Here is a 230,686-nt window from a genome sequence, read left to right as displayed (position 1 = left end):
TCAAATGGCGAAACTCAACGGTTACGGTTAGAAAATATTTTTAAGGCGCAATATGAGGAGATTGACATACTTTCCGACCTAAAGGACGTAGCTTCACGTGCAAAAATAATGAGAAAGTGGACTAAAAAGCGGAACATCAATTAATGCACATCTGTTTAACATTAATCTGCAAGCTACTGAAAAGAAGATGGGTTTGTCATATTTCTGTAACAAAAATGCTCTTTCAATACATGTGTTTTATACTATGAGGGTGTTATCATTCATCGCGTAAATTCTTATCATATGAAGATTAGATGCTTGAACTTAATAAACAGACTCGCGAAAACTTACATTTCTTTTTTTTAGAAGTTCATGAGCAGCTATCGCTTGTAGAGCTATATTTCCGCCATCCTGATGCACGAGTGGTGCAGCGACTTACCGGGCGGGCAGGATATTCTGATAATCTGCGCAGTCGTATTCAGCAGGGTCTGATGCGTCAATTAATGGCACGCAAAAAGAATCGCTCCTCAGATGTAGGCCTTAAAGCCATTGAGGAGCTGGTGTTTGACGTATCCGGCTTATGCAGTCTTGGCTGTGAAGCGATTCAGGAATGTCATAAGCATGTTTTGCCTGATCAGTTGAGTGCGCGTAAGCTATGTGCCAAATTGGTGAAGTCATTACGCCGAACAATAGCGGATATCGAACCCGCATTAAGTGAATACGATTGCCATAAAGCAATTACAATTGGTAAAGCCGCCCGTAGTCTGACTAAGCGCCTGAAGCCAATTACAGAGAAAATACTGACGGACTCATCATCAGGTGACTCGAAAAGTATTTCCGGGCTGTTGTTTAGTACCTATGCTTTGGGCCTAATGCTAAAGCAGCTAGAAAAAGTATCGGAAGCTATCCTCACGGCAACCCTAGGCCAAAAAATGAATATTGGGCGTTATCGCGCTTTGGCGCGAGTGGCTGATCAATATAAAACTGAAACAGACAATCTTCAAATAAATACGGTTGCCGAGACTCGCTCGGGAAGTACGATTGCAGGGTTGCGACTTGTAACTGATAGGTATGAATCTTCTCAATATATGGCGATTTTTAAGGAAGGGGATCGTCATAAGCTTAAGGAGGAGGTCGACGGTGTAGAGAGCTGGCATGGTATTTTTCCCGGGCTAGCACCCAAAGTGCTTTCCTATAATAAAAAAGGTGATCGCGCATCGTTATTAATTGAACATCTTCCTGGTCATACATTTGAAAATTTAGTATTAAGTGATGATACTAAATTATTAAATAACGGACTAAAATCACTGCTTAAAACATTAAAGAAGGTGTGGAACGCGACCCATCTTAATGAACCTGCCAGTGCATATTATTGTCAGCAACTGGAAACACGTTTACCAGTTATTTTTGGTGTTCACCCGCAGTTTCAAACATCGTATCAGTCAGTCTGCGGTATTCGCGTTCTTTCCTTTGAAGACCTCCTGACTCAGGCCAAAGCAAGAGAGTCAGGGTTTTGTGCGCCATTTTCGGTTTACATTCATGGTGATTTCAATCTTGATAATATCTTATTTGACCCTGCAGAGAATCACATCAATTTTATTGATTTACACCGTTCCTGTTATCAGGATTATGTACAAGATATTTCAGTATTTATGGTCTCTGTATACCGTCTGCAGATCATAGATCATGACCGCCGAAAACAGGCGATGGATGTTGTTTTACGCTTTATTGGTGCCATGCGACATTACGCAAAGAGCCGCGATGATACCTTTTTTGAGTATCGTCTTGCCTTTGCACTCGCACGTTCCTTTGCTTCTTCAACGCGCTTTATTCTAGATCGCCGTTTGTCTGAGCGTATGTATTTTCGCGCGCGCTATTTACTAGAGCGCTGTTTAGCTGTTGAACGGGGAAAAGAATCTAGGTTCAAATTACCTTTTGGAGACTTATTTTTTGAATAATTTAAAAGTTGGCGTTATTGGTATTCCGGGTAAATGGTCGACAGAAGTGCTGGCTGACCGCCTTGAAGAGATGACTGGTTTTCGCTTAGTAATCGATATGGCAGAAGTGACCCTTGATCTTGCGTCTAAGCATTTAATGTTTCGTGGTATTAATCTTTGCGAGCTCGATGGATTGATTGTAAAAAAAATCAGCCAAGCCTATTCACCCTCGATGCTGGATCGCATTGAGTTGCTGCGTGTTGCGGAGCAGGCAGGGGTAAGGGTTTTTTCTCGCCCCGAAAGTATTTTACGGCTAGTTGATCGTTTGAGCTGTACCGTGACGTTACGTAATCATGATATCCCAATGCCAAAAACCTGTGTGACCGAATCGCTAGATGCGGCTGTGTCGGCCATTGAGGAATATGGTGAAGTGGTATTAAAACCCTTATTCTCAACGAAAGCGCGCGGCATGACATTACTAAATGCCAAGCAGCCTCGCGATGAATTACGCTCACAACTGAGTCTATTTCAGCAAGATAACCCCATGCTGTACTTGCAGCAAAAATGTGATCTTCATGGGCAGGATCTTGGTATTGTATTTTTGGGCGGGGAGTATATTGGAACCTATGCGCGGGTATCACAAAGTGATAGCTGGAATACCACGATATTAGCAGGTGGTGAATATAAGCCCTTTACACCCGATGATGAGGTGATAGCGCTCGCCAAAAAAGCCCAGCAGCCCTTTGCCCTCGATTTCACAACCGTTGATGTCGCTTTTACGGATGATGGGCCAATCGTATTTGAAGTGTCTGCTTTTGGTGGTTTTAAAGGCGCGCTGGACGGATGCGGTATTGATGCGGCAAAATTGTATAGCCAGTATATTATTGATTCTTTTGCTGGTTAAATGCGACTCTTCGCAAATGCACTTTTACTTTATTAACTTATTTTTGCAGTGGTTTTGATACGAATATTATTTGATTGAACAGTATTAAACGGCGGTGAATAAAACATAAATAATTAGGAAAATAATGACTAAGCAGTTAAACGATATAGTAGGTCAGTTAAATATTGACCCGAATGATTGCCAGTATCACTTTAATTTGGTATTGGAACGAGTGCAATTAAATGTGCACTGTAATACTCAAGAACTGGTTATTGCATTGCAAGAGTACTTTTCAGCTTATGCTCCTTTGCAGGGCGATTTTGATCAGTCATTTGATATATTTATGGTCGAATCGGCGCCGGTTGAGCAAGATCTAGCCTGGAATAATTGGCCAAGGGAGTTGGGTAAACGCGGGCTTAAAGACAGTTATATTGACATTGATGGTGGCCGATGGCTGCGTAAAATAAAGACGGGAATGGTCTATTTTCAGGGCAATGATTGTCGCTTAGCGATGGGTCCCTGCCAGGCGAATTTTAGTCAGGTGATTAATTATGTGATTAACCAGTATATGAACTATTTGCAGCAGGATGGCGACTTGATTTGCCATGCTGCCGCACTCAGTTTGGCCGGCCGAGGTGTTGCTGTTGCTGCATTTTCGGGTGGCGGAAAATCAACTACAATGTTAAAGCTGCTAGATCAGGAAAATGCAAAGTTTGTCTCTAATGATCGCCTGTTTATTCGTCAAAAAGACGGGCAGTGCATTGCGCGTGGTGTGCCCAAATTACCACGTGTTAATCCCGGCACTTTGTTGTATAACCCTAAATTAAAATCGATTCTTTCGGATTCAGAACAAGCCCGGCTTAGCGTTTTACCTAAATCAGAATTATGGGATTTAGAGCAAAAATACGATGTAATGGTGGCATCGGTTTATGGCGACGAAAAAATACAAGTGGATTGTGAACTTCAAGATTTACTGTTGTTGAATTGGCATCGCGATAATACCGATAATACGCAGATCAAGGCGATTGATATTGCCACACGGCCCGACCTTATCGCAGCTATTGCCAAAAGCCCTGGACCGTTTTATCACAACAACAAGGGGGATTTTTTAATGGACCCTTCACTGCCTGCAGATAAACTTTATATTGATGCTTTAAAAGGAGTCAATGTTTATGAGGTCAGTGGCTGCGCTGATTTTAATAAGTTGGTTGAACTTTATCTGACCAAGATTGAGGCCTAGTATTGTTAACGTGAGAGTGTTTAGATGAAAATCGAATCTGTCCAGAAGAGTGGCTATCAAAAACCGACGCTAACTGAGTTACAAAAAGAGAGCACTTTACCGGTGGGTGGGGAGTTTATTGCGCTTATTCGCCATGGTGCTTATGCGCAGCTCAACAATACGCCCAGTGCGCATCAGCCATTTCCATTAACCGTTGAGGGTGAGGCTGAGGTTGTTGCGCAAGCGCAAAAGTTTCGTCTGTGGCTTATTGCCAATAAACTGCAGCTTGCGCCCGAAGTGCATTCTTCCAATGCACTGCGCGCCTGGCAAACAGCGCAACTCTACATTCGTGAATTATCGGATTGTTTTACCGCTATACCAACACACTTGGGATTTGATAGTCTCGCGGAACGTGGTTTGGGTTGCGCGGCAAATTTAACCGTCTCGCAAATCGAATCGGTACTGGCCAATGACCCTCGGTTTGATACGCCTCCGGTGGATTGGAAATCCAATAGCCATTACTGCTTACCACTGCAGGGTGGTGAGTCTTTGATGATGGCGGGTCAGCGAGTCGCTGATCATATAGAGACGGTGATGCAGGCGCGTAAAACCGCGATTTTAGCCGATACAGCAGATTCTAAAAATGCTTTGCCGCAGATGCATCTGTTTTTTGGTCATGGCGCATCATTTCGACATGCGGCTTGTCATCTAAATGTAATAGAGTTTAAGTATATTAGCAGGCTTAGTATGTTTTATGGTCAACCCGTTATTCTGCATCGCGACGCCACACCTTGGCGACACGTCGCCGGAAATTGGAAGGAGCGTCATATCACGGCTGAAACCCTTGATTAGACGCTAACCATTAAGCCTTAATTTTTTTGATTTTACAGCATGAGCTGCAGGTTTTTACTATGCTAACAACGACATCGATTTCTACTTTTGTACCGACAACAACGCCATTACCAGGATTTCCACGCTTTTGTTTGAAGTGGCCGCTTAGCGAAGATTCCGTGCATGAGTCGGTACAGAATGAAAAAGTGCTGGCCAAAGCGGTAGATACTAAAGCCTTTAATAAAGGTTGGGTGTTTCCTAAGCGACCTATTTTGTTTATTGCCGATGCGCATGCTGATGCCGATGCTTTTTATGCCTCATTATTAGCAACGGGCGGCATTGAAATTACGGGTAAAAAACGCAAGCCCCTTCGCTTAACCCATTTTGGCCGTAGCGCTGTTTTTGTGATTGGCGGTGATTGTCTTGATAAGGGACCGAGTAATTTACAGTTGCTGCGGGCTGTTAAACAGCTGATTGATACGGGTGCGCGCGTTAAAATTTTGGCCGGCAATCATGATTTGCGATTGTTAATGGGGATCCTCGTTATCGGTGAAAAACGTGAAACCGGATCTGAGCATATGTTTGTGCGCATGGGCCGCAAGGTAATACCTTTACTCGCAGAGGTATTTGATGAATATTTGCGCGCAAGTAAGTGGGAAAAAGGAATACCCGACGAGAAAGAGTGCCGCCGGCGTCTTTTCCCGGCCGATGATTGGTTTGAAGCCTTCCCCAGTGTTGCTATTAGCAGCATAACCCCGGAGGGAATTGCGCGCGAACTCAAAAAAATGCGCAGTAAAGTGCAGAAATTTGAAGAATACTGCGAAGAATCAGGATTAACTATGCGCCAGGTTTATGCTGTTGCGCTTAAATGTAAGTCGCTTTTTTTAAGCGAAAAAGGCGAATTCGGTTGGTTTTTTCATAGTATGCAACTTGCCTACAAAAAGGGATCATTTTTGTTTGTACACGCAGGACTCGATGACCAAACTTGCCAGGATATTGCCGAAAATGGCATTGCCCAAATGAATAAACGTTTTCATCAACAACTAAGCCAAAACTTATTTGGTTTTTACTACAGCTCACTGGCCAATACCTTCCGGACCAAATATCGCCTCGCGGATAAGCCCCTGACATCAGCAGGTGTTAATAGTGTCAAAGCGGCAGGTATTTATGCATTGGTGCGCGGCCATGTTAGTCACTTACAGGGACAGAAACTGTCGATTAGAGAAGGTTTATTGCACATCGAAGGTGATGTCACTTTAGATCGTAATTCTCGCCATAAGGGAGGTGCTGTGGGTATTGGCTATGGTGTTACCGTCATTGAACCTGCCGGATTTGTCGTCGCAATTAGTGCCGATTATCCCTATGCTAAAGTATTTAATCCCAAGCATTATTCATTAAAAAATCATGCATCAACACATCATTAATCTGGTCAATGTGGTGAGTTTTTATCAAGGGCCAACATTAAAATAAAATAAAAGGAGTGATTTAAGCATATGCACCAAAAAGAAAAGTTCAGACACCAATCTTTGCAGGACTGCAAATCCATTAAAGAGCTGCTAAATGCGATTGGTAAAGGTTTTAGCAAAGGTCAGTTAACATTTTCTGATGATGGAAACGAGTGGTTTTTATTGCCGAAAGGTTTACTCGATTGTAAGGTCAGTGTTTCAGAAGATGAAGCGCGCCATCGTTTAGAGCTAAAAATAAGTTGGGATAAACCGGACCAAAAATACACGCAGGGTGAGCTAAAAGTTAAATAACGGATCGACTTTATGCCTTTTATGATGGCAATATGCAGTCATCAACTGAAATAACACAGATAAGCATGACTGAAAAAAAAAGTCCGCACAAAGAAGCATTAAAAATCATTCAAAAAGACATCTGACTTACTGCTTGCACTACAATATTTGTCCGCTGTTTTATTTCATTTCAGCGACAAATTACTGTCAGAACGAAAGCCAAAATTAGTAATATATCCCCTGATTTAAAATATTTTAATGGCACCTTATGCATCTGAGGCACTTCAACAGGCATTAAATGACAGCCATTGTAATTAAATGATATCGACAATTGTTACGCAGAGCTTACCTGCTGAGAGGCCTGAAATGACCTGCAAATCACCCCATTTTTAACTTGCTAAAGAAGTTAATTGATCAATAAAATGGTCGGAAATTGTCTATCGCATTAGTTTGGTGCTTTAGATGCGAAAAGTTTTGTTATCCCATCTTTTCTTGACTTTCCCATCTTTTATCTTTCACCGCAATATTAATTTTAATTGATTATAGTGTGATATTTTCTTTAATATAATGATTTAAAAGAATATAAAGCATGAATTTACCACCTTTTTACGCGCCTTTTTTTTGATGCATTTTAACACTGTACATTGACCTTAAAAGTGTTTCTACTGGTAAATCAACGGTAGTATTTTGTGCTTATTTGATCTCAAAAACCTTATTCTCGCAATGCCTGCCAATAGTGCCTATTTTGTTTTGTCCTAAAAATTTCCAGGGTGTTGTCGCTCAGGAATACAGATATCCCATAACGGGGTATCCCACATAACATGAAAGTAGATAATGAAAAATGTATTGTTAAAAACATGCTTAACCGGTTTGGCTTTGTCTGTCGCAGGTTTAGCTAATGCGCAAGATGCAGGCGATCCGGTAAAAATCTTTACGCCACAGTTGATCTCCCACGCGGCAATATCGGGTGCTGCGTTAAGCATTTCAGCAGACTCGGTCGTAGACGGCGATCTCGCTGCAAAAGCGGCCATTGCTATCGGTGCCGGTAAGTCACAGACTCAAGAAATTTATGCAGGCGCGGCGGTTGCTACAGGGGCCCTGTCCAGGGTTAAACATATCTTTTCTGGCGCGGCCACTGCGATAGGGGCGGGTGCGCATGCTCAAAATATAGCCGCTGGCGCTGCTATCACTCTCGGTGCGGGTGCTGACGTTAATAAAATAGTTGCGAGAGCAGCCATTACCTTAGGCGCAGGAGCGACTAATGAGGGGATATTAACGGAAGAAATCATTGCGCAAAGCGCAGCGGATGGAAAGATACGTAATTTTGACGACATGGTATTAGCAACAAAAGCCATAGAGCATGCACAGAGAGCCTTAACCACCCTGAACAGTTCGGTCACTTATCCAAAATCACTGTATACAACGATGGGATCAGACATATTAGCGCCCGGCATATACACTGGCAGTGCGCTGTCTATCGCTGCAAATTCAACCATCTACTTTGATGCGGGTCAGGGGGATGATAAGGATAAAAACCACGTTTGGGTGATTAATCTTAGCGAGGCGCTGACGGTCGGTGCAGACACTCAATTTAAAATAGAAAATTTAGCTGAAGGGCATACCGCGAATGTTATCTGGAATGTCGGCGCTGCAGTTACGCTTGGTGCGGGCACGCAGTTTTTAGGGACCACATTTGCAGGCGGCGCGTTTAACGCGGCAACCTCGAATGTGAGTTGCGGTAATATATATGCCGGCGGCGCCGTGAGTGTTGGCAGCATCGGTACTGTTGGGGACGGCTCTAACGGCACCACAACAGGTGAGCCGGTCGCATGTAATACCAATGCGCAAAGCTCAGCTGATTTCACTATAGCTGACAACGAATATTCTTTTGCAGCAAATTCACAGTGCTCTGTATGGACAAAGGAGATGATCCAACAGATTGGAGCCACATCTGCACAGATCTATCATTATTATGATTATAATTATGGAGTGGGCAAGAATGATTATTTTCACATAAAGTCGGACTACGGTTCCATGATGACAAAGTCTTCGAACCTTCGTGGCGATGAGCTGAACATGATGTACATTTACAGGGGTACTATAGATGGGAAAATATATTATGGATTCTTCGACTCGCAGGAAGAGCTCCTTAATTGTGAAGCAACCTTGATAGCTGAGGCCAAACGCCGCGGTCTTAAGCCTTCATTCCATAGTAATTATTATTATTATTGATCAACCTTGCTAGGGTTAATTTTTCCTACGTAATGCAAGATCACATCTTTAAGACATTGGGTATAAGTAGCTAACCAGCATAAAGGCCACTTCTTCGGAAGTGGCCTTTATTTTTTCTATTGCTTATAAAGCTGCCGCCAATATAAAGCCGCTTTATCAACCGTCTTCTTTGCCACTGTTAATGGCTTGCCATCAAAATGCTAAGCCAGAAAATAACAACATTGTCCGGAACAACTTTAAGCAACTTTAAACCGCTTTAGCTGACCCAAAGGGTGAAAGGCAGAATGCCCGTCATAAAGTCTCGACTAATTTCACTGATAAAGTCTTTATTCGGCGCTTGTGTCACTGTTAATAGACAGTGTTATTCGGGAGTCTGAAAGGCACTGAGCAGTCGAAAGTCGCAAAGAGCCATTTCCAGCCCATTAACCTGCAAAAGGTTTAGGTGTCCCGTCTTTTTGATGGTGTGAATGCCTTGTTGTGACCTAACCTGTTTTAGCTATAAGTTGTTTGAAAAAATTAATAGCCTGAGGGTTAGCTAATGTTCGCTTGGGATAAACAAGGTAATATGGGCGCTCTAAAGGCAAAGAAATATCGCATACTTGTATTAATTTCCCAGATTTAAGTTCATCCTGAATAAGTGATTCTTGTCCTAATAAAAGTCCTTTTCCTTGCACTGCCGCTTCAATAGCCAGGCTGGATAAATTAAATTGAGGGCCTTTTTTGAAACTAATATCTTTATAACCCGCCAGTTTTAACCAATTTTCCCAATCGGGTAAAAAACGATTAAAGTGGCCCCAATCTATCTGAATCAAAGGTTGCTGAAGCAGTGTATCAAGGTGATGACCATGAGGAAGTTGTTGAAGCAAAAGTGGGCTTGCTACCAAAGATACACTGTCGTTGAATAATAGAACAGCCTCTTCATTTGGGTAGTCTTGATGACCAAAGCTAATGCAGGCATCTGTGTCACTGTTATCAAAATCAACTTTTGCATGACTTGCTTCAAGTCGAATTTCAAGGTCAGGATTAAGGTCCATAAATTGAATTATTTTTGGCATTAACCATTTACTGGCCACGGAAGGGAATGCTCTGATAGTAAAGTATTGTTGGTTCTTGAGTTGATTAAGACAATGCTGCCCCTGCCTTAGGTTATCAAGTGCTTTTTCGGCAAAAACACGGTATTGGATGCCTGCTTGGGTCAGACAAACACCCCGTTTAGAACGCTCAAATAAAATACTTTTAAGTTGATTTTCTAACTGACGTATGTGCTGGCTTACTGCAGCAGGAGTGATGCATAATTTAATCGCTGTATTGGCAAAGCTACCTGTTTTAGCGGCAGTTACAAAAGTGCGTAGATGGCTTAAAACAGGTAGTTTTTGCATTTAATAACCTATTGTATTGTGATTTTAATGAGATAGTTCGTTTTTTTTAGCTTGTTATCCTAACTTATTAGCATAGATTTAACATGATTTTATTGTTAAGTATTACTTAACGATAAGCCATCAATATATTGTTATTCATCGTCAGGTTTATTGGTTACTCTTGAGCACTGAATAATTGTATGATGAACATCACCAACAGGATAAAGGATATCAAATATGTTGTTATCAGAAGTGTTAAATACATCGAAGTATCATCTTGAAAGCAATGCGTTAGTTGAATCTTGTAAAGCCAAGCTTGAGCGTGAAGGGGCCATTGTCTTACCCGATTTTTTAACTAAGCAGGCGATCCGTGCCATTGTTGATGAAGGCAAAGAAAAACAAAGTTTAGCCTGGTATACAGGGAACACCCATAATGTGTACTTAACTGATATTGATCCTGATTACGCGTTAGACCATGTTAAAAACAAACAAATTAACTCCTCTAAAGGGTGCATTACGGATGATCAAATTTCACAACATTCGCCATTAAGAGTCATTTATGATGCCGCTTTATTTAGAACATTCTTAACCCAAGTGTTGGACATAAAAGCACTGCATCAATATGCGGATCCGCTTTCTTCTATTAACCTACATTATGCCAGTGCCGGTCAAGAATTAGGATGGCACTTTGATAATTCGTCCTTTGCGATCACTTTATTAATTCAAAAACCAGAGCAAGGTGGCTCTTTTGAATATCTTAATAATATGCGAGATGCAGACCGTGGAGAAATGAATTTTGAAGGTGTTGAAGGGGTTTTAGCAGGAAAAAAAGAGGTCAAATCTCTGACTATTGAACCGGGTTCATTAGTGTTGTTTCGTGGCCGTAATGCAATTCATCGTGTGACACCGACCATTGGTGATACAACACGCATGCTGGTGGTATTAGCCTATAATTCAGAGCCCAATGTTGCTTTATCGGAATCCGCTAGAATGACTTTTTTTGGTCGACTTGCTTAATAGCAGGGCATAAAAGCTTAAGTTCTTAACCTAATAAAGCTTTGGGTGTCCAGTCTTTTCGCGCTAATTATTTATAATAATAGACCTAAATATAAACAAGGCACTTTGATAGTGGTTGCTGCATATTTAGGTGCTTTGGCTCTAAGTATCTGTTATTAAATTTTTATGTTTATAGGCTCAATAAACTATAAAGTGACACCGTTTACTATTAATTTAACATCAATATTACCGCGTACTGCATTTGAATAAGGGCATATCTGATGAGCTTTTTGTACCAGTTCAATCGCTGCCGTTTGCTCAAGTTCGAGCTCTATCGATAACGCGACCGTCAGAGCGAAACCATTATTTTCATTTGGTCCTATCCCGACTGTTGCAGTTGTAGGTGCTGATTTTATTGCTATTTTAGTTTCGTGTGCCACATGTAGAAGCGCATTAGAAAAACAAGCAGAATAACCCGCTGCAAATAATTGTTCAGGGTTTGTTGCATCACCCGTGCCACCCATCTCTTTTGGATAACTTAACGCAAGATCTAATTTTTTATCGTCAGTTGTTACTTGTCCATTTCGGCCCGCATTCGCTGTTGCTGATGTTGTATATAAAGTAGTCATTATTATTCCCTATTACCGATAATTTAAATTGCGCGCATTTGAATTGTGCGCAATTAGTATTTAGATATCCTAATTGAATTTTAACGGCAGGGCAAGTATATTGTGCACAATATACTTAATTTGTGGATAACAAACTTATGACAAAACAGCATGAATCATCGAATTTTACTTTAGAGAAACAAATTTGTTTTTCCCTATATAGTGCTTCAAATGCAATGGGAAGGGCTTATCGGCCGCTATTGAAAAAGTTGGACTTAACTTACCTGCAGTACATAGTCATGATGGTGCTGTGGCAATATTCAACAATGAATGTAAAAGCGTTAGGTGGCAAAGTACATTTAGATTCAGGTACATTAACACCGTTGTTAAAACGCTTAGAAAGTAAGGGATTAATTATTCGTTCGCGCAGCCAACAAGATGAACGGGTGCGGATAATTTCTTTATCCGATGAAGGTCAAACCATGCGTCAGCAAGCAGAGCAGGTTCCAAATGCTATGTTGTGTAAGACAAAAATGACGATTGATGAATTAACCAAACTTAAACAAGGTTGTGATCTTTTACTCGCTAATTTAAATAACTAATCAGCCTAACAAAGGTTTGGGTGTCCAGCCTTTTCCTTTTTAAAGATAATGAAATTTAAATAATAACTTATCGGTCTCTTGATGACAGAAAACTCGTATATTTAATACTAAAAATAAGGATTTTACTTTATGACAATGCGCCAAGCTTTCGTCAAATTTTCGCTTGTATCAGTTATTTTAGTTGCAGCTTTATCACTGTTGTCTCACATCTGGTTGTGGGCTTTTGTGGTATTGATTCCAGTCATTATGATTGGCTTTTATGACATGTTTCAGCATAAACACTCTATCTGCCGCTTATACCCAGTATTTGGTCGATTGAGATATTTGTTTGAATCTATCAGGCCAGAAATACAACAGTATTTTGTTGAGTCAGATACGAGTGGCGCACCTATTCCAAGAGAGTTTAGATCTTTAATTTATCAACGTTCAAAAGGGGATAGAGATACACGTCCTTTTGGTACTATTTTTGATGTGAACCGTGCCGGATATGAGTGGGTAAATCATTCAATGCAACCCAAACACCTGTTAGATTTAGATCCTCGTGTGAAGTTTGGTGGACCTGATTGTCTAAAACCTTATATGGCATCTCCACTCAATATATCAGCAATGAGTTATGGGGCTTTAAGTAAAAATGCAATTATGGCACTTAATCGTGGCGCTAAAATAGGTGGTTTCTCACATAACACTGGGGAAGGGAGTATTAGCCCTTACCATCTGGAGCATGGTGGCGATATAGTATGGCAGTTAGGAACAGGGTATTTTGGATGTCGTGATAATGATGGGCGCTTTAACCCTGAAACCTTTACAGAAAATGCGACAAAACATGTCGTTAAAATGATAGAGATTAAATTATCTCAAGGTGCTAAACCAGGCCACGGGGGAATTCTACCTGCCGCTAAATTAACAGAAGAAATTGCTGCTATCCGCCATGTTCCAATGGGGCAAGATGTTGTCTCTCCTCCATCGCACAGTGCATTTTCAACACCGGTTGAACTATTAAATTTTGTTAAAAAATTACGTGACTTGTCTGGGGGTAAACCTATCGGGTTTAAATTCTGTGTAGGCCGGCAGGATGAATTTATCGCTATTTGTAAAGCAATGATAGAGACGGGTATTTCACCTGATTTTATCACTGTTGATGGCGGTGAAGGCGGAACTGGGGCTGCTCCAACTGAAATGACCAACTCTGTAGGAACACCCATTAGGGACGGTTTAACTTTTGTAAATAATGCATTAATAGGTTTTGGGTTAAGAAAGCATATACGCATCATCGCTTCTGGAAAAATGTTTACTGCATTTCATATACTCAGAGCGATTGCTTTAGGTGCAGATACAGTTAATTCAGCGCGAGGTATGATGATGTCTTTAGGTTGTATTCAAGCTAGAACCTGTAATACAGACAACTGCCCAACAGGCATTGCGACTCAAAATCCTTCTCGAAATAAAGCCATTGTTGTTACAAATAAAGCACAACGTGTTGCTAACTTCCAACGAGAAACAGTTAAGAGCTTAGTTGAGTTGGTTGGAGCGGCTGGCCTTAAGGGGATTCATGAGCTTGAACCGAAACATATTAATCGCCGTGTACAGGGAACTGATGTGAAAAATTACGCACAACTTTACCCAACAATAGAGGAAAATACGCTGCTAGATGAAATACAGATCCCTGAGAGCTGGCGCTACGATATGCAGGAAGCTAAGGCAGCATCTTGGTAATGAGCAACGCGAGCGACGGTATTAAGTCTTTCATTTTGACTTTAGGAAAATATAAGGTATAGGTGCTGCCTTTTCTCCTGAATCTTCATTTTGAAGTAGCTCATATATAAGCAAGACCTCTTATATGCTCGTTCCCACGCTCCGCGTGGTAATGTAAATACTGTATGGGTTATTTGTAAGCGCTTGGTTTAACTTTTATTGTTAGTATTCCGCCTTGAGGGCGTGTAGACGATGATAAACCGAAACGCAGTTTCACAGTTAGAGGGAGTCATGCTCTTTCAACAGCAAAAGAAATAAGGTAAAGAGAGTTTTGTTCGTGACACTATGCTGGCGCATAACTCACCATTACGTATACAGGAACGGCAGAGCCTGTCCCCGCTCATAAACCTGAACTACCGTTCAATTCGCCTAGCCGCATTGGTTTGGTACTTTAGAATCGAAAAACTTTGGCTCTCCCATCTTTTTCGCTCAATCTTTTGCTGCAATGACTTTGATTTGCACAACTTTCATAATATTCATTTCAAAGTCGGCGATGACTTCTATTGAAGGATAATAGGAGAGGTCGACCTGTTTGCCTTTAAGATTTCGACATTTATTTTTGCGACCGTATTTAAAAGGGTAATCGTAGCCATCCATCATCAGGGTATTGATTATACATTCACCGTTAAAGCGCTGGACATGAGAGGCTACCTGCATCAATTCACAATGAACTAGCGGATTGTGTTGCTGCAATCTAGTTTCAACGAGGGTATTCATTTACTTTTTGCTCCTTAATGTGATTAATTAACGAACAAGTATAGCCGCTTTTTTAATCGTTTGTAATGTGATGTAGATTAAATTTAATACCTAGCTTAAGTTGTTGTTTTTAATATTGGCATTCTGGTCCTATTTTATGGCTCTTTTTGAACTGTTCTAAACGATAAAGAGTTTCATTTTTATTCCGGTTGTTGAGTTATGCCACAGTTTCTAAAAAGCTAAGTCAGTTTAATTAATACACCTTATTAGCATTGTTTTTCTCGTTCATAATCCTGAACTCACGTAAATGACTTCAGCCTCCTGCCATACGCCTTTCAGGTCGTTGTCGTAAATTCCAACGTTCAAATTTGTTCCTGAAAAATTTGTCGCTCCATGATTTCCTTTGCTAAAGGAATTGATTTTTCAAGAAAGATGGTCGAAAATTTACCTAGCCGCATTGGTTTGGTACTTTAGAAACGAAAAGCTTTGGCTATCTTATGTTTTGTCCCTTTAGAAAAGAAATATCCCATTTTTTCAAAGCGAATCCGAATGGCACATTTATTCTAATGTGATGATTTAAAGAGATATAAGATATGGATGTCCAGCCTTTTTCTTTTTTAGAAGCCTAATAAATATAACGTTAATCTGAGATAAAGATAAAGAGATGAACTAAAATATATTTTAGAACTAATGAAAAATTTTGGTGAATCTAACAATATAACAAACGATCAGGATAGCTTCCATGTACGTCTTTAATAATAGCGTTAGTGAGCTTTCAAATTGGGCAAGAAAAGAGGTTGAGTTCAAACGCGACGTTTTATCTGGTATGCGTGGTAAGGAGGTTAAGCGAGTCCAAGAGTGGCTTAACTTACAAGGGGTTGGAGTCGTGATCGATTCTGCTTATGGGCCAGCTACCACACGATCTGTTGTACGTTTTCAAGATGAAAGTGGTTTGTCGGAAACAGGAGAAGTCGACGACGCTACTTTTAACGCCTTGGTAAAACCAATGCGGGACGTTTTAAAACAAAGACTCAACGCCTCGATCAGCACGCAATCAGCGCTGCTAGAGTATGCACGTGCTCATTTAGCGGTGCACCCCGTTGAGGTCGGTGGTCAAAATTGTGGCCCCTGGGTTCGCTTGTATATGAAAGGCAATGAAGGCAGAACGATGCCTTGGTGTGCTGGCTTTGTGACATTTTTACTGAAGCAGGCTACTCAATCATTGCAAATAGACATGCCTATAAAAGGTTCGGGTTCCTGCGACTCTCTGGCAACGCAAGCAAATGAAGCAGGCCTGTTTTTACCCGAAAGCGAAGCTGATTCTGTTGGCGTAGTACCAGGTTCAATTTTCTTAGTTCGCAGAACGTCAACTGACTGGACGCACACGGGACGCACACGGGCCTTGTGACCGATGCAAGTAGTTCTACATTCGACACCATAGAGGGGAATACCAATGACGATGGAGATAGAGAAGGCTACGAAGTTTGCTCTCGCTCTCGTGGCTACGCAAAAAAGGATTTTATAGTTTTTAGATAAATCCAGTCTAACGTTGGCTGTGGGTGTCCAGCTTTTGCATTTATTCTAATATGATGACTTAAAAGAATATAAAGTATGGATGTCCAGATTTTTTGCTTGATAAGCTGGAAAATATGAGGAGTTATATAATTTTATTACACTTATGCACCCTGTCGGATTTTTAAAATAAATATCTTGTTATTTTGGTCTTTTTGTTCATGATATAGTTTTTATATTAATAGCCGTCCCTTTCGGATAGCAAAACCCTTTCAAGTTATCAGTATATATTTTAGCAAAAAAAATACCCTTCGCACTTGCTTTTTTCATGTAGCTTAGAGACCAACGATTTGAAAAATAGATGTTTATGCTCCTTTCAACAATGAGATAAAACCACGATGAATATCATCAATAGGAACAATGTCAGAGTATGCGGTAAAGGCGCTAAAACAATTGTGTTTGCCCATGGCTATGGTTGTGATCAATCTATGTGGCGTAGAGTCAGTCCGTCCTTTGAAGATGAATATAGGGTGGTATTATTTGACTATGTTGGCGTAGGTTTGTCTAATGCTGATGCTTATGATCCAGTGCGTTATTCAAGTTTGGCCGGTTATGCCAAAGATATTGTCGAGATTTTTACAGCACTTGATTTGCAAGATGCGATCTTGGTAGGGCATTCAGTCAGCAGTATGATTAGCTTGTTAGCTGCAATCAAAATTCCCCATAGAATCTCAAAGTTGATCATGATTTGCCCAACCCCATGCTATTTGAACGACCGACCCGATTACATAGGTGGCTTTGAACAGGCCGACATTGAGGGTTTGCTAGATATAATCGATCGCAATCAACCAGGTTGGGCAGCTCATCTCGCCGGTATTGTTGTAAATAACCCCGATCAACCAGAATTGGCACAAGAACTGGAAGTCAATTTTTGTGCCATGGATCCCGCCATAGCTAAGCGTTTTGCTAAAGCAACTTTTTTGGCGGATAACCGTTCTGATCTGGTTGGTTTTGACAAGCCCTGTTTGATTCTTCAGTGCCAGGAAGATTTAGTTGCACCGAATGTCGTAGGCGATTATTTACATCAACATTTGCTTAATAGTCACTTGCAGCAGATGAAAGCGACCGGACACTGCCCCCATATGAGTCATCCGCTGGAAACCATCGAATTGATCAAAAAATACCTTGCCAGTAATGTAAAGCAGAACTAAAGAGTGGATATTTAAAGTGGACATTTCAAAATTTAATCTTCATGAGGCACCCTGTGGCTTGTTTATCTTTGATAACAGCTTAAAGATAATGACGGCTAATCAAACCTTAGCCACTATGCTTGACCTTACTTTGCCAGACTTAGTGGGTAAAAATTTGGATGTGTTGCTGACATCATCCAACCGTTTGCTGTTTCATCTGCAAGTGATGACAGTCTTGCATGTTCAGGGTCATATTGAAGAGATTTCCATGTCTCTGGCTGGCGCAAAGGGGATCGATATTCCGGTCATTTTTAATGCCGTGCGACGAAATGTGGACGCAGAGAGCTATACCGAATGTGTAGTCATTCGTGTCAATGAACGCAAGCGTCTGGAAGATGAATTGTTTAATATAAAAAAAGCAACCGAACAAGTTCCCGGTGCCCTCTACCAATTTTTGCTCTGTGCAGACGGTAGTTCCCGTTTTCCTTACGCGAGTGAGGGAATACGTAATGTCTATGAGTTAAGCCCACTACAGTTAAAAAAAGACGCAGATTTAGCCTTTAAACGCATTCACTTGGATGATGTAGAAGCGATCCATCAGCAGATTGCCGATTCTGCCAAAAACCTCACTGTATGGCATCAACAATATCGGGTGGTTTTACCCAAAGCTGGCATCCGCTGGCTGGAGGGGAATGCCACCCCTGAAGCCCGGGCCAATGGCAGTACACTATGGCACGGTTATATTAACGATATTACCGAGCGAAAAGCATTGGAACTTACGTTGTCCAATGAATTTGAACGGACGCGGGTGACGCTAAGTTCTATCGGTGATGCGGTTATTACTACCAATGAACAGCAAGTAGTCGAGTATATCAATCCCATTGCAGAGCACCTAACTGGCTGGGCGCTGGCCGACGCCATAGGTCAACCCGTAACCAGGGTGTTTAACATCATTAATCAACATACTCGGCTGGTGGCAAAGACCGCCATTGCTCGTTGTCTGGACGAGCGTGCCATTGTTGGGCCAGTTTGCGACACAGTATTGCTCAGTAAGGATGGTAATGAGTATTGGGTAGAGAAATCTGCAGCACCGATTTTTGCCCCTGGTGATGTAATAATCGGTGTCGTTATGGTTTTTCGTGATGTGACCGGCCAAAAAAGACTGAGGGAGGAAGTGGCGTATCATCGTGCCAGTCATGATCATTTGACTGGACTTGCGAACCGCAGAGAATTTGATCGGATGTTACTTGAAATGTTTGAGTCATCAATTTCTCCTGGTGTTGCACATGTATTGTGTTGCATCGATTTGGATCAGTTTAAACTCATCAATGACAGCTGTGGACACTTTGCTGGAGACACTCTATTGAAAGAGATTTCGGTGGTACTTACTCAAACCGTGCGTGCTAAAGATCTGGTGGCGCGTATAGGGGGGGATGAATTTGCTATTTTATTTCAGAGCAGTGATCTGCAAGCAGCTAAACAAATAGCTCAAGACGTTTGTGACAAAATCGCACAAATTCGTTTTCATCACAAAGATAAATTTTATCATGTTGGTGCCAGCATAGGCGTAGTGCCTTTGGATGGGAGATGGGATAATGCCGAAGCAGCGCAACAGGCTGGAGAAATCGCCTGTTTCGCTGCGAAACATGAAGGTCGCGGGCGGGTGCACATGTATACAGATTTAGACAAAACTGTCATGGAGCAGCGAGATCAGATGCAGTGGGCATCACGCTTGCAACAAGCCATTGATGAGAATCGCTTTGAACTTTTTGCCCAACCCATTATGGCACTGGATGAACAAGCAGAACAAGGACTACATTTTGAGGTTCTGTTGCGCTTACGTGAGACCGGTGGAGCGCTGGTCTCGCCTGCGGTATTTATGGCTTCCGCTGAACAATTTGGCTTAGCCACGCAAATCGATCATTGGGTGGTAAATAACGTATTAAAGTGGATGAAAACCCATGCCGATGAGTTGGAAAAAGTTCATATTATTGCCGTAAACTTATCTGGAAATTCGGTTGGTGATCGTGATTTTCATCAATTTTTGATCGAGGCATTGGATCACGCTCAGGTACCCGTACAAAAAATTTCATTCGAAATTACTGAGACAGCAGCAATCGAGAATCTGGATATCGCCACTGAGTTTATTGCGATGGTTCATCAGCGCGGTGCGAAAATATCCCTCGATGATTTTGGCAGTGGTATGTCATCAATGGCTTATCTTAAAAAACTTCCAGTTGATTATTTGAAAATTGACGGACAGTTTGTGAAAGATATGGAAAACGACACAGTTGATTGTGCGATGGTTCGTAGTATTAAGCAAATTGCGGATTTAACCGGAAAAATTACTATTGCTGAGTTTGTTGAAAATGCGAAGATATTGATGTTATTAAAAGATATAGGTGTTGATTTTGCCCAGGGATATCACATTGGTAAACCACAGCCAATCAATGAAATTTTTGCCTGGAAAAATATAACGAATACAAGACTAAGCGGTGAAGATCAGTAGATGGATTTTTCGTCGACAAAGGGATAATAGCGGTGAACGTTGTTAACACACTACTTTAACGTTTCTGACACTGTTGATTATGGAAGATAAACCCTGTGTTGATACATATTGAAAAGATTGTTAACGCATGTAGAACGTCATTGATTTAACTTAGCCACCCATCATTGTTGGCGAATATTTATGATTTAACTTAGCCACCCATCATTGTTGGCGAATATTTAAGCACTGGTCTAGTCTTTAGTTACCTTTGTTTACTTGCAGGTAATAAATGATGGCCAGACCAAGACAAACGATAGTGAGCTTAGATGACACACCTTATTATCACTGCTGCTCACGTGTTGTACGTAAAGCATTTTTATGTGGCATTGATAACACAACTGGTGAGAACTATGAACATCGTCGAGAGTGGGTTGACTCTCGCATTATTGAGCTTGCGACTATCTTTGCGATTGATATCTGTGCCTATGCAGTGATGAGTAATCACTTGCATATTGTCCTTAAAGTGAATGCCGATAAAGCCAATAGCTGGTCTGATAAAGCAGTGCTTGTTCAATGGCATAAAGGCTTTAAAGGCACGTTACTGACGCAGAAATTTGTTAAAGGTGAAGACCTTCATGGGCTTGAGCTTGAAACTGTTCTTAACTGCATTACCGAATATCGTCATCGCTTAATCGACATCAGTTGGTTTATGCGCTCACTCAGTGAGCCGATTGCCAGACAGGCCAATAAAGAAGACAACTGTACTGGTCGCTTCTGGGAAGGACGCTTTAAATCCCAGGCATTACTTGATGAAGCAGCGATACTGGCTTGTATGGCGTATGTTGATTTAAACCCGATTCGCGCCAAGATGGCGACAACCCTTGAAACCTCAGATTACACCAGCATTCAGCGTCGAATTCACTCAGCCATAAAAGGAGAGCAACCTGCAGAATTACTGCCGTTTGTAGGCGATGAACGCCTTAATATACCTGACGGGTTGATGTTCAGTGTGATGGATTACATTGTGCTTGTTGAAGATACTGGTCGAATTATACGAGAAGATAAACGTGGTGCCATTAGTTCAAGCAGTCAAGATATCCTCAATAGACTTAATATTCCTGCAGAGAACTGGCTTAAAATCACCACCGAATTTGGTCATTTATTTAAAGGGGCGGTGGGTGCCTTACCGGCATTAACTGAATACTGTGAACATTTAGACAGAAAGCGCCGCCACGGCGCAGCAAACTGCCAACGCTGGTTGTGTGCTTAAAGCTCAATTTTTCAACTACCTGTAAGTCATTTTCTGCTTGATTGATATCAAGCTTCTTCTACTGGTTTAAAACAGTCATATTCCTCATATTTCACAATCTAGAGCCCAGTTTATTAAAATAAGTTCAATTGATGCGTATGAATGGTCATAAAATTCTATCAAAATGAATGCTGAAAGAGGCTATGTTATTTTTTATAAAAATGGGTGGCATGGTTAGCAAGTTTATTGATTCTGTGGGCGTTATATTAAAGACGCCATAGTATCTCGTGCTCAATAGAAAAATGGGTGGCATGGTTAGTATTTTTTAACTGAATACTGTGAAAATTTAGACAGAAAGCGCCGCCACGGTGCAGCAAACTGCCAACGCTGGTTGTGTGCTTAAAGCTCAATTTTTCAACTACCTGATTTAACTTAGCGACCCATCATTGTTGGCGAATATTTAATGAAAGACCTTACCACACGGCTATTGTTCGAATGGCACGGAAGTATGGATGTCCAGCCTTTTCTTGCTTCACTTAAATTAGTTGACATTTATCATAAGGTTGTGAGATAAAATAAAAATATAATAAACGTAAATTATAAGGATTACCCTATGTCATATCAAATGATGGTTCTAACTCATATTATTAAAAAGAAGAGTTATTGCACGGGAAACACTCAATTTTTAAAAGCAACGTCAAAAGATGAACTAATCTCAATTATTGTAAACCCCAATTTTCATGGTAATGCTACTACTACATTTAACACAAGCTTTAGGCCACTATTCAATATAAATGGAGATCCAAATGAATTAGGCTTTGTGTTATTTGAAGGGAACTGCAGAATAAAGGTGCAGGAGAACGCTCGCAAGTATGCTACAGGCAGAGTTTGTAATCATAGGACCAGAGCTCAAGGAAATCCTAAAAAGCAGTATTCTTTAGAGAGTAAGTTAAAACCTAAAATTATCACTGTATAAGCATGTAGATGACAATATAACGCCAGCTGAAGCAGACAAAAAATTGTTTTCTAAAATGTTAAACGAAGCGAAACGTAGCCAATTGTTTTTATTCCGTATAAACTTTTTGTTGAACTAAGCCGCTTTGCGGCAACACAGCCAAAAGTGCTGTATTAAAAAACTTTCGGACATAAACTTATTAAATTGTTAAAAATCAGATTGTTAGCCTAAAAAAGGTTTGGGTGCTGAGATGGTCGCTATGCCATGCTTAAAGCGTATCAACTAAAGCAAAAGTAGCCCTGTCTTTTTTCTAAGCGTATATAGGAAGCAAATGAATAATACAGATGATATCGTAAAAGTTCTAAGATATATCGAAGAGAATATGCGCGTAACGGACCAAACTTCAATTGAATACCTTGATGCACAAGGCAACATTGATCGTCTTAGTATTAGGCAAAATCACATAATCTTTGGACGTCGAGGTTCTGGTAAGTCACTACTGCTTAAATCTTTAGGGCAAAGGAGTGAATTTTCTTGTATTAGTGTAAATATGGAAGATTTTAAAGATATAAGTTTTCCAAACTCAATTATTCAAGTTCAGAAATCAATACTTAGGCAACTTTTGCCTATTGTGAAGAAAGTGCACGGTAAATACGCACTAGCATACTGGATGAAAGCATTACCTTTAAAGAGAAAGCTTACAAAGCAAATAAAAACACTTGATGAGAAATTAATCGATCCTGATGAATATGATAAGTCCTTCAAAGAAACAAAGGCTGGTAAGGTTTTTGGTAAGGGGAAAGGTAAAGTTGGAGGAAGTGGGTTTGAGTCAGGTTCTGAAGCATCTGAAGAGATAGAAACATCAAAACAAATTAAAATCGATAAGCTTGATATTTTAAAGAATAAATTAACCGATATTAAAGAGCTGTTTTCTGAGGTGGCGGCGTTTATTGGTAAGGATATCTACCTGATACTAGATGACTTTTATTTTATAAGGAAGGATGAGCAACCCTATTTTTTAGATTTTTTTCATAGAGTATCAAAGAATACTCCTTTATATCTTAAAGTCGCTACTATAAAGCATCGAAGTAAACTTTATGTTCAAGATAGCAGCTATATTGGTGTAGAGATCCCTCATGACGCGCAACCGCTAAATCTCGACTATAGTCTTCAAGATTTTGATGCTTTAGTAACTTTCATGAAAAAATTACTAAAGCATATTAATGAGAAAGTTGGCGTTGAAATCGACTATAGTAAATTGATAACTGATAATGCATTTAGATTTTTATGTCTAGCATCAGGCGGAGTGCCGAGAGATTTTTTTAGCCTTCTGATTTCCTTAGGTCCATCACTTGGTGGCGGAAAATCAATTTCAAAACCAAACGTTATTGAGAAAGCTATTGAAAGTGTTGCAAATAAGATGGAACACTTCAAAAAAGATGCAGCAAATGAAGATGTTTTGCTTGAGCATTATTTATGGATAATTAAAGGGGACATAATTGATAATAAAAAATGGAATGCATTCCTCCTTTCAAATTCAGAAGTTCAAAACCACCCTCAAATTAATCAAGCCATTAAAGAATTAGTAGATTTACGGTTTCTTCATTTGGTAAATCCTAATATTAGCGCATCAAATAGTGATGGAACTCGTTATTCTGCTTACATGTTAGATATAGGTTTATTCCCCAATGCCAATCCAAGAGGCTTTCATCAGGTTGAGCCGGGCCAAAAAGATGAACATCATAGAGTAGATAAAATACGATCAGCTCCCAAATTAGATCTTGGTAGTTTTAGTCAAAGAATTTGTGAGCTTAAAGCACCGTTGGAATTAGAATTGACTGACTGAGATGTCGCAACATAACGAGACGTTGCATTCGTACTAGAGACAGTTATCGCATTTTTGCTAAAAGAAAAATCGGTAAAAACAGCACCAACTTACTCGCTGGTGAACACGGCGACTAAACTTATTTCATGCATGGGAGTATTTATGGCAAGAAAAAAAGCATCGTTACCAATAACAGTAATTCCTCTTGAGCTAGCAGTGAATCAACAAGAAGCGGAGATAAAAATTACTGATAGAATTAACAAAAGTAATGAATTATTAGAAATTACAATTCAAAACTCTCAGCAATTACATGATGCAGGCAAAGAGTATGCAAAGTGGGATGATTTTAATAAACAATTACTAAAACGGCTTTTTACATCAGAAGAATTGTTTCTAGAGTATAATCGATACAAAGGTGGAATGAGTATTCTTAGGGGAGAAAAATCACTAGGTGAAAAAAGAAATGATTTTACTGTAAAGGTAGAAGATAAATGCCACCGTCTTGAGTCAATAATTGAAAGATTGGAATTAATTCCAGAATCTAGAGAACTCATTTCAGTCAATTCCATTCAAAATGACAAATCTAAAAATGTTAATTATTCACAAATATTTATAGTCCATGGTCATGATGATTCTGCAAAATTAGAAGTTGCTCGATTCATTGAGAAATTAGGATTCGAGCCAATAATTATTCATGAGCAACCTAATGCTAGTAAAACAATTATTGAAAAAATTGAAGCGTTTTCCAATGTTGGTTTTGGTGTCGTCATATATAGCCCATGCGATATTGGTGGTAAAAACAAGGATAATCCTGAACTTGCAGGTCGCGCAAGGCAAAATGTGGTTTTTGAGCATGGTTTCCTTATTGGTAAGCTCGGTCGTTCTAAAGTTTGTCCTCTTGTTACTGGAAATGTTGAAACCCCTAACGACATTTCGGGTATTGTTTATACATCAATGGATACAAGTAATTGGCAAATTGCTTTGGCAAAAGAATTAAGAACTGCAGATTATGCTGTTGATATGAATGATGTGATTTAAGAATTAAGTTACTCAACAAGGACAAAAGCGGGGTACCCAAACTTTTTGATAAATAACCAAACCAAAACGGCTAGACAATTTCCAACCATTTTTATTGCTCAATCAATTCCTTTAGCAAGTGGAAACATGGAGCGACAAATTTGTCAGGAAAAATTTGAACGTTGGAGTTTACGACAACGACCTGAAAGGCGTAGGGCAGGACGCCCGGTGTCATTTACGGCAGTTCAGGTTTATGAGCGGGTAAGCTCTGCTTGCCCTTTGATTTCATTAGGCTCGGCTCTGCACATGGATGTGCTGTCTGAGCCGGTGCGTTAAGAAGTTATTGAGCGGACAAGAATAAAAAACGTTTCGGACGGCACTCTTTTGGTTACTTTGCTCTTGATGTTGAAAGAGCATGACTCCCTCGAACTGCGAAACTGAGTTTCGGTTTCTCATCGTCTACACGCCGTCAAGGGCGGAATACTAACAATGAAAGTTATATTAAAAGCTCACAAGCGAATGCTTACGAATAAGGAATACGGTACCGATCAAAGGGCTGAACCCCATCTATGAAAGTGAAACCAATCATCACAAGCACTAGCAAGGATAAAACAAAGCGGCTACTATTTATCCGCATTCCGAATATGCCTATTCGACGCTTTATCTGGAATACTTTCCGGCACTGGCCGCTGCTCTGCAAGTAAATGTTTTATCGCTAAAATAGGATGACTTAATAACATTCTGGGTCCTGCGTAACGCATAATGATTCTGGCCTGTTCGCGTTGCGCTGTTTTATAACAATGAATAGGGCATTTATTACAGGTCGGTTTATTCTGTCCGTAGGGACAACGGTCTAATTTTTCATTGGCATATAAGATAAATTCAGCATAGCAAGCGCAGAGTGTTTTTTGTCCTGACATTAGAGCTGTACTACTGTGATGTTTTTGACAGTAAATAGCCACCATCGCCTTAATGGTCTTAAATTCCAACCCCAGTTTTCCCGGTAAAGTATGTTCGCTCATATATTAAATTACAGTTTATGGATTAGCCTATAATCATACTTTCAATTCACGTAGAATACAGGTCATCAACCTTTTTTATTGGCGAGTCCTTCACTTTGATCTCATCTTTTTTTCAGCCTTGGGTGCCTTAAGAGGAAAACCCTCAGTATGAACTTTTTCGAATTCTAGCAGAAAAATACGATAAATCGATAATACTTGATGATAAAATGGCATAAAAAAAATATTTAAACGGAATAAAAACAGTTGGTTATGTTTCGTTGATCAACACGTTTAACCAACAATTTTTGTCCGCTTATGTGGGCGTTAAATGTAATGATAACCGCAGTGTTATTTAATATGGGTACTTTATGAAAACTGTGATTTTCCACATAATGAGCACTTTTAGATGGCTTATTGTGACTTCCTCAAACATCTTATCTGCATTAATGATTTTTGTTTTAATTTTCTCTCTGTTTAATGACACATCAAATCAGACTGCTAACCTAATCATAACGTTTATGGTTGCTGTTTTGTCAGGTGCGTTTTCATGGTACTACGATCTACTTCTTAAAAATTTAGAGCCATAAAATAATAAAATCAAGAGTAGAGCTAAAAAGGTCATGGGGTTGCCCATTGTGAATGGGTTGCCTTTTGCTTCCTTTTTTTGGCTGTTCAAAGAGCATGAATAGCTAGAACTGCGAAACTGCCTTTCGGTTTCTTATTGTCTACACGCCGTCAAGGGCGGAATACCAACAATAAAAGTTAAATCAAGCGCCAACAAGCGAAAGCTTACGAATAACCAATGCGTTATTAACATAGTAGATTCAATTTTAAAGTGCATTACCATGCATAAAAAAGTAACACGCCGTCAGGGCGGAGTACCAACAGTGAAAGTGACACCAAAAGCTCTTAAGCGAAGGCTTACAAATAACCAGTACGGTATTTCCATTACAGTGCGGAGCATGGGAACGAGCATGAGAAACCAAACGTTTTGCTGCTAGTGCTTTGCTCGCTCATATATTAAATCACAGTTTATGGATTAGCCTGTGATCATACTTTCAATTCAAGTAGAATACAGATCATCCGCCTTTTTTATTGTAGAGTCCTTAACTTTGATCTCATCTTTTTTTTCAGCCTCGGGTGCCTTAAGTAAACAACTGCCTTTTTTTATCTCTCGGGATGCGCAGATTGAAATGGCTGACGCTGTCACACAGGCCATTACAAAAAAACAAAATTTAGTCGTTGAAGCTGAAACGGGGACGGGTAAAACCTTTGCCTATTTAGCGCCAGCGTTATTAACTTTTGATAAAGCCTCCAGTGAAAAAATTATTATTTCGACGGGCAGTAAAGCGCTACAGGAACAGCTGTTCTTAAAAGATTTACCCTTATTAATGGCCGCGACTAATTTCACTGGTTCCGTGACTGTCTTAAAAGGGCGCAGCAACTACCTTTGTAATGAACGTCTGGCGCGTTTTATGCTGGAAACCAAACAGCGGGAAAAAGCATTACAAATAGAGCTGATAAAAATAAAAAACTGGTCGCTTACCAGTAAAACCGGCGACTTGGCTGAGATCAAAGATCTGGCTGAAGATGCATTGATTATTCCCTCTATTACCAGTAACAATGACAACTGTTTAGGCCGTGAGTGCCCCAGTTTTGATGACTGTTTTATTGTTAAAGCGCGCAAAAAAGCCATGGATTCAGACCTTGTGGTGATTAATCATCATCTGTTTTTTGCAGACTTAGCCGTTAAAGAAACTGGCTTTGGAGAGCTGATCCCCGAGGCGGGGGTTTATATCTTTGATGAAGCCCACCAACTGCCCGATATTGCCAGCCTGTATTTTGGCGAATCCCTGTCCAGCCGGCAGTTAATAGAGCTTGCTAAAGAGATAGAGTTTGTTTATCGCACTGAGCTTCGTGAAGCAAAACAGATGTCTAAAGCGGCGGATCAGCTACGTTTAAGTGCATTAGATTTCCGGATGGCCTTTGCGATTGATAAAGGCACGGGCAGCTGGCGTGATAAGTCTAAAGAGCGGGTGATGCAGCTGCATGTTGATCGTATCCTGCAGGTGATGGATTTTTTAAAGGAAGTGATCCTTGAACGCTTAGGTAAAAGTGACGTTTTAGACCATTGTTTTGAGCGTTTAACCCAATTCACCCTGTTATTTAAAAAACTCAACAGTGTGAATGAAAGTGGGTTCAGTTACTGGTTTGAGTGTACAAAACAACATTTTTCATTAAATATCACCCCATTAAGTGTTGCACAGCGTTTCCAGGCCGAATGTGAAAAAAAACAGGCCAGTTGGATTTTTACCTCGGCAACGTTATCCGTGAAAGGCAAGTTTGATCATTTTACTGAGCTGCTCGGTTTACAAGAAAGCCAGTGTTTACAGTTAGCCAGCCCCTTTGATTATGCAAAGCAGAGTTTATTTGTGGTCCCCCGGTTATTACCTGAGCCGGGCACACCGGGATTGGCCGATAAGCTGGTAGAACAACTTGCGCCGGTTATTCGCGCCAGTAAAGGGCGTTGTTTCTTTTTATGTACCAGTCATGCCATGATGAATCAGCTGGCGGCCGGGTTTCGTCAAACATTGACCTTTCCGGTCCTGTTGCAGGGGGAAAAAAGCAAACAAGCACTGCTTGATGAGTTTATTAACCACGGTAATGCCTTATTGGTGGCAACCAGTAGTTTTTGGGAAGGGGTGGATGTGCGTGGACAGGTATTATCCTGTGTTATTATCGATAAAATTCCCTTTACCTCTCCTGAAGAGCCTTTATTAAAAGCGCGGATGGAAGATGCGCAATTAAAGGGTAAAGATCCCTTTGCCGAAGTGCAATTACCACAAGCTGTTATTACTTTTAAACAGGGCGTCGGGCGATTGATTAGGGCGGAAAAAGATAAAGGTGTATTGATCGTTTGCGATACACGTTTGGTGACCCGTAAATATGGTAATCTCTTTCTCAATAGTTTACCTTGCATGCCGCGTACTCGCTCCTTAGATAATGCAATCGATTTTTTAAAAACGATTGATTAGTTATCATTAATATTAACTAGATTCCTGCACAACAGCAGGCACTTCGAATAAATCAAATTTCCCTGTCCCGAGGGAACCCACTGGAATAGATAGGCTAAATATGTTCAAAAAGTTAAATGTGTTATGTGTCGATACTTCAACGGAAGCGTGCTCAGTTGCGGTGCTTTGCCAAACGGCGGCGGGGCAAGTCATCAATGATCAATTTATGCTGGCACCGCGTGAGCATACAACAAAAATTTTGCCCACGGTCGAGCAAGTCTTACAATCCGCGGGAGTAAACTTATCTGATATGGATTTTATTGCTTATGGCCGTGGGCCGGGCAGTTTTACCGGGGTGAGAATAGGTATCAGCATTGCACAGGGTTTAGCCTTTGGCAGTGAAAAAAATATGGTGGGTGTTTCAACATTACAGGCGATGGCACAACAAGCCTTTAAGATGAAGGGCGCTCAGGATGTCTATGCGGCGATTGATGCGCGGATGGGTGAGGTTTATTTTGGGCATTACCAATTAGATAAAAAATTAATGGTGTTAGTGAATGATGAGGTGGTGATCAAACCGGCTGACTTAATCGCACGGCAGGAAAACATTGCTGAAAATGCTGTGTTAGTGGGCTCTGGTTGGGCGGCTTATCCTGAATTATCCGAGCACTTTAACGCGCCTGAAGAAACAGAAATCGAGTTTCCCAGCGCAAGATTTATGCTCGATGAAGTGATTAACTGCATCGATAAATCATTAGATATTTTACCTGAACTGGCAACCCCTGTTTATTTGCGCGACAAGGTGACTTGGAAAAAATTACCCGGGCGCGAATAAGGTGTTATTTTTAATGAGTCTCTAGTCTGCTATTTATAAAAGGAATTTTTGATGTTGCGTGTTATTTTTTGCTTTTTTTTATTGTTGACCAGTCTAAGTTGTATTAGTCAGGCTTACCGCATTAATTTGACATGTCAACAGGCAGAGAAATTAGGTCAGCTGATATGGAAAAATGAAGGCCAGCAAAAACAGGAAAATCTGACCACCTGGAATAAAAATGAAGATTTCCCGTCATTGGGTTTGGGGCATTTTATTTGGTACCCGGGGGTAGAAAAAGGTCCCTTTAAAGAGCAGTTCCCTGAATTATTGCAATTTTTTAAAAATAGTGGCGTTGTTCTACCCGCGTGGCTTGCGCGCAGTGAGCAGGCTCCATGGAAAAGTCGCGAACAATTTTACCGGGAATTTGACCAGCCACAGTTGACCGAGTTAAGACTTTTACTAAATAAGCATTCTGATTTACAAGTGCAGTTTATTATAAAACGTTTAGAAACCGGTATTCCATTGATACTCCTTAATAGTAATAAAACGGAAATGAAAGTAATTCATTACCAGCTTGCCCGTTTAACGGCTTTGCCTGAGGGTATTTTTGCGCTATTGGATTATATTAATTTTAAAGGTGAGGGGGTTTTGTCAAAAGAAGCTTACCAGGGACAGGGATGGGGATTAAAACAAGTTTTATTAACCATGCCGCTTAAATACGATGATCCTCTGCGTGCATTTGCTTTATCGGCCGATGAAGTATTAACCCGTCGTGTTAAAAATGCCCCAAGCAATGAGTTGCACTGGTTAAAGGGCTGGCGAGTGCGAGTGCACGGTTATCAAAGTATTATGGTTAATTAATACCAAAAGAACTAAAAAGGTAATCACGCTTGCTGGTTAAAATTACCCCTAACTGCGTTGTGAGCTTTATTCAGAACGTCCTGTTCTTCACCGCTTAGTGGCCAGCTGAAGCTGTTCAAAATCGTTCCAGACGATTTTATGTATTCAGAACGTGCTGTTCTTCACCACGTTGTGGCCAGCTGAAGCTGTTCAAAATAGTTCCGTACTATTTTGTGAAGGAGAATAACGATCGAATGCAATTCTCGCCTTGTTAGTGCTGATTTTTCCTTCGCAATACTTGATCACTTCATTAATTCCTTTGGTATAGCTAACTTATATGATTTTATTGTTTTTGTTTAACAGATACAGAGTACAATAAATACAATATTATTTTATCCACTTTTTATGAAAGGTTTTACTTATGTTTTATCAAATTATGCGCAGTTTTTTATTTATGTTAAATCCTGAAAAAGCCCATGACTTTTCAATCAAACAATTAAAGTTAACCCAGGGCACTGCCTTAGATTTTATCTATCGTCAGAGGGTCCAGCAAAGACCAGTGCAGGTCATGGGTTTAACTTTTCCAAATTCAGTGGGTTTGGCTGCGGGTTTAGATAAAAATGGCGAATGTATTGATGCCTTCGGCGCAATGGGTTTTGGGCATATTGAAGTGGGTACGGTAACTCCCGTTGCACAGCCCGGTAATGAATCTCCACGTATGTTCAGAGTATTGGAATCTGACGGTATTATTAACCGTATGGGCTTTAATAATGAGGGTGTCGAAAATTTAATTAAGAATGTGAAAGAAAGTAATTTCAAAGGTGTTATTGGTATTAACATAGGTAAAAATTTCTCAACACCGGTGGAACAGGGAAAAGAAGATTATTTGTTATGCATGGATAAAGTTTATCCTTATGCCGATTACATTGCGGTTAATATTTCTTCACCTAATACGCCCGGATTACGTTCGCTACAGTATGGTGATGCACTGAATGAATTGCTTGCTGCGCTCAAAATACGTCAAGCTGAACTGCAAGTTAAATACAATAAATATGTGCCAATTGCCTTAAAAATTGCACCGGATCTCAGTGACCAGGAGATTGTCTCAATCGCCAAATCATTGCTCGAATACAAAATTGACGGTTTAATTGCGACTAATACTACCCTTGATCGTGACATGGTTAAAGGTATGTCGCATGCAGGTGAGGCGGGTGGTTTAAGCGGCCGTCCTTTGCAAAATAAAAGTACCGCTGTGATTGCAAAATTTGCCGCGCAATTAAAAGGAGAGATTCCCATTATTGGCGTGGGTGGCATTGATAATGTGATTGCTGCCAAAGAGAAAATACAAGCAGGTGCAAGTTTAGTGCAGATCTATTCCGGTTTTATCTACCATGGCCCTCAATTAGTTAAAAATATTGTCAATAATATTTAATTTATAATACCGCTCTGTTTGTGCAGAGCAGTGATAGGTGAAAGTGACTTTGTGTAAAAAAACGCATCGAATAATTGATTTTAGACCGCAAGCAAATTGGTATTGGCTGTTTGATCATAATAGGGCGATATTAACCCTCAATATGGGGGATAGAGTTATTGATATTGTGTATAAACCCGAAATGCTGATATTAAAATTTGATCAACCAGTCTTTTTTACTATTGAAGATGTTGCTAATTATATGGATCTTTTTGAAGGTCCTGCATTAGGCGATTATTGGCCAGCTTTAAGATCTCAGATTATTCTGCATGCCTTAGTTGCTAACCAGTTCCACAAACCTATTATGCCCAAAAATTGGTTATTTGAATCGAGTGTTGGTGAACAACCGCGCGTTCATAAAGGTGACCATATAATATTAAAATCATCCGCTATTAAAGAAGCCAAAAAGTATTTTGTTTTAGATAATGATGAGAATTTTATTTTATGCATGCTGATTGAAAAATCACATGGATTAACTTTTAATCGAAATTTTGTACAGTTTCAGATAGTTAAAGTGACTTATGACAAAATATTCGCAACTAAGGCTGACTGTAATACATTAAGTCAGTATGTTTAATGATATAAAGTAGTTGTTATTGACGTTAATTAGAACACTCTGTTTTTATTAGTATTGATATATTTTTTTTTAATTGTTATGCTCCAATTTTTATGCTACTGCCAGTATGAAAATTGTTATGCTATTGTCAGTATAACAATTTTTATTGCGGTTTGTGTGGCCTTCCTGTGTAACTATTATTATCCTTAAGCGGACGTTTGCTTAATTTATATTTTTATACGTTTTGGCTATAACTATTTTAATCACACCTCAAGGATTTAAATGAATACTGATACTCATGTTTCCAATCGATGGTCAAGTCGATACGCGTATATCTTAGCTGCAACGGGTGCTGCAGTTGGACTGGGTAATATATGGAAATTTCCCTATATCATGGGTGAAAATGGCGGTGGCGCGTTTGTTTTTGTCTATCTTTTATGTATATTTCTGATCGGTGTCCCGGTCATGATGGCCGAAGTTGTTATTGGTAAACGTGGGCGTTCAACGCCTGCCAATGCTATGACTCATGTTGCAACCGAGTCGGGTCACTCATCTCATTGGTCGATTATTGGCTCAATTGGGGTGTTAGCGGGTTTCTTGATTTTAAGTTTTTATGCGGTTATTGCAGGTTGGGCAGCAGCTTACGTGTTTTTTGCCGGTGCCGGCGAATTTAGCGCGGCGGCTGCGGATCCTGCTACTAATGCCGATGTAATAGGGGCTTTATTTACTGATTTGATTACCAGCGTACCCCAACTTCTTATCTGGACAACCTTAACCATTGTCGCTGTTGTTTACGTGATCTCTAAAGGTGTCAAAGAGGGACTGGAAACGGCAATTACTTATTTAATGCCGACTTTATTTATATTACTTTTTGGTATTATGATTTACTCGGCCATTGTGGGTGATTTTGCTGCTGCCTTTACCTTTATGTTCCACATTGACTTTTCGCAACTGACGATTGAAGGGGCATTAGTGGCATTAGGTCATGCCTTTTTCACCCTTAGTTTAGCGATGGGTATTATGATGATTTATGGCGCCTATTTACCTAAAGGCGTTTCAATTGTTAAAACCTCAATGATGATCGCTGTTGCTGATACTGTTGTTGCATTAATTGCGGGACTTGCTATTTACCCTATCGTGTTTGCGCATGGTTTGGAGCCAAGTGCCGGACCCGGGTTATTGTTTCAATCACTTCCTCTTGCCTTTGGTTCAATGCCTTTTGGTGATTTTGTGGGGGTTTTATTCTTTGTGATGGTGGTTTTTGCTGCATTCACTTCTGCTATTGCACTGCTTGAATCTCCTACTGCTTATTTAGTAGAGCGTCAAAATGTAAGTCGTACTAAAGCGGCTATTATTGCAGGTGCTGCAGTTTGGATATTGAGTTTATGTACTATCTACTCATTTGCCGGTGCGGAATGGACAAAACTGTCTTTTGGTATGGGTGGGGATATATTTGAGTTTTTAGATTACCTTACAGCCAATATTTTATTGCCTCTGGGTGGCATATTAATATCAATCTTTGCCGGTTGGGTCATTAAACCAGAGATTTTAAAAGAAGAGTTTAACTTATCTGATAAATATTTTGCTATTGTATTAACACTTCTACGTTATGTTGCTCCAATAGGTATTTTACTCGTATTTTTAAATGCGATAGGTCTTTTTAAGTAATCTCTATGCAGACCACTCGACGCTATCTTCAAGTGTAAGCAATAGATAAAAACCGTTTGGGTAAAACCAAACGGTTTTTTTTAACAAAAAAAAGCAGCTCATTGAGCTGCTTTTTTATTGTGCACATTTTTTTGAAAACTAATCCATTTTTACTGCACGTAAAATAACAAACTTTTTGTTCTGGCTAACGATTTCACAGTTGCCAAAGATACGCTCGAGTTTGTCCTGATAGTTAAGATGGTGGTTACCCACTATCACTAATTCACCATTATCGACTAAACAGAAATGGGCATCATTAAACATGCTCCAGGCAATCTGATCGGTGATTGTTTGTTGCTGATGAAAAGGCGGGTTACATAAAATCAGATCATAGCTGCGGGGTTTGAAACCCACTAATCCGTTATTAACCACAAATCGCGCATTTTCAGCTTGTTCTTCAGGTAAATTTTTCTGCATGTTAATACGGGCAGAATCAATCGACATGTAGGACTCATCAATAAAGGTGATTTGTGCTTTCGGATATGCGGCAGACGCCGCCATACCAATAATTCCGTTACCACAACCTAAGTCTACAACCTTAGAAAAATCGCCTTTAGGCAGATTATCCATTAAGAAACGACCGCCAATATCTAAGTGGTTACGAGAAAATACATTGGCATGGTTATGGATTTTCCAATCAAGCTTTTCAATTTCCCAGGTAATTGCTATCTCTTTTTCGGGTACTTCTTTAATTATTGGTAAGCTGAAAATTAAACGTGATTTCTTTTTCGCCAATGATGTTTTGGTTGTGCCGATATATTTTTCAAATAAATCTAGAGTAGAGTTATGAATCATATTGACTTTACCGGCCGCCACAACGATAGTTTCAGGCGTTATAACTGCATGTAATTTTTGTAACATTTCTTCAAGGTAAGAAAGTGTTTTAGGTATTTTAATCAAGACAATTTTTACGTTTTCAGGAAACTGCTGCAGACTGTCCTGTAAAAGAAGATTTTCTTCCGGGCAACGATTACGCTGCATATTTAGCTTGATTGAATTAATGGATAAGTATGAGTCTGAAACAACAGTACGCTGAAATGCTTGCAGGTAACAAGTCAGTGCGCCGAAGCTGTCGTTAACAAGCAATATTTGCTCATTTTCATTTAGCTGTTTTTGCAGTTCATTTTCAGAGAAGTAATTGATGAGGTATTCATCAGCAGAATCCCATGCTTGTAATGTTTCATTTTTTATTCTTGGGTGACGATGCAGAACCAAAGTTTGGTCTGCAATGTTCAGTGCTTCATTCATAGGATTTTGCTCAGTGTTTAAAATAGTGTCAATATAAAAAATCCATTTTAACGTGAACCAGCCCATTAGGTAAGTAATATTGTCATTTGCGGCATAATTAATGAATTTTATAAATCTATTTACTGAATAAATGAGCGACCAATCAAACTTTTTTTTACGCTTAAAGAGGGGCATAATAGCGCCATCTTATTTTGTTACCCAAAATACTTGCGGATGCATCTTCGAGTCATTTGGGTAACCCTCCTTTAAAGGACTTATTATGCCGATTAAAAAAGCGCTATTAGAGCGTAGCAATGCTGCTTGTGAACTCTGTGGCAGTACTTCTGAGTTATCTGTTTTCGATGTACCACCTGTGGCCGAGCCTAACTCGGATAAAGCTGTTTTAGTCTGTGCTACCTGTTTACCACAAATTGAAAAAAATACTGAGATGGACAGCAATCACTGGCGCTGCCTTAATGACAGTATGTGGAGCCAGGTACCGGCTGTTCAAGTGCTGGCGTTCCGCATGTTAACAAGACTTGCTAAAAACGAAGGTTGGGCACATGACTTGTTAGATATGATGTACATGGAAGATGAAACGAAAGCCTGGGCCGATTACAATGTTGCCGCAGATCAAATCGAAGCAGTGGCAGCGACACGTGATTCAAATGGTACTGTTCTGGCCGGGGGGGACAATGTCACCTTAATTAAAGATCTTGACGTGAAAGGCAGTAGCTTTACCGCTAAACGCGGTACGCCGGTGCGTAATATCTCACTAACGGATAATCCGGAACAGATTGAAGGCCGTGTGAATGGGGTACGTATTGTCCTATTAACGCAATTTATTAAGAAAATGCCGCAGGACTGAACAAAAAATAGTTTTAATTCATTTTTTTATAAGGTTAACCCAGCCGTTGTGGACTCTTGTTGAAAAATAATCTAGCAACGGTGGCGCTACTTGGCACAAAGGCGAATAAAAACAGTTATTCGCTTTTTGTGCCGACATTAAAAAAGTTATCTACAGCACTTTCCAAAGCATTTGCTCATTGGCTTTAATCGGCACCACTTGCTGGTTACCAAAACTCATTGACGCAGGCACATCCCAAGCTGATTTCTCAAGGGTAATAGTATCGCTGTTACGTGGTAGATTATAAAAATCAGGGCCGTTAAAACTGGCAAAGGCTTCTAATTTATCCAATGCACCGGCTTGTTCAAAGACTTCTGCATATAATTCAATGGCTGCATGAGCGGTATAACACCCCGCGCAACCACAAGCCGCTTCCTTACGGTTAACCGCGTGTGGAGCAGAATCGGTGCCTAAAAAGAATTTTTTAGCGCCACTGGTTGCAGCTTTTATTAATGCTTGCTGGTGAATATTACGCTTTAAAATAGGTAAACAGTATAAGTGTGGACGAATTCCGCCTACTAACATATGGTTACGGTTAAACATTAAATGGTGGGCGGTAATAGTTGCTGCAACATTGTCGCCTGCATTATTAACAAAGTCTACCGCATTCGCCGTGGTGATATGTTCCAGAACGATTTTCAGATTGGGATAGGATGCAACGATCGGGGCAAGGACTTTCTGTAAGAAAATCTCCTCACGGTCAAAAATATCAATGTCACTGGCGGTGACTTCACCGTGAATCAGTAGCAGCATGCCGACCTCCTGCATCGCCTGCAGAGCCTCTTTTATTTTTTCAACCGAGGTAACACCTGATTCTGAGTTGGTAGTGGCACCTGCCGGGTATAATTTGGCAGCATAAATTTGTCCCGATGCTTTGGCTTTTTTTATCTCATCAGCGCTGGTGTTATCGGTTAAATAGAGGGTCATTAATGGTTTAAAGCCAGCCTTCGGCTGCGCCGCAAAAATTCTGGCCTGATATGCAAGTGCTAATGCAGTATTTGTTACGGGCGGTACAAGGTTAGGCATAATAACTGCGCGGCCCATATAACGGCTGGTATCACGCACAGTGTCCTTTAGTACTTCACCGTCGCGCAAATGCAAGTGCCAATCATCGGGGCGGGTTATTGTTCTTGTTGTGGTCATTGAATTATCTCCATTAATTTTTAACTATTTTACAAGTATCCAGCGGTGAACTAAAGGCAATTTTACGCTTCATTGGCCTGCACCTTGTAGTTAACGCCAAATTGCTTCGGTATATCAGTACTGCACTGGCATTGCCGTTTCAGGATGGATTGTTTATTTCTACCGATAAAATATTTTATGGTGTTGACTGATTCACATTAATATCGCCCATAACGTGCTAAATTATTAAGGAATATGCAATATTCTCTACCATACTGGGGTGAACTATTGAAAATAAGAAATAAACAAAGAGAAACTATGAGCCGGTTTGTGCAATTTGTGACAGTTTTAATGATCTTATTAACCAGCAGTATAACGGTTGCACGACAACCGGAATGGTTAAGTGAACTTAATCTGAGCGAGTATCAGAATAAAGTGGTCTACTTGGATTTTTGGGCATCATGGTGCGGGCCATGCCGGCAATCTTTTCCGTGGTTAAATGCGATGCACAGCAAATACCGGGATAAAGGGCTGGTTATTATTGCCGTCAATCTTGATAAAGATTCAAACAAAGCCGATCAATTTATTAAAGCCTTCCCCGCTGACTTTCTGTTGTACTCTGATCCTAAAGGTATTAGCGCGCAAAAATATAAAATTACTGCTATGCCGAGCTCGTATCTGTTTTCCGGTAAGGGTGAACTGGCAGAAAAGCATCTCGGATTTGAAAAAAGTGAAGTGGCTCGCTATGAGAAAAATATTGTTAAATTATTAGATCAATTGGCAGGCGACAATGGAAACAGGCCCTAGCACCTGTTTCCCGGGATAATACCCGCTCTGAAAAGCGGCGCCGCGTCCATTTATTAAGGTTTTAAAGCCTGTTTTAACGCGGTTAAAAAAGTCTCAATGTCGATTCGACTAATACCCAAATGAGTCACTAAACGAACCGGGTTCCCTGTGCTCAATATTATACCCTGCTCTTTTAACGTATCCTGTAATTTTTGCTGATTGATCGCCGGATCAAGTTTGGCAAAAACCATATTGGTTTGTACTAATGCCGGATTGACCGTAAAACCTTCGAGTAATGATAACTGCTGGGCAAGATAATGCGCATTAGCATGATCTTCTGCTAAACGGGTTACATTCTCTGTTAAGGCATATTTACCTGCCGCCGCTAAAATACCCACCTGACGCATCCCACCGCCCAACACTTTACGCCAGCGACGGGCTTTTGCGATTAATTTCTTATCACCTAACAAGAGTGAACCGATCGGAGCCCCTAACCCTTTTGATAAACAGATGCTCATTGAATCAAAATATTGACTGATTTCTTTAATATCAACGGCTAATGCAATGGCTGCGTTATATACCCGGGCACCGTCAAGGTGCAGCTGTAATCCATGAAGGTTCACGAATGTGCGAGCCTGTTGCAGATAAGCAAGTGAGAGCACTTTTCCATTGATCGTATTTTCAAGACTTAATAATGTGGTACGGGCAAAATGCGGATCGACAGGCTTAATGGCCGAGGCGAGTTTTGCAAAGGAAAGGGAACCATCATTTTCATTTTCGATAGGCTGTGGCTGAATCGATCCTAATACTGCCGCACCACCGCCTTCAAATTTATAATTATGTGCCTGCTGACCGCAAAGGTATTCATCACCGCGTTCACAGTGTGCCATCAACGCCAATAGATTTGCCTGCGTGCCGGAGGTGCAGAAAATGGCAGCTTCAAAACCATGACGTTCTGCAGCCCATTGTTCTAAATCATTGACGGTTGGATCGTCACCATAAACGTCATCACCCACCGGGGCATAGATCATCGCCTGCAGCATAGCGGGCGATGGAAGGGTGACTGTATCAGAACGAAAATCAATCATTAGTTATTTTTCTCCTTTGGTATTATGATTTGTTTTGGTTATTATCCGTTTTTTGTATGCCTAAATAGTACACCTAATGAGATGCAAAACAATCCATTGCCAATCATGGGGAAAAGAAGCGATTAATATGCAGGTGAGCACTTTATAAACGGCATTGAATTTGCCTAATGTTAAAGATTAAAGATTAAAGATTAAAGATTAAAGCTCGAACAGAGCAACATGATATCAATCAGCTTATGAAAACCCGGGAAATTAAATCAATATTTAATGGCTGGACTTTTGACGGGTGTAAGTTGTAAAAAGGTGTCAATAAGTTATCAGCAGTATAGCGATCGGATCATAAAGCTTTCTGGCTAGCTGCTTAACAGCTTTTTTAACCAAGGCAGATTTAAAGTGTTATTATTGTACTCAGGGCAATAGAGTTAGTATTAGATATAGTTTCATGTTATTTTTTTACCTGCATATTAGTCTGTTTCTGATACAGACATCGAAATATTATCTTAATGCTTTAATTTAAGACATAATTTACCAATACAGGTTAAAAATTAGTCAGTTTTACTCTCTCAATAACTGCCATCGCGTGTATTGCGTGTATCGTGGGTGTTGAGTATTGGGATTATAATTGTGAAAATGCGATGAAGAAAAATTTAACTTATGAACAATTAGAAGCAAAGGTAACCCTGCTTGAAAAAAAACTTAAGCAGTCCGACCGTTTAATAAATACATCGGTAAAAGACTATCATTTTTTGCAAACCCTGGGCAATACTATTCCTACTCCGATCTATTTTAAAGATGCGCAGGGCATCTATAGAAGTTGTAATGATAGCTTTGCAGATATCATCTTTGGTGTGAGCAAAGACCAGATAATGAATCACTCATTATTTGATTTAGCACAATATATACCTGCTGAATTAGCGCCGGGTTATTATGCTAAAGATCAGTATTTATTCGAAAATCCAGGTAAGCAGGTTTATCAAGCATCGGTCAATTGTGCCGATGGTTTAGTTCGGATTTATGTGTTTCACAAAGCCACTGTACATGATAAAAAAAATAATGTGGTCGGTATTGTGGGTGTGATGCTTGATGTGACTGAGCTGGAAAATCAAAAGTTGGCGTTACAAGAAAAAAGTCAACAATTAGAAGTGCATTCTGAAACTGATCCATTAACCGGATTACATAACAGACGAAAATTTAACGATATATTTGCAAATAACTTAAGTATTGCAAAACGGCAAACACGATTATTAAATTTTGCCATTATTGATGTTGATAATTTTAAAAATTATAATGACACTTATGGTCATGTGGCGGGAGATAATGCGCTTATTCTATTGTCCCGTTTTCTGCAAAAGCGTTTATTGCGTGCCGATGATTATATCTTTAGATTAGGGGGGGAAGAGTTCGGTTTATTATTCTACAGTGATGATGAAGTTAGCGCCCGTGAATTTGCCAATAATATTCGACAAGGTGTAGAAAGTTTAGCAATTGACCATATTCAAAATGAAAATCATGAATTACTGACTATTTCGCTCGGCATAGTAACGATTAAACATAAGACTAAAAGTATATCAACGATTTATGAGCAGGCAGACAATTTAATGTACCGGGCTAAAAACAGTGGCAGAAATAGGATCTTAAGTCTGGTCATTTAATCCTGCCCCCAGCGCATCGATTGTTATACTGGGGGTCGCAGAGTTAACGCGCGCCGGGTGTTATTTGTCAGAACACTCGGCAAGTATTACTCATCCAAACGTTATGCTAGTTTAATCCTTTGTTTAGCCTTTGCCTAAACTGTCTTTATAATCTTGATAGTCAAAAGAGTTTAATAACTCAATTTCCCCATCGACACGCTTGTAGTAGATACTGGGCATTTTCAAACCGTTAAACCAATTTAGTTTGACCATGGTATAACCGGCAGAATCGAGAATATGTAATTTTTGCCCAATTTGCAGCGCTTCATCAAATTGTGTTTCACAGAATTGATCGCCTGCTAAACAGGAGCATGATCCTATAATATAGGGGAATGCTCCATCAGCGGAGGCCTCGCCAATCGAGGCTGGTTCATTGTAGATTAGCGTATCTAAACGATGGGCTTCTGTGGCACTGTCTACAATGGCTGTTTTTTTATTATTATCAACAATATCAATGACGCTGACCACCAGATCCGCGGTGCGGGTGATAATTGCTTCACCGGGCTCTAAGTAGAGTTGAAGCTGGTGTTTTTCACTAAAGGCTTTTAATGCCAGGGCCAGTTTTTCAATCGGGTAATCCGGCGCAGTAAAGAAAATCCCACCGCCTAAACTTAACCATTTAAGGTGGGTTAAATATTCTGCAAAGGTGTTCGAAATATAATCTAAAATTTCTATAAAGGCATCGGCATCTTTGTTTTCACAGTTCATATGAAACATAAAACCATCCACTTTATCAACAATGGATAAATCCAGTAAATCCTGTTTTACGCCTAAACGTGAGTAAGGGCGGGTTGGATTGGCAAGATCTTGACCGGCAACGCTGCGCTCAGGATTAATGCGCAAGCCTAAGGATGCAAAGGGATTGGCTGCCTCAAAATGTGTGGCCAACTGAGTTAATGAGTTAAAGATGATTTTGTCCGATAAAGGCGCAACGGTATTGATATCGTGGCTAGAATAACCCACGCTGTAGGCATGGGTTTCACCGCCAAAGGTCTCATGGCCTAGTTGAACTTCAAAAGGGCCGGAGCTGGTGGTGCCGTCTAAATAGGGTTTAATTGTGTCGAACGTTCCCCAGGTTGAAAAACACTTTAATGCTAATACTAATTTAGCCCCTGAAATTTTTTTCAGCTGTTTGGCTTTTTCAAGATTTTCAATCAGCTTTTTTTCATCGACCATAAAATAAGGGGTGGTTAATTGGTTTTCATTAAAGCGCATAATGGGAGTCTTTTTTTAGGTTAGAAAGTAGGAATAAAAACGAAGGCCGGAACCTTCGTTTAAAGTAAGCGGAGATTAAGCGTCTAGCTCTTGTACCTGCCAGGTTAAACCGACACTTGGCATTAGCGCTAAGAAATCATCTGGGTTGAGCTGTTCTACATTGAATAAACCCACATCATTCCATTTACCCTGAAAGTAAAGCAGGGCGGCGGTGATCGCAGGTACACCCGTTGTATAGGAAATTGCCTGATGTTCAACTTCAATATAAGATTCTTTATGGTCGCAAATATTGTAGATAAAGACACTTTTAGGCAGGCCATCTTTTTGACCGCGTATCCAGGTGCCAATACAGGTTTTACCCGTATAACCGGATGCAAGGGAAGTGGGATCGGGTAAAATAGCTTTTAATACCTGCAGGGGTTTAACCGTAATGCCTTCAGCTGTGGTAATGGGCTTAGGGCTTAGCAGGCCAAGATCACGCAGCATATTAAAATAATTAAGGTAGGAATCGGAGAAACCCATCCAGAATTCGATACGTTTAGCGGGAATATATTCAGCCAAAGAACGTACTTCATCATGTGCCATGGAGTACACTTTTTGCGGACCCACCACGGGGAAATCAAATTCCATCATACGACTATGGCAGGGAACACTTTTCCACTGCTGATTCTCAAAGTAAAAAGAATCACCTTGAATTTCTAATAAGTTGGTTTCAGGATCAAAGTTAGTGGCAAATTTTTGACCGTGATCGCCCGCATTAACGTCCATCACATCAATACTATCAATTTCATCAAACAGGTGCTTATGGGCATAGGTTGCAAAAACACTGACTACACCCGGATCACAACCCGTACTTAAAATACCCGTAATACCGGCTTCTTTAAAACGTTCGGCAAAGGCCCATTGCGGATCATAAGCTTCAGGAACTTGTTGTCCGGGACTGCATAAATCTGTCGCAACCGAGGTATCAAGGTAAGCGGTTTTAGTTAAAACACAGGCTTCCATAATATTGACGTTCACCCAAGGGGGGCCCGCATTGATCAGTAAATCGGGTTTGACTTCATTAATAAGTTTAACCAGGGCATTAAGATCATCGGCATTAACCGCCACTGCTGATATTTTTTTAGTGGTGTCTTTCAGATTATTACGTCCTTTAATAGAGGTAATAATTTTTTCACATTTAGAAATAGTGCGGGAAGCTAGGGTGATATCGCCAAATACATCATTATGCAGGGCACATTTATGGGCAATAACCCAACCAACGCCACCGGCGCCTATCTGTAATACTGACATTTTAAAGTCCTTGTTAAGAGATAATACCCAATCCACTTATTGAATCTTCTCTTGAGTGGAATGGGTATTATCTATATTTTTCTGTAAGTTATAAAAAAATAAAAAGGTGATCATTTAATTATTTTGGGTATTAGGTATTAGGTATTAATTGTTGTGCATGCCTTTCGATTTTTTTAAATAAATTATCAAAATTGTTTAATGTTAAACAGGGGTTTAACAGGGTAAATTTAAGATAAAGTTTGCCATCAACTTTGGTTTCGCCAATCACAGCATCGCCACAGGTTAATAATTGCAAACGTAATTTTTGCTGTAGCTGATTAAACTCATTAAGCGTTAATAGACCTTGATATTTTGTGCTTAAGCGAAATAAAACCGTTGATAATAATGGCTCACAACAAAGCTCAAAATGGCTGTTTTGCTGCACAGATTTTGCCACCGCCTGAGTGAGTTCAATTAACTTGTCGTACATTTCACCCAATGTATTAGCACCGACCCCTTTTAAGGTCATAAACATTTTCAATGCATCAAAACGTTTGGTTGTAGCAATACTTTTATCAACCAGGTTAGGCAGATCATCACCTTCCCGGTTAAGGTAATCTGCATGGTGCAACAGACTTTTAAAGTGTGTTTTATTTTTAATTAATAAAGCGCCGCAACTGATGGTTTGATAGAAGAGTTTATGAAAATCCACACTCACGGAATCAGCTGATTCCATGCCTAGTAGACGGGATTTATGTTTTTGACTAAGCATTAATGCGCCACCATAGGCCCCGTCGACATGGCACCACAGACCGAAATGGCGGCTGATTTTTATAATTTCCTGTAAATCATCAATGGCGCCATGATCCGTTGTGCCTGCGGTGGCAACCACTGCCATCGGCAATAATCCCTGTGCCAGCAAATCATCAAGGGTGCTCTGCAAATGCACAGTATCCATCTGACCTTGAATATTGGTTTTAATGCACACAACCGAACGTTCCCCAAGACCCATTAATGAGGCGGATTTTTGAATGGTAAAATGGCTTTTATCTGAACAGATAATACGTAATTTATTACCGTAATCAGGTAAACCATCCTGCTGAATATTATGGCCAGAATAGTGTTGTGCAAACCAGTCCCGTGCCAATAATAAGCCCATTAAATTACTCTGCGTGCCGCCGCTGGTGAAAACACCATCAGCACTATCGCCGAGCGCATAGGTTTTAAGCAGCCAATCGATAATAAACTGCTCTAGATAAGTCGCAGCAGATGCCTGATCCCATGAGTCCATTGATTGGTTCAATGCCGCAATATAAAATTCAGCCACCACCGACGAGATTAATGGCGGGGTATGAAGGTGCGCAATACAATGCGGGTGTTGTACCATAATTGAATTTTTAGCGATCAGATCATTGGTTTGCTCAATAACCTGCTGTAGTGGTTCAACCTTATCTAAATTGCTGTTATAAATTGCTTCTTTTAACAAATCCGGCGTCAAACCCGAATAAGGTTTAGTGCACTGCGCAAAGAGACTGTTTATATTATCCAGTGCTTGCTGGCTGGCGACTGTAAAGGCCTGGTTATTGGCCCCGGCGACTTGGATAAAGTGCTTGGACCAAGGTGAATTAGGCTGCATCAGTGATGTTATCCTGTGTCGCTATAATGGCAGCTTTAACGGTTTCAGCAACAAAGTTGATTTGTGTTTCGCTAATAATAAGGGGTGGTAAAAAGCGTAACACAGCACCTTTTCGGCCGCCTTTTTCAATGATTAAACCACGCTCTAACGCGGCACGTTGAATTAATGATGCACGTTCAGGATCGCTTTCCGGATGGCCTAATGAGTTAAATTTACCTGCTTTGACTATTTCAATGCCGCACATTAAACCGCGTCCGCGCACTTCGGCAATACAATCTGTTTCAGTTTGAATCTCGCATAATAACGCGCGTAACTGTTCACCGCGTTGTTTGGCATTCTCGGCCAGATTATCACGTTGGATAATTTCCAGTGTTTTAGCGCCACTTGCCATCGCTAACTGGTTGCCGCGGAAAGTACCGGTATGTTCACCTGCGTTCCAGCAATCAAATTTTTTGTTGTACAAAATAACTGACATGGGCATGCCACCGCCAATCGCTTTGGATAATATAAGGATATCAGGCTCAATACCTGACGCTTCAAAAGCAAAATTGTCTCCAGAGCGCCCAATACCGCACTGAATTTCATCAAAGATTAATAAAATACCTTGTTCAGTGGCAATACGTCGCAGTTCCTGTAACCAGAAAACCGGCGCAGGGTTCACCCCACCTTCGCCCTGAATAGGTTCAACAATAATAGCAGCAGGTTTAGTAATGCCACTTTCATCATCATTTAAGACCGATTCTATATAACGAATGCTCTGTTTAACGCCTTCCATGCCACCGAGGCCAAAGGTACAACGTAAATTGTATGGAAAAGGGAAAAAATGTACATCGGGCATTAATCCGCTGCGGCGTTTTTTAGCCCCCAAATTACCGGTTAATGATAACGCGCCATTGGTCATGCCGTGGTAAGCACCATGGAAAGAAATCATGGTATTACGTTTAGTATAAAGTTTTGCAAGTTTAATAGAGGCTTCTACAGCATCTGCCCCAGAGGGACCACAAAATTGAATACAGGCATTTTTAGCAAAATTAGCGGGTAAAAACTGCATCACAGATTTTATGAATTTGTCTTTGCCCGGGGTCGTAATATCCAATGTTTGATAAGGTACCCCTTTATTGAGTTGTTCTATCATCGCTTGGTTGATTTCAAAATGGTTGTGTCCAAGCGGCAAAGCACCTGCACCCGCAAGACAATCTAAATAAACTTGTCCTTTGGTATCTTCAATAATAACGCCCCGACTTTTATTAATCGCCAGCGGTAAACGACGCGAGTATGAGCGCACTTCTGATTCATAATGTTCTTGATTTAAAAGCACATTGTCAGGTGTCAAATCATATAATTCGTTTACTAAGGGGATTTCTTGATCGTTTGATAAATGGGTTTCAGGCGTCAAATTCAGGACGTTTTGCATAACGAGATCCTTAAATATTTTAAAGTGCTCCATAAAATGGAGTTAAAGTGATTCTACTTACGTTTAGAAAAATGAGGGTGGTACAGGGGGTTAAGCGATTAACTCACGGTTCTGTGAGAGAGTTTAAATAAGTATGGTATGAAGCGTGACAAGCAGCATAACCAATAAAAAACAGGGCTGTAGCGTGGTTAAGTAAGATTGATAGATACATTTAATACGCTCCTATTATTATTTTAAGCTGTTCTTAATGTTGTGTTAAAACACGCAGAAATGGATTGTTCTACGTGTTAGTGCGGTGTCAGCGCGCGCATTTTATCATCGTTTTGTTTGCTGGCAAGTGTAAAAAACAGGGTATCGGACTTTTTTTTGTTAGATATTGATTTTACTGTCAAATTAATAATAAAAATTAAGCGTAAAAATTAAATTTTTGGAGGGGAAAGTGAATCGTTGCAGGTGTTTTTTTTGAGATATTCTTCTCACATTTAAAAATGTTATGCTGAGTGCCTGATTTATTTTATCATTAATGACTGGCACGGCTATTAACTGAAAAAGGATTCCGTTAACATCCTGCCGATAATGAGTTTGTGGATTTCTGTTTTTAAAGGCAATAAATGTGACCAATAATAAACAAGTTTTAGTGATCGATGATGACCAGGCAATACGTGAATTGTTAGCGGAATATTTATCAAAGAATAACTTTGATGTGATTACCGCGGAAGACGGCCTGGAAATGGATAAACAACGATTAATCCATCAGCCCGATTTAATCATACTGGATATTATGTTGCCCGGTGACGACGGCTTTATCCTTTGCCAACGAATCCGGCAGACGTCCCATGTACCGATTATTATGTTAACCGCTAACTCCGATGAAATGGATCGTGTGTTAGGGCTGGAAATTGGTGCTGACGATTATATCGCTAAACCCTTTAGCCCCCGAGAATTACTGGCACGTATTAAAGCGTTATTAAGACGAACACAGTTTGCCAGTGAGGAAAATCAACCCTCAGCAAAAGCGCGCTATTTATTGTTTTCAAACTGGAAGCTTGACACTAAACAGCATCTTTTAATAGATGACAACAAAGATGAGATATCATTAACCGGTGCAGATTTTCAATTGCTTACCCTATTTTTAGACAATACCAATAGCGCTATTTCACGAGATCAAATTTGTCAGGCACTGCATGGCCGGGATGCTTTTGCCAACGAGCGTGGGATTGATGTCCATGTGAGCCGCTTGCGTCAGTGTTTAAAGGATGATGCTAAATCACCAAAAATCATAAAAACGATCCGCGGTGCCGGATATGTCTTTATCGCCGATGTTAATGAAAAAAATTAATATTTTTAGTCATGCAGGATTAATATGATGGTTTATTTGCGCTTATTGTTCAGATCATTAGTTTCCCGTATGTTATTGCTGACGATGGTATCGGTTATCGTCGCACAAGCCATGAGCAGTTTTTTTTGGGTAAATCAGTTTGCCGAAAGTGAAGAAAAATCACTGCTGCTTAATGCTAATAATTTAGCTGAAAATGCCTTAAGCACTGTTTCATTTTTTCAAGATTTGCCCCTGCAATACCGTTATCTGGCGTTACAGCAACTTCGAGATTTAGGTGGTAGCCGTTTTTTTGTGTCGTTAAACAGTGAACTTATCAACATCAATCCGATCGCGGCCAGTGGGTTAAAAAGTGAGATTATAAAAACTGTTAAGGATGTACTCAGGCGAAGAATTTCAACGGAAAAAAAATTGCACATAGAATTTTCACATCCAGATAATTTACACGTATTAAAAAATGATATTTTATTAAAAAATTTACCACCTTCCTGGGGGGCTTATTCTTTGATTATTCCTTCCGTTAAACCACCCGTTTTAGTGATGCAGGTTGAAATGGCTGAGAATGAGTGGCTTTATCTGGCGGCTATTTTACCTCCTCCTTATTTGCTTTCACAAAACTCAATTATATCAACTCAACAGATCATTACGCTGGTTTTTACTACCTTTATTTTACTTATCTTTATCTCTTTATTCTTTTTTTGGCAAACCAGACCCCTAAAACAGTTGGCTCTGGCGGTGTCTGAAATGAGTATTGATTTATACCAGAAACCCCTTAAGGAAGAGGGAGCTTCTGAAATAGTGATGGCGACACGCGCATTTAATCGCATGCAGCAAAAATTACAGCGCTATATTCAAGATCGTGAAGTGTTATTCCGCTCTATTTCTCATGATTTAAAAACGCCTATTACCCGGTTACGATTGCGCGTGGAATTATTGAATAATGAAAAAAAAATAGTCGCCTTTAATCACGATTTAGACGATTTAGAAATGTTGGTTAAGGGGGCATTACAAACGGTCAAAGATACTGATATTCATGAAAATATCCAGTCAGTTGATGTGCTGAAATTATTAGAGCAGATAAGTAGTTCACAACCCGATCAAATAGAGATTATCTCCGGGGAAATTGCCCCTTATCGCGGTAAGCCTCTGGCGTTAAAACGCTGTCTTTCTAACTTAATAGATAATGGGGTTAAGTATGGTCATTCAGTAAAGGTTTACCTTACGGACAGTGATGAAAGTTTGCAGCTTTTAATTCAAGATAATGGTCCGGGTATTCCAGTTAAAGAACTTCAGAATATATTTACGCCGTATCGCCGTTTACATTATGACCAGCAGGGCCATGGTCTTGGGCTCGGTATTGCGCGTAATATTATTCATGCACATAACGGTCAGCTGCATCTTATTAATCGGGATCAGGGCGGTTTGGAGGTGATCATCACCTTACCAAGAATTTACAAGTCTAATTTATGATAAAGCGGGATGCTGAGATGAAATGTTTAATTTTACTGGCAGCTCTTTTATGCGCTGTCAATGTTTATGCGGCAGAAGTCGAGGTGCTTCACTGGTGGACAGCTAAGGGAGAAGTTGAAGCACAAGGCATACTTGAAGATGCGTTGCTTGAGCAGAATATAAAATGGAATAACTTTGCCATTGTGGGGGCAGGAGGTGAAAGTGCTGTCCGTGTATTGCAAATGCGGGCACTGTCCGGGAATCCTCCCGATGTCGCCCATATTAAAGGTCCGGATATTGGTGAGTGGGCAAAAGTAGGCATGCTTGAAAATATTGGGACGATAGCAGATACCAGCGTGTGGCCAGAGATTCTCCCCAAGATCGTCCGTGAGACGGTGACCTTTGACGGGAAATATATGGCTGTACCGATTAATATTCATCGTGTTAATTGGTTGTGGCTTAACAAAGCCATTTTTGACGAGCTGAGTCTCCCTCTGCCGACAACATGGGAGGAGTTTTTTGCCAATGCAGATAAAATACAGGCTGCAGGTTATATCGCCATTGCGCATGGCGGGACTGCCTGGCAGGATGCGCTGTTATTTGAATCGATGGCACTGTCTTTATTAGGGGCCGAAAAGTATAAACAGGCCTTTGTTGAGTATAATGAAGCGGTGTTAACGTCACCAGAAATGATCTATGTATTTGAGCAGTTTAAACGTTTACATCAATACACTGATATTAATATGCGTGGTAAAGATTGGTATCAGGCAAGCCAGCTTATTAGCAATAATAAGGCGGGCATGCAGTTTATGGGAGACTGGGCAATGGGGATGTGGAATACCCAGGGAAAAAAAGCCATGGTGGACTATATCTGTATTGATGTCCCTGAAAGTAAAGGACTTTTTAGTTACAATATCGACAGTTTTGTGTTTTTTGAAAAAAACGGAACAAAAAATTCGGGGGAAACACAACGCAGCTTTGTCAATATCTTGTTAAGCGAAAAATTTCAAGCCGAATTTAATCTCGCAAAAGGTTCCATTCCAGTTCGACGTGGCATTAATATGGATAAATTTAATCAATGTGCACATAAATCTTTTACTGATTTTAATAATGGGCAATTGGTCCCCTCTTTTACCCAAAATTTAGCCAGCACCAGTCATTTGCAAAATATTATAAGCAAAATAATAAGCAATTATTTTAACAATCCCAGTGCCGATGCCGCCACTACGGTAAACTCTCTTTCATTGGCCATCAGAGCAATCAAGAACTGACCCATAAGGCTAGAACGCTAAAAGGCTAGAATGCCCCGGCAGCCATCAGCCGATAGCCAACAGCCGTCAGCCGATAACTCGATAGCTCGAAGCCCGATCGCCCGACAGCTGATAGCCGACAGCTAACAACCGCTCGATATTAATTATGTTGGGATAATCGAATTTTAAGGGTATAATACGTCCCATTTTATTTTCTATAATCCCGTGAGATCCTATATGTTAAGTTATTTTATCCCTACCGCTAAAGGGTTGGCCCCTCTGCTTGAAGTTGAGCTAAAAGAGATGGGTATTGAAAATCCGCAACAAATGAATGGTGGCGTGAAATTCGAGGGCACCTTAGAGCAAGGGTATAAAGTTTGTTTATGGTCTCGTTTTGCCAGCCGAGTATTGTTAAAGCTTTCTGAATTCAAAGTGTTAGATTCAATGGATCTGTATTTAGGCTGCAGCAATATTCCCTGGGAAACGCATTTTGATGTTGATAAAACCTTCTCTATCGATTTTTCCGGTACCAACGATGAAATTCGTAATACTCAGTTTGGTGCGTTAAAAATTAAAGATGCGATTGTGGATCGTTTCCGTAAGCACTTTGATGAGCGTCCAAATGTTCAAAAACGTGATGCTGATATTCGTTTTAACGGCCGTTTATGGAAAGACAAGGCGACTATTTATTTAGACCTGTCGGGTTCGCCGCTGCACCTTCGTGGTTACCGTACTATCGCAGGCGAAGCGCCACTGCGTGAGACCTTAGCTGCTGGTATTATTAAACGCAGTGGTTGGCAGGGTGAAGCTCTTTTAGACCCAATGTGTGGCTCAGGTACTTTGGTTATAGAAGCGGCCATGATGGCGTTAAATATAGCGCCAGGCTCGTTGCGTGAAACCTTTGGTTTTGAAAAGTGGAAAAAACACGATCAGGAATGCTGGCAAACGCTTAAAACATCGGCACAAGTTTATGGACGTCGCGCAGTCAATCAGTGTGAAACACGTTTTTACGGATCTGATTTAAGCAAAGATATGATTGAAATTGCCCGCAAAAATGCACAACGGGCAGGGGTTGGCGAAGTAATTGAATTTTCTGTGACCGATGCTAAAAAAGTACTACCACCCGAAGAACTTGAAACCGGAATGTTAATTACTAACCCTCCCTATGGTGAACGTCTAGGCAGTTTCAGCGATACCATCACACTTTATACTGAGCTTGGTTATCATTTTAAAGATGCCTTTGCCGGTTGGAATTTATCTATGTTTGCCATGGACACTGAATTATTAAGTTGTTTAGGGATGCGTGCGGGTAAAAGTTTTAAATTCTTTAATGGACCGATTGAGTGTGTGCTTAAGAATTACCGTATTTCGCCAAAACGTCCGGCCGTAGAAGTTGAACCGGTAGCCCCGAAAAAGACAAACAAAGAAACCCCTGAGCCTATCAATCCCTGGACCATGGGTCAAAATGAAAGTGTTGTTGAAGCCGCAATCGAAAATGAGTCTGAGCTTGTTTTTAAAGAGGTTCAACAAATAAAACCCGCTATTTATGCGGAAGAATTTGCTAACCGTTTACTTAAAAACCTAAAACAACTGGAAAAATGGGCAAAACGTGAAGGGGTTGAATGTTACCGTTTATATGATGCCGATTTACCTGAATATAACGTCGCTATTGACCGTTATGCTGAATATATTATTATTCAAGAATACCGTGCTCCCAAAGAGATTGAGACACAAAAAGTACGTCGCCGCTTCTTAGATGTTGTTTCTACAGTACGCTACGTATTAAATCTCCCCGATGACAAATTAGTTATTAAAGTACGTGAACGTCAGAAAGGGCGTCAGCAATATGAAAAATTGGATACCAAAAAACAGTCATTAGTCGTCCATGAAGGGCAGGCCAAAATGCTGGTTAATTTGCAGGATTATTTGGATACTGGCCTGTTTTTAGATCATAGACCAACCCGTTTACTGATTGGCAACATGGCTAAAGGCAAAGATTTTTTAAATCTATTTTGTTATACGGCAACGGCTTCTGTGCATGCTGCACTGGGTGGTGCTAAATCAACAACCAGTGTTGATATGTCTAAGACTTATCTCGCCTGGGGCGAAGATAACTTTGCAGAAAACGGCATTAAAGGTAAACATGAGTTTATTCAGCAGGACTGTATTAAATGGCTACAGCATGCCCACGAGATGTATGACCTTATTTTTATTGATCCGCCAACCTTCTCAAATTCCAAACGTATGAATGATGTGTTTGACGTGCAGGAGGATCATGTTGCACTGTTAACCTCTGCCAGTCAGCGTTTAAATAAGCAGGGCGAAATTATTTTCTCAAATAATAAACGTGGTTTTAAATTAGATGTTGATGCTATTAAAGCATTAGGTTTTTATATTAAAGATATCAGCCAGTCCTCCATACCGGAAGACTTTAGACGCAATAAAAAAATTCATCAGTGCTGGATTTTAACTAAGCATACTGATTAAGAGAAATAATAGTGCAGAAGCATTTTTTATTATATTTTACGGACGGCTGCCATTTATGTGATGATGCACAGAGATTATTGCAGCAGACGTCTGTTTCATATTCAAAAGTCGATATTATCGATGACCCGCAGTTAGTGAGTCTATATGGTTATAGTATTCCCGTTATTCAAAGTGACAATGGGGATACGCTTAACTGGCCATTTGATTTACAGCAGTTAAACGATTTTATTAACCTTCATATTTAATTAAAAAGAGTATTTAATTGGCATTATTAACGTTACACAACGCAGAGCTCGCCTTTGGTGAGCACCCATTATTAAATAAATCCAATCTGGTTATTGAACCTAATGAACGAGTTTGTTTGGTCGGGCGTAATGGCGCAGGTAAATCAACCCTGTTAAAAGTATTAGACGGTCGTATTCAACTTGAAGATGGCACTTTATTGATCAATACCGATGTCAAAGTGGCACGTTTAGAACAGGATCCACCCACAGCGAATACCCTGAGTGCTTATGATTTTGTGGCTTCCGGCATGGAAAATGCGGGTGAAATATTAAAAGCATATCATCACCAACTTCATGTTATCGCAGAAGACTGCAGTGAAAAGCAGTTAAATAAACTGCAAAGACTGCAGGAGCAAATCGATCAGCTGGATGCCTGGCAGTTAGACAGTAAAATCAATCAAATATTAGATCGTTTAGGAATCGACCCCGAGGCAACGCTGGATCAGTTATCCGGTGGATGGTTACGCAAAGTCGCTTTAGCAAAAGCATTAGTGAATGATCCAGACCTGTTGTTGCTTGATGAGCCTACCAATCACCTCGACGTCGGTACTATCGAGTGGTTAGAAGACTTTTTATTCAGTTTTCAAGGTGCGATTATCTTTATCAGCCACGATAGGGAATTTATTCGCCGTTTATCAACACGTATAATTGATATTGACCGTGGTAATTTAAGCTCCTGGCCGGGTGGTTACGATGAGTATTTGATTGCTAAAGAAGAAGCATTACGCGTCGAAGAAGAGCAGAATTCTGAATTCGATCGTAAATTGGCGATTGAAGAAAAGTGGATTCGCCAGGGTATCAAAGCCCGTCGTACACGTAATGAAGGCCGTGTTCGAGTGCTTAAATCATTACGTAATGAACGCGCAGATCGTCAAAATGTGCAGGGCAAAGCGAAAATTAATATTGACGCCGGCACGCGCTCCGGGAAAATCATTTTCGAAGCCGAGCATGTTGCTTACAGTTATGATGAGCTATGCATAGTACGTGATTTTTCCTGCGCTATTATGCGCGGAGATAAAATTGCATTAGTCGGTCGAAATGGCTGCGGCAAGAGTACCCTGTTAAAATTATTACTGAACCAATTACAGCCCGATGCAGGTGAAATCAAGTGCGGTACTAAGCTTGATGTTGCCTACTTTGACCAATACCGGGGTGAATTAAATCCTGAAAAATCGGTAATGGATAACCTTGCTGAAGGTAAGCAGGAAGTGGAAGTGAATGGCATTAAACGCCATGTTTTAGGTTATTTACAAGACTTCTTGTTCCATCCGGAACGCGCTCGTACACCCGTTAAAGCGTTATCCGGTGGTGAAAAAAACCGTCTGTTACTGGCTAAAATATTTTTAAAACCCAGTAACTTATTAATTCTTGATGAACCTACCAATGATCTCGATGTTGAAACGCTGGAGTTATTAGAAGAGCTGTTAGCCAATTATAAGGGCACTTTATTATTGGTGAGCCATGACCGTAGTTTTGTTGATAATACAGTGACTAATACCTGGTTCTTTGATGGCAATGGTAACGTAAAACAGTTCGTCGGTGGTTATAGTGACGCTATGCGCCATAAAACCCAAAGTGAAGCACCCGCTCAGCCTGTGATTAGCGACGTTAAAGCGGCTGCTAAAAAAGACAAAGCCCCTGTAAAAGCAGCTGCCAAGAAAAAATTATCCTATAAATTACAACTTGAACTGGATAATTCACCGCGTTTACTTGAAGAGCTGGAAGAAAAAGTAGAAAGTTTACAGGCAACCATTAATACGCCTGAATTTTTTAACAAAGATAAAACCGAAGCGGATGCCTTCTTAGCACAACTTGCCCAGGCCGAAGAGCAGCTTGAAACAACCTTTATGCGCTGGGAAGAGTTAGAAGAATTGCAAAATGGAGAAAACAGCTAAATGAGATATAAACTATCCCTGACCGGAGTGGCGTTATTATTATCTGCTAACGGTTGGGCACTTCCGGCTCCGGCTGGTGCTGCTTACTATAGTGTTGAAACAATCGACGTTATTGCAGAAGGGGCGAGTTATGGACCTTATCCTTCTGCCATGTCAGAGGATGGTACTTTTATCGGCACCTATTCGATGAAAGCCTCCTTATCGATAGATATGGATATTGGTTTGCCCTTTACCTTTAATCGGGATTGTCAATATGATGCCGTGTTTTGTGAACTTGCATTTTATGGTTCAGAAACCTTCGGTGACTTAAGTTATGATAATGCTTCTCAGGCATGGCGTAATGCGCAGTCTAATGCGAAAAACGTTGATTACACCAGTTATTTTATGGGTAATACTCTGTTAAATGGTTTTGATGAAGCACAAACTCCTTACCCGGCATCAGTTAATAATAGCGATGTAAAAATCACCGATGTTACAGATTCATTAGCAACTAACCGATTTATCGTTGGTTATTCTTCTGCACCTTATGATGTGTCTAATCAACGCGATTTTGTCCGCCGTGCATTTATTAAATATCAGGGCAGTGATTTTGTTACCTCATTATTACCTGAATTCTCCACTAATGGCGGTTTTAGCAGTGCTTATAAAATTAAACAGGTTACTTATAGCAATGGTGAGACAAAAACCTTAGTAGTAGGAGCTTCCAGTGTCTCTTATGCTCAAGATACTGCTGAATATTTCCAGAACTGTTATTTTAGTGCTGAAAATGATCAAATATTAACGACTAATGAACTTGTTAATTGTCCCGGTTTTGATACTCAGGCTTGGGCTTGGGAGGTGATTGATAATGCCGGAACGGTTAATGTTAGTTCAAGTGCTGATGTCGATTTGAGTGGTTTTTCTTTAGCAAGCAACTGGCTTGATGATAACGCTGATAATAATGATTCAAATGCAACCTACAGCGCCAGTGCCTTAGATATTAATGCAGTTGGTATTGCTGTTGGTGTTTCTACTTTTGAATATTCTGATGCTGAACAAGGCGGCCGTCAGCGTGCCATTATTATGACACCCGATGCTGATGGGGCTTATGGCGCGCCGACAGAATTAACCGATGCTGCTCGAGATATTGAAAGCGAAGGTGATCAAGGTGATACGCTCTATAATACCTGGGCTATTGCTATTACAGACACTAATACTGTTATTGGTAACCGCGAATATAATGTATCAAAATCGGTTAATAAACCCACTGAGTTTTTTGTTTATGATATTGACGGAGACAGCATTCGCTTTCCGCTACAGGACATTAAAGTTCAGAGCACTAAGCAGCGGCTAAATGGCAACAGCAGCGCTAAAAAAGGTGCTGATAGCCAAGTGTATGATATTAATGAATCGGGTTTTATTGTCGGTAAAGCGGATGATTATGATCAAACCCATTCTGTCAATGGTGGGAGTCCTCGTGCTCAATCTGCATTTTTATATAACAATAACACCGATCAAAGCTGGTTTCTAAATGACTTAATCTGCAGTTTAAACGCGGGTGCTGTTACTTCACCACGCTATAGAATTCGCAGTGCAACGGTTATTAATGATGCGGGTCAAGTATTAGCGGAAGGTCAAACATACTTAACAGATCAGGATTATGTGAATAGAGCCAATGGCACAGAAGTCATGTTGAAATTAACACCGACTGCTGGAATGACGCCGGATGACAGTCCAAACTGTTGGGATTCTGAGCTGTTAAAAAGCATTGATAGTTCCTACGAGCGCTCCGGGGCTGCAAGTTTGTGGTTATGGATTTTCGCACTGCCGGTATTATTGGTACGTCGTTTAATTAAATAGAAATACTATTTAATTAAATCAGTAAACCACTTCAGTATATTAAATCCTGAAGTGGTTTTTTTGTTAACAAAGTAGTCTTTATTATTTAAACCTTAACTGCTCTTGATTGATCGCCGCCAACATTTCTTGGGTTGTTTTAATAGTGCGCACCTGCTGAAGGAAAACAGCAGCCTGCGGATGTTGCGCTTTTATAAATATTAACCATTGTTTAATGCGACTGGGTAAATATTTTTCCTGATCGCCGTGAGTTTGAACAAACATATATTTTTCCAGTATATTCAAAATCTCTGGCCAGCTATTAGGAGATTCAATCCCTTTAATTGCTTGTGCTAAGTTGGGTGTTGCCAGGGCACCCCGGCCGATCATTAATCGCTCACAACCGGTTATTTCCATGCAACGCTTGGCATCATCAACAGAGAAAATATCACCATTTGCTGTCACGGGAATAGTGATCGCATCTTTAATTTTAGCTATCCAATGCCAGTGGGCGGGCGGGCGGTAACCTTCTGCCTTCGTGCGGGCATGCACCGCAAGTTCATCGGCCCCTGCGGCTTGGATCGCCTGCGCGTTTTCAATTGCGAGAGACTTATCCTCATAACCCAGTCGTATTTTGACGCTGAGCGTTTGAAATACGGGCACCGCTTTACGTACCTCGGTCACAATTTGATATAAGGCTTCCGGTGATTTTAATAACACGGCGCCCCCTTTGTTTTTATTAACCGTTTTTGCAGGGCAACCAAAATTAAGATCAATACCATCGGAGCCGATACTGATGGCTTGATGCGCATTTTCTGCTAAACATTGCGGGTTTTGACCTAATAATTGAATGCGTACCGGGGTGCCGGAGGCAGTTTTACTGTCGTTATACAGTTCCGGGCTATGACGGCGGTATACTTTTGCCGGGAGTTGCATATCAACAACGCGAATAAATTCGGTAATGCAGAGATCATAACCACCAATTGCCGTTAACAATTGGCGCATCTGGTGATCCATGACGCCCTCCATCGGGGCAAGTGTTATTTGCATCAGCTACTCTCTCTTTGAAAAAGCGGCAGTATACCTGAGTATGATGATTTATGTGACAAATAAGATCTGTCCCGACGCCTTAAAAAAGTAGCAGCAAATAGAAAATCAGGGTCTTTAGTTTTATTTCATGTGCGGATTAAAGACAATAAATTAGGAGTATTTTCTGATTATTGATGAGTATACCCAAACGACTTAATGATGTAGATTCAGAGTTTCATCCGTATGCTAGAACAAGTTGTAATATGATGGAAATGGTTATCCCCTTTTTAAGTGTTACAACGCAGTGCTCGCCTTCGGGCGAATCTCCGGAAGGGTAATGCGATAAATGATGATCGATGTTGTTAGAAGGCTTTGATTTAGAACAACTAGAACATCAGCTTTCTTCCTCGAATATTATCATTTATCGTCTTGCTGAGTGCTACATCTACAAGTAATTTGCGTATATATGTCAGCAATGCTTGCACATGGTCATGCAACTAATTATTCTTCACCTACAGGTTTTTAAAAAGAGTTAAATAATGACAGCACCGACATTAGAAGAGATCAAAAACTGTATTAAAAGTATTCCAGATTATCCTATTCCGGGCATTATGTTTCGTGATATCACCAGTTTAATTGAAAATGGCGCTGCATTTTCAGCCACCATTAACTTATTAGTCGAACGTTATAAAGATCAAAATATTTCCAAAGTGGTGGGCACCGAAGCGCGCGGTTTTATTTTTGGCGCTCCCTTAGCGGCGGCGATTGGGGCTGGATTTGTGCCTGTGCGTAAACCGGGTAAATTACCCCGAACAACCGTTCATGAAAATTATGAACTTGAATATGGCACTGATTCGTTACATATCCACAGCGATGCGATTAAAAAGAATGAAAGAGTGTTACTAGTGGATGATCTTTTAGCGACGGGCGGGACAGCCGAAGCTTCTATCAAATTAATTCACCGCTCGGGGGGAATTGTTATTGAGTCAGCTTTTGTTATTGAATTGCCGGCCTTAAAAGGGGCGCAAAAACTGCACGCACTTAATGTTCCGTATTTTTCCTTAATCAAATTTGAAGGTGAGTAATTTTTGTGAGTTATCAAGTTTTAGCACGAAAATGGCGACCAGGTAATTTCCAGGAAGTGGTTGGCCAGCAACATGTGTTGACCGCTTTATCTAATAGTTTGGCGCAAAACAGATTACACCATGCTTATCTGTTCAGTGGTACCCGCGGTGTAGGTAAAACGACCATTGCACGTATTTTGGCAAAAAGCCTGAATTGTGAAAAGGGGGTGACGGCAACACCCTGTGGCGCATGTGTACATTGTCAGGCTATTGATCAGGGGCGTTTTGTTGATTTATTAGAAATAGATGCCGCTTCCCGTACTAAGGTCGATGATACGCGTGAAATGCTTGATAATGTTCAATATAAACCTGCACAGGGGCGTTATAAAGTTTATCTTATTGACGAAGTGCATATGCTCTCCAAGCACAGCTTTAATGCTTTGCTAAAAACATTGGAAGAGCCGCCTGAATATGTGAAGTTTTTATTAGCCACGACAGACCCACAAAAATTACCCATTACGGTATTATCTCGTTGTCTACAATTTCACTTAAAAGCGATTTTGCCGCAAGAAATTGAAACCCAATTAGCTTATATTCTGAACCATGAGCAGGCGACGTTTGAGCATGCTGCGCTGACTGTTATTGCCACGGCAGCAGAGGGCAGTATGCGGGATGCGTTAAGTTTGACTGACCAGGCACTGGCTTTTGGCTCTGGCCACATTGCATACCAGTCTGTATTAAAGATGCTTGGCTCTATTGACAACAATCATTTGCATTATTTATTACACTTTATTGCTTCCGGAAATGTTTCAAAAGTCTTCCTGAAAATAGATGAATTTGTGCATCTTGGGGCAGATTTTGCCATGTTACACCAAACCTTAGCCAGTTTGTGTCATGAAATTGCACTATCACAGATGCAGCCTAAACAGAATGTAACCCAAAAATCTGCCGTACAATTATTAGCAGAACGTTTAACGCCCGAAGAGGTGCAGCTTTATTATCAAATTGCTGTTCAGGGCTATAAAGATTACGCTTTTGCACCTAACGGTAAAATTGCTTTTGAGATGACGGTGATGCGTCTGCTTGCCTTTAAACCCGCAAATTATATCAGTTTGGATGAGCGGCAACTTGGTAATCCGAATAGCGCGGAAGCAAGTGATGCGCAGCAGAGTAATATCGCAGCGGCTTCAGAATCGGTCGAATCTGTAGAAATAGCAGAAGCCCCTGTGATAGAAAACTTGCAGCAAAACCCGGCAGCGTCGCAAATAGTGCAACAGGAGCCTAAAAGCGCAGATTCAGTTCAGTCGACGTCTCCCTCTGTCGAGCCATTACAGAGATCAGCTGCGTCTTCGGTGCCGCCCCCAATTGAAAGACAACCAGAGCCGCAGCAGAATCAGTCTGCACCGCCCAGTGAAAAAATAGCACCTGTTGCTGAGGTCTCTCATTCTCGAAATATGTTACGTAGTCATAGATTAAAACGAGAAAGCGCAAAAAAGAACCAGGCGACAACTACTGAACAACCTGCCTCAGTTGTCGCATCCGGGGCGGAAAATGTAACAGCAGAGTTTAAAGCTGATAAGTATCAGATGAGTGGCATTGATGAGGATATCAGCAGCACGCCAGATCTTCAGGGAGTTAATCGAAACAATGCTATTGCTGATAATCTATCAGCAATACAAGATAATAGGGTCGATCAAGAGATAATCCCCCTTGAATCTTATCAGCAGGATCAGTTTGTACCGGATAGTGACAATCAAGAACAGCCGGCAGACTATCTTAGTCAAACAATGAGTGCTGATTATGGTGAAAGCCGTGGACCGGAAAATATCCTGGAGAATAAGCGGGAGGAAAAAGAACCTGCTGTTGCGGAGAATAAAGATAAAAGTAGCACTTTTCTATCAGATAATATCTTTGTTAATGATGATATTGAACGAGCGGAAATTGATCCCGGCAAATATGTGGCAGACAAATTAAGCGATCCCTGGGCATTAGCTATTCAGAAAATGCGCTTAGTCGGTTTAGTGAAGTTATTAGCCAAAAATAGCGTCATGAAAATAGTTGAACAGCAAATTGTATTGACCTTAAAACCTGAACAACAACACTTACTCAATAACCATCAATTATGCACACAATTAGAGACAAAATTAAAAGTTCATTTTGGGGCGCAAATGAGCATGTATGTTGAAGTGGGGCATGTCACTGGCAAGTTAACCGCATTTGAGTCGGAATTGGCTATTTATCAAACCTATTTGAATAATGCAAAAACGGCTATTAAAGAAGATCAAAACATTCTAACTTTTGTCAGTGAATACGGCGCAAAGGTCTACGAAAATAGCATCATACCGTTATAATCTGATACTATATTTTATATGTTAATCCATCAAAAAGAGAAGTGATATGTTTAGTAAAGAAGGCATGGGCGATTTAATGAAAAAAGCCCAAGAGATGCAAGAAAATATGAAAAAAGCACAAGCTGAAATTGCCAATACAGAAGTTACCGGTGAATCTGGTGCGGGTTTGGTTAAAATAACGATTTTGGGTAATCACAATGTGCGTAAAGTTGAGATTGATCCGAGCCTGATGGAAGATGATAAAGAAATGCTTGAAGATCTTATCGCAGCGGCTATGAATGACGCGGTTCATCGTATTGGAGAAGTCAATAAAAATAAAATGAGCGGTGTATCGGGTGGTATGGAATTACCACCTGGTTTTAAAATGCCATTCTAGTTATTATTAAAAAATGCATTACGATTTATCATTTTTAGAAGGCTTAGAAAGCACAAGTTTCTTTTTTAATCTGATACATCTTAGAGGGGCTGACTAAGGCCCTTTATTTTTATTGTGATCCCTCCTAAATAGCGCCGACATATGTTTATCCTATATTTGTAGGAATTCATATTATATAGAGATAAAAACTGCCTCGGAAAAGATCATGCTAGCCAATCCGTCATAATGTTCTGCTTAAAAGATAAACAATAAGACGAGTCGAATCAACTATGTTAAAAACCACTATTGAAGAAAAACCCTGGGTACTTGTTAAGTTTGCTCAAGCGCTTGTCTGCCCCCTCGGCACAGTGGGTATCTTGTTTGGTGTAACGGCCATAGCGGGCTATGTTAGTGCTATCGAAGAACTATACAGGCCAATAACCGATGGAGCAGCAACCAACCCGTTGACTGCAATCTGCATGATTCTGATAGGGTTTGCAATTCGAAACCGTAACAATCACAAATACGAACGGTGGTTGTCGAGGTTATTGGCATTTCTCGTGATGATTGTTATATCGACTCTCTTTGTCGATACTGTTAGTGATTCAAATATTTCCGCGTTGATAACCCCCTTTCAGCATCAGGTGCAGCTTGACCTGCAAATGGGGAAAGCAATGATATGGGGAGCAAATCTGCCGCCATGTTTTTTCTCATTGCTGTTAGCCTGATACTCTATGGTTTTCAACGATTCACAGCCTCACAACTTGTCGCTTTTATTGCAATAGCCATACCCATGGTCTCCTTTACGGGTTATGCCTATGGGCTTGATCACTTTTACGGTCAGATGTCGATTCTGACGGCATTCACAGGATTTTCTCTGGCAACCGCAACCCTGCTAATGACTGCCAAAACCGGGGCTGTAAAAGCGATTTTAAGCTCGCATATTGGCGGTAAAATAGCCAGGCTGCAAACAGCCGCAGGTTATATTATCCCAACCATACTCGGTTATCTGCTGATTGAATCACTCCACTCTAGCGATGTGAATTTATTCGGTATTTTTGTGGTGACCATCTGTTGGTTTATTATATCAATGGTGAGTATTTCGGCTATTCTTCAAGAAAAGATCGATATTGAGCGCTGGGAAGGAGAACGTTTACTTGCTCAGCCGCCATGTATGATCAATTGACTGGACTCTCAAACCGCAGAAAATTCATGGAATTTGGTCAAGAAGAGATTAAGCGCGCCCAACGTACTAAAAATAAACTTTGGCTTTTGATTTTGGATATTGATTATTTTAAAAAAATTAACGATACCGAAGGTCATGATATGGGTGATCAATTACTTGTCACATTAAGTCAAATGCTTGAAAATTCTGTCTGCAGCATTGACCTTGTTAGCTGTATCGGGGGAGAAGAGTTTTCTATTATACTGCTTGATACCAACAGACAGGGAGCTGCGCGCGTCGCTGAGAGTATCCGTATGAAAATAGAAACTTCCCCAGCATAGAAGGTTGGACCGATAGGTATGGGCCGGTGACTGTTTCAATTGGATGCGCTGTCAATGATGGTAGCTGTTCGCTGGAAGAAACCCCTAAAGTGGCAGATCAAGCATTATACTGGGCAAAAGAAAATGGCCGTAATCAGATCTCTTTTGTGGATAAGAGAATGGAATAAAGCGCTCGCTTATTGTTTCTCTGTAGATTTAACCAGAGAAGGGATCGTTGATAAATATAATAATGAAAATTTATCAACGATCCCTTTTATCTATGGAACCCGTTGTGCTGCATAAGCATATTTTTCGATGCCGGATCTTGCAATAGGAGAGATCCTGAAATGAACACTGATCCCCGTTTTTAGTTGAATTAAAAAGTAGAAGATGGAGCAGCGAGTTCTTTTTTGCTTTGTTGCACTCCAAAGACGCTGATAATGGGTAAACTTAACGGTTAGCAATGGTTGATAGAAAAATAGCGAGCGGATTGGCCAATAAGCAGAGTGATTTTATTGCCTTGCTAAGATAACAGTTAAATATATTTAAGAAGGTAATTAAGGTAAAATCTCCTCCTCTACTTAATAATAAGAAGCAGCCTTAGATATGAGTTCCAGTTCTTTACTTGAAGATCTAATGCAGGCATTACAGTGCTTGCCCAGTGTCGGTCCAAAATCTGCGCAGCGGATGGTTTATCATCTGCTGGATAAAAATAGAAAGGGGGCTTTAAACCTGAGTTCTCTGCTTGAAAGAGCCGTTAATGAAATAGGTCACTGCCAACAATGCCGTACTTTTACCGAGCAGAATTTATGTGCTATCTGTGACAATGATAAACGTAATAAAAACGGCATGATTTGTGTTGTTGAAATGCCCGTTGATGTGTTGGCGATTGAACAAACGGCTTTGTTTTCAGGTACCTATTTTGTGCTGATGGGGCATCTTTCCCCCCTTGATGGCGTTGGACCGGAGCAGCTTGGTTTAAACCTCCTTGATAAACAACTTTCATCAGGTCAACATTCTGAAGTTATATTAGCGACAAATCCAACAGTTGAGGGTGAAGCGACGGCTTATTATATTGCCGAGATGGCCAAGCGATATGCTATAAAAGTGAGTCGAATCGCACACGGTGTGCCAGTGGGAGGCGAGCTGGAGTATGTCGACAGCACCACACTTTCTCATTCATTTTCTGGACGATCTGTTTTTTAACCTATCCATTGTTTAATCTAGGCAGTAAAAAGGGCGGATAACCGCCCTTAAATAATTAGCTCGTCAAGCTTTTATAATCACTTTTTCTTTTGCCCTGCAAAATTAAACTGCTTATTTTTGGGCTTACTCGCAATCTTATTTTCTGCTTTTTCAAGTGGTACTGGTTTATTGCTGCCTATTTTTTTGCCAGCGGCTGATTTTTCCTGTTTTGTATTGGGTGCCGCTTTCTTAAATTGTGCGGAGCCGGTAAAGCGGGTGACAGCACTTTGTACCGGTTTATTCTTGCTTACAAATTTACCCTGCTGAGCAATACCCTGTAGCTCATTACGTGATTCCGGTGGCACCAGGTGCTGAGGACTTTTACCAATCAATTTTCTCGCTAATCCTAATTTCTTAAGGGTTTCACGAATTAATGGCCAGTTTTCCGGCACATGATAACGTAATATCGCTTTATGAAGTTTACGTTGTCGGCCACCCTTAGGGCTTATCACCTCTTCACTGTCTTTGGATACTTTATGTAACGGATTTTTCTCGGTATGGTACATAGTGGTTGCATTCGCCAGAGGCGAAGGGTAAAAGTTTTGTACCTGATCGAGTTTAAAATTATTACTTTTTAACCATAATGCAAGATTAATCATATCTTGATCCGTAGTACCCGGGTGCGCCGAAATAAAATAGGGAATAAGGTATTGTTTTTTGCCCGCCGCTTTAGAGTATTTTTCAAACATTTGTTTAAATGCTTCATAACTGCTCATGGTCGGCTTCATCATTTTGTCTAATGGGCCTTTTTCTGTATGCTCAGGTGCAATTTTCAGATAACCGCCAACATGATGTTCAACTAACTCTTTCACATAACGCGGATCTTCAACGGCGATATCATAACGTACACCGGAGGCTATCAATATTTTCTTAATACCCGTGAGTTTACGCGCGCGACGATAAAGATTAATTGTATGCTCATGGTCAGTATTGAGATGATGACAAATATCGGGGTAAACACAGCTCAAACGGCGACAGGTTTGTTCGGCTTTAGGACTTTTACATTTCAGGCGATACATGTTTGCCGTCGGGCCACCCAAATCAGAAATAACACCGGTAAATCCGGGGACGGTATCGCGAATAATTTCAATTTCTTTAATGATAGAATCTTCAGAACGACTTTGTATTACCCGTCCTTCATGCTCTGTAATTGAGCAGAAAGTACAACCGCCAAAACAACCGCGCATAATATTGATTGAGAAACGGATCATATCGTAAGCCGGTATTTTTGCATCACCGTAGGACGGATGTGGTATACGCTGATAAGGCAGTCCAAAAACACTGTCTATCTCTTCAGTTGTGAGCGGATAGGCAGGTGGGTTGAGCCACACTAAACGTTCACCGTGGAACTGTGCTAAGGCGCGAGCGCAACCGGGATTGGTTTCCTGATGCATAATACGAGAAGCATGAGCATAGTGCACTTTATCTTGACAGACTTTCTCGTAGCTTGGCAGTTGGATATAGGTTTTTTCCCAAGGTTTTTTCTTGCTTGGTTTAAATTCTGCCGGTTGGATAGTAATAACCTGGGTTGGATCGTTTAAGCTTTCGTCCGCCAGTTTTTGTGTGGCGCAGGCAACATTAATATCGGCATAGGGATTGATAATAGGATCTATTTTACCCAGTTGATCCACCTTGCGTGAATCAACACCATCCCATCCTGGTAACGCGGCTTTAGTCAAAATAGCGGTACCGCGAATCTCGGTCATCGAGCTTATCGGCTCACCCTGTGATAAACGGTGGGCAACTTCTAGAAGAGGCCGCTCCGCATTGCCGTATAATAAAATATCGGCCTTCGCATCGAGAATAACTGAGCGACGCACTTTATCGGACCAGTAATCATAATGGGCAATACGGCGTAAACTGGCTTCAATTCCGCCAATAACAACGGGCACCGATTTGTAAGCTTCTTTACAGCGTTGTGTATACACTAATACCGCACGATCTGGACGTTTACCACCTTCGTTGTTAGCCGTGTAGGCATCATCGTGACGCATTCGGCGTTCCGCTGTATAACGGTTGATCATCGAGTCCATATTACCGGCTGAAACACCAAAAAACAGGTTAGGTTTACCTAATGTCATAAAGGCTTCTTTACTCTGCCAATCTGGCTGAGCAATAATACCCACGCGGTAACCTTGAGCTTCAAGTGTTCGACCGATCACCGCCATGCCAAAACTGGGGTGGTCAACATAAGCATCACCCACAACGAGAATAATATCGCAACTATCCCAGCCGAGTTTTTTCATCTCTTGGCGTGACATTGGTAGGAATGGCGCTGCTTTTTCGTTTCTGGATTTAAATGACGGGTATGAGAAAAGGGGTCTTTCGGCTTGTAATAGATCAACGCTCATTATTTTTGCCTAACTGGAAAATGAGCGCTGATTATACAGAAGAAATTAAACTCTGCGATGCTTTCTTAACCATGATGTTTTTATGGTTTTTAAGTGATTGATATTTAATCGGAAAAATAAATTTTACCGATTAAATTACTCGCTAATTGTCAATGATTCGGCAAGCTTTCCGATTAATTGACCGCTTTCCACTTTGACATTATTAAGCATCACATCAATCACATCCCCGAGTTGTAATTCGGTTTGTTGTGCAATAATAACTTTTCCTAATGCTTGATTGCAGTCGATTTTTGTGGCATCGCTGCTGTCTTTGCACAGTAGTGAGCAAGGGATAAAGAAAGTCGCCCCATTTTCTTGTATTTTGACCCGGATACCCGCTTTAATAATATCAAAAATCTCCGCTTTATAGCGCCACTTGGACTCTACCTGATTCTTTAGATATTGACTGTAAAGAATATTATTAACATCTCTTTCGGCTAAACGTTGTAATTTACGGGCTGCATTAAGCACCTGCCCGATCTCATTATCGATCTGAATATTATCTTCTTTTAACAACACTGATTTAATCAAACGATGGTTAAGTAAATCACCGTACTTGCGGATAGGAGAAGTCCACGTCGCGTAGTGGTCGACCCCAAGGGTAAAATGTGCTTCTGGTGTGTTTTTAATATCGGCATAACTGAGCAGTTTACGCAATCTGTGGTCCAGATAACTGTTGTGCAATAAATTCGTTTGTTGGCGTATTTTTGTATAACCTGTAACGGTGGCTAATGTTTGAATATCACTTTCAATGCCAAACTCACTCAGTAAAGAGACTACTTTTCCCAGGCGCTCACTGGAAAAACCTGAATGGGTATTAAACACACCTTGCTGTTTATGTTTTGCTAAAAAGTCACCTGCACATATATTGGCGGCAATCATCGATTCCTCTACCAGGCGATTAGCACTGCGCCTTGGTTCGCAGAGTATTTCGGAAATCTCACCTTTATTGTTTAGTTTTAAGGTGTAATCAGGTTGGTTTTTAAAGACAGCATTATTATCAGTTCGCCATTGTAGACGCTTTAGGGAGAGCGAATCCAAAGTGCGCAGTTGCTCGGCAAGTTGTGTACTGGGTTTCCAACAATCATTGCTGAGCTCTTCATTTTCGAGATAATTGGAAACATCCGTATAGTTAAGGCGATAATGAGATTTTATCCATGCGCCATAAAATGCGGGTTCACCCTCAATTTCACCCTTTTTATTAATATGGATAGTACAGCAGAGTGTTGCCCGTTTTTCGCCCTCTTTTAATGAGCAAAGACTGTCACTCAAATCACGCGGCAACATGGGCACATTAAAATTAGGTAGATATAACGTAAAGGCACGACGTTTAGCTTCAGCATCCATGTCGCTATTTTCTGGTACGTAGGCGGATGGATCTGAGATCGCGACGGTCAATTTCCAACCATTCTCATCAGCTTCGATGTACAGTGCATCGTCCATATCTTGGGTGTTAACACCATCAATAGTAAAAAAGGGGGTTTTAGTTAAATCGCTACGGGATAATTGTGGATCAATAATTTTCCATGGATGATCAAATTCAGGGGCTTTGTTGGCTAGGTTATGAGTTGCGACGGTTAATAAACGATAGGCAAAAGGATCACTGGCATCGGCTATTTTTTCGATAATCTGAGTTAAAAAACCATTTCCTTCGAGCGCATGGCTTACTAATTCAACTTTAACCCAATCACCATCTTGATATCCTCTGGATTGCAAAGATTGGCTGCCTTTTATTTTAAAAAATCCTTTAAGCAGGGGATTTTTTGGAATAATAGAGATATTTTTTTGCTTGATAACTAACCGTGCAATAAAAACAGCTGAACCTGTTTTTTTGAGTTGATTTGGCTCCGCAGTTGATTTATCACCTTTACCACGAATAAATGCATTAATTTGATCGCCGTGTAATACTTTTTTCATCTCACTTGGCGGGATAAAAAAACGTTTACCTTTATCTGTTTCTAAAAAGCCATAACCACGATCAGTTGCTTTAACCTTTCCCTGACGTTTGGGAATATCTTCTTGAATTTGTTTTTTTAATTGACTTAGCAACGGATTGTTCTGAAACATAAAATAAAACCTTAGATAGATGTCGATATAAACAGCCTATTTTGAAAGGAAATAAGCTCAGCTGTTTGACAGTGTTAAATATAAAGGTGATTGCGTTTTAATAAAAGAGGCAATGCTATAAAAAGAGTAAATATAAAACATTTTTTAAAAGCACTTGACTTTGTATCTGGATATCTTTATCATACGCCTCGTTCCGGAGGGGTGGCAGAGCGGCTGAATGCACTGGTCTTGAAAACCAGCGAGGGTTAATAGCTCTCCGAGAGTTCAAATCTCTCCTCCTCCGCCACACATTGAAAACCCGCTGTCTTTGCAGCGGGTTTTTTGTTTTATACGACCGGTTTTATAGGTCATTAGAGTCTGAATCTCTCCTGCTTTTTATTCAGCCACACATTAAAAACTCGCTTTTTTTACAGCGGGTTTTTTGTTTTATACGACCGGTTTTATAGGTCATTAGAGTCTTAATCTCCCCTGTTTTTTACTCAGCCACACATTAAAAGCCCGCTTTTTTACCGCGGTTTTTTGTTTTATACGACTGGTTTTATAGGTTATGAGAGTCTGAATCTCTCCTGCTCTTTATTCAGCCACATTTAAAAAGGCTTCTCATTGAGAAGCCTTTTTTTCGTTTAAGCATATCTACGCATTAATATCAGATCAATCCTGCTGATAGCAAGACTAATACCAAATCCATTAATTTTCTGTTCATTTATGCTGGTTAAAACACATGCTAGCTTCGTTATTGATTTTATAATTAGAACAACTAGTTACTGCAATCAATGCCTTGCTTTCATGGGTTTTCCCAGCGCCTAAACAGATCACTTAATTAGTGGAATTGGTATAACGTCATTTCTTTCCACTCAATTAAACGCCTTGCTCTTATTTATTTTCCTGCGCCCATTATTAACAACTAACGATTAAAACGGCGTAACTGTGATACAACCTTAATCAATAAGGTGACATCATCTTTATCCTCGGCAAGCGGATTAGCATTCCAATCTATACTATTGACTTCACCATCATCTGAAAATTGAGTGATTCTTTCTTTTTCGTACACTACATATTTGTTTAAATCCCCTGACAATAAAAACTGACGTTCACTCTCATCAAATAAACTTTGTCCACTGCTATACAAATTGGCATTAGATTGGCCGCCTAAAGATTTTTCCATCAAGGTCGGGACAATATCTAAATGGCTTGTCATGCGAGAAATTTGACCGGCATTTTCACCTGGCCATAAGATCACCAGTGGGACATGTGCATCGCTGATCGCGCTTTGTGCAGAACTGTTTTTTGCGAAAGACACGGCATGCGTTCCGGTAATAATAACGATCGTATTTTCCAGTTGGTTTTTGCTTTTCAGGGCTTTTATTATTTGAGCTATCTGTTGATCAATGGTTAATACTTGTTTTTGATATAAGGCAAGTTTTTTGGTGTGATCCATAAAACTGACATGATCAGTGTTATGTAAAAACGATTTATCCGGTTGTTCATAGTATAAAAAACTGAACCAGCTGTTTGTGTCATTTTGCAGATTTAACCACTGAGACCATTCTTTGGTGATCTTCTGATTACCATTTTCTGCATTCGCATTTTTTAAATGCTCTGTTTTTAAGTTGCTGAAACTGCTCTGTAAAAACTCGGGTTGATTGAAGCCAATACTTGAAAATAAGCCAAACTGATAGTGCTGTTGTTGTAAACGGGTTAGTAACACGGGGGGGATATAATTAAGCGTTATATCTGACCAGTAATTATTTGGCAAAGCATAAAATAAGCTAAAAATACCTTGAGCCCGATTACTCGCACCACTGTAATGGTTTTTGAAATTTAATCCCTGTTGGCTAAGCTTATAAAGCTTGGGCATGTTTTGTTCATTTAACATGTCTGCGCGTAAGGCTTCAACGGTCACTAATAAAATATTTTGCGCAGATTTTGTTGTCTGGAAAGTTAATGGCGTTATCGGATAACGTAATTCATTTTTAAACTCATTACTCTGGCGACTGATACGCTCATGTAACTTATTCTCACTTAACCAGCCCTGATTTTTCAAAAAAGTACGTGCCGTCATTGGATAGGAGAGTGGGTAGGTTGCTTTTTGTTGGGTAATGGGACGATATTGCTTTGCATCCGCCCATATAAACGTTAAATGCGTAATAACAAAGGCGCTAAACAGTACAACTGCAATAGGTTTACCAATACGTTTAGCCTGTAATTTACGGCATTTTTTCCATACAAAATAGGAAACAAATAGTTCAATAATAAAGATAATCGGAATCGAGATGTAATGCAGGTTAATTGTATAAATTTGCTCGACTTGAGAGGGACTTTGTAAAAAATGCCAAATTAAAGGGTTAAGGTGAAAATTATAAATTTTGAATATTTGCGTATCAATAATTAAAAAAGTGATCAAGATGGTACTGATAAAAATAGCAATAATCCGGTATAAACGCGGGAAAGGGATTAAAAATGCCAAGGGGAATAAAATCAGCATAAAGACAGCTGCACAAAGAAAACTAAAATGCCCAATTAAACTAATAAATTGATAAATAATACCGGCAAAGGAATCCGCCATACCTGCATAGGCGATATATCGTAAACCTATAAGGGACACAATGATTATATTAAAAAAAGTAAACCAATGCCCCCAGTTTATTAAGCTGGAAACTTTATCATGGAATTTATTACCTGTTTCTACCATATTCTTTATTTTTCTTTAGAATTAATCGAAACCGAAAGTGCTTTGACAAATTTTTCGCTGATTTGTGCACGTTTGTCAACTGGAACCTGACTATTAATGACGTGCGTGATGGCGTTGCCTAATACCATTAAACTTAAATCGACAGAAACATCATTTTGATGAAGAACTTCCATTACTTCATCAAGTATTGTTTCGATCTTTTTGTTTGAATATTTAGAAATAATTGGCATAGTCACTGGCTCACTTTAAAGTAAAAAATGTGATAATAACTTACTCTATCAATTATACCAATCACTTAAGGTCGCTTGTTTTTATTTTTATACAGTGAATAGAAATTATAGACTATTTATTCATTCACTCTGTATAATTTACGGTTATCTCTTTATTAATATGGTGCAAAAATTTATGAACATCTCTGCCAGTAATATTATTTTACATTCTTTATCCTACAACCCTGAAGGGATTTTACAATGTAAAATGCGTGAAGGGGAGTTACCTATTTCAGCTTCTATCGATGAATTTTTAACCAAACTGCATCGTACTTACCAAAGTAAAACGAATAAAGCCTTTGCTTCTTTTGGAGATAAAACTGATAAATCACCTCTGTTTAGAGAGGCGTTGACGGATTATATGTCTCAACAGCTCGATTTTGTGAGATTTTCACAAAAAACCGCCAGTTGTTTAGTTGAAGAGTTGCAAAAGCATGATTTTGCGGAAGAGGGGATTCTATTAATCAGCAAATACAGTTGGACAGCAAGTGATTATTTATTTATTGCATTACTGCAAAATAATCACTCAGTCAGTGTTAATGAAAATCTTGAGTTGCAGGAGAGTCAGCATATTGAAACCAGCAAAATACAACTTGTCGCACGTATTGATTTAACCTTATTGGCGCGGGATCCGCAGTCAAATCGTTACATCTCATTTATTAAAGGTCGTGCCGGGCGTAAAGTTTCTGATTTTTTCCTGGATTTTATGGGCGCACAGGAAGGTTTTGATGCAAAAGAGCAAAATCAGGGGCTAATGAAGGCCGTTGATGAATTTTGCGAAAATCAGGCCTTACCCGTTGCGAAGAAAAAAGAAGTACGTGAAGTTGCCTTTGAATATTGTAATGAACAGTTAAAACAGGGGGATGATATTGAACTTTCCGTGTTATCAGAACAACTTCAGGACTCACCAAAACTTGAGGGTAGTTTTTACGACTTTGTGAGTGAAGATTATCAATTAGAAAACAGTTTTCCCGTCGACCGTAGTGTGGTTAGAAAGCTGACCAAATATGTTGGGCAAGGGGGGGGGATAAGCATTAGTTTTGATCAAAAACACCTTGGGGAACGCATATTTTATGATGCGAATAGCGATACATTAACTATCCAGGGGATCCCCCCTAATTTACGCGAACAGTTAAAACGTGATAACTTTGCCGATGATAATCAAAAGGATGATCAAAACCCGCCATTTTAACAAAGCGCTTTGTTGTATTGTTACAATAATATTAACGAAAATAGGCATAAAGTCGGCAAGAAAATACAGATTTTGATTGTCGTTTATTGAATGAGGATAGAATGAAATTATTTGTACGTGATTTAACGGTTATCGATGCGTCATATTTAGATAAAAATCGAGGTTTTGTCGGTGAAAGTTATTTAGTGGATGTTATATTAACAGGGGCGCTTAATGAGCAATCCATGGTCCTTGATTTCTCATTGGTAAAAAAACAGATTAAAACTATTATTGATGCCGAAGTAGATCATAAATTATTGTTACCACAGTCAGCAGATAATTGCACTGTCACTCCAGAGGGCCATAGAACACAAGTTAATTTCGAACTCGGTGATAGTGACGTTATACAATTAAACTGTCCAAATGAAGCCTATTGTTTACTGGAAAGCAAAACCGTTTCTATTGAAGTATTAGAGACTTATCTTGAGCAAATTATTCTGCCGCAGTTACCTGAAAACGTATTGGGGCTTGACATTAAATTACGTAGTGAAAATATTACCACTCCCTATTACCATTACACGCATGGATTAAAAAAACATAAGGGTAACTGTCAGCGTATTGCTCATGGGCACCGTTCTAAAATCGATATATTTATTGATGATAAATACAGTGAAGCGCTGGCAGAAGAATGGGCTAAACGTTGGCAGGATATCTACCTGGTCAGTGCTGAAGATATTATTACAGAATCAGACTTGTCTTTTCTTGTAGCAGGAAAAAATAATAGTGCTGAAATATACACCGCTTACGACGCGGTACAAGGTTATTTTGAGCTGCTTATACCGGCAGGGCGCGCTGAAGTTTTACCCAATGATACAACAGTAGAATCTCTCTCTGAATTTATTTGTGAACAGATAAAAGCCCGGATGGGTGATAAAAAAGTCACTGTGTATGCTTATGAAGGCGTGGGTAAAGGCGCGATTTCAGAACGGTAATAATAGCGTTGTAATAAGGCATTTTTGATTTTAACCGGTAGAAAAACAGCTAATTAACTTAAGGGAAATATGATGGCAGAAGAAACCATTTTTAGAAAAATCATTAATAAAGAGATCCCCTCGGAATTGCTTTATCAAGATGAGTTCGTGACGGCCTTTAGAGATATCAACCCTCAGGCACCAACGCATATTTTAATTATTCCGAATAAACTCATTGCCACTGCTAATGAGATAGAAATAGAAGATGAGCTGCTAATTGGTAAATTGTATACGGTGGCAAAAAAATTGGCAAAACAGGAGGGGATTGCAGAATCCGGGTACCGTTTAATTATGAACTGTAATCAAGACGGTGGTCAGGAGGTATATCATATACATCTGCACCTGTTGGGCGGAAAACCGCTTGGAAAGTTGATTTCTTGCTGAAAAATAACTGTTTAATGCCTATAATCGGGCAGAGTTTAATCTAAAAGGATGGGTCAACAATGAAAACACAAAAAAATCTATGGGCAGCCTTGGCGGTTACTTTTATACTGACCGCCTGTTCAACATCGGTTGAACGAATAGATGCTCAAGAGCAAATTGATTTAAGCGGGGCATGGAATGATACTGATTCGCAACTGGTAGCACGGGAAATGATTGACGATTCATTGTCTCGCCCCTGGATTGTCCAGTTTGTTACCCAAACAGGTAAAGATCCTGCGGTCATTGTGGGGTCAGTTAAAAACTTAAGCCATGAGCATATTAATACTAATACCTTTGTTGCTAATATGGAGCGTGAATTAATCAATTCGGGCAAAGTGCAATTTGTCGCTTCAGCGGTTGCGCGTCAAGAAGTCCGTGCGGAACGTGGCGATCAAGATTTAAATGCAACAGCCGAGTCTCGTAATGTAGCAAGACAAGAGTATGGCGCTGATTTTATGATGCAGGGACAAATTAATACTATTATCGATATGGAAGGCAAAACCCAAGTGCGTTATTATCAGGTGAATTTGGAATTAATCAGCATTAAAGATAACCGTAAAGTTTGGGTTGGCGAGAAGAAGATTAAAAAACTGGTCAGAAACAGTCGACTACGCCAGTAATAACCGACTTCATCAGGCATTATGACCATTCCACTAAGGAGAATATCCAGTGAGTGGATTTGTTATAATGCCTGGTTTTTGCTCTTCCATCTTATTTTCCGGTAACTGTATGCAGAAAATATTATTGATTGTCGTTATTGTGCTACTTTCTGGCTGCACAGCATACCAAAGAGATTCTAACCGGTTAGCAACGGCCTTAAATACCCAATCGCCAGAGCGTGTTTTGGCACAGTTACAAGATGCTGAACCCAAAGCGCGGGATAATGCGCAATTCCACCTTAATAAAGGTTTGTTGGCGTTTCTCACGGGAGATTTCGACAGTGCAATAACAACACTTTCTTTAGCCAAAAAAGAGATGTCTGTATTAGAAGCTACCTCAATCAGCGAGAATGTGGGGGCGGGCACGTTAAGTGAAACCTTAAGAAGTTATAGCGGTTACCCAACTGATCGGGTGATGGTGCATAATATTTTAGCCCTCAGTTATTTGTTTAAGAACGAGTTAGAAGGTGCGCGGGTAGAAATACTGCAAGCTGATATTGCTATGAAAAAACTCGCCGAAAAAGATTCATTAAATGGCCAACTAGCAAGTGCTCATCTTATTGCCGGTATTGTTTATGAGCTGTTAAATGAACAATCCAATGCTCTGATAAGCTATCGATTTGCACAGGATATTATTACACAACGTGTTATGCCACTCCCCCTTGGATTAAAACAAGCATTACTGCGGATGAGTTTTAAATTGGGTGCTGAGCAGCAGTTTGTCAACTATCAAAAGCGCTTCCCGGATTTGCCTAAGCCCAGTCAAAAGACAGATAATCAAGTATTTGTTTTGTATTTCGACGGCGTGGTCAGTCATAAGGTTGAAAGAACCGTGGTGCTGCCCAGCCAAAATTTCGCACAGTTAATTAGAATATCAATGCCTGATTATCCAAGAGTAGAACAGCGTATTAGAGGTGCTCAATTAAGGCTCTCTAAGCAACAGGTCCGTACCGAAATAGTGGAAAATGTAGACGACTTGGTAAGAGAAGATTTAGAGCGAGAAACGCCTTCTATTTTATTACTGACCACAACCCGCGCATTAGCTAAATATGAACTGGTGCGTCGTGTCACTCAAAAAGACAATCTTGTCGGGCTGTTATTAAATCTGGCAACCGTTGCCACGGAAAACGCAGATTTACGCAGTTGGAATATGCTGCCTGGCAATATTCAATTTGGTTATCTTGAAACAACTGAAAATGAGATTCAAATTAATGGATTCAATGACCGTCCAGAAAAAATTAATATTCTTAAAGGCTCTAAAAATATGATATTAATTAATAGCTTATCAGATCATGTTTTTCATTATCAGCAGCTTTAAATCATGTCTTAATCCCGCATCAGGTTAACGTTGGCAAAATTTCAAGATGTATTATTTGGCTATCATTGTTCGGCAAGAGCGGCTTGCTCCAATGCCTTTATTTGTTGATAAAGGCGCATAATTGTCGGGGTATGAATCTGCTTAAAGGTGGCTGATTTTAATAAATAACCCGCAATAAACTCATTTTCAGTGTGTCTTCGATAAAAAATGTCCCGGTTCATGGAGGAAAGATTTTCTGCTGTTAATGTTATTACCTGTTGAATAATTGCTAATATTTCCTCTTTTTTAAAGGTAACACCTTCAGCGTTAGCCACTGCTAAGCTTTCATTTACCAGACTGTTGATTTGCGTTTGAAAAAAAGACTCTTTTAATTGTCCATTTTTTATTTGATGAATGGCTGTTAATGGATTGATAGCCATATTGATGATTAGTTTAAGCCATAATTTTTCATTAACATCCTCACACCAGCAGGTATTGGTAAGGGCAGAATTCAGAGGCACCTGTAATGATTGAAACAGTTTTCCCTTATTGTTGTAGGCTCCCAAGTAGGTGACACCTTTGCCCGTTTGCTCAATATTTAATGGAGAATGCAGTAAACTTGCATTTGCCGTTGTTGCGCAGATAATTGGATTGTCAGGTAATAATTTTGCTACCTGCTCAGCACAGCCCATGCCGTTATGCATTAAAATAATAGCCTGCTCTGCATCTATTGAGGCTAGATGTGTTGTAATGGCGGGTATCACTTGTGTTGCTTTCACGCAGACTAAGACAGGATCAGAAGTACTGCTGAGTGATGTACTGGTCGTTATAGGAAAAGTAAACTGCTGCTTTAATAAATCCTGATATTGCAGGAGGTTAGCTGTGCAGGGGCGGCGAGTGATAAGCTGGACTTTTTCTCTGATCCGCAATAAGTTAGCGGCCCATAAACAACCTATTGCGCCCGCACCTATAATTTGCCACATATTTTCAGCCTGAAATAATTATTTTAAAGATCATAACATAGATGAAATTGAAGTTTTCTGGTAACTTAGCGTTATTAAATTTTTAATAAAAAACAGGATAATAAAATGCCATCATTTGATATTGTTTCAGAAATTGATACGTCTGAGCTTCAAAATGCCGTTGACAATGCTAACCGTGAACTTGCTACTCGCTTTGATTTTCGAGGTGTGAAAGCAAGTCTTTCAATCACTAATGACGTAGCAAAATTGTCAGCAGAGCATGATTCACAGTTAAGACAACTTATGGATCTGCTGCGTACAAATTTGATTAAGCGCGGAGTTGATTCGCGTGCAATGGATCCGGAAACACCAAACCACACAGGGAAAACATGGACACAAGTTATTAAATTTAAAGAAGGGGTAGATCAACCAACTTCTAAGAAATTAATTAAACTTATTAAAGATAATAAAATGAAAGTTCAGGTTGCCGTGCAGGGTGAACAACTGCGTGTTACAGGAAAAAAACGTGATGATTTACAGGCCGTGATGACCTTGATTAAAGGGACGGAGCTCGACCAGGCATTTCAGTTTAATAACTTTAGAGATTAATTTAAAGAGGGTCGTAAAAAGGGTGTCCTTAACATCAAAAAGACTCGCTTATATCCGAATGACTTGAAAATGCATCTTCAAGTCATTCTAGGAGCTATTTTTAGTGGATAAATTTACCAAATAAGATCATCTGGAATAGCAAAATCAGCGTAAGGATCATCTTCGAGCGCTTCTAATGGCTCTTTTGTGTCATGTAAAGCGACCAATACTGAGGAATCAATCTCTGCTAATATGCCCGCTGCCTCTTTATTAATTAAATAAAATGCTTCATTTAATACACAAATCGCTAAGTTACCACGAATCAAGCCCTGCTGTGTTTTACTATCAACTGCAATGCGTTTAACTTTGTTGTTATAGGTAAAATGATAGTCAATTTCACCTTGATAATTCTTTTCGCAATGTTGGGCAATCATCTGAATCAATTTACCGTGTGCTGCGCGCAACGCTAATTCTGCTTGTGTTTTTTTATTTTTATCCAGATCTTGTTGTTTATTTTGTTGTTTTTGATCGTTGAGCGACATTTGCATGTCAGAAACTTCAACGCTCCCTTTTTTCTTCTTTTGTTTTGCTTTACGGCGTTTATCCGTTTGTACCTGCTGTGCTTTTTGTTTGTTGATAAGACCGGATTTCATCAGTTGTTCTTGTAGAGAAGCCATAAAATACCTTAATGCTTGAATATGTATATGGGGTAGTTTAGCGAGGAAACATATGCGAAGGAAACTAAATTTCCGTGGAACCCTCATATTTATTGTAAAATCATCGACAAACAGACAAAAAAGATTAAACTTTAATTACATTAAGAGGAGATTTATATGGAAAATCTGCAAATATTACACTGCATGTCCGGTAAAAGTATTTTTTTCAAAAAAGAGATGCCAATTGAAAGTGCGGTTACTAAATTGCTCGTGAGTAAAGAGATTGGAGGGCCTGTTCTTGATGATCGCGGCCATGTTATTGGTTGGTTATCTGAGCAGGATTGTTTAGCTAAAATGCTGGCAGCAAGTTACTACTGCGAATTAGTTGCGTTAGTTGAGGATGTGATGGTTAATACTCCCCTGACGGTTAAAGCAACCATGAGTATTATTGACCTAGCGCAGCTTATGTTATCTGCAAAGCCAAAAATTTACCCCGTTGTAGATGAAAATAATAAATTTATCGGACTCATTTCAAGAAAGGACGTTTTAGCCGGAATGAGTAAACAATTCAATATTTGTTCACCGGTAATGTAATAAGCGAGGGCCTGTTTATCTTTCGTGGTTAATTTTTGTTGGTGATAAAAGCGTTTTAATCGCACCGCGAGGTGTGCAGCGTAGTCATTTAAGTAAATACCTTGCAACAAAGAGCAAAATGCTTTTAGCTGAACCCTTGGGCAGCGTTTGTAGCTCCTTTCTACGGCGTTATTGCCTATCTGTTTTTTATGAAAATAGTCTGTTTGTCCCAACATTTTTTATTTATGTTTATATTTTTATATTGGTTAAGATAATTTATAAAATTGTCTCTAGATTCATTTTGCACTCCAAAACTTTGCAGATGCTTGGTTAATATTTGACAATCTATCAACTGGCCTTTAAATTTATCAAAGTGCTGGCATAAGGCTATAAAGGCGATTTTAGAAGTATTATCCTCTTTGCTAAACATCGACTCACCACAAAATACACTGCCAATACAGACACCGTATAAACCACCCACCAACTTATTATCCCGCCACACTTCAATGGAATGGGCAATACCTTGTTGATGAAGTTTTTGATATGCCGCGATCATATCGAAAGTAATCCATGTCTCGTTTTGATTTCCCCGGGGCGCCGCACAGGCGTCAATCACATCGTGAAAGGCATGATTGATAGAAAGAGAGAAATTATTTTTGCTAATTATTTTTTTCATGCTGCTGCTGATATGCACAAGGTTTGGTTGAATGATGGCGCGCTGTGAAGGGCTCCACCACAAAATGGGCTGGCCGTCACTAAACCAGGGGAAAATACCCTGCTGGTAAGCTTTGATGATTCGTTGCGGACTTAAATCCCCGCCCATAGCCAAAAGGCCATCGGGATCGCTTAACGCTAAGCTTGTGTCTGGGAAAATAGTATTATTTATGGGCAATTCTGGAATGTATAGAGTCATCGATATTTACAAATTTAGAAAAGGAAAGAAGCGCGGTAGGATTGAATAAATTTAGTGGCAACTACGCCTATAAGATTTGAATATTCAGCAACCACTACTTTTAAGTGGTTGCTGATGTATAACAAAAATGATCAAGTATTGAACCGGATAAATGAGTCCTAGCAAAACAGCTAGTGTCGCTTTCAACAGTAATTCTGATCACTTCTTATTCATTTGCTATGTGTTAGAACGATTTTTAACGTCATCAATTTTTAGTCCAACTTCACCAGTATATAACTGACGTGGTCGTCCAATTTTCAGTCCAGGTTGATCTAACATCTCTTTCCAATGTGATATCCAACCAATAGTACGGGAAATCGCAAAAATAACCGTAAACATTGATTTAGGAATACCCATTGCCCGCAGTACCAGACCAGAATAAAAATCCACATTCGGGTAGAGTTTTTTCTCTACAAAATATGGGTCTTCAAGCGCAATTCTTTCAAGCTCCATAGCAACGTCAAGAAGAGGATCATTAATGTTCAGATCATCTAATACTTCGTGACAGGCTTTTCGCATAACAGTTGCACGGGGATCGTGATTTTTATAGACCCGATGTCCAAAGCCCATTAAGCGGAATGGGTCATTTTTATCTTTTGCTTTATCGATATATTCAGGAATGTTTTCAACACTGCCGATTTCTTCTAACATATTCAAACAAGCTTCATTGGCGCCACCATGTGCAGGACCCCATAAAGATGCGATACCTGCGGCAATACACGCAAATGGGTTAGCACCCGATGAACCAGCCAGACGGACGGTAGAAGTAGACGCATTTTGTTCATGGTCTGCATGCAGGATAAATATTTTATCCATCGCACGTTCAAGTACGGGGTTTACTTTGAACTCCTCGCAGGGAACAGCAAACATCATTTTCAGGAAATTACCTGCATATGAAAGGCTATTGTCAGGGTAAACAAAGGGCTGACCATTTGAATATTTATAGGACATGGCCGCTAAGGTTGGCATTTTAGAAATTAGACGGTAAGCGGTAATTTCACGATGAGTTTCGTTGGTAACATCAAGAGAGTCATGGTAGAAAGCTGATAATGCGCCAACAACACCACACATGATTGCCATTGGATGAGAATCGCGACGGAAACCTTGGTACAGTTTTGCTAACTGTTCGTGAATCATTGTATGGTGTAATATAACATGATGGAATTTTTCTGACTGTTCCTGGTCAGGAAATTGGCCATTTAACAGTAAATAACAAACTTCGAGGTAGTCAGATTTTTCAGCTAATTCTTCAATTCCATAGCCGCGATGTAATAGGATTCCCTTGTCGCCATCTATGAAGGTTATTGCTGATTCACAAGAAGCTGTTGCTAGAAAACCGGGGTCATAGGTAAAATAACCTGCTTTCCCTAAGCTTCGAATATCAATGACATCATTACCGGCAGTCCCTTTCATGATTGGTAGTTCTATTGCTTCTTGTCCAGGTAATTGAAGTATTGCTTTTTGTTCAGACATTTGTTCTATCTCCATTTCTTTTAAGAATTACAAGCATTACAAGAATTTAACCCGCATATTTTTACAGGCTAAATTTAGCCTTGTCAATTTTAACAGTTCAACTTTGCGAGCTGTTCTGCTCTAATTTAACGGAATACTTTAATTTTAGATGATACTATCGACTATCTAGCTGACATGAGTGCAAAACGTTAGTACAAAACTTATAATAGAGAATTTAAAATTAAATCACAAGAATCTGTTGATCTTTGCTGTGCGTTTTTACAGCAATCTGTGCGTGCTTTATACAAGCCAGAGCCTGCGTTGTGTCCTTATCCTAGATAGGCTGTCAGCATTCTGCATTATATTCACAATTTACATAGAATAACCATGCTGCTCTCCTCATGTCTTGCTTAGAACAATGCGATATTGAATAAAATTTGTACTAGAAAGGTCAATAGGATCCAGGATTAACCGGTGAGCAACGTTATTTCGTTCAGCGAGCAGGATCAGCTTTAGGCTTGTAATGAATCTGCTTTATAACTGCAAAATAGCTGCAAAAAATTTTATCCACACTAAGGGGTCATGATTAACCAAAGCATGTTTTTTGTCGAAGTATATATATTTTTTTAGGTAAGTAGCAGATACAAATGACAGCCAGTGAAACTTGTAAAGTATCATGTTTTTATCAAAAAAACCAAATAACTTTTGGTTTAAAAAGTGGAAAAAGTCGAACTGAACATTTTATAAAATGATCTGCACTAGAATTTTAAAATCCAATGACAAGAAATCATTAAATCATCAAATTATCACATCAATTCTTAGTTACCATAACAAGTGGTTATAATTTGTACTTTTCCTCAGATAACCGGATTATAATTGCGTTTGTATCACAAAAAAACGTCATATGACTGACATTATGTCAACAATATGCTAACAATGTACCTGCTAAAAAAAACTTCTTATCGGCTAATAAAAAGAGACCTCATTGTGCGCAGAGACAGACCTAAAAATTTAGACTTAACCACGGTTCAATTCCCGATAACTGCAACAGCATCAATATTGCATCGAATATCTGGGATCATCGTATTTATTGCATTAGCAATATTCTTAACACTGTTAAATCAGTCCTTAACTTCAGAAACAGATTTTAATAATGTGATGGGATATATAGATAATTTCTTCATTGGATTTATTATCTGGGCAGCGCTAACCGGGCTTACTTACCATATTGTATTTGGTGTACGCCATATGATTCAAGATTTGGGTTATTGGGAAGAATTAGAAAGTGCCGCTTTGAGTGCAAAAGTTGGATTTATAATCACGGCTATCTTATCAGTATTAACAGGGGTATTAGTATGGTAAACGTTGTGGGCAGCTTCGGTAGAAACGGAGTTCATGATTATGTTTTAACACGTGCAAGTGCGATCATTATATTGGCATATGTTCTTTATCTTGTAGGTTTTGTAACTTTTGCAGACATTGACTATTTTACGTGGGTTGATTTTTTCTCATTGACGCTAACCAAGGTATTTACTTTGTTTGCATTAATTGCAATGCTAGTGCATTCGTGGATTGGTCTTTGGCAAGTGCTAACTGATTACGTTAAAAATGCTTTGTTGCGTGCTGCATTACAGTTTTTATTAACGTCAACGGCATTTGTCTATGTTATTTTTGGTTTTGTAATTTTGTGGGGTGTTTAAGGTGAGTTTACCGATTCGTGAATTTGATGCTATTGTGATTGGTGCGGGTGGCGCAGGTATGCGCGCAGCACTTTCCATTTCAGAAGAAGGCAAAAGTTGTGCCTTAATAAGTAAAGTTTTTCCAACCCGCTCTCATACTGTTTCAGCGCAAGGCGGTATTACTGTCGCATTGGGTAATGCCCATGAAGATGATTGGCAGTATCACATGTATGATACCGTTAAGGGCTCTGATTATATCGGTGACCAGGACGCTATTGAGTATATGTGTAAAATCGGGCCTGAAGTTGTACGCGAGCTTGAACATATGGGCTTGCCTTTTTCTCGTTTTGAAGACGGCAGTATTTACCAGCGTCCCTTTGGCGGGCAGTCTAAAGAATATGGTCAAGGTCAAGCATCTCGTACTGCGGCAGCTGCCGACCGTACTGGTCATGCTTTATTACACACACTTTATCAGCAGAATATTAAAAATAAAACCACCGTTTTTTCTGAGTGGTATGCACTTGATTTAGTAAAAAATGATGACGGTGATGTTGTTGGCTGTACTGCTATTGATATTGAGTCTGGCGAAGTAGTGATGTTTAAAGCACAGGCGACCGTGCTTGCAACGGGTGGAGCAGGTCGTATTTACGCCTCTACCACTAATGCACATATTAACACCGGCGATGGTGTTGGCATGGCGCTGCGTGCGGGTGTTCCAGTGCAGGATATGGAAATGTGGCAGTTCCATCCGACTGGCATTGCTGGTGCAGGTACACTAGTAACAGAAGGCTGTCGTGGTGAAGGTGGTTATCTGCTTAATAAAGATGGCGAACGTTTTATGGAACGTTATGCGCCAAATGCCAAAGATTTAGCAGGGCGCGATGTTGTTGCCCGTGCAATGATGATTGAAATTCGTGAAGGTCGCGGTTGCGAGGGGCCGTGGGGCGTACACCTTAAATTAAAACTAGACCACTTAGGTAAAGATGTTTTAGAGTCGAGATTACCAGGTGTTATGGAATTATCACGTACTTTTGCGCATGTTGATCCTGTTAAAGAGCCTATTCCAGTTATTCCAACCTGTCATTATCAAATGGGTGGCGTACCAACAACAGTCAATGGTCAAGTGCTTAAATTGGATGAAAACGGTAAAGATGTAGAAGTTAAAGGACTCTTTGCAGTCGGTGAAATAGCATGCGTATCAGTACACGGTTCTAACCGCTTAGGTGGTAATTCACTGTTAGACTTAGTGGTATTTGGCCGTGCGACAGGTAAACATTTGGGTGTGGTGCTTGCGCAAGAAAACACAGCTAAGGAGCCTACCCAGGAAAATATTGATGCTACACTGGAACGTTTTAACCGTTGGGAAAAAGGTAACGGCACTGAATGTCCAAATCAAATCAGAAAAGATCTGCAGCAGTGTATGCAAAACAATTTCTCTGTCTTTAGAGATGGTGAGGCAATGGCCGAAGGCTTAGCTGAACTGAAAGTACTGCGTGAGCGTTTGAAAAATGCAAAATTAGACGATAAAAGTACCGAATTTAACACTAACCGCATTGAATGTTTAGAGCTTGATAACTTGATGGAAACTGCATTTTCAACTGCCATGGCCGCTAATTTTAGAACGGAAAGTCGAGGCGCACACAGCCGCTTTGATTACCCGGATCGGGATGATAAAAGTTGGCTATGCCACAGCATCTTTAATCCTGAAACCGAAGAGATGTGTAAGCGTGATGTTAATATGAAACCAGTATTGCGTGAACCTTTCCCTCCTAAAGCACGTGTTTATTAAAAAGGCTATTGTTATGCAAGTGAAATTTTCTATTTATCGTTATAACCCTGATGTTGATAACGCGCCCTATATGCAAGATATGTCTTTAGATATTGCAGAGGGCTCTGATATGATGGTGCTTGATGCTTTAATGACTCTGAAAGAGAAGGATCCTACCTTATCTTTTCGTCGTTCATGTCGGGAAGGCGTTTGTGGTTCCGATGGTATGAATATGAATGGTAAAAATGGCTTAGCCTGTATCACTCCATTGTCGGATTTATTGTCGAAAGGTAAAGTAATATTACGTCCATTACCGGGATTACCCGTAATACGTGATTTAGTCATAGACATGACCCAATTTTATACTCAATATGAAAAAATCAAACCCTACTTGATTCCTGATGATCGTCAACCACCCGTTGGAGAGTACAAACAAACACCAGAAGAGAGAGAAAAACTCGATGGTTTATATGAATGTATTTTATGTGCTTGTTGTTCAAGTTCTTGTCCTTCTTTTTGGTGGAATCCAGATAAATTTATTGGTCCTGCCGGTTTATTAGCGGCCTACCGTTTCCTTATCGACAGTCGTGATAATGCAACAGAAGAGCGACTTGCAGACTTAGATGATGCATTCAGTGTATTCCGTTGTCATAATATTATGAATTGTGTCAGTGTTTGTCCCAAAGGATTAAACCCGACAAAAGCAATAGGAAAAATCAAATCAATGTTATTACAACGTGCTATTTAATTTTTTATGTAATTATAACTAATAAGTAAAAGAAGGAAGAAACTTAAATGCCAACTAATGTTATGAAGACATGGTTAGCTTCATCCCATTTCTCCGGGGGCAATGCAACATATATTGAAGATATCTATGAGTCATATTTAGAAGATTCTTTATCTGTTGACGCCAACTGGCGGAAAGTATTTGATGATTTACCACAAGTCAGTGATAAACCTGAAGAAGCGCATTCCCGCATTCGTGCGCAGATGAAACTGGCCGCCAAAGCAACAAAATGTATTACCCCGCCTAATGACGTAGAGCATAATGATGCGAAACAGGTTCGCGTTTTGCAGTTAATAGGTGCCTATCGTAATCGAGGCCACGAAGTGGCTTCATTGGATCCGTTAGGGCTGACTATACTGGAAACAATCAAGGAATTAGATCCCTTCTATCATGAGTTAGAAGGGGCAGACCTTGATGCGAGCTTTAATGTAGGGTCCTACGCGGCCTCTAATGAAACGATGGTATTACGTGATCTTATCGCATCACTGAAACGAACATATTGCGGGTCAGTGGGTGCGGAATATATGCATATCACTAATACGGATGAGAAACGCTGGTTGCAAAACCGTATCGAATCCTGTGAAAGTAAACCTTCGTTCAGCTATGAGGCAAAGAATCGTTTTATTGAAGAACTTTCTGCAACGGAAGGTCTTGAACGTTATCTTGGCTCTAAATTCCCCGGTGCAAAGCGTTTTTCCTTAGAAGGTGGTGACTCTTTTATTCCAATGTTAAAAGAGTTGATTCGACGTGCTGGAGAGCAAGGCGCACAGGAAGTCGTATTAGGAATGGCTCACCGAGGCCGTCTTAATGTATTAGTTAATGTGTTCGGCAAAAAACCCGCGGATTTATTTGACGAATTTGCAGGCAAACATAGCACTATTGATGGTTCAAGCGATGTGAAATACCATCAGGGTTTTAGCAGTGATTTTAAAACCCCGAAAGGTAATGTGCATTTAGCGCTGAGTTTTAACCCTTCGCATTTAGAGATTGTTAATCCTGTTGTATTGGGCTCTGTTCGCGCCCGGCAAGAGCGTTTAAAAGCTTTTAGTGAAACTGTACTGCCCATTACCGTTCACGGCGATGCCGCGATCGCAGGTCAGGGAGTTGTGCAAGAAACATTTAATATGTCACAAGCACGTGCGTTTAAAGTTGGCGGCACAGTGCGTATCGTTATCAATAATCAAATTGGCTTTACAACATCTGACCGGGAAGATGCTCGCTCTACTCGTTTTTGCACCGATATTGCAAAAATGGTTCATGCACCGATTTTTCATGTTAATGCAGATGATGCTGAAGCCGTTATTTTTGTTACACAAATAGCACTGGATTTCCGTAATACCTTTAAACGGGATGTTGTTATTGATTTGGTTTGTTACCGCCGTCATGGCCATAATGAAGCCGATGAACCCAGTGCGACCCAGCCTTTGATGTACAAAAAAATTAAAGCGCATGCCACACCACGTGAAATTTATGCAAAGCAGCTTGTTACTGAAGGTGTTATTAATGAGCAATATGCGAAACAATTAGTAACAGATTACCGTGATGCCTTAGACAGCGGTGAATGTGTCGTGAAAGAATGGCAAGTTATGCAGCACCGTTCAGTTGACTGGTCTCCCTATTTAAAGCATGACTGGGATGCTCCCTATGAATCAAAATTTCCTAAAGAACGTTTAATGGAATTAGGGGAATCAATTAGCCACTACCCGGATGCCCACAAGCAACACTCACGCGTTACAAAGATTTATAACGATCGTAAATTAATGGCACGTGGTGAAAAATTATGTGATTGGGGCTTTGCTGAAAATTTAGCTTATGCAACGCTGCTTGACAGTGAGTTTAATATTCGACTGGTCGGTCAAGATTCCGGCCGTGGTACCTTCTTCCATCGTCATTCCGTATTGCATGAGCAAACGGAAGGAAAGCGCTATATTCCACTTAAAAATATCTCTGAAAAACAGGGTCATTTTGATATTTATGATTCAGTGCTGTCGGAAGTAGCGGTATTAGCGTTTGAATATGGCTACTCAACAGGTGCCCCTAAAGGCTTGTGTATATGGGAAGCGCAGTTTGGAGATTTTGCTAACGGTGCACAGGTTGTATTTGATCAGTTCTTATCTTCTGGAGAGCAGAAGTGGGGACGTATGTGTGGCTTAACGGTTTTATTACCACATGGATACGAGGGGCAAGGACCGGAACATTCGTCTGCCAGATTGGAGCGTTATCTGCAACTCTGCGCGGAACATAATATGCAAGTATGTGTACCTTCTACACCAGCGCAAGTTTACCATATGTTACGCCGTCAAGTAGTGCGCTCAATGCGTCGGCCATTAATTGTAATGTCACCTAAATCATTATTACGTCACCCTGAAGCGGTTTCCAGTCTAGATGAATTAGCAAATGGTACATTCCAAAATGCGATTGCTGAGATTGATGAGCATGATCCTAAAGAAGTAAATATTGTTATTATGTGCAGTGGTAAAGTGTATTACGATCTTTTAGGTAAACGTCGTGATGCCGGATTGACTAACGTCGCAATTATACGCATTGAACAACTATATCCTTTCCCCGCGAATGAAGTTAATGATATTTTAAGTGCTTATCAACACGTTAAAGATTTTGTCTGGTGTCAGGAAGAACCTCAAAATCAAGGTGCTTGGTATTGTACTCAGCATAATTTCAGGAGTATATTGCCAGCTGACGCGCGATTACGTTATGCCGGCCGCGACGCATCGGCTTCAACGGCTGTTGGTTATATGTCTTTACATCTCAAGCAGCAAAAAGCATTAATTAATGACGCACTGGCCGTTGTTGAATAATATTTAAAACAAACCCGAATTTTTTAGTTTAGGGTTTTTACCCTAGGAAAGGTCAATTATGATTGAAATATTGGTTCCCGAGCTTCCAGAATCAGTTGCTGATGCAAGTGTTGCCATTTGGCATAAGCAACCTGGTGATTTTGTTGAGCGTGATGAAGTACTTGTTGAAATAGAAACCGACAAAGTAGTGTTAGAAGTGCCAGCAACTGCCTCTGGTGTATTGGAAAGCATCATCGAAAATGAAGGGGCAACCGTCCTTTCAAAGCAATTGTTGGGTCAATTAAAAGAAGGTGCAGCAGCGCCGGTAAAAGAGCAAAAAACTGAAACTGATGAAGCGCCTGCTGAATCTGCTACTGACACCGCTGCTACTGCTACTGACACTGCAGATGCAAGCCCATCGGTGCGACGTTTAATTCTTGAAAAAGGGTTAAATGCCGCCGATATCAAGGGAACAGGCAAAGGCGGTTCTATTACACGTGAAGATGTAGAAAAACATCGAGTCACAAAAAATCAGGAACAAACTGAACCAAAAGTTGACATTGTTGCTGCGGTAGCTGCTCGCAGCGATAAGCGCGTACCAATGACACGTTTGCGTAAGCGTGTTGCTGAGCGTTTATTAGAAGCAAAAAATTCTACTGCAATGTTAACCACCTTTAATGAAGTTAACATGAAACCGATTATGGATCTTCGTCGCCAATATCAAGAAGTTTTTGAGAAGAAACACGGTGTACGTTTAGGATTTATGTCGTTTTATATTAAAGCTGTGACAGAAGCACTGAAACGATTCCCTGAAGTGAATGCGGCTATTGATGGTGATGAAATTGTTTATCATAATTTCTTTGATATCAGTATTGCTGTTTCAACACCTCGCGGTTTAGTGACACCTGTTTTACGTGATGTGGATGATTTAAATTTTGCTGAAATCGAAAAGGGTATAAAAGTACTTGCGATTAAAGGCCGTGATGGAAAATTAACCGTTGATGAAATGATTGGTGGTAACTTCACTATTACAAACGGCGGGGTATTTGGTTCTTTATTATCAACGCCTATTATTAACCCTCCACAAGCCGCCATCCTAGGCATGCATAAAATTCAAGATCGTCCTGTGGCAGTTGACGGTAAAGTGGAAATTTTACCGATGATGTATCTGGCACTTTCTTATGATCACCGTTTAATCGACGGGAAAGAATCAGTTAGCTTCTTAGTCGCAATCAAAGAATTGCTTGAAGATCCAACGCGCTTATTATTGGATGTTTAAGGGGTAGTCCAGCGCTGTTTATATCTTCCGTAATTTAGTCAATATAACCGGCGCTAACGTAAGTAACATTACTTCGAGTTATGACCTGATTAATAGGGTCATTAAGTTAAACCAAATAAATGGATAAGAATCATGAATTTGCATGAATATCAGGCAAAACAGTTGTTCAGAGAATATGGATTACCTGTACCACAAGGTATCGCATGCGATACCGCTGAGGAAGCAGTAAGTGCAGCCTCTCAAATTGGTGGAGACAAATGGGTTATCAAGTGTCAGGTACATGCAGGTGGCCGTGGTAAAGCCGGTGGTGTTGAGTTAGTTAGCACTAAAGATGGTTTACGTGAGTTTGCACATAAATGGTTAGGTAAGAACTTAGTTACTTTCCAAACCGATGCAAACGGTCAACCGGTTAATAAGTTATTAGTAGAAAGCTGTAGTGATATTGCTAATGAGCTTTACTTAGGTGCGGTTATTGACCGTGCTTCACAACGTGTTACTTTTATGGCATCGACAGAAGGTGGTGTAGAAATTGAGAAAGTAGCAGAAGAGACGCCTGAGCTTATTCATACCGCAATGATTGATCCATTAGTGGGCGCACAAGCGTACCAAGGTCGTGAACTTGCCTTTAAATTAGGTCTTTCTGGTAAACAGATTGGTCAATTTACAAAAATCTTTCTGGGTCTTGCGACTCTTTTTGAAGAGAAAGATTTATCGTTATTAGAAATCAATCCACTGGTTGTGACTGCACAAGACGATCTTATCTGTTTAGACGGTAAAATTTCTATCGATTCTAACGCAATGTACCGTCAAAAAGCGTTACATGCGATAAACGATACAACGCAAGATGATGAACGTGAAATGCATGCTGCACAATGGGAACTTAACTATGTTGCTCTTGATGGTAGCATCGGCTGTATGGTAAACGGTGCCGGCCTTGCAATGGGAACAATGGATATCGTGCATTTACACGGTGGTAATCCGGCTAACTTCCTGGACGTAGGCGGCGGTGCAACCAAAGAACGTGTTACCGAAGCTTTCAAAATCATTCTTTCTGACGATAATGTTAAAGCTGTTTTAGTAAACATCTTTGGCGGTATTGTACGTTGTGATTTAATTGCTGACGGTGTCATTGGCGCAGTAGCTGAAGTTGGTGTAACAGTGCCTGTTATCGTGCGTTTAGAAGGCAACAATGCTGATTTAGGTCGTAAAATTCTTGCAGAATCTGGTCTTAATATTATCGCAGCTGCATCATTAACAGATGCTGCTGAGCAAGCGGTTAAAGCGGTAGGTGGCAAATAATGAGCATTTTAATTAATAAAGACACTAAAGTAATTTGCCAGGGTTTCACTGGCGGACAAGGTACTTTCCACTCTGAGCAAGCGCTTGAATACGGCACACAAATGGTCGGTGGTGTTTCACCGGGTAAAGGTGGTCAAACGCATTTAGGTCTTCCTGTATTTAATACGGTACGCGAAGCAGTTGAAAAAACAGGTGCGACAGCATCGGTTATCTATGTACCAGCTCCATTTTGTAAAGATGCCATATTAGAAGCGATTGACGCGGGTATTAAACTGATTGTTACCATTACTGAAGGTATTCCAACACTGGATTTAGTTAGCGTTAAAGTTAAACTTGATCAAGCTGGTGTTGTTATGATTGGTCCTAACTGTCCTGGTGTTATCACTCCTGACGAATGTAAGATTGGCATTATGCCTGGTCACATTCATCTAAAAGGTAAAGTAGGTATTGTTTCTCGCTCTGGGACATTAACTTACGAAGCAGTTAAACAAACAACTGATGAAGGTTTTGGACAGTCTACTTGTGTGGGTATCGGTGGCGATCCTATCCCAGGTTCAAGCTTTATTGATATCCTGAAACTTTTCCAGGAAGATCCTGAAACTGAAGCTATTGTTATGATTGGTGAGATTGGTGGTACTGCGGAAGAAGAAGCCGCTGCATTTATCAAAGCAAATGTGACTAAACCTGTCGTATCTTATATTGCCGGTGTTACTGCACCTGCAGGTAAGCGTATGGGACATGCCGGTGCAATCATTGCCGGTGGTAAAGGGACTGCCGATGATAAGTTTAAAGCACTTGAAGATGCTGGTGTTAAAACCACTAAATCACTTGCTCAGATTGGTCAAGCATTACGTGAAGTAACAGGTTGGTAATTACCCGCTGATATTTTTAGATATTTTTGTATCAATAGTCTCAAAACCTCGTTATTTAACGGGGTTTTTTTATTTCAAAAATAAATATATTTCGTGGTTACCGTTGTAGAATTTCATTAATGGTAATGGATTAAAGCTGTTATTATTAAATACACAAAAAATAGCTCACCGCTTGTCTGCGCAGCAAAGGTGAGCGCATATTATACCAATCCATACCACTATTTGAGCACTTTTACGGGTGAAAATAAAGACTAACCTCGTTGTTTTATTTGCAATAACCAGCCATCATACAACTTGCTAGTATTCGTTTTTTCTGCACAATATCAGATCTTTTTTATGCAAATTTGCATTAGTAATACCAAAAGAATTAATCAAGTGATTAATTCTTTTAACCAGCAAGGGTGATCAGCTTTTTAGTTCTTTTGGTATAACACAGATTAGCAGCGTAATTAGGCTCTCAATAGAATTAAGGGTGGCATTGCAATCTTAATAGCCTAAAATGAAAAGACTTATTCTATCTTTTTTTTAAGCAATATTTATGCGAAATTCCATGCGAAGTTCAGTTTGTAACCTTGCATAAATTGCAGATATCTATAAAGGCGGTGAATGTGAAAATGCGCATTGAAGTTAACGGTATTGATCATCTTGTTCTCAGAACGACAAAAATGGCTGAAATGTTAACTTTTTATTGTCAAATTCTAGGTTGTTGTATTGAAAGGGAAACGTCACCAGAAACAGGGTTGATTCAGTTACGTGCAGGTAATGCTTTAATTGATTTAGTCTCTGTTGATAGTGAATTAGGTCATCTCGGTGGTGGTGCTGCTACTCATACAGAAAACAATATGGATCATTTTTGTTTGCAAATAAAAGCCATGCCGGAAGAAGAGATTAGCAGATATTTATTAAGTTTTGGCCTTATTGTTGAGCCGTTTACCAGGCGATATGGCGCACAAGGATTTGGTAACTCTATTTACATTAATGATCCCGAGGGCAATACTGTCGAGATAAAAAATAAAATTTAAAGTAGATTATACTGATTCCAGAAAAATACGGTATTAGGTATTAGGTATTAGGTATTAGGTATTAGGTATTAGGTAGTTAGGCAGTGATAAGTCACTATACTTATCAAAGATTTTCCAAATAAGTCAACATATGAGAGGTTAAAATGGACACACAAAATCATTCTTTATCAGCTTTGTTTGATCAATTAGGCTTGGATAGTTCTGAGACGGGAATTCGTTCTTTTATAAACAAAAACGCTATTTTGAAGGGGGATGCCAAATTGCATGAAGCTAATTTTTGGAATAGTGCACAGGCAGATTTTTTAAAGCAAGCTAAAGATGAAGATGCCGATTGGGCTGAAATAGTTGATCAGCTCGACTTAACGTTACGTCCTTAAAGCGCAAATTAAGTCGCGTGTTTACTTTTACATAACGGCGCTACTTTAATTTAGTCACCGCAGGTTGGCATTTATGTATCTTAAACTTAAATAATAATCCTACGACTGAACAGATAAAAATGGTCAGCTAAGCTATTGATACTTCAATTTTTTATATCAAATAAAACCTAAACGGTCCTTAATAGTTAATAGGTGATAATTAATATTACCTCTTACTATTAAGGACCGTATTTATTACACTCGTTCTTAGTAAAAAAGTTACCGGATTAAATAATTATATGAAAATTGCACCCACTTCAAATAAAGCGCAAGAAACAATGAAGATGCTGTTAACGTTACAAAGTGACTTTATGGAAATATTGCAGTTGGTAAGTAAAGAGTTTGGCTGCCCGGCACAATTTAAAACCGTTGAGTGGCTTAGAGACGAAGGGCTACATGGTGGGGGACTCAGATTTGAGGCCGTGAAAGGCAAACTCTTTAACCGTGCTTCAATCAATATTTCTCAAGTGCAATATGACGATCTGCCCAATAAGTCCTTTTCTTCCGCGACCGCGCTTTCGACTATCATTCACCCGAGTAATCCGTTAGCGCCTTCTCTGCATATGCATATTAGCTGGACTGAATTTAAAAATGGTCAAGGTTCATGGCGAATAATGGCGGACTTAAATCCCTCTATACCCGATCAGAAAGAGAAAGAAAAATTTGATAATTGCTTAAAAGAAATAACCGGAAAATATTATCAGCAGGGGGAGCGTTTGGGGAATGCGTATTTTTATATTCCTGCTTTGCAATGTTTTCGCGGTGTGAGCCATTTTTATCTTGAGGGCTTTAATCCTGATAGCATGACCACCAATCACTTTGCAAAAAACTTTGGGGAATCCGTTATACAATGTTATAGCGAGATATTAGCACAAAAAACACTTCATTCTGAGTCACCAACAGAGGCTCAAAAAATCGCTCAGTTAAATTATCATACTCTGTATTTTTACCAGGTTTTAACCTTAGACAAGGGTACCACTACCGGTTTGTTAATCCATAATCAGAATGACACCGGGACACTAGGATCCTTACCTGCGCGAATCAATCGTGTGTTATTAGCGAGTTGGGTGGATATTACGCCTGCTCCTCAGGATAAGTTAATTAAACGATTTTTAAGGTTGCTTCCCGAGCAAGATATTTGTCTTATTTCGACATCGCTCAAAGCACAAATAGCAGAACAAATTCGATTGCACTATAAAGCGTTTCCCATCAATTAAATTTCTGGTGCGGCAAGCCTACTTAGCTAAACTATTTTATAATAAATGAATGCTGGTGTATTTTACTCAGAGTGTGTTATTTCGCTGCCTTTTGGTTTGAAAGCAATATTTAAATAGATATGCTTCCTAATTGATAGCGTACAACAGCTATTAAGCGAAATTTCTGCTCTTTTTTAAGGATCTGAGTCGATAGACGATAAACAGAGGTAGGGGACTTTGACGCTGTGCTAAAGGCCGTGATTGTTATTATATATTTTTAAACATAACTTCTAAGCGCAGTGTAAAAGAGACATCTTTGCTTTGCTCCTGAAGGCTGTTTTTTGGCCAGTTTATTTCAGGAGATAGCTCATAAAAAAACCAGCTGCGGATGATGTTGTGTCGATAGGTTAACCCTAAATGCGTATTATCAATATAATAGTCGGGTTTATTTTTAGCGCTGATACTGGCTCTGTAATTGAGTGCCTGAGTGGGGGAGATGTAATGGTATAGGGTCAAACCCGTTCCCATTTCAATACCTTCAACGTCAGTATCTAATCCGGCGAAGTTTGCCCAGCGCAATAAAAATTTATCATTAAATGAATGGTCAATATCAAAATAAGTAATTTCACCGGTGACCATTTTGTTTTGATAAACTTTTTGTGTAAATCGCGATAAGGTCTGCTGCGTAAAAGGGTAGATATAACGATAGCTGACTTCTAAACCAGGGCGTAAGGTTGCTTTTATATTAAGACTGCTGCGCGTCTTGACCGATACATCATAGCTCAGTCCTAATGCATTTTTGGTTTGTTGGGACTGGTCATCTGGAAACAGTTCTTTGATTGTATCTTTTGTATCGGACTCGAAAATGATTTTAAATTTTTTACTTATTTTTGGCAGGTAGAGTCGAGCACTGATATTGGGCTCATATGAAAAACCTTTGCCGTCAAGCCAGATCAAATCATTATACCAACGTATCATAGTACCAGCGCGCACATTTTTTGTTGTTTTTTGATCAATAAAAAAATTGTCAAACCACGGGGCGGGCTGACAAAATTTAGTATTAAGATAATGGTAGCTATCATCGAGTAAGCTATGCTGTTCGCTTTTACTAAAGCAGATACCCTTGTTGTTCTCTTCTGCAGCGATGAAATGCGGGTAAAATGATAAAATAAGCGTGTAAATAATTAGTTTATACAAGTGATCTGTCACCTATTAATAAATATTATTAAACCGAGTCTACTTAACGAGCCCGCTTAACGAACAGGGTATTTATAATTTAAGAGGTAGTTAGCAGTTGTATATACCCAAACTACGTGAAGATGCTGATTACTGTATCTTCAACTAGTTTGGATATCTCAGTATAACCTGATGTGTAGAATACAACCGTTAGATTATGACGCTATTAGTCTGATAACTACATTAGCCTGATAATTAGGCTTCTTCGTTTTCTTGTTGATCTTGCGCTTCCATGGCTGCAAGGCGCTTTTCTTCATATGCTGCAGCGGCTGCTATTTTTTCAGCTTCTGCTTTAGCTGCTAATTCATTGCGCACAGTACGTTTGTCCGCCTTACGTATCGTTGCGGCCTGTAAATTTTTCACAAACTGTACGAGTTCTTCTTTTGCCCATACTTCTGCTAACGCTTCATTTTCAAAACCATTTTGGCGCTTTGAGACACTTGTTCTACGGGCAGTCACTCGGCGGGTGATTTCCGCATTCCATTTATCGCCTTCTTGGGTAATACGGTAATCAAATTTATTTTGTTGTGCCATTGGTATTTTTTTCCTAGTGCTTAATTAATTATTTTTTGTTTATCTGGAGATATCAATATGAGATATTAATCTAATAAAAATAAACAGTACCGTGAGATTTTAACATGAAATCCCAATTATCATCAGCATTAATTATCGCTCTGTTTATCTTTCAATGATGGCCAAGCAAAGGAGTCCGATTTTTCAGGAAGTTGTGCAGACGCCTCCCTTTGCCGGGTAATATTTTTTCTTATTAATAACGTGGTGGCGGGGTGGTCGCTAAAAAAAACTTTAAGGTAAAGAACCTCTGTTTTGCTGCGTGCCCAGGGTGTCTTTCGCATGAATCTTAAACTAGATTTAAGGCTAGGCTTGTCCATAAAACAGCGAATATTAAGTAATTCTCCCATTTTACGCCAGCCCAATTTAGCTTCAAGTTCAGTCAATATCTGTTCGAGTTTAACGCCATCTAGAGGATCATTTTTATTCATTTTCATATCCGAAATGCAAAACTATTATAAACAAGACTAAATACTTTCTCTAAAACGGACTAAATTGATGGTCGATAAATTTAGTCTGCACAAGAAAATATCTAGTTACTTAAGCATCTGGTTTAAGAAAAATATTGATCGTTAACCTTTATGCTCAAATCAGTTTAACATTTTTCCACTTATTCTGACTCATTTAAATATCAAAAAATAAATTTTTGCTTGCCCTTTATTATTCAGATCTGTCTTAAAGTCGACTCGTTGGAAAGTCTAGTCTATCTTAGATAATTGTTGTCTTTATGAGAGGCGTCACTGCGATTGAATTTATGGGGACCGCTATTTCGACGTGTATTTAAAATTTATCTCCCGAACGGTCTGTTAAATTATTTATTGTAGATTAGTGCTGCTGTTAAATGCTATCAACTGCACCTTGTAAATTCTGGAAATATGGTAGTTTAGATTAATTTACAAGCACTTGAACGTTTTTATTGATTAAACACGGTTAAAAACTTGTACTGGATAAAAAGTGCTATAGAATATCCCGCACTTACTTAATTTAAGTAAATGCCCGGATGGTGGAATCGGTAGACACAAGGGATTTAAAATCCCTCGCCTTATGGGTGTGCGAGTTCAAGTCTCGCTTCGGGCACCAAATTTATAAAAAAAGCAGCTTTTAGCTGCTTTTTTTATGCCTGAAATAAAGTGCCAAGCGCTTAGTAGAAAGATAGGCTTTTTCTAATATCAGCTCCTTATGGTGTAAAATTATCCCTAACTCATTATAAGAGTTCAATAACCCGATAAGTGTTTAATAATCTGAATTGTCCCTCCCTGACGCGCTTGATGTGAGCAAGCTGCTTATTTTGATTGCTTTGTAAGCAGTTGAACGGTTTTGTTCATTTTAACGAGGTTAACCACTTGTAGTTGCTAATAATTTCTATAGAATGCCTCGCAGTTACTTAGTGCAATTTAAGTAAACGCCCGAATGGTGGAATCGGTAGACACAAGGGATTTAAAATCCCTCGCCTTATGGGTGTGCGAGTTCAAGTCTCGCTTCGGGCACCAAATTAATAAAAAAAGCAGCTTTCTAGCTGCTTTTTTTATGCCTGAAATAAAAATATCTGCAGTAAAATCAACATACGTGGGCTGTTTGATCATCTTTTATACTGTCTTCTATTATAATTTTGCTGGAAAAGTTATAGGACTTACCTGATGGTTTTTACAATCATGGCAGTTATCTACTTTGTTCTAGTCCGTCACAAGTCTTCTCCAAAAACCGATTGGGAGAAACGGCCGCAGTTAAATGAATATAAAAGATCAGTCAATGCAACATGCTGTTGTTTTGCGCTAATAGCGACATAAATAAACTATTTTGAAAGTCCAATAAACGCCATATAATACAAAAAACTATTATCCCTGGGCTGTATGCTGAAGAGTGCTGCGGCTGAGTTTTGCTGTTCTAACTAAAAAAGGCAGAGCGGTCAACCGGTTGTTAACGGATAATTCATTACTTTTGAGCTGTTTCATTTGCTCACGGTTTAATGTTTAATGTTCATAGCAAGTCATCGATACCCATTTTATTTATTACCCAAACGGGCTGCGCCTTTTTAATCGCTGTGCAAGGACATTTTTTGGGTTTTAAACGATTAATACAGGATAATATTGTGGATAATAATAGTGAAATACGGCTGAATAAGTTTATCAGTGATTCAGGCTTTTGTTCACGCCGGGAAGCGGATAAGTTGATTGAGCAAAATCGTGTAAAAATAAATGGTGATATACCTGAATTAGGTACAAAAGTGCAACTTGGTGATCTCGTATTGGTCGACGGCAAGCGAATTAACGCCAGTGCTCAGGATAAATTGGATCGTATCTATATTGTTTATAATAAACCGATCGGCATCACCTGCACGACAGAGCGTCATATCCATGGCAATATTATTAATGCTATTGGTCATAAAAAACGCATTTTTCCAATAGGACGACTAGATAAACCTTCTGAAGGTTTAATCTTTTTAACCAGTGATGGTGATATAGTCAATAAAATATTACGTGCTGAAAATGCGCACGATAAAGAATATTTGGTCACCGTTGATAAACCGTTAAGTGAACGCTTTGTTGAGCGTATGCAGCGTGGTGTCCCTATCCTTGATACAATTACCAAGCCTTGTAAAGTAACAGTAGACAGTCGCTTTATCTTTCGCATTGTCCTGACTCAGGGATTAAATCGCCAGATCAGGCGTATGTGTGAACACTTAGGTTATGAAGTGCTGAAATTAAAACGAACACGCATTATGAAAGTAGGATTAGGCAATTTAAAACCAGGCCAATGGCGTAATTTAACCAATATAGAACTGGCAGAAATAAACCAAGCGGTTTCTTCTTCGTCAAAGACAGCGACTGATCCTGCAAAACCCGTTAGCAAAGCCCCACAATCGGAGGCCATAAAAAAATCAACGGGAGCCAATAATAGTCATCAGCCGGCAAAAAAAATATTTATCAATAAAAACAGCAAAAACACAACAACACCAACTGCCAATGTAAAAGCAACCTTGAAGTTAAAACGTAAATGAATCTCAGTGAATTTGATTTGATAGACAGCTATTTTAAACGCAGCACAACAGTTCAAAATAGTGGTGTGGCGTTAGGGATCGGTGATGATTGTGCTCTTTTGGATATTCCAGAGGGTTACCAATTGGCCGTTAGCACTGACAGTTTAGTGTGTGGCGTCCATTTCTTTGAGGATGTTGACCCATATCGGTTAGGTTATAAGGCGCTTGCCGTGAACCTTAGCGACTTAGCTGCGATGGGCGCATTACCTAAATGGGTTTCCCTTGCTATTACGTTACCCAATGGTGCTATGGTGAATAATAATCCCAATTGGTTATCTGAATTTACACGCGGCTTTTTTGCATTAGCAGACAAATTCGATGTGGTGTTGGTGGGGGGTGATACAACAAAAGGTCCTTTATCGATCACTGTTTCTGTGAAAGGTATTGTTCCTCGAGGGTTAGCGCTGCAACGTAATAAAGCTAACTTGGGCGATCTGATTTGTGTTTCAAATTTTATTGGAGATGGCGCTTTAGGCTTGTCTATAAAATTAAATGAGTTAGCGGTCACAAATCCTCAGTACTTTGTGGATGCGTTAGAGCTGACTGAGCCGCGTGTTGATCTCGGTATTTTATTACGCGGTTTAGCATCAAGCTGTATAGATATCTCCGATGGTTTAACCCAGGATCTTATCCATATTTTGAAAGCGTCTCATTGCGCTGCAAACATTGCGATAGAATCTTTACCCTTGTCAAAAACGATGCGGAAAGAAGTTAATTTAGGAAAGCTTAACAATGATGAGGCAGTACAATACGCATTAACCGGTGGGGATGATTATGAATTATTATTTACAATCAGTGAAAATAATTTAAGGCTATTAGAGCAGAGAATAGCTCAACAAACACAGCCTATACCAAGCCTTTCCGTGATCGGCCGTACGACTTTACAACAATCTGAATTAATCGCGTTTTTTAAAGAAAAGCAAGCGGTTACTTATTCGACGGGCGGATGGGATCATTTTAAGTAGATTTAAAATTAGAATGATCAATAGCTAAGAAGATTAAAATTAAGTGATCCAGTGTATTCAGTGGTTTAGCAAATGAATATCAGTAGGCTATCTGCTGCAGGCTAACCTGTGCTATTACGTGATTTAAATGCGTAATACAGATAGGCCTGCAGAAATATTAACCTTTTTCGTTTATTTGAGATGGCTATAGTAGCTGACAATTTGCTTCTCTATTCCAGCACTATCGAGCTCAAGTAATGTATATATTTCCTGCTGCGTTCCCTGTTCAATAAACCTGTCGGGTATGCCTATATTTAAAACGCTTGTCTTTATTTGCTGAGACATAAAATATTCATTAACTGCTGAGCCTGCGCCACCGGCAATACTATTTTCCTCAATAGTGACAAACTCTTTGTGGGTGCTGGCGAGATTATCAAGCAGCTCTTTATCAAGCGGTTTAACAAAGCGCATATCAACCAGGGTCGCATTCAATTTTTCTGCGACGGAATAGGCTTGTTGTAAAAAGGTACCAAAACATAATATGGCAAGATTTTTACCTTCTTTTACCACCTTCGCTTTACCAATAGTTAACCTGCTCATCTGTTTGTTTATCTCGATACCGGTTCCGGTGCCGCGTGGATATCTGACCGCGGCAGGCTGATTGAGCATATGACCCGTATAAAGCATATTCCGACACTCTTGTTCATCGGACGGGGTCATTACAATCATATTAGGAACGCAGCGTAAAAAACTTAAATCAAACACACCTTGATGTGTTGGACCATCCGCACCCACAATACCGGCTCTGTCTATGGCAAATAACACCCCTAGATTTTGGATAGCAATATCATGGATAAGTTGGTCATAGGCACGTTGCAAAAAAGTTGAGTAAATAGCAACAACAGGGTTTAATCCAGCAATTGCCATGCCGGCCGCCAGTGTGACAGCATGCTGTTCAGCAATAGCCACATCGTAATACTTGTCAGCATGTCGTTTTGAAAAGCTCACCATACCGGAGCCTTCGCGCATTGCTGGCGTAATTGCCGTCAGTTTATTATCCTGATCGGCCATATCATTTAACCAATCTCCAAATACCTGTGAAAAAGTAGCAGAGCTGGGTGGTGATTTTGGAAGGTCCTGATCCGGTGTGAATTTTGGTACCGCATGGTACTTAATAGGATCAAGCTCTGCCTGTTTATAACCTTTGCCTTTTTTCGTCATTACATGTAAAAACTGCGGTCCGCTATGGGAGCGCATATTGCGTAACGTATCCACTAAATCGATAACATTATGACCGTCCATCGGGCCGATATAGTTAAAACCAAACTCTTCGAATATGGTGGCAGGTGAGATCATTCCTTTAAGGTGTTCTTCCGTTCTTTTGGCCAGCTCTTTAACGGGAGGGATATTAGAAAGTACTTTTTTACTGCCTTCTCTAAGCTGAGTATAAATATCACCGGAGAGTATTTTTGCTAAATGGTTATTTAAAGCCCCGACATTTTCAGAAATTGACATTTCATTATCATTTAACACCACCAGCATATCATTGTGCAATGAACCTGCGTGATTTAAGGCTTCAAATGCCATGCCCGCGGTAATGGCACCATCACCAATAACAGCGACTACTTTGCGGCCTTGTTGTTCTTTTTCGGCAGCAATTGACATGCCTAATGCTGCCCCTATTGATGTCGAGGAGTGACCAACGCTTAACACATCATATTCACTTTCTTCACGCCACGGAAAGGGATGTAAGCCTTTAAAGTTACGAATACTGCCCATTTTATCTCGCCGACCCGTTAAAATTTTATGCGGGTATGCTTGATGGCCAACATCGAAAATAAGGTTATCAAAAGGCGTGCGGTAAATATAATGCAGAGCAACAGTTAATTCAACAACACCCAAACCGGATGCTAAATGACCGCTCGTTTGACTGACAGTATTTAGAAGAAATGAACGTAATTCATTACAAAAAGCCGGTAATTGCTCTTTTTTTAATAACCGCAAATCCTCTGGATAATTAATATTCGTCAGCAATGGGTAGTTTTTTAAATCCAATGGCATAAGCTTCAGTCGTGTATATAGAAAATAATAAAAAATTACTAAATGTTTTTATTGGTAATTTTAATGAGTGTAGATATTGCCTATCTATCGCGCGCGATGATGTATTGTGCAAATTTCGATAGCAATTCTGTATTATAAGGTAATTGTGATAAAGCAAGTTGTGCCTCGTGGCAAAGTGCTTGTGCTTTATTTTGTGCTTCTTCTAAACCTAATAGTGCCGGGTAGGTTGATTTATGCAGAGCAAGGTCGGAACCTTGGGGTTTACCCAGAGTTTGTGTATCACCGATAATGTCTAAAATATCATCCTGTACCTGAAATGCCAAACCGATTGCGTCGGCAAAAGTATTTAATAACTGAAAATGATCTTCGTGTAAATCGCTTTTGGTCATCGCTGCTAATTGAATCGCAACTTTTATCAAAGCACCCGTTTTTGCCTGGTGTATTTTTTGCAGGGTAACCAAATTGACAGATTGATTTTCAGCGACTAAGTCTAACGCTTGTCCGGCACACATACCATGATCACCTGCCGCTTTCGCTAAAAAATTGACCATTTTTAATTGTGCTTGTGCTGTTATTGCCTTGTTTGGCATTGATATTATATCAAACGCTAAGGTTTGTAATGCATCACCTGCAAGAATCGCCGTTGCTTCATCAAATTTTTTATGGCAAGTCATCTGCCCGCGCCGAAGATCATCATCATCCATCGCCGGAAGATCGTCATGAATCAATGAATAAGCATGAATACATTCAACGGCAGCCGCCAGTGGATCTAACGATTGCAATGAACAACCAAGCATATCACCGACGGCGTAAACCAAGAATGGTCGGACGCGTTTGCCGCCTAATAAAGCTCCGTATCCCATGGCTTCATTCAATAAAGGGGAGATAGGGTGGGTGATATTGATATATTTATTTAAATTTTTATCAACACGTTGCTGATATTGATTCAGAGTTTCTGCAAGTTGTGTCATAGGGTTTTATAGTTGTGTTAATTGAACGTTAATAGGATAAAAACAGAAAAAGTGAATTATTACAAAAATAATGCACTTTTAAACAATATACTTTACTCATCATTAAATTCTTGAAGCGGTGCCTGAGCGTCTTGTTGCATTAAGATGTTAACTTGCTGCTGTGCTTTTTGAAGTTTTTGGTTGTTGCTGCGCGCTAATGCAATGCCCCGTTCAAATTGTTTTAAAGCATCCTCTAAAGCTAAGTCACCCACTTCTAAATGGTTGACAATATTTTCTAGTTCGTCGATAGCTTCTTCATAATGCATATTTTCGGGTTTTTTTAAGGCCATTTAAGTCTCAACAGTTACTATTTTTTTCAAGGTTACCGTGACGTGGCGAGAAGTCAAACGCAAGCCACTAATTAATTTCAAAACAGTGAAGGTATCGGTGATTTTAACTGCAGGGTACTGCTATCAATGTTACACTTATCCGTTCATAGGCAGGACTTAAATGATAAGTTCTATGATAATTGTGACATTTTTGGTTCATTTTTTTAGTCAATATGCGCGGGTACAAGTATAATCACAGCCAGTTTATAGCGCGGCAAAAGGTTGTTTAGATCTACAAATGATAAAATCAGTAGGGATCAGCAGTAAAACTGCCCCCGCGTCAAATGAAAAGTGGTTGATTGTGGAAATCCTGTTGAATTTCAACAAATCAATGTAAGCAAACAGCGTAATATTAAAAGGCTAGGAAAAGTTATTAATAGTCTACCAATAATAATGGGTGACAATCCGCACAATAGAGAGGTCTATTCTTTGATCTGGACGTTAGCTTTTAATGCGCCCTATAACAGGTACGGACCTTCAACAAGCAAACGACATCAAGCTAAATGCTATCATACTGAAATCAATTATTAACAATAAGAGAATGTAAAAAAAAATATGAAAACACCTAAAAGAATACAACCTCTTGTTGACGATGGTTTAGTTGATAAGGTATTACGCCAATTAATGAGTGGTAAAGAAGCAACTGTTTTTGTGGTGCAATGTGGTGAGCATGTGCGTTGCGCTAAAGTGTACAAGGAGGCAAGTAAACGTAGTTTTAAACAAGCCGTTTTATACAATGAAGGCCGCAAAGTACGCAACGGACGTCGCGCCCGTGCGATGGAAAAAGGGTCAAAGTTTGGACGTGGGGAACAGGAAAAACTTTGGCAGAATGCTGAAGTAGAAGCTTTATACAAATTATCCGATGCAGGCGTACGCGTACCGCAACCCTACGGCTGTTTTGAAGGTGTTTTATTAATGGATTTAATCACTGACGAAGAGGGGTTTGCCGCGCCACGTCTTAATGATGTCAGTATGCCCGAAGAGCAAGCATTAGATGACCATTTGGAAATTATGAATTATGTTGTTCGCATGTTGAATATTGGCATTATTCACGGTGACTTATCAGAATTTAATGTGTTAGTTGATGAGTGGGGACCTGTGATTATCGATTTACCTCAAGCCATTGACGCAGCCGGAAATAACAATGCCAAACGAATGTTATTTCGCGATGTTAATAATATGACCGCTTATTATGCACAATTTGCCCCGGCGCTGAAAGACAGCAAGTATGCCGAAGAAATCTGGGCCTTATATGAAGCAGGTGAGTTGAAAAATGATGTTGTGCTAACGGGCTTATTTGCTGAAAGCAATGAAATAACCGATGTCGATAATATTCTAAGTGAAATCAGCGCGGCACGTGAAGAGGAAGAAGATCGTATCGCCCGTATGCTTGAGGTTGAAGTATAACAGTTTAGTTGAGTCCCTTTGATAGGACGTTTACGCTATCGCTTTTAGGTTATGAAGATCCTAAAATCAAGTTATTGAAAAATGGTGATTATCTATTATTATCGCCATTTTTTTAAACAGATATCGGCTTAAGTTAATATTTCCCACCCCTGAAAGCTTCTCACTTTCTCAGGTTAACTTATCTTATTCCTGACCACTATTTTTTAATCGTCTTTATAATCACTGAGTGACAGGTTTGCAGCCGCATAAGCAGCCTCTTCTCTAACATTTTCCGGTAAATCTTTATTAGCCGCAATTCTGTCTAGAGTGTTAATTGCACAAGTAATCGCTTTTGGCACATAAGCGGCATTGCCGCTGCCGATAAGATTAATTAATTTTTTGGTTTTTTCACAGTAGTGGTACATATTAATGCTGCCTATTCGATAAAATTGTCAGCATTATAACCCCAAATTATTTGAATCTGAATCTGCATCTTCAAGTCGTTCGGGTATAACAAATTTTAGGACGTTGAGATTATTGTTTACAGTAAACAAAGCAGTTTGTTTTACTTGTCTGGCAATAACCCTGTAATTCAGCCTGTAGTGTTTTATCAATTTCACTTAACCAGGTTATAACGGTTGAATAGTTATTACTTTGCAGTGTGCTTTTAAGCAGCGTAAGTGAATCTTTTACCCTATGGGCATCAAGGGTGAGCACGCGACTTTTATGAATACCTGAGCGTTGTAAAAAACTAAAATTAGGCTTACCGGGAGGGGCGATAAATAATATCCAACGTTGATCCTGATCATTGTTCATATGTGCCAATAATGCGTGATAGTTGGCTAAATTATAACTGACATTGACGTGGTTTTTGCGGCTTAAGTGTAGTGATTTATTATTTTCTGATTTTATTTTATTTTTGGCTTGCATGCAGTTAGATAACATATAAACACCTGTATTTAAAAACACTGTATAAAACAACAGTAATGGTGATTGTGTTATTTTTCAAGTTTTTTATGCTGAAGTTGTGTTTTTTTTAAGCGCTGGCTGTGTTTGGAGAGAAAAAAGACATAAAAAAAGGTAACTAAAGTTACCTTTAAATACTGACAACAAAATTTTAGCAGCGTTACTTAATAAATAATATTAACTTTATTCGAGACAGTCTTGGCATTATCAACGGCTTCTTCAACTGTTTCACCACGTGCAATGGCGACACCTAAACGTCGCTGACCATTGATATCTGGTTTGGCAAATAGTCGAATTTGCGCACCGGCGACGCTGCCGAGTGCTTGATCTAGGTTGGTAAATTTAATATCATCGGATAGACCATTGCCTAAAATAACACTCGATGCGCAGGGGCCATATTGAATAATACGACCAATAGGAAAACCTAAAATGGCACGAACATGTAACGCAAATTCTGAAGCATCCTGTGAAACTAAGGTAACTAATCCGGTATCGTGCGGGCGAGGGGAGACTTCGCTAAAATAAACCTGATCGCCTTTGACAAAAAACTCCATACCAAATAAACCATATCCACCTAGTTCAGTGACTATTTTTTTGGCGATATTCTGTGCCTTCTGCAGCGCCACCGTTGACATTGCTTGTGGTTGCCAGGATTCGCGGTAATCACCATTTTCCTGACGATGACCAATAGGGTCACAGAAATGAGTACCATCAACGGCATTCACTGTTAATAGCGTGATTTCATAATCAAAGGGCACAAAACCCTCAATAATGATACGACCTTCACCACTACGACCGCCAACTTGAGAATAGGTCCATGCATTGTCTAAATCGGCAGCGCTTTTTACAATACTTTGGCCCTTACCTGAACTGCTCATAACGGGTTTAATCACACAAGGTTTGCCTATTTTCTCGATCGCAGATAAATATTCTTCTTTGCTGTCTGCAAATATATAGGGTGATGTTTTTATTCCTAAGGTTTCAGCAGCGAGGCGGCGAATACCTTCTCTGTCCATAGTCAATTTTGCGGCACGGGCTGTGGGTACTACATTAAAACCTTCTGCTTCTAAGGCAAGTAATGTATCCGTGGCGATGGCTTCTACTTCAGGGATAATAAAATCAGGCTTTTCGGCTCGAATAATTGTCGCTAATTTTTCGCCATCCAGCATACTAACAACATGGGATGAATGCGCGACTTGCATTGCAGGCGCATTTTCATAACTATCTGCCGCAATCACTTCAATACCAAAGCGTTGCAGTTCAATTGCCACTTCTTTACCCAGTTCTCCAGATCCTAAAAGAAGGGCTTTTGTCGCACTATTAGCCTTTGCACTGCCAAAAATTGAAACACTCATATTATTCGACTCATTGAAAATTTTAAGGGATTGTAAGCGAAGATATTAACAGATTTTTTCATTTTTTGAGGAACAAAGATAAAAAACCTTCGATATTTTTGAGAAGAATATCAAAGGTATTTAGGGGCTGTTGACCTTTCGTGTACATTTTTGCAGCAATTTGTGCGTGCTTTATACAAGGCAGAGCTTGCGCGGTGTAGTTATTCTACATAAGCAGGCTATAACGCAGTAAAAAGTGCCCACAAATGTTGCCCTTCGGGTTCATCTAAAAGCGTCCTGCGTTATTTGTCGTTTACATAGAATAACTATGTGAACGATGCATTCCTTGCTCAGAACACTTTTATATTGAAAAAAATTCGTACTCGAATGGTCAACAGACCCTCTTTTCAGGTGAGGCAGAGAGGCAATTTACCTGTAACCGAATGCTGTCTATTTTTTATTAAAGGCTTTGCTCGCCACCAAAAGCCGCTAGCACAGCCGGAATGAGCTGTTTAATTTCTCCCGTCATCAGGGCAAAGTCAGCATCGAAGCGAGCCGCAAAATCATCTTTATCGATATCTTCATTTTGTTCCTGCAATACATCGGCAAACTTAATGCGTTTAAGCGCAAATTCTTCGCCAATAATAAATGAGATACTGTCAGCCCAGCACAGGGCTAATTTAGTCACAAATTTATCAGCTGATAAATGGTTTTTTATTTCATCGGATAATAAGTCCTGCTGTTTACAGCGAATAATACCGCCACCTTCTAATGCCGAACATAATTCGGCCTCATCTTCTAATGCAAAGTTAGCGGGGATATTACCCTCGGTTAACCAATCGGTCATAATCACATCTGCCTGGTTTTTAAGCTGGATAGGGACAATGGGCAAACTGCCTAATGTTTTACGCAGTAATGAAATAAGCTCCTCGGCCTTACGGGTACTGGATGCGTCAACATATAACATATCTGATTCTGAATCGATCCAGGCAAAGGTTTGTGAAGTACGACTAAATGCCCGTGGTAACAACTGCATGACAATCTCTTCTTTTAGACTGTCTTTTTCTTTTTTCTTCAGTGCGCGGCCCTGTTCAAGTTCAATCGCTTCCACGCGTTCATTCAGTTGATCTTTAATGACCCCTGCAGGTAACATCTTTTCCTCTTTTTTTAAGCAAATCAGAATTTGCTTGCCTGCAATGTGAGTATACATTGAGCCTGATTTTCCCATCGGGAAGACCCAGCCTAGTTTCGAAATATCCTGGCTGCCACAGGGTTTAAATTTAAATTCTTCAAGATTTCTTTCTAATGTATCAATGTCTTGTTCAAGGGGGCGGGTAAAACGATAAACTTGTAGGTTTTTGAAAAACATGTAATGCACCTTTAGTGATAGAGAGTTAGTCCTAAATGACTTAAAGATGCTGAATCAGCATCTTCCGGTATTTTGGGTACAAGTGTAAATGATTTTAGGGAAATCGGTAAGTGTTGCATTTTTTTTGCATCATAATGCTTTTATTGCAAATTTATGACAAATAATGAAGGTTTGTAATATAACTGTCATAATGTAAGTCAATAATGGTTTAATCGAAGTAGTTTCAAACTAACCATTACTCAGAACAGATAGGTAGTATCAAATGGCGAGCCGTATATTAGTTGTAGAAGATGAAGTCGCAATCCGCGATATGTTATGTTTTGTATTAGACCAGCATGGTTATGAGTGCATTGAAGCCGATACTTATCAAAGTGCATTAAATCAATTACACGAACCCTATCCCGATTTGATTTTACTGGATTGGATGTTTCCGGGCGGTAGTGGCATAAAATTACTTAGCCACCTCAAACAAGATAATATTTTACGCTCCATCCCGGTCGTCATGTTGACCGCTCGAGGCGAAGAGCAAGATAAAGTCAGGGGCCTGGAAAATGGTGCGGATGATTATGTCACTAAACCCTTTTCGCCTAAAGAGTTGATGGCGCGATTAAAAACAGTGATGCGACGTGTTAATCCAACTTCCCTCGATGATGAATTATCCTTCAATAAGCTGAAACTCGATCCGGTTTCTCATCGTGTTTCGTTGGCCGATGAAGCATTGAATATGGGACCAACGGAGTTTAATTTATTACATTTTTTTATGACTCATCCGGAACGCGTTTACAGTCGTGAGCAATTGCTTAATAATGTATGGGGAACCAATGTCTATGTTGAGGACCGTACCGTAGATGTACATATTAGACGACTGCGTAAAGCGTTAGCAGATCATGATCATTTAATCCAAACCGTACGCGGTGCCGGTTATCGCTTTTCAGTCCGTAGCTAATATAACCTTAACCGTCATCTCAGGTGATGACGTATCGATTTGGAATGACTAAAGCTTCCACTTTAAGGGCCTAAACTATCCACGGCTCACCGTGCTGATTTTGATCATCGAAACGTTTTTAATCACTTGATAAATCAGTAATTTATATTAATAGAGTTATTACTTTGAAAGCTTTTACCGCAAAACATCAAATTATCGCATTGTCTGTTTTTTATGCCCCAATTATTATTTTAGGTATTGTTTTTAATTGTTTAAAAGACTTATTACTGGTTTCCTTGTTTGCCCATATTGTGTGGCATTATTATTACCTGAAAAAATTAAATAACTGGTTATGGTTTGATAAAAGCACCATCCTGCCCAAGGGTAAATTAGACTGGCAACATGCATTTAATGGCCTTCATAATATGCAGCAAAGGCATCGCAAACGTCGTAATGATTTGGCCGGTATCATTCGCCGTTTTAGTGAAGGTTCAGAAGCGCTTTCAGATGGGGTGATAGTTTATGCGAAAAGCGGGGGTATTGTTTGGTCCAATCGTTTGGCACAATTTCAACTGGGTTTTAAGCGAACCGATAATTCGGGTTTTTCTCGTAAAGAAGTTTCAGGAGAACATATTACCTCCCTAGTACCTGATCCTGAATTTTTGGCATTTTTAAAACGTGATGATTCTTCTGAATTATTAGAGTTACCTTCTCCTATTCACGCAGATAAATTACTTGAATTTAGTGTTATGCCCTACGCAAAACACAAACGTTTATTGATTGTTCGAGACGTGACCAGTTATCGAGAGATGGACGAAATGCGTCGTCGTTTTGTGGCCAACGTCTCTCATGAATTGCGCACCCCGTTAACGGTATTACAAGGTTACATTGAAATATTGGATATGCAGCTGGTGGACAGTCCGCAACAATCAAAAACGCTGACTATTTTAGACCAGCAGACAAAACGAATGTGTGCGTTGGTAGAGCAGATAATGATTTTGTCTAAAATAGAAGGTGCAGGCAGTGTTGATTTAAATACCGTGGTTAATGTTCCTTTTTTGCTTAAGCAGATTGAAAATGAAGCGATTGAATTAGGAAAAAATAAATCTTTAACCATTAAATTTGAAATAGATCCGAACTTGCATTTGCTGGGTGATGAGATGCAGTTACGCAGTGTGATGGCAAATTTAATCTATAACGCCATTAACTATACACCTGAGCATGGTTCAGTTAAGGTGCGATGGCGTCTTTCCTGTAAAACCGGTGGCCATTTTTCTGTGGTTGATGATGGAGAAGGCATTGCTGAAGAGCATCTTCATCGTCTTACGGAGCGCTTCTATCGTGTTGAAGGTTCGCGTTCTAGAGATACCGGCGGTTCCGGTTTGGGTCTCTCTATTGTCAAACATACCCTGAGTCATTACGGCTGTGAATTAAAGGTACAAAGTACAATAGGGGTGGGCAGTCAATTTTCTTTTATTATCCCAACACGTTATCTGATAGAAAAATAAAACAGACTATCGTTATCAAACAAGACAGAATGAAGCATAAATAACGTTATACTTTTTAAAAATAAAAATTTAATCTACTGGAGTGCCTATGAATAATCAAAAACTTGCCAATAAATTAGATCAATTTTTAGAAATTCATCAGTTTAAAGATTACTGTCCAAATGGTTTACAAGTTGAAGGTAAGCCGGAAGTTAAAAAGATAATTACCGGCGTCACTGCCTGCCAGGCATTAATCGATATCGCCGCTCTCGATGATGCCGATGCCATTTTGGTTCATCACGGTTTTTTTTGGAAAGGGGAAGGGCCGGAGATAGTCGGCATGAAATATAAGCGTATCAAGGCCCTGATGGATAAAGGGATTAACCTTTATGCGTATCATTTACCGCTTGATGTACACCCAGAATTGGGTAATAACGCCCAATTGGCAACATTATTGGGCATTACTGACCGTCGTCCGTTAGAGCCATGGGATAAGCGCTGTGTCGCTCGAGTGGGTAAATTTGAACAGGCGATAAGTCCCGAGCAATTATCCGCACGTATTGAATCCGTATTAGCACGTAAACCCCTGCATATTGATGGCGGGAAAAAAGAGATAAAAACGATTGCCTGGTGTACCGGGGGTGGTCAAGATTATATTACTATCGCGGCTGAGCAGGGCATTGATGCTTTTATTACTGGTGAGGTTTCTGAGCGTACCGTGCATATTGCAAGAGAAATGGGCATTCATTTTTATGCAGCGGGCCATCATGCAACGGAACGTTATGGGGTAAAAGCCCTGGGTGAATGGTTAGCAGGCGAGTTTGATTTTGATGTTAAATTTATAGATATTGAAAATCCAGTTTAATCTGCCTGCTTACCTAACAAAATCAAACAAATTTAACTAAAAAAGCCCTCCTAGGTTTGAAACTAGGGGGGCTTTTACTTATGATACTTTACAAAAGAAGACATTCATTATTTAGGGAAATAAAATGACAACATATAACATTGCATTACTGGCAGGTGACGGTATTGGTCCGGAAGTAATGAAGGAAGCTGTTAAAGTATTAAAACTGATTGAACAGCGTAACGAAGACGTTAATTTTGAACTTAACGATGTTTTATTCGGTGCAGCTGCTTATTTTGCAATGGGTCATGCTTTTCCGGATGAAACTAAAGCGGCTTGTGATAAAGCGGATGCGATTCTAAAAGGGACAATTGGCTTAAATCACGAAGATTCTAAAAAAATCCCTATTGATGAACAACCTGAACGTGGTGCATTATTACCGCTGCGTCGTCGTTACAATACCTTTGCTAACTTCCGTCCGGTTTACTTACCAAAAGGTCTGGCACATTTTTCGCCATTAAAAGCCTCTGTTATTGGTGAAGGTATTGATATTATGATCATCCGTGAATTAGTGGGTGGTTTATACTTTGGCGAAAAAGAGATGGGTGTTAATGCAGACGGTAAACGTTTTGTACGTGAAGTCCTTGAATATGACGAAGATCAGATCCGTCAGATAGTCAAAGTCGGCTTTGAAGTATCAATGAAACGTAAAAAAGTGATGCATAATATTCACAAATCAAACGTTTTAAAGTCAAGCGTGCTGTGGAATGAAATTGTTGAAGAAGAGAGCAAAAACTATCCAGAAGTTGAAGTTAAAAATATTCTGGTTGATGCTGCTGCTACCTACCTTTGTCTAAACCCCGGTATGTTTGATGTAATGGTCATGGAAAATATGTTTGGTGATATTTTAAGTGATCAGGGGGGCGGTATTTTGGGCTCTTTAGGCTTAATGCCATCGGCGTGTAAAGGTCCTGACAAATCTTATTATGAACCTTCACACGGCAGTGCACCAGATATCGCAGGCAAAGGTATTGCAAACCCCTATTCAATGATAGGTTCAGTTGCACTGATGCTGGAAATGAGTTTTGGGTTGGAGAAAGAGGCGAAAAACCTTTGGGCTGCGATGCAGGCTGTCTTTGAAAACGGTTATTCAACATCGGATCTTTCTAAAGAAGGCGAAGCTAATCTTGTTAGTACCGCTGAATTTGGTGATCTGGTCTGTGCAGAACTGGCTAAGATGCCCGTTGCATAAATAAACTGCAAAATAAAAAATAAAAAGCCACGTTGAAACGTGGCTTTTTTCTTTAAATTGGAAAAATAATGGCACTGAAACCGACAATTTTTAAAATGAACATCAATCTATCGGATCTTAATAATGATCGTTATGACACCCTTAATCTAACCGTTGCCCAGCATCCTTCAGAAACACAAGAACGTATGATGGCGCGTGTGATGGCTTATTGTCTTAATGCACAAGAGTTTTTAAGCTTTACCAAAGGGCTGTCGGTTGCGGATGATCCGGATATCTGGGCAAAAAGCTTAGATGATCAACTTTTATTATGGATTGATCTCGGTGAGCCGGCTTTTGAACGAATTAAAAAAGCGTCACGTTTAGCCAAAGCTGTTAAGGTTTATAGTTTTAACAGCAAATCAGCGGTCTGGTGGAAACAATCCTTAACGGATTTTGGGAAACTTAATAATGTCGAGGTTTATCAGTTTAATTTTGAACAGATAAAGGCTTTAGCGAAGTTGGTCAAACGTACCATGGATTATTCGGTCACTATTGCGGGAGACACGCTCTATATAGCGACTGAGCTGGGCGAGTGTGAAATCAGCTGTAACGCGTTACAAGTTAAATAAAAGACTGTTTTATCTTTCTCCCATAAATCTTATTAAAAATAAGAGGCTACAGTAAGCAAATATATTTTCGATCTCATTTTTTCCTGATTAATAGAAGTGAATATTGTCAAACTATTTGCTATAGTCCGCCACCTTATTTATCAGCACAGTGGCCACAATGAAATTTATCGTAAAACTTTTTCCCGAAATCATGATGAAAAGTCGTCCTGTTCGTAATCGTTTCAGCAAAATATTACAGGGTAATATCCGTAATGTATTAACGCGTCATGATGAACAGGTTAAAGTTATTTTGGAATGGGATAAGATCATTGTTCGCACCGAAAATGAAAGCGCCGAAAATAAAGCCAATTTGATTCTATTATTAAGCAGTACGCCGGGTATTGCACACTTTTTAGAAGTAACCGAATCTGTATATACAGATTTGCATGACGTTTATGAGCAAACGCTCGCTATGGTGGGTGATTCACTCGATGGAAAAACCTTTTGTGTGCGTATTAAACGCATCGGTAAACATGATTTCTCTTCAATAGATGCTGAGCGTTATGTGGGCGGCGGCTTAAATCAGCACACTGATACGCTGGGCGTGAAATTAAAAGGGCCAGAGATTACGATTAATTTAGAAATTAATAACGAAAAACTTTTCTTTATTGATAAAAAACATCCTGGTTTAGGCGGTTTCCCATTAGGGACTCAAGAATCTGTTTTATCTTTAATTTCTGGTGGTTTTGATTCCGGTGTTTCAAGTTATAAGTTAATTAAACGCGGTTCACGTGTGCATTACTGCTTCTTTAATCTTGGCGGCGGTGCACATGAGATAGGCGTTAAACAGGTTGCTTATCAGTTGTGGAATCGTTTTGGCTCATCACATCGGGTCAAATTTATTTCAATTCCCTTTGAACCTGTCGTCGCAGAAATATTAGAAAAAGTAGAAAATGGTCAAATGGGCGTTGTGCTAAAGCGTATGATGATGCGTGCTGCAACCCTTATGGCGGAACGTTTAGGTGTCGAGGCACTAATTACCGGAGAAGCCTTGGGTCAAGTTTCCAGTCAAACACTGCGTAATTTATCGGTGATCGACAAAGTCTCTGATATGCTTATTCTGCGGCCGTTGATTGCGACCGATAAGCAGGATATTGTCGATTGCGCCCGGGTTATTGGAACAGCCGAAATTTCTGAAACTATTCCCGAGTATTGTGGGGTTATTTCGCAGCGTCCAACCGTCAAAGCGGTGATGAGAAAAATTGAGAAGCAGGAAGAAAAATTTGATCTGTCACTAATCGAACAGGTTGTTAATCAAGCGCCCACAATAGATATTCGTGATATTGCGAAAGCGGTACACAAAGAAATATTAGAAGTTGAGTCTGTCTCTCAATTTGCAGAAAATGAAATTGTTTTAGATATTCGATCGCTAGATGAAGCAGAAGAATCCCCGCTTGATATTGAGGGAGTTACTATTGAACACTTGCCCTTCTTTAAATTATCTAACCAGTTTGAAACACTGCCGCAGGATAAAATCTACCTTTTATATTGCGCTCGCGGTGTAATGAGCAAGCTGCAGGCGTTGTATTTAAAAGAATCTGGCTTTGACAATGTTAAGGTTTACCGGCCTTAAAAAATAGGCGGTGGCAAACAAGGTGGTAAATATGCCCTGTTTTTTCCTGTCTAGGTACTAACCTGAACGTTTTCTGATATTAAAAGGCGCCTATATTGAGTAAACTGCTCAAAAATGCCAAAAAATTTATATAAGAGTACTAAGCAGGGGGGGCATATTTTCAATTTATTTTATTAATGAGTAACCCTATGCCAATTGTTAGATAAATACTGTTATTAAAAAAGGAAATGAAGATGTCAGAACAAAAATACAAATTAGTCACAGGTAAAGATGATGCTGATTTTTGTAAACGTATTACTAAATTATTAGCGCAGGGTTATGAACTCTACGGCTCACCAGCCATCTCTTTTAATGGTGAGCATATGGTTGTTATACAGGCTGTTGTGCAGGTAGTTGTTAAGTAAAATGCACCATTATTATAAATTTCACTCTTAAGGCAATAAGTTTAAAAAAGATAAGCAATGCTTATCTTTTTTTTGATTTTTAAAGCTGCTCTGTGATTATATTTTGTAATTTTCCAAGATATTCATGCCAGGCAACTTTTGTTTTATCAAGGTAGTTAGATGAGGGAATATAATAATAATAAGGCGTTTCACCTTCGCGTTTTTTGGCTAAATAGTCAGCCGGCGCAGGGGTGGGAAATGCATTATATTGCTTAAAAAGTCCCATTGAGCGTGGCATATGCGTCGCAGAAGTTACCAAAACAGCTGATTGCCCTTTGATGATTTTCGACATCTGTTTGGCTTCGTCATCGGTATCTAAGGTATTATCTAGGCGGATAATGTTATCTTTAGGAATATTCATTGCCATTGCCAATTCCTGCATTAACAATGCGTGAGATTTTATATCTCCAAAATTACCACCGGAAACCACCAGAGTTGCATTTGGATTTGCGTGATACAAACGCAACGCTTCAACGAATCGACTTAATGCCACTGCTGATAATTGCCCCGTTACGGGTAAACTTGGATCTGCAATACCGCCCGAGCCTAATACTAAAATATATTTGAAGTTCTGTGCCGGCTGCATCACAGGCGGATATTGACGTTCTAATGGCTGCACCAGTTGTTCGGACACGGGCATAAAACTCAATAAAAATAAAAGGATAAAACTCACTAATAAATTAAATTTAGCGAGTTTCTGTCTTTGTGTGAAAAACAGTAAAATAAGTGCGAACAAAAAAAGCATTAATACTATCGGCAGCGGCATCAGCAAAGAGCCAATCCATTTTTTTAAAATAAATAACATTTTGTTAACTCGCTTTTTTAAAAGATAGGGGGTGAAATAATGTAAACTGTAAAATTAAAGACGCATTATTTTAGAAACAGATTATTTTATAAATAAATTATTATCACGAATTAACTCCCGCGGTAAACTGTTTTTAATGCGATTATCAAGTGATTTTCCTAATCCAATTACATGCCCCCGATAACTTAATAGGACTTCACCTTTAAACCCCTTAGCGTCAATATCGCGAATATCACGACCCTGATAGAATTCTTGTGCCTGCTCAGCGCTGAGTTCCAATTTGTGAGCGTCTATCGAATCACCAAAACAAGTTACAAATTCATGCGTGCTTTTAAAGCCTGATTTGCGACCATTACCAAATTCTTCGGCAATCTTGATACCTAAGCGCGAGAACCGCAACTCCTTAATCAGGGGTTTGATAGGATCTGGAAACAGCCATAATTCCTGATCACGCTGATATAACATACCTTTGATATTTGTAATGGCAAATTGGCTGGCGAAATACTCATAGAGCGCTTGCTCTTTCTGTCTGGTTGGCCTGATAAAAGGAAATTTACCTAAACGTTTTACGGCGGGTGCAACAGTGCAGGCTTTGGTCTTTTTAATGGCCGCTACAAAAAAGCCTTCACTGTCATAAACCTGTGGCCATATATGTAAGAAACCCTCCGCCGTGCGGGTTTTTTTTGCATCGGTAAATAAGGTTTCCAAATCTAAAAATTCAATATGCTCGGGAAATTTATCTTTTAAGAAAAAACAAATATCCTGATTTTCTTCGTGGCTTAATGTGCAGGTAGAATAGATTAAAATTCCGTCTTCTTTTAGTGCGTGAAAAGCACTGAGGATCAATTCTTGCTGCGTGGATGCAATCTCGTTAATAGAGGATTGACTCCAATTATTCATGGCATATTTATCCTTGCGGACAGTCCCTTCCCCTGAACAGGGCGCATCTAATAAAATGGCGTCAAAGGTGCCCGGTAACCATTTGCCAAATACTCGAGCATCAAAATGTGTTAAGGCCACGTTTTTAATGCCGCAACGTTGAATATTAGCATGTAACATTTTAATCCTGCTGGAAGAAAATTCATTGCCGATAATCAATCCGCTGTTGTTCATTTTTGCCGCTATTTGCGTGGTTTTAGACCCTGGGGCCGCCGCCGCATCAAGCACTATTGACTGTGTCGTGGGGGTGAAAAAATGAAACAGGGCAGCGACGGGTAACATTGAACTCGCTTCCTGGATATAGCACAAACCGCCAAGGTGTTCTGCACTGTTGCCAAGTGGGGTTGGCTCCTCTTGCAGTTCAATCCAAAAGCCTTCCGCGCACCAGGGTATTGCTGTTAATACCCAGCCCTGTTCCTGTGCTCTTATTTGAAATTTTTCAACAGATATTTTTAATGTATTGACTCTGATTGCACGGCGCAGAGGGCGTTGGCAAACCGCTATAAAATCTTCTATCTTCAATTGGTTTGGTAAAATGCCGGTCATCTTATCGATAAACGCCTGGGGGAGTCGGGTCTTACTGTGCATTATAATTCCTTTAAATGTGCGCGAGAGATACGCACGGTATAAGATATTGCCGGATTTTTTATTTTTTATTTCTAAGTCTAAGGTCTAGGGATAGCTAATCTCCAATTTAACCATTCTTCCTGGATTTCATTTTCTAGCTGAAAACGAGACAATGGATCGCTTGCAGGTTGTAACGGTTGGTTATCTGGCGTACTCATACTTATCCCTCCCTTAATTAAAGAGGTTAAAGAGGTCGCTTTTAAGGCGGCACCTGTGATACCAAACTCTAAGTTAAATCCAGAAGCAGGCCAAAAAATAGAATTTTGACGAATTAAATGGGCATATTTGGGGGTTATGTTAACGGTGATTTCTACCCCTGAAGAATTATAGGATAAGCGTTTTGAAATTACTTGTCCTATCTGGATTTGGCGGTGATAGACAGGGCTGCTTATGTCACTAGAGCCGGCATTATCTGCAACCAAAATAAGGCGTAATCCGGATTGATTGGGTCCAATAAGTGGCTCGGAGTCTTCACCGCTAAAATGTTTTTCAGAGATCCCTTCACCAGGGGAGACATTAATATAGGCCCCGGTCACTAAGGTTGATAAATTTTTAACACCCGATAAGCTCGCTGTACTCGTTACCATCCAAAACCGGCTACCTTTGCGTGCCACCTGCTTGGCAAATTCGGGTTTAAGATTGACCGTTGCCTGCACTTTCTGTTGTGATGTGAGTGTTAAATTAGTAACCTCACCAACAACTAATCCTTTAAGGCGTAACGGGCTGCCTGTTTGTAAATCCTTTGCTTGATTAAAGGTTAAACTGATTAAAGTCGTGGGGGTGGTTGCCTGTTTCTGGTTATTAAAAAGTTTGTATTTACCATTACTGTGTTTATTGTCGATCTCCCGATGGCCCGGACCCACCGCAATTCCGCCTGCGGCAATGGCTAATAAAGACTCGGCTTGTATTTTCAAACCGCTAAGACCGGCTTCCGCACTAAAACCACTGATGTTCCAAAAGACACTCTGATCATTGATAAGATGTTTATATTGTCCTTTAATGCTGAGGGTGGTCTGCATTAAACCTGAATTATCAATAGAAAAACCACTCACTTCGCCAATCGGCAATTTTCTATAATAAACTGGAGAGCCTTCGCTCACAGAGGGTAATTCTCTGCTTAAAAGGTGAACAATGCCAGGTTGGCTGAAAACATTAAGGCCCATTTTTACTAGTGCCTTTGAGGGGTATAATCTAAATAGTTGATCTTTATTTAAAAATGCAACCGTGTGTGATTGATTAACCGGTTTTTTATTATACAAGCCTATGCCACCAGAAATTAAATTTTCAAGGGGGGTAGATTGAACCTCTATCCCTTTTAATGACGCGTTGAAATTTACCCCGTTGAGCAGATAAAATTGGCTGTTTTTATTAATTAGATAGTGATACTGCTGGTCAATATCAATGTGGACCGCGATAAACCCAGCCTTTTCTGAAAAATCTAAAGCCGTTATTTTCCCTATTTTTAGCCCTTGATAAGTAATGGGGGCTTCCGGGTTTAGTCCGGTAGCATCTTCGGTTAATACCAGCAGAGAAAGGACCGAAGCTTTCGCGGGCGCTGCCTGCTGAATAAGAAAACGTGTGGATTTTTTACGGTGGCTTAATTGGTTTTTTTCAACGGGTTGAAAAGCAATATAATCCCCTTTAATGACATTGCCAATATTTTTTATTTTTGCAAAGGTGAATGATGTCTGCTCAATCCAAAATTGTGATCCGTCAGTGATCAATTCACTAAACTGAGGGTTAATAAGCGCCGAGACAACAAACTGCTGATCCTTTATAGAATATTGAATATCCGTTATTCTGCCAATACCAAAACCTTTAAATAAAATGCCGGCGCCATTTGGTAAGTTATTGATTTTATTTGTAATTAGCTCTATAGAGAGCCCTGTTTTACTGTCATCAATATTATTAAATAATTGAAATTGAGCCTCGTTTTTAAGTGTTTCACCGTCCTCAGGTGAGGAAAAGGTAATACCGCCTGCAATTAAGGAAGTGATGCTATTGAGGGATATATCGATACCTGCTGGTGAGACATTGGCGCTTAACCCGCTAATATTCCAAAATTTACTGTTATTTTTAACCAGATGTTTATATTCACCATCAACAAATGCGCTAATATTGACAGTTTTTCCTGATTGCTCTAAACGGATCGCGGCAACTTCACCCACTTTAATATTCCTGTAGAATAATGGTGTCCCGACATTAATAGAATCCGCATTGTCACTTTGTAGATTAATGAGCCGTGCGTTTTCAGGAATGTTAATGGGCTGCTCTGTTTGTGCTATAAAATTAGTTGTATACTCCCCTTCACCACGTTGCAGATTAATATAACTACCAGAAAAAAGGGTATCTAAACCGGTTATGGAAGTGAGTGACGCTTTGGGTGAAACCAACCAAAATTTGGTGTTCTTACGGAGCATAAATTTGGCGTGAGATTCAATTTCTGCAATAATATTCACACCGCTGGTGGCATCCAACTCCACTTTTTTGACAGTACCAATGATCACGCCTTTGTAATGCAGTTTCGTTTTATCAACTATGATGCTTTCCGCATGTTCAAAGTGTATTTTAATGGTCGTATTAGCATGGGTTATATTTTGAAATAAAAACCAGGCACCCAAAAGTGCAGCAACTGCAGGAAGAAACCAGATGGGCGATATTGTTTGTGACTTGAGGATTGTTGCCTCTGTCATTGAATCTTGTTCGTTCATTATTTTTTAGCATCCCAAATTAAACGCGTATCAAAACTGTTTGCAGCAAAGAGGGTGGTTAACACCACTATAGTGAATGAAGAGGCCGCTATTCCCGGATAAACAGAGAGTAACTGCCCTTTATCAAATACCGCCACCATAATTGAAATAACAAAAAGATCTAATATTGACCATTTTCCTATCCAATCCACTGTCTTAAATATCCAAAGTTGTTTTTTATGGCTAAAGCGCCATCGGTATTGTATGGCAAGCAGGATAAAAGTTAATGCCATTATTTTAAAAATAGGGACCACTATTGAAGCAATAAAAACGACAATTGCAATCGTTAGCATATCACTTTCAATTAAGCTTAATATCCCGGAGAAAATAGTATCGGGGTAAAGTATATTATTTTTTAATAAATAAGTAATAGGGTATAAATTAGCGGGAAAAATAAAGATGGCGGAGGTTATTAAAAATGCCCAGGTTTTTTGCAAACTGTTTTTGTTGCGCACAGAAATAGGGCTTAAACAGACAGGGCAGCGGGTCTGCTCTGTTTTATAGGGCGAGTGATTTCCGCAAACTTTACAAAGTTGCAGCCCCTGTTTAAAACCTGTTTGTCCTGCTATTGGATTACTTGCCATTGATATAACGCTCCCAATAAGCATGATTGCTATAATTACTGATAATCGTCATATCAAGTAGCAGCAGGGTAATAAAAAAATAGACACCAGAGCCAAAATATAAATCTGCATAATTCATCAATTTAAAAATAGCGACTATTAAGCTAATCATATAGACCTCCAGCATTGACCAATGAATCAAAGAGTGCGTGATATATAACACTTTTGGCATATAGGTTGGGAAGTAATTATAGGTTAAGCATGCACTGCTAAAGGCAATACATGAAAGTAATAATGTGGGGGCTATGACAGCACAAAATAACACGGCAGCGGATACAACGGGTGCATTATCAAGCATCATTAACGCGCCCTGCAATAAATTTGTGTCCTCAGTAATCCCCAGTAAATTGACTGAAATTAACGGGAAATAAAAAGCCGGGACTATTACCAGTAATGCGGTTAAAGAGAGAGCAAGCAACACCGACGGCCTGCACTTGGTATTTTTATATATTGGACCCCCGCAACGGCAGCATTTAGCCACGTAGTTTACAGGCACGCGGGAAACATTTGAAACCATATCACAATGCCGGCAGATTATTGTTTTCATTGAATAAATTCATATTATTATTTAGTTAATGGGAAAGATAGCAAACAAACGTGTATTTAACAAAAATTTGCAATCTTAGCGTGATTTTAGTACTGTATAAAAATACATGAATAAGTTCACATTTTAAAGAGGCCGCCGTGACAATAATCATAAAATACATTGTAGAAAGAAAAGGGGTTGAAAAAATGACCTTTACCAGTAAAAAAGAAGCCGATGCATACGATAAAATGTTAGACAGTGCGGATCAACTCGCGGAATTTATTGGCGCTAGTACAATAACGCTTGATGATCAGCAATTGGAAGAGTTAGGTTTATACCTTGCCAGTAATAAAGAGGCTGTAATGAGTTTATTTAAAGGTAATAGCTTTACTCCCGAGGAGAAAGTAAAAAAAAATAACTAACAGATTCGGTTGGCAAAGGTTGTCATTCGCCCCTAACTTATCAGTATTTTAATCTTCAATGCAGCCCCTATTAAACGCTACTTTTCGAACCTTGGAAATTGGCGCTTTTAATGAGCGTTATATTCCTTTAAAATGCGCATCTTATTTATCAATTATACAAATGCTTTTTGGTTGGAAGCATCACTGTGAGGAAATACAGCATGCCCATTATTACTCTACCCGACGGTAATCAACGTCAATTCGATAACACTACCTCAATAATGGAAATCGCTGCCGATATCGGCCCCGGTCTTGCCAAAGCATGTATTGCCGGACGTGTTGACGGTCAGTTAGTTGATGCATGTGATCCTATTGAGAAAGATGCTAATATTGCCATTATTACCGCAAAAGATGACCAAGGTTTAGAAATTTTACGTCACTCATGTGCGCATCTTTTAGGGCATGCCATTAAGCAGCTTTATCCTAATGCTAAGATGGCTATTGGTCCGACGATTGAAAATGGCTTTTATTACGATATTGATCTTGATGTCACGATCAATGATGATGAATTGGCAAAAATTGCTAAGCGTATGAACGAATTAGTGAAAACTAATTATACTGTGGTTAAAGAAAAAGTTTCGGTAGAAGAAGCAAAAGCGCTTTTCAAAGAGCGTGGTGAGAGCTATAAATTAGAGATTCTTGAAGGTATTCACCCTGATGATCGTCCCGGGTTATACCATCATGAAGAATATATTGATATGTGCCGAGGCCCACATGTGCCGGTAATGAAATTCTGTCAATATTTTAAACTGATGAAGGTCTCAGGCGCATATTGGCGCGGCAATTCAGATAATAAAATGTTACAACGAATTTATGGCACCGCTTGGGCTGACAAAAAACAACTTAATGCGTATTTAAAACGTCTTGAAGAAGCAGCCAAACGTGACCATCGTAAAATTGGTAAACAGTTAGACTTGTATCATATGCAGGAAGAAGCCCCAGGTATGGTTTTTTGGCATAGTAATGGCTGGACAATTTATCGAGAACTTGAAAAATATGTGCGTGAACAAACGGAAGCTTATGACTACCAAGAAGTAAAAGCGCCGCAAATACTGGATCGTGCTCTTTGGGAAAAATCGGGACATTGGGGTAAATACAAAGACAATATGTTCTGTACCAGCTCTGAAAATCGAGACTATGCGATTAAACCCATGAACTGCCCCGGACATTTACAAATCTTCAATCAGGGACTGAAATCGTATCGCGATTTGCCACTGCGCATGGCCGAGTTTGGCTCTTGTCACCGTAACGAGCCGTCCGGCTCATTACACGGTTTAATGCGTGTACGTGCTTTTACTCAGGATGATGCCCATATCTTCTGCACGGAAGAACAAATTCTTGACGAAGTATCTGCTTGTATTCAGATGGTATTTGAATGTTACAAAACCTTTGGTTTTGATGATATTGCTGTCAAACTATCTACCCGCCCAGATCAACGAGTGGGCGATGATGCGACTTGGGATAAGGCCGAAGCGGCTTTGGCTAATGCATTAACCACAAATAATATCAATTATGGTGTACTGCCGGGTGAAGGGGCTTTTTATGGGCCTAAAATCGAATTTACTTTATATGATTGTTTAGGTCGTGGGTGGCAATGTGGTACAATTCAACTAGATTTTTCAATGCCAGGTCGTTTAGACGCTTCTTTTGTTGGTGAAGATAATGAACGACATACACCGGTTATGATTCACCGAGCTATTTTAGGTTCTTTAGAACGTTTTATTGGTATTCTAACTGAAGAGTATGCTGGCGTTTATCCGACATGGTTATCACCAAAACAGGTGGTGGTGATGAATATTACCGATAAACAGTCTGCTTTTGTCGACGAAGTTGTAAATAAATTAAAAAAATCAGGCATTAGAGCCATTTCGGACTTGAGAAATGAGAAGATAGGCTTTAAAATCCGTGAGCATACATTAAAACGTGTTCCGTATTTACTTGTCATCGGTGATCAAGAAGTCGAAGCTGGTGAAGTTGCTGTAAGAACTCGTAAAGGTGATGATTTAGGTAAATTCAAAGTAGACGATTTTGCCGCTTATATTAAAGAAGAAATCATCACACGCCGTTAAATTTATTAGGAGGATTGGTTATAAAAGGTGCAAAAAAAGCCCCACAACAGGGCAATAAACATCGTTTGAATGATGAGATCACCGGGACTGAAGTGCGTCTCTCTGATTCAGAAGGCAAACCAGTTGGCGTCGTTTCACTGGAAGAAGCATTAAATATGGCAGTTGAATCTGATCTAGACTTAGTTGAGATCAGCCCAAATGCCGAGCCACCAGTTTGTCGCATCATGAATTATGGCAAATTTTTGTATGAAAAGACTAAATCCGTTAAAGAACAACGGAAAAATCAGAAACAGGTTCAGTTAAAGGAAATAAAATTCCGTCCTGGGACTGATATAGGCGATTATCAGGTAAAACTACGCAACCTGACTCGCTTTTTAGAAGAGGGTAACAAAGCCAAAGTAACACTGCGTTATCGTGGTCGTGAAATGGCACATCAATCATTAGGAATAGATCTGTTAAACCGTATTAAAGCGGATTTGGCGGAAATATCTGTTGTCGAGTCTTTCCCGAAAATGGAAGGCCGTCAAATGGTGATGGTGTTAGGCCCCAAACGTGCTAGCTAAGGCATAAAGTAGTGTTATATACCCTGTCCATTATTATGCAGCGGTATAAACATTCGCCTTACTGGTTTAATTTAAAATTTAACAATGCGGAGTTCGCAATGCCTAAATTAAAAACGAACAAAGGTGCTGCAAAGCGCTTTAAAAAGACTGCTTCTGGCGGTTTTAAGCGTAAGCAATCACACTTACGTCATATCCTTACTAAGAAGTCTACTAAGCGTAAACGCCATTTGCGTGCACAAAGCATGGTAAATAAAGTAGACGTACCACAAATCCGCAGAATGTTGCCATTTGCTTAAGTAAGGAATAAAAAATGCCAAGAGTTAAACGTGGTGTACAGGCTCGTGCCCGTCACAAGAAAGTATTAAAACAAGCTAAAGGTTATTACGGAGCACGTTCACGTGTTTATCGTGTAGCTGTTCAAGCAGTTACCAAAGCGGGTCAATACGCTTACCGTGACCGTCGTCAACGTAAACGTGTATTCCGTCAATTATGGATCACGCGTATTAACGCTGCATCTCGTATTAGCGGTCTATCTTACAGCCGTTTCATCAATGGTCTGAAAAAGGCTTCTGTTGAAATCGATCGTAAGATACTTGCTGATATTGCAGTATTTGATAAAGCAACATTTGCTCATTTAGTTGAAGTTGCTAAAAAAGCACTTGCTTAATTCGATTGCTTGTAAGTAATTAGATTTTTAAAGGAGACATATGTCTCCTTTTTTTTATTCTAAATATTATCAGCAAGGCAATAATAGTGCGTACAAGGACTTGCTTCTGTCCCTGGTGAAATATCGATGCGTATCTAGATACGATAAAGTAAAATATATTTATAATTAACTATTTTATGGCATCATTTTTCTTTTTTAAGTTACTCCCGCTTGACTTCACTTTTGTCATCCTTAAACTACATCGATTTATCCTTCCGGAATGTTTTGCATGAAAGTTTCAGATTTCTCTTTTGAATTACCGCCAGCACTAATTGCTCGTTACCCTATGAAAGACCGTTCAGCTAGCCGTTTATTGTCGGTGGAAGGGAATTCTGGTGAGTTAAAACATCTACAATTTACTGATCTGGTCGATCTTATTGATGAAAATGATTTACTTATTTTTAATGATACCAGGGTCATTCCTGCCCGTCTTTTTGGTGAAAAAGAGACAGGTGGAAAAATAGAAGTGCTGGTTGAAAGAGTCTTAGATGATAAAAGTTTCCTCGCGCATCTGCGCAGTTCTAAATCACCAAAACCAGGCTGTAAATTACGTTTAGAAAATAGCATTGATGCTGTGATGCTAAAACGTCAGGGACCCTTATTTGAAATACATATTGATCATGGCAGCACAGTACTTGAAGTCCTTGAGTCAATTGGTCATATGCCATTGCCTCCCTATATTGACCGCCCTGATGAAGATGCCGATAAAGAGCGTTACCAGACTGTTTATAATAAAAACCCGGGGGCGGTTGCCGCACCCACTGCAGGTCTTCATTTTGATCAGGCAGTTATGACAAAATTGCAGGATAAAGGCGTTGATTTTGCCTTTGTTACACTGCATGTTGGCGCGGGAACATTTCAACCTGTCAAAGTAGATAATATACTCGATCATCAAATGCACAGTGAATATGCCGAGGTGTCACAAGAAGTTATTGATAAAATAAACACCACTAAAGCGAAAGGCGGGCGTGTTATTGCCGTTGGTACAACTTCTGTACGTTCCGTTGAAAGCGCAGCACAAGTGAGTGTTAAAATGGGTAATGACCTTGCCCCATTCTTTTCTGAAACGAGCATTTTTATTTACCCGGGCTATCAATTTCAGATAATTGATGCACTAGTGACCAATTTTCATTTGTCAGAATCGACACTATTGATGCTGGTGTCCGCTTTTTCGGGTAAAGAAAATATTGATAATGCCTACAAAGTGGCTATTCAGGAAAAATATCGTTTTTTTAGTTATGGTGATGCGATGTTTTTAACTAAAAAAACCAAATAGATAACAGTCAGTCGTTATATAAGCAAAACAGTCGTTGTTCCTGTTTTGAATTATTAACTGCTTTAAATATATAAAATAGATAAAACAAACAAAAATATAATCAGATTGTTTATCTGATAAGGAAAATCATGGAATATAAATTAATTAATACTGATGGGCGTGCGCGTCGGGGCCGTTTGACCTTTGATCGTGGCAGCGTTGAAACTCCCGCATTTATGCCTGTGGGTACTTACGGTACAGTAAAAGGAATGACGCCCGAAGAGGTTGATGCAACCGGCGCAGAAATTTTATTGGGAAATACCTTTCACTTGTGGTTACGCCCCGGTCAGAAAGTCATCAAAGCACACGGTGATTTGCATGATTTTATGAATTGGAAGGGCCCCATTTTAACAGATTCAGGCGGCTTTCAAGTATTTAGCTTAGGTAAAATGCGCAAGATAAAAGAAGAGGGGGTTTATTTTCGTAGCCCTATTAATGGTAGTGAGGTATTTTTATCACCTGAAATATCGATGGATATACAGTACGATTTAGGATCTGACATTGTGATGATCTTTGATGAATGTACTCCTTATCCGGCGACAGAAGAAGAAACGGATGTTTCGATGCAACTTTCCCTACGCTGGGCGCAGCGCAGTCGGGATCGTTTTGATGAACAACAAAATCCGAATGCTTTATTTGGTATTATTCAGGGGGGGTGTTTCGAGCAATTTCGCGATATTTCTTTAGATGGATTAACCAATATAGGTTTTGATGGTTATGCGATTGGTGGCCTTGCAGTGGGTGAGCCGAAAGAAGATATGTACCGCATCTTAGAATATATCGCGCCTAAAATCCCTGAGGATAAACCCCGTTATTTAATGGGGGTTGGCAAACCTGAAGATTTAGTTGAAGGCGTGCGTCGCGGTATTGATATGTTTGATTGTGTTATGCCGACTCGCAATGCGCGTAATGGGCATTTATTCACAACGGATGGTGTGATAAAAATTCGTAACGCTAAACACCGTGAAGATGCAACTACTTTAGATTCCGAATGTGATTGTTACACCTGTAAAAACTATACGCGTGCATATCTATATCATCTTGATAAATGTGGAGAAATACTGGGTGCGCGATTAAACACTATCCATAACTTAAGTTACTATCAACGTTTAATGAAAGGTTTGCGTGAAGCCATTGAACAGGGTAAATTAGAAGACTTTGTTGATACGTTTTATCAACGCATCGGAAAAGAAAAACCGATGCTGGACGTTTAACAAATTTAGCTATAACAATAATATTTAATTTTAATTTATAAGGGTAACAAAATGAGTTTATTTATTTCTGAAGCACATGCAGCAGGTGAAGGTCAAGCAACAGACAGTATGTCTTTTGTTTTGATGATGGTTGTTTTCGCTGCAATATTTTATTTTATGATTTACCGTCCTCAGGCAAAGCGTACTAAAGCGCATAAAAGCCTAATGGAAAGTATCGGTAAAGGTGATGAAGTCTTAACCCAAGGTGGTTTAATTGGGCGTGTTGTTAAAGTTAATACTGAAAATGATTATCTTCAAATTGAATTAAATGAAAATAATATCATTTCAATTAAAAAAGATTATGTAACCGCTATTTTACCAAAAGGCACGCTTAAATCTATCTAAGAAACATTCAGCTTTTTTAATAGAGATAACGAAGTAAGAGACAAACATTACTTCGTTATCATTTTATTAGGCGCTTCATTTAAGGACAATACAGTGTTAAATAAATACCCTATGTGGAAGTATTTGCTGCTTTTATTTATAGTTTTCATCAGTTTACTTTATGCAGCTCCGAATCTATACGGAGAAGATCCTGCCGTTCAAATATCTGCTACCCGTGGTGCAAAAGTCGAGCTTTCGACGTTGGGCGACGTTCAAGATATTCTTAAACAGTCAAATATCATTCCTAAAAGTGCCGTTCTTGAAAATGATCAGCTTTTAATTCGTCTAAAATCCAGTGAAGATCAATTATTAGCGCGTGAAACCATTATTGAAAAATTAGAGGGCGATTTTGTTACTGCGCTTAATTTGGCGCCTTCAACACCTGCCTGGTTAGAAGCTATTGGTGCCGGGCCACTAAAATTAGGCCTTGATTTACGCGGCGGTGTTTATTTTCTGATGGAAGTGGATATGGATGAGGCCGTCAGTAAAGCACAAGAGCAAATGGTGCAGGATTTACGTGGCGATTTACGGACAGAAAAAATAAGATTTCGTGGTATCACTAAAGCGAATAGCGCAACGGGTGTACTTGTAACATTCACTGAGCAATCAATTTTGGACAGTGCCATTGACTATTTAAAACCTAATAATCCAGGTTACCAATTTTCTGAATCCGTTGATAATGGCCGTTATATTCTATCTATTGAAATGACGGAGCAGAAATTGCAGGCGAGCAAAGAGTACGCTCTGCAGCAAAATTTGACTATTCTTCGTAACCGAGTTAATGAACTTGGCGTTGCTGAACCTTTAGTTCAACGGCAAGGTACGGACAGAATTGTTGTTCAATTACCGGGTATTCAAGATACGGCACGTGCAAAAGAGATCCTGGGTGCAACGGCTACACTTGAGTTTCATGCAGTAGACTCAGAAACAAATATTAATGATGCATTAGCAGGACGTTTGCCTTCTTCATCAATTGTTTATAAGGAGAGAGATGGTCGCCCTGTCGTGGTTAAAAAACAGATTATTTTAACTGGTAACCATATCGTGGATGCACAATCGGGCAGTGATGATATGGGGCGTCCTCAGGTTAGTATCTCACTTGATTCGCAAGGTGGCAGCATGATGTCCCGTTTTACCAAAAATAATATTGGTAAACCAATGGCTACCCTGTTTATTGAGTATTTACCGACAGGTAAGAAAAAACCGAACGGTAAGGCTATTATTGAAAAGCGTGAAGAAGTTGCCAATGTAGCCACTATTCAAGCGCAGCTTGGCCGTAGTTTTCGTATTACCGGACTTGATAACGCGGCAGAAGCACATAATCTGGCGCTATTACTGCGCGCCGGTGCGCTTATTGCACCTATTCAAATCGTCCAGGAACGTACTATTGGACCGAGTTTAGGACAAGAAAATATAGATAACGGCATTAAGGCAATGGTCTATGGCATGCTTGCTGTTGTCTTGTTTATGTTTGTTTATTATCGAAAATTTGGGGTTATCGCCAATACGGCTTTGCTCTTCAATATCGTTATGATTATCGGTTTTATGTCTATGATCCCAGGGGCTACATTAACCTTACCTGGCATTGCCGGTATTGTCTTGACTGTGGGTATGGCCGTTGATGCGAATGTGCTTATATTTGAAAGAATTAGAGAAGAATTAGCTGCTGGAAAATCAATCCAACAAGCAATTCATGAAGGCTATTCTAATGCATTTTCTACTATAGCGGATGCGAATATTACTACTTTCATAACAGCATTAATTTTGTTTGCTGTGGGTACCGGACCAATTAAAGGTTTCGCTGTTACGCTCGCGATTGGTATTGCGACTTCTATGTTTACTTCTATTTTTGGAACACGCGCTATTGTAAACGCTGTCTGGGGTGGTCGTAATGATATTAAGAAACTATCAATCTAGCGCAAGGAAATATTATGTTTGAGTTAATTAAATCGAAAAAAACGCTGCCTTTTATGCAATATTCGAAACCGGCATCTTGGTTTTCAATGTTCTTAATTGTCGCTTCAGTTGCCGCGTTAAGTATTAACTGGTTAAACTGGGGCCTTGATTTTACCGGTGGGACTGTTATTGAAGTTGGTTTTGAGCAACCTGCTGTATTACCCGATGTGCGTGATGTATTAGCATCGAATGATTTCTCCGATGCAGTTGTTCAGCATTTCGGCACTAGCCGTGATGTTATGATCCGCTTAGCACCTCGAGAAGGCGTTCGAGGAGAAGTTATCGGGACTCAGGTGCTAGAGTCATTACAGAATGCCGATTTCGGACAAGTGGATATGCGCCGGATTGAATTTGTTGGGCCTAATGTGGGGGCTGAATTAGCAAATTCCGGTGGTTTAGCTATTATTATTGCGCTTATCTGTATTTTAATTTATGTCAGTATTCGCTTTGAATGGCGCTTGGCGTGCGGCTCTGTGTTAGCTTTAGCACACGATATTATTATAACACTCGGATTTTTCTCATTATTTAAAATTGAAGTGGATTTAACCGTATTAGCCGCTTTATTGGCTGTTGTTGGTTATTCTCTCAACGATACTATTGTAGTATTTGACCGAATACGTGAAAATTTCCGCTTACTGACAACGGCAACTTCAAATGATATTGTCGATAAATCGCTTACACAGACCTTAAGCCGTACCTTAATTACCTCAGGAACCACTATTTTTGTATTGATTTCACTGTTTATTTTTGGCGGTGCATTGATCCATGGTTTTGCAACGGCATTATTGATTGGTGTTATCGTGGGTACTTACTCCTCCATTTATGTGGCCAGTGCACTGGCAATTAAATTAGGTATTTCCCGTGAGCATATGATTCCAGAAGTTGTTGAAAAAGAGGGGGCAGATCAAGACCCCTTATAGTAGATAAATTGGACAGCTAAAAAGCACTGCATGCAGTGCTTTTTTTATTTCAAAATATATCTAACTTTACTTTCAGCTTGTTATAGTTCACTCTTAACTCACTTGTCTTAAAGGGTTTGTTCATGAGATTTCATTGTTCATTATTGTTCGTTTTACCTATTTTATTTACATTAACAGCTTGCCAAAGCCTTCCTAATACTGAGCAGGATTTTTCAACGCAAAATAATGTAATTAATAAATTCCCTCTCTCTACAGCTGTGCAAATAGACTATCAAGATGAAGTTAAATTGTTAAAAATTAATCAATTACTTGTTGAACAAAAAGATCTGGATGCAAGACAGTACGCAGTATTATTTTATGAACGTGGGGTTATTTATGACCGAATGGGCTTGGCAGCACATAGTCGTTATGATTTTATCCAAGCGTTGAGTGTTGATCCTACCTTTGCAGATGCTTATAACTTTTTAGGGCTTTATCTATTATTATCCGAATCCTATGATGAGGCATTTGATGCTTTTGATTCGGCATTAGAGTTATCCGATAATATGCAATACAGTTATTTGCATAGGGCAGTTGGGCTGTATCAAATCGGACGTTATCAATTAGCGATGAATGATATTGAAAAGTTCTATTCGCTTGATCAAAATGATCCCTATCGGGTTTTGTGGCGTTTCATTATTAACAGTAAAGTCGATCAGTTAAAAGCGTTACAGACACTTAAATCATCAACTCAATTAAGTAATGATCCTCGCTTTGCCTGGGCAATCGTTGATGTGATAGCGGGCAGAACAACAGAAAAAGATTTTCTTGAAAGTCTCTCTTATGGTGTTAACACCAATAAAGAACTTGCTGAGCGTCTATGTGAGGCCTATTTTTATCTTGCTCATTGGCATCAATTGTCAGGCCATTTAGAGAAAGCGGTCTATTACTTTAAATTAAGTACCGCGACAAATATTCATGAGTTTATTGAATATAAGTATGCATTGATAGAGTTAGGTGCAATTCAAAGAAGGTTGCAGACTGGTAAAGATAAAAAATAACCCCGTTGCTTACATGTTGCAGTGACTTTTTATAAAAAAGGTAGCCAATGGTTACCTTTTTAGTTAGATAATATGTTAGTTAATCACTAAAGATTATCTAAGTAGCGCTCAGCATCTAATGCTGCCATACAACCTGTGCCAGATGAAGTGATCGCCTGGCGATATATATGATCACAGACATCACCTGCAGCAAAGACGCCTTTAATACTGGTCTGTGTTGCGTTTCCATCGTTACCAGATTGCACTTTTAAATAACCATGATTCATCTCAAGTTGTCCTGCAAACATACCTGTATTAGGTTTATGGCCAATGGCAATGAAAACACCCATTACTTCTAGATTTTCAGTTTTATCGGACAGCGTATCTTTTAAGCGCAGGCCAGTTACACCCATCTCATCGCCTAATACTTCATCTAAGGTTCTGTCTGTATGTAAAATGATATTACCGTTGGCAATTTTTGCATTGAGTCTATCTAACAATATTTTCTCACTGCGAAACCCAGTGCGGCGGTGAATAAGATGTACTTCAGATGCAATATTTGATAAATATAATGCTTCCTCAACGGCAGTATTACCGCCACCAACCACGGCCACTTTTTGATTTTTGTAAAAGAAACCGTCACAAGTAGCACAAGCTGAAACACCACGTCCCTTAAATGCATCTTCTGAGTCAAGACCTAAGTAAGTTGCCGATGCACCTGTGGCAATAATTAAAGCGTCACAACTGTATGTATCACTGTCGCCTTTTAAGGTAAAAGGGGACTTGGTTAATTCTACTTCATTGATATGATCAAAAATTATTTTAGTATCAAAACGTTCCGCATGATCTTTCATGCTATCCATTAAACCGGGTCCAGTCATATCAGCGGAACCACCCGGCCAGTTTTCAACATCAGTTGTTGTGGTAAGTTGCCCACCTTGTTCCATGCCGGTGATTAATACAGGGTTTAGATTGGCACGTGCAGCATAAACTGCTGCAGTATATCCGGCAGGTCCGGAACCTAAAATTAATAATTTTTGATGTTTTGTTTCGCTCATAAAGACACCTTGAATAAAGAGAGATAGGTTATAAGGGCTAATATTAACCCTCTGAAAAAAAAACACAGTAAAAAAAACGGATATTCCATTGAAATATCCGTTTAAATTGATAGTTAAAGCCTATTAACTAAATATTTATTATAATTTTGCCTTAACTGTTTCACTGCTCGCACTACTGGTAGCAAAACGGCTACCAGCCGGGCGCCCTGATTTAGTGACTGTTAGTCGCTGTGTTGCGGCAACAATCATTATGTTAGCATTTGTATCAAGTGGTCCACTGACTGTTTTAGTCATTGGAGATGCTGAAGATTTTTTAAGATTACTGATTATTCCTTGGTTTTTATTAATTGATTTTTCATTAATAGTGGCACCTGCAAGCTCAGTTTCTTTAACTTCAGCAGTTTCTTTAACTGAAGCAGTTTCTTCAACTGGAGCAGTTTCTTCAACTGCAGCAGTTTCTTTAACTGGAGCAGTTTCTTTAACTGGAGCAGTTTCTTTAACTGGAGCAGTTTCTTTAACTGGAGCAGTTTCTTTAACTGGAGCAGTTTCTTTAACTGGAGCAGTTTCTTTAACTGCGGCGGTTTCTTTAACTGCGGCGGTTTCTTCAACTGCGGCGGTTTCTTCAACTGCGGCGGTTTCTTTAACTGCGGCGGTTTCTTCAACTGCGGCGGTTTCTTTAACTGCAGCGGTTTCTTTAACTGCAGCGGTTTCTTCAACCGGAGCGGTTTCTTTAACGTTAGGGGTTTCTTTAACTTCAGCTTTTTCAATAACCTTAGCAGTTTCGGCCGCAGACGAAATTTGCTGAGCTTCTTGAATTGCTGCATTAACGCTTTTTTGAATCTGCTCAACAGATTCTTGTGTAGTCGATGTGTTTTTAATCGTTTCAATTTCTGGTGCAATAGAAGCTTGCTGCTCAGCATTGCTTACCATTTCGGCCATTGCTTGATCTGCGACAGGCTCAAATTTAGCTTCACTATCAACAGTTTCAGATTCTGGGTAGCGACTACTTATCGGATCTTGCTGATCTGTTGGTAAGTTATATTCTTCCTGATCACTTTCAGGCGTCATATTCTTTTTATTTCGTTGGGCATTATTGCGCAGATAACGTGAACGACGACTTGGAATTGCAACTGCTTTATGTTCTTCAGTTTCAATTTTATCTGCTGTTGGGGCTGTATTACCCTCTACCGCTAGTTCCGTGTCAGCTGTTTCTGCTTTTACCGGTTTGCTTTTCGGTGCTGCCGGTTTTTTAACTTTAGGCGTATTAACAGCGGGTTTATTATCCAGCTCATTAACAGCTGGCGCTTCTACACTGGACGAGTCTGTTTCACGCGTATTTTGAATACGTACTTTTTTGCGCATATTTCTACGTTTACGGCGAACGGCAACTGCATCTTCATTTGCAGGAGGTTGAACTGACGTTTCTTGCTTTTTAGGGCGTTCAGACTCTTTGTTGGGAGTCGCTTTAGCTTCAGTAGGTGCTTGCGTAGTACGACTTTTCTCGGCGCGATTTTGATTACGGTTCCGATTGCGACTGTTGTTGCGGTTATTGCGGTTATTAGTGACTGGCTCTGCAACGGGCGGTGCTTCTTTTTCCTCAACAGGCAGTTGTTTTTCGCTATCATTGAATAGAGAAGATATCGCCGAGATTATTTTTGAAAAGAGAGAAGGTTTTGCCGCTTCTACTGTTTTAGGCTCCGGAATTATCTCTTTCTTTACTGTTTTTTCTTCTGTGGTTTTTTGTTTAGGACTTGAAAAACCAGACAATACAGGATCGGCTTCATTGTTATGCTCATCTTTGATGACATTAGGCACATAAACCGTATGTTGTTTTTCAAGGGCATCGTAATTGATATCTTCTTTGCCATCTTTACGGGTACGTTTAATTTCAAAATGCGGTGTTAACAGGTTCGCATTGGGAATGATATAAACTTCGCAAGAATGACGTTTTTCTATTTTTTGCACATCTTTACGTTTTTCATTTAATAAGTAAGCGGCAACGGCAACCGGAACAGTCGCTTGAATTTGTACCGTATTCTCTTTTAAGCCTTCCTCCTCTATTAGTCGTAAAATAGCTAATGCAAGCGATTCATTATCACGGATGGTACCTTGACCATGGCAGCGAGGGCAGACACGAGATGCAGATTCACCAAGAGAAGGCCGAAGACGTTGACGGGACATTTCCATCAGACCAAAACGAGAAATACGACCTAATTGAATGCGGGCTCTATCCTGACGAACGGATTCACGCATACGGTTTTCAACTTCACGCTGATGGCGAGGCGGTGTCATATCGATAAAGTCGATAACAACTAAACCGCCCAAGTCACGCAGGCGTAATTGTCGGGCTATCTCTTCTGCCGCTTCCAGATTTGTATTAAAAGCAGTTTCTTCAATATCACTACCACGTGTAGCACGTGCAGAGTTAATATCAATAGAGGTTAAGGCCTCAGTGGGATCAATAACAATTGAACCACCGGAAGGTAAACGGACTTCACGCTGGAAAGCCGATTCTATTTGACTTTCTACCTGATAATGAGTGAATAATGGCACTTCACCCTGGTATAATTTTAAGCGGCTAACATAGTCAGGACGCACCATCGCGATGTGATTTTTAGCCAGTTCAAAGGTTTTTGCATGATCAATAACAATCTCACCTATATCACGGCGCAGATAATCACGAATAGAGCGTACGATAACATTGCTTTCTCTATGAATTAGAAAAGGAGCAGGTTGAGCACGGGCAGCTTCGTCAATGGCTTGCCAATGATTAACTAATACATTTAAATCCCATTCCAACTCTTCCGGCGTTTTACCTACCCCGGCTGTGCGTACGATAAGTCCCATGCCGTTGGGTAGTTTAAGGTGGCTAAGCGCTTCTTTGAGTTCAGTTCGTTCATCGCCTTCGATGCGACGTGAAATACCGCCTGCACGAGGATTGTTTGGCATTAATACTAAGTAACTACCGGCTAAACTGATAAAGGTGGTTAATGCCGCACCTTTATTACCGCGTTCTTCTTTCTCAATTTGGATAATGACTTCCTGACCCTCTTTTATGACGTCTTTAATATTCGGACGTCCTTTAAAAGAATAACCTTCAGGGAAGTATGTGCGGGCAATCTCTTTTAGAGGAAGGAAACCATGTCGTTCAGCACCATATTCTACAAACGCAGCTTCTAAGCTGGGCTCTACACGAGTGATTTTACCTTTGTAAATATTTGCTTTTTTTTGTTCATGACCAGGGCTTTCAATATCTAGGTCATACAACATCTGACCATCTACGAGTGCAACACGCAATTCTTCTGCTTGAGTCGCATTGATTAACATTCTTTTCATTTAATAAACTCTTATATTTTATAGTTATTTTTAATTTGTTGGTTATGTCTTTGTTCACTTGACCTCGAGTCTGGTTATACAGTCTCGCGACTGGAAATATGTAGAGGTGCATTTGAAAGTGAGAGCAACGGTCTGATTCTTTATCAATTGATATTAGTCAAAATATAAGAATAAGTTTAAGACTCAACATTATGTTTTTTTGGGTTGTTTAGACTGCTAGCTAATTTTTTTATTAACGAGTCATTAACTTATAGATTGTCTCATTAATAGTACTTTACCCGCAATATAAATTTTTAGATATTATCTGCTTAACACGTGATAAACTTAGCTTATGGAACAAATAAATCACTCAGTACGCATACTTGAGATTACTCAAGAAAATGCACAACAACGAATTGATAATTATCTTCGTTTACACTTAAAAGGCGTCCCTAAAAGTATGATCTACCGGATTGTACGTAAGGGAGAAGTGCGTGTTAATAAAAAACGTATTAAGCCAGACTATAAACTGCAAACGGGTGATTTCGTCCGTATCCCGCCCGTGCGCGTAGCAAAAGAAAATGCTTTACCTTCTCCTAAATTGAATAAAATAGCGCGTCTGGAATCGCAAATTGTTTATGAGGATGATGGTTTAATTATTTTAAATAAACCCTCGGGTCTTGCTGTGCATGGTGGTAGTGGTCTTGATTTTGGCATAATTGAAGGATTACGTGCTTTACGGCCCGAATCGCGATTTTTGGAGTTAGTACATCGACTTGATAAAGCCACCTCGGGCTGTTTATTGATCGCTAAAAAACGCAGTATGTTACGTGCGCTGCATGAACAGTTACGTAATAAAACAATGAATAAACAATACCACGCTCTGGTTAAAGGGGTCTGGGAGAAAAAATGGCGCAGCGTGACCGCTCCATTACTTAAAAAAGCACAGGATTCTATTGTAAAAGTGAGTGAATTGGGTAAAGCATCCGAAACGCGGTTTAAAATTTTACAGCGCTATCAGGGAGCGACATTAGTCGAAGCCTCTCCGGTGACGGGAAGAACGCATCAAATACGCGTACACAGCGCCTCTAAAGGGCATAACATTGCCTGTGACGACCGTTATGGAGATGAACAATTCAGTAAAGAGATGCAGGCTTTGGGCTTAAACCGCTTATTTTTACATGCGGCGCATATCACTTTTTTCCATCCAGTATTAGAAAAACAGATGACGGTGAGTGCACCTCTTTGCTCTGAACTTACGTTATTGCTAGAAAAGCTGCAAAGAAATTAAGATCAAGCCTTAGTTTTTTTATACCCAAGGCACTTGCTCACCGGGCTACCTTTAAGTACCTTGGGAGCAAAATTAAATGTTAATAGAACCCACTAATAATAGAACCCACTAATAATAGAACCGGTTACTAACAGAACGGAGCTTGTATGCACTCGAATAAACAGTTGCTTGAAAATCCGGAAAATAATAAATATTCAGTGATTATTTTCGATTGGGATGGCACTTTAATGGACTCCATCGATAAAATCATTAATTGTGTTATACAAGCGGCAAAGCTGAGCGATATACTGGCTCCCTCTCCCCAAGCCATTCGTGATATTATTGGTCTCAGTTTAGATAAGGCAATGGAGATACTGTTCCCGATGTTATCTCCCGCTAAGCAGCAACAACTGATCGATGCATATCGTCATCAATACACCTATTTGAATAAACAGAACACCCCCTTTTATCCGGGTATTAAAGCCTGGCTAAAGGTGTTAAAACAACAAGGTTACCTGCTCGCAGTTGCCACGGGGAAGGGGCGCAAAGGACTTGATCGACAGCTCTTGCAATATGAAGTGACTGACTTATTTTCAATTACCTATTGCGCAGACGAAACGCTTTCTAAACCTGACCCTCTGATGCTAAATAATATACTAGAAGCATTGTCTATCAATGCTGAACAAGCACTGATGATAGGTGACTCTTCTTTTGATCTGGAAATGGCGAATAATGCTAATGTCGATTGTATTGGGGTGACTTATGGCGTGCACTCCGACGCTGTCTTATCTCAGTACAAGCCCATTGCTATTTTAAGCGATTTACCCACGCAACTCTGGAAATATATTTAAGATTCAATCGCTTTGGCGCTGTTGCCAAAGCGATTGACCAGGTTATTTATAAAAATTATTTCCCTTCAATTTTTCTTATTTGTACAATAATTCCCATCAATGGATGGTCTAAATAATGAATCTCTTCACTTCTTAAACGGCGTTTTTGATCAAACATAACTTCTTTAATAACCATCCTTTGGTTATTTTCAAAGGTGTCGCTCTCTCTCTTTAGAGAGATAGTTTCAACCCCATTTTCACTTTCGAGTGTACTTGAATTTTGCACATCAGCGGTCTGTTGTTTGATTTGCTCCTGCATTGTTTTTTGACGAACAATGAGCTGACTGTCTATATAGAGATAATGGTCTAAGTAGATTTCAAAATTTCCATCGACCGCCCATTTATCACCTAATTGAGTGCCTAATCCAAGATTTTCACCGCCAAAAAGGTGAATAGGTTTTGCGCTATTATTGCTCTTAACGGGCATTTGCCAAGCCATATGTAAAATCGGCTTAAAGGCTGCGTGTGCGGCTAATCTTTCACGTTGTGCGCTGAGATTCAGATGCGAACTATTTAACAGGATGAAGTTATTGGCATTGTAATCAAACTGTTGTGCACTAATAATCACGGGATTAGCCTCACCCGACCCATTTACCTTTAGCATTGAGGTGCTGCTGCTCGTGTCCACCGCTATCACATCGTCTGATAATTTTTCACCTATTTTTTCAAGGCTGATATTACGTTGAAAAAGCAGGACTTCAATTTCAAACCAGCGTTCTTCAGCACTGGCTGAAAATGAGGAACACAACAATATAACGGGTAAGAACAGTTTGTAATTCAAAGTATTATCCTTTAGCTTTTTTTATTAAATGTGATTCAAAACTATGCAGTAATTGCATAATCCAGTTGATTCGTTGCCTGCTGTCCGACAGGTCGCAAATAAATTTAAGTTTAGTGGGGCCATCTAGTTTAAATGTATTTGCCTGTGTTTGCAGCAATGACACCAGAAACATTGGATCCACTGGTGTATTTTCTGTAAATAAAATATTACCACCATTCGCATGTGCTTCTAAACGTTTAATGCCTAATGGCGTACACTGCTGTTTTATTGTCGCCACTTGGATAAGATTTTTAGTCGAAGCGGGTAATAGGCCAAAGCGATCTATTAATTCCACCTGAATTTCTCTTAATGCAAGTTTATTTTTACTGCCAGCGATACGCTTATACAGTGATAAGCGCTGATTAACGTCAGGCATGTAATCCGTTGGAATCAAGGCAGGGATACGCAGTTCAACTTCCGCTTGGCTTGCCATAAGGTGCTCTAATGTAGGCTCCTGACCATTTTTTAATGCCTCAATCGCTTGATTTAACATTTCCATATACAGATTGTAACCAATACTGGCAATTTGCCCCGATTGTTCATCGCCCAATAACTCACCCGCGCCGCGAATTTCTAAATCGTGAGTGGCCAGAGTAAAACCTGCCCCTAAGGTATCTAACGCTTCGATCGCCTGCAGCCTTTTTTGTGCATCTTTGGTCATTAGCTTGGGTTTTGGTGTTAAAAGATACGCATAGGCTTGATGATGTGAACGGCCAACCCGCCCGCGCAGTTGATGCAATTGTGCAAGACCAAGATGGTCGGCACGATTGATGATAATAGTATTGGCACTGGGGATATCAATACCTGTCTCAATAATAGTGCTGCAAACTAACACGTTTTGTCGCTGATGGTAAAAGTCAGCCATGATTTTTTCAAGCTGATGTTCATTCATTTGCCCGTGAGCAACAGCCACTTTTGCCTGTGGTATAAGCTGCTGTATATCGTGAGCTGCTTTTTCGATAGTAGCAACGTTATTATGTAAAAAGTAAACTTGTCCGCCACGCATAATTTCACGGGTTATTGCATCGCTTATAATTTGATCTTTCTTCTGTACGACGAAGGTTTTTACCGCTAAGCGTTTTGCTGGCGGCGTTGCGATAATTGAAAGATCTCTCATGCCATTCATCGACATATTTAATGTTCTTGGAATGGGAGTAGCTGTTAGCGTTAAAATGTCAATTTGTGCCCGCAAGGCTTTGATTTTTTCCTTTTGGCGTACGCCAAATCGATGCTCTTCATCAATAATTAACAACCCTAAATCAGCAAATTGCACATTGCTGCTGAGCAGTTTGTGTGTACCGATCAGTATATCAATTTTTCCCTGGTTTACTTCTTCCAGAATAAGTTTCTGCTGTTTTGCTGTTTTAAAGCGCGAAAGGACTTCGATACGCACTGGCCAGTCGGCAAATCTATCTTTAAAATTTTCATAATGCTGCTGTGCGAGCAAGGTTGTTGGTACTAAAAGAGCAACCTGGCGTAAATTATCGGTGGCGATAAAGGCCGCACGCATTGCCACCTCGGTTTTACCAAAACCTACATCACCACAAACCAGCCTGTCCATCGGCTGTGAAGAACACATATCAGATATAACAGCCTTTATGGTAAGAGCCTGATCATGGGTTTCTTCAAAAGGAAAGTCGTTGCTAAATAGCGCATAATGCGTTTTATTAAGCTTATATTGATGGCCGACCTTGGCTGCCCGTTGTGCATAAACTTCAAGCAGTTCTGCGGCGACATCCCGCACTTTTTCTGCGGCCTGTTTTTTGGCTTTTTGCCACGTTTCCGTGCCTAATTTATTAATGGGGGCATTTTCTACATCATGACCGCTATAGCGGCTGATTAATTGGAGAGAGCTTACGGGGACGTAAAGTTTATCACCGCGCAGATATTCCAATTTAACAAATTCAGTTAAGTGACCAGCAGTTTCTATTGTTTCCAGCCCTAAATATTTACCCACACCATAATCAATATGAACAACTGGCTGATCTATTTTAATCTCTGCCAAATTACGCACGATATGATCAGCGCTGTAATTCTCATCGTTATTTTCTTTACGTCGACGTCGTTGTGTGACTTTATGGCCTAATAATTCATTTTCTGTCACAAATGCAAAATCAGTATCCGTTAATATAAAACTGTTTTCAACTTGACTGATGGTAATGCCAAGTTGTTTCTTACTTTTAGTAAAAGAGGTCAGGGTAGAGAATTCGCTAAGGGGTAATTTTAAGGTGGCTAATAACTCTAATAAAGACTCCTTACGTCCCGCTGATTCAACGCTAAATAATACTTTACCGGTAAAATTTGTGATGAAATGTTGGAGCTTCTGCAATGGCGCGTTTTTGTTATGTTCAATCTGAATATCAGGAACGGCTTGTATTGCGCAGTTCTGCTTGGTGTTTTTTGGGTGTTCAAAAGGTTGCGTACGAAAGTCATAACGAGGCCACTGGTTTATAAGTTCAAAACACTGCTCATGGCGCAGATATAACTCTTCGGGCGGCAATAAAGGGCGGAATAAATCAACAGATTTTTCTTGATAACGGGTGGAGATGGTTTTCCAAAAATCGCTACAGGCTTGATTAATATCACCCGCAATTGCTAGTCTGGCATTACTTGGGAAATAATCAAATAAGCTTGCAGTGTCAGCAAAAAAAAGGGGTAAATAATATTCAATACCCGCAGGTAAATTATGCTGACTAATTTGCTCAAAGACAGAGTCGTTACCGGTTGATAACGGTGAGGTGAATTTATGGGTAAATTGTACTTTAAAACGCTTAATAGCGTCTTTATCCGTTGCAAATTCATGTGCGGGCAGTAATTTTATTTCCGAAATCGCTTTTAAAGAACGTTGGCTTTCACTATCAAAGGGACGAATAGAGTCAACTTCATCATCAAAAAAATCAATACGGTACGGCGTGTCACTGCCCATAGGGTAAATATCTAACAAGGAGCCCCGTGCGCAGAACTCGCCATGTTCCATAACTTGTTCAACCGCATAATAACCCGCTTCTTGAAGATCCGCTCGTAATGCTTGTAATTCAATCTTTTGCTTATTTTTTATTATTAAAGTGTGCTGTTTTAAATAGGAAGGGGGGGCGATACGCAGTAACAGCGTACTGATTGGGACAATTAATATGGCATTTTTAAGATTTGGTAACTTATATAATGTTTCGATACGGTTAGAGATAATATCCTGATGAGGCGAGAAATTATCGTAAGGCAGTGTTTCCCAATCGGGAAAGGTAATTAGTTCAAGGTTATCTTCAACGAAAAATTCAAGTTCCTGCCTTAATTTTAAAGCAGTGGGCGTATCATCAACGATCAAAATTAAGGGGGATGCTTGTTGTTTGGCACACTCACTAATAGCCAATGCTTGACTACTACCCAATAAATTTCCGAATATTAAACGATCTGATTTTTTCTTTAATGCGGGAACAGATAATAAAGCTAGGTCAGTCATTGAATGTGTTATCCATTATATTCATTAAAAAAGGAGTTACTCTAACTATTTTTCACTGTTTACACCAACTATGCAATGAACTTTGAACTTTCCGGTGTGTATTTATCAACAAATTAGCCATCGCTTTGATTTAAATACTTTTGGGTATCTTGATCTTTGCAGATACATTAGAATGTTTATTCATAATTTTGAATCAAAGCGTTATTTGTCATTTCCTGATTTTTACCGCATTTAACTTTCATTGCCAATGGCAAAATAACAGCTTAAATAATAAAGGCATTTATGTTCTACCCCCTTAGTGTATTTATCGGCTTGCGCTATACCAAATCAAAGCGTAATAATAAATTTATCTCATTTGTTTCTTTGTTTTCAACGGGTGGCATTACCTTAGGTGTACTGGCACTGATCACTGTGTTATCTGTTATGAACGGTTTCGAAAATGAACTGAAAGTAAGAATATTAGGCGCCATTCCGCACGCAATTATTAGTAACCAAGAACAAGTCATTGATGACTGGCAAAGCCGGCTTCCTGCATTACAGAATATGCCATTAGTCAACACCGTCGAGCCTGTGGTGCGGAGCGAAGCCATTATTCAGAGTAATAGAGGCCTGCAGGGAGTGCAACTTGAAGGTATCATACCTGATTTATATGTCAGCAACGTGATTAAAAACAATCTTACTCTGGGTCAGATGAGTGATTTAAAAGCCGGACAATACAATGTTATTATTGGTCAAAGTTTAGCCCAACAACTGGGTGTCACTAAAGGTGATAAAATTCGAATTATCTCAGCCAGAGGCAGTCGTTTTACCCCTTTGGGGCGTATCCCCAGTCAGCGAAATTTTACCGTAATGGGATTGTTTGCCGTTGGATCAGATGTTGATAAACAACTTGTTTTATTACATGCGCAAGACGCTGCACGTTTAATCAGAATAGGCCTTGATCAGGTGACCGGCTTAAGGCTTTATTTTAATGATGCTTTTGATGTTGAAGATTGGTTGCCGCCTGTTTTGAAAGAGGGGCAAACGCTGCAGGATTGGCGGCAAACACATGGTGAGTTATTTTCTGCCGTAAAAATGGAAAAAAATATGATTTGGTTATTGTTATGTCTGATCATTGCAGTTGCCGCATTTAATATACTTTCAGCGTCTGTGATGGTGGTTAATGATAAAAATGCGGAAGTGGCCATTTTGAAGACTCTGGGTATTAAAGGCACAACCCTCAACCTTATCTTTATTATTCAAGGTGCCTGGAGTGGCATTATCGGAGCGCTTGTTGGTACAGGATTGGGGCTGTTGGTGAGTGCATACATCAATGAAATATTATCCTTTTTGGGGCTGAACCTGCTCTCTAGTGCATCTGGTGGTACCCGCTTATTACCTGTTTTGTACGAACCAGTGCAGATATTTGCTATCATATTTGGTGCTATGTTATTAAGTTTAATGGCGACCTTGTACCCCGCTTATCAAGCCGGGAAAGTCAGCCCTATAGAGGCATTAAGATATGAATAAAGAACTTTTGGTGTGTCGTAATTTAAGTAAAGTTTATGGTGAAGGAAAACTCTCAACCACAGTGTTACATGATGTTGATTTGTCCGTTAACGCGGGGGAGTTATTAGCCATTGTTGGTAGCTCGGGATCAGGAAAAAGTACCTTATTACATCTGTTAGGTGCCCTTGATATACCAACTCAAGGCGAAGTGTTTTATCAGGGTAAGAATATTCATCAACTAAGCAATAATGAGCAATCTCAATGGCGTAATCAATGCTTGGGCTTCGTCTACCAGTTTCACCACCTCCTGTCTGAATTTAATGCGCTTGAAAATGTGGCTATGCCATTATTAATTGCGGGGAAAAGTATTAAAGTGGCAACACAAAAATCGCACGCTATTTTAAAGCGTGTCGGTTTGGAGCATCGGGTTTTACACCGACCCTCTGAACTTTCTGGCGGGGAAAGACAGCGAGTTGCTATTGCTCGTGCTTTAATCAATGAACCTAAACTGGTTTTGGCCGATGAACCCACCGGAAATTTAGACGCAAAAAGTGCTGAGAGTATTTATCAATTGATTGTCAGTCTTAATGAAGAGTCGGGGACTGCTTTTGTGGTAGTGACTCATGATCAACAGTTAGCCAATAAATTAACGCGTCAGGAACATATGAACAGTGGTGTGTTACAGGGAAAGGTATAATGTTTCGCCCTTTATTAATTTTTATCGGCCTGCGATATAGTAAGGCTAAACATAAAAATAAGTTTGTTTCTTTTATTTCTATGGCCTCCATATTGGGTATCGCGCTTGGGGTGACTGCATTAATTGTCGGCCTGTCGGCAATGAATGGTTTTGAAAAGGCATTACGTGATCAGATGTTAGCTGTTATTCCTCATGCAGAGTTAGAAACAGTCAATGGTAGCTTTGAAAATCTGGACAGTTCCTTAAAACAAGTCAGGCATCATCCCGGTGTTATTGCCGCAAGCCCGTACATTATGCTGAATGGTTTATTGCAAAAAGATGATCAAATAAAAGCGTTGCAAATTAGAGCGATAGCCCCGAAAAGTGAAAGGGATGTGACAGCTGTTGAGCATTATATAAAAGGCGGAGGCTGGGAGTTATTAAAAACGGGGCAGCGTTCAATCGTATTAGGTAAAAGTGTTGCACTGAAGCTTGCTATGAAGATAGGTGACTCGTTAACATTAATATTGCCGCAAGAGGGTGGACAACAATTAAAATCTCCTCGTAAAATAAAGCTCACCTTAGTGGGGTTATTTGAAATGGGAGGGCAGTTAGATAACGCCCTTGGTTTTATGCATATCGACGATGCCAAACAAATATTGGGACTCGACAGTGCGAATGGGATTGCTTTTAAAGTAGCGGATATATTAGATGCACAAACATTAGCACGGGACGTGGGTTATAGTCTTAATGATTATCTGTATATAAAAAGCTGGATCACCAGCCAGGGTTATTTATATCAAGATATTCAGATGGTTAAATCTTTAATGTATGTCATTTTATTGCTGGTTATCGCCGTTGCCTGTTTTAATATTGTATCTACTCTGGTGATGGCCGTTAATGAAAAAAGAGGCGACATTGCTATTTTAAAAACCATGGGGGCCTCAAAATGGTTGTTACGCGGTATATTCATCGTGCAGGGGGCATTTAATGGTCTGGTAGGTTGTCTTTTAGGTGCTGCTATCGGTATTTTTATTGCCTTAAATTTGACCGATATTGTTAAATTTATAGAAACTGTCATCGGCCATAAATTCTTATCGGGTGATGTTTATTTTATAGATTTTTTACCCTCACATTTAATTTATGAGCAAGTTATTGTTGTGACTGTTGCCGCTTTTTTTATGAGTGTGTTATCTACTCTATATCCCGCTTGGCGGGCAAGTAAGATCCAGCCTGCATTGGAACTAGGATTTGCTCATTAGTTGAATTGCTAAGCTTAAAAAATAGAGCGTTAGTAATATATGATCAGCAACTGCATTGGAACTGGGATTTGCTCATTAGCTGAATTGTTAAGCTTAAAAAATAGAGCGTTAGTAATATATGATCAGCAACTGCATTGGAACTGGGATTTGCTCATTAGCTGAATTGTTAAGCTTAAAAAATAGAGCGTTAGTAATATATGATCAGCAACTGCATTGGAACTGGGATTTGCTCATTAGCTGAATTGCTAAGCTTAAAAAATAGAGCGTTAGTAATATATGATCAGCAACTGCATTGGAACTGGGATTTGCTCATTAGCTGAATTGCTAAGCTTAAAAAATAGAGCGTTAGTAATATATGATCAGCAACTGCATTGGAACTGGGATTTGCTCATTAGCTGAATTGTTAAGCTGAAAAATTGGCGCTAATTAGTTAATATGATTAAAATTTAGCGCACCACATTTATCTAATAAATGGGTGATAGCTTGGGCGATTTTTTGCGTTAGGATGTGTGGTATTCAGTCTGTTTGTTTCGATCATTACCTGCATATCTTTTTCATTATGGTATAACAGTCTCAATGGTGTTTTATGCCATTCCCAAAGATCTTCTCATATTGCCAATCCTCTGTGATTTAATTCTCTATTTACATCTGCATTAATAACGCTAATATTGATTAATTCGCCTAACTTAGCAGGCTATCTGTCGGAAATAAGAAAGCTTAAAGGATAAGATAAAAATACAGAGCGTCGCTATATCATCCTGAAATTCAGATATAAAAAAACGCACTCAGAGTGCGTTTTTTCTTTTAAATAAGAAATAATTAGTCATCTAAAATGTTTAATAAAACCAGTAGATGAATAAACATATTAAATAAGTTTAAGAATAACGATACGGTTGCATTGATGTAATTAGTCTCTCCACCGTTGATAATACGACTCGTATCAAAAAGGATCATGCCGGACATAATTAAGACAACAACACTGCTAATGACAACTTGCATCAAGGGTATTTGTAAAAAGATATTTGCAACCATTGCGATAATAACAGCAATCATACCCGCCATTAAAAAGCCGCCCATAAATGAAAAATCTTTGCGCGTTGTTAATACATAAGCTGACAGGGCAAAGAAAATAATAGCAGTTGAACCTAGTGCCTGCATTATAAGTGCTGCGCCATTTTCCATTGCTAAATAATGGTTTAGCATATTACCCAGTGATGCGCCCATTACGCCGGTAAAGATGAAGACCCAAAAGATCCCTTTACTGGAATTTGCATTTTTAGATACGATAAATAATGTGCCAAAACCCACAAGCATAAGCACTAAAGATGCGGTTGGACCAATTTGCATCATCGTTGCTAACGTTGCCGTTAAAGCAGAAAACGCCAGCGTCATAGCCAACAACATATAGGTATTTCTAAGTACTTTATTAATTTCAATACCATGGCTCTTTGAGCGGGTATTAGTGATCGGTGAATTCATTTTTATCTCCAAGTTCTTCAAAAAAAATCTTATTTGATAATAGCACGGCATTGATTAAATGCGCTATTTTTTCTAATAGTTACAATAAATAGCTGCCTACTTTATTGATCAATAGAGAGGGGGAAACAGGTTATGCGGGAAAGTCAGACAAGAAACTAAAAAGGCGCTGAATAGCGCCTTTTATTGGTATTAACTATAGATATTAAATAGGGATATTAAATTAAAAGGCTATTTAGCACCTTCTATAATACCAACAAACTCTTCAACCAATAATGCTGCGCCACCCACTAAACCACCATCAATGTCAGGCTGGGCAAATAATTCTTTTGCACTTGAAGCTTTAACACTGCCGCCGTAAAGGATTTGTACTTTTGCAGCAACAACTTTGCTTTGCTCTGCTAACCAAGTACGGATGTGCGCGTGAACATCTTGAGCTTGCTCTGAAGATGCAACTTTGCCTGTGCCGATAGCCCAAACTGGCTCGTATGCAATGACGGCGTTTTCTAATGCGTCAATACCTGAAACATCGATAACGGCTTTAAGCTGTGTTTCTACAACATTAAATGTTTTATCAGTTTCACGTTCTTCTAGCGTTTCACCAATACACAATACAGGGACTAAACCATTTGCCTGGATTGCAACAAATTTTGCAGCTACAACGGCATCGGTTTCATTGTGGTACTGACGACGCTCACTGTGACCGACTAAGCTGTATTTTGCACCGAATTCTTTAACCATTACAGGAGAAGTCTCACCTGTAAAAGCACCTGAAATATTTGTGCTTACATCTTGAGCACCTAATTCGATGCTGTTATTTGCAACTAGGTTTGCTACTTGTTCGATAAAAATAGTGGGCGGGCAAACGGCAACTTCAACATTTTTTGCGGCATCTGCTGCGGCTTCAATGCCTTTGATTAAAGCGGATACAGATTCTTTTGTGCCATTTAATTTCCAGTTACCCATTACTAGTGGTGTTCTCATACTTTTCTCCATTATTGTTATAAAATTAAAATTAAAATTAAAATTAAAATTAAAATTAAAATTCGGATTCGATTATAAATGACTATTGCGTTAAGCCTACCTTTTTTTTAGAAACACATCAGATCATGCTTTCTAAGAGATAATACTATGATCTATAACAAAACGAATAGATTGAAAGTTCGTCTTTTAACGCTAAGTTAATTGTTTTATTTTAACGGCTTGATGCTGTTGATAATATTGTGTTTCGATCGGGGTAATGTCTTCAGTGTGATGCTTTATCGGTTCTTTATCAAAAGCGAGATCGCCACCATCAATTACTCCGGAACTTTTATCTATCTCTTTAAAATTAAAAAGAGCAGTGTCGGAAAGATGCGAAGGAACAACATTTTGCATGGCGGTAAACATCGTTTCTAGCCTGCCCGGGAATTTAACATCCCACTCGTTCAACATATTCTTGGTGACTTGGCGCTGTAAATTGGGTTGTGAACCACATAAATTACAGGGAATAATAGGGTACTCTTTGAGTTTTGCGTAGGCTTCAATCTCTTTTTCTTTACAGTAGGCTAATGGGCGGATAACAACGTGTTCTCCATTATCAGAAACCAGTTTTGCCGGCATAGATTTTAATTTACCGCCAAAAAACATATTTAACATTAGCGTCGCTAATAAATCATCTCGATGATGTCCAAGTGCGATTTTAGTCGCGCCTAGTTCTTTAGCCGTCCGGTATAAAATGCCGCGTCTTAAACGTGAGCATAAACTGCAGGTTGTTTTACCTTCCGGAATTTTATCTTGCACAATGCTGTAGGTGTCTTCTTCTACTATTTTGTAATCAACGCCTAATTTTTGTAAATATTCAGGGAGGATATGCTCGGGAAAATCAGGTTGTTTTTGATCTAAGTTGACGGCAATAATCTCAAAATGTATGGGTGCAGCCGCGCGTAACTCAAGTAAGATATCAAGCATGGTAAAACTGTCTTTACCCCCCGACAAGCAAACCATCACCCGGTCACCTTCTTCGATCATATTATAATCAGCAATAGCTTGACCTGTTGATTTGCGTAAAGATTTGTTCAGTTTTTTTAGTGAGAACTGTTGTTTTTTTGAAAGTACGTCTGACATGAATAAACCTTGAAAAAGAGAGCAGAGGATTTGCGGGGCATTGTACAAAAATAATTTTTCAGATGCAAAGCCCGACTTGCATAGCATCGGGCAATTTAGTGTGATTTTTACGTTAATTGACTATAGTAAGTTCACTTGGCCCGGGATCTTTAGTTCAGTAGGGCGTGCGATTAAGAAGCCTTGAATACCATCTATATGCATCGTTTCTAATATCTGCTTTTGCGCTAAATGCTCGACACCTTCGGCGATAATAGTACAATCCATTCGGTGTGCAACATCGATAATCATCCTTATAAATTGTTGATTCGCACTGTCAAGCTCAATATTATTGATCAAACTTGAATCAATTTTAACCAAATCAGGTTTAAGCGTCCTAAGTAGGCCAAATGAACCAATCCCTTTACCAAAGTTACTAATTGCAGATCGTGTCCCAGTGCGTCTGAGCATATCAAAAACCCGTTTACTTGAAACAAGGTTACTATCAAGTAACTCTTCCTGCATTTCAAAAGTGAGTAATGCAGCTACTTTCGGATCTCGTAATAATAATCTTTCTAACCACACGATAAAGCTACTGTTTTGCATGGCAGAGCTGCTTATATTGATCCCCCAACGACTCTTCTGGTCGCTTTTCCTGCGGCATTGATTTATGACTTCTCCAATAATGAATTGCTCAAGTTTAATTATCATATCAACACGTTGAGCCATTGCAAAAACAGTCTCAGCGGGTGTGACATGACCATCATCGGATACAAAGCGGGTGAAAATTTCCTCATAGCCGACCATATCAGTTGGAAGTATTAGAACAGGTTGGTGTAATAATATGACACTTTTTTTGGCGATAATATTTTCGATCACGACACGCCACTGCTGCTGTCCAAATTGATTATCATTATCATTACTTTGTTGAAATACCCAGCTATTAACGCCTTCTGTTTGTGCTTTTGCCAATGCTAAATCAGTTCGTGCCAATACTTGTTCGGGCTTCTGTCCAGACTGGAATGATGATATGCCATTGTAGGCAATACTGTCTAGTTTATGTTGAGCTTGATACTGATCAAATAGAACCTTTAAGTCCTGTGCAATTCGTTGCGCTTCACTGACGCTCATTCCCAGTGCGATTAACGCAAAATCGGAACCGCTGATGCGGTAAATCGATATGTTTTTATGGGGATAAGTGACTTTACGGATAATTTCAGTGAGATTTTCAAGGTATAAATCACCCTGCATGAAGCCCTGCTGAGAGTTTATTGCCAGTAATTCACTTGCTCTGATAATCGATAAGATGGCATGTTTTTGTCCGCTTTCAGCACTTAAAATTTCGGTTAAGGTTTTGCGGAATGAACTTCTGTTATTAACGCCAGTGAGATTGTCGGTCGTCGCCTGCTGCGTCAATCCTGCGATTTTTTCTTCCTGTTTATTTAATTTGTTTTGGAATGATTCTTTTTGAGCATTTAATAATGCAGAAACCTTAGCATAGGGACCAGGTAGTGCTTCTATCTCAGATATTTCGTTAATGAGGGCTATTTCAATACTTTTAAACATATGAGAAAAATTAAAGACTATAAATGTCGACACAATGATTAATGCGCTATACAGGGCTAAAAGAATATTAGGCAATAGTCCGAATAGAGCATCATTGTTAGACTTAAATTCAATTATCTGATTGCTATTTTCGGAGACAACAAAAGTTGAAGGGATAGAAAATAATAATCTTATAATTCCAGTTGCTTGTTTGTTTTCATAGACCAATGGCAGCATCAACTGAGGGTTAGTTATTTTAATATAGGAAAATTGATTGTGTTCAACTAATCGGCTTAATTCTGATTCATTCACGAACAGGTGGGGGCTATCTAAACTTAGCTCTTGTACAAGCTGTTCTTGTTGCTCAGTAAGAAGCGGGTTGAAAACAACTTTTATAACCAAAGTGATCGCCACTGCTGATAAAAATGTAAATAAATAATTTACCCACATCGTTTTTTTATAATTGTTCATCCAAATTGACTCCATGATTTTCTGAACGCTAATATATTATTCTGGTTAAAACTGCCGGATAGTGTCATCATACTCGATTCAATCTGATGCTGGTGACGAGTTTTCATGGTGTACTGTTATTGGGCTATTAGAAACTAAGCCACGATATAATAGGCTATTAGAAACTAAGAATAATGGGCTATTAGAAACTAAGCCACAATATAATAAAATTTTTGATTAAAAGCCATTGATTTTAAAATATAACATATAACGTACAACATATAAATCAACTCAGTATCATGCGATCATTTCCTGTAGTCTGGCTGTTGACTTTTTAGTAAATTTTTTGTGCTCATCTTTTGAGGTGAATTGAATATATTATCTGTTGTATTGTTCTCAACGATCTTGCCCTGTTGCATAACAATAACTTGATCGCTGATATGACGTACCAAGTTCATATGATGCGAAATAAATATAAAACTAACCCCTTTTTTTTCTTGTATCTCTAATAAAATATTAACTATTTTGAAACCGAGAGAGATATCTAACGTTGATAAAATTGAATCTGCGATAACGACATCAGGATTTAAGACCATCGCCCGTGCTATGGCAACTTGATGTTGTTGAACCGCTGATAACATATTTGGATAGAATTGCAGATAATCCGGTAATAAACCAACCAACTCTAATGTGGCGATGATCTGTTGCTTGCGTTGTACTGCCGTTAAATCAGTGTTTAACTCTAGTGGGGCAGATAATATTTTCCCAATAGTCACTTTAGGGTTGAGGGAAATTTTTGGATCTTGAAATATCATACGAACTGATTTACATCTATTCTGTCGTGACATAGTCGTAAGAGCATGACCCTTAATATAAATCTCACCGGAAGTACTTGGAATAACGCCTGCGATCATCTGTACCAGCGTGCTTTTTCCTGAGCCATTTTCACCAATAATAGTCAAAATTTTACCCTGCTCAAGGGTGAAATTTATTGGTCCTACCGAATTTCGAAAGCCCGAAGACAAAAAAAACTTACTGCCTTTATATTGTTTATATAAATTATCTATGCAAAGAAGAGCTGTCATGCTGTTTTTTCATCTAAGGTTGGGTAATGGCAACGGACCGTATGCCCTTTATAATTTAACGTATCAGGATTTTTTACGCAGGTTCTTTGCGCTCGCGGGCAGCGTGGTCCCAAACGACAACCGATTGGTATTTGGTTTGATGACGGAATATTTCCCTGTAATGTATATAATTGACTTTTATGGATAATAGATTCATTAAAGTTTAGTGTGGTTTTTATCATCGCTTCTGTATAGGGATGCATTGGGCTTTCAATAATTTTTTTATAGTTACCTGACTCTACAGCCTGACCACAGTAAATCAAGGTAATAAAATCAGATAAATTACAGATAGAGCCAAAGTTATTGCTTAATAACAAAATAGTTGTACTGTGCAATCGATTTAATTTATATAATAAACGCAGTATCTGAGCCTGGGTAACGGCTTCCATGGCATTGGTTGGTTCGTCTGCAATAATAAGCCTTGGATTATTAGCGATTGCCATTGCGATCATTATTTTTTGGCAAATACCTTCTGATAGCTGGTGAGGATAACTTTGTAACACAGCTTGATCATTCTGAATGCCAACTTTGTGAAATAACTCTTTTATTTGTTGAATTGATGTTTTCTTTCTATCGTGCTTTATTTTATCAAATAGTCGGTTTTTTAAAGAGATATTAGGTAAAACTTCGTTTATTTGTGGAAATATTTTTTTACTTGGATCTAAGTAAGAGCGGGGGTGTTGAAATATCATGGCGATTTCCTTGCCCATTATCTTACGCCGCTCAGATGGAGAGAGTTTAGTTAAATCCTTTGAGTCTAAAAACATCCTATCGACTGTTACTTTCCAATTTGGGTTATGTAATCCTAATATAGCGCTGGCAATTAAACTCTTACCTGAGCCCGACTCTCCAAATAAACCATGTATTGAACCATCAACAATATGTAATGATACTTTATCAACAACCCGCGTAGTGCCCTGGGCTGTTGTGATATCGATGCTTAAGTTGCGTATATCTAATAAAGCCATCAATCTTCCCCTTGTATAATTGCATGACGTAAACCTTCCGTAAATATATTAACAACCATGATGATAATAAAAATCAGCAGACCTGGCAGTATAATAAGCCAGGGGGATAAATAAGAAAGATCAATGCTGTCGGCGATTAGCTTACCCAACTCAATGTCAGGTGATTGGGTGCCAAACCCTAAGAAACCTAGCGTTGCTATTTCTAATATCGCCATAGTGAAAATCCTATTGATCAGCGTTACTATTGGCTCTAGGATATTTGGATATATACCAAACCGCAGTAGGCGTATATTGGTTGCCCCATCAAGTTGAAGGGCAACGACATATTGTTTGTTCAATTGGCTGTCGATGGTGTTGTAGATACCCCGTATAAACTGTGGTAAGAGTGAAAGGGAGACTGCTATTAAGGCGTTTTGATAACTTGGGTCGAACAACACAATTAAAATAAACGCGATAAGTAATGTCGGAATAGTTAAAAGTGCATCTAAAAGATGATGTAAAACACTTGCTTTAAGACCTTTGGTTAAGGCCGCTGTAGAGCCGATAATGGCACCAATAAAAGTGATTGCACAGGTGATAAGTAATGCGCCACCGAAGGTGAATTGAAAACCTTTAATTAAACGCGCTAGCGTATCCCTTCCTAAATCATCGGTGCCAAACAGATGCTCAGTCGTCCCACCTTCAACCCAATAAGGAGCTGATAATAAGTGCTCTGGATCTTGTGAAAAAGGGGAGTAAAGCACAATAACATCAGCAAATAAGCAAATCAGGATAAGCACAATACCGACCCACATGGCAAAAACCGCGAAATTGTTTTTGAGGAAAATAGACCAAATATAATGCAATGGGGATTGTATTTTTTGCTCGTTAAATTCGTTATTTATCAGCATATAACATTTTCCGTGTTGTGGGGGAAATAACCATCTGTAAAATATCGATGACTATGCTCGATAATAAAATAAATCCTGAAATAAGGATAACAGCTGCAGATAGCGCTAAATAATCGCCGCCTCTGATGCTGGTCAATAACCAAACACCCGACCCTTGAGCATCAAATACAATTTCTACCGTCATTGCAATAGAAATAATCGTATTTAACTGCAGTCTTAATTGAGGAATAATGGGCGGTAATGCATTTTTTAAAACATGCCGGAAAACAATCTGTATTACCGTTAGCCCTTTAGTATTTGCAGCTTTTATATAATTACTTTTCATGACTTGTGATATTGAATATCGGGTGAGTCTAATTATTTCACTGGTTAGAAAAAAAGATAAAACAACGGCGGGTAATATCAGATGCGTTAAACGATCAATAAAGGCTGCCAGGTCATATAAGTCTGATGCTAATAGACTATCTATCAGTTGAAAACCGGTGATCATGGGGATTTCATAGATGGGGCTGATATTGCCATCGATTGGCAGCCCTAAATCAAAGGTGATAGGTAACATAATCAGCATAATCGCCAGCCAAAATGCGGGCAGTGCCAGGCCAATAAGGGCAATTGACATAATGGTATAATCCAAAATTCCATCACGATAAATTCCGGCAAAAATACCCAGCGGTATACCAATAATAACAGAGGTTAGTAAAGCCACTAAACAGAGTTCGAGTGTTGAGGAAAATGCAATCAGTCCATTGATCATATGAGATTTTTGGTTGATTAATGAAATTCCCCATTGTCCTTGTAAAATATTACCCATGTAATCCAAATAAAGCATAAAGAGATTAATATGTTGGGCGGGGCGTTCCTGATTTGACCAAAGTGAGATGATAAATGCAATAATGGAAAGAATAAGTGCTGTAATTAATAATAAATTTAAGCGCCGAAATAAATAGTTAAGCATAGTTAGTGAGCTTCTGTTTTTTTGATATTTTGGAAGTTTATACCTGTAAAAGGATCAACCAAAAAACCAGATATGTTGGTCTTAAATGCATCCATACGTAATGCATGTGCAATTGGAAAATAAATACGTTCCTCCTGAATAATTTCCTGCAGTTTATAATAATTTTTTATTCGGGTTGTGAAATTTGATTCTAATAAGGTTAAATTCAATAAAGATTGCACCTCTTTACTGCACCATTGACTTGAGTTGCCTTCTAATACGGTTGAATCACAACTGAGTAAGGGTCTGAAGATACTGTCTGGATCGTTTATTTTTCCATTGACCGAAGTCAAATAGGTATCATATTTGCCACTGATTAAACGTTTTTCAAGTTCCGTTTGAGTTAAAAATAGTATGTCACTTTTTACGCCTATTTTTAATAAGTTTGCTTGAATTAATTCTGCTATTTTATGGAAACTATGGTTAAAAAGAGAATTTTTGACGGGTGTCAGAAGGGTGATTGTACTGTTAAAATCATAACCCATTTCCTGCAGCGTCCTTAATGCCTCCTGTGGCTTGTACTGAATATCAGTTGATCTGCGATTGTATGCCCAAGATTGATGGTTTAATAGGGTGTTTGTTGCGGTCGCACTTTGATAAAAGACTGCCTCTAAAAGATTTTTTTGATCCACTGCCTGAGAGAAAGCCTGGCGAATTTTTTTTTCTGTAAAAGGGATTTTATTGCTGTTGAATGCCCACAGCAGAATGTTAGCGGTAGGCTCACTGCTTAGCAATATATTAGGTTTTTCACTCATCTGTTTTAACTGACTGGGCGCCGGATTTGCAATAATATCGCATTCACCTGTTAGCAGTTTTGCATAACGTTTAGTATTATTTTCCGTCACATCAAAAATAAGATTGTTTACCGATACCTTACCTCCCCAAAATTTGGCATGGTTAATATAGTGAGTAATACCCGCATCATTAGTGCTTTTAAATTTATAAGGACCTGTTCCAATAGGATAAAAATCAATTTTCTCAGGTGTGCCGCGAGCGATTAACTGCTCGGAATACTCTTGAGACAGAATCACCGAATAATGCGCCGCTAGGCTGTCAAGCAAGGTTATATCTGGTTTTTTTAAAATAAACTTAATTGTATAGTCATCAATTTTGACAATATTTCTTATTAAATGCGTAAACGGGTGGTTAAAAAAATAGTAATCCATACCGCGGTTAACTGAATGGAAAGAGTGGTCTTGATCAAGCATTCTTTGCAGACTAAATATAACATCATCAGCTTTAAAATGACGTGTCGGGGTAAAATACTCGGTTTGATGAAAGTTAACATTCTCTCGTAAGAAAAAGGTATAACTTAATTTATCTTCACTTAACAACCACCCTGTAGCAAGATCCGGAATGTAGTTCTGAGTGGTTGGATCTCTCTTAACCAAGCGGTTATACAACTGGTGAGTTGTTGCATCTAAACTTGATATGTCGTGACTGATTTGTGGATTAAAAGAGAGAGCCTTACTTTCAGGACAGTATATTAAATTATCCTTTAGTGATGATTCGCTTTGATAACATCCACTTAAAATAAGTGCTGTAGTAAAAATAAGAATAAAACGCATGGTGAAATTTATCATCCCATTTGATATCTAAACATAGCCAACTCACTGAAGACGGTATTTTTAAGTGGTTTGGGGTTGGTTTTGATAAGAGCAATTTTACTGTTTATGGTTAACAAAATAGACCAATAAGTTAAAACTAAGTACTCTTACAACAATTTCTTGACATTTTTAAGCAGTTTATTTAATAAAAACACTCTTTAACATCAAAAAACTTTGAGTGAGTACTTAGGTTATTTTATTTCGTTTTTTCTATATTACTCATTATCTTATAAGTTAATAACAAAGATAAAATACCAAATATAATATTCCCTACAGCTTGACCATACAATATACCTGGTGCTTGAAAATAGAAAGCACCAATAGTGACAAAAGGGATAGTTCCCAGTGTCATTTTAGCGACATTTAAAAAAGTTGCATATTTTGCGTAGCCTAAATTATTAAGGTAAGTCATTGCAATTAAGGTAATGCCGCTAAATAAAAAGCTGGCTGCGATATACTGACAAAATATTCTTATAATCTCAGCGGTTTGGTTTTGTGCATGAAATAAATTAACTATCATCTCTTGTGCCATTGATAATAATAATGCGATAACGATCGTATAGCTGGTCATAAATTTTAATGATTCATTTAACACTTTTCGGACGCGACCAAATTGTTGTGCGCCATAATTTTGTCCAATAATAGGTCCAACGGCACCGGACAAGGCAAACATCATACCAAAAGATACAGGTATCAAGCGACCAATAATTGCCCATCCAGCAATATATTCAGTGCCAAACTTAGCGACTTCATAGGTCACGTATAAATTACCGATAGGGGTTGCAATTTGGGTAAATATTGCCGGTAATGCAACATGAGATATTTTTTTTATATCTGCGCGGAAAAGAGTAAAGTCAGGGAAAGTAAGCATTTTGTATTTAAAAAAAACAAAATATAAGCCAATAGCCAAGATAAAAAAACGTGAAATGACGGAAGCCACTGCGGCACCCTGCAAATCCATGTTCAGTAAAAAGATAAAGACAGGATCGAGTACCGCATTGACCAGTCCGCCGCCTAATGTAGCAAACATGGCGGCTTTAGCATTACCCATTGCACGTAATGTCGCGCCCATCTGCATCGCAATAGCCAAAATGGGAAAGGTGGGTAAAATAATCCGCAAATAGATACCAGCCTCGGTTAATTCTAGCCCCTGCGCACCAATAAGCGCTAATAATTGTGGTGTAAACCAGCATAGAATTAAGGTTAATAAAGTGGTTAGGCAAAAAGCATACAAAGTGATGTGGGAAATATACCGGCAAGCTTTCTGGCGGTTTTTCTGGCCAATGGCTTTGGCCACTTTGGCACTGTTTGCCGTTACTAAACCAATACTGATTGAAGTGGTAAAAAACAATATTGCAGCCGCATAGCCTATTGCAGCAACGAGGGCTGGATTATCTAATAAACTGATAAAATAGATATCCACTAAATCGACCATAAACAACGCACTAATGCCGATAGCATTAGTCGCAGACATGGTTATAACATGTTTTAAAATAGATCCTTGCAGAAATTTTGCTTGTTGCATGCGCTACCTGAAGAGAGACAAAACTAGCTACTATAGCGACTAACTATATAATTCTGCAAATTTATCTATCAATTGCTGCTCAGATTCAATATTTTCAGGATCAATAATAATACAGTTAATCGGACAAACCGCCATACAGGTTGGCTTTTCATAAAAACCAATGCATTCAGTGCAAAGATCCGGGGTGATTTTGTAGATCTCCGCATCAAAATGGATCGCTTCATTTGGGCATTCCGGATCGCACATATCACAATTGATACAGTTATCTTTAATTAAGAGTGCCATGGTTATTTACTGTGCGGGTTGCGCGTGTTTTGGTCGTTATTAAGATTACGCATTAACAAAGCATGACTAAGGTCGATTTCTTTGGGTATTGGCATATAGAGAATATGTCCTGAACCAGGAGCCACATCAACAAGCTCTCCTTTTTTGGTTTGCAGTTGTTCTAAGGCGAAATTAATATTTCCCTGCGGTGTCATCAATTCAAGTTGGTCACCAACTAAAAATTTATTTTTAACTAACACCTCAGCGAAACCCTGGGCGTCACGACCAGTCATTTCCCCTACAAATTGTTGAGTATCACTGATAGAGTAACCATAATCATAGTTTTGATATTGATCATGGGTGTGGCGACTTAAAAAACCTTCCGTATACCCCCGGTGCGCAAGATTTTCTAATGTTCCCATCAATTTTGGATCAAAGGGGCGACCATTGATGGCATCATCCATCGCTTTTCTATAAACCTGCGCAGTGCGCGCGCAGTAATAATAACTCTTGGTTCTGCCTTCAATTTTTAGAGATTGCACGCCAATACTTAAAAGGCGCTCAATATGTTGAATCGCGCGTAAGTCTTTGGAGTTCATGATATAAGTGCCATGCTCATCTTCAAATGCCGGCATGTATTCATTGGGACGACCTTGCTCTTGTAATAGGAACATTTGGTCAGTCGGTTTTCCTTCTCCTAAGGTTGGATTCGGGCGTTGGATCGCCACAATATCACCCGTTTCATTTTCTTCTGCTGGATGTGCATCATATTTCCAGCGGCAGGAGTTGGTGCATGTTCCCTGATTAGGATCGCGTTTATTGATGTAACCGGACAACAAACAACGGCCTGAATATGCCATACAGAGTGCACCATGCACAAAGACTTCAATCTCAATATCAGGACAATGTTGTCTAATATCTTCGATTTCATCTAATGATAATTCCCGTGATAAAATAACCCGTTCAATGCCTTGTTTTTCCCAAAATTTAACGCTTGCCCAGTTCACTGCGTTCGCCTGCACACTTAAATGTACGGGCATCTGTGGAAATGCTTCCCGTACCATCATGATTAAACCGGGATCAGACATGATTAAAGCATCTGGTTTTAAATTCACCACTGGCTGCATATCATGTATAAATGTTTTCAATTTTGAATTATGGGGTTGAATGTTACAGACAACGTAAAGTTTTTTGCCCTGTGCGTGTGCTTCATTTATGCCAATTTCTAATTTTTCAACATTAAATTCATTATTTCTTACACGCAGAGAATAACGGGGTTGACCTGCATAAACAGCGTCTGCTCCATAAGCAAAAGCATAACGCATATTTTTTAACGTCCCGGCAGGGGAAAGTAATTCTGGAGTCATAAATAATCTCTATTCTGATATCAAGTCAGTATAAACCAAGGGGTTTATGGGCGACACATTCTACTTTTTTTTGTTATAAAGTTATGGGGTTAGATCAATTTAGGTGCTTTAAAAACAGATTAAATTAAAAATAAAGCAGCAAGCGTGTCAGTTTAGGCCTTTACAATCCGTAAAATGATTAACAAACTTAAATTAAGTTTCACATTTTACTATCGCATCCCTATACTGTGGAATAAATTTATACTCGCAATGATTCAAGACATCGTTTTAATCATTGAGCTACTGGCATCACTAATTAGGTTCTACATGGAAAATACAGAAAAATTTACTAACAACAAACAAATAATTAACTTTCTTACTGAACAGTTTCCGTTATGTTTTACGGCGGCTAATAATCCTGCAAAACCTTTGAAAATTGGCATATTTCAAGATCTTGCTGTACGTTTAGAAAATGAAGAGCGGGTTAGTAAAACTCAACTACGTGGTGCTTTACGCCAATACACATTAAGTTGGCGTTACCTGCACTGCATAAAAGTATCAGAAAAACGTGTTGATTTAGATGGCAATGAAGGTGACGCTGTTTCAGCTGAGCATGCAGAGCATGCTTTAAAAACACTCAAAGAAAGCAAAGATAAAGTGTTTGCTAAACAGAAAAAAGTGCAGAAAGAAGCCGCACCAGCTAAAGCTGCCAAGCAAGTTAATGTCCCTAAACGCACTGAGAAGAAAGAGCTTAAAAAAGAATCTTCGGTTGACCTGAGTAATTATAAAGAGGCAACGCACTCTGAACTTGCGTTGAAACAAACTGTCAAAGTTTTGCTGGGTAAATCACCTGTTTCAGCTGTTGTTGTTGAAATTTCAAAGGATGATATTCAGGTAGAACTGGCTTCTGGAATGATGGTTAAAGTTAAAGCCAAACATCTAATTGTGTAAAGGAATCTTGATGAACAAATATTTTCGACACTTAGCCGTTATAGCAAGTTATTTATATATTGGTATTGTATGCGCTGTTCCAGCCGATTTTGATAGCGCAGATATCCCTCAATTAGAGCAACAAGCACAGCATGCTAAAGTGACGAAAAGAGTGAGCGACTTATTCAGTCGTTCTCACTACAAATATATACCCTTGAATGATGCTCTTTCGCAACAAGTGTTTGAGCGTTATATCGAGCAGCTTGATTATAATAAACAAATCTTTATGCAAAGCGATATCAATGATTTAAAAAGCTATCAATTTTTGCTTGATGATAATTTAAAAACGGGTCAATTACAGCCTGCCTATGAAATTTATCAGCTTAGTCTAAAACGCCGTTATGAACGTTTTAGTTATGCATTATCTTTGCTAGACAAAGAGATTATGTTTGACACAACTGATGAGTTTCAATTTGACCGTAGCAAGGCACCCTGGGCAAAAGACACTGTTGAACTGAATAAAATTTGGCAACAAAAAGTAAAATCCGATGCTTTAGTCCTTAAATTAAGCGGTAAAACATGGGATAAAATCAAAGAGCTATTAAGTAAACGTTACAACTATGCACTTAAACATTTGACCCAAACTGAAAGTGAAGATGTTTTTCAAACTTTTATGAATGCTTATGCGCGAACTATTGAACCCCATACAAGCTATTTGTCACCCCGCAATGCTGAACGTTTTAAAATGGAAATGAACTTATCTCTGGAAGGGATAGGCGCTGTTCTGCAACTCGAAGATGATTATACGGTTATCAGAAGCCTTGTTCCCGGTGGACCCGCAGAGCGTTCTAATCAGATATTCAAAAATGATAAAATAATAGGCGTCGGACAAGAAGATGGAAAAGTTGTCGATGTGGTTGGATGGCGCTTAGATGATATTGTCGATTTAATAAAAGGCCCGAAGGGAACCGATGTTAAATTACAGATTTTATCGGGTAAAGCCGGCGATAAAAGCAAGATTGTGATCATCACGCGCGAACAAATACATCTTGAAGACCGTGAAGCAAAATCATCTGTAGAAGTGATTGATGGTCAAAAAATTGGTGTTATTACTATTCCAAGCTTTTACATGAACTTAAGTGAAGATGTTGACCAAGAATTAGCTTTATTAGCAAAAGAAAATATTAAAGGTATTATTATTGATTTGCGCAATAATGGCGGTGGCGCATTAAGCGAAGCGACACTATTAACCGGTTTGTTTATTGGAACAGGGCCCGTTGTGCAGGTACGGGATGGACGTAATCAAGTTCTGGTTCATCAGGATGAAAATAAAGCGGTAAGTTATAAAGGGCCATTAACTGTTCTGATTAATCGCAATAGTGCCTCTGCTTCTGAAATATTTGCTGCCGCTTTACAAGATTATGGCCGTGCAATTATCCTTGGCGAACAAAGTTTTGGAAAGGGGACAGTACAACAACACCGCCGTATATCTCGATTTTATGATAAAGATGCCGATCTGGTGGGGTCAGTTCAATATACTATTGCAAAATTTTATCGTATCGACGGTGGCAGTACGCAAAACAAAGGGGTTATTCCTGATATTCAATTCCCAAGTGGGATCGATCCTAATGAGACAGGTGAAAGTCTGGAAAAAAATGCATTACCTTGGGATAATATAAAATCAGCCGATTATTCTCCGGTAAATAATTTACAATCTGTTGTTAAGTCATTGACTGAAAAGCACAATTTACGTATTAAAAATAAAATTGAGTTTAGTTATTTAGAAAAAGATATTGAAGAATATCTTCAAGAAAAAGATATGACGACCATTTCTCTTAAAGAAAGTGATCGGATTAAATTACGAGAAGAACAGGAAAAGGAATCATTAGTACGGGTTAACGAACGTTTAAAACGTGCCGGTTTACCCGAGGTAAAATCTGTCGATGATATTCCAGATGATTTTGAACCTATCGACTCATTTTTACTTGAAGCGGCTGCTATTACGCTGGATTATGCTCATTCTTAACTTTTAAGCTTGATTTTTAGGCCGGCTATCTAGCCGGCTTTTTTATGTTTGTAGTATTAACAAACGACAGGTTGTGAATTTACTTCGGTTAATTTTAACTGCGCAAGTTTGGCATTAGGTTAGTTATAGAAATTAATCGGGCGGATAACTAAATTGATTTTATCTTTTTGAACTTCGACATAACTTAAATTATGACGCCAATCGCCGACATCATATCGTTGTGCAGCTTGCCCTTTAACTAACATCTCATGACAAGCTACTCGATGGGTATGTCCGTGAATTAAAGTCTGGACATGATGTTTCTCCATTAAACGTACTACTTCATCTTTAGTGACATCCATCACTTCTCGATTTTTATAGACTTTTTTGGACTGGCTTGCATGACGAATTTTCCAGCCTATTTTTTTACGTAGAAAGAGTGGTAAAAGATTAAAAACTAATTGTATGAGAGGGTTATGGAGCAGCGTACGCATTTTTTGATAATTTTTATCTGCTAAACAAAGTGTATCACCGTGTAAAATCAGTATTTTTTTGCCATACAAATTTATTTCACAGTGTTCCGGTAACAATTGCATTGATGATTGTTTTGCATATTTTTTGCCAATCATAAAATCACGGTTACCATGAATGTAATACAGTAATATATTATTTTTCAGTGCATATTCTGATAATTTAAGAGCAACTTCATTCATTAAGAGAGTGCGCTCATCATCCCCGATCCAAACTTCAAATAAATCACCCAAAATATATAAGGCATCCACATTTTCAGTTTCATTTTGCAGAAACTCAAAAAATGCATGGCTTATTTGCGGATGCTTTTCACTGAGATGCAGATCGGCGATGAAGAGTGTGCGCATAGAAGACACCAGTTAACCGTTAAACAATAGTGACACTTTTGATGATCACATCTTCCAGAGGAACATCTTGATGCACATAACCAGAGTTGCCTGTTGCCACATTTCTTATCTTATCAACAACATCGACTCCTTCAACAACTTGTGCAAATACGCAATATCCCCAACCATCAGTTGTTTCCGATTTAAAATCTAAAAACTTATTGTCGTTAAGATTAATAAAGAATTGTGCAGACGCAGAATGGGGCTCCATTGTTCTTGCCATTGCGACGGAATATTTTGTATTTGACAGACCGTTATTTGCTTCATTTTTCACCGGTTTATTGGTTGGTTTTTCTTCCATCCCTGCCGCAAAGCCACCACCTTGAATCATAAAACCATCGATAACGCGATGAAAAATAGTATTGTCATAATGACCTGATTCAACATATTTAATAAAGTTAGCAACAGTTTTAGGTGCCTTTTCTGCATTTAAATCAAGTTTAATATCACCAAAGTTTGTATGTAAAGTAACCATTTTTAGTTCCTGTTATTGAAAAAATAATAAATCCCCTTAGGGTCTGCTTATATCATACCCTAAAGCATGATATTCATTAAATACAAAGGGTGAATTTCTATTAATTGCAGGTTAGAATGCCCATTCTATAGTGATCTGATTGGAAGCTTCATGTTAAAAATATACAACAGCTTAACGCGACAAAAAGAACCGTTTAAACCGCTCATTCCCGGTAAAGTTGGTATGTATGTGTGTGGTATCACTATTTACGATTATTGCCATATAGGCCATGGTCGCACATTTGTGGCTTTTGATACTGTGGCGCGTTATTTACGTTTTAGTGGATACTCACTTAATTATATTCGTAATATCACCGACGTAGATGACAAAATAATTAAACGAGCAGCTGAAAATAATGAAAGCTGTGATCAATTAACATCACGTTTTACCGAGGCTATGCATCAGGATTTTGATGCGTTGTTTATGTTACGTCCGGATCTTGAACCTCGGGTGACGGATCATATGCCAGAAGTTATCGAGATGATCAAAAAATTGATCGCAAAAGGGCACGCCTATGTTGCCGAAAACAATGATGTTTTATTTGCAGTTGACAGCTTTAAAGAATATGGTCAATTAAGCGGCCAAAATTTGGAAATGTTACGGGCAGGCTCGCGCGTTGAAGTTGAAGAGAGTAAACGTAATCCATTGGATTTTGTTCTTTGGAAAATGGCAAAACCCGCTGAGCCTTTTTGGACTTCGCCTTGGGGGAACGGTCGTCCCGGTTGGCATATTGAATGTTCAGCTATGAACCATAAACATCTTGGTGAAGTATTTGATATCCATGGTGGTGGATCCGATCTTGCTTTTCCGCACCATGAAAATGAAATTGCGCAATCCTGTTGCGCCCATCATGGTCAGTATGTGAATACCTGGATGCATTCGGGAATGGTGCAAGTAGACAAAGTTAAAATGTCGAAATCACTTAAGAATTTTTTTACCATTAAAGAGGTGTTAAAATTTTTTGATAGTGAGTCCGTCCGATATTTTTTGATTTCGGGACATTACCGCAGCCAACTTAACTATTCTGAAGATAATTTAAAACAGGCCCGTGCGAGCCTGGAGCGTTTATACAACTCAGTTCGTGATTTAACCTTCAGTAAAGACACTCCGCTTGATAAAACGAATCTGCATTATCAGCAATTTATTAAAGCAATGGATGATGATTTTAATACGCCGGGGGCTTTAGCTGTATTGTTCGATCTTGCTAAAGAGATAAACCGTCTTAAACAGTCGAATATTAAGCAAGCATCTTTATCTGCGGGACTATTAGTGACACTTGCTAATGTGCTTGGTTTATTAAACCAGTCAGCCGAGCAGTTTTTGCAGGGTGATGAAAAAAACGAAGAAGTTGCCATGATTGAAGCGCTTATCAAACAACGTAATGATGCTAGACAAAATAAAGATTGGGCTTCAGCGGATTCAGCGCGTGATAAACTGGCGGCATTAAAAATTGTTTTAGAGGATGGCCCTGGCGGCACAACTTGGCGGAAACAGTAAGCGTTATTTAATAATACTAAAATAACTCAAAAGGTAACCAACCCGGCTTGTCAATATCAATGCTAACTGGGTTGATATTTATTCAGAGCGTCTTGTTCTTACTGCTTAGCGGTCAGCTAACGCTGTTCAAAATCATTCAATAGGATTTTGTTAAGTGAGAACAAGGATAGTCTGCAAACCACGCCTCGTTACTGGCGCTTTTTTATCTAATTGAGAGAAAATGGAATATTCTGTTCTGATATTATTTGTCCCCACTTTTTTTGCAGTATCGGCGACGCCTGGATTGTGTATGACGTTGGCAATGACCTTGGGTATGACAATAGGTGTACGTAAAAGTCTATGGATGATGGTTGGTGAATTAGTTGGGGTTGCGCTGGTGACCATTTCATCATTGATTGGGGTGGCAACTATTTTATTAGCCCGGCCGAATATGTTTCTGGTGCTGAAGTATTTGGGGGGGTTGTACCTGTTTTATCTGGGTATACAGATGTGGCGTTCTCGCGGTAAAATGGCAATTCCAGAAAATTTTGTGCAACAGGACAGTGTTACCCGTAAGTCACTTATAACCCAAGGATTTGTGACCGCTATTGCCAATCCAAAAGGGTGGGCTTTTATGATTTCACTATTACCCCCTTTTATTAATTCTGAGCTACCATTATATCCACAAGCGATGATTTTAGTCGCTATCATATTGTTTTTTGAATTAGTCTGTTTATTGCTTTATGCGGCGGGTGGTCATACTTTGCGGCACCTTCTGCAGCAACGTGGTAATGTTATTTTAATGAATAGAATTGCCGGTAGCTTAATGATGTGTGTCGGCATCTGGTTGGTATTAACTTAACGGTTCAGCCTAAAAAAATGATCTACGATGTGAGGTTCTAACAATTCTACTCATTAGGTGAGCTATTTAGAGAGAGGGTGATAATGGATAATATTGGCTGTAAAGTGATTGTGTCGGGCATAGTGCAGGCGGTTGGTTTTCGCTATTTTACCTGCAGGGAAGCGCGTTTGCATTATGTTATGGGACATGCAAAAAATTTACAATGCGGTGATGTTGAAGTTGTTATGTACGGCCCGCGTGAACAAATAGCGAAAATGCTGAAATGGCTTGAAAAAGGGCCTAAAACCGCACGTGTTACCGGCATCACTGTCAGTGAAATCCCTTATCAGAAAACCAATGATTTTATAGCTTGCTAAGTACTCACTCAACGTTTTCTGATCTTAAAGAACGCCTTTATTGAGTAAACTGCTCAAAAATGCCGGGCATTTATATCAAAGTATTTTAGGCTGGTTTATTTTTAAAATCCTTTAATACTATCTCTAAAGCGTCCATAGCCACTTGCTTATCAATTTTATTTTCTTCTAACAGTTGAATTAAATCAACGGCTAGTTGCACTGATTGCAGCGCATCGACTAGTGGTGGGTTATTTTTTTTATCTTCATTATATTCACTCATCACTGCTATCCTGAAATTTAAATTCTAACATTTGAGTATAGCTATTACACTTTTGATAACGTCCTTTTAAGACCTCAATTTTTTCTTTAATGTCTATTTTTTGTTGAGCATTTGAATGGGTCATTAACTCTTCCTGCTCTGCAATCATGTTTAATAAACGTTCTTCATAGTGATATTGTTTCTGTAACTGTTGGTAGATATTTTCTTTAATGGATGAATAGGATTTATATAATATGTCAGCTTCTCCTTTTTCTAAGCTTTGTACCAGTTGTAATAACACCTGAAATTGATCAATAAAAAGTGTGCATTCAAAGGCTATCAGGGCCTCGGGAAGGTTTTTATCAAGTGCATTTTGTAAAGATTTGGCAGTATGTTCTATTTGCTTGATGTAGCCTAACAGCGTGAGACAACGCTTGGGAAATATATGCACTTCAAAAACAAAACATTTGTTTTCTGTCTGACTAACCGACTCATCCAGTACTTCGCATCTTTTGCTTAACACCTTTAATTGTCTATTTAATTGGTCTATCGGTAAATTTTTTGAACTTAACTGAACCATGCGTCGTACCCTAATTTAATGGCCATGATGACCACAATTAATATAAAAACGGGGCGTATAAATTTAGCGCCAAAATGAATGGCAGAATGAGCCCCTATGTATGCGCCAAGCATCAAACAGGCTCCCATTGTTAACCCAATCAACCAGTTTACTTGACCAAAATAGATGAATATTAATAGGGAAGTCACATTACTAGTGAAATTCATCGCCTTTGCAATGCCGCTAGACAGCAAAATGTTTAGTTTATAAAGGCGCATATTGGAAATTACCCAAAATGCCCCTGTTCCCGGACCGGAGGAGCCATCATAAAAGCCCAGCAAAAACCCTTGAATTATCTGTTTTATGCGAAAAATAGATTTATTTTCAGGCAGTTTATGATTATCAATATCATGTATCTGATTTAATAAAGTATAGAGAGCGACAATCAAAATAATAACAGGCAGTATTTTTTCTAGCCATTGAGTATCAATTAAATTAACAAACACCGTGCCAATAAAGGCACCTGTTAGCGTACTGTAGAAACTATTTTTCCAAAATTGCGGGTTAAATAATTGTTTTCTAAAATAAGTATAAGATGCGATGCCCGAAGAAAAACAAGCAGATAATTTATTGGTACCAAGGGTTAAGTGGGCAGGTAGACCTAAGCTTAATAATGTTGGGACCGTCAGCATGCCTCCTCCGCCAACGACCGCATCAATAAAACCTGCGATCAAGCCTACAAAAACAAGTAACGCCCAAGTGCCGGGGTCAAAAAAAAGTTCAGTCATTAATGTTTATGCTCAAATTGAATCGCAAAAGGGGGAAGCGCATCCAGTAAACCTTTTCCGTAACGTTTCGTTTTTACTCTCTTATCCAATATAATAATTCGCCCTGTGTCATTTTCTTTTCTAATCAATCGTCCACATGACTGGATCAGTTTTTTACTTGTCTCTGGAATAGAAAGCTGTAAAAAAGGGTTGCCACCTTGGGCTTTTATCCATTCAGAATGCGCTTCTTCAACGGGAGAGTTTGGTACGGCGAAAGGTAATTTGGTAATAATCAAGTTGGTCAAATAATGTCCGGGCAAATCCAGTCCCTCGGATAATCCGCCGGTACCGAAGATAATACTTGTTTTGCCTTGATCACAGCGCTGCTTATGTGTTTTGATAAGTTTGCTGCGCGACAAGACGCCTTGTATTAATAAAGCCTCTTGGTATTTCTTATTGAGCTTATCGGCCACTAAATTCATTTGCCAGTAGGATGCAAATAAAACTAAATTACCCTCGTTGTCGCGTAAATAATTTTCTATTTTTTCAATCAGTTCATCATCAAAACCCGCTTGAGTCGGATCGCTTTCCATATCTGCAATAATTAAAGGGATGGCGGGGTAATTAAAGGGGGACTTTAAGCGCAAGTATTGCGTGCCATCATTGCTTTTTAATCCGCTTTGGCGCTTAAAGTATTCAAAATTATTCAGTGAGGTCAATGTGGCGGAGCATAAAATAATCCCTGCAGCCTGTGACCAAAATATCTTCTCTAATATTCCCCCGACCTCTATCGGTGAAGCATTTAAATAAATTTCTGCTTTCTCTCTTTCAGCCCACGCAGCGATAGGTGCCTGCTTGGTTGTCTTTTCTCTGGTCAGCATAACCCACAGTGTCTGCATGTTTTCGATACGCTGCTGGAAAAATCCCAGTTCAATCATTAAAGGTTCAACATCCTTTGTTTTAACATTACCGTCTTTGATTTCTTCACTGATAATATTTGAAAGTTTATTTAAAGCCGATAAACATTTTTTACTTTCTTCTTTTAAATGACAGGCGGGGTGATGTAATGTTTCGGGTAACTCCCCCAATGCAAATCGGTATTTATCTGATTCATTAAAGTAGCTGGGGTTATTGTTAAAAAATAACTCCACCGTTTTCAGCTCCTTTATTATTTCTTGTGCGCTTTCGAGCATATTAATACCCGGTGTAATAGTCGTATGGCGTTTAATGGTCTTATTAATATGTTGACTTAGCTGGTTGATTTTTTTAAGCCAATCTTGACTGCCCTTAATACTGGCACGCGCACTGGAAAAATCTCTGGATATTTTGGGCAGGTGATGGGCTTCGTCTAGGACATAAAAACAGTTATCAGGTTCGGGTAAAATGATTCCCCCTCCCAACTCGAGATCGGCCAACAGTAATGCGTGGTTGACAACAATAACATCTGCTTTATTGATAGCATCGCGAGCACGATGAAAAGGGCACTGGCGATGATTCGCTAAGGCGCGTTTACAGCTGAATTTATCGGAAACGATCTGTTGCCAGACGCGATTTGGAATGGGTGTTGGCCAACTATCGCGATCCCCTAACCATTTACCCGCAAGATACGCTTCATGTAGGCGTGTTAATAATACCTGATCACCTGCTTGTGGTTTTTCGGTAAATAAAGCCTGTTGTTCCGTGCCTTGTTGGGTGCTGAACAGTTTATGTTCACAGCAATAACGCTGACGCCCTTTAGCTAAGGTAAAAGTAAATTTAAATTCACTATGGCGCAAAAAAAAAGGCAGATCCTTAACCATTAATTGCTCCTGCAAAGTGATTGTCGCAGTCGAAATAATGAGTTTTTTCTTTGCATGTTGCGCGACGGGTAGCGCTGCTAGTATATAAGCTAATGATTTGCCAATCCCGGTACCGGCCTCTGCAACCAGTATGCGTCGTGATTTATCATATTCACCCGCGAGTACTTTTGCGATTTCAGCGACCAGATAATTCTGTGCTTTACGCGTTGAAAAATGAGGTAAAGCCTGAGTAATAAGCGTATAACCTGCCCGGATCTTTATTTTTAGGGAATCTGGAAGCATATATTTCGCGGTTAAAGTAAAAAAAGCATTTTAACAAAAATATCTGCACTAAACAGAATTTCTATCATACTTTTATGGCATGATTTAATCATAGATCTTATAACCGATTGTTGATGAGTCGTTCAGGAGATGTATATATATGCTTAAAAATAAAGTATAACTAAAAAAGCAAATCACCGCAGCAGATCTTTTTATGATTAATAAATAAGATTTTACTGTCTGTCTCCAGATTCATTTACCAAGGTAAATGAATCTCATTTTTTAAAACCAGCTCCGAGCTTAATAAAACTAAGTTTCCTTTTTAAGGTAAATAAGTCTGTTAAGCCGCTTGTCTGACATTTTGGTCAGCGCAAGAAGGGTAAAGAGAGAAATGTCTTTGCCTCCCGTATTTGGAAAGGAACTTAACATGAGCCAACAACTTATTGATAACTTCGATCGGAAGTTTGAATACTTACGCCTGTCGATAACCGATGTCTGTAATTTTAAATGTAATTATTGTCTGCCCGATGGATATCAGCGAACCCATGAAAAACAGTTTTTGAGCAAGCAGGAGATAACCAACTTAGTCAATGCTTTCGCCGAACTGGGTGCTAAAAAAGTACGTATAACAGGTGGAGAACCCGCTTTACGCAAAGATTTTCCGAAAATAATTGAAGCCATTGCCACTATCCCTGGCATCCAAAAAGTAGCCACTACGACTAACGGTTACAATTTAAGCAGTCATGCTCAAGCGTGGTTTGATGCTGGTCTTGATTCGATTAACGTCAGCGTCGACAGCTTAGATGCAAAAACTTTTCACCTTATTACCGGGAAAAATATATTTCAAAAAGTCATGCAGGGCGTCAATGCTTCGGTCAAAGCGGGTTTTAAACAGGTTAAGATTAACAGTGTGTTAATGAAGGGTCTTAATGATATTGACATTGATTTGTATATTAACTGGATAAAAGATCAACCCATTCAATTACGTTTTATTGAATTAATGCAGACAGAAGATAACGGTGAATTCTTTAATAAACATCACCTTTCTGGTGAATGGATTAAACAAAATCTGTTAGAAAATGGCTGGACGCAAAAACAGTCCTTAAGTCATGACGGACCTGCACAAATTTTTTACCATCCTGATTATCTGGGGGAGATTGGTTTAATCATGCCCTACAGTAAAGATTTTTGTAAAAGCTGTAATCGTTTAAGGGTTTCATCGGTAGGTCGGCTGCATTTGTGTTTATTCGGTGAAGAAGGAGTTGATTTACGGGATCTTTTAGGAACATCTGCAGATAAAGAAAAGCTTAAACAACGAATAGTAGAATCACTGAAAAGCAAAAAAGTGAGTCATTATTTGGCAGATGGAGAATCGGGAGGAACGCCGCACCTTGCATCAATTGGCGGTTAAACTTGGATTGTTAGCATAATCATAATATGTCCCAAGGGGCTCTGTTCCGAATAATGATTGTTCGCTTTATTTATGCTTAATGCTTTGTAATTTAAAGTATTAAAATGATAACGACAGTTAAATGGAACAGGGTTTGTACAATAAAGACAGCAGCTCTTCTAAAAACAGATAACCAAACCTCTAAAAAACAGATAATCAGGCCTCTAAGAAAATACAACAGCTCCCCTAAAAAATAGATAACCAAGCCTCTCAAAAAACAGACAACAAAATCTTTTAAAAAAATAATAGCGTCAAAACGTGATCAGCTTCTCTTCTTTGAAATTCAGTTTTTGATCTAAATCAATAGTGATCAGGTCTGTAAAGATTATTTTTCTCAATCGTTTATTTTATTTAATAATAGATCATTAGGTAATAACCATATAATAAATAAGGTTTTTTAGTGAAATTTGATAATAGTAAAAGAAGATTATTTAAAAATAATGACAAAGTGACGGTTAATAATTTATTACCCTGGATTTCGAATGTAGATTTATTTTTGAAAAATTGTACACAATGTGGCGATTGCATAACCGCTTGCCCGGAAAAAATTATCGTCAAGGGTGATGGTGGTTACCCCAATATTGATTTTACTGTTGGTGAATGCTCTTTCTGCGGGCAATGTGCTGAAATTTGCGATGAACAGATTTTTATCTCTACAAAACAACCACCCTGGTTAAAAAAAGCCCAGATCGACGAATCATGTTTAGCCTATGAAAATGTCTATTGCCGCAGCTGCAGTGAAAGTTGTGAAGCGCAGGCACTCACTTTCCAAATAGGGTTAAGTGCTGTCCCTCAAATTAACCTTGATTTATGTACTGGTTGTGGCGCCTGCATGGCACCTTGTCCAACTGCATCTGTCCTTATAAAGGAATTAGAATGAAAACGGAAGAATTGCATATATCGAGTTTAATCGTACATATCAGGCCTGAAAAGCGGCAGGAAATAGAAACAAGCATCAATTTATTAGATGGTGCTGAATTAATCACCATGTCACCGATTGGTAAGGCGGTGGTGGTGCTAGAAGCGCCTCATCAACGCGTTATTATGGAAGCGATTGATACCATAAATGCGTTAGACGGGGTGCTTAGTACCGGTCTTGTCTATCATGAATTTGAAACATTAGAATCTGAGTCTTAATTGATTAATCAGTGGAAACTCAATTAAATCATTTGGTTTCATCAAATAGTGGGGAAGCAACATGAAATTTACGAGACGTGAATTTATGAAAGCGCAGGCTGCCGCATCAGCCGCTGCTGTTGCTGGTATTGCATTACCAGCAACAGCGAGTAATTTAATTGCAAGTCAAGATTTAACAAAAATAAAATGGGAAAAAGCGCCCTGCAGATTCTGCGGTACAGGCTGCAGTGTATTGGTCGGTACACAACATGGCCGGGTGGTTGCAACACAAGGGGATCCTGAATCACCGGTCAATAAAGGACTAAATTGCGTAAAGGGTTATTTCCTGTCAAAAATCATGTATGGCAAGGATCGTCTTACTACTCCCTTACTGCGTATGACCGAGGGTGTATATGATAAAAATGGCCAGTTTGAACCTGTTTCATGGGATGCTGCTTTTGATATTATGGCTGACAAGTTTAAAGATGCTTTGAAGAAAAAAGGACCCACAGCGGTGGGGATGTTCGGTTCAGGTCAATGGACTTTATGGGAAGGGTACGCTGCTTCTAAACTAATGAAAGCGGGTTTCCGTACCAATAATTTAGATCCAAACGCGCGCCATTGTATGGCTTCTGCGGTGGGTGGTTTTATGCGCACTTTCGGTATTGATGAGCCGATGGGCTGTTATGACGACCTTGAAAATGCCGATGTGTTTGTGCTGTGGGGATCTAACATGGCGGAGATGCATCCTATTCTTTGGTCGCGTTTAGCCGATCGCCGTTTAAGCAACCCCGATGTCAGTGTGCACGTGTTGTCTACTTACACACACCGTTCATTTGAATTGGCAGATAATGGCATGATCTTTACGCCACAATCTGATTTGGCGATCTTAAACTTTATTGCCAACTACATTATTCAAAATGATGCGGTGGATAAAGATTTTATTGAAAAACATACCAATTTCCGAAAAGGTGTCACGGACATTGGTTATGGTTTACGGCCTACTGATCCTTTACAAAAAGCCGCTGAAAATCCGGATTCTGGTGCGTCGTCGCCGATAACCTTTGAAGAGTTTGCCGAGTATGTTTCTGAATTTGATGTTGATTATGCCGTTAAAATGTCAGGTGTCCCTGCTGAAAAATTGATTGAATTGGCCAAAGTCTACGCTGATCCGGCTAAGAAGGTCGTTTCATATTGGACCATGGGGTTCAATCAACATACTCGTGGTGTTTGGGCAAATAACTTAATGTATAACGTGCATCTGTTAACCGGTAAAATTTCTAAACCAGGATCCGGACCCTTCTCATTAACAGGTCAACCCTCAGCTTGCGGTACCGCACGTGAAGTGGGTACATTCTCTCACCGTCTACCTGCTGATTTAGTGGTGGCAAATCCTAAACATCGTGCCATTGCCGAAAAATTATGGAAACTGCCGGAAGGTACAATAGAACCTAAACCCGGCTATCACGCTGTATTACAAAACCGTATGCTCAAAGACAGTAAGTTAAATGCTTACTGGGTGATGTGTAATAACAACGTGCAGGCGGGTGCCAATATTAATGAAGAAATTATTCCAGGTTACCGTAATCCGGAAAATTTTATTGTAGTGTCAGACCCTTACCCGACTGTTACTGCGCAAATGGGGGACCTTATTTTACCGACTGCGATGTGGGTGGAAAAAGAGGGCGCTTATGGCAATGCCGAACGTCGTACTCAATTCTGGCATCAACAAGTTAAAGCACCCGAAGGTGCAAAATCTGATTTATGGCAATTAGTTGAATTTTCTAAACGTTTTAAAATTGAAGAAGTTTGGACGGAAGATCTGATCGCAAAAATGCCGGAAGTGAGGGGGGAAACTTTATTTGATGTGCTTTATAAAAATGGTCAGGTAGATGCTTTTGGTTTAGACGAAGTAGCTGACGAGCGATTAAATGACGAAGCGCGTGATTTTGGCTTCTACATTCAAAAAGGTTTGTTTGAAGAATACGCTTCATTTGGACGTGGTCACGGTCATGATTTAGCGCCTTTTGATCAGTATCATGAAGCGCGTGGTCTGCGTTGGCCGGTTGTTAACGGCAAAGAAACCCTGTGGCGTTTCCGTGAAGGGTACGACCCCTATGTCGAAAAAGGCAGTGAAGTTCAGTTCTATGGCCATCCGGATAAGAAAGCGGTTATTTTCGCACTGCCCTATGAGCCACCCGCTGAATCACCCGATCAAGAGTACGACCTGTGGTTAAGCACCGGTCGTGTATTAGAACATTGGCATTCAGGATCCATGACCCGTCGTGTACCCGAACTTTATAAAGCATTTCCTGATGCAGTGGTGTTTATGCACCCAGATGATGCTACAGCACGGGGTGTCCGACGTGGTGATGAGATTGTACTGGCTTCACGTCGTGGTGAGTTAACTTCTCGTGTTGAAACCCGCGGCCGAAATCGGCCCCCTCGAGGTTTAGTCTTTATGCCCTGGTTTGATGCGAAGCAGTTAGTGAATAAAATTACACTTGATGCAACGGATCCGCTGTCGAAACAAACGGATTACAAAAAATGTGCAGTGAAAATTACTAAGAAAGTTTAATTCGCGCGTTACGGCATTCATTTCCAATTTCCAGAAAAAATCTGTTTTGGTGCCGTAAAATATTTAAATTCTTCGTTGTTATTTAGCATTAACAGCAGGATGGAGAAAGTTATGAAAAAATGTCTGACCGGGATTGTGGCTTTAGGTATCTTTGTTCTTAGTACATCCGTATGGAGTGCAGGGGAGGTAATGCAAACCGATAATGGGGGACTTACTTCGCTACGGGGTTACCAGCAAATTTCAGAAGTCAATAAATCAGAAGCGATGAAACGCGTACCGAGAGATCATTCAACAGTCGATCGAAACTATGTGCAACAACCCCCTGTTATTCCTCATACTACCCGCGGCTACCAGGTTAATCTGAACGCCAATAAATGTTTATCCTGCCACAGTTTTAAAAATGCGGGGGCAATGGGTGCAACAAAAATCAGTGTCACCCATTTTGAAACACGTGAGGGCACCACTTTATCCGATGTATCACCGCGTCGTTATTTCTGCTTACAATGCCATGTTACTCAAGCAGATGCTAGACCCTTGGTGGGAAATACTTTCCGACCCGTTGACTCGCTACAGTAAGTTAGGAGCAAACTACTTATGCTAAATTTATTGAAACGGTTATGGACCATTATGAAATCACCCTCTTCTGCCGCGATGGGATTTATCCTGTTGATTGGTTTTTTAGGCGGGGTGATTTTCTGGGGTGGTTTTAATACGGGCATGGAGGCGACTAATACGGAAGCATTTTGTTCAAGTTGTCATGCGCCCATTGTCAAAGAAATCAAAGAAACTATCCACTACGCTAACCGTTCAGGCGTACGTGCAATTTGTTCCGACTGTCATGTGCCGCATAACTGGACTGACAAAATTATCCGTAAAGTTCAAGCATCTAAAGAGTTAGTCGCTTTTGCCATGGGAACCATTGATACTGAAGAAAAATTTCGAGCTAGAAGGGGTTACTTGGCAAATCGTGAATGGCATCGAATGAAAGAAAACGACTCTCAAGAATGTCGGAACTGCCATGAATTTGATTTTATGGATTTCAGTGAACAAGGTACTCGCAGCAGAAAACCACACTCTACGGCCCTGGCGTCTGGCGAAAAAACCTGTGTTGACTGCCATAAAGGTATTGCCCACAGACTACCAAATATGGAGGGCATAGAAGGGTGGTAATCAAGTTATATTTCTGATTTTTATGGGAGTATACTACAGGACCCGTAAAAGAGCATTTATGCTCTTTTTTTTTGGCTGGTGGATATGATAGATTGAAAATTGCAGGCATTGTGTTAGCGGGTGGACTGTCTTCCCGAATGGGGCAGGATAAAGCAAAGTTACAATTAGCGCAGCAAACATTATTAGCACGTGCTGTTGTTTTGCTCGAAGGTCTTGATCTTGATAAAACCTTTGTCAGTGGTTTTTATCCTGATTTCTACTGTATTACAGATATTTATCCGCAGTGCGGACCTATTGGCGGGTTACATGCCTGTGTTGAAGCACTTTATGAGGATTACGATGCTTTGTTTATTTTACCCGTCGATATGCCCTTAATGGGCGAACCGCAATGTGCTGGTTTATTGTTCGAATTTAAAACACACCCGCAGGGAGTATTTTATGAACGGGCGATATTTCCAATGATATTACCGCTCACTTTATCACTCAAAAATCATCTGACAGAAACGTTAGCTTCAGCGCAGAAAAAAGATCGCTCTCTTTACTGCTTGCTTAACACACTCAAAATACAACCGGTTAATATTATAAAACAGCAGGATTGCAGATTCCATAATAGTAATACCCCGGATCAATGGTTAAGCTGTCTGGAAATCCATCAACAACTGCAAAATACTAAGGAATAAAGATGAGTCACCTTTCAACACAAGCATTTAAAGCCGCAAAGATGGCTGTATTAACCGTTTCTGATACGCGTAATGAAGAAACCGATACCTCGGGCGGTTACCTTGCTCAAGCATTACAACAAGCAGGCCATTTACTGGCGGATAAAAAGATTGTTATTGATGATCTCTATAAAATTCGTGCCATTGTCTCGAATTGGATTGCCGATCCGGAAATTGAAGCTGTATTAATCACCGGCGGCACTGGTTTTACTTCTCGCGATACCACCCCTGAAGCGGTAGCGGTTTTATTTGACAAAGAGGTTGAAGGTTTTGGTGAACTTTTTCGCCATGTGTCCTATCAGGAAATTGGTTCATCGACTATTCAAAGTCGGGCAGTGGCGGGTTTTGCCAATAAGACGGTTATTTTCTGTATGCCGGGCTCTACCGGGGCCTGTAAAACCGCCTGGTCGAAAATAATTGTTGAACAGTTAAACTCTCAGCATAAACCCTGTAATTTTATGCCCCATATTGGTCTTTAAGTCGGTGAACATAGTTAGAAACATCTTTACAATTTAATGTTTCTAACTATTAATATAATAGATAAACGTAGTGTTGATTTGCATGTTCGAACACTTATAAGCCATTACTTAGAAGGTAACTTATGACTCATTTATTTACCCACATTAATCAAGACGGCAAAGCCAATATGGTTGATGTAACGGACAAAAACACCACACAGCGTCAAGCCATCGCGCAGGCCTATGTGGAAATGAAAGCTGAAACCCTGGCATTAATTTTGAACGGGCAACACCATAAGGGTGATGTTTTTGCCACTGCCCGTATTGCCGGCATTATGGCGGCAAAAAAAACATCTGATATTATCCCACTTTGTCACCCTTTAGCGCTAACTAAAGTAGAGGTAGAGTTGGTGGCAGAGCCTGAATTTAACCGTGTGCGTATTCAAAGCTTATGTAAGTTAAGCGGCAAAACAGGGGTTGAAATGGAAGCTTTGACGGCCGCATCCGTGGCCGCATTAACGATTTATGATATGTGTAAAGCGATACAAAAAGATATGGTGATAACTCAGGTCAAACTGCTTGAAAAAACCGGTGGTAAATCAGGGCACTTTACATCCCAGTGAATAAGGAATTTTGATGATTAACGTTTTATTTTTTGCACAAATACGTGATCAGTTAGGCGTCAGTGGACTACAGCTGCCGAGCGCTGAAAATAACGATTTGACGACCCTGCTTAAAAACTTGAAATCGCTTGATAGCAACTACTTGTCAGTGCTTTCAAAAGGATCATTAATGGTTGCTGTCAATCAAACCATGCAGGCAGATAATGTCCCGCTTTATAGTGGTGATGAAGTTGCATTTTTTCCTCCTGTCACGGGAGGTTAGTGATGATCCGGGTGCAAACTGAAGATTTTAACCAACAGCGTGAATACGATCGTTTACGTGAACAATCGAGCGTCGGCGCAGTGGTCACCTTTACAGGGTTAGTACGTGATTTTAATCAGGGAGAACAGGTGGCAAGTTTAACCCTGGAGCATTATCCATTGATGACAGAAAAATCATTAGCTCAAATCGTGATGCAGGCGAAGCAGCGCTGGAATATTCTGGCTTGTACTTTGATTCATCGTGTTGGTGAGTTAAAAATAAGTGAACAAATTGTTTTTGTTGGTATCGCCACAGCACATCGCCAGGACGCTTTTGCGGCCTGTGAATACATTATGGATTATCTTAAAACAGAGGCCCCTTTTTGGAAAAAAGAGTGTAACAGTCAGGGGACAAGTTATTGGGTGGATGCGCGAGAATCAGACCGCAGTGCATTGAATAAATGGTCATAAAAATGACTAAAAAATTGTTCATGAAAATGACCATCTGCCTGCTTCTTTTAATGTTACTTTACAGTTTTTCAGTACAAGCGAGTATTAAAGTTGCGGTAGCCAGTAATTTTAAAACAACCCTCATTGAAATTGCGGCACTTTATGAGATAGAAACCGGGCAGAAGATTTTAATATCAAGTGCATCAACGGGTATTTTATATCATCAGATTCAACAGGGAGCGCCCTTTGATTTGTTTTTGTCTGCTGATCTCAAACGGGCAAAATTGACCGAAGACTCGAATAAAGGTGTGAGCGGTTCGCGTTTTACCTATGCACAAGGGCGAATCGCCTTCTGGGCACCAAAACATGCCGACTTTGTGAATGCAGATACTCTGCAAAAATTTAAGGGGCGGATAGCCATTGCTAATCCTAAACTTGCACCCTATGGTTTAGCCACTGAGCAAACCCTTAACAACTTGAATTTATTGCAGCAGTTCTCTTATGTACAAGGGGCTAATATCAGTCAGACCTATCAATTTATAGATTCCGGTAATGTTAAAGCCGGTTTTGTGGCCTATTCCTTATTATTAGAGCATCAGGGCCGCAACTTTTTTTTAATTCCAACCAGCTATCATCAACCTATTTTACAACAAGGGGTGCTGCTAACAGGTTCAAAAAAATCGCTAGAAGTGTATAATTTTATGGATTATTTAACTTCGACAACAATACAAAGGTTGATTCGATCAAAAGGGTATCTGACAATAAAATATGTTAACTGAATTAGATTACAGTGCCATTATACTGACTTTTAAACTAGCGGGTTTAACCACGCTTATTTTACTGATTATTTCGCCGCCATTAGCCTGGTGGCTTGCCCGCAGTCGCTTTGTACTCCGCCCCTTTATTGAAGCATTAGTTGCTTTACCCTTGGTATTGCCCCCCACCGTATTAGGCTTTTATCTGCTAATTTCATTTTCACCCGATAATTTTATCGGTGGATTATGGTTAAGGTTAACCGGTGATACCTTGGCTTTTTCATTTATTGGTTTATTAATTGCTTCAGTCATCTATTCCTTGCCTTTTGTAGTACAACCTTTGCAAAGTGCCTTTGTCAATTTAGATAAAGATTACCTGGAAGTTGCCGCGACATTGGGGTTTAATTCGACAGAAACCTTTTACAAAGTCGTTTTCCCGATGGTTTTACCCAGTTTTATTATTGCGGGCGCGCTGGGATTTGCGCATACAGTCGGAGAATTTGGGGTGGTACTGATGATCGGCGGAAATATTCCGGGGGAGACGCAACTGCTGTCTATTGCGCTTTTTGATCATGTAGAAACCTTACAATACCAGCAGGCACATCTGCTCTCTTTTGGTTTATTAGCCTTTTCTATGACCCTGCTGGTGCTTATTTACGGTGTATTAAAAAAGCGCCAACAGAGAATGATCGATGCTTAAATTTAATCTTAAAAAATCAGCACAGCACAAACTGTTGTTTCATTTTCAAGGGCAAGTGGAACTGCAGGGGATTTGTGCGGTCTTTGGTGATTCCGGGGCGGGTAAAACTTCTTTTTTCCGTGTATTAGCAGGGTTGGATAATACTTTTTGTGGCTCTTTAGAATGCCTTGGGAAAACCTGGCAGGATAATGCAACCTTTATTAAAACGGAAAAACGTCATATTGGCATGGTCTTTCAGGAGCCGCGTTTGTTCCCACATCTTGATGCGCTGGGTAATCTTAAGTTGGCGATGAAAAAGACCGTTAATAGTTTATACACTATTGCTGAATTAGCAGCATTGCTTGATTTTGAGCCGCTCCTAAATAAAAAAACGCAGCAATTATCGGGCGGCCAAAAACAGCGTATTGCCATTGCCAGAGCCATTTTAACCGGCCCCGATTTATTACTGATGGATGAACCCATGTCATCCTTAGATCAGCACAGCAGAGAGTTATTATTACCTTTTATCAAAAAACTGAGTGAAAGAATTCCAATTATCTATATTACCCACTCAATGCAGGAAGTTTTTTATCTGAGTCAGAAAATGATCCTTATAAATCAGGGGGAGATTGAAAGTATTGGCTGTCCCCAGTCATTGTTTCTAAATCTGGATTTAAGCTTAGCAAAACATAACCATTCAGGTTTAATAGTCAATGTACAGGCTGTCCATTGGGATGATGAGTTTTCTGTCCTGCACGGTTTAATTGATCAGCAGACAATTCTTGTCGCGATGGAAAAACCCCTTAGCCTTGAAGATATCTCGATTAAAATTGAAAGCAAAGATGTGATTCTGGCGACCCAAAAATTAGAATTTAGTTCACTGCAAAACTGTCTGCGCGTGCGAGTCGAACAAATAGAGCACCTGCCGACCAGCAGCGTATTATTAACTTTAAATACGGGCAACCAAAAAATACTGGCTAAAATAACCATAAAATCTTTATATGAATTAAAGTTAACGGTTAATCAAAATATTTTTGCTTACATTAAAGCCATGAGTATTTCAGCATTTGATAGTTAAGCATTTTGTTAAAAGAGAATGTTTTGTACATTAATGACTGTTAATCCTACCGCTATATTTTCTCGTAAATAATAGCAATATGCTCATGTCTCCTTCATGTATACTGATTAAAATCGATGGTCGTTAGGGTCGCTATACTGACTAAAAGACCATGGTAGTTGAAATATAAAACAAAAAAATGATCGCATAGGTATAATTTGATTTATAAACATCCTTTTAGCAAAAGACCAGGCTTTAGTGGCGCAAAAAAGAGGTAGATGTGTTGATTACAAATAAAAAGAAAAAGTCTAAATTGGTATTATGGTGGAAGTTATTTCTGGTCGGATCGGTGATTTCACTAATGGCCATTATTTATCTTGATTCCACCATTCGAACGACCTTTACGGGTAAAAAATGGTCTGTGCCATCAACAGTTTATGCGCGGCCTTTAGAGCTATATGAAGGGGCACCGCTCACCATAAGAGACTTCAAAATAGAGTTAGGGATGTTGGGTTATCATTTTGTATCTCGTCTTGAAAATCCTGGCCAAGCCAGTATTACGGGTAATACAGTTAATATTTATACCTCCGGATTTCAGTTTAGTGATGACCTTGAGCCCGCCCGTAAGGTTGCTCTCCATATACAAGACGGGGTGGTTTCCGAGCTCGTTAGCAATGATGGTGCCCAATTACTGCGTTTAGAACCTCTTGCAATCGGCGGCATTTACCCTTCACATCATGAAGATCGTCTATTGGTTAAGCTTTCTGAAGTACCGGAATCGCTACAAAATATGCTAGTCGCGGTGGAGGATAACCGTTTTTACAGTCATATTGGTATTTCCCCGCGCGGTATTGTCCGTGCATTAATCGCCAACATTAAAGAGGGCGGCATTTCTCAGGGCGCTTCGACGCTGACTCAGCAGCTGGTTAAAAATTATTACCTTACTTCCGAGCAAACCTTAAGTCGTAAAGCGAAGGAAGCTTTAATGGCTTTACTGCTCGAGCTGCATTTCAGTAAGTCTGAAATTTTAGAGGGTTATATTAACGAGGTCTACTTAGGCCAGGATGGCCCAAGGTCTATTCATGGTTTTGGCCTCGCAAGTCAGTATTATTTTAATCGTCCATTGTCTGATTTGTCGATAGCGCAGCAGGCGTTGTTGGTGGCTTTGGTCAGGGGGGCAAATTATTACAATCCTTGGCGTAATCCTGAGCGGGCTTTAGAACGTCGAAATCTCGTCTTAGATATTGCCGTGCGCGAAGAACGCCTGGATCTTGATTTGGCCGAAAGGGCTAAAAAACGTCCGTTGGAAATTGGCGGACCGAGTGTCGCAAGTCATCGACGCTATCCCGCTTACTTGGATCTGGTGCGCCGACAGTTGCAGCGCGACTATAAAGAAGAAGATCTTAGTTCCAGCGGCCTGGCAATTTTTACCCATTTTGATCCGCTTGTACAGACGAGTGCCGAGTCAAGTCTTGCTGCTAATATTGCCAAACACAAGTCCAGTGGAAAGAGTGACGAATTACAGGGTGCTGTAGTTATTACGCGCCCCAATACGGGAGCCGTGATCGCTGTTCTTGGTGGTAAAGATGGCCGTTATGCCGGTTTTAATCGTGCACTGGATGCGCGCCGTCAAATAGGTTCCCTGCTTAAGCCTGCCGTTTATTTGGCAGCCCTTGAACAGCCAGAACGTTATACCCTAGCGACACTGATAAGTGATGACGAATATATATTACAGCTGCCTAATGGTGATCAGTGGGCCCCGAAAAATTATGATCTTGATAGTCATGGTGATGTGCTGTTATATAAAGCGCTCGCCCATTCTTATAATCAGGCGACGGCGCGTTTAGGTAATACTATCGGGATCGATAAGGTGGTTGATACCGTTCATCGTTTGGGGGTCGAGCAAAACTTTCCTGCATTACCTTCGGTGACGCTGGGAGCCGTCGATCTGCTACCTGTTGAAGTTGCACAGATCTACCAAACAATCGCAGCGGACGGTTTTTACACCCCTTTAATGGCGATCAATGCGGTTGTCGAGCCCGGAGGTGAGTTATTAACCAGTTACCCTCTGGAGGTTGATAAACGTTTTGATGCGGCATCGATTTATATGTTGAGTCATGCCCTGCAGGCGGTTACCCACGAAGGGACGGCTAAGTCTTTAGAGTGGTTGTTACCTGATTTCCCCGTTGCAGGCAAGACAGGTACAACAAATGATCTTCGCGATAGCTGGTTTGCCGGCTTTTCCGGCGATATGATGGCGGTTGTGTGGTTAGGGAACGATGATAATAGCAGTACCGGCTTGACGGGCTCCAGTGGTGCGCTGCGTGTGTGGGCTGATATTTTTAAGCAGCGTTCACGCTTGCCTATTCAAAATTTACCCCCTGAAGATATCAAAATGGTGTGGGTTGACAGGGATACGGGGCAGGGTAGCCAGCCGTCTTGTACTAACACTATTCCACTCCCCTTTGTGGTGGGCACTGAGCCCGATCAAGAGATTCGTTGTCAACCGGGAGCGACCAAGGTAATTGATTGGTTTAAAAAATTAGTAGATAAAATATGAGACAATTATGAATTTTTTTAATAAATGTGCAGTGCTGTGTTTGCCATGGATTTTGGTGGCTTGTAGCACAATACCCACTCAACCTATTGATAAAACTAAACAGCCAGCTGTTATCGAGACTCCGCGTGAGCCTGTGCAGCTGGCACCTCAGGAAGTGCCTGTTGATAGCGCGGCTAGCGCCCCCTCTGCGGTCATTTATTTACTCAAGCGCGCTGAGCAACAGGAAAAAAATGGCGACCGGCAGGCCGCCGCTTCTTCTCTTGAAAGAGCGATTAGAATGGCACCTCGTTTCCCTGAAAGTTATTATCGTTTAGGTGAACTGCGTTATCAAGAAGCGGCTTATAATCAAGCCACATCACTTGCTCAAAAAGCACTTAGGCTGGGCGCGGAAGGAATATTACGGCGTCAAGCTCAAGATTTGGTAAAAAAAGCGGGCGCTTATTAAACATCTGATTTATTCCAAGCTAAAAACTATCGAATTTGACGATAGCTAATGGCGCACTAAGCGCCCTTTTTTATTATGTTGTTAGTCACTGTCCATGCGAATAGGTGGCTAATGGCAAAATAATGTATCCTCCGGTGATATAGTTGCTTCATTTTGGTGCATATTTAGCCTTTGTACATTTAATTACACAAGGAGAAGTATTATTTACACACTGTATTGGGATCGCGGAGGAGCCAATATGGCCACTCACGCCATACTGGAAGAGTTGGGTGTCGCCTATCAGTTGATCGAAATCGACTTGGCTAAAGGGATGCAACGTACACCGGAGTATCTGGCAATTAACCCGAACGGCAAAGTGCCCGTATTAGAGCACCGGGGCGAGGTCATTTATGAATCGGCGGCGATCTTGATGTACCTGCTTGACCAGCACCCGGATGCAGGTTTGGCGCCCGCACCGCATTCGCCGCAACGAGGCCACTACTATCAATATCTCACCTGGATGTCAAATACCTTGCAGGAAGCAGCCAACCGCTGGGCTCATCCGGAGCACTGCGTCGCCGGCGATAGCGATTTGACTCCGGTGGTGGAGAAAGCAACCCATGAGCTGAGCCGCTGCTGGTCGATTATCAATGATGATCTGGGCGGCAAAGGCCCATGGCTTCTGGGGGACAGAGTAAGCGGCGCAGATTTTCATCTGTTTATGGTGGCTTACTGGAGCAGCCGCTATGACAGTCGTGCGCAGGACTTTCCAAACCTGCGCAGGCACCTGCAAGCTATGCTGCAACGCGACTCTATTAAGCGAATGATGTCTCAGGAGGGACTGACATTCAAGCTATAAGGGCTGTAAAGCAGTAAGGCTCGAAGCTTGAAAGCAATAAGGTTATAAGGCTATTTAAGCTCGGCTAATTTTTTGATATGTGCCGGTGAAACCCCGCAACATCCACCAATAATAGAGGCGCCAGCGTTAATCCAAGATAATCCAAATTCATGGTATTTTTCCGGGGGAACATCATCTCTTATGCCGGAGACACCATGATCCTGATTCGCCTGATGCAGTTCACCGATCGGAGGGAAATTATTCGCGTACACGCCCAACTGGACTTGGTCTTCAATTTCTTTATCTAATAACGCCTGTTTTGCGGTGATAAGTGCTGTCTCCATCACTTCGACACCGCTGCAATTAAATAAGATCGCCGAAACATTTTGTCCTGCGATTTGGCTAACCGCATCATAAACTGACTCTCCTGAACGCAGGGCCGGCTCGGTAGTTATTTCATCTTTAATGGTAAACGCAATCCAAGTTGGTTTATTGGTGACAACAGTACGAGCCTTGATCATGGCGGCTTCTGCGATAGAAGATATCGTTTCGGCTAACCAAATGTCCACATCAGCTTCCTGATTTTTTATCAATAGCTCAAGCACTGGCTTAGCTTTTTCCACTGAAAACAGATCTGGCCGGTAAGAGCCTAACACTGGCGGAATACAACCAGCGACCAACACAGCTGAATTCTCCTTGACGCACTCGCGGGCTAATCTTGCGGCAAGCTTAATAAGGTCAGCACCTTGTTCGTTAAAACGCTTCTCACCAATATGAAAGGGTACTAATGCGTAGGTATTAGTGGTAATAACCTCAGCCCCTGCCTCTATAAAGCTTTTATGTACTTCAGAGATAAAATGAGGGGATTCAATTAACGCTTGAGCTGACCATTCAGGCTGCTGAAAAGGAGCACCAATGCGCTTAAGCTCACGGCCCATTCCGCCATCAAGAATTATCGGTAATCTAAACTGACTTTTCATAGTGATATTTAATCTGTTATCCATAAAATAGGAGCAGAATAACCGTGCACTTGGCGTAAAGCAAGCACGACACTTAGAACTTCTTGGGTTTTTTTGCACCAGTAAGAACTAATGGATGGAAAAGAAATCTTGCGTTGGATAGGTTCAATGGTGTCTGCCTTTTACCTTTCATTTACCATGGGGAGGTTTGAACTTTGGGTTTTATAATTTTCTGTCAGGATTTAAATAAGCGGTATATTTTCCTCAAAGCATTGGTTGTTGCCGTGGTTGCTGGTGCTACCATTTTATGCTTTGCTTTGCTTTGCTTGGCAGATCAAATAACCGTTTGATACCTTAGTTATTAACCTATTATGTTTGTTTTAGGCAACCGCAGCAACCATGAAAATGGAGTGAACTAGATGTTAAATATGAATTTTGACAAAAAAATTGCTATTCAAATGCACCTGCAACTTTGGATCGCCAGTCCACATGTCGGCGTTTGGCGTAAGCCTTTAGCCAGAGGAGACGCTGAAAGAGGTCATGCAACCAGCTTAGTCAAGTTTAATCCGGGTACCAGTTTTAAAGAGCATGATCATCCTTTAGGTGAAGAAATACTGGTATTGTCAGGTACTTTTTCTGATCACACGGGAGATTATCATGCTGGCAGTTACTTTCGAAATCCTGAATGATTTAAACACGCGCCTTTTAGCAAAGAAGGCTGTATTCTGTTGGTAAAATTACACCAGTTTCAAGCAGGTGATAATGAGGATATTATTCGCAACAAACAGCTTGGTCACCGGGAATAGGGGGCTTGTCAGTGATGCCACTTCACAACTATAAAGGAGAATCTACCGCGCTGGTTAAATGGCCTAAAGGTGAGCATTTTCAAAGACACCGCCATTTTGGTGGTGAAGAAATATTTGTTATCAGTGGCGAGTTTATTGATGAATATGGTCGTTATCCCAAGGGAACCTGGCTTCGCAGTCCACACTTAAGTGAACACTCTCCTTATGTTGAGCAAGAAACAGTTATTTTGGTTAAAGTAGGGCACTTATAAAAAGTGATACCAATCTGCCAAATAGAAAAAGTTTTTTTGCTTAAAAAATTCTCATAAAGACACTTTTTTAACACACCACTTTAGGATTAATATTGATCTATCCACTCTTTTTTAAGGGGAGTTGTGTATATTTGATGATAAAACCAGACTTTAAATAAGAAAATGTAATAAATGTAATTAGTGACCATAATAGGTATTAAATGAACTCTCTAAAAGGCATTGACCTAAACAGTAGCCTTTGCAGATTAGTTGTTAAAATACTGGCCGGATTTCATTCTTATTTTTCCAATTAATGACAAAAAAAATGGCAAACCCGTAAAGGTCTACCATTTATTTTATTAAATTAGCGCTCTATCGGCGCTAAAATATCACAGCAAATTAAAGTGCTACAATATTGTCTGCTTGCGGGCCTTTTTGACCTTGGCTTACAGAGAATTCTACTTTTTGGCCTTCAGCTAAGGTTTTGAAACCTTCGCTTGCGATAGCACTAAAGTGAGCGAATACATCTGGACCAGATGCTTGCTCGATAAATCCAAAACCTTTCGCTTCGTTGAACCATTTAACGGTTCCTTGTATTTTATTAGACATAATAATATCCTGTAATTTTAATGTGAAATTGCCTTCAAGGGGCGTGAATAGCGTAAAAACAGACTGGAACTTAAAAACTACAGTGCGAGGTATTATTAATAAAACGACGGAATGGAGAATGTAAAAAAAAGGCTTTCTTTGTTGCTGAGGGGCACTTTATAGAATCCAAAATGAAAGTCAATGTTTGTTTAATAAATAAACCATTTTAGCTTAAAAAATAAACAGTAAAAAGAAATTGATAATGATGGAGCTATCACCAAAAAATGACGTTCTGTATGGCTCTGTAAACCGCATTCTCTCTTAAGGAGATATATTGCATGATCTGTTTTAGCCTTTTTTTAATGCTTAAAAATATCTGTTGAACATAACAGGGATTAAATAATTAGGGTGTAAAAGAATGGTGTACAACAGCAGTCATTAACATGACTGCTGTCTACTTTTTACTTGCCAAGGGCCAAGCAATCACAACCAGCATTCTAAATTGCGCAATCACATAAACCATAACATCTCCTCTATTTTTCATGGCTTTCGGGAATGCCCCGGAAACAGATTCTATTGAGTATCTCCATTGGCGAAGGATTACTGATATTGATTCTGATTGTCATTTAATTATTGAATGTGATGGCTCACTTAAATTCACAATATATACCTATTGGAGGTATAGTCGGTAATTTAATATTTCTGTCATAAACTAATGTTTAAATTGAAATCCAACCTCCGTTTCATGCATTATTTAATTGCACGAAATTGTTTTTTTATATAATAAATATGCGTAAAAAATCAATATAAAAGGAATTGAAAATGGAAACTCAAGTTATGTCCAATCATCTTTTAGATATGAATAAAGGAGCGGCTGACATCGAAATTGCAGTTCGCAAAGGTGAGTTCTTTGTCCATGCGACCCCTACTGGTAATGGATTCAGTATCTGTATGTTTGAGCATGGAGGCCCAAATTGGTCCTATTTTTTTGCGACAGAATCCGAGGCACTGGCAGAGCGGAATGATATCTCAGAATTATATAATCAGCAAATAACGGTTGGCGACCGGGTTGAAACTGACGTATGGGACGGGGTAGTGTTGAAAGCCAAAAGGCATCTAGAAGGAGATTTAATTGCTTTGTACCAAGGGGATACTTTTATCGGTAGCAAAACGTGGAAATCTTTATCGGGTCTTTAATTTTTATAAATAGCACCGAACAACCGTTATATAAGTGCTGTTCTGTGCTATTTGCTAGTCCGCTCGTTTCATACAAAGGCATTTTTGAAATTAGCCTTAGATTTCGATAATCGAGTAAAGAGTCTGTCTCGCTTTGCCCTTTTACGCTTTAGAAAGATAACCCCGTAAAAATCCTCAAACGGATTTAGAAACTAAAAATAAATGATTCAATTAGCTTGGCGGAACAAGCGGGCGTTAGTCAGTAATAGTCTGATTTAAATGGCCCGAGGAAAATGTAGATTTAAAGATTGAGTATGTTGTACATTATTTATTTAAAAAGTATGGTAAATCACCTTGTTGATGCACAATACCTGACAAACTCACTTAGTCACATTGCTAATTACAAACTGATCTTACTATGAAAAATAGCTTGAGCATTCGTACTTACACAAAGCAAAGACAAAGCCACTCCTATCTATATCATCAGTTAGTACTTCCAATACAAGGGGGAATTAATATTGAACTTGATGGTTATCAAGGAAAGGTTTCAGTGGGTGAATGTGTTGTTATCCAATCAGGCAAAAGACATCATTTCAGAGCGAATGAAGCCGCTCGCTTTATCGTCGCAGACATCGATAAATTGCCTGGCAACTTATTGTTCTCTGATCATGTTGTGTTTGCTATCACAGCGCCTTTACGAAGTTACTTACACTTTATAGAGAATCAACTTGAATATTAGGTTGATAAGGTAATAGAGAAAGATGTTTTTCAACTCTTTTACATACTTTTAGAAAAGCAAATCTTGAACCTTCATGTAGAGCAACGAATCAGATCCGTGCAAGCATTTATTGATGCAAATCTCTCTGCTAGTCTACAAATATTGGAACTTGCCAAAATAGCTTACCTGAGCCCGACTCAATTTAAGAAATTATTTACAAATAACTTAGGGATCAGTGCTTATAAATATATTACCCAAAAACGCATGGAAAAGGCCAAAGCACTGCTAACGCATACCGATTTACCCGTTCAACTTATTGCCCAACAAGTCGGTTACAATGACCTATCCGCATTTAGCCGTCGATTTTCTCTCTATTTTGGCCTGTCTCCACGTGCGTTGATTTGCCTTTAATCTAACCTCAATATAAAAGTTCTCTTTACTGAACTGCCTTCCATTCGCATTTTGAGACTTAAACGATTCGGTAAGGAGATCTTCATTTTACCATCACTGACTATCCTGTCAGCAAGTTTAAAGTGTGTCCTTTTAATCAACAATTGCGTCCTTTTAGCAAACTATTTTTATTCATTTTAATTATAATAGCCTTTCTATAATAACCCTTAGTTCTTCGAGAGGTAAAATGTCACTAAACAATATTTCAGAAAAACAAATTAAAAATGGACGATTTGCTGTTTTATTAGCTGCAATTCTATGGGGAACGACCGGCACAGTGGCAAGCTTCGCCCCGCAATTAAGCCCCTTAGCCATAGGCGCTTTTGCGATGGGAATTGGCGGGCTATTACAGGCAATGATTGCGAGAAAAAAACTTATTAGTGATATTGATAAGTTACTCACCGTTAAGCGGGAGCTCTTAATCGGCGCGCTGGCCGTCGCTATCTACCCATTGGCATTCTATACTGCAATGCAGTTTTCAGGGATCACCATAGGAACCGTCATTTCTATCGCAACTGCGCCGTTTGCAACGGTTTTGCTCGAGCGTCTTTTAAGCAAAAAAAATCATATGGATAGACGCTGGCAGGTAAGTGTTGGACTTGGCGTGATAGGCGTGGTTTTACTCACCTATTCTGAGGGTATGAGTGCTCAATATGATCAACAAAATGCGCTTAAGTTTATTGGTGCTTTGCTTGGGCTACTCGCTGGACTGACATATGCAATATACTCTTGGGTAGCAAGATCCTTGATAGAAAAGGGAATACAGTCGGAATCAGCAATGGGAAGTCTGTTTGCACTCGGTGCCGCAATCTTAATTCCGTCTTTATTCTTTACGGGAGAGAACTTATTTTCAAATCTCAATAATATTCTTGTTGTCTCTTATATGGCACTTGTGCCTATGTTTATAGGCTACCTTGCTTTTGGTTTTGGTCTTAGATATGTGCATGCGAGCAGGGCGACGTTGTTGACGCTTTTCGAGCCTGTTGTAGCGGCAGTCTTAGCTGTATCGGTTGTTGGGGAACATATTGCTTTTTCCGGTTGGCTTGGTATGTTACTTATTATTACCTGCCTTTTCCTGCAAACACGAGCGAAGAGCACGACGGTTATCTAAAAATCAGAACTATTTTGGGTTATTCAGCCCAATGAAGATCCTTTTTCTAATATTTTTCGCAATAGCATCATTATTACTGATCGGCTGTGCTTTTTTTTGCTTCACTTAGGGGATTTTCTGGCGTGGTGACTTTAAAAGCTGCTTGAAATTACCTCATCAATAATAATGTTGTTAACTAAAGGGGGTATTACGACAGCTTAAATTCTTATTGCATTTTGAAGGGCTAAAACTTGTATTCACAAATATTCAGGGCGTCGGCGGCAGATGCCGGTTTGGAGAAAAGATATCCCTGCAATAGATTGACGCCTATTGCTTTCATTGCATCGCTCATCTCTTGGGTTTCAATCCCTTCTGCAACGACTTCAATATCCTTATTCTGGCAAAGTTGAATCAGGAATGCGATGTAGGCTCTGGCTTCTGTGGTCATCATTGACTGGTTGACGACTTGACGATCTATTTTTAGTTGAGTAAAAGGCAGAGTAAAAAAATTATTTAGGGATGAATATCCGGTGCCAAAATCATCCATAGAGACAGAAAATCCCTTATCCCTTAATCTGGTTATCTGCTCTTTTGCGAAGTTATTAGAGTCCAACAACAGAGACTCGGTGATCTCGAGCACGATATCGCTGTTATTAAGCATAAATTGACTAACAGTAGAAAGTACCCGATCAACAAAATCATGTTGTAATAATTGTATCCCTGAAATATTAATGGCTATTTTTACCAGCCGGTCGTTGAGTTCATGGTAGCGGCAGATAAATGTGCAGGCCTGTTCAAGCACAAAGTAACCAATGTCGATAATATTTAGATTTTGCTCGGCTGCAGGGATGAACTCATCGGGCATGATTTCGCCAAAAACAGGGCTGTCCCAACGAATAAGTGCCTCGAAACTGTCCACTTTTTTCGTCTTAGACTGTATGATTGGCTGAAACTTTAACAGGAATTCATTATTATAAAGAGCTGATTTCATAGCTGTTTTTATATGAAGTCTCTTTTTTACAATGTGTTTAATTTGCTCATTAAAAAAAGCAAATTGCTGGTCGGTGTGTTCGTGGGCATATATCATGGTCAGTTTGACCTGATGCAGAAGTGTTTTTTCGCATTCCGCGCTTGATGGCAACATACAAATGCCCACGCTCAAATTTGGTATATCGTTATTCTTAAGGTCTTTGCCGTTATGTTTAAATATTACCAGCAACTGTTCAATCGATTTTTCTATTCGCTCGGAAGTAACAGGCTTAGTTATTCTGATCACAAATTCACTCGATTTCTGGCGATAAAACTGACAATCGCCAATAAATAGCTCACTGAGACAGTTTAATAATTTCCGAACTATTTTATGGCCGGCATAAGTGCCATAAGAATCAATATAGACATTAAAGTTAATCAATTTGATAAACAATAAGGCACCAGCTTGTTGACTAAAATTATCTTTTAAATCCTGAAGTAACTTGTGCGCATTCATTAAACCTGTGTTGGGATCTATATAGGCAGTTTGATAGAGTCTGTGTTGATTTTCTTTTTCTTCGGTCACATCTTTATGCGAACCGGCCATATAAATCAAGTGACCATCGGGATCAAATCTGGAGGTGCTCTTAGCCGCTATCCATATATATTCGCCAACTTTATTCTTTACGCGATATTCACTATCGACAACAGTGGTCATATTGTCGATTTGTTGTTCTACCTTTTGAGTAAAGAGATGAACATCATCAGGATGAACAAGTGCAGTCCACTCCTTCAGGTTGGAGCCTCTGGTACTGACAGCAAAGGCGTTATAGAAACTGCGATTTAAAAAATTAACCTGAAAATCCGGACCCATTTCCCAAAGTCCTTCATGAGAAGTTTCAAAAATATCCATAAAACGCTTTAAAGTTTCTTCTTTTAACACAGACAGTTGCTTCAAATTACACTCCTAATTTTTTGTAATACAGACTTATTCGATTGGCATCTTGATGAGAAGGCCGCTGAAATATTGCCTGTTTTCTATCAAACTCAGCCAAATAGAGTTATCCGATATGAAGGGCAAGATCTAATTGATTGAATAATATTTATTTTTTATCTTCCGTGTGTACAAAAAATCAGATTGTTATTTGCATCAGTTGGTTCTAGGAAATAAGTGCGGAATATGGGATATGTTAAAAATACATTAATTCCCGAGTTTATAGCTTGTGTATTTAACTGTGTTAATTACTTGTTTTGATGCTACGTCCGCATATTACAGACAAAGAAGAAAAAAGATGTCACCCGTTAACATTTCTATAGCGTGAGCTTTCTATGGTTTGAGCATGCGCCTTAAATTAAAGCGTGATATCACTGAGACTGGATTTTTTGTAAATATATGGTTCCCTCATGATAACAAGGACTACCGCCTTTTTAAAGAGACCGTATAGATGTGTTTTTTCTTTTCTTTTTGTTATTGCTGCATGTTATGTTAAAGACAGTTATAGTTAAGGTATATTATTTTTAGTGATAATCATGAATTTCCTGCAATAAAAATATCCTCATCAGTAACGGTATCTTACTTGCCCGCTTCATTGCTGTTGTGTTTTTTCTGCCGCGCAGCGGCTTTGTTCCACCAATCACATTAGATAAGTAATAGGCACTTCTTTTTAATGGCAGTTGTAAATAACTTTCTATTACCCTGATCCAGATACTATCAATATTCCTGACGAGTTGAATTAACCATGTTTGATCAAATAAAAGAATTTATAAATCCAATTAAAAACCCTGACCTGGCTCAGGCTCATGAACTTCAGCGCAAACATTTACCGACTTTGTGGTTATTAGGAAAAACGGGCGCGGGGAAGTCGTTATTTATTCAAGCGGTTACGGGTCTTTCTTCTGTAGAAGTCGGGAATGGCTTTGAACCATGCACCATGACGGCTTCTGTTTATGATTTTCCACAAGACAAAGCTGTTATGCGTTTCTTAGATACCAGAGGTTTAGGTGAAGCCGATTATGATCCGGCTCAAGACCTAAAAGAGATTGGTCAATCCGGTAATGCGGTTGTTGTGGTGATGAAAGTTGATGAGCCCGAGCAGAGTGCTGTTTTGGCAGCACTCAAACAGATTAAAAAGAACAAACAGATTAAACACCTACTGCTTATTCACAGTGCCGTTTTACTTTCTGAAGAAGTTGAGCGAGTGCGCCAGATTGCCTTTAACGAGGGGCAAGTCCGTGGCATATGGGGTAAGGGCTTTGATTCAGTGTCTGTGGACTTTGAGTGTGAAGATGGTGCTGTGTACAACTATCAATTGCTAATCTCGGCGCTAACAAAATTTCTACCTGTTATTGGTTTGATAGTTGAAGATAAAGAGCATTCAACCGTGGAGGGGGAAAATTTTGATAAAGTAGCAAATGAAGTACTCTGGTACGCGGGCAGTGCTGCTGCAAGTGATCTTATTCCCGCTGTTGGATTGGTTTCTGTTCCTGCTATTCAGGCAAAAATGCTGCATGGTCTAGCGAACCAATATGGTGTGCAATGGAACAGCAGAACCTTCAGTGAATTAATTGGCACATTAGGCAGTGGCTTTGCTTTGCAATACTCCGCAAAGCTTGGGGCAAGGCAACTTGTTAAATTGATTCCGGTGTATGGTCAAACAGCAGGCGCTGTTGCCGCTGCCGCGATGAGCTTTGCGACTACTTATGGATTAGGTCGAGCTGCTTGTTATTACTTTTACCATAAGAGTAAAGGTGACATTGCTTCTAATGAAGCAATGCAAAATATGTATAAAAAATCATTTAAAAAAGGGAAGGCAGCAGCGGGTTATGAATAAAATTAAGGATCTATTTTTACTCCTCTCTGAGTTATCAGGCGGGCGCTGGGGCATTGCTGTCATCTCTGCCGTATTGCCAATGTTGGCGATGATGGGATTTGGATTATTTCTAGCGATTAAATATGATTATATTCTGGCGCTTTCTTTAATTATTGCGCTCAGCACGCTCATTATTAGCCTGCCATTGTTCTTGCTGAGCCGAGTTTCAAATAGCAAACACCAAGAAAATACTGTTGCAGCCGATGGGACAGTTGAAGAGGGATTAGTCAAAGCTTCTGCTGACTGGTCACAAAATGAAATGCTGATTTGGGCGCGAGTAAAGCTATATTCTAGAGAGTTACTGGCGGAAAATAATGAGTGGTCAAATCTTGATTCTGCAGGCATAAAAATCCTTGAATTTATAGCCCTTGAGTTTGACAAAGAAGCGCTAAATTTTAGCCTTCCTGAAGGATTAAAGGTCTTTGAAGAAGTCAGTAAACGCTATCGTAAATTACTGGATAAATATGGTCTCGCGATTGAAGCGTTAAAAATTTCACACTTAAAAGCAGGTTATGATGCTTATGATAAATACGGTGAGATAGGTGAAAAAGCAATAAATATAGCAATTTGGGCTAATCATGCTAAAAATGCTTATCTAAATCCATCAAAGTTTGCGATTGACTTACTTAATCAGCAATCAACATCCGGCATGACTAAGGGATTTTTTGAAGATATGCAGCTTAAAGCCAAGCAAGCTTTACTCGATGAAGTGTCTTGTGTTGCGATTGATTTGTATAGCGGGCGCTTTAGTTTTGATGAAGAGAATCTATCCGCTTCAACGGTTGCCGATAAAGACCAGCAGAGAATGGTGTCTGAATTAGAGCCGATACGCATTGTGATGGTGGGGCAAACTAATGCGGGAAAATCCTCTATTATAAATGTACTCAAAAATGAGCTGGTTGCTGAAGTGGATATATTACCCTCGACTAAGGGGGCGACAGTCTATACGGCTATGCTGAATGATGCAGAAGTGCGCATTGTTGATCTTCACGGTTTGAATGGTGATGAAAAAAAAGAAACACTTATGCTGTTAGAAATGACCCACGCAGACCTGATAGTTTGGGTACTAAAAGCAAATCAGCCAGCACGGGATCTTGATAAAAAATTGAAAGCTAAGTTTGATGATTTTTATTTATATGCCAAGCATATTTCACGTAAGAAACCTGCGGTCATTTGCGTTGTTAACCAAGTTGATAAGCTTAAACCTGTTTCTGAGTGGCAGCCTCCTTATAATCTGGATGACCCCACTACGGTAAAGGCCAAAATAATTAGTCAGGCTGTCGCTTACAACCACAAGCTTTTAATGCCCGACAGTATTCTGGCACTGTCTATTGCCTTGAATAAAAAGAGCTTCAATATTGAGAAGCTTAAGCAAGTTATCAGTCAGAAAATTGCTAATGCAAGTAATGTTCAAAGAAATCGACAGCGCGTAGAGGCAATTTATAAAGGTGTCGGTATTAAAAAGCAGTTCGGTCGTGTGGTTAATTCTAGTAAGAAACTCACGTGGAGTATATTAACAAAGTGAGTGGCGAGTATTGTGAATAAAGAGCTGAAGGTCGGGTTTTCTGACCTTTTTTGTGCATTTTTGCAGCAATTTTTGCATGCTGATACAAGGCAAGGCCTGCGCCGTGTCATTATTCTACATAAACAGGCGATAACGTAGTCGATCGTATCCACAAATGCTGGCCTTCGGGGTCATCTAAAAGTGTCCTGCGCTGGGTTATACCTTGCTCAGAACACGTTTAGATTGAACGCAATTTGTACTCAAAAAGCCAACAGATCCTGCCAGGTCTTCGAGATAACAAATTAATAACTAATATTACTTAGAGACTACAGTTCGTCTATTTCATCGGTAACACATCCTAGAGAGGCAGATTTTACCGTGGCGATATACTTTCTTAGTACACCATTTGTCGCTCTGTAAGCTGGTTTTATCCAAGCAGCTTTACGCTTGTTGATTTCAGCCTGATCGACTTTCAATTCCAATTTGTTAGTAACAGAATCAATTCGGATCATGTCTCCATTTTGGACCAGGGCAATCAATCCACCTTCCGATGCCTCTGGCGTCACGTGTCCAACAACAAAACCATGAGAACCTCCGGAGAATCTGCCATCTGTAATTAATGCCACGTCTTTTCCAAGACCCGCCCCCATTACAGCTGAAGTTGGTTTTAGCATTTCTGGCATGCCAGGCGCACCTTTTGGTCCTGAATAACGGATAACGATAACTTCACCTTTTTGCACTTCGTCTCCGATACCTTTTATTGCTGAAAATTCATCTTCATAAACTCTTGCCGGGCCTTCGAATACTTCGCCTTCTTTACCTGTAATCTTTGCAACTGAACCTTCAGGTGCCAAGTTTCCATAAAGAATCTGTAAGTGGCCAGTTTCTTTCAAGGGGTTAGACAAAGGTCTGATAATGTCCTGATCATCAGGAAGGCCGGGTAAATCAGCTAAGTTTTCAGCAATGGTGTTACCTGTAACGGTCAAACAATCCCCATGTAATAAACCTTCAGCCAATAAGTATTTCATGACTGCAGGGATCCCGCCGATTTCATGTAAGTCTTGCATTAGGAATTCCCCGGAAGGTTTTAAATTTGCCAATAATGGCGTTTTATCTGCCATCTTTTGGAAATCATCTAAACTCAAGTCAACACCTGATGATCGGGCCATTGCAATCATATGTAAAGTTGCATTGGTAGAGCCCCCTAAAATCATAATAATTCTTAAGGCATTCTCGAACGCTTTTTTGGTCATAATATCTTTTGGTTTAATATCTTTTTCCAGCAGGTTTTTAACTGCATCACCCACTGTTGTTAATTCTCTTTTTTTGTCATCGCTAACCGCCGGGTTCGATGAAGAGTAAGGCAAACTCATGCCTAACGCTTCAATAGCTGAAGACATAGTATTTGCCGTATACATTCCACCACAAGCACCCGGACCCGGGATCGCATTTTGAATTACCCCTTTATAATCTTCATGGGAGATAACACCCTGTAATTTTTTTCCATAAGCTTCGAAAGCAGAAACGATATTCAAGTCTTCACCTTTCCATTTTCCAGCTTTAACCGAACCGCCATAAACCAATATTCCCGGACGATTTAAACGCGACAATGCCATCATTGCACCGGGCATATTTTTATCACATCCTACAATGGCAACAATCGCATCATAAAATTGCGCACTTACAACCGTTTCAATAGAATCAGCAATGATCTCACGAGACACTAAAGAGTACTTCATCCCGGTAGTCCCGTTTGAAATACCATCACTCACTCCGATTGTGTGAAAGATTAATCCCACCAAATCAGCTGCGTTCACACTTTTTTTCACGTCTTTAGCAAATTCGTTTAAGTGCATATTGCATGGATTTCCTTCCCATCCTGTTGAAACAATACCCACTTGCGCTTTTTTCATATCCTCTTCTTTCAAACCAATAGCATAAAGCATGGCCTGTGAAGCCGGTTGTGATTCATCTAACGTCACTGTTTTTGAATACTTATTTATTTCTGACATCTTTATTTTCTCCAAAATATTAATTGCATAAATTCTCTTCGGACAGACCGAAAAAGAGGTGTTTGAAACTAACTCAACGAAACTATTCCCGGGTTATATTTTGCCATTGTCATTGTTCTGCTAAGGTCTGTTTGATAAGTCATTTTTAATTAGATCTGCGGTTCTTAATGCCGATTCGGTAAATAAATCAGACTATGCTTGATCGTTTATATGATTTGATCATGCTCAATTGCTTCTATCAGATTATTTTCTTTCAACTCAATATTTATTGGCTTTATTTCTGCTGTTTTATTCATAATCTAATCCTTATTTTTAGGCATTTGACCTCTATTTTTAGATCACATTTAAAGGCTGTACGAATATGCTTATAATTAATTTTAGTGTTGTCCAACGGGCTTGTGCGCGGCTATGGCGGAAAAGAAATACCGGTAGCTAAAGACACAACTAAGTAGGCGCACATATAAAATAAAACATTTTTAATATATCAATGTGAGAGATGGAAGCAATCTGGATTTATATATTTAAATACTGATGTGTCATCACTTGATTATCTTACCATAATTTACAGAGCCTAAAAGGTTGATCGCACTATGCCGGCTTCTTCGTGATTGCGTGAATAATGGCTGCTAAGTAAATTTGGGCTCTGATTTTTAGTTTTGTAAGAAAGTAATCGCTGGACTTCCATCTAATTGACTAAATATTAATCTTCTTTTCTATTTTATTCAGGCACTGTTTTGAATGATTATGACACAATCTTGTGCAACACAGGTTTACTTGGGTGATACACTTTACTTTATAAGGGTTTAACTTAGGGTTTAACTTAGGGTTTAACTTAGCCACCCATAATTTTTGGCACGGGCTAGCAAAAGCTATTCTCATTTTTTCCCTGTAAATGAGTGTGAGGACGCTTTAAATCGGAGGCATTATTAGATAAAGGTATTCCTTTTTCGCTGATTGATTATCTTGAATTACTGGATTGAACGGGCAGAGTATGGTTATAAAAATAGGTGGCATCTTTATTTATTTTTATTTAGCCAGACGCTTGAAAATGACGTAAAAAATTGTGAAAGAGCCTAAACCTTCTGGGTCAAGTCATCTTCCATCCAATGAAAGACGGTGTTTTCTTTAATAGTCTATGGTTTGATTTTCTATTTTGTAGGAATAGCAGTGCTCTTTTTTACGTCTGCGGATATACATAGCCCGCAGATGTTTAAAACTGATTTCATTCAGGCCATTAAGTAAATAGGCATTGCGGGCTAGTTGGTTCTTAATGTTATAGGGTCTATAGGTGGGATGCGGTGACTTGAGCAGGGCTTGTCATTGTTTTAATTTATCGATTTTAGTTTGTAGCGACATATTTTGTGGAATACGATCGGTTTTTTAGGGCTAAATCGTTAGACTATCAACCATTATTATTGAAATTGTATTCGCGCGTCGGCCTCTGAGAAGTGGCTCAATTAGGTTAATCTCATTTCCGCTGGCTTTCTCCCAATAGCAATGGCTGTGCAAAATTTGATGATTTTACAGCTTGATTGCGAGTGTGTCTTTGTTCATACTTCAGGATAAATCATGCTAATTGTCTTAATATGCAAATACTTATAGCTAGTTTTGACCTTGATATTTATGCGATAAATAGCAACCTGCTCAAGTATTAAGCCTTGAGTTATGCTCTTCTGTCGAGAAAAACACAGCTAAAGATTGTGTACAAAGGATGTTCGAATTTATGAGGTTATCTTCCCTGGAAAAACATATTCAAGAGTTAAACCGTTATCTTAATTTCCACAAGGTTTGCTGGTGGATTATGGATATTGAAAATGAGCCCGATCTCTTTTATTGCAATCAGTATATGGAGGATGTCTTTAACCTTGATAAATCTTTACCCTACCACTCTGTTTCTAATACTTGCCCTATCGCGGGTGATTATCTTAAAAATGTTGAGCTAAAATCATCTCAGCAGGCGAAATTAATATTGGCTGAATATCAGGATTTACTCAATCAAAAAACCGCAGAGTACAAAAATCAATTTCCCTATTTTGATCCAAGAACAAATATCACTCATTACTTTACAAGCAGGGCTAAGATACTTGAGCTTAACGATCAAGGAGAGGTCGCCATAATTTATGGCATTATTGAAGATACCACCGCAATAGTACGCCAGTATCGAAGGATAAAAAAACAACATAAGATGTTCAAAGAATTAAGTGAAACTGATCCATTAACGGGGTTAGGCAACAAACGTTTTTTTATGAAATTACTTGGGTTCAGCTTTGATAAAGCGCAACGAGAGCAGACTGAGCTAGCAGTATTAATGATAGATATCGACTATTTTAAGTTATATAACGACTATTATGGTCACCTGAAGGGTGATCAGTGCTTAAAGCAGGTGGCTAATGCGATTAAAAACTCCTTATCCAGGAAAACGGACATTGTCGCAAGATTTGGCGGAGAGGAATTTATTATCTTTTTTACGGGGGCGAGTGCGCAGCAGACATTACAGTTAGCCGAGTTGATAAAAAATAATGTTGAGTTATGTCAAATTACTCATCCAAAATCACCTGTCTCTGATTATGTTACAGTGAGTATCGGCGCTTATATAAAAATTCCATCGATCGAAAATTATGCAGCAGAAACATTTATTAAATATGCTGATAAAAATTTATATAAGGCGAAATCATTAGGACGTAACAAAACCGTTATTAATGAATCAAGTCTGTAATATCATCCTTATAAATTAAAAAAATGAATGTCATTTTTTTAATTTATTAATGTTATTTCTTAGTGTTATCTAATCTGTTGATGCACAAAATATAAAGATTATTTTGTCATGATTTCAGGAGGTTTTGTTGAAAAATGACTAAAAAGCTATTTTTATCTTAGGTTATTAAGGTGCCGTAATCTACTTAAGCTTAGATTTATGAAAGAACGCTATGTAACAACGCTATGTGAAAATATTACGTAATAACGTGTGTATCTTTTGGTAACGGTGAGCCAGATTTCGGTTGCGTTTTTGTATTAAATAAAGTGTTTCTTCCACTTTTTTTGCCGTTTTAGTAATCGACTCTCTAAGAGCTGTTCTGCAAACATGGGAGGCTCTCTTACTGCTTGTATTAGATAGTTTAAATTGGTTTATAAAAGACATGCAATGCTACAAAAGTTATAATAAAGCAAGGTGTTGTGATTTCTTTTTGAAATGTTCCGTGATTGCCTGACCATTCCTAACAAGAGAAAACACTATGCGTGGAGAGTTTCACCTATTACTGGCAACGCTGCTTGCGGCCATTGGATGGATTGCATCAAAATCAGTGGTTGTGGAGGTGCCTGGAGATGTTTTTATTGCTGCTAGATTTCTGATTGCCAGCCTTATTTTATTTCCTTTTTGCTACCAAAACGTGCTGATTTTAAACGCTAAGCAAGTGATTTCAGCTTGCGCTGTTGGCCTTGTTTTAGCGCTCTCAATGCAGGTCTGGGTGTATGCTGTTTCTATCACTAACAGCCTTTCAGGAGGCGCTTTTATTATGAGCTTAGCCATGATAATTGCACCATTTACTTCATGGCTATTTTTTCAAACAAGACCGAACAAGGCCTTTTGGTTGGCATTACCGGTTGCCATCATAGGAATGATGCTGCTGACGTTGTCTAATGGTTGGCATGTCGAAAAAAGTCAGTGGTATTTCTTACTCGCTTCAGCTTTAGTTTCCGTCTATTTTGTGTTTAATAAAAAAGTGACAAAAGAGGTTAAGCCGTTAGTTTCTATATTTTTACAACTATTCACCGTCGGAATCAGCAGTGCAATTTTTGTCTCCCTGACCCAGCATGCATCTTACGAATTAAGTAACAGCGTTATATGCTGGTTTATTGTGTCTACCATTGTCGCAACCTCACTGCGTTATTTGCTTCAGGCTGTAGGGCAGTATTCAGTGAATATAGAAATCGCTTCATTGATTATGATTTTAGAGCCTATTTGGATATTAATACTCAGTATAACAATGCTCGGTGAGACTGTTGAGCTCCAAAAAATAATGGGTGCCAGTGTTATTTTCTTGTCGTTATTTGTTTATACAAAGCTTTCAAGGCAATAGCCGATTTATTTTTAGTATAATACTTTGATTAATCGACTTGTGCCGAAAATATGCACTTTACAAGCTGCGTGCCTAAAGCATCAATATTTACATTAAAGTGATTTTGAAAATATTAGGGTGAAGCGGCCGTTGATATTACAAGTTTGAATTCAAACGGATCATTAAATGCTGATTGCTTTATTTTTAAAACATCAAAGCAAACAGGAGCAAGGTGTGAATGATTTTATAGCGCTGACTTTGATTTATAACAAGTTCCGGTTAAGGCTGACTTTAGCCTGTCCTGCTGAGCCTAGGGAACGACTTGAAGCACTGGTTAGGCGTTTTTAACTTCTATCCATTGCGCTAGTCTTCTCTCTAAGTGACCAAAAATTCTAAAGTGACGCCGATGAAATTTAAGATCGGTTCTTGCTTTTTGTAGCCGCTCAGCAAGTAGGGCTGCACATGTCTTCTTTATTTCTATTTCTAAGGTGTCTGACGCCAGACTGTCACCTAATAGGTGACAAACAGCTATAAACGGAGCCATGCTATCTTTTCGAAAGTATGCATGTTTACGCAGTAAATTGAGCTGTTCCATATTTGATGACAGTTGGCATACAGCCTTTGTAAAATTCTGATCTAGATGCTGAGCTAATAGCTCTGCCTGCACTTTCGAGATAAAAAACTTAAGCCTTAATGCTTCAAACATGGATGCTCCTGATGGGGGCCTGACGAGGCTATAGAAACTTTCATTTCCAATCTTTTGGCTTAAAAAACAATGGTAATTCATATTTACTTAATATTAAATGGATTGTTATATTTTCAATAATGAGCTGATTAAATTGAGTTGTCGATCTGTTTATTAAGCTGTATCGGCAGGATAACTTACTTATTTAATTGACTATTATATTTCACTCCGGGCGAATAATAATCACTAGATCACAGGTGATTAGTGCAATTAAGTACGTTTTTTGTAAAGCGCATGGGGTCAAAGGGCATTAGCTTTCAAGTCGAAAAAAATCGCATTCCACTTTAGATATTCTGACTGTCAACATGCTTTAGATTAATCAATTCCCTTTGATTTCTTTTAACGAAATAATAATATTTAAGGGATACCTGAAAATCATTAGATAACATCATGATCCCAATTATTCATGTTCACATACCAGTATATTGAAGCGATTATTCTTCAATATTTAATAATTGATATTGGCCATTATGTGGGCCGCCTATATATTCGACCTTTGCCTTAATGCGACTTCCGATGATCACGTATTTAGTGTTTTGAAAGGTAAAACAAGTTATTTCCTGATCTTTTTCAGAAAAACAGGGACCGTAAATACACTCAACGTCTTCTACTTTGAGCTGCATTTCCGTCTTGCCATTAGCTTGTTTTTCTAACCGAATAACTCGTCCAATCAAGATTGATTCATTTGGTGCTGCACTAACATTTGCCATACATATTCCCGATAATATAAAAAACAGACATAGACCAATACCCCAGACTCTATATACCCACTTGACTTCAAGATGCCGGTTAAAAGTTTTAAAATAATCATATTGTTTTAAACAGGACCAATATCGATTATTTCGAGCATATTCATTCATCACTTTCCAATATTGCTTTATAGCATTTAAATTTTACAATTATCAAACCTTATGAACGTAACAAAACCACTTTAATACGATCGCGTAATATCCTATGAATGTTGCTGCTACGTAATTGCTAACACTGCTTTTAACGCAGCTGAAATATTGATTTCCATCATTTTTTGGTGAGTGCTTGATTCATCCAATCAGACTTATTTTCTAAGTGTTAGCTATGACTTTTGTCTTTGGAAAATTATCGGGCTCTAGAGCGGTAACTGCAGAGCCCGATAGTTTAAAACTAACTCTCAGAGGCAAGGCTATCCAGCCGGCTTAGGGTGTGCAGGAGCATCATCAAAGCTGTCCAATGAGCTTACCTCGGTCAAGTCTGGGCTTGGGGATTCAGCATGTCCTATTTGCGACATGTCATCACCCGCGGGTGCAGGAGCATCATCAAAACTGTCCGATGAGCTTATCTCTGTCATATCAGGGCTTGGGGCTTCGCCATATCCTATTTGTGAGATGTCAGCACCTTCTGGTGCAGGAGCGCCATTAAAGTTATCCGATGAGTTTATCTCTGTCATATCAGGACTCGGGGTATCGACTTCAACCGCTTGCTCAATGCTTAAACCTCCAGCACTTGCGCCAGTTTCATTTATATTAATAATGATGGTTTGTGCCATTACAATCTCCTAGTTAAGGTAAAGGTCAGTAATTTGACTGGTGCTATCCTCAATCGTTCCAGAAACTGTTTTACCACTGGCTTTGGCGGTATTTAGGATCATAAACATATTAGTAGAGCCATCATTTGTGCTTGTTTTTATTTTTCTCCAGCCAATAGTGGCAAGATAAGCCCAGCAATTTTGAGAATGAGGCGTTGCGTAAGTGCGTGTTACAGCTTTGTTTGAAAAATTCATTTTATCTCTCCTAGTTCATATAAGCGGTATAGATTTTATCGCCATCAATTTGTACTGAAACATTTCTGTTGAACGCTTGTGCATAGACCAGTAATATAAATACATTGGTAACACCATCGGTTGACAGACCATCTATTTTGCGCCAGCCGGCACCGGCAATGTATGCCCAGGCATTTTTGCTGTGGTAAGTCGCATAAGTTTTGCTAATGGCCACATTATTCTTCCAAACCTTAGCTGTAGCCCCACCAACATTGACATTAGCTGTCACGTTGTCACCGGACTGAGTGATATTGGTTACCGCTATCTTGGAGTCTGCGCCAGCGTAACTTTTGCTGCTTGGCGAAGTGCTATTAGTGAATGAATTGTTAGCAGTACTAGGGTAAGCATCACCCGCGTTTCCGCTATTAATGTTTAAGTTTAGCTCCCTCAGTCCATCACATTGCTTTATGTCTACCAGATAATGGTTTTCGTCGGTGTTATTGATTTTATTGTCATCAATATGCTCAATAATCATACCTTCACCGGGCAAATGTAGATCAAAGCCGCGCTTTTTTCGGTTACTGAGCAAAAAGTACTCTTTACTGCCTGCACTGCCAATGGGCAATTTATAAGCTTGGGCATGATCTGCATAGGGTTGCAGATTGATTGCCTGATCGGCAGAAAAAATAACCGTTGGCGTGATCCAGCCTGCTTTCTCTTTACACCAGGCAGTAGGGTGAGCCGGGGTGTCGCCATTATTATTCCAGCTACCTCCGGCCATTAGATCCCAGCGTCCGGTACCTCGACTGGAGTAGTCGGTATCATATAAGTCAGGCCACCCCATTAGCAGATGCCCAAGTTCGTGTGCCATTACTCCTACTTTTCCATTTTCTGGTGCCATGAAATAACGATCAACGATCACCCCATCGACCGACTTTGGTACTATGCTCCATTTATGTGACCATAAGTCAGTCTTGTTACCAGATTGCTCGCCACCGATGCCAGCGCAGATGATCACTAAGGATTCAACTTTTCCATCGCCGGAATTATCATAATCGGCAAAGTTGACGTGCGATGCCGCTAAATCAATGACGTCCTCGACCAGTTTTTGTGCGTTTTGCGGGTAGCTGCCGAAGCCAAAGTCATTATTGGTATAATAACTTTTTGGCTTGGGCGCACGAAACCAATCTTTAGTTGGGCCACTGCCTGCTACTTCACCTTGTACATCCAGATTATTATAGGAAACTTCGCGGTAGTAATCCCGCATGCTGTTTTTACTTAATGAAAACATGAGATCATTGAAGTGACTTTTGGGTTCAGTGGCTTTTTTGTCAGAGAAGTCCACTAATAAAACCAGTGCTTTACGTACTCCTTTTACAGAAGCAGACTCTAGCGAATTGTTGTGTGAACGGGTTTTTGCCGGACGCCCGGTGATCAAGGTAAATGTTCGCATGTCGAGTAAATCTACCTGATCTATACCAAGAAGACTTCCCTTTAGGAATGCACGTTTAGACTCGTCTATTTTGTTGTGCAGATCTGGAGAGGGGGGCATTATGCATAAGTCATTACACATAGTGATATATCCTTATCAATCAAAATCAACCAATAACTTTTATTTAAATCAGGCATTAAAATCGTTACAGCCTACAAGTAACTTTTTGTAATACACTTTTTTAAAAAAAGTCGCCATTATATTGAAAGGGCTTATAAGCTAACAGTTTACAGACGTCACTTTGCACGAAAATACACCCACCTATCTAAATTAATAAGCACAATATCTACATTCCCGTGTGAAAGAATCTTTACTGTGATGCTTTTTCTGCCAAATTATTAATCAATATTTAATCAACTATAGTTCACTTAATTGTTAATTAGAAATGTTAAGTACCGTGAAATTCGCAAAAAAATATTATATAAAGTCAATGTCGAGTGCTTAAGGATTTTTTAATAAAACTTGAATGATCATATACTTCTTGAACTATTTCTCCCCAAACTGACTTTTAAATCTACAAATATGTGGTGTTATTCGGATCAGTATTTTAATTTTAAACTTATGAATTTTATATATTTTCTTAAAAATCAAATACTTGGACTTTTTTGCACTTTTGTCGCAGACACTGTAGCCTGCTTTTTACTAAATTCTCCTTTAAATAAAAAGCAGGCTACAGTGTCTGCGTAAGGTAAACAGTAATGATAAAATCATTTCGTAAAACCCTGCTTGTGAGTGTCGTTATGTTAGCTTCTGGTTTGGCTGCCACGGCGCAGAGCCATGCAGCGGTCAGTATTATTCAGGGTAAGACTATTATCCCCGCCGGTAATGCAACTTCCGAGAAAGACTTAACCGTCAGGAATAATAAATTGGCCTTTTCGTTAGCGGTTGGCTCTGCGCCTCCTTGGGGTGTAGCGCGTGGTTGTATTGTTGATATTGCCAATGTTAAAAAGGATGGATCCTTAAGTAATGACCGTGTCGCCTTTGCTGATTTCATTCCAAATAACTGGTCAAGCTGGCCGAACACTTATCAAAACGTTGAGATCATTAAAGACAGTAAGGATGAGGCGATAGTTAAGATTACCCGCGATTTTGGTAAGATGGTCATTAGTACTGTTTATAGCCTGGCATCAGACTCTGATCTTATTCATGTTAAAACCACCATGACCAACGAAGGTGAAGCAGTCGCTGATCTGTTATCCGGTTATACATTATGGCCGGATGGTGGTTATAAGTTTGCCGTACCGGGTTATGCGGGTAAAGACGAAGCGGTGGTTGATAATCCGATAGCAGACCGTTTTGTTGGCTATGGCGCGGATTGGGCAATTGCATTGCATGCGCCGTATATGACAGAACTAAAATACAAATCACGGGATCTATATGCAAAACATAGCCTGAAAAAATCACAATCAATGTCCTTTGAAGCTCATTATCAGGTGCTGGCCAGTGGCGACCTTTCGCCGGTGGTTAAGGCTGAGATTGAGCGTAAAAATCTGCAGGCGGGAACGTTGACGGGCAGCGTAAAAACTCAACAGGGTAAGTCTGTCAATCAGCCGGCGGTGGTCGTGCTTAAGGATGACGTGCCATACATTTGGGTAATAGGTCAGAATGGCGAGTATAATATTGATTTGCCTGTGGGAGATTACCAGGTATACGCGGCGGGTAAGGGTTATTCAGACAGTACAAAGCATGACATCACTATCAAAAATAATGAGTCGCAAACACTTTCTTTCGCTGACCTTTTATCCCCGGGCGAAGTCAATATCCAGGTGACGGATGCACAGACAAAGTCTGCATTAGACGCTAAAATTCAGATTGAAAAAGGTAATAAACCGCTGATTGAATTTTTTGGTGCGAAAACATTCTTCACCCAGTTAGACAGTATCGGGCAGGCCAAATTTACCTTGGCCCCCGGTGATTATCAGCTTAAAGTCTCTGCTGGTGATAATTTTTTAGCTAAACCTGTGTTGCTTGATGCCAGCATTGTACCCAATAAAACAACCAACCTGGCCAGCGCAATCCCAGTCAGTACTTATCCAACGCAACAAGGTTGGTACGCGGGTGATCTGCATCATCATGCCGATGTCTTGGAAGGGTTGACGTCACCTGAGTATCTGGTGCGTTCACAACTGGCAGCCGGTCTTAATGTTACTTTTGTGAGTGACCATGACTCAACAAAAAACAATGTGGTTATTAAAGCGCTATCGGATAAGCGTGGTGTACCCTTTATTCCATCGATAGAAATCTCACCGTCGTGGGGACATTTTAATGTCTTCCCTGTTGAGATTGGCGCGCAGTTATCGGTGGATCCGGGTGTGGATGATATTCACAGCATTATTAAAGATGCCCGCCGTATGGGAGCAAGCGTAGTCGCTTCTAACCATCCCTATATTCCTTATGGTTATCTGAGCAGCCTGGAGAAAAATACGGCACCCGGTGGCTTTGATCCAAGCATTGATCTGATCGAGATAAATGCAGTAGTGGATTATAAAAAAGCGATTGAGAAAGCACGTCAGCTATGGTCTGAAGGTTTACCTTACTACTATACTGCCGGTTCTGACACACATGATGTCTGGAATCAAACAACCGGTCTTAACCGTATGTTTGTCTATACAGGGAGTAAACCAAACGCTAAAGCATTTGCTCAGGCAATGAAAAATGGCCGTGCTTATGTGTCATTTGGCCCCGTAATATACCCACAAGACGTTATGTTTGGCGACACCATAAAGCTGGCTAAAAATCAGCAGAAATCAATCAATTTTGACCTGCTATCGGTTAATGGGCTTAAGTCGGTGCAGTTAATCGGCAATGATGGTGTGATCAGTGAGCAGACGCTATCGGGCGATAAGGTATCGGTCGTATTTGATCTGCCACAAAAATCAGGCTGGGTAAGTTTAGTCGTAGAAGATAAGAAGGAAAAGAAAGCTTTTTCAAACCCAATATGGCTGAAAATGGTTGATAAAGCACAATTCTGAGGGTTCAGTCGCATTCGAATAGTTTTAAAGCGCACTAAGCAGAAAGTTGAAGTGTTCTGAAGAGGATAAAAAAAAACGGGGTTTATGTGCAAACATGACCCCATTTTTCGATCTTTGTAGCGTATTTTTTAGTTAAGAGATGGGCTTTAGGATAATATATTCAAGTGCTTTTTATTATCCCCACGGCGCAGTGATCTGCGCCGTAGGGAGCTATGCTCAAAAATCAGATCAGATCGAAACGATCAGCGTTCATCACCTTAGTCCATGCAGATACAAAGTCCTGCACAAATTTTTCCTTGTTGTCATCCTGTGCATAAACTTCGGCATAGGCGCGCAGGATCGAATTCGAACCAAAGACTAAATCAACTCGTGTTGCTGTCCATTTGACCTTATCTGTCTTACGGTCGCGGATTTCATAAAGATTATTACCGGTCGGCTTCCAGGTGTAATTCATGTCCGTGAGGTTAACAAAGAAGTCGTTGCTGAGTGTGCCTTCATGCTCGGTCAACACACCGTGCTTAGTGCCACCTTGGTTAGTACCAATCACCCGCATACCCCCAATCAGTACGGTCATTTCATGCGCGGTTAGTCCCATCAGTTGCGTACGGTCAAGCATCAGCTCTTCAGCGCTCACGGCGTAGTCCTGCTTAAGCCAGTTGCGATAGCCATCATGAATAGGTTCCAGTACGTCAAAAGAATCCAGATCCGTCATCTCATCTGTTGCATCTCCGCGCCCGGAGGAGAACGGCACCGTCAGATCAAAACCAGCGGCTTTTGCGGCCTGTTCAATACCGACGTTACCTGCCAGCACAATCACATCAGCAACACTTGCTTTGCTTCCGGCCGCTATGCCTTCAAGCACCGCCAGCACTTTACTTAGACGTGCTGGCTCATTACCTTTCCAGTCTTTTTGCGGGGCGAGACGAATGCGTGCTCCGTTAGCACCACCGCGCTTGTCCGAACCACGGAAGGTTCTGGCACTGTCCCATGCGGTCGATACCATTTCGCTTACGCTGAGATCACTGGCAGCTATTTTGTCTTTCACCGCCTGAATATCATAATCAGTGCTTCCTGCAGGAACCGGATCTTGCCAGATCTGCTCTTCTTGCGGTACATCAGGGCCGATATAACGCACCTTTGGTCCCATATCACGATGGGTCAGCTTGAACCATGCTCGTGCGAAGACCTCGGAGAAATAATCCTGATCCTGGTGGAAACGATCTGATATCTTCCGATACTCCGGATCCATCTTCATCGCCATGTCGGCATCGGTCATGATAGGCGTTAAGCGAATAGAGGCGTCTTCAACATCCACCGGCCTGTGTTCTTCCTTAATATTAATAGGTTCCCATTGCCAAGCACCGGCCGGGCTTTTTTTCAGTTCCCACTCATAATTTAGCAACAGTTGAAAATAGCCGTTATCCCATTGGGTAGGGTTTGTCGTCCATGCGCCTTCAATACCACTGGATACAGTATCGCGGCCAATACCACGCTTGGTTTTATTTAACCAGCCAAAGCCCTGATCTTCAATTTCAGCACCTTCAGGTTCTGCGCCGAGCTGATCGGCATCGCCATTACCATGACATTTACCCACCGTGTGACCCCCAGCGGTGAGCGCGACGGTTTCCTCATCGTTCATCGCCATTCGCTCAAAGGTGACTCGAATATCATGAGCTGTCTTAAGCGGATCGGGATTACCGTCCACACCTTCGGGGTTAACGTAAATCAATCCCATCATTACTGCGGCCAGCGGATTTTCCAGATCGCGCTCACCGGAATAACGGCTTCCTTCGCTGCCGCTAGGCGCAAGCCACTCTTTTTCTGAGCCCCAGTAGGTGTCCTTTTCGGGATGCCAGATATCTTCACGGCCAAAGGCAAAACCAAAGGTTTTTAAGCCCATAGATTCATAAGCTATAGTGCCCGCATAGGCAATTAAATCGGCCCAGCTGAGCTTGTTGCCATATTTTTTCTTGATTGGCCAGAGCAGACGACGCGCCTTGTCCAGGTTTACGTTATCCGGCCAGGAGTTGATCGGTGCAAAACGCTGGTTGCCGGTACCGGCACCTCCTCGTCCATCGGCAATACGATAAGTCCCAGCGGCATGCCAGGACAGGCGGATCATAAGACCACCGTAGTGCCCCCAGTCCGCCAGCCACCAGTCCTGACTCTCGGTCATCAGTGCGTGCATATCTTTCTTGAGCGCTGCTACGTCAAGCTTCTTGACCATTTCCCGATAGTTAAAGTCCGGCCCCATCGGATTAGTCTTACTATCGTGTTGATGAAGAATGTCGAGGTTCAGGGCCTTCGGCCACCATTCCATGTTCGATATGCTAACTTCTGTTGCACCGCCGTGCATCACTGGACATTTACCGCCAGTATTTGTCGCATTTTTGCTCATATTCATTTTCCTTGTGTGGGGTGATATACATGAATCTTAGTTAATGGCACAACATGATTACTTAAAGTAACCACTTTGGATTACAATTCGTCTTGTCAAAACACAATTGTGACAGAGCTGCCTGTTATCAGACTTCCTAGGCACAGAGCTGGACATACGTAATTAACTGTACTTTATACGAAAATATATAACATTATGATTTTAAATATTGTTTTTAAATCATGTTTTTTAAACGACAGTGAAATTTCATTATTCCGGGTTGAAGTTAGCACTTAGCAATTAACCTAAAAGGTTTGGCTACCGATACTTTTTTGAACAAAAAAGCAGGGAATTCCCTGCTTTTTTAATTCTAGCCTATCAGCTTAAAATTTCGTTGATAGTAATGTAATTACCTACACGCTCAGTCATCTGCTCAGCAGCGGTATTTACCGGCAGTGTTTTTTTACCGAGTCTCCAACTGCAGGGCAAAATTCGCCAGTTGCAGTTGCATGCTGCCATACTTCAATTTGAGGTAAGAATTCATTCAGATTACGACTCACTTACCTTCGTAATAATCACTAGAAACCATTGTATAATGACCTTTTTGAGTCATACGCTTCCATTTTAAATTCTAGCATTTCACTGCAGATCATTGTTTAACTGATTTTTTTTCTTCTTTTTGTAGTCGAAAAGATTTTATACCTGTTTATATACTCTACGTATATTTGATCATTCTAATTTAAATGTAAAATAATTAATTCCTATTGATCTGATAGGAAAAAACATGGATATTTTGAAAATAGGATCGCATAAAACATTAAGCCCCTTTATTTGTAATCTCTATAGTTCAAAATATAGGGTGAACTTTAATGCATTAATAATAGGCAAAATTTGATTGGCTAAATAGAACGAAGCGAAATAACCCGCCATATTTTGTCCTTGTTAATTAATTTTTTTATGCAATTTGTTACGATGCTCTCGCCATTATTTAACAAGCATCTCTTGTCTAAGGAAAATTATTTCACATACATAGACTGAATACTCAAAAGTATTCCAGTTATAAAGCGTAGTTCAAATAACTGCTGAGCAGGTTTGTATGTAAGTCATGTTGAAAAACCCCTACAAGCAAAGGCAAAAACAACAAACTTAATAACGCTATTACTTATTTCAACAGTCTGGAAAGTTTTATGATGTAATAGCCCCGTCATCGCTATATGATTATAAGTAATTGATACTTAATGACAACGTAGGTATAATATTTACTCGTTAAAAATCCTGTCGATCAAATGTTGATTGAATTTTCGACGTTTCTAAGTGCGATTGATATCACCGCGGGCTTGCTGGTTGATTTCTCTGTTCGCTCTTCAATTTTTAGTAAATTAAATGCCGTTAATGACGCGTTCACTTGCCTGTTAATCGCTTTAATACCAACCTAGCCCATCTGTTTTACGATCCGATTTACTGATAAAGTGGATATCAATCGCTGCAATTTATTTTATATTAAATGGAGCACTAGAAGCGGGATATTCCTTATAAATCAATCATTTGTTATGGTGCACCAGTACTTAATAGTCGTCAGGGACGCAAGAAAGGCATTATTCTACTCAATTATTTTGGCAATATTCTGATACAGAATTTTCGTACAATAATCAAGGGCTAGGAAATACACTATGGGTGATAAAAAAACACAAAGTATCTACGTTTATAAAATTTTGATCACCGCTGGCTTGGTGGCCTGTCTGGTACTTGTACTGCTCATCTTTGGTAGTTACATGGTTGCAGATGGCGTTATTAAGACCAACCAAAAAAACAGTGCTTTGATCAATGTCAGTGGTCGACAGCGTATGCTTTCTCAGAGCATTGCCGATATCAGCAGTAATCTTATAAGTTATCCTGAAGAACGACAAAACTTACGTCACAGACTATTGGAAGTGTGCAATTTAATAGAAAAGTCCCACCAGAGTCTGCTTTATGGGGATCAAGCTATAGGATTATTCGGTGACCCCTCGAGTGAGATCAAGCGGATGATGTTTGAACCACCACATAGTGTGGATAAGGGCGTGAGTGATTATATTGAGGCTGCCCGTTCCTTGATTAATACTTCTGACAACAAGTTAACCATCGCTAATCCAGACATTCGCTATATTCATGCTAGCAGTGGAGTATTGCTTAATAACTTAAATGATATAACTAATCAGTATCAGCGTGAAGGCGAGGCTGGTCTGGCCGACCTACGCGATCAGCAGAAAATTATTATGGCCACGCAGATTTCAGTCATCTTGCTGCTCACTCTGCTTATCTTTTTGCCATTGGTGCGCCGAGTGCATCGCGAGATACTTAAAGCTGTCATGTCAGAAAAACACTTATCTAGCGTTATAGATCATATGTTGGATGGTCTGATTACTATCGATGCGCAGTGCATAGTGCAAAGTTTCAATCCTGCCGCTGAACGCATCTTTGGCTATAAAAGCGAAGAGGTGGTGGGCGGCAGCGTCAATATCTTAATGCCGGAACCTGATTATAGCGAGCACAATGATTATCTTAAACGCCATCTGGATACGGGAATAACGAATACTACCGGCATCAGTCGCAAGGTGGTGGGTAAACGTAAGGATGGCAGTACTTTTCCACTTGATTTGTCTATCAATGAAATGCATCTTAGTGAAACACACCGGTTCTTTTGTACGGTGCGTGATATCAGCGTGCGTCAACAACACGAACAACAACTGATTGCTGCCAAGGAAACAGCAGAACAAGTTAGTCAAGCCAAGGATTCATTCCTTGCCACTATGAGTCATGAGATACGTACTCCTCTTGCCGGAATGCTGGGCATGCTCGAGGTGCTTTCTATGTCGCCGCTTGATCACGAGCAGGAGCCAATACTGAAAGCAGCGTGGGACTCTGCCAGAAATCTGTTACGAATTGTCAACGACATTCTCGATTGGTCAAAAATTCAAGATGGAAAATTAATCCTTTCTCCACAATCGACCTCAATTCCCATGCTGCTACAAGAGGTGGTCAATACCTATTCACATGTCGCCAGTGCTAAAAATTTGAAGTTGTGGCAGCATGCCGATTCCCAACTCAGCGCTGCGCATATTGTCGACCCGCTTCGCCTTTCGCAGGTACTGAACAACTTTGTCAGCAATGCGCTCAAATTTACCGAACAAGGAGAAATCGAGCTGTGCGCTGAACTCTTAGAGCAACTTGAGAGCGGTGAGCGGATACGTTTTTTTGTCAAGGACACCGGTGTGGGCATCCCCAAGATTGTTCAGCCAAAATTGTTTGAACGCTTCCAACAGGAGAGTGCAGATACCGCCCGCCAATATGGTGGAACTGGACTAGGACTGTCGATCTGTCTGCATCTGGCAGAATTTCTGGATGGGAAGATCGAACTGGTCAGTGAGCCAGGGCTGGGTGCCATTTTTAGCATTACCGTGATTCTGCCCATTTCTGCGGCGCCCGGCGAGGCATTACCAACGCCAGTCCCTGTCGTTGAGCAGAAGAAGATAAGGCCACTGTTTGACAACCGCGAGGATGCACCGATGATATTGGCGGTAGATGATCATCCTATCAATCGCGACCTGCTGGCGCGCCAGATCACGTTGCTTGGTTTACGAGTTGAGACGGCTGAGGATGGGCTGGTCGCATTGTCAAAGTGGAGGGCAGGGCACTTTGCGCTGGTTATCACTGACTGTCATATGCCGGAAATGGATGGTTATTCCTTTGCACGAGCGGTTCGCAAGATAGAAATGGAGGAAATACTTCCACGCACCCCAATCATTGCGTGGACGGCCAATGCGCGCATTGAGGAAGGGCAGTTTTGTGAGGATGCCGGGATGGATGGACTATTGGTCAAACTTAGCGGTATGACACTATTAAAAACGATGCTGGCCAAGTGGCTGTCGATCCCTGCACCAGAGAAGAATCAATTCACCGCTTATGCTGGCGGTGAGACTAAAGGCCCTATCGATTATGCCGAGCTTAGCAAGGTTGTGCCGGACAGCGCCGAGCAGATTCAAGTGCTGTATGATTTTCAGCAATACATTAGCGCTGACCGCGGCAAATTGATTGAGATGTTAGTGCAGGGTGATCCTCTCAGTGTGCAGTATACCGCCCACCGCATTAAAGGTAGTTGCCTGATGGTGGGCGCCACCGAGATGGCAAGTGCGTATGCAACGATCGAACAGACTGCAATGGAAGGAAATATAGACGGTGCACGAACAAGAATGACCGAACTGCATGATGCATTCGAACGATTTGATAGCTATTTGGCTACATTAACAGACTCGAAAGGAGAGGCGGATGAAAGCGAGTGAACTTAATATTCTGGTTGTAGAGGACGATAGCTTTCAACGGCGGATGGTTGTCAACATGTTGCGTTCTGTGGGTGTGACTGCAATCTGCGATGCAGAAAATGGCAGGCAGGCGCTTAATCTGCTGCATGAGTCAGATGCCAGGCCAGTGGATATTGTTATTTGTGATATGGATATGCCGGAAATGGATGGCATGGAATTTTTGCGACATTTAGGTCAGGAAAAAGTGGCAACCTCGATCATTATACTCAGTCAGCTGGACCGCGCATTGCTGGCTTCAGTGGCAAAGATGTCACTCGCTTATGATATTCGTCTTATCGGTGTTGTAGAGAAACCGATCACCGTTGCACAACTTGAATTACTGATTTCTAAATCTATGTTGTCTACGGAAGTTAAATTGCAGCAAGCAGTGACCGATACTAACATGGTGCACCTGTTTTCAGTCTTGATGAAATAATGATCGGTGTGCGCGCGAAACAATTTGAGCCATTTTTTCAGCCAAAAGTAGATTTTAAAACGGGTCGTATTATCGGTGCTGAGGCGCTGGCGCGGTGGCTACATTCAGAGCACGGGGTGATCACGCCTTATGCATTTATCCATTTGCTTGAACAGAGCAGCGAGATAGACGAACTGACATTTCTGATGCTGGAGAAAGCGACGGTTGCGTGCCATTTATTACAGGATCAGGGTTATGGGATGACAATTTCGGTCAATCTATCATTGACCTCACTCAGCGATATTACGCTGGCAAAAAGAATTACTCAGGTGGTGCGGGATGCCGGCGTTGATCCGACTAAAATCATTCTTGAAATCACCGAGTCAGCAGCGATGACCGAGGTTGCCCCTGCCTTGGAAAATTTGGCAAGATTGCGCATGCACGGTTTCGGTCTTTCTATCGACGACTACGGCACGGGCTACGCCAGCATGCAGCAGCTCACGCGGATTGCCTTCAATGAACTAAAAATAGACCAGTCTTTTGTGAAGGACGTCGCCACTAATCAGTCGCTACGAATCATCGTTGAGTCGAGCATCAACATGGCGCGAAAGCTACTTGTTAATAGCACTGCCGAGGGTGTGGAGACACAGGAGGATTGGGATACAATGAAGAGCATTGGGTGTGATACAGCGCAGGGTTATTTTATCGCTAAGCCAATGAATTTAAATGCATTTATTGAATTTTGTGCGGAATATTCAGCCTGAAAAAGTGGTTTTGAACATGACAAAAAAGCGAGCAATCAGAGTTCTTTTTTGTATTTACCTGTGAGATAGTAATCTGTTCCATTAAATTCGACTCAGTTATGCTCGCTTTTCCCCGAATATAATCATCAGTAGTGCCTAAGTTAATTTAGTCACTTATTTTTAGTTTCTAAGGCGCCTTATTAATTAAACTGAGCCACTGTACTGTTACCTCTACTGCCAATAATATTTTCTTGGAGTTCGAGTCACTAACCATAAACAATACAATAGACATTGGATTCCTAAATATTACTCTGTAGTTTTCAACGAAATGCTAATTTTTGTAGCCGTTTGAAAAGTGAAAAATAAGGCAGCTAATGCTCAGTTCATTCTTATTAAAATCACTTTTATATAAGAAGTTGTCCAAACTATGCTGCCCAAACCATGCCACACAAGTGAGCTCTCATCTTCTTAGCTAAATAAGTTCATTCTTGGGTATCTGTATCCAACATATCGTTTAACATATCTATCATCTCCGGTAAGGGGCTGGTCAACTTGGCTTTACAAGTCTGCTCCTTTAGGGGCGGTATAATTGACTATTAATATTGTTTTCACTTGTATTTCTAACCCTAAAAATAATCTTTACTTACTTGGTAAGTGTACCATACTCTTTGTAAGGCCCTCTAGGTTCTATAGGCTCTATAGGGTGTTACTTAACAATAATCCTATTCGGATTTTATCTGAAATAAGATGATTGTTGTTATCAATACTGAGTTTTTATTTTAAACCGTATTGGAGTGCACCAGCAGAGCATTCGATTTGCGTTAATGTTAAATGCGAGGAAAGTATTATGGCTATTTCAAATTATTCCCCAGGACAGGAACTTTCAAGTATCGATTTTCAAAGCATGATCGGAGGGCCGCTGGGCGCGATAGTAGATGCGCAGGCTCAGGCGGCTCTTTCAACCGTTGATTTTATAAAATCAGTCGGCTTTACGCCGGATTCTGAGGATGAGACAACGGGTGAAGTGACGCCTGGAACACCCGTTTACGTTAATTTTAAATATCCTAAAATGGTCTCGCCCTATGAAGCGGCTATCAAAGGTAGAATTACAGGTATTGCCGTTACTAATGGGGGCTCTGGTTATACCGAAGGTGCTGCAGTGACTATTGCAGGCGTCGGGACTGATGCCAGAGCAACAGCGACAGTTAATGGCAGTGGTGCAGTAACAGCGATTAATGTGACCAATGCTGGCAGTGGTTATGATGGAAGTACTACCGTTTCTGTTGCTGGTGGTACAGGACTTGCGGTAACTGTTACAACTGAAGATAAAGATGCGGTGCCGGCTGTCTTTGCTGAGATGCAGTTGGAAGTGCCTATTTTAACAATGTTACCCATTCCGTTTATTAGAGTTGAAGAGGGGGAAATTAATTTCAATGCGAAAATAACGTCGATGGAGTTTACAAATGTTGGTTCTGAGTTTAAAGGATCGACGAGTTTTGGATATAACTCCAGTACATCGGGGAGTGCGAGCGGCGGCTCTGGGGTGATCACATCACTTTTTGCAAAATCCAGTGCTCAAGTTAAATATAGTTCATCGGTTAACTTCAAGGTTAATGCTTCTTATCAAAGAACTAGCAGACAGGGCAGTAAAGTTGATAAAACCTATCAACTTGGTGTGAAGATTAAGATTTCCCAGGATGAAATACCAGCAGGTATGGAAAAACTATTGGGTATTTTGGAAGATGCAATAGTTGCTCAACCAACAGGAAATTAAAGATGGGTCATTATGAAAACCCGAGAGCCGAGTTTTCATCATAAATGCCTGATCCAGATAATGGCCGAATGTGCGTCATTTATCTGGGTTAGGCATTTTAAAACTACAAGGAAATAGTATGCCAACGTTAAAAGATTATTTAGGCTCTCTGGTAAAAGATTTGAACTATGCACGGGTCATCGCCGATGTGGAGTCTGCCAATATTGCCAAGATGTACGCTGAAGATGAGTTGTTAAAGCATTTTTCCATTCCCAGAATGAAGATAGATGATACTGAGTTGACTATCCCTATTGCTATCGATGAACTGGAAATGACTGTTGAGAAAGATTATCAACCCATTGATAATACATTATTTTATGCCATTACGTATGCAGAGGTGAAAAATATTTTTAAAGTGTCGAGCTTTAACAGGGAGATTTCAACATCTTTAAGAAAATCAATTTATTTGCAAATTGATAGTTTGGAAAAATCAATAAAAAGTGGCGCAGAGATAAAAATATCGTTGGAGAGTTTTAGTGAAACGGTGTCTGATATTGCAATAGAAACGATCATCAGTGATAAAAAAGGGCGTGTTATTTTTGATGAAACGCTTAAAAAAAATAATATGAATGATGAGAAAATCAAAGAAAAACTCATGATGAATTTGGTAAAACAGCTTCAACCGGCAATAAAAAAAAGAGCAGTAGCTGGAAAAATTGAAAGTGCCAAAATAACGGTTGAGAGTGATAAACTGAGAGAAAAAAAGCCGGAAACTCTGCTTTATATTAAGATGAAGATTACTGAAGAGAGTATGGAGTGGCAGGTGATGGAAGATGCTGATGGTAATATAGTCTCCAAATTGATGGTAGAGTAATTATGAAATACTCCTACATCGACGCGTATGAGGATTTGCTAAAGCAATGTTTATTTATCCCTGATCTGGTCACAAAATCAGCCAATAAAGAGTTGCGTTTTCTTGGCGATTTTAATCAATGGTTGCTTGATACTGAAGAGGTAATGAAAAAATATAATATTTCTAAGTGTGCAGAAATAGCGGGTTTACGTAGCAAAATTATTGCTGCCTCTTACGCCACTGATCCCAAAATATCTAAAAAGAAACGGCAACTGTCCGTTGCAACTTCTATTATTTATGAAGCTCAGAATACGGTATTAAGTGTTTTAGAACCGATGGAAGGGCGTATAGCAGAAGCAAGAAATGCTATACGGCAGTTGTTAGGCGTCGCCTACCAGTCAAATATGACAAATCGGCACATGAATTTTAATCAGATGATCCGGAAACTGTGGGCTGATTTTTCAGCTCATGAGCAATTAAAAGGTGCGATTGCGAGCATCTTGGTTCTGGTAAACCAATCTGATGCTTTGAGAATGTTGGCGGAGGAGATAGATATGTCTATGCTTGGAAGGTAAAAAACCGGGTATTTAACTCTTTTATTACTTTAAAGCATTGGCTGATAAAATTTTTATTAGAGCATAAAAAGCAAAGGTTTCTGCTTCCAAGTGCCTTAAACAGTGAGAATTTAAGCTATTGCTACGCTCGCCTTTTCCAGTAGCGAGCATGAGGTTGGTCATAACTGTTGAGACTAATAAGCTGAGTTATCAAATCCTGCCTATTAATGTGCAGGGCACCAGCATTGCCAAGTGAGCAATAAGGTCAAGGAAACTTTCTTGAAAAACACCGTATTTCGACTCACTAATGAGGTTTTCTCAGTAAAACCACATCATTTCCAATGAATTCTAATTTAAGCTTGTCACGCTCTGCCAGATAGCGAAAAGTCGCCCGGCTAAAAAAGCAGACATGGGTAGGGTCATTCTTATAGTGCCAGCGCGAAAATGCTTCAAGGTCTATCACCTGTTTCGTCATTATTCCTATCCAACCACCCGGCTTAACTAAATTTAACCATTGTGACCATATATTTTTAGGATCATAAAGGTGTTCTATCACCTCTGTCGCAGTCACAAAATCATAGGTTTTTTCCAGCACATCGGTATCGGGTTGATAGTAAATATCGTATAGCGCAATATTGTGTCCAGCTTCGCGCAGCATATGTGCCAATGCAGGCCCCGGTCCGCAGCCAAAATCCAATCCTGCAGTGTCTGAATCTATCCTTTCAAGAAGAGGCAAGGATAAGCGTGATAAAAAGTGCCGATACCCCTGATCATCTGGGTCATTCTCATGCTGATCATAATGGGCTTTCTCACTTACTGCATTGAGCCTCTGCTCCTCGGGTACAAAGACCAACTCACAGCGGGAACACTGGAAATAGCAGCGATTCTTGTCTTCAAAATAGAACTGAGTCTGATTTGATGAACATAAGGGACAAAGATGCATAAAGACTTCCTGTTATTTAAAATGTGTAAAGTGGCCTTAAGATAAAATTTAAGTGACAACTCTCTTGGAAAACACCCATGCCCGCATCTTGCCGTTTGCGCGCACTAATAGCTGACGCTCAAATTCTCTCGTGAGTAAGCCAAAATAGGCCTGTTTTGACGGCGATAAAATTAACTAATTTGATACTCTATTACAAGATACTTCACAAATTAGTTGAGTCTTAATCCGGAGGTTAATAGCGGCTGAAAATATCGGCGTTATTTATGAGCAGTTTATCTAAAAACTTGCCCTATTATTGCTAAGCAGTATCAACAATCAATAACCTTGCTCACTGTCGACGGCATCGGGAATGATATTTGTTGCTCGATAGTTTTTTATATTTTCAGCCACAATACCAGCTGCGCTATTGATATCTGTTGGCCCCGAAATATGCGGCAAAACGGTGATGTTTGAATGTTGCCAAATCTTGCTTGTAACGGGCAATGGCTCCTGGTCAAAAACATCCAGTACAGCATGTGCAATATGTGACTCATCCAATAGTGCTAATAACGCTTTAGTATCGACGACTGCCGCGCGTGAGAAATTTATAAAGCGGCTTCCTTTAGGTAAATTCTTTAATAAATTATCATCAATAAGGTGGTGGGTAGTGGGGGTTAAAGGCAGTAAATTGATCAAAATATCGGTTTTACGTAGCATTGACTGCAAGCCGGATTTTCCGGTGAAATGGTGACCGCTGGTAAGTTTTTTTGCGCTGCGGCTCCAACAACAAACAGGGTAACCATGCCGATTTAAGATATTGACCGCTGCCATGCTCAAAGTACCCGCACCCAATATTGAAACACGTGTTTCTTGAGGACTTTTATAGGGGATTGGCTGCCATTTTTTTTGTGCTTGCTGCAGGGTGTATTCAGGCATATTGCGCTGTAAATAGAGTGTCCATGCGAGTACCGCTTCAGCCATTGTTTGTGTAAGGTGCGGATCATTTAATTTAACCAGCTTTATTTTATCCAGAGGTAATGTGGTGATCAACTTTTCAACACCAACCCATAAGCTTTGAATCCAGATTAAATTGGGAAATCGTGCAACAACTTTCGGATCAGGATTGGCCACTATTGCAATATCAATCTGTTGTGCCTGAACAGCTGTTATCTGATCGGGTAAAAGAATTTTTTCATTGTGTAATCTTTTCTGTAATACCGCTAACCATTGTTGCTCAATTTGTGCATCCATATTGGTGATCAGTACAATATATTTCATTAATTAACAACCTCGTTATTTTAAAAAAGCGTAATATCAAAAGTCTAAAGCAACCACTTTATCTATACATAATGGGCTGTACAACGATTATCATTACAATAGAATCTAACCCTACAGCAAGTCGCTCTAGTGTATTAGTTGAATATACCGGAGTGCAACAATGAAATGGGCAAAGGCGCTCTATCTTGCTAAAAAATGCCGTAACCGGGTTGAAAAAGCAAGGTAGGCTTTCGTCTTTCCTGTGTATTCAAGCCAAAATAATGTGGTTAAGTTAATTTAGTGATTACACTTTGGGTTTATGGTGCGTAATGGTAGTGAATTCGATATAGCGGTGACGGCTAATACTGCATCAATAGTTAAATGACCCACGCCATGTATTTTAGAATGAGTAGATTGCTGAGGATTTTGTGGCTTTTATCTTTGGAATTAGCGCTCATCGATATCAATATGGATGCACAATAAGAGAGTGATCATAAGATGAGCTGTTGCAGTGCAGTCGCACACTTTCAAAGCCAAATGGATCTTTCTCTAAGAGAAAATATGGATACTGTGTTGGCAAACCTATATTTGTGCTCTTGGAACCAGCGTCCTTTAAATATATTGATCAACAAACAAGTCTTCGATAATCATGCTGAAATTAATGGCGGCCATCTAAGTGGCAGTACCTTTATGTCGTATAAAAAAGGGGGGTTATCCGTGGCGTAGATTAAAATTTTAACGTCTCCAATTTACGATGCAGTAAAGAATGGATAGTACAACATTACGGCTTTGCAGGCTGGCCAAAAAAATTCAAACAGCCCCAATATGCGACACCTTAGAAGCTCTTATAAATTGAGCTGAAATAGGTACTATTTAATTAATTCACACTTCTTTATATAACAAATTAGATACAGTAATCCATAAGTAGATCAAAAATAGTGACGTATTAGTCAGATTTTGATTTACCACGTAAAACCGATATTACGCAGGCTACTACAACAAATGCCAGAGACATATTTAATGCCATCTCAACTGTTTTTATAAGTATTGGGTTCTGCTCTGGTGTAAACTGAGCATTACCCAGATAGAAATGTACCATAAGATTCACTAGACTCATTCCCAAAAGATTGCCTATGGTTCGCGCAAGATTCATCGATGCTGAAGCCGCACCCACCTCATGACTCTTAGCCGCGCCCATAATAGCGTTATTATTGGGAGTAGAAAACAAACCAAAGCCGATCCCAATCAATAGAAACGAACTGGTAATATAAGTCACACTGGTTTGGGTGTTCATACAGCTCAACACCAACAGCCCACAAGCAACAATCACACAACCAAGGGTTGTTAGCACCCGAGGCTGAAATCTATCGGCCAGCCTGCCAGACAAGGGTGCCATTATCGCCATCGACAATGCCTGAACCAATATAACCTGCCCGGCATGTGAAGGACTGAGGCCTTTTACATATTGCAAATATAAACTCATTAAAAATATCAGCGGAAAATTACTGGCATACATAAACAATGATGTGGTTAATGACATGGAAAACAGCCGATTTTCACGGAACATTTGTACACGGATAAGCGGCCTGCGACTGCGACTCTGATGTAAAATAAAAAGTGCCAAACTGATAGCCGATAGCCCAAGCAGCACAAGCCCTAAACTGTTATATATGATACTTAACCCATATACCAACGATGATGCAAACACAGCAAAAATAAATGTTCCCCACCAGTCATATTGGGTTTTTTTATCATTCTTCCATTCACCTGACAAGCGCATTTTAATTAACAATAAAAGTGCAATTACGATAGGTACCTGAAATAGAAATACCGAACGCCAGCCCCATAATTCAGTTAGCCACCCCCCCACTGCTGGTGCAACAGTTAATCCAACATAAATACATGCAGCAGCTATACCAAGAGCGGCACCTCGTTTATGGGAAGGCGTAACCGATGTAATAATCGCTATACCCGGACCAAAAATCATTGCCGACGCAGCACCTTGTACAAATCGCCAAAACAGCACCCATTCGATACTGGTGCCAAGTCCACACATAAGAGAGGAAAATGCATTTAAGGTCAGGCCATAGGCATAGATCCGCTTTCTTCCGTAGTTGTCTGCCAACTTGCTAGCAGGCAGCATAAATATCACACTGCTCAATATAAACAGTGTGGGTAGCCACGAAACCATCTTGGCATTGGCCTGTAAATCAGATGCTAAATCTGGGATAGCGATGTTCACAGAGGCCATTCCCATAGGCCCAATAATGGAACCGAGACAAACAATTATTAATGCAAATTTGGCAACAGCAGCATTTTCAGTAGAAGTTTCTGGCAAAATGGGGAAAGCCTTATGACGAAGTTAAATTTCAATCATACCCAAGAAAGAGCCCAAGTACAGGTATTAATTTATTGATATCAATAAAGTGAATCGATGCTTATTTCACTGTTTCACTGTGATTTTTTTACCGCTAGACAATAAATGCAATCACTCTTTTAACCCACTGCATGTAATCTAAGCAGGTATCACCAAATTCTTTGCTTAAGCCTTTTTCTTCAAAATACAAACCGTTAAATACTAATACCAACTGCAAAAACTAAGTGACTGGCTGTTGACATTGGTACGGCCCACACTAGAATAAGTATCGCGGTCTGAACAGGATGGCGAACTATCTTATAAAACCCTGGCATTTTAAATGTAGCAGCAGGAGCGGACTTATCTTGCGTAGGATCAAAGGGTTGGCGCAGAGTAAATAATTCAAAATGATTGATCATAAATGTTACCACCCGCGCACCATAACAAATCAATAAAGCATCCTATTTTTTTGATTAAATTCATCCATATTTACAGTTAGTTGATTTTTTTTGGAAAAATCTCAGATGCAAAAGTGCCTGTTTTAGGGAATAACGCTAACGACTCCTCGGAAATAACAAACTATAACTTTTTCAATAGAATAATTGAGTACCATAGAAATAGGCTGGGATTTTAGAAAAAGAAGGGGGTTCATCATCCTTTTCTGTTGAAAAATAACCCTTTCCTGTTTTCTAAATGTACGGACATTTTATTAACCTTAAATAAAAACAGCGCGTTGGTCTATCGGATATCTTTATTATTGCTGTTGAGTGAACTTTCACATTACGGAATTTTGAAATGAGGTTGCTTTTGGGGATTAATCGTCCAATCACTTTTCCTTATACAAAGGCAGTTCAATTAGATTACAGCGCAATATTTGAGTAAATAAACTACCTGGTTTTCACCCTCAAACCTGCTTAAAAAACCACAAATTTGTGACCGACATTACTCGCCACTACAGACCCGCTTATCCAATTAATAGTCAGAACGACTATTGTTCAGAACAGTAATCAAAGGTCTAAAAAATGGGTCTTTAGCCAGGTTGTATGACTCAAATCCACCCTTGTAGTAATGACCAATAACTGCTTTCATCTTTTCATGGTGAGTGCATATGGATGATGCGCGTCTGTTTGGTGTAGTACCAAGTACAGTTGCTATTTGTGCTTTCTAAGGATGATGACTACCCATAATATTTTTCCTGTGCAATTTTAGACCATTTATTTATCTCAATGCGTATTATCAATTCAACTGCGTAAATAAAAAGCAATGGATCGCCCACCTTTCACACTAGGCTCGCTTCACTGAAAAACAAACGTTAATCAGATTTTCCAGTGGCGTTCAGGTATTTAATACACAAATCAAGAAAAATCTGTGCTTGAGGAGAGATGGTTCGATCTGCCAATTTGAAAATACCAATTTGGCGTTTGAGTGGCGGGTCGGTCAAGGGGATCCAAATCAACCGTGTTTGGTTGATCGGGAAAGCGAGTTTGGGCAGTGTTGTGATGCCGATCCCCAACTCTAGTACCGAAAAAAGCGAAGTGATATTCTCTATTGAATAAAGCGCTTGCTGGCTAAGGGCGCGTGCGGGTGTTGGATCTAATAACGTGCATGTGCCGTTTCTAATAAAGGGTTGTTTTAATAATTCTTGCCATTTTACTCCCTGTGGATGTGCTGCGATTGGGTTATCTCGTAAACACACCACCCCAATTGGATCTGTTATCAGTGGCGTGAAATCTAGCGCATCGTCTGCAATATTAGAGCTGTTTCCTAGTGCTAAATCCACTTCTCCTGCCAGCAGTCGCGCTTCGACCCCCGCGGCATTATCGTCAATTAAGCTCACTTCTACCTTAGGATACTTTTCACAAAATTCGGCTAGCACACTTGGAATAAGTTTGGCTGCCACGGAAGGGACACTGGCGATTCGTACTCGCCCCTGTTGGCCAGCTGCCGCCGCGCGTAAATCATTGACCAATGAGCCGTAAGCATTCAGGAACAGCCTTATTTTTGGTAGACATATATTGCCGAATGGAGTGAGTGTCAATTTATTTCCAGCTTCGAAAAGGGGCTGACCGAGAATTTTTTCCAGTTCTTTTATTGACGTAGAAAGTGCTGCTTGAGAACGGTTTGCACGATTTGAGGCGGCTCGAAATCCACCTTCTTCGACGACCATCACAAAATGATTTAATTGTTGGTGTTTGATATTCATGAGTACAGCTCCTGTAAGCCCTTTATTTACCTTGCCTCAGCAGGGTGATAGATTTTTATTATCAAATGACAGAATTTTACCGTTTTGCTTATCACCAGTCAAAGAGTAATGTACAGCCATCTTGTTGCACAGTTGTTAATTAGCTGTTAAATATTTGGATCAAAACATGAACACTCAAAATAAAAAACATCTGGTTAAGACATCTCTTTTCGCTTCAAAAGCACCACTTGAATGGGCAATTGTCAATAATGGTACGCTCTATACAGCACAAATTCCCATTGATGATACTGGTGCGGTAGTCGCAGGTGGAATAGAAGCTCAAACTCGGCAAACCCTCAATAACCTTGTTCATACATTGGAATGTGCCGGTGAATCGTTGGATTCAGTGCTTCAAGTACTGATTTACGTGACTGATCGCGAGTATCTGAAAACCGTGAACAGCGTTTACGCTGAATATTTCAACGCCCCTTACCCAAACCGTGCAGCCATGGTTGTTGCAGGGCTAGCACGCGAAGAAATGCTGGTGGAATTTGTGGTCTATGCCGCGGCCTCTCAGCCTGAATAGCTAAAAAATTAACAAAATTAACAAAATAAGCAAATTAAAACAGTTTCAATCGTTCTCCTATTTACATAACCGGCCGGCAGAATAAAATGCAGCTAAATCATTACAAGGACAAAATAATGACCCAAGCACAGAATGTTCCAACAGAAAAATCACTTTATATTGCGGGTGAATGGC

197 protein-coding genes, 3 tRNA genes, 2 pseudogenes and 1 riboswitch (1 of these 203 cut by a window edge) are annotated in these 230,686 nt (G+C 39.8%); of the genes and pseudogenes, 131 read left to right on the top strand and 71 right to left on the bottom strand.

The genetic code is table 11. The features are described from left to right. Positions 1 to 293: 293 nt before the first annotated feature. The 7 genes from PING_RS11975 (at position 294) to PING_RS19550 (ending at position 8,817) form a co-directional block, all read left to right on the top strand. Positions 294 to 1,937, top strand: a complete 1,644-nt coding sequence (locus PING_RS11975) for a phosphotransferase (RefSeq protein WP_011770624.1) — start codon at positions 294 to 296, stop codon at positions 1,935 to 1,937. Further along, the gene (locus tag PING_RS11970; protein ID WP_011770623.1) at positions 1,930 to 2,820 is read left to right on the top strand and encodes a GAK system ATP-grasp enzyme; all 891 of its coding nucleotides are present in this window, start codon (positions 1,930 to 1,932) and stop codon (positions 2,818 to 2,820) included. The genes PING_RS11975 and PING_RS11970 overlap by 8 nt, the downstream gene beginning before the upstream one ends. A gap of 124 nt (positions 2,821 to 2,944) precedes the next feature. Continuing rightward, the gene (locus PING_RS11965) at positions 2,945 to 4,039 is read left to right on the top strand and encodes an HprK-related kinase B (RefSeq protein ID WP_011770622.1); all 1,095 of its coding nucleotides are present in this window, start codon (positions 2,945 to 2,947) and stop codon (positions 4,037 to 4,039) included. A gap of 24 nt (positions 4,040 to 4,063) precedes the next feature. Next, positions 4,064 to 4,870 (top strand): histidine phosphatase family protein, encoded by an 807-nt coding sequence (locus PING_RS11960; RefSeq protein ID WP_011770621.1) that lies wholly within the window; start codon positions 4,064 to 4,066, stop codon positions 4,868 to 4,870. 59 nt (positions 4,871 to 4,929) lie between these two features. Continuing rightward, positions 4,930 to 6,273 carry a metallophosphoesterase gene (locus PING_RS11955; protein WP_011770620.1) on the top strand — a complete coding sequence of 448 codons (1,344 nt, stop codon included), beginning with the start codon at positions 4,930 to 4,932 and terminating at the stop codon, positions 6,271 to 6,273. Between the two features lie 69 nt (positions 6,274 to 6,342). Further along, a complete protein-coding gene (locus tag PING_RS11950; protein ID WP_011770619.1) occupies positions 6,343 to 6,606 on the top strand; it encodes an amphi-Trp domain-containing protein in 264 nt (87 codons plus the stop codon). An 813-nt stretch (positions 6,607 to 7,419) separates the two neighbouring features. Further along, entirely contained in the window at positions 7,420 to 8,817 is a 1,398-nt protein-coding gene (locus tag PING_RS19550; RefSeq protein WP_011770618.1) for an ice-binding family protein, read from the top strand. A 482-nt stretch (positions 8,818 to 9,299) separates the two neighbouring features. On the opposite strand, the gene PING_RS11940 is transcribed toward PING_RS19550, so the two are convergent. Continuing rightward, entirely contained in the window at positions 9,300 to 10,196 is an 897-nt protein-coding gene (locus PING_RS11940) for a LysR substrate-binding domain-containing protein (RefSeq protein WP_011770617.1), read from the bottom strand. Positions 10,197 to 10,412: 216 nt separating this feature from the next. On the opposite strand from PING_RS11940, the gene PING_RS11935 reads away from it, so the two are divergent. Beyond that, entirely contained in the window at positions 10,413 to 11,192 is a 780-nt protein-coding gene (locus tag PING_RS11935) for a HalD/BesD family halogenase (protein ID WP_011770616.1), read from the top strand. A 185-nt stretch (positions 11,193 to 11,377) separates the two neighbouring features. Here the strand turns inward: PING_RS11935 and PING_RS11930 are convergent, their stop codons facing one another. Then, positions 11,378 to 11,800 (bottom strand): organic hydroperoxide resistance protein, encoded by a 423-nt coding sequence (locus PING_RS11930; protein ID WP_011770615.1) that lies wholly within the window; start codon positions 11,798 to 11,800, stop codon positions 11,378 to 11,380. 137 nt (positions 11,801 to 11,937) lie between these two features. Between PING_RS11930 and PING_RS11925 the strand changes: the two genes are divergently transcribed. Continuing rightward, positions 11,938 to 12,381, top strand: coding sequence for a MarR family winged helix-turn-helix transcriptional regulator (locus PING_RS11925; RefSeq protein ID WP_011770614.1), 444 nt, complete (start codon positions 11,938 to 11,940; stop codon positions 12,379 to 12,381). 129 nt (positions 12,382 to 12,510) lie between these two features. After that, a complete protein-coding gene (locus PING_RS11920) occupies positions 12,511 to 14,094 on the top strand; it encodes an FMN-binding glutamate synthase family protein (protein ID WP_011770613.1) in 1,584 nt (527 codons plus the stop codon). A gap of 468 nt (positions 14,095 to 14,562) precedes the next feature. Here PING_RS11920 and PING_RS11915 read toward each other — a convergent pair whose 3' ends face one another. Further along, entirely contained in the window at positions 14,563 to 14,850 is a 288-nt protein-coding gene (locus PING_RS11915; protein ID WP_011770612.1) for a hypothetical protein, read from the bottom strand. 721 nt (positions 14,851 to 15,571) lie between these two features. Here PING_RS11915 and PING_RS11910 point away from each other — a divergent pair. The 8 genes from PING_RS11910 (at position 15,572) to PING_RS11875 (ending at position 25,401) form a co-directional block, all read left to right on the top strand. After that, complete coding sequence (locus PING_RS11910; RefSeq protein WP_011770611.1) at positions 15,572 to 16,237, top strand: peptidoglycan-binding domain-containing protein; 666 nt, start codon at positions 15,572 to 15,574, stop codon at positions 16,235 to 16,237. Between the two features lie 502 nt (positions 16,238 to 16,739). Continuing rightward, complete coding sequence (locus PING_RS11905) at positions 16,740 to 17,552, top strand: alpha/beta fold hydrolase (RefSeq protein ID WP_011770610.1); 813 nt, start codon at positions 16,740 to 16,742, stop codon at positions 17,550 to 17,552. A 16-nt stretch (positions 17,553 to 17,568) separates the two neighbouring features. Next, positions 17,569 to 20,040, top strand: coding sequence for an EAL domain-containing protein (locus tag PING_RS11900; protein WP_198134684.1), 2,472 nt, complete (start codon positions 17,569 to 17,571; stop codon positions 20,038 to 20,040). 271 nt (positions 20,041 to 20,311) lie between these two features. Next, a complete protein-coding gene (locus PING_RS11895) occupies positions 20,312 to 21,289 on the top strand; it encodes a transposase (protein ID WP_041766451.1) in 978 nt (325 codons plus the stop codon). Positions 21,290 to 21,881: 592 nt separating this feature from the next. Continuing rightward, entirely contained in the window at positions 21,882 to 22,244 is a 363-nt protein-coding gene (locus tag PING_RS11890; protein WP_041766449.1) for a hypothetical protein, read from the top strand. 310 nt (positions 22,245 to 22,554) lie between these two features. Next, positions 22,555 to 24,069, top strand: a complete 1,515-nt coding sequence (locus PING_RS11885; protein WP_011770607.1) for a hypothetical protein — start codon at positions 22,555 to 22,557, stop codon at positions 24,067 to 24,069. A 141-nt stretch (positions 24,070 to 24,210) separates the two neighbouring features. After that, the gene (locus PING_RS11880; protein WP_011770606.1) at positions 24,211 to 25,086 is read left to right on the top strand and encodes a TIR domain-containing protein; all 876 of its coding nucleotides are present in this window, start codon (positions 24,211 to 24,213) and stop codon (positions 25,084 to 25,086) included. A gap of 126 nt (positions 25,087 to 25,212) precedes the next feature. After that, positions 25,213 to 25,401 (top strand): hypothetical protein, encoded by a 189-nt coding sequence (locus PING_RS11875; RefSeq protein WP_041766447.1) that lies wholly within the window; start codon positions 25,213 to 25,215, stop codon positions 25,399 to 25,401. A gap of 287 nt (positions 25,402 to 25,688) precedes the next feature. On the opposite strand, the gene PING_RS11870 is transcribed toward PING_RS11875, so the two are convergent. Next, positions 25,689 to 26,087, bottom strand: coding sequence for a nitrous oxide-stimulated promoter family protein (locus tag PING_RS11870; protein WP_011770604.1), 399 nt, complete (start codon positions 26,085 to 26,087; stop codon positions 25,689 to 25,691). Between the two features lie 1,031 nt (positions 26,088 to 27,118). Here PING_RS11870 and PING_RS11865 point away from each other — a divergent pair. From PING_RS11865 to PING_RS11840, 6 genes are all read left to right on the top strand, one after another. Beyond that, a complete protein-coding gene (locus PING_RS11865; protein WP_408635125.1) occupies positions 27,119 to 29,101 on the top strand; it encodes an ATP-dependent DNA helicase in 1,983 nt (660 codons plus the stop codon). A gap of 100 nt (positions 29,102 to 29,201) precedes the next feature. After that, positions 29,202 to 29,915, top strand: a complete 714-nt coding sequence (gene tsaB / locus PING_RS11860) for a tRNA (adenosine(37)-N6)-threonylcarbamoyltransferase complex dimerization subunit type 1 TsaB (RefSeq protein ID WP_011770602.1) — start codon at positions 29,202 to 29,204, stop codon at positions 29,913 to 29,915. 51 nt (positions 29,916 to 29,966) lie between these two features. Further along, the gene (locus PING_RS11855; protein WP_011770601.1) at positions 29,967 to 30,755 is read left to right on the top strand and encodes a hypothetical protein; all 789 of its coding nucleotides are present in this window, start codon (positions 29,967 to 29,969) and stop codon (positions 30,753 to 30,755) included. A gap of 400 nt (positions 30,756 to 31,155) precedes the next feature. Then, positions 31,156 to 32,166, top strand: a complete 1,011-nt coding sequence (gene pyrD, locus PING_RS11850; RefSeq protein ID WP_011770600.1) for a quinone-dependent dihydroorotate dehydrogenase — start codon at positions 31,156 to 31,158, stop codon at positions 32,164 to 32,166. Between the two features lie 49 nt (positions 32,167 to 32,215). Continuing rightward, a complete protein-coding gene (locus PING_RS11845) occupies positions 32,216 to 32,782 on the top strand; it encodes a cell division protein ZapC (RefSeq protein ID WP_011770599.1) in 567 nt (188 codons plus the stop codon). A gap of 261 nt (positions 32,783 to 33,043) precedes the next feature. Next, positions 33,044 to 34,429, top strand: a complete 1,386-nt coding sequence (locus PING_RS11840) for a sodium-dependent transporter (protein WP_011770598.1) — start codon at positions 33,044 to 33,046, stop codon at positions 34,427 to 34,429. 138 nt (positions 34,430 to 34,567) lie between these two features. Here PING_RS11840 and PING_RS11835 read toward each other — a convergent pair whose 3' ends face one another. Further along, the gene (locus PING_RS11835; RefSeq protein ID WP_011770597.1) at positions 34,568 to 35,716 is read right to left on the bottom strand and encodes a methyltransferase; all 1,149 of its coding nucleotides are present in this window, start codon (positions 35,714 to 35,716) and stop codon (positions 34,568 to 34,570) included. Between the two features lie 259 nt (positions 35,717 to 35,975). Between PING_RS11835 and PING_RS11830 the strand changes: the two genes are divergently transcribed. Next, positions 35,976 to 36,563 carry a PhnA domain-containing protein gene (locus tag PING_RS11830; protein WP_011770596.1) on the top strand — a complete coding sequence of 196 codons (588 nt, stop codon included), beginning with the start codon at positions 35,976 to 35,978 and terminating at the stop codon, positions 36,561 to 36,563. A gap of 150 nt (positions 36,564 to 36,713) precedes the next feature. On the opposite strand, the gene pyrC is transcribed toward PING_RS11830, so the two are convergent. Next, positions 36,714 to 37,745, bottom strand: a complete 1,032-nt coding sequence (pyrC, locus tag PING_RS11825; RefSeq protein ID WP_011770595.1) for a dihydroorotase — start codon at positions 37,743 to 37,745, stop codon at positions 36,714 to 36,716. A 297-nt stretch (positions 37,746 to 38,042) separates the two neighbouring features. Here pyrC and PING_RS11820 point away from each other — a divergent pair, with 297 nt between their 5' ends. Beyond that, positions 38,043 to 38,531 (top strand): TlpA disulfide reductase family protein, encoded by a 489-nt coding sequence (locus PING_RS11820; RefSeq protein WP_041766445.1) that lies wholly within the window; start codon positions 38,043 to 38,045, stop codon positions 38,529 to 38,531. A 53-nt stretch (positions 38,532 to 38,584) separates the two neighbouring features. Here PING_RS11820 and ltaE read toward each other — a convergent pair whose 3' ends face one another. Next, positions 38,585 to 39,598, bottom strand: a complete 1,014-nt coding sequence (gene ltaE, locus PING_RS11815; RefSeq protein ID WP_011770593.1) for a low-specificity L-threonine aldolase — start codon at positions 39,596 to 39,598, stop codon at positions 38,585 to 38,587. 635 nt (positions 39,599 to 40,233) lie between these two features. Here ltaE and PING_RS11810 point away from each other — a divergent pair. Continuing rightward, positions 40,234 to 41,250: a GGDEF domain-containing protein gene (locus tag PING_RS11810; RefSeq protein WP_011770592.1), complete on the top strand. Its 1,017-nt coding sequence runs from the start codon at positions 40,234 to 40,236 to the stop codon at positions 41,248 to 41,250. Between the two features lie 123 nt (positions 41,251 to 41,373). On the opposite strand, the gene nspC is transcribed toward PING_RS11810, so the two are convergent. From nspC to PING_RS21000, 4 genes are all read right to left on the bottom strand, one after another. Continuing rightward, positions 41,374 to 42,504, bottom strand: a complete 1,131-nt coding sequence (gene nspC / locus PING_RS11805) for a carboxynorspermidine decarboxylase (RefSeq protein ID WP_011770591.1) — start codon at positions 42,502 to 42,504, stop codon at positions 41,374 to 41,376. A gap of 75 nt (positions 42,505 to 42,579) precedes the next feature. Further along, complete coding sequence (locus PING_RS11800) at positions 42,580 to 43,797, bottom strand: carboxynorspermidine synthase (protein ID WP_011770590.1); 1,218 nt, start codon at positions 43,795 to 43,797, stop codon at positions 42,580 to 42,582. 130 nt (positions 43,798 to 43,927) lie between these two features. Beyond that, positions 43,928 to 45,412 carry a pyridoxal phosphate-dependent decarboxylase family protein gene (locus PING_RS21005; RefSeq protein WP_011770589.1) on the bottom strand — a complete coding sequence of 495 codons (1,485 nt, stop codon included), beginning with the start codon at positions 45,410 to 45,412 and terminating at the stop codon, positions 43,928 to 43,930. Beyond that, positions 45,402 to 46,826: a diaminobutyrate--2-oxoglutarate transaminase family protein gene (locus PING_RS21000; RefSeq protein WP_011770588.1), complete on the bottom strand. Its 1,425-nt coding sequence runs from the start codon at positions 46,824 to 46,826 to the stop codon at positions 45,402 to 45,404. Before PING_RS21000 ends, PING_RS21005 begins: the two co-directional genes overlap by 11 nt. Before the next feature lie 613 nt (positions 46,827 to 47,439). On the opposite strand from PING_RS21000, the gene PING_RS11785 reads away from it, so the two are divergent. From PING_RS11785 to PING_RS11755, 7 genes are all read left to right on the top strand, one after another. Next, entirely contained in the window at positions 47,440 to 48,165 is a 726-nt protein-coding gene (locus PING_RS11785) for a response regulator (protein ID WP_011770587.1), read from the top strand. Positions 48,166 to 48,189: 24 nt separating this feature from the next. Next, complete coding sequence (locus PING_RS11780; protein ID WP_011770586.1) at positions 48,190 to 49,632, top strand: ATP-binding protein; 1,443 nt, start codon at positions 48,190 to 48,192, stop codon at positions 49,630 to 49,632. A gap of 17 nt (positions 49,633 to 49,649) precedes the next feature. After that, positions 49,650 to 50,882, top strand: a complete 1,233-nt coding sequence (locus PING_RS11775) for an ABC transporter substrate-binding protein (RefSeq protein WP_011770585.1) — start codon at positions 49,650 to 49,652, stop codon at positions 50,880 to 50,882. A 216-nt stretch (positions 50,883 to 51,098) separates the two neighbouring features. After that, positions 51,099 to 53,348 (top strand): bifunctional 23S rRNA (guanine(2069)-N(7))-methyltransferase RlmK/23S rRNA (guanine(2445)-N(2))-methyltransferase RlmL, encoded by a 2,250-nt coding sequence (rlmKL, locus tag PING_RS11770; protein ID WP_011770584.1) that lies wholly within the window; start codon positions 51,099 to 51,101, stop codon positions 53,346 to 53,348. 11 nt (positions 53,349 to 53,359) lie between these two features. Beyond that, positions 53,360 to 53,593 carry a glutaredoxin family protein gene (locus PING_RS11765; RefSeq protein WP_011770583.1) on the top strand — a complete coding sequence of 78 codons (234 nt, stop codon included), beginning with the start codon at positions 53,360 to 53,362 and terminating at the stop codon, positions 53,591 to 53,593. Between the two features lie 17 nt (positions 53,594 to 53,610). Continuing rightward, entirely contained in the window at positions 53,611 to 55,527 is a 1,917-nt protein-coding gene (uup, locus tag PING_RS11760) for an ATP-binding cassette ATPase Uup (protein WP_011770582.1), read from the top strand. Further along, a complete protein-coding gene (locus tag PING_RS11755) occupies positions 55,528 to 57,366 on the top strand; it encodes a DUF3466 family protein (protein WP_011770581.1) in 1,839 nt (612 codons plus the stop codon). It begins immediately after the preceding gene. 81 nt (positions 57,367 to 57,447) lie between these two features. Here the strand turns inward: PING_RS11755 and PING_RS11750 are convergent, their stop codons facing one another. Continuing rightward, positions 57,448 to 58,392: a tRNA-dihydrouridine synthase gene (locus PING_RS11750; RefSeq protein WP_011770580.1), complete on the bottom strand. Its 945-nt coding sequence runs from the start codon at positions 58,390 to 58,392 to the stop codon at positions 57,448 to 57,450. Between the two features lie 518 nt (positions 58,393 to 58,910). Between PING_RS11750 and apt the strand changes: the two genes are divergently transcribed. From apt to recR, 8 genes are all read left to right on the top strand, one after another. Continuing rightward, positions 58,911 to 59,456, top strand: a complete 546-nt coding sequence (gene apt, locus PING_RS11745) for an adenine phosphoribosyltransferase (protein WP_011770579.1) — start codon at positions 58,911 to 58,913, stop codon at positions 59,454 to 59,456. A gap of 5 nt (positions 59,457 to 59,461) precedes the next feature. Further along, positions 59,462 to 61,786 carry a DNA polymerase III subunit gamma/tau gene (dnaX, locus tag PING_RS11740; RefSeq protein ID WP_011770578.1) on the top strand — a complete coding sequence of 775 codons (2,325 nt, stop codon included), beginning with the start codon at positions 59,462 to 59,464 and terminating at the stop codon, positions 61,784 to 61,786. A 46-nt stretch (positions 61,787 to 61,832) separates the two neighbouring features. After that, entirely contained in the window at positions 61,833 to 62,162 is a 330-nt protein-coding gene (locus PING_RS11735; protein WP_011770577.1) for a YbaB/EbfC family nucleoid-associated protein, read from the top strand. Between the two features lie 269 nt (positions 62,163 to 62,431). Further along, positions 62,432 to 62,869: a hypothetical protein gene (locus tag PING_RS11730; protein ID WP_011770576.1), complete on the top strand. Its 438-nt coding sequence runs from the start codon at positions 62,432 to 62,434 to the stop codon at positions 62,867 to 62,869. Continuing rightward, complete coding sequence (locus tag PING_RS11725; RefSeq protein ID WP_157035360.1) at positions 62,821 to 63,327, top strand: hypothetical protein; 507 nt, start codon at positions 62,821 to 62,823, stop codon at positions 63,325 to 63,327. The genes PING_RS11730 and PING_RS11725 overlap by 49 nt, the downstream gene beginning before the upstream one ends. Positions 63,328 to 63,353: 26 nt before the next feature. After that, the gene (locus PING_RS11720) at positions 63,354 to 63,647 is read left to right on the top strand and encodes a GGDEF domain-containing protein (protein ID WP_232279361.1); all 294 of its coding nucleotides are present in this window, start codon (positions 63,354 to 63,356) and stop codon (positions 63,645 to 63,647) included. Between the two features lie 26 nt (positions 63,648 to 63,673). After that, positions 63,674 to 63,814, top strand: coding sequence for a GGDEF domain-containing protein (locus PING_RS20615; protein WP_232279360.1), 141 nt, complete (start codon positions 63,674 to 63,676; stop codon positions 63,812 to 63,814). A 418-nt stretch (positions 63,815 to 64,232) separates the two neighbouring features. Beyond that, positions 64,233 to 64,832 (top strand): recombination mediator RecR, encoded by a 600-nt coding sequence (recR, locus tag PING_RS11715; RefSeq protein ID WP_011770573.1) that lies wholly within the window; start codon positions 64,233 to 64,235, stop codon positions 64,830 to 64,832. Between the two features lie 77 nt (positions 64,833 to 64,909). Here recR and PING_RS11710 read toward each other — a convergent pair whose 3' ends face one another. Together PING_RS11710 and PING_RS11705 are read right to left on the bottom strand one after the other, a co-directional pair. After that, positions 64,910 to 67,222, bottom strand: a complete 2,313-nt coding sequence (locus PING_RS11710; RefSeq protein ID WP_011770572.1) for a YgiQ family radical SAM protein — start codon at positions 67,220 to 67,222, stop codon at positions 64,910 to 64,912. Between the two features lie 135 nt (positions 67,223 to 67,357). Next, the gene (locus PING_RS11705; RefSeq protein ID WP_011770571.1) at positions 67,358 to 69,328 is read right to left on the bottom strand and encodes an exoribonuclease II; all 1,971 of its coding nucleotides are present in this window, start codon (positions 69,326 to 69,328) and stop codon (positions 67,358 to 67,360) included. Between the two features lie 195 nt (positions 69,329 to 69,523). Here PING_RS11705 and PING_RS11700 point away from each other — a divergent pair. Then, positions 69,524 to 69,614, top strand: a tRNA-Ser gene (locus PING_RS11700). Between the two features lie 618 nt (positions 69,615 to 70,232). Here PING_RS11700 and PING_RS11695 read toward each other — a convergent pair. Continuing rightward, a complete protein-coding gene (locus tag PING_RS11695; protein ID WP_011770570.1) occupies positions 70,233 to 72,020 on the bottom strand; it encodes a DUF3413 domain-containing protein in 1,788 nt (595 codons plus the stop codon). A gap of 5 nt (positions 72,021 to 72,025) precedes the next feature. Then, a complete protein-coding gene (locus PING_RS11690; RefSeq protein ID WP_041766440.1) occupies positions 72,026 to 72,250 on the bottom strand; it encodes a YejL family protein in 225 nt (74 codons plus the stop codon). A 175-nt stretch (positions 72,251 to 72,425) separates the two neighbouring features. On the opposite strand from PING_RS11690, the gene yejK reads away from it, so the two are divergent. The 5 genes from yejK to PING_RS11665 all read left to right on the top strand — a co-directional run bounded on the left by yejK (position 72,426) and on the right by PING_RS11665 (position 76,891). Continuing rightward, entirely contained in the window at positions 72,426 to 73,481 is a 1,056-nt protein-coding gene (gene yejK / locus PING_RS11685; RefSeq protein WP_011770568.1) for a nucleoid-associated protein YejK, read from the top strand. 101 nt (positions 73,482 to 73,582) lie between these two features. Continuing rightward, a complete protein-coding gene (locus PING_RS11680) occupies positions 73,583 to 74,452 on the top strand; it encodes a 6-carboxytetrahydropterin synthase (RefSeq protein ID WP_011770567.1) in 870 nt (289 codons plus the stop codon). 72 nt (positions 74,453 to 74,524) lie between these two features. Continuing rightward, a complete protein-coding gene (locus tag PING_RS11675) occupies positions 74,525 to 74,875 on the top strand; it encodes an HIT domain-containing protein (RefSeq protein ID WP_011770566.1) in 351 nt (116 codons plus the stop codon). Positions 74,876 to 74,934: 59 nt separating this feature from the next. Next, positions 74,935 to 75,534: a penicillin-binding protein activator LpoB gene (locus tag PING_RS11670; protein ID WP_011770565.1), complete on the top strand. Its 600-nt coding sequence runs from the start codon at positions 74,935 to 74,937 to the stop codon at positions 75,532 to 75,534. A gap of 109 nt (positions 75,535 to 75,643) precedes the next feature. Then, positions 75,644 to 76,891 carry a COG3014 family protein gene (locus PING_RS11665; RefSeq protein ID WP_041767209.1) on the top strand — a complete coding sequence of 416 codons (1,248 nt, stop codon included), beginning with the start codon at positions 75,644 to 75,646 and terminating at the stop codon, positions 76,889 to 76,891. Positions 76,892 to 76,953: 62 nt separating this feature from the next. On the opposite strand, the gene PING_RS11660 is transcribed toward PING_RS11665, so the two are convergent. Then, positions 76,954 to 77,853 (bottom strand): ketopantoate reductase family protein, encoded by a 900-nt coding sequence (locus PING_RS11660; protein ID WP_011770563.1) that lies wholly within the window; start codon positions 77,851 to 77,853, stop codon positions 76,954 to 76,956. 105 nt (positions 77,854 to 77,958) lie between these two features. On the opposite strand from PING_RS11660, the gene PING_RS11655 reads away from it, so the two are divergent. Then, on the top strand, positions 77,959 to 78,441 hold the full coding sequence (locus tag PING_RS11655) for a YajQ family cyclic di-GMP-binding protein (RefSeq protein ID WP_011770562.1): 483 nt from the start codon (positions 77,959 to 77,961) through the stop codon (positions 78,439 to 78,441). Positions 78,442 to 78,554: 113 nt separating this feature from the next. Here PING_RS11655 and PING_RS11650 read toward each other — a convergent pair whose 3' ends face one another. Next, positions 78,555 to 79,097: a DUF2058 domain-containing protein gene (locus PING_RS11650; protein WP_011770561.1), complete on the bottom strand. Its 543-nt coding sequence runs from the start codon at positions 79,095 to 79,097 to the stop codon at positions 78,555 to 78,557. A 156-nt stretch (positions 79,098 to 79,253) separates the two neighbouring features. Here PING_RS11650 and PING_RS11645 point away from each other — a divergent pair, with 156 nt between their 5' ends. Further along, a complete protein-coding gene (locus tag PING_RS11645; RefSeq protein ID WP_011770560.1) occupies positions 79,254 to 79,670 on the top strand; it encodes a CBS domain-containing protein in 417 nt (138 codons plus the stop codon). A gap of 175 nt (positions 79,671 to 79,845) precedes the next feature. Here the strand turns inward: PING_RS11645 and aat are convergent, their stop codons facing one another. Further along, entirely contained in the window at positions 79,846 to 80,562 is a 717-nt protein-coding gene (gene aat / locus PING_RS11640; protein ID WP_011770559.1) for a leucyl/phenylalanyl-tRNA--protein transferase, read from the bottom strand. 216 nt (positions 80,563 to 80,778) lie between these two features. Then, complete coding sequence (locus PING_RS11635; protein ID WP_011770558.1) at positions 80,779 to 82,074, bottom strand: citrate synthase; 1,296 nt, start codon at positions 82,072 to 82,074, stop codon at positions 80,779 to 80,781. Between the two features lie 966 nt (positions 82,075 to 83,040). Between PING_RS11635 and sdhC the strand changes: the two genes are divergently transcribed. From sdhC to PING_RS11580, 11 genes are all read left to right on the top strand, one after another. Beyond that, a complete protein-coding gene (sdhC, locus tag PING_RS11630; RefSeq protein ID WP_157035358.1) occupies positions 83,041 to 83,415 on the top strand; it encodes a succinate dehydrogenase, cytochrome b556 subunit in 375 nt (124 codons plus the stop codon). Then, positions 83,409 to 83,753 carry a succinate dehydrogenase, hydrophobic membrane anchor protein gene (sdhD, locus tag PING_RS11625; protein WP_011770556.1) on the top strand — a complete coding sequence of 115 codons (345 nt, stop codon included), beginning with the start codon at positions 83,409 to 83,411 and terminating at the stop codon, positions 83,751 to 83,753. The genes sdhC and sdhD overlap by 7 nt, the downstream gene beginning before the upstream one ends. A gap of 1 nt (position 83,754) precedes the next feature. Continuing rightward, positions 83,755 to 85,521, top strand: coding sequence for a succinate dehydrogenase flavoprotein subunit (gene sdhA, locus PING_RS11620; RefSeq protein ID WP_011770555.1), 1,767 nt, complete (start codon positions 83,755 to 83,757; stop codon positions 85,519 to 85,521). Between the two features lie 13 nt (positions 85,522 to 85,534). Further along, positions 85,535 to 86,248 carry a succinate dehydrogenase iron-sulfur subunit gene (locus tag PING_RS11615; RefSeq protein WP_011770554.1) on the top strand — a complete coding sequence of 238 codons (714 nt, stop codon included), beginning with the start codon at positions 85,535 to 85,537 and terminating at the stop codon, positions 86,246 to 86,248. A 47-nt stretch (positions 86,249 to 86,295) separates the two neighbouring features. Then, a complete protein-coding gene (locus PING_RS11610; RefSeq protein ID WP_011770553.1) occupies positions 86,296 to 89,103 on the top strand; it encodes a 2-oxoglutarate dehydrogenase E1 component in 2,808 nt (935 codons plus the stop codon). A gap of 58 nt (positions 89,104 to 89,161) precedes the next feature. Continuing rightward, a complete protein-coding gene (odhB, locus tag PING_RS11605; RefSeq protein WP_011770552.1) occupies positions 89,162 to 90,361 on the top strand; it encodes a 2-oxoglutarate dehydrogenase complex dihydrolipoyllysine-residue succinyltransferase in 1,200 nt (399 codons plus the stop codon). A 132-nt stretch (positions 90,362 to 90,493) separates the two neighbouring features. After that, positions 90,494 to 91,660 (top strand): ADP-forming succinate--CoA ligase subunit beta, encoded by a 1,167-nt coding sequence (sucC, locus tag PING_RS11600; protein WP_011770551.1) that lies wholly within the window; start codon positions 90,494 to 90,496, stop codon positions 91,658 to 91,660. Then, entirely contained in the window at positions 91,660 to 92,532 is an 873-nt protein-coding gene (gene sucD, locus PING_RS11595; protein WP_011770550.1) for a succinate--CoA ligase subunit alpha, read from the top strand. Before sucC ends, sucD begins: the two co-directional genes overlap by 1 nt. Positions 92,533 to 93,146: 614 nt before the next feature. Continuing rightward, positions 93,147 to 93,554 (top strand): VOC family protein, encoded by a 408-nt coding sequence (locus PING_RS11590; RefSeq protein ID WP_011770549.1) that lies wholly within the window; start codon positions 93,147 to 93,149, stop codon positions 93,552 to 93,554. Between the two features lie 143 nt (positions 93,555 to 93,697). Then, entirely contained in the window at positions 93,698 to 93,931 is a 234-nt protein-coding gene (locus PING_RS11585) for a DUF2789 domain-containing protein (RefSeq protein WP_011770548.1), read from the top strand. Positions 93,932 to 94,209: 278 nt separating this feature from the next. Continuing rightward, a complete protein-coding gene (locus PING_RS11580; protein WP_011770547.1) occupies positions 94,210 to 95,187 on the top strand; it encodes a coproporphyrinogen III oxidase in 978 nt (325 codons plus the stop codon). A gap of 246 nt (positions 95,188 to 95,433) precedes the next feature. Here PING_RS11580 and PING_RS11575 read toward each other — a convergent pair whose 3' ends face one another. The 3 genes from PING_RS11575 to PING_RS11565 form a co-directional block, all read right to left on the bottom strand. Further along, entirely contained in the window at positions 95,434 to 96,363 is a 930-nt protein-coding gene (locus PING_RS11575) for a hypothetical protein (RefSeq protein ID WP_011770546.1), read from the bottom strand. A gap of 234 nt (positions 96,364 to 96,597) precedes the next feature. Next, a complete protein-coding gene (locus PING_RS11570; protein WP_011770545.1) occupies positions 96,598 to 96,936 on the bottom strand; it encodes a DUF3622 domain-containing protein in 339 nt (112 codons plus the stop codon). Between the two features lie 128 nt (positions 96,937 to 97,064). Then, positions 97,065 to 97,409: a VF530 family protein gene (locus tag PING_RS11565; RefSeq protein WP_011770544.1), complete on the bottom strand. Its 345-nt coding sequence runs from the start codon at positions 97,407 to 97,409 to the stop codon at positions 97,065 to 97,067. Between the two features lie 557 nt (positions 97,410 to 97,966). Here PING_RS11565 and PING_RS11560 point away from each other — a divergent pair. The 4 genes from PING_RS11560 (at position 97,967) to thiL (ending at position 100,974) form a co-directional block, all read left to right on the top strand. Further along, positions 97,967 to 98,052: transfer RNA gene (locus tag PING_RS11560), tRNA-Leu, on the top strand. A 324-nt stretch (positions 98,053 to 98,376) separates the two neighbouring features. After that, a tRNA-Leu gene (locus PING_RS11555) sits at positions 98,377 to 98,462 on the top strand. Between the two features lie 599 nt (positions 98,463 to 99,061). After that, positions 99,062 to 99,970, top strand: coding sequence for a 23S rRNA pseudouridine(2604) synthase RluF (gene rluF / locus PING_RS11550; protein ID WP_049753029.1), 909 nt, complete (start codon positions 99,062 to 99,064; stop codon positions 99,968 to 99,970). Next, entirely contained in the window at positions 99,967 to 100,974 is a 1,008-nt protein-coding gene (thiL, locus tag PING_RS11545) for a thiamine-phosphate kinase (protein WP_011770542.1), read from the top strand. The genes rluF and thiL overlap by 4 nt, the downstream gene beginning before the upstream one ends. 171 nt (positions 100,975 to 101,145) lie before the next feature. Here the strand turns inward: thiL and dxs are convergent, their stop codons facing one another. The 3 genes from dxs to xseB form a co-directional block, all read right to left on the bottom strand. Further along, positions 101,146 to 103,014 carry a 1-deoxy-D-xylulose-5-phosphate synthase gene (gene dxs / locus PING_RS11540; RefSeq protein ID WP_011770541.1) on the bottom strand — a complete coding sequence of 623 codons (1,869 nt, stop codon included), beginning with the start codon at positions 103,012 to 103,014 and terminating at the stop codon, positions 101,146 to 101,148. An 80-nt stretch (positions 103,015 to 103,094) separates the two neighbouring features. Then, on the bottom strand, positions 103,095 to 103,985 hold the full coding sequence (gene ispA / locus PING_RS11535; RefSeq protein ID WP_011770540.1) for a (2E,6E)-farnesyl diphosphate synthase: 891 nt from the start codon (positions 103,983 to 103,985) through the stop codon (positions 103,095 to 103,097). Positions 103,986 to 104,077: 92 nt separating this feature from the next. Then, positions 104,078 to 104,314 (bottom strand): exodeoxyribonuclease VII small subunit, encoded by a 237-nt coding sequence (xseB, locus tag PING_RS11530; protein WP_011770539.1) that lies wholly within the window; start codon positions 104,312 to 104,314, stop codon positions 104,078 to 104,080. 594 nt (positions 104,315 to 104,908) lie between these two features. Between xseB and PING_RS11525 the strand changes: the two genes are divergently transcribed. Then, on the top strand, positions 104,909 to 105,760 hold the full coding sequence (locus PING_RS11525) for a PA4780 family RIO1-like protein kinase (RefSeq protein WP_011770538.1): 852 nt from the start codon (positions 104,909 to 104,911) through the stop codon (positions 105,758 to 105,760). Between the two features lie 203 nt (positions 105,761 to 105,963). Here the strand turns inward: PING_RS11525 and PING_RS11520 are convergent, their stop codons facing one another. From PING_RS11520 to rdgC, 4 genes are all read right to left on the bottom strand, one after another. After that, positions 105,964 to 106,164, bottom strand: a complete 201-nt coding sequence (locus tag PING_RS11520) for a YaeP family protein (protein WP_011770537.1) — start codon at positions 106,162 to 106,164, stop codon at positions 105,964 to 105,966. A gap of 109 nt (positions 106,165 to 106,273) precedes the next feature. Further along, on the bottom strand, positions 106,274 to 106,684 hold the full coding sequence (locus tag PING_RS11515) for a SulA-like leucine-rich domain-containing protein (protein WP_011770536.1): 411 nt from the start codon (positions 106,682 to 106,684) through the stop codon (positions 106,274 to 106,276). A gap of 185 nt (positions 106,685 to 106,869) precedes the next feature. Next, positions 106,870 to 108,060, bottom strand: a complete 1,191-nt coding sequence (gene purT / locus PING_RS11510; protein WP_011770535.1) for a formate-dependent phosphoribosylglycinamide formyltransferase — start codon at positions 108,058 to 108,060, stop codon at positions 106,870 to 106,872. Positions 108,061 to 108,499: 439 nt separating this feature from the next. Beyond that, a complete protein-coding gene (rdgC, locus tag PING_RS11505; RefSeq protein ID WP_011770534.1) occupies positions 108,500 to 109,408 on the bottom strand; it encodes a recombination-associated protein RdgC in 909 nt (302 codons plus the stop codon). A 262-nt stretch (positions 109,409 to 109,670) separates the two neighbouring features. On the opposite strand from rdgC, the gene phoB reads away from it, so the two are divergent. From phoB to PING_RS20035, 7 genes are all read left to right on the top strand, one after another. Beyond that, the gene (phoB, locus tag PING_RS11500; protein WP_011770533.1) at positions 109,671 to 110,354 is read left to right on the top strand and encodes a phosphate regulon transcriptional regulator PhoB; all 684 of its coding nucleotides are present in this window, start codon (positions 109,671 to 109,673) and stop codon (positions 110,352 to 110,354) included. 164 nt (positions 110,355 to 110,518) lie between these two features. After that, complete coding sequence (phoR, locus tag PING_RS11495) at positions 110,519 to 111,841, top strand: phosphate regulon sensor histidine kinase PhoR (protein WP_011770532.1); 1,323 nt, start codon at positions 110,519 to 110,521, stop codon at positions 111,839 to 111,841. 88 nt (positions 111,842 to 111,929) lie between these two features. Further along, complete coding sequence (locus tag PING_RS11490; RefSeq protein ID WP_011770531.1) at positions 111,930 to 112,685, top strand: Nif3-like dinuclear metal center hexameric protein; 756 nt, start codon at positions 111,930 to 111,932, stop codon at positions 112,683 to 112,685. 124 nt (positions 112,686 to 112,809) lie between these two features. Beyond that, the gene (gene leuB / locus PING_RS11485) at positions 112,810 to 113,916 is read left to right on the top strand and encodes a 3-isopropylmalate dehydrogenase (RefSeq protein WP_011770530.1); all 1,107 of its coding nucleotides are present in this window, start codon (positions 112,810 to 112,812) and stop codon (positions 113,914 to 113,916) included. Positions 113,917 to 113,984: 68 nt separating this feature from the next. Further along, positions 113,985 to 114,524: a YaeQ family protein gene (locus tag PING_RS11480; RefSeq protein WP_011770529.1), complete on the top strand. Its 540-nt coding sequence runs from the start codon at positions 113,985 to 113,987 to the stop codon at positions 114,522 to 114,524. 157 nt (positions 114,525 to 114,681) lie between these two features. Beyond that, a complete protein-coding gene (gene thiI, locus PING_RS11475; RefSeq protein WP_011770528.1) occupies positions 114,682 to 116,136 on the top strand; it encodes a tRNA uracil 4-sulfurtransferase ThiI in 1,455 nt (484 codons plus the stop codon). 233 nt (positions 116,137 to 116,369) lie between these two features. Then, positions 116,370 to 116,540, top strand: a complete 171-nt coding sequence (locus tag PING_RS20035) for a DUF1737 domain-containing protein (protein ID WP_083761758.1) — start codon at positions 116,370 to 116,372, stop codon at positions 116,538 to 116,540. A 79-nt stretch (positions 116,541 to 116,619) separates the two neighbouring features. Here the strand turns inward: PING_RS20035 and elyC are convergent, their stop codons facing one another. The 5 genes from elyC to PING_RS11450 form a co-directional block, all read right to left on the bottom strand. Then, a complete protein-coding gene (elyC, locus tag PING_RS11470) occupies positions 116,620 to 117,384 on the bottom strand; it encodes an envelope biogenesis factor ElyC (protein WP_011770526.1) in 765 nt (254 codons plus the stop codon). 81 nt (positions 117,385 to 117,465) lie between these two features. Beyond that, the gene (rsmF, locus tag PING_RS11465; RefSeq protein WP_011770525.1) at positions 117,466 to 118,911 is read right to left on the bottom strand and encodes a 16S rRNA (cytosine(1407)-C(5))-methyltransferase RsmF; all 1,446 of its coding nucleotides are present in this window, start codon (positions 118,909 to 118,911) and stop codon (positions 117,466 to 117,468) included. Positions 118,912 to 118,988: 77 nt separating this feature from the next. Beyond that, entirely contained in the window at positions 118,989 to 121,661 is a 2,673-nt protein-coding gene (locus PING_RS11460; protein WP_011770524.1) for an MlaD family protein, read from the bottom strand. After that, positions 121,661 to 122,284, bottom strand: coding sequence for a paraquat-inducible protein A (locus PING_RS11455; protein ID WP_011770523.1), 624 nt, complete (start codon positions 122,282 to 122,284; stop codon positions 121,661 to 121,663). The genes PING_RS11460 and PING_RS11455 overlap by 1 nt, the downstream gene beginning before the upstream one ends. Then, the gene (locus tag PING_RS11450) at positions 122,274 to 122,870 is read right to left on the bottom strand and encodes a paraquat-inducible protein A (protein WP_011770522.1); all 597 of its coding nucleotides are present in this window, start codon (positions 122,868 to 122,870) and stop codon (positions 122,274 to 122,276) included. The genes PING_RS11455 and PING_RS11450 overlap by 11 nt, the downstream gene beginning before the upstream one ends. Before the next feature lie 137 nt (positions 122,871 to 123,007). Here PING_RS11450 and PING_RS11445 point away from each other — a divergent pair, with 137 nt between their 5' ends. The 11 genes from PING_RS11445 (at position 123,008) to nlpI (ending at position 133,516) form a co-directional block, all read left to right on the top strand. Next, a complete protein-coding gene (locus PING_RS11445; protein ID WP_041766431.1) occupies positions 123,008 to 123,271 on the top strand; it encodes a YebG family protein in 264 nt (87 codons plus the stop codon). 200 nt (positions 123,272 to 123,471) lie between these two features. Beyond that, positions 123,472 to 125,379 (top strand): threonine--tRNA ligase, encoded by a 1,908-nt coding sequence (thrS, locus tag PING_RS11440; protein ID WP_011770520.1) that lies wholly within the window; start codon positions 123,472 to 123,474, stop codon positions 125,377 to 125,379. Positions 125,380 to 125,399: 20 nt separating this feature from the next. After that, complete coding sequence (gene infC / locus PING_RS11435) at positions 125,400 to 125,942, top strand: translation initiation factor IF-3 (RefSeq protein ID WP_041767198.1); 543 nt, start codon at positions 125,400 to 125,402, stop codon at positions 125,940 to 125,942. A gap of 98 nt (positions 125,943 to 126,040) precedes the next feature. Continuing rightward, positions 126,041 to 126,238, top strand: coding sequence for a 50S ribosomal protein L35 (gene rpmI / locus PING_RS11430; RefSeq protein WP_041767196.1), 198 nt, complete (start codon positions 126,041 to 126,043; stop codon positions 126,236 to 126,238). Between the two features lie 14 nt (positions 126,239 to 126,252). Further along, positions 126,253 to 126,609, top strand: coding sequence for a 50S ribosomal protein L20 (rplT, locus tag PING_RS11425; RefSeq protein ID WP_011770517.1), 357 nt, complete (start codon positions 126,253 to 126,255; stop codon positions 126,607 to 126,609). A gap of 268 nt (positions 126,610 to 126,877) precedes the next feature. Beyond that, positions 126,878 to 127,924: a tRNA preQ1(34) S-adenosylmethionine ribosyltransferase-isomerase QueA gene (queA, locus tag PING_RS11420; RefSeq protein ID WP_041766429.1), complete on the top strand. Its 1,047-nt coding sequence runs from the start codon at positions 126,878 to 126,880 to the stop codon at positions 127,922 to 127,924. Positions 127,925 to 128,052: 128 nt separating this feature from the next. Beyond that, entirely contained in the window at positions 128,053 to 129,177 is a 1,125-nt protein-coding gene (gene tgt / locus PING_RS11415; protein WP_011770515.1) for a tRNA guanosine(34) transglycosylase Tgt, read from the top strand. Positions 129,178 to 129,228: 51 nt separating this feature from the next. Further along, the gene (gene yajC, locus PING_RS11410; protein WP_011770514.1) at positions 129,229 to 129,561 is read left to right on the top strand and encodes a preprotein translocase subunit YajC; all 333 of its coding nucleotides are present in this window, start codon (positions 129,229 to 129,231) and stop codon (positions 129,559 to 129,561) included. Positions 129,562 to 129,654: 93 nt separating this feature from the next. Further along, a complete protein-coding gene (gene secD, locus PING_RS11405; protein WP_011770513.1) occupies positions 129,655 to 131,517 on the top strand; it encodes a protein translocase subunit SecD in 1,863 nt (620 codons plus the stop codon). Positions 131,518 to 131,531: 14 nt separating this feature from the next. Further along, a complete protein-coding gene (gene secF, locus PING_RS11400; protein WP_011770512.1) occupies positions 131,532 to 132,476 on the top strand; it encodes a protein translocase subunit SecF in 945 nt (314 codons plus the stop codon). Between the two features lie 122 nt (positions 132,477 to 132,598). Beyond that, positions 132,599 to 133,516, top strand: coding sequence for a lipoprotein NlpI (gene nlpI / locus PING_RS11395; protein ID WP_011770511.1), 918 nt, complete (start codon positions 132,599 to 132,601; stop codon positions 133,514 to 133,516). A gap of 86 nt (positions 133,517 to 133,602) precedes the next feature. Here nlpI and trxB read toward each other — a convergent pair whose 3' ends face one another. Beyond that, entirely contained in the window at positions 133,603 to 134,553 is a 951-nt protein-coding gene (trxB, locus tag PING_RS11390) for a thioredoxin-disulfide reductase (RefSeq protein WP_011770510.1), read from the bottom strand. A gap of 138 nt (positions 134,554 to 134,691) precedes the next feature. Further along, positions 134,692 to 137,889 (bottom strand): ribonuclease E, encoded by a 3,198-nt coding sequence (gene rne, locus PING_RS11385; protein ID WP_011770509.1) that lies wholly within the window; start codon positions 137,887 to 137,889, stop codon positions 134,692 to 134,694. 331 nt (positions 137,890 to 138,220) lie between these two features. Between rne and rluC the strand changes: the two genes are divergently transcribed. Both rluC and PING_RS11375 read left to right on the top strand, forming a co-directional pair. Beyond that, on the top strand, positions 138,221 to 139,159 hold the full coding sequence (gene rluC, locus PING_RS11380) for a 23S rRNA pseudouridine(955/2504/2580) synthase RluC (RefSeq protein WP_011770508.1): 939 nt from the start codon (positions 138,221 to 138,223) through the stop codon (positions 139,157 to 139,159). Positions 139,160 to 139,305: 146 nt separating this feature from the next. Then, positions 139,306 to 139,989, top strand: a complete 684-nt coding sequence (locus PING_RS11375) for an HAD family hydrolase (RefSeq protein ID WP_011770507.1) — start codon at positions 139,306 to 139,308, stop codon at positions 139,987 to 139,989. A 55-nt stretch (positions 139,990 to 140,044) separates the two neighbouring features. Here PING_RS11375 and PING_RS11370 read toward each other — a convergent pair whose 3' ends face one another. After that, positions 140,045 to 140,809, bottom strand: a complete 765-nt coding sequence (locus PING_RS11370; RefSeq protein ID WP_011770506.1) for a peptidoglycan binding protein CsiV — start codon at positions 140,807 to 140,809, stop codon at positions 140,045 to 140,047. 4 nt (positions 140,810 to 140,813) lie between these two features. Then, positions 140,814 to 144,305 (bottom strand): transcription-repair coupling factor, encoded by a 3,492-nt coding sequence (gene mfd, locus PING_RS11365; RefSeq protein ID WP_011770505.1) that lies wholly within the window; start codon positions 144,303 to 144,305, stop codon positions 140,814 to 140,816. Between the two features lie 282 nt (positions 144,306 to 144,587). On the opposite strand from mfd, the gene PING_RS11360 reads away from it, so the two are divergent. The 3 genes from PING_RS11360 to lolE are packed head-to-tail and all read left to right on the top strand — an operon-like array spanning position 144,588 to position 147,731. Beyond that, a complete protein-coding gene (locus tag PING_RS11360) occupies positions 144,588 to 145,814 on the top strand; it encodes a lipoprotein-releasing ABC transporter permease subunit (RefSeq protein WP_011770504.1) in 1,227 nt (408 codons plus the stop codon). Further along, complete coding sequence (gene lolD, locus PING_RS11355; protein ID WP_011770503.1) at positions 145,807 to 146,490, top strand: lipoprotein-releasing ABC transporter ATP-binding protein LolD; 684 nt, start codon at positions 145,807 to 145,809, stop codon at positions 146,488 to 146,490. Before PING_RS11360 ends, lolD begins: the two co-directional genes overlap by 8 nt. Continuing rightward, complete coding sequence (gene lolE / locus PING_RS11350) at positions 146,490 to 147,731, top strand: lipoprotein-releasing ABC transporter permease subunit LolE (RefSeq protein ID WP_011770502.1); 1,242 nt, start codon at positions 146,490 to 146,492, stop codon at positions 147,729 to 147,731. The genes lolD and lolE overlap by 1 nt, the downstream gene beginning before the upstream one ends. Before the next feature lie 819 nt (positions 147,732 to 148,550). Here lolE and PING_RS11345 read toward each other — a convergent pair. The 12 genes from PING_RS11345 to trhP form a co-directional block, all read right to left on the bottom strand. Further along, positions 148,551 to 149,210, bottom strand: coding sequence for a Bax inhibitor-1/YccA family protein (locus tag PING_RS11345; protein WP_011770501.1), 660 nt, complete (start codon positions 149,208 to 149,210; stop codon positions 148,551 to 148,553). Between the two features lie 228 nt (positions 149,211 to 149,438). Further along, positions 149,439 to 150,191, bottom strand: coding sequence for a triose-phosphate isomerase (gene tpiA, locus PING_RS11340; protein WP_011770500.1), 753 nt, complete (start codon positions 150,189 to 150,191; stop codon positions 149,439 to 149,441). A 192-nt stretch (positions 150,192 to 150,383) separates the two neighbouring features. Further along, on the bottom strand, positions 150,384 to 151,313 hold the full coding sequence (gene ttcA / locus PING_RS11335) for a tRNA 2-thiocytidine(32) synthetase TtcA (RefSeq protein ID WP_011770499.1): 930 nt from the start codon (positions 151,311 to 151,313) through the stop codon (positions 150,384 to 150,386). A 120-nt stretch (positions 151,314 to 151,433) separates the two neighbouring features. Further along, the gene (locus PING_RS11330) at positions 151,434 to 153,305 is read right to left on the bottom strand and encodes an EAL domain-containing protein (RefSeq protein ID WP_011770498.1); all 1,872 of its coding nucleotides are present in this window, start codon (positions 153,303 to 153,305) and stop codon (positions 151,434 to 151,436) included. Positions 153,306 to 153,589: 284 nt separating this feature from the next. After that, the gene (locus PING_RS11325) at positions 153,590 to 154,369 is read right to left on the bottom strand and encodes a peptide ABC transporter ATP-binding protein (protein WP_011770497.1); all 780 of its coding nucleotides are present in this window, start codon (positions 154,367 to 154,369) and stop codon (positions 153,590 to 153,592) included. Beyond that, positions 154,366 to 155,376, bottom strand: a complete 1,011-nt coding sequence (locus PING_RS11320; protein WP_011770496.1) for an oligopeptide/dipeptide ABC transporter ATP-binding protein — start codon at positions 155,374 to 155,376, stop codon at positions 154,366 to 154,368. The genes PING_RS11325 and PING_RS11320 overlap by 4 nt, the downstream gene beginning before the upstream one ends. Next, positions 155,376 to 156,266 carry an ABC transporter permease subunit gene (locus PING_RS11315; RefSeq protein WP_011770495.1) on the bottom strand — a complete coding sequence of 297 codons (891 nt, stop codon included), beginning with the start codon at positions 156,264 to 156,266 and terminating at the stop codon, positions 155,376 to 155,378. The genes PING_RS11320 and PING_RS11315 overlap by 1 nt, the downstream gene beginning before the upstream one ends. Next, positions 156,253 to 157,221, bottom strand: coding sequence for an ABC transporter permease (locus tag PING_RS11310; protein ID WP_011770494.1), 969 nt, complete (start codon positions 157,219 to 157,221; stop codon positions 156,253 to 156,255). Before PING_RS11310 ends, PING_RS11315 begins: the two co-directional genes overlap by 14 nt. Before the next feature lie 2 nt (positions 157,222 to 157,223). Then, a complete protein-coding gene (locus tag PING_RS11305; protein WP_157035356.1) occupies positions 157,224 to 158,828 on the bottom strand; it encodes an ABC transporter substrate-binding protein in 1,605 nt (534 codons plus the stop codon). A 235-nt stretch (positions 158,829 to 159,063) separates the two neighbouring features. After that, a complete protein-coding gene (locus PING_RS11300; RefSeq protein WP_011770492.1) occupies positions 159,064 to 160,392 on the bottom strand; it encodes an MATE family efflux transporter in 1,329 nt (442 codons plus the stop codon). 39 nt (positions 160,393 to 160,431) lie between these two features. Further along, positions 160,432 to 160,677, bottom strand: a complete 246-nt coding sequence (locus tag PING_RS11295) for a YfhL family 4Fe-4S dicluster ferredoxin (RefSeq protein ID WP_011770491.1) — start codon at positions 160,675 to 160,677, stop codon at positions 160,432 to 160,434. Between the two features lie 2 nt (positions 160,678 to 160,679). Further along, the gene (gene trhP / locus PING_RS11290; RefSeq protein WP_011770490.1) at positions 160,680 to 162,023 is read right to left on the bottom strand and encodes a prephenate-dependent tRNA uridine(34) hydroxylase TrhP; all 1,344 of its coding nucleotides are present in this window, start codon (positions 162,021 to 162,023) and stop codon (positions 160,680 to 160,682) included. Between the two features lie 306 nt (positions 162,024 to 162,329). On the opposite strand from trhP, the gene proQ reads away from it, so the two are divergent. After that, positions 162,330 to 162,953 (top strand): RNA chaperone ProQ, encoded by a 624-nt coding sequence (proQ, locus tag PING_RS11285; RefSeq protein WP_011770489.1) that lies wholly within the window; start codon positions 162,330 to 162,332, stop codon positions 162,951 to 162,953. Positions 162,954 to 162,963: 10 nt separating this feature from the next. After that, positions 162,964 to 164,958: a carboxy terminal-processing peptidase gene (prc, locus tag PING_RS11280; RefSeq protein ID WP_011770488.1), complete on the top strand. Its 1,995-nt coding sequence runs from the start codon at positions 162,964 to 162,966 to the stop codon at positions 164,956 to 164,958. Positions 164,959 to 165,077: 119 nt separating this feature from the next. Here prc and PING_RS11275 read toward each other — a convergent pair whose 3' ends face one another. Continuing rightward, positions 165,078 to 165,815, bottom strand: a complete 738-nt coding sequence (locus PING_RS11275; protein ID WP_011770487.1) for a UDP-2,3-diacylglucosamine diphosphatase — start codon at positions 165,813 to 165,815, stop codon at positions 165,078 to 165,080. Between the two features lie 19 nt (positions 165,816 to 165,834). Next, on the bottom strand, positions 165,835 to 166,329 hold the full coding sequence (locus PING_RS11270; protein WP_011770486.1) for a peptidylprolyl isomerase: 495 nt from the start codon (positions 166,327 to 166,329) through the stop codon (positions 165,835 to 165,837). A gap of 150 nt (positions 166,330 to 166,479) precedes the next feature. On the opposite strand from PING_RS11270, the gene cysS reads away from it, so the two are divergent. The 3 genes from cysS to PING_RS11255 all read left to right on the top strand — a co-directional run bounded on the left by cysS (position 166,480) and on the right by PING_RS11255 (position 169,062). Then, positions 166,480 to 167,865: a cysteine--tRNA ligase gene (cysS, locus tag PING_RS11265; RefSeq protein ID WP_011770485.1), complete on the top strand. Its 1,386-nt coding sequence runs from the start codon at positions 166,480 to 166,482 to the stop codon at positions 167,863 to 167,865. Between the two features lie 220 nt (positions 167,866 to 168,085). After that, positions 168,086 to 168,706 (top strand): LysE family translocator, encoded by a 621-nt coding sequence (locus tag PING_RS11260; RefSeq protein ID WP_011770484.1) that lies wholly within the window; start codon positions 168,086 to 168,088, stop codon positions 168,704 to 168,706. Between the two features lie 83 nt (positions 168,707 to 168,789). Then, on the top strand, positions 168,790 to 169,062 hold the full coding sequence (locus tag PING_RS11255; protein ID WP_011770483.1) for an acylphosphatase: 273 nt from the start codon (positions 168,790 to 168,792) through the stop codon (positions 169,060 to 169,062). Between the two features lie 85 nt (positions 169,063 to 169,147). Here the strand turns inward: PING_RS11255 and PING_RS20030 are convergent, their stop codons facing one another. Genes PING_RS20030 through dinG form a run of 4 tightly spaced genes read right to left on the bottom strand, consistent with a single transcriptional unit; the run spans position 169,148 to position 172,707 of the window. Continuing rightward, positions 169,148 to 169,321 (bottom strand): YbaM family protein, encoded by a 174-nt coding sequence (locus PING_RS20030; RefSeq protein ID WP_011770482.1) that lies wholly within the window; start codon positions 169,319 to 169,321, stop codon positions 169,148 to 169,150. After that, on the bottom strand, positions 169,314 to 169,880 hold the full coding sequence (locus PING_RS11250; RefSeq protein ID WP_011770481.1) for a primosomal replication protein: 567 nt from the start codon (positions 169,878 to 169,880) through the stop codon (positions 169,314 to 169,316). The genes PING_RS20030 and PING_RS11250 overlap by 8 nt, the downstream gene beginning before the upstream one ends. Then, positions 169,868 to 170,647, bottom strand: coding sequence for a TSUP family transporter (locus tag PING_RS11245; RefSeq protein ID WP_011770480.1), 780 nt, complete (start codon positions 170,645 to 170,647; stop codon positions 169,868 to 169,870). The genes PING_RS11250 and PING_RS11245 overlap by 13 nt, the downstream gene beginning before the upstream one ends. After that, on the bottom strand, positions 170,647 to 172,707 hold the full coding sequence (gene dinG, locus PING_RS11240; RefSeq protein ID WP_011770479.1) for an ATP-dependent DNA helicase DinG: 2,061 nt from the start codon (positions 172,705 to 172,707) through the stop codon (positions 170,647 to 170,649). Before dinG ends, PING_RS11245 begins: the two co-directional genes overlap by 1 nt. A gap of 259 nt (positions 172,708 to 172,966) precedes the next feature. Further along, positions 172,967 to 173,123: riboswitch (molybdenum cofactor riboswitch) on the top strand. Between dinG and moaA the strand changes: the two genes are divergently transcribed. The 17 genes from moaA (at position 173,114) to PING_RS11155 (ending at position 187,824) form a co-directional block, all read left to right on the top strand. After that, complete coding sequence (gene moaA / locus PING_RS11235; protein WP_041766428.1) at positions 173,114 to 174,097, top strand: GTP 3',8-cyclase MoaA; 984 nt, start codon at positions 173,114 to 173,116, stop codon at positions 174,095 to 174,097. It overlaps the preceding riboswitch by 10 nt. A 439-nt stretch (positions 174,098 to 174,536) precedes the next feature. Beyond that, positions 174,537 to 175,016, top strand: a complete 480-nt coding sequence (gene napF, locus PING_RS11230) for a ferredoxin-type protein NapF (protein WP_011770477.1) — start codon at positions 174,537 to 174,539, stop codon at positions 175,014 to 175,016. Further along, positions 175,013 to 175,273 carry a chaperone NapD gene (locus PING_RS11225; RefSeq protein ID WP_011770476.1) on the top strand — a complete coding sequence of 87 codons (261 nt, stop codon included), beginning with the start codon at positions 175,013 to 175,015 and terminating at the stop codon, positions 175,271 to 175,273. The genes napF and PING_RS11225 overlap by 4 nt, the downstream gene beginning before the upstream one ends. A gap of 61 nt (positions 175,274 to 175,334) precedes the next feature. Continuing rightward, the gene (gene napA, locus PING_RS11220; RefSeq protein WP_011770475.1) at positions 175,335 to 177,830 is read left to right on the top strand and encodes a nitrate reductase catalytic subunit NapA; all 2,496 of its coding nucleotides are present in this window, start codon (positions 175,335 to 175,337) and stop codon (positions 177,828 to 177,830) included. Between the two features lie 111 nt (positions 177,831 to 177,941). After that, entirely contained in the window at positions 177,942 to 178,406 is a 465-nt protein-coding gene (locus PING_RS11215) for a nitrate reductase cytochrome c-type subunit (protein WP_011770474.1), read from the top strand. 18 nt (positions 178,407 to 178,424) lie between these two features. Then, positions 178,425 to 179,000: a NapC/NirT family cytochrome c gene (locus PING_RS11210; protein WP_011770473.1), complete on the top strand. Its 576-nt coding sequence runs from the start codon at positions 178,425 to 178,427 to the stop codon at positions 178,998 to 179,000. A gap of 92 nt (positions 179,001 to 179,092) precedes the next feature. Then, positions 179,093 to 179,680: a molybdenum cofactor guanylyltransferase gene (locus PING_RS11205; RefSeq protein ID WP_011770472.1), complete on the top strand. Its 588-nt coding sequence runs from the start codon at positions 179,093 to 179,095 to the stop codon at positions 179,678 to 179,680. Positions 179,681 to 179,682: 2 nt separating this feature from the next. After that, positions 179,683 to 180,198, top strand: coding sequence for a molybdenum cofactor biosynthesis protein B (gene moaB, locus PING_RS11200; protein ID WP_011770471.1), 516 nt, complete (start codon positions 179,683 to 179,685; stop codon positions 180,196 to 180,198). 122 nt (positions 180,199 to 180,320) lie between these two features. Next, entirely contained in the window at positions 180,321 to 180,800 is a 480-nt protein-coding gene (gene moaC / locus PING_RS11195) for a cyclic pyranopterin monophosphate synthase MoaC (RefSeq protein WP_011770470.1), read from the top strand. Between the two features lie 13 nt (positions 180,801 to 180,813). Next, positions 180,814 to 181,062 carry a MoaD/ThiS family protein gene (locus PING_RS11190; RefSeq protein ID WP_041766427.1) on the top strand — a complete coding sequence of 83 codons (249 nt, stop codon included), beginning with the start codon at positions 180,814 to 180,816 and terminating at the stop codon, positions 181,060 to 181,062. Between the two features lie 2 nt (positions 181,063 to 181,064). Next, positions 181,065 to 181,511 carry a molybdopterin synthase catalytic subunit MoaE gene (moaE, locus tag PING_RS11185; RefSeq protein WP_011770468.1) on the top strand — a complete coding sequence of 149 codons (447 nt, stop codon included), beginning with the start codon at positions 181,065 to 181,067 and terminating at the stop codon, positions 181,509 to 181,511. 2 nt (positions 181,512 to 181,513) lie between these two features. Beyond that, complete coding sequence (gene modA, locus PING_RS11180) at positions 181,514 to 182,269, top strand: molybdate ABC transporter substrate-binding protein (protein WP_232279358.1); 756 nt, start codon at positions 181,514 to 181,516, stop codon at positions 182,267 to 182,269. Further along, positions 182,259 to 182,945 carry a molybdate ABC transporter permease subunit gene (modB, locus tag PING_RS11175; RefSeq protein WP_011770466.1) on the top strand — a complete coding sequence of 229 codons (687 nt, stop codon included), beginning with the start codon at positions 182,259 to 182,261 and terminating at the stop codon, positions 182,943 to 182,945. The genes modA and modB overlap by 11 nt, the downstream gene beginning before the upstream one ends. Then, complete coding sequence (gene modC, locus PING_RS11170; protein ID WP_011770465.1) at positions 182,938 to 184,002, top strand: molybdenum ABC transporter ATP-binding protein; 1,065 nt, start codon at positions 182,938 to 182,940, stop codon at positions 184,000 to 184,002. Before modB ends, modC begins: the two co-directional genes overlap by 8 nt. Positions 184,003 to 184,261: 259 nt before the next feature. Beyond that, entirely contained in the window at positions 184,262 to 186,541 is a 2,280-nt protein-coding gene (gene mrcB, locus PING_RS11165) for a penicillin-binding protein 1B (RefSeq protein ID WP_232279357.1), read from the top strand. A 7-nt stretch (positions 186,542 to 186,548) separates the two neighbouring features. Beyond that, positions 186,549 to 186,986, top strand: a complete 438-nt coding sequence (locus tag PING_RS11160) for a tetratricopeptide repeat protein (protein ID WP_011770463.1) — start codon at positions 186,549 to 186,551, stop codon at positions 186,984 to 186,986. Positions 186,987 to 187,125: 139 nt separating this feature from the next. Next, complete coding sequence (locus PING_RS11155; protein ID WP_332248885.1) at positions 187,126 to 187,824, top strand: glutathione S-transferase family protein; 699 nt, start codon at positions 187,126 to 187,128, stop codon at positions 187,822 to 187,824. Positions 187,825 to 187,874: 50 nt separating this feature from the next. Here PING_RS11155 and PING_RS11150 read toward each other — a convergent pair whose 3' ends face one another. After that, positions 187,875 to 188,807: a homocysteine S-methyltransferase family protein gene (locus PING_RS11150; protein ID WP_011770461.1), complete on the bottom strand. Its 933-nt coding sequence runs from the start codon at positions 188,805 to 188,807 to the stop codon at positions 187,875 to 187,877. Between the two features lie 374 nt (positions 188,808 to 189,181). Here PING_RS11150 and PING_RS11145 point away from each other — a divergent pair. After that, a pseudogene (locus tag PING_RS11145) lies at positions 189,182 to 189,819 on the top strand (cupin domain-containing protein). A gap of 378 nt (positions 189,820 to 190,197) precedes the next feature. On the opposite strand, the gene PING_RS11140 reads toward PING_RS11145, so the two are convergent. After that, positions 190,198 to 190,407 carry a cold-shock protein gene (locus tag PING_RS11140; protein WP_011770460.1) on the bottom strand — a complete coding sequence of 70 codons (210 nt, stop codon included), beginning with the start codon at positions 190,405 to 190,407 and terminating at the stop codon, positions 190,198 to 190,200. 801 nt (positions 190,408 to 191,208) lie between these two features. Here PING_RS11140 and PING_RS11135 point away from each other — a divergent pair. The 4 genes from PING_RS11135 (at position 191,209) to PING_RS11125 (ending at position 193,841) form a co-directional block, all read left to right on the top strand. Next, complete coding sequence (locus PING_RS11135; RefSeq protein WP_011770459.1) at positions 191,209 to 191,583, top strand: hypothetical protein; 375 nt, start codon at positions 191,209 to 191,211, stop codon at positions 191,581 to 191,583. A 409-nt stretch (positions 191,584 to 191,992) separates the two neighbouring features. Further along, positions 191,993 to 192,301: a hypothetical protein gene (locus PING_RS21985; RefSeq protein ID WP_332248848.1), complete on the top strand. Its 309-nt coding sequence runs from the start codon at positions 191,993 to 191,995 to the stop codon at positions 192,299 to 192,301. Between the two features lie 96 nt (positions 192,302 to 192,397). Beyond that, the gene (locus tag PING_RS21980) at positions 192,398 to 192,691 is read left to right on the top strand and encodes an AraC family transcriptional regulator (RefSeq protein ID WP_332248847.1); all 294 of its coding nucleotides are present in this window, start codon (positions 192,398 to 192,400) and stop codon (positions 192,689 to 192,691) included. A gap of 226 nt (positions 192,692 to 192,917) precedes the next feature. Next, a complete protein-coding gene (locus tag PING_RS11125) occupies positions 192,918 to 193,841 on the top strand; it encodes a DMT family transporter (protein WP_011770458.1) in 924 nt (307 codons plus the stop codon). 223 nt (positions 193,842 to 194,064) lie between these two features. Here PING_RS11125 and PING_RS11120 read toward each other — a convergent pair whose 3' ends face one another. Continuing rightward, on the bottom strand, positions 194,065 to 195,747 hold the full coding sequence (locus PING_RS11120; RefSeq protein ID WP_011770457.1) for a putative bifunctional diguanylate cyclase/phosphodiesterase: 1,683 nt from the start codon (positions 195,745 to 195,747) through the stop codon (positions 194,065 to 194,067). Between the two features lie 781 nt (positions 195,748 to 196,528). Here PING_RS11120 and PING_RS11115 point away from each other — a divergent pair. Both PING_RS11115 and PING_RS11110 read left to right on the top strand, forming a co-directional pair. Further along, positions 196,529 to 197,620, top strand: coding sequence for a YcjF family protein (locus PING_RS11115; RefSeq protein WP_011770456.1), 1,092 nt, complete (start codon positions 196,529 to 196,531; stop codon positions 197,618 to 197,620). After that, positions 197,613 to 199,184 (top strand): GTPase family protein, encoded by a 1,572-nt coding sequence (locus PING_RS11110; protein ID WP_011770455.1) that lies wholly within the window; start codon positions 197,613 to 197,615, stop codon positions 199,182 to 199,184. The genes PING_RS11115 and PING_RS11110 overlap by 8 nt, the downstream gene beginning before the upstream one ends. A 305-nt stretch (positions 199,185 to 199,489) precedes the next feature. On the opposite strand, the gene ilvD is transcribed toward PING_RS11110, so the two are convergent. Next, positions 199,490 to 201,175, bottom strand: coding sequence for a dihydroxy-acid dehydratase (gene ilvD / locus PING_RS11105; RefSeq protein WP_011770454.1), 1,686 nt, complete (start codon positions 201,173 to 201,175; stop codon positions 199,490 to 199,492). Positions 201,176 to 202,898: 1,723 nt separating this feature from the next. Between ilvD and PING_RS11100 the strand changes: the two genes are divergently transcribed. The 3 genes and pseudogenes from PING_RS11100 (at position 202,899) to PING_RS21860 (ending at position 205,254) form a co-directional block, all read left to right on the top strand. Continuing rightward, a complete protein-coding gene (locus PING_RS11100) occupies positions 202,899 to 203,891 on the top strand; it encodes a GGDEF domain-containing protein (RefSeq protein WP_011770453.1) in 993 nt (330 codons plus the stop codon). Positions 203,892 to 204,408: 517 nt separating this feature from the next. Continuing rightward, positions 204,409 to 204,747, top strand: a pseudogene (locus PING_RS21865) (EamA family transporter); the annotation flags it as partial. Between the two features lie 45 nt (positions 204,748 to 204,792). Beyond that, complete coding sequence (locus PING_RS21860; RefSeq protein ID WP_408635124.1) at positions 204,793 to 205,254, top strand: EamA family transporter; 462 nt, start codon at positions 204,793 to 204,795, stop codon at positions 205,252 to 205,254. Positions 205,255 to 205,567: 313 nt separating this feature from the next. On the opposite strand, the gene PING_RS11090 is transcribed toward PING_RS21860, so the two are convergent. The 5 genes from PING_RS11090 to PING_RS11070 form a co-directional block, all read right to left on the bottom strand. Continuing rightward, the gene (locus tag PING_RS11090) at positions 205,568 to 205,939 is read right to left on the bottom strand and encodes a hypothetical protein (protein WP_011770451.1); all 372 of its coding nucleotides are present in this window, start codon (positions 205,937 to 205,939) and stop codon (positions 205,568 to 205,570) included. 473 nt (positions 205,940 to 206,412) lie between these two features. Continuing rightward, positions 206,413 to 206,688 carry a hypothetical protein gene (locus PING_RS11085; protein WP_041766421.1) on the bottom strand — a complete coding sequence of 92 codons (276 nt, stop codon included), beginning with the start codon at positions 206,686 to 206,688 and terminating at the stop codon, positions 206,413 to 206,415. Between the two features lie 449 nt (positions 206,689 to 207,137). Further along, a complete protein-coding gene (locus PING_RS11080; protein WP_011770449.1) occupies positions 207,138 to 207,500 on the bottom strand; it encodes a hypothetical protein in 363 nt (120 codons plus the stop codon). 9 nt (positions 207,501 to 207,509) lie between these two features. Then, complete coding sequence (locus tag PING_RS11075; RefSeq protein ID WP_041766419.1) at positions 207,510 to 207,734, bottom strand: hypothetical protein; 225 nt, start codon at positions 207,732 to 207,734, stop codon at positions 207,510 to 207,512. Positions 207,735 to 207,744: 10 nt separating this feature from the next. Next, positions 207,745 to 209,286: a M6 family metalloprotease domain-containing protein gene (locus PING_RS11070; RefSeq protein WP_011770448.1), complete on the bottom strand. Its 1,542-nt coding sequence runs from the start codon at positions 209,284 to 209,286 to the stop codon at positions 207,745 to 207,747. Between the two features lie 617 nt (positions 209,287 to 209,903). Here PING_RS11070 and PING_RS11065 point away from each other — a divergent pair. Next, entirely contained in the window at positions 209,904 to 212,177 is a 2,274-nt protein-coding gene (locus tag PING_RS11065; protein WP_011770447.1) for a CehA/McbA family metallohydrolase, read from the top strand. Between the two features lie 223 nt (positions 212,178 to 212,400). Here PING_RS11065 and katG read toward each other — a convergent pair whose 3' ends face one another. Beyond that, on the bottom strand, positions 212,401 to 214,575 hold the full coding sequence (gene katG / locus PING_RS11060) for a catalase/peroxidase HPI (RefSeq protein WP_011770446.1): 2,175 nt from the start codon (positions 214,573 to 214,575) through the stop codon (positions 212,401 to 212,403). 1,649 nt (positions 214,576 to 216,224) lie between these two features. On the opposite strand from katG, the gene PING_RS19535 reads away from it, so the two are divergent. The 6 genes from PING_RS19535 to PING_RS11035 all read left to right on the top strand — a co-directional run bounded on the left by PING_RS19535 (position 216,225) and on the right by PING_RS11035 (position 223,230). Continuing rightward, the gene (locus tag PING_RS19535) at positions 216,225 to 218,873 is read left to right on the top strand and encodes a PAS domain S-box protein (RefSeq protein WP_011770444.1); all 2,649 of its coding nucleotides are present in this window, start codon (positions 216,225 to 216,227) and stop codon (positions 218,871 to 218,873) included. Beyond that, a complete protein-coding gene (locus PING_RS20995) occupies positions 218,860 to 219,327 on the top strand; it encodes a response regulator (RefSeq protein WP_011770443.1) in 468 nt (155 codons plus the stop codon). The genes PING_RS19535 and PING_RS20995 overlap by 14 nt, the downstream gene beginning before the upstream one ends. Then, on the top strand, positions 219,327 to 220,070 hold the full coding sequence (locus PING_RS20990) for an EAL domain-containing protein (protein WP_011770442.1): 744 nt from the start codon (positions 219,327 to 219,329) through the stop codon (positions 220,068 to 220,070). The genes PING_RS20995 and PING_RS20990 overlap by 1 nt, the downstream gene beginning before the upstream one ends. Positions 220,071 to 220,896: 826 nt before the next feature. After that, positions 220,897 to 221,823 (top strand): DUF2589 domain-containing protein, encoded by a 927-nt coding sequence (locus PING_RS11045; RefSeq protein WP_011770441.1) that lies wholly within the window; start codon positions 220,897 to 220,899, stop codon positions 221,821 to 221,823. A gap of 118 nt (positions 221,824 to 221,941) precedes the next feature. Beyond that, complete coding sequence (locus PING_RS11040) at positions 221,942 to 222,676, top strand: hypothetical protein (RefSeq protein ID WP_011770440.1); 735 nt, start codon at positions 221,942 to 221,944, stop codon at positions 222,674 to 222,676. A 2-nt stretch (positions 222,677 to 222,678) separates the two neighbouring features. Beyond that, entirely contained in the window at positions 222,679 to 223,230 is a 552-nt protein-coding gene (locus PING_RS11035; protein WP_011770439.1) for a hypothetical protein, read from the top strand. Positions 223,231 to 223,513: 283 nt separating this feature from the next. Here PING_RS11035 and PING_RS11030 read toward each other — a convergent pair whose 3' ends face one another. Both PING_RS11030 and PING_RS11025 read right to left on the bottom strand, forming a co-directional pair. Then, complete coding sequence (locus tag PING_RS11030; protein ID WP_011770438.1) at positions 223,514 to 224,152, bottom strand: class I SAM-dependent methyltransferase; 639 nt, start codon at positions 224,150 to 224,152, stop codon at positions 223,514 to 223,516. Between the two features lie 315 nt (positions 224,153 to 224,467). Continuing rightward, complete coding sequence (locus PING_RS11025; protein WP_011770437.1) at positions 224,468 to 225,409, bottom strand: 2-hydroxyacid dehydrogenase; 942 nt, start codon at positions 225,407 to 225,409, stop codon at positions 224,468 to 224,470. A gap of 540 nt (positions 225,410 to 225,949) precedes the next feature. Here PING_RS11025 and PING_RS20610 point away from each other — a divergent pair. Beyond that, positions 225,950 to 226,114 (top strand): hypothetical protein, encoded by a 165-nt coding sequence (locus PING_RS20610; protein WP_157035355.1) that lies wholly within the window; start codon positions 225,950 to 225,952, stop codon positions 226,112 to 226,114. 220 nt (positions 226,115 to 226,334) lie between these two features. On the opposite strand, the gene PING_RS11020 is transcribed toward PING_RS20610, so the two are convergent. Then, positions 226,335 to 227,726 (bottom strand): MFS transporter, encoded by a 1,392-nt coding sequence (locus tag PING_RS11020; RefSeq protein WP_011770436.1) that lies wholly within the window; start codon positions 227,724 to 227,726, stop codon positions 226,335 to 226,337. A 1,330-nt stretch (positions 227,727 to 229,056) separates the two neighbouring features. Further along, a complete protein-coding gene (locus tag PING_RS11010) occupies positions 229,057 to 229,947 on the bottom strand; it encodes a LysR family transcriptional regulator (RefSeq protein ID WP_011770435.1) in 891 nt (296 codons plus the stop codon). Positions 229,948 to 230,113: 166 nt separating this feature from the next. On the opposite strand from PING_RS11010, the gene PING_RS11005 reads away from it, so the two are divergent. Together PING_RS11005 and PING_RS11000 are read left to right on the top strand one after the other, a co-directional pair. Next, complete coding sequence (locus PING_RS11005) at positions 230,114 to 230,512, top strand: RidA family protein (RefSeq protein ID WP_011770434.1); 399 nt, start codon at positions 230,114 to 230,116, stop codon at positions 230,510 to 230,512. A gap of 116 nt (positions 230,513 to 230,628) precedes the next feature. Further along, a protein-coding gene (locus PING_RS11000) for an aldehyde dehydrogenase family protein (RefSeq protein WP_011770433.1) crosses the window boundary here: on the top strand, positions 230,629 to 230,686 show its start. The gene runs 1,403 nt beyond the window's last position; 58 of the gene's 1,461 nt are visible here — the first part of the coding sequence; it begins with the start codon at positions 230,629 to 230,631; its stop codon lies off the right edge, out of view.

Origin of the sequence: Psychromonas ingrahamii 37, from assembly GCF_000015285.1 — a bacterium.
In the GTDB taxonomy this organism is placed as follows: domain Bacteria; phylum Pseudomonadota; class Gammaproteobacteria; order Enterobacterales; family Psychromonadaceae; genus Psychromonas; species Psychromonas ingrahamii.
This window is presented reverse-complemented; position numbering and strand designations above follow the sequence as displayed.

Excerpts from the sequence above, each read along its gene's own strand:
- PING_RS11110 (WP_011770455.1), top strand. The coding sequence starts at position 197,613 with ATGAATAAAATTAAGGATCTATTTTTACTCCTCTCTGAGTTATCAGGC.
- PING_RS11750 (WP_011770580.1), bottom strand. The coding sequence starts at position 58,392 with ATGCAAATAACACTTGCCCCGATGGAGGGCGTCATGGATCACCAGATG.
- PING_RS11645 (WP_011770560.1), top strand. The coding sequence starts at position 79,254 with ATGGAAAATCTGCAAATATTACACTGCATGTCCGGTAAAAGTATTTTT.
- purT (WP_011770535.1), bottom strand. The coding sequence starts at position 108,060 with ATGAGTGTTTCAATTTTTGGCAGTGCAAAGGCTAATAGTGCGACAAAA.
- PING_RS11030 (WP_011770438.1), bottom strand. The coding sequence starts at position 224,152 with ATGCATCTTTGTCCCTTATGTTCATCAAATCAGACTCAGTTCTATTTT.
- PING_RS11210 (WP_011770473.1), top strand. The coding sequence starts at position 178,425 with ATGCTAAATTTATTGAAACGGTTATGGACCATTATGAAATCACCCTCT.
- PING_RS11140 (WP_011770460.1), bottom strand. The coding sequence starts at position 190,407 with ATGTCTAATAAAATACAAGGAACCGTTAAATGGTTCAACGAAGCGAAA.
- PING_RS11310 (WP_011770494.1), bottom strand. The coding sequence starts at position 157,221 with ATGCTTAACTATTTATTTCGGCGCTTAAATTTATTATTAATTACAGCA.
- PING_RS11580 (WP_011770547.1), top strand. The coding sequence starts at position 94,210 with ATGAAAATTGCACCCACTTCAAATAAAGCGCAAGAAACAATGAAGATG.
- phoB (WP_011770533.1), top strand. The coding sequence starts at position 109,671 with ATGGCGAGCCGTATATTAGTTGTAGAAGATGAAGTCGCAATCCGCGAT.
- PING_RS11085 (WP_041766421.1), bottom strand. The coding sequence starts at position 206,688 with ATGGCAAATGTTAGTGCAGCACCAAATGAATCAATCTTGATTGGACGA.
- PING_RS11245 (WP_011770480.1), bottom strand. The coding sequence starts at position 170,647 with ATGACTGAACTTTTTTTTGACCCCGGCACTTGGGCGTTACTTGTTTTT.
- sdhD (WP_011770556.1), top strand. The coding sequence starts at position 83,409 with ATGGTAAACGTTGTGGGCAGCTTCGGTAGAAACGGAGTTCATGATTAT.
- cysS (WP_011770485.1), top strand. The coding sequence starts at position 166,480 with ATGTTAAAAATATACAACAGCTTAACGCGACAAAAAGAACCGTTTAAA.
- PING_RS11950 (WP_011770619.1), top strand. The coding sequence starts at position 6,343 with ATGCACCAAAAAGAAAAGTTCAGACACCAATCTTTGCAGGACTGCAAA.
- yajC (WP_011770514.1), top strand. The coding sequence starts at position 129,229 with ATGAGTTTATTTATTTCTGAAGCACATGCAGCAGGTGAAGGTCAAGCA.
- PING_RS11610 (WP_011770553.1), top strand. The coding sequence starts at position 86,296 with ATGCCAACTAATGTTATGAAGACATGGTTAGCTTCATCCCATTTCTCC.
- rpmI (WP_041767196.1), top strand. The coding sequence starts at position 126,041 with ATGCCTAAATTAAAAACGAACAAAGGTGCTGCAAAGCGCTTTAAAAAG.
- tsaB (WP_011770602.1), top strand. The coding sequence starts at position 29,202 with ATGTTCAAAAAGTTAAATGTGTTATGTGTCGATACTTCAACGGAAGCG.
- PING_RS11490 (WP_011770531.1), top strand. The coding sequence starts at position 111,930 with ATGAATAATCAAAAACTTGCCAATAAATTAGATCAATTTTTAGAAATT.
- PING_RS11480 (WP_011770529.1), top strand. The coding sequence starts at position 113,985 with ATGGCACTGAAACCGACAATTTTTAAAATGAACATCAATCTATCGGAT.
- PING_RS11650 (WP_011770561.1), bottom strand. The coding sequence starts at position 79,097 with ATGGCTTCTCTACAAGAACAACTGATGAAATCCGGTCTTATCAACAAA.
- PING_RS20035 (WP_083761758.1), top strand. The coding sequence starts at position 116,370 with ATGTCAGAACAAAAATACAAATTAGTCACAGGTAAAGATGATGCTGAT.
- PING_RS11665 (WP_041767209.1), top strand. The coding sequence starts at position 75,644 with ATGCAGAAAATATTATTGATTGTCGTTATTGTGCTACTTTCTGGCTGC.
- PING_RS11720 (WP_232279361.1), top strand. The coding sequence starts at position 63,354 with ATGGAATTTGGTCAAGAAGAGATTAAGCGCGCCCAACGTACTAAAAAT.
- PING_RS11615 (WP_011770554.1), top strand. The coding sequence starts at position 85,535 with ATGCAAGTGAAATTTTCTATTTATCGTTATAACCCTGATGTTGATAAC.
- PING_RS11925 (WP_011770614.1), top strand. The coding sequence starts at position 11,938 with ATGACAAAACAGCATGAATCATCGAATTTTACTTTAGAGAAACAAATT.
- PING_RS11920 (WP_011770613.1), top strand. The coding sequence starts at position 12,511 with ATGACAATGCGCCAAGCTTTCGTCAAATTTTCGCTTGTATCAGTTATT.
- PING_RS11375 (WP_011770507.1), top strand. The coding sequence starts at position 139,306 with ATGCACTCGAATAAACAGTTGCTTGAAAATCCGGAAAATAATAAATAT.
- yejK (WP_011770568.1), top strand. The coding sequence starts at position 72,426 with ATGAACATCTCTGCCAGTAATATTATTTTACATTCTTTATCCTACAAC.
- PING_RS11910 (WP_011770611.1), top strand. The coding sequence starts at position 15,572 with ATGTACGTCTTTAATAATAGCGTTAGTGAGCTTTCAAATTGGGCAAGA.
- PING_RS11345 (WP_011770501.1), bottom strand. The coding sequence starts at position 149,210 with ATGAATTCACCGATCACTAATACCCGCTCAAAGAGCCATGGTATTGAA.
- queA (WP_041766429.1), top strand. The coding sequence starts at position 126,878 with ATGAAAGTTTCAGATTTCTCTTTTGAATTACCGCCAGCACTAATTGCT.
- PING_RS21000 (WP_011770588.1), bottom strand. The coding sequence starts at position 46,826 with ATGCAAAACGTCCTGAATTTGACGCCTGAAACCCATTTATCAAACGAT.
- rplT (WP_011770517.1), top strand. The coding sequence starts at position 126,253 with ATGCCAAGAGTTAAACGTGGTGTACAGGCTCGTGCCCGTCACAAGAAA.
- PING_RS11305 (WP_157035356.1), bottom strand. The coding sequence starts at position 158,828 with ATGCGTTTTATTCTTATTTTTACTACAGCACTTATTTTAAGTGGATGT.
- PING_RS11735 (WP_011770577.1), top strand. The coding sequence starts at position 61,833 with ATGTTTAGTAAAGAAGGCATGGGCGATTTAATGAAAAAAGCCCAAGAG.
- PING_RS11455 (WP_011770523.1), bottom strand. The coding sequence starts at position 122,284 with ATGGCAAGTAATCCAATAGCAGGACAAACAGGTTTTAAACAGGGGCTG.
- PING_RS11315 (WP_011770495.1), bottom strand. The coding sequence starts at position 156,266 with ATGCTGATAAATAACGAATTTAACGAGCAAAAAATACAATCCCCATTG.
- PING_RS11115 (WP_011770456.1), top strand. The coding sequence starts at position 196,529 with ATGTTTGATCAAATAAAAGAATTTATAAATCCAATTAAAAACCCTGAC.
- PING_RS11895 (WP_041766451.1), top strand. The coding sequence starts at position 20,312 with ATGGCCAGACCAAGACAAACGATAGTGAGCTTAGATGACACACCTTAT.
- rlmKL (WP_011770584.1), top strand. The coding sequence starts at position 51,099 with ATGTTAAGTTATTTTATCCCTACCGCTAAAGGGTTGGCCCCTCTGCTT.
- PING_RS11885 (WP_011770607.1), top strand. The coding sequence starts at position 22,555 with ATGAATAATACAGATGATATCGTAAAAGTTCTAAGATATATCGAAGAG.
- PING_RS11255 (WP_011770483.1), top strand. The coding sequence starts at position 168,790 with ATGGATAATATTGGCTGTAAAGTGATTGTGTCGGGCATAGTGCAGGCG.
- rdgC (WP_011770534.1), bottom strand. The coding sequence starts at position 109,408 with ATGTTTTTCAAAAACCTACAAGTTTATCGTTTTACCCGCCCCCTTGAA.
- PING_RS19535 (WP_011770444.1), top strand. The coding sequence starts at position 216,225 with ATGGGTGATAAAAAAACACAAAGTATCTACGTTTATAAAATTTTGATC.
- PING_RS20995 (WP_011770443.1), top strand. The coding sequence starts at position 218,860 with ATGAAAGCGAGTGAACTTAATATTCTGGTTGTAGAGGACGATAGCTTT.
- sucD (WP_011770550.1), top strand. The coding sequence starts at position 91,660 with ATGAGCATTTTAATTAATAAAGACACTAAAGTAATTTGCCAGGGTTTC.
- PING_RS11565 (WP_011770544.1), bottom strand. The coding sequence starts at position 97,409 with ATGAAAATGAATAAAAATGATCCTCTAGATGGCGTTAAACTCGAACAG.
- PING_RS11905 (WP_011770610.1), top strand. The coding sequence starts at position 16,740 with ATGAATATCATCAATAGGAACAATGTCAGAGTATGCGGTAAAGGCGCT.
- dinG (WP_011770479.1), bottom strand. The coding sequence starts at position 172,707 with ATGCTTCCAGATTCCCTAAAAATAAAGATCCGGGCAGGTTATACGCTT.
- PING_RS11125 (WP_011770458.1), top strand. The coding sequence starts at position 192,918 with ATGTCACTAAACAATATTTCAGAAAAACAAATTAAAAATGGACGATTT.
- katG (WP_011770446.1), bottom strand. The coding sequence starts at position 214,575 with ATGAGCAAAAATGCGACAAATACTGGCGGTAAATGTCCAGTGATGCAC.
- PING_RS11225 (WP_011770476.1), top strand. The coding sequence starts at position 175,013 with ATGAAAACGGAAGAATTGCATATATCGAGTTTAATCGTACATATCAGG.
- PING_RS20030 (WP_011770482.1), bottom strand. The coding sequence starts at position 169,321 with ATGAGTGAATATAATGAAGATAAAAAAAATAACCCACCACTAGTCGAT.
- moaB (WP_011770471.1), top strand. The coding sequence starts at position 179,683 with ATGAGTCACCTTTCAACACAAGCATTTAAAGCCGCAAAGATGGCTGTA.
- PING_RS11100 (WP_011770453.1), top strand. The coding sequence starts at position 202,899 with ATGAGGTTATCTTCCCTGGAAAAACATATTCAAGAGTTAAACCGTTAT.
- ispA (WP_011770540.1), bottom strand. The coding sequence starts at position 103,985 with ATGACACAACTTGCAGAAACTCTGAATCAATATCAGCAACGTGTTGAT.
- PING_RS11040 (WP_011770440.1), top strand. The coding sequence starts at position 221,942 with ATGCCAACGTTAAAAGATTATTTAGGCTCTCTGGTAAAAGATTTGAAC.
- thrS (WP_011770520.1), top strand. The coding sequence starts at position 123,472 with ATGCCCATTATTACTCTACCCGACGGTAATCAACGTCAATTCGATAAC.
- PING_RS11570 (WP_011770545.1), bottom strand. The coding sequence starts at position 96,936 with ATGGCACAACAAAATAAATTTGATTACCGTATTACCCAAGAAGGCGAT.
- PING_RS11830 (WP_011770596.1), top strand. The coding sequence starts at position 35,976 with ATGCCGATTAAAAAAGCGCTATTAGAGCGTAGCAATGCTGCTTGTGAA.
- PING_RS11730 (WP_011770576.1), top strand. The coding sequence starts at position 62,432 with ATGTTAAAAACCACTATTGAAGAAAAACCCTGGGTACTTGTTAAGTTT.
- PING_RS11680 (WP_011770567.1), top strand. The coding sequence starts at position 73,583 with ATGAAATTATTTGTACGTGATTTAACGGTTATCGATGCGTCATATTTA.
- PING_RS11190 (WP_041766427.1), top strand. The coding sequence starts at position 180,814 with ATGATTAACGTTTTATTTTTTGCACAAATACGTGATCAGTTAGGCGTC.
- PING_RS11835 (WP_011770597.1), bottom strand. The coding sequence starts at position 35,716 with ATGAATGAAGCACTGAACATTGCAGACCAAACTTTGGTTCTGCATCGT.
- PING_RS11975 (WP_011770624.1), top strand. The coding sequence starts at position 294 with ATGCTTGAACTTAATAAACAGACTCGCGAAAACTTACATTTCTTTTTT.
- PING_RS11525 (WP_011770538.1), top strand. The coding sequence starts at position 104,909 with ATGAAAACACCTAAAAGAATACAACCTCTTGTTGACGATGGTTTAGTT.
- moaE (WP_011770468.1), top strand. The coding sequence starts at position 181,065 with ATGATCCGGGTGCAAACTGAAGATTTTAACCAACAGCGTGAATACGAT.
- PING_RS21860 (WP_408635124.1), top strand. The coding sequence starts at position 204,793 with ATGATGCTGCTGACGTTGTCTAATGGTTGGCATGTCGAAAAAAGTCAG.
- PING_RS11460 (WP_011770524.1), bottom strand. The coding sequence starts at position 121,661 with ATGAACGAACAAGATTCAATGACAGAGGCAACAATCCTCAAGTCACAA.
- PING_RS11755 (WP_011770581.1), top strand. The coding sequence starts at position 55,528 with ATGAGATATAAACTATCCCTGACCGGAGTGGCGTTATTATTATCTGCT.
- modB (WP_011770466.1), top strand. The coding sequence starts at position 182,259 with ATGTTAACTGAATTAGATTACAGTGCCATTATACTGACTTTTAAACTA.
- PING_RS11840 (WP_011770598.1), top strand. The coding sequence starts at position 33,044 with ATGAATACTGATACTCATGTTTCCAATCGATGGTCAAGTCGATACGCG.
- tpiA (WP_011770500.1), bottom strand. The coding sequence starts at position 150,191 with ATGAGAACACCACTAGTAATGGGTAACTGGAAATTAAATGGCACAAAA.
- PING_RS11695 (WP_011770570.1), bottom strand. The coding sequence starts at position 72,020 with ATGGTAGAAACAGGTAATAAATTCCATGATAAAGTTTCCAGCTTAATA.
- PING_RS11215 (WP_011770474.1), top strand. The coding sequence starts at position 177,942 with ATGAAAAAATGTCTGACCGGGATTGTGGCTTTAGGTATCTTTGTTCTT.
- moaC (WP_011770470.1), top strand. The coding sequence starts at position 180,321 with ATGACTCATTTATTTACCCACATTAATCAAGACGGCAAAGCCAATATG.
- xseB (WP_011770539.1), bottom strand. The coding sequence starts at position 104,314 with ATGGCCTTAAAAAAACCCGAAAATATGCATTATGAAGAAGCTATCGAC.
- PING_RS11005 (WP_011770434.1), top strand. The coding sequence starts at position 230,114 with ATGAACACTCAAAATAAAAAACATCTGGTTAAGACATCTCTTTTCGCT.
- PING_RS11800 (WP_011770590.1), bottom strand. The coding sequence starts at position 43,797 with ATGTCAGTATTACAGATAGGCGCCGGTGGCGTTGGTTGGGTTATTGCC.
- PING_RS11705 (WP_011770571.1), bottom strand. The coding sequence starts at position 69,328 with ATGTTTCAGAACAATCCGTTGCTAAGTCAATTAAAAAAACAAATTCAA.
- lolD (WP_011770503.1), top strand. The coding sequence starts at position 145,807 with ATGAATAAAGAACTTTTGGTGTGTCGTAATTTAAGTAAAGTTTATGGT.
- PING_RS11675 (WP_011770566.1), top strand. The coding sequence starts at position 74,525 with ATGGCAGAAGAAACCATTTTTAGAAAAATCATTAATAAAGAGATCCCC.
- PING_RS11820 (WP_041766445.1), top strand. The coding sequence starts at position 38,043 with ATGAGCCGGTTTGTGCAATTTGTGACAGTTTTAATGATCTTATTAACC.
- PING_RS20610 (WP_157035355.1), top strand. The coding sequence starts at position 225,950 with ATGGATACTGTGTTGGCAAACCTATATTTGTGCTCTTGGAACCAGCGT.
- dxs (WP_011770541.1), bottom strand. The coding sequence starts at position 103,014 with ATGCCATTGGATTTAAAAAACTACCCATTGCTGACGAATATTAATTAT.
- PING_RS11035 (WP_011770439.1), top strand. The coding sequence starts at position 222,679 with ATGAAATACTCCTACATCGACGCGTATGAGGATTTGCTAAAGCAATGT.
- nlpI (WP_011770511.1), top strand. The coding sequence starts at position 132,599 with ATGAGATTTCATTGTTCATTATTGTTCGTTTTACCTATTTTATTTACA.
- secF (WP_011770512.1), top strand. The coding sequence starts at position 131,532 with ATGTTTGAGTTAATTAAATCGAAAAAAACGCTGCCTTTTATGCAATAT.
- recR (WP_011770573.1), top strand. The coding sequence starts at position 64,233 with ATGAGTTCCAGTTCTTTACTTGAAGATCTAATGCAGGCATTACAGTGC.
- PING_RS11065 (WP_011770447.1), top strand. The coding sequence starts at position 209,904 with ATGATAAAATCATTTCGTAAAACCCTGCTTGTGAGTGTCGTTATGTTA.
- rsmF (WP_011770525.1), bottom strand. The coding sequence starts at position 118,911 with ATGCACAGTAAGACCCGACTCCCCCAGGCGTTTATCGATAAGATGACC.
- thiL (WP_011770542.1), top strand. The coding sequence starts at position 99,967 with ATGAATCTCAGTGAATTTGATTTGATAGACAGCTATTTTAAACGCAGC.
- PING_RS11515 (WP_011770536.1), bottom strand. The coding sequence starts at position 106,684 with ATGTTATCTAACTGCATGCAAGCCAAAAATAAAATAAAATCAGAAAAT.
- trxB (WP_011770510.1), bottom strand. The coding sequence starts at position 134,553 with ATGAGCGAAACAAAACATCAAAAATTATTAATTTTAGGTTCCGGACCT.
- rne (WP_011770509.1), bottom strand. The coding sequence starts at position 137,889 with ATGAAAAGAATGTTAATCAATGCGACTCAAGCAGAAGAATTGCGTGTT.
- elyC (WP_011770526.1), bottom strand. The coding sequence starts at position 117,384 with ATGTTATTTATTTTAAAAAAATGGATTGGCTCTTTGCTGATGCCGCTG.
- PING_RS11450 (WP_011770522.1), bottom strand. The coding sequence starts at position 122,870 with ATGAAAACAATAATCTGCCGGCATTGTGATATGGTTTCAAATGTTTCC.
- PING_RS11915 (WP_011770612.1), bottom strand. The coding sequence starts at position 14,850 with ATGAATACCCTCGTTGAAACTAGATTGCAGCAACACAATCCGCTAGTT.
- PING_RS11360 (WP_011770504.1), top strand. The coding sequence starts at position 144,588 with ATGTTCTACCCCCTTAGTGTATTTATCGGCTTGCGCTATACCAAATCA.
- PING_RS11585 (WP_011770548.1), top strand. The coding sequence starts at position 93,698 with ATGGACACACAAAATCATTCTTTATCAGCTTTGTTTGATCAATTAGGC.
- proQ (WP_011770489.1), top strand. The coding sequence starts at position 162,330 with ATGGAAAATACAGAAAAATTTACTAACAACAAACAAATAATTAACTTT.
- PING_RS11635 (WP_011770558.1), bottom strand. The coding sequence starts at position 82,074 with ATGTCTGAACAAAAAGCAATACTTCAATTACCTGGACAAGAAGCAATA.
- PING_RS11275 (WP_011770487.1), bottom strand. The coding sequence starts at position 165,815 with ATGCGCACACTCTTCATCGCCGATCTGCATCTCAGTGAAAAGCATCCG.
- nspC (WP_011770591.1), bottom strand. The coding sequence starts at position 42,504 with ATGCGCTTTAATGAAAACCAATTAACCACCCCTTATTTTATGGTCGAT.
- ltaE (WP_011770593.1), bottom strand. The coding sequence starts at position 39,598 with ATGATTGATTTTCGTTCTGATACAGTCACCCTTCCATCGCCCGCTATG.
- PING_RS11150 (WP_011770461.1), bottom strand. The coding sequence starts at position 188,807 with ATGGATAACAGATTAAATATCACTATGAAAAGTCAGTTTAGATTACCG.
- PING_RS11930 (WP_011770615.1), bottom strand. The coding sequence starts at position 11,800 with ATGACTACTTTATATACAACATCAGCAACAGCGAATGCGGGCCGAAAT.
- PING_RS11780 (WP_011770586.1), top strand. The coding sequence starts at position 48,190 with ATGATGGTTTATTTGCGCTTATTGTTCAGATCATTAGTTTCCCGTATG.
- lolE (WP_011770502.1), top strand. The coding sequence starts at position 146,490 with ATGTTTCGCCCTTTATTAATTTTTATCGGCCTGCGATATAGTAAGGCT.
- PING_RS11890 (WP_041766449.1), top strand. The coding sequence starts at position 21,882 with ATGTCATATCAAATGATGGTTCTAACTCATATTATTAAAAAGAAGAGT.
- PING_RS11260 (WP_011770484.1), top strand. The coding sequence starts at position 168,086 with ATGGAATATTCTGTTCTGATATTATTTGTCCCCACTTTTTTTGCAGTA.
- tgt (WP_011770515.1), top strand. The coding sequence starts at position 128,053 with ATGGAATATAAATTAATTAATACTGATGGGCGTGCGCGTCGGGGCCGT.
- pyrC (WP_011770595.1), bottom strand. The coding sequence starts at position 37,745 with ATGACCACAACAAGAACAATAACCCGCCCCGATGATTGGCACTTGCAT.
- PING_RS11880 (WP_011770606.1), top strand. The coding sequence starts at position 24,211 with ATGGCAAGAAAAAAAGCATCGTTACCAATAACAGTAATTCCTCTTGAG.
- aat (WP_011770559.1), bottom strand. The coding sequence starts at position 80,562 with ATGACTCTATACATTCCAGAATTGCCCATAAATAATACTATTTTCCCA.
- PING_RS11965 (WP_011770622.1), top strand. The coding sequence starts at position 2,945 with ATGACTAAGCAGTTAAACGATATAGTAGGTCAGTTAAATATTGACCCG.
- apt (WP_011770579.1), top strand. The coding sequence starts at position 58,911 with ATGACAGCACCGACATTAGAAGAGATCAAAAACTGTATTAAAAGTATT.
- PING_RS11320 (WP_011770496.1), bottom strand. The coding sequence starts at position 155,376 with ATGGCTTTATTAGATATACGCAACTTAAGCATCGATATCACAACAGCC.
- rluC (WP_011770508.1), top strand. The coding sequence starts at position 138,221 with ATGGAACAAATAAATCACTCAGTACGCATACTTGAGATTACTCAAGAA.
- PING_RS11520 (WP_011770537.1), bottom strand. The coding sequence starts at position 106,164 with ATGTACCACTACTGTGAAAAAACCAAAAAATTAATTAATCTTATCGGC.
- trhP (WP_011770490.1), bottom strand. The coding sequence starts at position 162,023 with ATGACTCCAGAATTACTTTCCCCTGCCGGGACGTTAAAAAATATGCGT.
- PING_RS11690 (WP_041766440.1), bottom strand. The coding sequence starts at position 72,250 with ATGCCAATTATTTCTAAATATTCAAACAAAAAGATCGAAACAATACTT.
- modC (WP_011770465.1), top strand. The coding sequence starts at position 182,938 with ATGCTTAAATTTAATCTTAAAAAATCAGCACAGCACAAACTGTTGTTT.
- napA (WP_011770475.1), top strand. The coding sequence starts at position 175,335 with ATGAAATTTACGAGACGTGAATTTATGAAAGCGCAGGCTGCCGCATCA.
- PING_RS11135 (WP_011770459.1), top strand. The coding sequence starts at position 191,209 with ATGGAAACTCAAGTTATGTCCAATCATCTTTTAGATATGAATAAAGGA.
- prc (WP_011770488.1), top strand. The coding sequence starts at position 162,964 with ATGAACAAATATTTTCGACACTTAGCCGTTATAGCAAGTTATTTATAT.
- thiI (WP_011770528.1), top strand. The coding sequence starts at position 114,682 with ATGAAATTTATCGTAAAACTTTTTCCCGAAATCATGATGAAAAGTCGT.
- PING_RS11725 (WP_157035360.1), top strand. The coding sequence starts at position 62,821 with ATGGGGAGCAAATCTGCCGCCATGTTTTTTCTCATTGCTGTTAGCCTG.
- sucC (WP_011770551.1), top strand. The coding sequence starts at position 90,494 with ATGAATTTGCATGAATATCAGGCAAAACAGTTGTTCAGAGAATATGGA.
- PING_RS11090 (WP_011770451.1), bottom strand. The coding sequence starts at position 205,939 with ATGTTTGAAGCATTAAGGCTTAAGTTTTTTATCTCGAAAGTGCAGGCA.
- pyrD (WP_011770600.1), top strand. The coding sequence starts at position 31,156 with ATGTTTTATCAAATTATGCGCAGTTTTTTATTTATGTTAAATCCTGAA.
- PING_RS21005 (WP_011770589.1), bottom strand. The coding sequence starts at position 45,412 with ATGCAGCCTAATTCACCTTGGTCCAAGCACTTTATCCAAGTCGCCGGG.
- PING_RS11250 (WP_011770481.1), bottom strand. The coding sequence starts at position 169,880 with ATGGTTCAGTTAAGTTCAAAAAATTTACCGATAGACCAATTAAATAGA.
- PING_RS11775 (WP_011770585.1), top strand. The coding sequence starts at position 49,650 with ATGAAATGTTTAATTTTACTGGCAGCTCTTTTATGCGCTGTCAATGTT.
- PING_RS11810 (WP_011770592.1), top strand. The coding sequence starts at position 40,234 with ATGAAGAAAAATTTAACTTATGAACAATTAGAAGCAAAGGTAACCCTG.
- odhB (WP_011770552.1), top strand. The coding sequence starts at position 89,162 with ATGATTGAAATATTGGTTCCCGAGCTTCCAGAATCAGTTGCTGATGCA.
- PING_RS11325 (WP_011770497.1), bottom strand. The coding sequence starts at position 154,369 with ATGACAGCTCTTCTTTGCATAGATAATTTATATAAACAATATAAAGGC.
- ilvD (WP_011770454.1), bottom strand. The coding sequence starts at position 201,175 with ATGTCAGAAATAAATAAGTATTCAAAAACAGTGACGTTAGATGAATCA.
- PING_RS11935 (WP_011770616.1), top strand. The coding sequence starts at position 10,413 with ATGTTGTTATCAGAAGTGTTAAATACATCGAAGTATCATCTTGAAAGC.
- PING_RS11330 (WP_011770498.1), bottom strand. The coding sequence starts at position 153,305 with ATGAACAATTATAAAAAAACGATGTGGGTAAATTATTTATTTACATTT.
- PING_RS11590 (WP_011770549.1), top strand. The coding sequence starts at position 93,147 with ATGCGCATTGAAGTTAACGGTATTGATCATCTTGTTCTCAGAACGACA.
- PING_RS11875 (WP_041766447.1), top strand. The coding sequence starts at position 25,213 with ATGGAGCGACAAATTTGTCAGGAAAAATTTGAACGTTGGAGTTTACGA.
- PING_RS11080 (WP_011770449.1), bottom strand. The coding sequence starts at position 207,500 with ATGGCACAAACCATCATTATTAATATAAATGAAACTGGCGCAAGTGCT.
- PING_RS11045 (WP_011770441.1), top strand. The coding sequence starts at position 220,897 with ATGGCTATTTCAAATTATTCCCCAGGACAGGAACTTTCAAGTATCGAT.
- PING_RS11870 (WP_011770604.1), bottom strand. The coding sequence starts at position 26,087 with ATGAGCGAACATACTTTACCGGGAAAACTGGGGTTGGAATTTAAGACC.
- PING_RS11960 (WP_011770621.1), top strand. The coding sequence starts at position 4,064 with ATGAAAATCGAATCTGTCCAGAAGAGTGGCTATCAAAAACCGACGCTA.
- modA (WP_232279358.1), top strand. The coding sequence starts at position 181,514 with ATGACTAAAAAATTGTTCATGAAAATGACCATCTGCCTGCTTCTTTTA.
- leuB (WP_011770530.1), top strand. The coding sequence starts at position 112,810 with ATGACAACATATAACATTGCATTACTGGCAGGTGACGGTATTGGTCCG.
- PING_RS11300 (WP_011770492.1), bottom strand. The coding sequence starts at position 160,392 with ATGCAACAAGCAAAATTTCTGCAAGGATCTATTTTAAAACATGTTATA.
- PING_RS11160 (WP_011770463.1), top strand. The coding sequence starts at position 186,549 with ATGAATTTTTTTAATAAATGTGCAGTGCTGTGTTTGCCATGGATTTTG.
- PING_RS11010 (WP_011770435.1), bottom strand. The coding sequence starts at position 229,947 with ATGAATATCAAACACCAACAATTAAATCATTTTGTGATGGTCGTCGAA.
- ttcA (WP_011770499.1), bottom strand. The coding sequence starts at position 151,313 with ATGTCAGACGTACTTTCAAAAAAACAACAGTTCTCACTAAAAAAACTG.
- PING_RS11295 (WP_011770491.1), bottom strand. The coding sequence starts at position 160,677 with ATGGCACTCTTAATTAAAGATAACTGTATCAATTGTGATATGTGCGAT.
- PING_RS11660 (WP_011770563.1), bottom strand. The coding sequence starts at position 77,853 with ATGTGGCAAATTATAGGTGCGGGCGCAATAGGTTGTTTATGGGCCGCT.
- PING_RS11075 (WP_041766419.1), bottom strand. The coding sequence starts at position 207,734 with ATGAATTTTTCAAACAAAGCTGTAACACGCACTTACGCAACGCCTCAT.
- PING_RS11940 (WP_011770617.1), bottom strand. The coding sequence starts at position 10,196 with ATGCAAAAACTACCTGTTTTAAGCCATCTACGCACTTTTGTAACTGCC.
- moaA (WP_041766428.1), top strand. The coding sequence starts at position 173,114 with ATGAGCCAACAACTTATTGATAACTTCGATCGGAAGTTTGAATACTTA.
- PING_RS11955 (WP_011770620.1), top strand. The coding sequence starts at position 4,930 with ATGCTAACAACGACATCGATTTCTACTTTTGTACCGACAACAACGCCA.
- PING_RS20990 (WP_011770442.1), top strand. The coding sequence starts at position 219,327 with ATGATCGGTGTGCGCGCGAAACAATTTGAGCCATTTTTTCAGCCAAAA.
- PING_RS11710 (WP_011770572.1), bottom strand. The coding sequence starts at position 67,222 with ATGAGCGTTGATCTATTACAAGCCGAAAGACCCCTTTTCTCATACCCG.
- PING_RS11670 (WP_011770565.1), top strand. The coding sequence starts at position 74,935 with ATGAAAACACAAAAAAATCTATGGGCAGCCTTGGCGGTTACTTTTATA.
- PING_RS11855 (WP_011770601.1), top strand. The coding sequence starts at position 29,967 with ATGTTGCGTGTTATTTTTTGCTTTTTTTTATTGTTGACCAGTCTAAGT.
- PING_RS11270 (WP_011770486.1), bottom strand. The coding sequence starts at position 166,329 with ATGGTTACTTTACATACAAACTTTGGTGATATTAAACTTGATTTAAAT.
- PING_RS19550 (WP_011770618.1), top strand. The coding sequence starts at position 7,420 with ATGAAAAATGTATTGTTAAAAACATGCTTAACCGGTTTGGCTTTGTCT.
- PING_RS11655 (WP_011770562.1), top strand. The coding sequence starts at position 77,959 with ATGCCATCATTTGATATTGTTTCAGAAATTGATACGTCTGAGCTTCAA.
- PING_RS11070 (WP_011770448.1), bottom strand. The coding sequence starts at position 209,286 with ATGTGTAATGACTTATGCATAATGCCCCCCTCTCCAGATCTGCACAAC.
- mfd (WP_011770505.1), bottom strand. The coding sequence starts at position 144,305 with ATGACTGACCTAGCTTTATTATCTGTTCCCGCATTAAAGAAAAAATCA.
- PING_RS11025 (WP_011770437.1), bottom strand. The coding sequence starts at position 225,409 with ATGAAATATATTGTACTGATCACCAATATGGATGCACAAATTGAGCAA.